We start from the raw sequence: 227,484 nt of genomic DNA, 5'->3' as shown, positions 1-227,484 counted from the left end.
CAGCGCGTACGGGCTCGCCGCCGTGGAGCGGTACGGGCTGGCGGTGGGCGGCCGGATGGCTGCCGACCGGGTCCGCCGGTGCCGCCACGACGTCCCGCACGGCACCCACGACCCGCTGCGCTGAGCCCGCTCCCCGGCCGGTCGGTCCGCCTCCCGTGCCGGCGGGTCATCCGGCCGAGGTGGGGCCGCCGAAGACGACTGGTACGCCGGGGGAGTAGAGCACGCTCATCGGGGGTCCGTCGGGTGCGGGCAGGCCGCCGGACGTGACCAGCTCGTCGTCCAGGTGCAGCAGTTCGGCGCGGTGCAGCGGCCACTGTGGATGCCAGTTCGGCAGGTGGAGGGTGCGGCCGTACGCGCGGGTGTGCAGGCCCCAGCGGGCGGTGAGGAAGTGCTCCAGCGGCGTCGGCTCGGGGATCGGTGCGCCGACGCGTACCGTCATCCGGTTCGTCGCACCGGCCGGACCGGGCCAGCGGCGACGGCAGCGGTAGGTGAGCGTGTCGCCGGAGCGGTCCAGCCGCATCGCCGACCACTTGTACGGCAGACGCAGGCTCAGCTGGGCCACCAGCACCGGCACCAGCCGGGACGCGTCCAGCGAGCGGAACACGACAGCCCGCCGCCCCGAGCTGTCGACCGAGTAGAGCCGTACGTTGGTCTCCCAGAACGTGCCGAAGTAGGGCACACCCGGGCCGCGGCCGAGACCCACCCCGACCATCTGGAACCCGATCAGCCCGACGTAGGTGAGCCCGTCGAACGTGTCAGGCCGGGTGCCGGCGGGCAGCAGCGGTGCCACCCGTTCCGGCGGGGCCGCCCAGTGCAGGAAGGCGAGGTCGTGCCAGCGCTGGGCCAGCCAGGCCCGGCGGATGGCGCGTACCGGAGCGTGCTCGACCGGTTCGATCTCCACCGGCCCATCCTGACTCCCGGACGCAAGCGACTCACTCCGGGCGGTGGCAGACCGCCTCGACGTTGTTGCCGTCCGGGTCGCGGACGAACGCGCCGTAGTAGGTGGCGTGGTATTCCGGCCACTCCTTCGGCGCGTGCAGCACCTCCGCGCCGGCCGCCACAGCCGCGTCGTGGAACGCGCGCACCGTGGCACGGTCGCCGGCGGTGAACGCGATGTGCACAGGCACCGGCGTGGCACCTGACGGCGCGGGCTCGACCCAGAAGTCGGGCGCGTCGACGCCGTAGCCGATCGGGCCGGGCTCCATCAGCCGGCGAGCGCCCAGCGGGGCGAGCACGGCGTCGTAGAAGGCGCCGCTGGCCGCCAGGTCGCGCACCGCTATGGACAGGTGGTCGAGCACGTCGCCTCCCGGGGTCGTCGATGACCGCGCCAGGCTACGAGCCGCCTACGACACTTCCGCCGGCGTGAGGGACGCGCGCCGTCTGCGCCAGCAGCGCGCCGAACACGACGGCGAGCCCGCCGATCACGTAGCCGCGCCGCGCCGCCGGACGCTCCCGGACGCGGAGACGGCCGCGAGCGGCGTACCCGATCAGCGACCCGGCCACCGCGAGCGCCGCGCCGCCGAGCAGCGCCCGCCCCCAGCGGGCCTCGCCGGTCAGCGGGACCACCCACCGGAAGAACGCCAGCGACACGGCGAGCAGCGCGATGGCGGCCAGCGTGGACACGCCGACGGCCGGGCCGGGGCGCGAGGGCTGCCGGGCCCGCCAGCACGGCGGCGAGTACCGGTGACGCGAGCACGGGCCACCACAGCGCGGTGGAGACCGGCTGGTCCTCCTCCCACCTGTGGGTCCACTCGAAGAAGACCAGCGGAGCCGGCATGGTCGCCGCCAACCACGCACTCAGCACTCCGGGACCGGGCATCCGCATGCTCATCAGCCGATCCTGCGCCACCCGGATCATCGACGAAAGTCCGCGAGCCGTCCGAAAGGGATCGCTCACGCAGCGTAGTATCGGGCGTGACACAGCCGAACACACGGGGGAAACGATGTTCGAGCGCCTGGGCAGATTCGTCGTGGGCAAGGCATGGTGGGTGATCGGTGGCTGGGTCGTCGCCGCGATCGCGATCATCGCCGCGAGCCCGTCACTGAGCGACATCACCTCCGCCGACCAGGAGAGCTTCCTGCCGCGCTCCTACGAGTCGGTGCAGGCCACCGAGCTGGGGGCGAAGTCGTTCCCGCAGGCGGCCACCGCCACCGCCACGGTCGTCGTCAAGCGCGGCGACGGCAAGCCGCTGACCCCGGCCGACGAGGCGCGCGTGGGGCAACTCGCCACCGCGCTCAAGGCCCGGAACATCCCGCAGACCTCCGGCTACCTGACCGGCCCGCAGGCGGTCGCGCCGGACAGGTCGGTGCAGGTGGTCACCGTCGGTCTCGACGCCGACAGCCCCGACGACCCGGGCCTGCTCGACGCCGTACGCGACCTGCGCACCGCCCTCGGGCCGGACCTGGCCGGCAGCGGCCTGACCGCCGGGGTGGCCGGCGACGTGGCGAGCTTCGTGGACAACGAGGACACGTTCAACGACGCCTTCGCCGTCGTCGGCATCGCCACCATCGTCTTGATCATCGGGCTGATCCTGATCATCTTCCGCAGCCCGATCGCCGCGCTGTTGCCCGTGGTGGTGATCAGCGTCGTCATGTCCGTCACCACCGGGCTGGTCGCCGCCGCCGGCAAGGCGTTCGACCTCAACGTCAGCCAGGACCTGCAGACCATCCTGCTGATCGTGCTGTTCGGCATCGGCACCGACTACATCCTGTTCCTGCTGTTCCGCTACCGGGAGCGGCTACGCGCCGGTGACGACAAGCGCACCGCGATGGTCGTCACGGTGCAGCGGGTCGGCGAGGTCATCACGTCCGCCGCCGGTGCGGTGATCGTGGCGTTCCTGGTGCTGCTGCTCGCCTCGCTCGGCTTCTTCGGCTCGCTCGGCCCGGCGCTCGCCATCGCCGTCGGCGTCATGCTCGTCACCTCGCTAACGCTGATCCCGGCGCTCGTGTCGCTGCTCGGCCGGTGGGTGTTCTGGCCGTCGAAGGCGTGGCAGCGCGTACCGAAGGCGACCCTGTCCCGGCGGCTCGGCGCCGCCGTCGGCCGCCGCCCGGCGGTCGTCGCCGCGGCCTCCGGCGCGCTGCTCGTCGCGCTCGCCGCCGGGGTGCTCGGCTACAAGGCCGACTACGACTTCGGTGCCGGCTTCCCGCAGGACACCGAGTCGGCGCGAGCCGCCACGGACCTCCAGCGCGGGTTCGCCGCCGGGGCGCTCGCGCCCACCGAGGTCTACCTGACCACCGGCAACGGCACCCCGCTCACCGAGCAGCAGGTGAACGACTTCGCCGCCGCGTCGGCGCGGGCACCGGGCGTCGGGCGGGCACAGCCACCGGAGCGCAGCGCCACCGACCCGAGCGTCGCGCGGATCAACCTGCTGCTGGACGAGAACCCGATGTCCAACGAGGCGATCACGCTGGTGCGCGACGACCTGCGGGACGCGGTGCACGAGGCGGCTCCGCCCGGCACAAAGGCACTGGTCGGCGGCACCACCGCGATCTTCGCGGACATCAACTCGGCGAACAACAGGGACCTGTCGGTCATCCTTCCGGTCGCCGCCGCCCTGATCGCGCTCATCCTCGCGTTGCTGCTGCGCAGCCTCGTCGCGCCGGTCTACCTGGTGATCGCGGTGCTGCTCAACTTCGCTGCCACGCTCGGCGCGACCGTGTACGTGTTCCAGGGGCTCCAGGGCAATCCCGGCGTCACGTTCCAGTTGCCGATCATCCTCTACCTGTTCGTGGTGGCGATCGGCACCGACTACAACATCCTGATGATCGCCCGGCTACGCGAGGAGGCACGCGAGGGCCACGAACCGCACCGCGCCGCCGCGATCGGGGTGGAACACGCCGGCCCGACGGTCGCCGCGGCCGGGCTGATCCTGGCCGGCACGTTCGGGGTGCTGATGCTCGCGCCGATCTCGTTCCTCCAGCAGATGGGCTTCGCGGTGGCGATCGGGATCGTGCTGTCCGCGTTCGTCATGTCGATGTTCTTCGTACCGGCGCTGACCGGGCTGATCGGTCACAAGGCGTGGTGGCCGGGGCATGGTGACGAACGGCGCAACGGTGGCGGCCGGCACGCGGCACCCGAGACGGCCGACGCCGCCCCGGTGTGACCGGCACGTCCGCCCCGGCGCGGTGCTCTTTCCGCGCCTATCGGATATCAGGCGGCGATCGCCCGGGCGGCGGCGTACATGTCGGCGGGGAGCGGATGCCGCAATTCCCAGAGGATGCGCATCGGCCGGTCACCGGTGTGCTCCTGGTACGTCATCGGGCCGGCGTACAGGTACGGCGGTGCGCCCAGGTCACGGTCGGCGATCTTTGTCTCGCGGACGAACAGGTGCACCGTCGAGCCCTGCGCGACGTGGTTGACGTACCGCTGACCAGTGGCCGAGCCCGACGAAGTGGTGCTCTGCGACTCCCACTGGAAGAGCCGGTCGGTGATGGCGCGGTCGGCGTACATGGTGGTGGGGGAGTAGTGCTCCTCCGACTTCACGAGCGTGACGAAGAACAGATCCGCGCGCTCGTCCGGCAGCCACTTCACGCCCTCGCGCAGCGAGCCCGGGTTCGTCATGCCGAATGCCGCGCACGCCTCGTTACGGCTGTAGCGGGCGTGCACCCGCAGAGGGACCCGGCCGGCTGCTGGCCGCTCGGTGACCCGGTGGATGCGGTCGCGCAGCACGTCGGCGACCTGCCGCAGCTCGGCGCAGCGCTCCGGCTCCGCCCACAGCCGCCGGAGCCGGGCGTCGCGTTCGGTCAGCGGCACCGATGGCCCCCACAGGCTGAAATGCAGCATGTCGAACAGTCGCCCCGCGGCGGGGCGCTGGCCGGCGGCGACCCGGGCGATCAAGTCCAGTCGATCGACATCGTCGGTGTGGAGCATCCGGCCGATCGACCGGCCCAGGTCGCTGTCGTCGGGGCCGCCTTCGGCCGGGTCGAGTCCGGCGAGGCGCCGCAGTCCGGCCCAGCCACCGACGCTCGCCGACCGGTAGACGTCCTCGATCTCCAGGCCGGTCTCGCGCAGGAAGTCGGACAGGCTCACGTCACCGAGCTGCCGGAGTTCCGCCACCAGCGCGTTCTTCGACGTCGGCAGCGCCGACTTGAGATTGGCGAGCACGATCTCCTTCGCCACCCGGTCCAGCTCGATGTGGCAGCCGCTGGGCAGCGAGGGGAAGTCCTCCCGGACGGCGGTCTCGACCGTCCGGCGGCTGACCCCGGCGAGCGCCCGCCAGCGCAGGTCGAACCGGAAGTTCGCGTGCTGCCCGCCGATGAAGTCGAGCACCGTCAGGCACGGCTTGTCGTCGTCGAGCCGCAGGCCCCGGCCGAGCTGCTGGAGGAAGATGGTGGCGCTCTCGGTGGGGCGCAGCATGAGAATGGTGTCGACCATCGGCAGGTCGACGCCCTCGTTGAACAGGTCGACTGTGAAGAGCGCCTTCAGCTCGCGCTTGCGGAAGCGGTCGATCAGCGCGTGCTGCTCTGGCCGGTTGACTCTTGATGTCACGGACGCCGCCGGCACACCGTGCCGGGTGAACCAGTCGGCCATGAACTCCGCGTGCCCGATGCTCACGCAGAAGCCGAGCGCGCGCATCCGTCCGACATCAGCGATGCGCCGGACCGCGTGCAGGATGAGCCGCGCCCGCGCATGGTTGCCGGTGTAGACGCCGTCGAGGTCCCCCTTGTCGTACCCCTGTCCGCGCTTCCACCGCACCCGCGCCAGGTCCACGTCGTCGTGCAGCCCGAAGTATTGGAACGGTGCCAGCAATTGTCGTTCGAGGGCTTCCCACAGGTGCAACTCCACCGACGCGCGACCGTCGAACCACCGGCGCACGTCGGCGCCGTCGCTGCGCTCGGGGGTAGCGGTCAGACCCAGGAGTACGCGCGGTCGAAGCCGCTCCAGCAACGCCGTGTACGTCGGTGCCTCGGCGTGGTGGAACTCGTCGACGATCACCATGTCGTACGCCTCGGGGGCGATCTCCTGCCGGTACAGCGACTGGATCGACGCGAAGACGTGCTTCCATCCCTGCGGCCGGTCGCCTTTGACCAGCGTCTCACCGAACGTGCCGTTGCCCATGACCTGGCGGAACACCGACCGGCTCTGCCGCAGGATCTGCTCCTGGTGCGCGACGAAGAGCAATGAGTCGACATGACCGGCCCGCCGCAGCCGGCGGTAGTCGAGCGCCGCCACCACCGTCTTTCCGGTGCCGGTCGCCATCACCACCAGGTTGCGCCAGCGACCGTGCACCAGACGCTCGGCGTCCCAGGAGTCATACGCCTGCTGGGCGGCAGTGTTGTCGGGGCGTACGAGCAGTGTGGCCCTCTCTTCTCGCCGAGTGCTCAGCAGCCGGTCGTGGAGCGCCCGCGCGATACCCCGGCGCTGCCACGATCGCCGCACCAGCAGTTCGCAGACTGCGAAAGTCCGGTGCCCGTTCTCGTCAGTGAAGCCCTCCGGCACCGGCTCGTGGATGCCGCTCCACCAGGACGTATCGGCTGCGAGCGGGAAGCCGTAGACGTAGCCGACCAACTCGTCTTCGACGCGGGCCGACACCAGCTCCCAACCCTGCCGGGGCATGTGTGCCGCGAGCTGCCGTTCGTACCGCTCAGCCGTGTAGCGCGGACCGTCGGCGGCGTGCGCGTCGAGGTACACGTCCACAAGCTGGCCCACCAATCCCTCGGCCTCTGCTGCGGTCTGGTGGCGTAGTCGTAGATGCTCCCGCACGAGCACAGGATCTCATCGGCCAGCGGTCGCTCATCGAGGGCTCAGACGAGATCAGCGAATGGTCTCCAACGTAGACCGTTCACGCCCTTTGCAATTGACGTCAAGCGGTTGGAGAATTCGGCCGCAACCCTCGATGAGCTTGTGAGAAGCGGCGTGGCAGCGGCGATCATCTTGAGCTCGCGGGCTTCCCGCAGTAGTGGCCAGTCGCGGTCGGACGTCACGTCATATCCGTACGCTTCGGCGAGCGCACGATGCGCCCCGGTCTTGCCGAAGCGGGCCTCGCCCACAGCGACCGCGGCCAGGTCCACCTGCCACGGCCCGAGGCAGGTGGCGTCGAAGTCGCAGAGCAGGATGCGACCTGATGCATCCCGTAGCAGGTTGCCGACGTGGGCATCCCCGTGGATGAGCGAGTGTGGTGCACGCTGCCGCAGGTCGGCGACAGGTGGCTCCAAGCGGTCGCACCACTCCACCAGATAGTCGTGGTCCTCGGTGCTCAGCCCGTCGGCATCCGCCAGGCGTCGACGTGCGTCCCCGATCGGGTCCCAGGCTGGCAACGGGAAAGGCGGAGGTCCAAGCGTATGAAATCGCCGCAGTGCCGAGCCGAGGTCATCCACAGTTGGAACAGGTGCGGTGGCTGGCACATAGGTCCACACCGAGGCCACCAAGTCGCCGACTTCGACCGGCTGTGTCACGCCCGGCACCAGCCGGATCGTCGGCGCGTCCAACTCGGCGAACCATCGCGCCAGTTGAACGACCTTCCGCACTCGGTCTCTGAGTCGGTGCGTTCGTGCGATCCGGATGACAAGCCCGGAGTCCGGCAGCGCGAACACGGCGTTGTTTGTCAGCCGCAGGAGCTGGGCATTCTCGGCCGGCACCTCAAGCTTGCCGGCGATCTCCCGCATGGCTCGGGTCATCGCCTCTTCCGAGAACCGGCCACTCATATCGCGGCCGCAGCTCGTGCGATGAGCGTCCGTTCGAATTCGGCGACGACCGGAAGGTGACGGTGCCGTCCGAGGTCGCGACGCAGATTGACTACTCGGTCGACCACTCGACTGGAACTCAAGGCACGTGACTGTTCCACCACGCGCATGCCGACAGTGACCGCCCGCTCGGGCTCATCGGCGAGGAAGAACGCGCTGCACAAGCCGACCTCGTTCAGGACCATGCTGCGGACGTTCGCCGGTCCGAAGGCGACGATCGCTTCCTCGACGCTCCGTACGGCCTGCGTCGCCTGCGTTCTGGACTGCCGGGCCATGTCGCGGTACACGCGACCGTACTGGGCGAGCAGTTCACCGCGGTCGTAGAAGGCCATCCACGCCGGCTCACGCTCGGGATCCACACGCTCGAACTGATCACTGGCCCGACCGAGAAGGGTGAGCGCGTTGCTGTGGTCGCCGAGCGCGGCTGTCGAGGCAGCCTCCGCGCCCCAGAGCAGCGCCCTCACCCCCGGGGTTGCCCGCGATCCCAGCTCCGAGTGGGCCAGACGCAGAGCGGCTAGGGCGTCCTGGTTGTGCCGAAGGTGTTGTAGCTGCTTGGCCTGCGAGTATCGAATCAGGGCCGCTAGCTGAGCATCGTCAGCGGTTGTTGCCGCCCGCTCGCCGGCAGCGAAATGCCGTTGGGCGTCGGCGTGCCGGCCTGCGTCGAGCGCGGTCCAGCCCGCCAGTTGACGAGCCGCCGCTACCGCCGCGACCAGGCGCGGTGTCAATCCGGCCGAATGCGACCAGTCGAGCATGCGGTACACCGACTCCGCGAACCGGGCTACCTCCCGATAGAGCAGGCCACCGCCGCATTCGTAGTCGACTGACCGATAGAGCTCCAGCACCGCGTTCAGCCGAGACACGTCCGCACTGCCGATGCGGCGGGGCCGGGGTTCCTCACCGACGCCGACCAGTCCGGCTCCCGCCGACACCGCCGCGATGCCGGCCAAGAGTGTTCGCCGTCCCAGGTCCGGTGCTGCGTCTGCCCGGGCGCTCGTCGGGGAGCCCGGACCGACTGCGAACCAGAGCGATTTCGGCGGGATGCGGAGCACTGTCGCCCAATGCGTCAGCCGGTCGAGATGCACCTGGGCAGGCCCGTTCTCGATCCGGCTCAACTGCGCCTGTGTGATTCCCAGCCACCCGGCGACGACGCTCTGCGGCAGAGGGCTCCGCCCGTGGTACGGGTGGTGCCGGTACGCACGGATCACCCGCCCGAGGTGCCGCCCGGCCAGCGCCGTCCGTACCGGCTCATGGTCCCAGAACGAATCGGGTACGGCGGGCGGCGTGCTGAGGCGGTCACGTTCGGCGGCCTGACAGGGCGCGCAGCGTCCCGTGCCGTTGTCGCGTGCCAGGCGGCCGCCGCAGCGGGGGCAGTTCGCAGGTGTCACCGGCAACCTCGCCGTTCGCGGAGAACCTGTGTCCGAAGTCGAGCCTAGTCATTCAACCCGTTGCGGAGCGGCCCGGTATACGCACCGTGCATATCATCGACTGTTTCGTCTCGATTACTGACCGTATGTGTTGGACGCATGGCGGCCACGATCAACAGGGCATGCGCCGCCTGCTGAGAAGGACTGAAGGTCGGCTCATGGCCCGGGGCGGGTGCTGGGCTCCGGCGGCACCGCATCCCCGATCGCGGCTTCCGCCGTCCCCGCCCGCCCCGGCGCCACTCCACGAGACCCGACCCGGAGGCGCCTGCCGATGTCCCCCGTACTCGCCGACTTCCCCGTCCTCATCCCCGTCACCGACGAGGATCTGCTCGTCGCCGCGCTTGCGGTGCGCGTACACGTGCCCGAGCACTGGCCGCAGGGGCCGCTGTGCCGCAGCGAGCGCGTCCCGTACCCCTGCCGGCTGGCCCGGTGGGGGAGGGCGACGCTCACCGCGGCCGGGCTGCCCGACGAGGCCGTGGCGGTTGCGATGGTGGCGTCGTGATCTACGTGACCGGGGAGCGGGTGCAGGCGTACCAGGTGCGCAGCGCGGTGTTCGACACCCGCTGGCGTGGGTTGGACCCGACGCAGGTGCACGACTACCTGTGCCGGGTCGCCGACGAGATCGACCGGCTGCACCGGGAGTTGACCACGGCGCGCACAGAGTCGGAACGGGTCCGCCAGGCGCTGCGGCAGTGGCAGTCCCGCCACAACGGCTGCCGGCGACGCGGCCACGATGAGTGAGCCGCGCTGGATCATTCACCTGCCGACCACGCTGACGTGCCGCGACGCCGCCGCCGAGTTGGCCACCGCGCTCGCCCGTTCGCTCGGGCATCTGGATGCGGTCGACTTCGGTGAGACGACGCTCAGCGAGGAGGACGCCCAGCACGTGCGGTACCGGCTCTGGTGCGATGTGCGGCTGTCCGACGGTGAGCGCTGCCGATTGCGCGATGGTCACGGCGGGCTGTGCGGGGCAACGGAGCTGCGCTGACTCCGATGCTGCTTCGGCGTGTCGATTGGCGTTCGTCCTGGTGACGGGCCGGTCCGCTGGGAGCGATCCCAAACCGGGCGACCATCCACCCTGTACGGTCGCTACACTCCCCGAAAACGCCCGGAACCGTCCACGGAGCCTGGAGACGCCTGTGACCCGCGACAAGGCCGCACCGCCCGGAATCGACGTCACCATTCCCAGCGTGGCCCGGGTCTACGACTACTTCCTGGGCGGCAAGGACAACTTCGAGGTCGACCGGAAGGTCGCCGAGCACGCCCTGCAGATCACGCCGGACGGGCCGGCCGCCGGCCAGGCGAACCGCGCCTTCCTGCGCCGGGTGATCCGCCATCTCGTCACCGAGGCGGGCATCGACCAGTTCCTCGACATCGGGTCTGGCCTGCCCACCCAGGGCAACGTGCACGAGGTCGCCATCGAGCACAACCCGGCCGCCCGGGTCGTGTACGTGGACAACGACCCGATCGTCCTGGCGCACGGGCGGGCGCTGCTCGCGGCGGAGGGCACCGCGACGGTGATCCAGGCCGACATCCGGGAGCCGGAGGAGATCCTCAACGATCCGGACGTCCGCCGGTTCCTCGACTTCGACCGTCCGATCGGTCTGCTGCTGTTCGCGATCCTGCACCACATCGGCGACGACGAGGATCCGCGATCCGTGGCGGCGGCGCTGATCGACGCGCTGCCGTCCGGCAGTTACGTCGCCATCTCGCACTTCCGTGACCCGGGCGAGCGGGATCCGGAGGGTTCCCGCAAGGCCCGCGAGGTCGAGCGGGTGTTCAACGAGTCGCTCGGCACCGGCCGCTGGCGTACCGACGAGGAGATCCTTGCCTTCGCCGATGGGCTGACGGTGCTGGAGCCGGGCCTGGTGCCGCTGGCGGAGTGGCGTCCGGACCCGGACGCGCCCGCCCCGCAGCAGACCGACACCTACCACACCTTCGTCGGACTGCTCGCCCGCAAGCCGTAGGCGCCCGCTCGCGGACACCGCGAGCCCTCGACGGTACGACCCGAAGCGCAGGTGCCGGAGCCGCGCCCAGGTGGCACGTGTTAAGAAGGGGCCCCGCCTCTACCGGAGACGTTAAAAGGGGGCCCTTCCTTGCACGAAGCCGAGCAGGTGATCCAGCGTGTGCTGCGGGATCTGCGCGACGGCACGCACCGCGGCGTCGTCGTGGACTCGCCACCCGGCGCGGGGAAGTCGACCCTCGTGGTCCGCGCCGCGATCGAGACGGCCGCCACCGGCGACCCGCTGATGATCGTGGCGCAGACCAACGAGCAGGTGGACGACCTCATCGACCGGCTCGGCCGGAAGGCGCCGGAGCTGCGCGTCGGGCGGCTCTCCGCGACCGACTACCGGCCCACCGAGCGGGTCACCGCCCACCCGGCGGTCCGGGTCGCGGCGAAGGTCGCCGACCTGGGCGGTCCGGCGGTCACCATCGGTACGGCGGCGAAGTGGGCCACTGTCACCGAGGGCAGCTGGCCGTGGGCGATCGTGGACGAGGCGTACCAGATGCGCGCGGACGCGCTGCTGCGTGTGGCGGGACGGTTCGAGCGGGCGCTGTTCGTCGGTGACCCGGGGCAGCTCGATCCGTTCAGCACCGTGGAGACGTTCCGCTGGACCGGTCTGACCTGGGACCCGATGCAGTCGGCGGTGGCCACGCTGCTGCGCCACAACCCGGAGCTGCCGGTGCACCGGCTGCCGGTGTCGTGGCGGCTGCCCGACTCGGCGGCGCCTGTGGTGTCCGCCGCGTTCTACCCGTTCACCGGGTTCCGCGCCGGGACCGGGCCGGCCGACCGGGCGCTGACGTTCACCGAGCCGGGCACGGGTGACGCCTACGACGCGTCGGTCGAGGTGGCCGCCGCGACCGGCTGGGCGTTGCACGAACTGCCGGCCCGGCACACCGTGCGTACCGACGCCGAGGCCGCTGCGGCCTGCGCGGAGCTGGCGCTGCGGGTGCTGGCGCGCGGCGCGGTCGCGGTGAGCGAGGCCGCGCCGGGTGGGGCGCCGGTCACCGCGGACCGGATCGCCGTCGGGGCCGCGCACCGCGACCAGGTCGCGGCCATCCGGTCCCGGCTGGGCGCGGCCGGGGCGGGCATCACCGTGGACACCGCCAACCGGCTCCAGGGCCGGGAGTACGACGTGACGATCGTGCTGCACCCGCTCTCCGGCCGGCGTGACGCCACGGCGTTCCACCTGGAGTCGGGGCGGCTCTGCGTGCTCGCGTCGCGGCACCGGCACGCCTGTGTGGTGGTGGCGCGGGCCGGGATCGGTGAGCTGCTCGACGCGTACCCGTCGACCGAGCGGGTGCACCTGGACGTGCCGGTGAAGTTCCCGGACGGTTGGGAGGCCAACCAGACGGTGCTGACCCACCTCGATGCGCACCGGGCGTGACGAGGGGCCGTCGCGGCATCATCGGCGGACCGTTCGGGTCTTCCGGCTTTTCCGGGCGGTGGGCACGATGGCCGGATGCATCCTCACGACCCCTACCAGCAGGATCCGTACCAGCAGCAGCCGTACCAGCAGCAGCCGTACCAGCAGCAGCCGTACTATCCGCCGGCGTACGTGGAGCAGCCGAGCGAGGGGATGAGCAGGTGGGCGGTCATCCTCTGGGTGACGGTGCCGGCGCTGCTGGTGATCCTGTGCTGTGCGGGGTGTGTCGTCTCCGGGTTCGCGGGCGGGTTCATGGAGGGCTTCAACGAGGGCCGTTCGTCGTCGTAGGCGCCGCACCGCCGCCTCGGCGCGCGGCGCTGGCGCCGGTGCGTTAGACATGGATCATGACCGCGAGCGTGCTGCCCTGGCTGGGCGGGGGCCTGGTGGCGGTGGCCGCCGGTTTCCTCGCCGTTCTGCTGCCCCGGCGTCGCGCCCGGGCCGACGGCCGGCGGGTCGCCTGGTCGTCGGCGCGGGCGGCGATCCACGACGCCACGGTCAGCAGGGACGCCGCCCCGGTGGCCGTGCCGGAGGCCGAGCGGCTGCTGGCCCGCGCCGAGCTGCTCGCCGCCGGGGGCGGCGGCGCCGACGCGGCCCGCGCGGCGGCCGAGCACGCCCGCCGCGCCGACGAGCTGTGGCGGGCCGGGCGATGACCGGGGTACGCCGGGAGCTGCTGCGCTGGTCGCTGCTGGCCGCCGCGGCGGCGGTGCTCGTGGTGTTCCTGGTGGCGCAGCGGCAGAGCGTGGAGGTCAGTTACGGGCGTTCCCCGTCGAGCGCCGCGTTGCCCGAGGGCTCGGCCGGGGAGCTGAGCGACGCGAGCGTGCCCTCGGTCGAGGAGATGACCGCGCTGGTGGCGGCCGACCCGGTGGTCCGGCTGCCGGGTGCGGTCGCGCGCTGGGACGAGCAGCGGGTCCGGGCCGCCATCGGTGACCGGGGCACCCGCATCCTGGTCGCCCCGCCCGGTCTGGACGAGGCCGAACGCCGGCGGGTGAAGGACGTGGAGAACGCCGAGATCCGGATCGTCGGCACCGAGGTCAGCGGCGGCATCTACGTGGCCTCGCCGGACGACGTGCCGGGCTGGCGGGCCCGGTTCGCCACCCGCGACGTGACCGGCCCGCTGCTCACGCTGCTGGCCACGCTGCACGAACAGTCCCTCCCGCCGGATCGCGACGACCTGCGCTGGCGCGAACCGGCCGGCCCGGAGCTGGCTCCGGTGGTCGCCGCGCTGCGGGCCACCGGCCGGTACGTGGGCCCCGGCGCCACGCTGGCCCGGCTGCCGGAGAAGGCCGCGGGCACCGCGTTCCCGGACGGGGCCTGGTTCGTGGTGCTGCCCGCCCAGCCGTACGGGGAGCCGCTGCCCGCGTACGGGCCGGCGCTGCACCGGCTCGCCCCGGACCAGCCGCTGGTGGTGATGTACGGCGACTGGATCGAGTACCACGGTCCGGACGCGGCGGAGTTCGCCGAGGTGGCCACCGCGAGCTTCTACGCCCAGTTCGGCGGGCGGATCGGCCGGTACGCCTACCCCCAGCAGAACGTGCTCGGCACCTTCCTGGCCCAGGTCACCGACGTGCGGTACGCGGGGCTGTTCGATCGTCCGCTGCCGTACCGGCCGTTCGACCCGCTGCGGGTGGCGTTGCCGGCGCTGCCCTGGCTCTTCGCCGTTTGCGTGGCGGGTTTCGTGGTGCTGTCCATCCGTACCGTGCGGGGGTCCGGCGGCAGCCCGGCCGACGTGGGTCCCGCCGGCACGACGGCCCGGCTGGCCGGGCTCTCCGCGTTGGCGGTGGAGTTGTCGCTGCTCACCGACGCACGCAGTGATCCGGCGCTGGTCCGGGGCGTGGGCCGGTTGCGGGCGGCCCGGGACGCGCTCGACGAGGGGCTGCCCGACCGGCACGTACGCGGACTGCTGGCCGACGCGGCGGCCGAGCTGGACGACGTGGCCCGGGACGTGCGGATGCCCGGCTACCGGCCGGACGTCTACCTGCGGGCGAGGCTGTCGTGAGCCGCGTCGCGAACCGGCCCGGGCGGGCGGTGGCCCCTCGTGGCGTGGCGGCGACCGGTCCGCGCCGGCTGCTCGGCCGCCTGATCGGCACCGCGTTCGGCCGGGCGGCGCTCGCCTGCCTGGCGCTGGCCGGCTGGGCGCTGTGGACCGGTGGCATCCTGGACGGGCCGGTCGCCCGGCAGGTGCGCGGCTCGTCTGTCTACGCGGCCCCCGGTGTGGACCTGGACCGTGCCGCCGCCGAACGGGTCATCGGCAACCGGCGGCTGGTGGTGCTCATCATGGAACCGGGCGCCGATCTGCGCGAGGCGTGCGCCGACACCGAGCGCGCCGCCCAGGGCACGCTGGTGCTGGCGATGAGCCGCGACGGCGAGGACTGGGACACCTACGGCTGTTCCCGCCTCGGCGGTGACCTCGGCCGGGCCGTGGTCACCGAGACCACCATCGGCAGGGGCGTGGACGCGTTCGTGGACCGGCCGGTCGAGGCGCTCAAGGTGATCGTGCTCAACTACGACCGGCTGGTCCGGGCCGGTCTGGTGCCGGACGGTGCTCGTACCATCAGCCCGTCGCTGCCCCGGTATCTGCTGGCCGGCGGCGCGGTGGCCGGGGTCGTCGCCGGTGCGGCGGTGCTCTGGTTCGGCGGCCGGCGGGCGGGCCGGCTGGCCGACGCGCGGCGGGCCGGGCGGGACGCGCGCGCCGACGAGCGGGCCGCGCTCGGCGCCGCCACAGCGGTCCTCGCCCAGCAGATCATCGACCTGGACGGGCGCGCGGGGCCGGTCGCCCCGGCCTACCGGCGGCTGGCCGCCGACTACGTCGGCCTGCTCGACGAGGTGTCCGGGCTGGACGGAGACGCCGGGGCGGTGCGCCGGCTCCGCGAGCGGGTCGAGGAACTGAGCGACCGCGCCGCGGCGCTCGCCGACGACGCCGCGTCCGGCCGGCGCGCGGGTGGCCGCAAGCCGGAGAAGGCGGCGGCCGGGAGGCCGGACAAGGCGGCGGGACGGCGTGGGACGCGCGGACGGGGCCGGCGGTGACCCGCCGACCCCGTCGTCACCGTGCCGTCAGCGCTGGGCGCCCACCGTCGCGGCGGCCGGCCAGCTGCCGGTGAAGACCTGGGCGGGCGTCGCGCTGCGGGCCGCGAAGCCGAACAGCGAGTCGACCCGGGAGGCCTCGGCGGAGCTGGGGTACGGGTTGGTGCAGCTCGTGCCGGCGCTGCCGCCGGACATCAGGATGGCGCAGTTGCCGTTGTAGTTGTCCGGCAGGCCGAGGATGTGGCCGATCTCGTGCGTCATGATGCGCAGTGCCGAGTACTGCTGGGCCTGGTTGTAGTCGATCACCACGCGGCCGTTGCCGAGGCTGGTGCGCTGGGCGTACGAGCCGCCGCCGTAGGTGTAGGTGATCCGCAGGTTGGACCCGCACTGCGCCATGTTGATGTTGTTGGTGTAGTTGTTCCAGATCGCCGCCGCCTGCACCGCCGTGTTGGCGAACGGGCCGGCCTGGCTGATGTTGTAGCAGACGTTGCGGACGGCGGCGGAGGCCGGAGCCGGGTTGACGGCTACCGCGCCGAGCGCTGCCAGTGTCGCGGCCGCGAGGGTGGCGAGGATCCGGGACAGCTTGGGCTGACGCATGGTTCACACTCCTTGGGATGGGGGGTGAGCGGAACGCCGCAAGCCTATAGATAGCCGTCTATCGATATCAAGGGGTGGACGCGTGCGGGTCGGCCGCGTTGATCGCGGCCACGACCTTGTCGTAGTCCCCACGCGCCTCGGCGTGACGAAGGAACTTCACCCGCTCGACCTGGATCTCCGTCGCGTCCGGCTGCGCCTCCAGCAGCGACATCACCTCGGACACGAACTCGTCCAGCGGCATCGCCGTCTCGTTTGTGTCGTGGCCGGGCAGGAGTTCGGTGCGCACCGCAGGTGGCACCAGTTCCAGCACCCGTACGCCGGTGCCGGCCAGGTTCAGCCGGATCGACTCGCTGAGCATGTGCATCGCCGCCTTGGAGGCGTTGTAGCTCGGCGTGACCCGCAGCGGCACGAACGCCAGGCCGGAGGAGACGGTGAGGATGGTGGCGTCGTCGCGCTGCCGCAGGTGCTCGACGAACGCGGCGATCAGCCGGATCGGGCCGAGCACGTTCGTGGTCACCACCTCCTCGGCCGAGGCGAGGAAGGTGTCCGGCGAGCGCCAGTCCTCGATCCGCATCACGCCCGCCATCGTCACGAGGACGTTGAGGTCCGGGTGCCGGGCCAGCACCCGGTCGGCGGCGGCGGCGATGCTCGCCGGGTCGGCGGTGTCGATCGTGACGGTGTCCAGGCCGGGGTTCGCGGCGGCGATCTCGTCGAGCAACCCGGTACGCCGGCCTCCGACGATCACCGTGTTGCCCCGGTCCCGCAGGGCGAGCGCCAGGGCCAGGCCGATTCCGCTGGTGGCGCCGGGAATGAAGATCGTGTTTCCGGAGATGTCCATGCGCCAAGCCTGCGGTGCGCGGCGGCGCGGGTGAAGAGATCCCGGATCGGGGGATCGCGGATCCCTGGTTCCCGGCGGCGTACGGCGGATACTCGGATCATGGACCGCCAAGCCCTGGCCGAATTCCTGCGCCGCCGCCGGGAGACGCTGCGCCCCGGCGACGTCGGGCTGCCCGAGGGCGCCCGCCGCCGGGCGCCCGGCCTGCGGCGGGAGGAGGTCGCGTCGCTCGCCGCCATGTCCACCGACTACTACACCCGGCTGGAGCAGCGGCGCGGCCCGCAGCCGAGCCCGTACATGCTCGGCGAGCTGGCCCGGGCGCTGCGGCTCAGCGCGCACGAACGCGCCTACCTGTTCCGGGTCGCCGGGCACAGCCCGCCCGAGACCGTCGCCACCACCGGCCACGTCGCGCCGGCGCTGCTGCGGGTGCTGGACCGGCTGTCCGACACACCGGCGCTCATCCTGTCCGACCTCGGCGAGACGCTGGCGCAGAACCAGCTGGCGGCCGCGCTGCTCGGGGACCGCTCCGGCCACACCGGGCTCGCCCGCAGCGAGGTGTACCGCTGGTTCACCGACCTCGCCGAGCGGGAGCGCTACCCGGTGGAGGACCGCGACCGGCAGAGCCGGGCCCAGGTCGCCAACCTGCGTGCCGCGTACGGGTCGATGGGACCCCGGTCCCGCGCGGGCGAGCTGGTGCGGGCGCTCTGTGCCGCCAGCCGGGAGTTCGCCGAGGTGTGGGAGCGGCACGAGGTGGCGCAACGCTTCGCCGACCACAAGACACTGATCCACCCGGAACTCGGGCCGATCGAGCTGGACTGCCAGGTGCTGTTCACCGAGGACCAGTCGCAGGCGCTGCTGGTGCTCACCGCCGCGCCGCGCAGCGAGGACGAGGAGAAGCTGCGGCTGCTCGCCGTACTCGGACACGAACGGTTCCCCTCCACCGCCACGTGAACGCGGCACAGGAACCGTCGTTCACGCCGCCGGGAATCCGTGGGATTCCTGTCAATCTCCCGTCATGCAGGGTGTTTAACTGATCTGTTCCGGTCGATAGCGTCGGGCCACTGCCGTCGACGAAGGGCCGACGATGAACGACAACGGACACCCGCTCAACCGCCGGCGACTGCTCGCCGGCGCTGCGGCGGCCTCGGCGGTCACACTGACCGGCCTGACCGTCGCCTCCACCACCGGCGCCGCGGCCGCCCCGGGCCGCGCCGCGGCGCCGCTCGTCTCCCGGGACCGCATCGCCACCGCCGCGCTGCGCGCGCCCGACGGATCCGCGCCAGCGGTCGCCGTCCAGGACGACTTCCACGCCCGGCTCGCCGCCTGGCTCGCGTTCTGGTCGGCGAACTCACCGTCGGCGTGGAGCGTGCCGGTGCAGGTGGTAGCCCGGATCGAGGCGGCCGGCGACGCGCTGGTCCTGCACGCGATCCGGTACCGCCGCGACGACGAGCTGCGCGCCGGCTTCGCCGCCGGCCGGCGGGACACCACCCACCTGGCCACACTGGCCAGCCTGCACCACCACTTCCCGAGCGTGCGGGTCCGCCCGGACGGCACGATCCGGGTCGCCGACGGACCCGCCGGGTTCACCGGGTCGCCGGAACAGGTCGCCTTCGCTGTCGCCGCCTGCCGCGAACTGTGGGGCGACGCGGCGGCTACCGCCGACCGCTGGGCGGAGCACGCCGCCCGGGTGCTCGCCCGCACCGGGCACCGCACGCCCGCCGCCTCGCACGCCGGGTGGGCGGCCTTCACCCGCACCAGCCTGCGTCGCGGGCTGGGCACCGAATCGTACGAGTGACCGGAGGAAGCACATGGCCCGCAACGAGTTCCGCTTCGTGGTCGACGGCGTCGACCTGAGCCCCGAGCAGCACAACGTGATCGCCGCGGAGATCCAGAAGGCCGGCCTGGCCGCCCTGCGTACCGCCGATGCCAGGCTGACCAACCCGCTGACCCTCGGTCACGGCAACATCAAGCTGCGCGGCGAATGGAAGGGGCTCTGGGTGATCGACGGACCGCTCGCCGACGAGCTCGGGCAGAAGATCAACGACATCGGGTTCTGGATCCAGCGGTGACCGACACCGCCCCGCCGGCCGGCACGCCGGAGCGGATGTGCCCGAGCACCCCGGCGTCGAACGCCACGGTGTTCCTCGGCATGATCACTCCGGCGGGCCGGGTGGCCTACGTGACCCCGGCCGTACCGGCCGAGGTGGCGCTCGCCGGGCTCGGCGACTCCGAGAAGCCGATAGAGTCGCGGGCCCGGCTCGCCGGCCCGTGCGTCACCTCGTCCTGTGGCTTCTGGACCGGCTCGCACTGCGGGCTGGGCGCCCGGCTCACCGCCTCGTACGCCGAGGTCGCCCCGCCCGCCGAGGAGGCGCTCCCGAAGTGCGCGATCCGGCGTACCTGCCGCTGGTTCGCCGAACAGGGACCGGCGGCCTGCCCGGCGTGCTCGCACGTGGTGACCGACGCGCGGGTCTGAACGACAATCCTTGTCGGACCCCTCGACTAGCGTCGTGAGGTCATGGAGCCGGGGTTCGGCCGACACATCATCGGGCGGGAGCATCACGCTGGGCTGTTGCGTGCCGAGGTGGCCCGGCTGGTCGACAGCCACGGCGGCCTCGTCCTGGTCGGCGGCGAGCCGGGCATCGGCAAGACCACGCTGGTCTCGGCCGCCGCCGACGAGGCCCGCCGCGGCGGGGCGCTGGTGCTCGGCGCCGCCTGCTGGGACTCCGACACCGCCCCCGACTACTGGCCGTGGCTTCAGGTGTTGCGCCGGCTGACCCGCTCCGCCGACGACCCGGCCGTCGCCGGTGCCGCCGACGCCGGGCTGGCGGCACTGCTCGGCGAGCGCCCCGCCACCGGATCGCCGGGCCCCGGTGGCGGCGGTCCGAACGGCGACAGGGATCCCGGCGGCGACGCCGTCCGGGACGGGGGCGGCAGCGACGGCGATCCGGGCGGCGGCGACGGTGTCCTCGCCGGTGACGAGGGCCGGGCCGAGTTCGACAGGCACGACGCGGTGACCGCAGCCCTGGTCGCCGTCGCCCAGCACCGCCCGGTCGCCGTGGTCCTCGACGACCTGCACTGGGCCGACCCGGCGTCGCTGCGGCTGCTCCGGTTCGTCACCCAGCACGCATGGTTCGAGCGGCTGCTGCTGATCGGCACCTACCGGGACGCCGAGGTCGAATCCGGCGAGCACCCGCTGCGAGGGCTGCTGCTGCCGCTGACCGCGAAGGCCACCACCGTCACGCTCACCGGGCTGCGCCGCGCCGAGGTGGCCGCGCTGATGACCCGCACCGCCGGCCGGGAGCCCGACGCGAGCCTCGTCGACGAGGTGCACCGGCGCACCGGCGGTAACCCGTTCTTCGTGGAGCAGACCGCCCGGCTCTGGCACACCCACGGCCTGACCGACACCGTCGCCCCGGGCGTCCGGGAGGTGGTGCGCCGCCGGTTCGACCAACTGCCAGCCCCGGTGGTCGAGGCGCTCACGGTGGCGGCGGTGCTCGGCCGCGAGTTCGACGGGCGGACGCTCGCGGCCTGCGTACCCGCTCCGGTAGCGCAGGTCGACCGGCTGCTCGGCCGCGCCGCCGCGGCCCGGCTGGTCCTGCCCCGCGACGGCGGCCGGTTCGTCTTCGTGCACGACCTGGTCCGCGAGACGCTCTACGACGGGCTCGCCGACGACGAACGGCGGGCCCGGCACGCGGCTGTGGTGCGCGCCGCCGGCCGGTCGGACGCGCTCGCCGGCGCGCTCAGCCCGGCCCACCTGGCCCGGCACGCCTGGCTGGCCGGCGCCGAACTGGACCCGGAACGCGCCGGTGACCTGCTGCTGGCCGCCGCCCGCGACGCCGGGGGCCGGATCGCCGTGGACGAGTCGGTACGGCACTACCGGCGCGCGCTCGAACTGACCGGCGAGCCCGGCCGGCGGGTCCGGGTGCTGCTGGAACTGGCCGGGCTGCTGCACCACGCCGGCCCGCCGGCCGAGGTGGAGCGGCTGCTGGCCGAGGCCGCCGCGCTGGCCCGGGACCTGCCGGATCCCGGCGTGCTGACCCGGGTGGCGCTCATCGCCCACCGGCAGCACTCCGCCACCCGCCGCCGGCTCGACGCCGCCGAGCTGGTCCGGGAGGCGTACCGGCGGTTGATCGCGGAGCCGGACCCGGAAAGGCCGGTACGCGCGCTGGTCACCGACCTGATCACCGCCACCGAGACGCTCGCCCGGCACGGCCGCGACGACGAGGCGCTCACCTTCAGCCTGTGGGCCCGCCACGACACGACCTGGGGTCTCGGCACCGCGCAGGAGCGAGCAGTGGTCACCGCCGAGATCCGGGAGGTGGCCCGCCGCGGCGGCGACCGGGAGACCGAGCTGTGGGCCACCGCGCTGCGCTGGGTCGCGTTGCTGGAGCTGAGCGACCCGGACTACCGGCACGAGCTGAGCGCGTTCGTGACCGGCGCGCGACGCGGCGACGTCGCCCGGCAGCGAGTGGCGGCGCTCGTGGACACCGCCATCATCGCCGCCTTCCACGGTGACCTCGCCGCCGCCGAGGCGGGCTTCGCCGAGGCGGAGAGCTACCGCGAGCCGGGGCACTCCGACCACGCCTTCATGACGCACCACGTGCGCTGGTCGATTCTGCTGCTGTACGGCCGCCTCGCCGAGGCCGAGGCGGTGCTCGACCGGGTGGGCACCGGGCACCCGCAGGTGGAGCTGCTCCGGGCGATCACCGCGGCCGAGCGCGGCGACGCGACCACGGTGCTGCGGCTCACCACCGCGATCGAGGCCGCGGGAACCGCGTACCCCCGGCCGGTGTCGCCGTTGTGGCTGCGCCTGCGGGCGCAGGCTGCGGCAGTGGACGGCGACCCGGCGCGGTGCGCGGCGGTACGCGCCGACCTGGCCCCGCACCGCGGGCAGTGGACGGCTTCGCTGTTCGGATGCGACATCGGCGGCCCGGTCGACCTGTGGCTGGCCGCCGTGGAGGCGGCCCAGGGCCGGTGGGACGACGCTGTCGACTGCTACACGGCGGCCCGGGACGCCGCCGACCGGCTGGGCGCCCGGCCCTGGTCGGTGCTGGCCCGGGCCGCTCTGGTGGGCGCGCTCGCCGGGCGCGACGGGCCGGGCGACGCCGCCGAGGCGCGGCGGCTACGTGCCGAGACGGTGGCCGAGGCGCGGGCGCTGGGCATGGTCCAGGTGGTCGACCGGCTGGGCGCGGCAGATCCCGCCCCGGCCGCGTCCGCCATGGTCGCACCCGTGGCGCTCCGGTCCGGCGCGGGCGCTCCGGCCCTGGTCGCCGCGTCGTCGCCGGCCAGCCGACGGGCCGCGTCGGGCCTGCTCCGGGCCGGTGCCGTCCACGGGCGGTCGCCTGACCCCGGCGCGGGCGCGAGTGTGGCCGGGCCGGAGTTCCGCCCGGACGGGCCGGTGTGGCGTCTCGCGTACGACGGCGTCGTGGTGCACCTGCCCGACGCCAAAGGGCTGCACGACCTGCGGCTGCTGCTGGGCCGGCCCGGCGTCGACGTGCCCGCCGTCGAACTGCTCGACCCGGCGGCCGGTCCGGAACTCGTGGCCGCGCGTCGTCTCGGGTCCGATCCGGTGCTCGACGACGAGGCGAAGGTCCGCTACCACCGGCACCTGCGGCGGCTCGACGAGGAGATCGACCGGGCGGCGGCGCGCGACGACGGGCGGCGGCTGGCAGAGCTGGACGCCGAGCGCGCCGCGCTGCTCGACCAGTTGCGGGCCGCCGCCGGGCTGGCCGGGCGCACCCGGCGCCTCGGTGACCAGGCGGAACGGGCGCGCAAGGCGGTCACCGGGCGGATCCGGGACACCCTGCGCCGCATCGACGAGCGGCATCCGGTGCTCGCCGCCCACCTGCGCGAGTCGGTCACCACCGGGGGCGCCTGCCGGTACCGCCCGCCCGAGCCGGTGCCCTGGCGGCTCTGACCGCCGAGGTGGCGGGGCCGGCCGGGCCCCGCCACCGTTGTCGCGTCAGCGGCGGTTGTAGCGGTACATCGTCAGTGTGCCGAACACGACCAGGAAGAACGCGCTCCAGAGCAACATCCACATGGTGCTCGGGCCGTCCATCGAGCCGGCCATCGCCGCGCGGACCGAGGTGACGAGCTGGGTGATCGGGTTGATCTTGACGAACGCCTGCAGCCAACCGGGCATGGTGGACGGCTCGACGAACACGTTGCTCAGGAACGTCAGCGGGAACAGCACCATCATGCTGGTCCCCATCACCGACTTCTCGCTGCGCAGCACCAGGCCGAAGAACGTCCACACCCAGGAGAACGCGAACGAGAAGACCACCAGCAGCCCGATCCCTGCCAGCACCCCGAGCAGCCCGCCGTCGGGCCGGAAGCCGAGCACCACGCCCACGGTGAGGATGACCACGGCGGCCAGGACGTAACGCAGCACGTCGCCGAAGATCATCCCGACCAGCGCCGACGGCCGCCAGACCGGCAGCGTACGGATCCGGTCGAAGACGCCCTTCTCGATGTCGCTGTTCAGCCCGACCCCGGTGTACATGGTGATCATCACGACGCTGGTGACCATGATGCCGGGCAGGAAGAACTGGAGGTACGCACGCGGGCTGTCGGCGAGCGCGCCACCGAACAGGTACGTGAACATCAGCACCATGATGATCGGGAACGCGGTCACGTCGAACAGCTGTTCCGGCACGTGCTTGATCTTCAGCAGCGCGCGCCAGCCGAACGTCAGCGACGCCGACAGCGGGCCGGGCCGGGCCGGTCGTTCGGCCGGGGCGAGCACAGTGGCCAGTGCCTCGGCGGACGGCACGTAGACGGACGGCGCCCGCCCGGTGGTGATCGCGGTGTCGCTCATCGCGCCGCCTCCAGTTCGTCGTCCCGCTCGTCCGCCGGGACGGCCGGGTGGTCGGTCAGGGCCAGGAAGACCTCGTCCAGGCTGGGCTGGCCGAGGGAGAAGTCGTCCACCACGATGCCGGCGGCGGCCAGCTCGCCGAGCGCACGCGCCGCCTGCGCACCGGCCTCCAGGTCGGTGCCGTGCTCGCCGACGCGCGCGGTCAGCGCCACCGGATCGGCGGCGAGCTGCACCGGTACGCCGAGCGACGCCCGCAGCACCTGCTCGGCCTCGGCCCGCCGCCCCGGATCGCGCAGCCGGATGTGGACGCTGCCCGCGCCGACCGACGACTTCAGCTCGCCCGGGGTGCCCTCCGCGATCACCCGGCCGTGGTCGACCACAGCGATCCGGCCGGCGAGCTGGTCCGCCTCGTCCAGGTACTGCGTGGTCAGCAGCACCGTCGTGCCGTACGCCACCACGGCCCGTACGATCGCCCACACCTGGTTGCGGCTGCGCGGGTCCAGGCCGGTGGTCGGCTCGTCGAGGAACAGCAGGTCCGGCGTGTTCAGGATGCTCGCGGCGATGTCGATGCGCCGCCGCATCCCGCCGGAGTACTTCTTCACCTGCCGTCCCGCCGCCTCGGTCAGCCCGAACGCGGCGAGCAGCCGCTCGGCCCGGTCCCGGGCGCCCGCCCGGCCCAGCCCGAGCAGCCTGCCCAGCAGGACCAGGTTCTCCGCGCCGGTCAGGTCCTCGTCCAGCGAGGCGTACTGGCCGGTCAGGCTCACCCGGGAGCGGACCGCGTCGGCCTCACGCACCACGTCGTGCCCGAAGACCCGGGCTGTGCCGCCGTCCGGGCGCAACAGCGTCGCCAGTACCCGTACGGCGGTGGTCTTGCCGGCGCCGTTCGGGCCCAGCACGCCGTAGACGGTGCCGGCGGGGACCCGCAGGTCCAGCCCGTCGAGTGCCCGGGTCGAACCGAAGGACCGGACCAGGCCCTCGGCCTCGACGGCCAGGCCGGTGTTCCGGTTGCTCATGAATCGCTACCTCTCCTCGTCGGTGTCCGCGACAGGCGTACGGGCGTGCCGCCGGACCGATCGCCTGTTCAACGAGGCCGGGGAGCCGTGGTCGTACCGGCCTCACCCGGAAGGCGCCAGACGGTCCGCCAGATCCGATCTGGCGGTGGCGCGGCCACGCCGGGCGGGTGGCGCATCGGCCACCCGCCCGGCGCCGGTCAGCGGGCCGAGTCCAGCCGGTTCCGCTGCTCGGCGGTCAGTTCCAGGTCGACAGCGGCAAGGCTCTCCTCCAACTGCGCCACCGAGGAGAAGCCGACGAGTGGGATGGACGGCTGGTCCCCGCCCATCAGCCAGGCCAGCACCACCTGGTTGACGGTGGCGCCGGTCTCGCCGGCCACCGCCCGCAGCGCCGCCAGCCGGGCCGGGGTGGCGGGCAGCACGTACTCCTCGCCGAGCCGCTCCGGCCGCACGTACGCGCCCTTCAGCAGCGGCGAGTACGCGACCAGCGTGAGCTGCGGCTCGGTACGCAGGTAGCTGAGCAGGTCCGGGCCGACCCAGCCGACGTCGCCGTCCGGGTCCAGCTCGCTCGGCACGTCCAGGCGCCGGGGGAGGTAGCTGCGGTGGTACTGGAGCACCTCGTACCCGGGCAGGCCGGCCGCGGCGGCGAGGGCCCGGGCCCGTTCGACCCGCCAGGCGCGGTGGTTGCTGGCGCCCAGCAACCCGACGGTGCCCTCGCCGACCAGCTCGGCGAAGCCCTCCACGGTCTCCCGCACCGGGATCGTCCGGTCCTCGATGTGGGCGTAGAGCAGGTCGATCCGCTCGACGCCGAGCCGCTCCCGGCTGCGCTCGGCGGACTCGCGGATCACCTTGGCCGACAGCCCTTCGGGGTTGTCCACGTAGCTGGTGCCGGGCGCGAGCGGACGGGCGCCCAGCTTCGTGGCGATGACCACCTCGCCGCCGATCCCGCGGCTGCGCCGCCAGCGGCCGAGCAGTTCCTCGCTCTCGCCACCCTGGCCCCCGTTCTGCCAGAAGGCGTAGTTGTCCGAGGTGTCGATGAAGGTGCCGCCCGCCTCGACGTACCGGTCGAGGATGGCGAACGAGGTGGCCTCGTCGGTCGCGGTGCCGAACAGCATCGCGCCGAGACTGAGCACACTGACCTCGCGGCGGGTGGCCGGGTCGGTGCCGATGGTGCGGTAGCGCATGGATGTCTTCCTCCCCGTCGGAGCGTTGCCGGTCACCCTGCCCCTTCGAGCGCGCGCGAAGTCAACAGCGCGACGACGGCAGACGGAGGGGCCCCGTCGCCCGGGGCCCCTCCGTCACGTACGGTGCTCAGCTCGGGATGTAGTCGAACTCGTCCGGGTTCGGGCCCGTCCGGCCGGCCTCGCCCCGGTCCAGCGAGGTGAGCCGCTCCATCGCGGTGTCGTCGAGGGTGAAGTCGAAGATCGCGAAGTTCTCCTCGATGCGCTTGGGCGTGGTCGACTTCGGGAAGACGATGTCGCCGCGCTGCACGTGCCAGCGCAGCACCACCTGGGCCGGGGTCCGGCCGACCTGCTCGGCCACGTCGATCACTGTCGGGTCGTCGAGCACCCGGCCCTGCGCGATCGGGGACCACGCCTCGGTGAGGATGCCGTGGGCCTTGTCGTACGCCCGCACCTCCTCGTTGCCGAGGAAGGGGTGCGCCTCGATCTGGTTGACCGCCGGCACCACGTCCGCCTCGGCGGCCAGCCGTTCCAGGTGCGCGACCTGGAAGTTGGACACGCCGATCGAGCGGACCGTGCCCGCGTCGCGCAGCTCCTCCAGCACCTTCCAGGTGGAGACGAAGTCGCCGTCGTAGCGCGTGGGCAGCGGCCAGTGGATCAGGAACAGGTCGAGGTAGTCGAACTTCAGCTCCCGCAGCGACTGCTCGAACGCCTTGCGGGCGTCGTCCGGACGGTGGAAGCCGTTGTTCAGCTTGCTGGTGACGAAGACCTCGCCCCGGTCCAGCCCGGCGGCGCGGATCGCCTGGCCCACCTCGGCCTCGTTGCCGTACATCTGGGCGGTGTCGACGTGCCGGTAGCCGACCTCCAGCGCGGTGCCGACCGCGCGGGCGGTGTCCTTCGGGTCGATCTGGAACACGCCGAAGCCGAGCTGCGGGATGGTGTTGCCATCGTTGAGCGGGATGTCCGGAATGCCGTTGGGGGCCATGAGAGCCTCATCTCCGATCGTGTGGTGCCCGGGGGCGCGTCCGTGCGACAGCCCCCGGCCGTGCCAACCGGATGTCTCTACCCGCTCGCCACGCTTCCTCACGTCGGGGACGGGCGTCAAGCCCAGATCGCCCGCGCCCACTCCGGGTGGTCGACGAACGGATTGCGGTTGCCCTGCCAGCGCTCGTAGATGCGCTGGTTGCGGCGCTGCTCGAAGGCGTCCGGCGGATCCTGGTCGTTCCAGGCCAGCAGCTTCGACAGCCGCCCGAGCCGGGGCGCGGAACCGTTCGAGACCGAGTCGTTCGGTTCCAGGTCCGGCCAGCCGTCGTCGCCCTCGTACCGGATCGCCATGTAGAGGATCATGCGGGCAACGTCGCCCTTCACCGCGTCGCGCGGCTCGAACGAGTCGGCGTCGGTGTAGCAGCCGGGCGCCTCGGCCACCGTGCCGCCGCCTGAGTCGAAGTCCTTGTTGCCGCGCAGCGAGTTGACCGACACGTCCTCCGGCCGCAGGTGGTGCACGTCGGTGCCGGGGCCGGTGGCGGTGCCGAAGTCGCCGTGCGACTTGGCCCAGACGTGCTCCCGGTTCCAGTCGTTCACACCGCCGCCGTTGCTGGTCTTGCTCTGCGAACGTCCGCTGTAGAGCAGGACCACGTTGGCCGGGTTGGCCGGATCCTGGTCGGTGTCCTTGAGCGCGTCCCACACCTGGTCGTAGCTGAGCTTCGTCTGCACCCTGATGATGCCGTGCAGCGCGGTGCGCAGCGCCGGCCCGGTCTTGCCGGCCGCGCTCGCGTAGTACGCGTCCGGCGTGCCGGTCGGCGCCGGGGTCGCGGTGGGGGTCGGGGTCGGCGTGGCACCGCCGCCGAGGCTCATCGAGGTCGGGTTCTTCAGCCCGCCGTGGCTGAAGTACGCGGTGAGCGCGCCGGTCGCGGTCACCTGCCGCCCGCGCAGCGACGGGTTGGTGAGCAGCCCGAAGGTGCTCCGCCAGGCGGCCGTCACCTGCACGTACAGCATCCGGCCGGTGCCGGTCTCGCCGGCCTGGTCGGCGATGGCGATCGCGGTGTCCGCGGTGAAGCCGGAGGTGAGCACCGTGTTCGTGGCGGTGGGCTGGCCGATGACGTAGCCGGTGACGGTGGCCGTCCGGCCGTCCTGGGCGGCGAGCGCCTGCGCCACGGTGAGGGCCGTCGCGGCTGACGCGGAGCCGGTCACGCCGAGCGGGATCGCGACCGCGACGGCGAGCACGACCGCCGCGACCAACCGCCCGGGTCGCGAGCGGGTGACGCGCTTCATATCCATGATCAGCGATGTTAGCCGGATCGCGGTGAACTGCGGGAGGTCACCGGGCCAACTTTTCGTCCCGGCCGGCCTCGAACAGCACCGGCCACGGCCGGGCCGCCGGGGTGAGGAGCGCCGGCCCGGCCTGTTCGTCGGGCGTGGCGAGCGTCTCGGTGGCGAGGTTGCCGAACATCGGCGCGGCCGGGTGCGCGGCCCGGATGGGCCAGGCCGCGGAGATCCGCCGGACCAGCGGCGTGCCGGCGATCGGCCGCCAGGCGACACGCGGTTCCCGGCGGGCCAGCGCCGCGGGCTCGACGGCGACCGCGCCACCGGCCAGGAGCAGGCCGAACAGGAACTCCGGGTTGCGCGCGGGGCGGACCCGGGCCGGGGCGAAACCGTGCTGCCGGCACACGGTCAGCAGATGCTCGTGCCAGCCGGGCGCGGTGGCCGGTGGCGCGGTGACCAGGTCCATGCCGGCCAGATCGGCGAGCGCGATCTCCCGAGGCCGGGCCAGCGGCGAGGACCGGGGCAGCAGCACACCCACCGGTACGTCCACCGGCTCGCCGAAGCGCAGCCCGGCCCCGTCGACCGGATGGTGCAGCAGGCCGACGTCCAGCCGCCCGTCCGCGAGCATCCGGTGCTGCTCGGCGCTCGTCAGTTCGTGCAGGTCGAGGGCGAGCCCGGGCGCGCGGGCCGCGAGCGCGTCGAGCAGCGCGCGCAACGTCACGGCCGGGGTCTCCGGGGGTACGCCGGCACGCAGCACCCCGAGCGCGCCCCGGCGGACCCGCTCGGCGACGTGACGCAGCCGGCGTTCACCGGCCAGCAGTTCGTCGGCCTCGCCGAGCAGCAACTGGCCGGCGGTGGTGAGGCCGACCTGGCGCTGCGACCTGTCGAACAGGGCGACGCCCAGCTCCCGCTCCAACCGCTGGATCGACTGGCTCAGCGGCGGCTGCGCCATGCCCAGCGTCTCGGCGGCCCGGCCGAAGTGCAGTTCCCGGGCGACCACCACGAAATGCCGCAGGTGCCGCAGCAGATCCATCCGGGCACCCTAGCGCCGCCGCTGGTTACCGTGTCGGCGTGGATGTGGCGGAACGGGTCGGGGAGATCTTCGGGCGGGCCGGGTTGCGGGGTTGCCTGCATGTCGTGGACGTGGACGACCCGGCCGGCGGTGAGGTGGCGCTGCGCGCCGACGAGCAGATCGTCATCGCCTCCGTCTTCAAGGTGATGGTGGTGCTGGAGTTCGCCCGGCAGGCGGCCGCCGGCCAGCTCGACCCGACCGAACGGGTGCTCGTCGGTGCCGCCGACCGGCTCGGCGGCTGGGGTGTGGCCGGCTGCGCCGACGACGTGGAGGTCTCCCTGCGCGACCTCGCGTACCTGGCCATGTCGGTGAGTGACAACACGGCGGCCGACCTGCTCCTGCGCCGGATCGGTGCGGACGTGCTGCCGATGCTGGCCGCGGAGCTGGACCTGCCGCGCACCCGGATCGTCGGCGGCCCCCGGCAACTCGTCGAGACGATGCTCTCCGACGTGGGCGCGCGCACCGAGGCGGACTTCGCGCGGATCTTCCCCACCCTGCCGCCCGAACGGATCCGCGCGATGCGGGTCTTCGACCCCGAGCACACCAGCTCCAGCACCGCCCGGGAACTGACCCGGCTGCTCCGTCTGGTGTGGCGGGACGAGGCCGGCCCGGCCTCCGCGTGCGCCATGGTCCGGGAGCTGATGGCCCGGCAGCTCTTCTGGACCCGGCTGGCCGCCGGCTTCCCACCCGGGGTCCGGGTCGCCGGGAAGACCGGCACCCTTCCGGGGCTGCACCTCGAAGCCGGCGTCGCGGAGTACCCCGACGGCCGCAGGTACGCGATCGCGGTGGCGGTACGCACGCAACGGCTGGCCGCCCGCCGGATCGACGTGGACCTGGCGATGGGGGAGGCGGCCCGGACCGCCGTCGAAGCATTGCGATGATCCAGGTCGACCACCGGCCTGAACTGCGGTGATATCGGTCTGGATATCGGTCGTTGCGCTCGTCGATCTTGGACATCGGGGACTGCGGGGTGGTGGGCTGGGCCTACCGATCACCGATCACCGATCCCGAACGGGGAGGACGACACATGCCCGAGAACCGGCCGTCCGGCTACGCCCGCCGTCGACTGCTACGCGACACGGCGGTCGGCGCCGCCGCCGTCACCACCGCCGGACTCGTCGCCGGCACCCCGGCCCGAGCCGCCGGGCCGAGCCCCGTCACCGCGCCGAGCCGCGCCGCCGGCGGTACGCGACGCGGCGGCGCGGTGAGCTTCCGCTGGTGGGGCACCTCCGGCTGGCGGATCGACATCGGGGACCGGACGGTGCTCGTCGATCCGTACCTGAGCCGGTACGACACCGGGCTGTTCCGGAAGCCGTTCAACCCCGACACCCGGCTGACAGTGGCCGCCGACGTGGTCGACCGGCTCGCCGACCGGGCCGAGAACATCCTCGTCACCCACACCCACTGGGACCACTTCAACGACGTGCCGCACATCGCCGCCCGGACCGGTGCCCGGGTCTTCGGCACGCTCACCGCGTATCACCTCGGCCTGGCGTACGGGCTGCCGACCGGGCAGCTGGCCCCGGTCAAGGGCGGGGAGGTGCTCGACTTCGACGGGTACACGGTGGAGGTGGTCGGCTCGCTGCACAGCCGGAATCCCACCTGGTCGATGGCGTTCCCCGGGGTACGGGTCAGCCCGCCGCCCCGTCCGGAGACGATCGCCGACCTGCCCGAGGGTGACACGCTGGCGTACCAGATCCGGATCGACGGCGGCCCGTCCGTGTTCTTCATGGGCGCCAGCGACTTCGACGAGCGCAAGCTGAGCGGGCTCGCCCCGGACGTCGCGATGGTCGCCTCCGCCGCCACCACGGCGACCGCCGACTACGTGCCCCGGCTGATGACCGCGCTGGGCCGTCCGAAGGTCGTGGTGCCGGTGCACTGGGACAACTTCGAGACGCCGCTGACCAACCCGCCGACTGTCGCCGACAGCGACCGGGAACGCCTCGACGCCCTCGTCGCCGAGGTGCGCCGGGTCTCGCCGCGCAGCCGCGTGCTGGTGCCCGAGTACCACACCGCGTACCGGTTCTGACGGCGCCGCTCAGGAGGCCGCCAGCCGGGCGTAGACGTCGCCGGAGCGACCGGCCGGGCGGTACGTCTCCAGCAGGCGTACCAGCCCGGCCGCGTCCAGCCACCGGTCGCTCGCGAACCGCATGGTCTCCACCGGCGAGTAGTTGTAGCGGTAGCCGCCAGCCGTCGCGCCCAGCCGTTCCACCAGGTCCAACACGGCCAGCGCGGAGTCGTGCGCGGGCGGCAGGTACTCGAAGGACAGCCCGCGCACCGGACGACTCAGCCCGGCCAGCACGTCGACCTCGAAGCCCTCGACGTCGACCTTGCAGAACGCCGGTACGCCGTGCCGCGCGATCAGGTCGTCCAGCGTCACCACCGGCACCTCGATGGACCGGTCCCAGCGGACCCCGGCGAAGCTCGGATCGGCGGTGACCGACTCGATCCACGACGACGACATGGTGGACACCGTCGGCGTCGCGCTCGACAGCTCCAGCCGCGCGCTCCCGGACCGGGCACCGACAGCCGTCGGCTCGATGATCACGTCGGCGTCCCGGCCGAAGCCCAGGCGCAGCACCCGCAGGCAGTCCGGCTGCGGCTCGACCGCTACCACGCGTGCGCCCAGCCGGCGCCAGGTGCGTACCCGGCCGCCGACGTGGGCGCCGATGTCGAAGGCCAGGTCGCCGGGGGAGAGGAACTGCCCGTAGAGCTGCCGGGCACGCCGGTGCTTGGCCGGCTGACCGTGGTAGACGGCCAGGGAACGGGTGATCCCCCAGGCCCGCGCGAGCATCGTCACGACATCCCTAACTGTGAGTGGTGGACTTCGGTCCGAACGCGTGCAGGAACCGGTCGCGGAACGACTCCATCGGCCAGACCGGGGCCTGCGGGTCGGGGTTGAGGCCGTCCTGCCAGCCCCACCCGGCGACGCGGTCGAGCACGGCCGGGTCCTTCGCCACGATCGTGATCGGCACGTCCTTGCCGGCGCCTTCCCCGGTGACCGCCCGGGCCGGCTGGTGGTCGCCGAGGAACACCAGGACCAGGTTTTCGTCGCCGTACCGCTGCACGTAGGAGATGAGCGTGCGCAGCGTGTAGACCACCGCCTGCCGGTACGCCTCCCGGGTGCCCTCCGCCGAGCGGTCGGCGCGCGCCGTCCCCTTGTAGACCGAGCCGTCGCCGACGTCGTCCCAGTCGACGAGCGGCGGTACCGGCGTCCACGGGATGTGGCTCGACAGCAGCGGGATCTCGGCCATCACCGGGGCGTGCCCCGGTCCGCGCTCGCGGCGCTGGAACGTCGACAGCGTGTACTGGTCCGGCGGGGAGGAGAAGCTGAACAGCGGTCCCCGGTAGCCGAGTTCCTTCACGCCGTACACCTGGTCGGGGGAGAAGAACTCGGCCTCCGGCCAGGCCCGGGTGAGCGCCGGCATGACCAGCGTGGTCCGCCAGCCGGCGCGCTTGAACGCGCCGTTGAGGGTCAGGTGGTCGCTGCGGACCAGGTTGGTGTAGCGCAACTGGTTGTCCGCCCGGATGCCGCTCATCAGCGTGGCGTGCGCCAGCCAGCTCCCGCCGCCGGTGGTGGACGAGGTGAGGAACGCGCTGCGACTGCCGTAGCCGCCCGCGCGCAACTGCCGGGTCCCCTCGTCGAGGACGGCGTCCACCTCCGGCGCGAGGTCCGGGTCCTCCAGCGCGACCCGGCCGTAGCTCTCCACGAACGTGAACAGCACGTCCTTGCCGCGCAACGCGGTCAGCAACTGCTCGCCCGGCACGTTCTGGAACGGGTCACCGGCGAGCTGCGTGTTGAGCCTCTCCTGGTCGTTGAGGCCCGCCCGCACCTGCCGGGCCCGGTCGTAGAGACCGGCCGCGACCGTGTCGGCGGCGACCGGGACGCCGGGCACGATCTGCGCGCCGAGCACGGCGCAGACCACCCAGGCGGCGGCGAACGCGGTGGTCGCGCGGGCGGTCACCGTCCGGTTCGCGACCACGACCCGGGTCAGCCGCCGCACCGACAGCGTCACCAGCAGCGGTACGGCGAGCACCGCGACCACCGCCAGCGCCACCGCGCCCACCTCGGCGGCGCGACCGTACGACTCGGACAGGAACTCCGCGCCCGCGCCGAGGAACGTCCAGTCGGCGATCAGGTCGAAGCTGCGGTCCAGGACCAGGGAGAACCCGAGGTCGGTGACCTTCAGGACGAGGACCAGGCCGAGCAGCACGCCGAGCGCCGTGGCCACCACCCGGCGCGGACGTGCCGGCAGGACCAGCAGCAGGGCGACGGCGATCAGCCCTTCCACCGGGATGCGCAGGAACGCGCCGGGACTGAACTCGTTGGCGTCGCTCGGCGCGACGAGTGCCACCAGCACGAGCGCGGCGGCCAGCGCGGTGACAGTCACGGCGACCAGCCGCCGGGCACGCCGCCGGCCGGGCGTCGGAGCGTCGTCGGTCGTGGTGCCGGCCTCATTGTTGCCGGTCGCGGCGGCGTCCGGGGCGTCGTCGCCGTCCGCCGGGCGGGACAGGTCGGTCACCGGCGCCGCCCGCCGGCCTCGGCGGGCTGGCGCGCGATCCGCACGTCCGGCGTCCACTCGGAGTGGTGACCGGCGGGCGCGGGGGAGACCGGCGCGGCCGGGAGCGCCACCGGGCGCCGCCGCGACGGTACGCGGTGCCGCCACAACCAGGCGACGTCGCGGCCGAACGACTCGACGAGCATCGCGAGCGCGCCGAGGAGTACCGCCACCGCCAGCGGCCGGGGCAGTACGCCCGCCGCGACCACCGCCAGCGCGATGCCCTGCGTTGCGGCGACCACCTTGCGCCAGTAGCGCGGCGGCAGCGAGCCGCGCATCCACGGCAGCGCCCAGCCGGCGGCGACGAAGACGTACCGCATCGCGCCGATCACCAGCACCCCGGCGCCCACCTGGTCGGCGACGTACCCGCAGAGGACCAGGACGAGGAAGGAGTCGACCTCCATGTCGAACCGGGCGCCAAGCGCGCTCACCGTGCCGGTACGCCGGGCCACCTGCCCGTCGACCCAGTCCAGGGAGAGCGCCACGGCGGCCAGCGTGACCAGGAGGGGGACCGCGATCGGCCCGCGGAACGAGTCGACGGTCAGCGCCGCCACCCCGCCGGTGAGCGTCGCCCGGGTGAGCGTCACCCAGTCGGCCGGCCCGAGCCGGTCCGCGCCCGAGCGGCGCAGCCCGTGTCCGAGCGCCGCGACCATCACCACCCCGAAGAGTAGACCGGCCAGCCAGCCGTACGCGCTCAGGCCGACAGTGCCGGCCAGGGCCGCGAGTACGCCGACCTGGAGAATCGCCCCCGCGAGTGGATCAGTTCGAAGTGCGGACACCATGCCTCCGAGGTAGACGTCACGAACCACACGTGTGTACGGAGAACATGCCCGAACAGTTCGTCCTGATGCCAGAAACGCGCCAGCAGAAGTAGTGACACCGGCAGCTCGGCGCGTTTGTTCGCTTGCACGTAAGTACGTACTTCCGTATTTTGGTGGCCATGGCAAGCGTGGAGGAGCGGCTCGCGGCCCTGGAGGCACAGGTGGCCCGGCTGGCCGGCGACCGGGCCGGGGGCAGGCCGGAGACCGAGGTCACACCGGAGGACGTCTTCTGGGCGCTCGGCGGCCTGAAGCGGCGGATCCCCGCCGACGGCACCGGGGCGGTGCTCTACACCGGCACCGTCCGCACCACCGACCGGCACTACGACTGGCAGTACGGCGCCACGGTCGACGACCTGCTCGACGCCGACTGGGCGGCACTGGCCGGCACGCTCACGGCGCTGGCGCATCCGGTGCGACTGCGGCTGCTGCGGGAGATCCTCGGCGGCCGGCACGGCACCGCCGCACTGGCCGAACTCGACGGGATCGGCACCACCGGCCAGCTCCACCACCACCTGCGGCAACTCGCCGCCGCGGGCTGGCTGCGCAGCGGCGCTCGCGGGCGCTACGACATACCGCCCGAGCGGGTGGTGCCGCTGCTGGCCATCCTCACCGCGGCCCGCCGCTGACCCGGTCCGGCCACTCCGACGGAAGGCAGCCCTCATGCGTACCCCGATCGTTCTCGCCGTCGCCGCCGGCCTCGCCGGCTCGGCGGTGGCCGCCGTCCGGAAGCCCCGGCCGCCGCGCCTGGGCTCGCAGCAGACCGGTGACGCGGGCCTGGCCGCGACGGTCCGTGCCGCAGTCGATGATCTCCAGGGGCTGCGCGGCCTCGCGGTGGCGGTGATCGACGGCGACCGGGTCCGCGTCGCGGGCCTCGGCGAACGGGCGCGCGGCGGGCCGGCCGTCGAACCGGGGACCCCGTTCGAGATCGGCTCGGTCGCCAAGCCGCTCACCGGCATGCTCCTGGCCCGGCAGGTGGCGGCCGGCACCGTCGGTCCCGACGACCGGCTGGCCGCCGTCCTGCCCGGCGTGACCGGTACGGCCGGCGAGGTCACCCTCGCCGAATTGGCCAGTCACCGGGCCGGGCTGCCCCGGCTGGCACCCGGCTCCGCCGGTGCGACGGTCCGGATGTGGTGGGCGGCGTCCACGGCCGGGAACGCGTACGCCGGCCACGACGTGGACCGGATCGTCGCCGCCACCGCGAACACCGAGCCGGGCGGCGACCGCGGCACCGTCTCCTACTCGAACTTCGGCGCGGCGCTGCTCGGCCAGGCGCTCGCGGCCCGGGCCGGTGTCGACTATCCGGAACTGCTGCGGCGGGACGTGCTGTGTCCACTCGGCATGGCCGGAACCCTGGCCGCCACCGAGGCCGGGCACCTGCCCGCCGGACGAGCCGAGGGCGCCACCGCCGCCGGCCGGGCCGCCGACCCGTGGCTGGGCGCGGGCTACGCGCCGGCCGGCGTCGGGATCTGGTCCACGGTGGAGGACCTGGCCCGGCTCACCGCCGCGATGCTCGCCGGCACGGCACCCGGTGCCGACGCGGCCACTCCCCGGTTCGACGCCGGGGACGACCGGCGGATCGGGTACGGCTGGTTCACCAGCCGGCACGGCGGCCGGGAGGTCGTCTGGCACAACGGGGGTACCAGTGGCTTCCGGGCCTTCCTGGGCTTTGACCGGGCCGCCGGCCGAGGTGTGGTGATGCTCGGCAACACCACACGCGACGTGGACCCGATCGGCCTGCGACTGCTCGACGTCTGAGGTGACGCGGCGGTCAGCGCTCGACCGGCTTGCGCCGGAAGATGCCCTGTCCACGGCCATGCCGGCCCTCCCGTCGCACCGTCCGGGGCCACCGCGTCCGAGGAGCCGTGACCCTCGCCATGGGCGAACGTAAATTCTCGGTGCGAAGATCGCAGCGCGACGGCGCCGGTCAATCCGACAGCGGGCGGGTGACCAGCCGCCAGTACTGCCGTTTGCCCTCGTCGCGGACCACGACGCCGAGCCGGGCCAGCTCCCCGTGCAGCTCCCGGGTCTCGGCGTCGTGGCCGCCGTCGAGCGCCCGCTGCCGGGCACGCAGCAGGGCGTCCGCGCCCGGCGGCAGGTCGGGCAGCCCTTCGACCCACCGCCGGTACGCGTCCCGGTGCGGGTCCTGACCGGTCCACGGCCAGCCCTGCCGGGTGAACGCCGCGCGCAACCGCTCGGCGTCCAGGTCGGACTTCTCCCGGGCCAGCTCGCCGCCGGCGGTGTCCAGCAGCACCAGCGTCTTTCCGTCGACGAACACGCCGGCCACGTCGGCGCGGGCCACGTCCCGGTCGTGCCCGTCTCGGTGCAGCCGTACCGTCCGGTGCCCGACCGTGACGGTCAGCCGCTCGCGGACCGCCACCACCGCCAGGAACAGGCCGCCGAGTAGGCCCACCCCGGCCCCGATCGGGTACGCCCGCTCGTCCGGCCAGCCGGCGAGCAGCTCGAACAGGCCCTGGAACGGGAACCAGGGCAGCCCGGCGATCCAGCCGGACAGCGCGGTCAGCCCGGCGCCCAGCCCCGCCCCGACCAGCGGGAATCCCGCCCACATCAGCACCAGCTCACCGCGTCCGCCGTCGACCACGACGTCCTCACCGAGCCCTCGGGCCGTCACCGTCACGACACCTCCCGGCGCAGCGTGCGGACCAGACCCGCGGTCAGCGGCAGGACCACCCAGACGGCCAGCGAGACGCCGAGCCGGCCCCACTGCCCGCCGGTCATCTCGGCACCGAGCAGCGGCTCCATGGTGTAGGAGGTGTCCAGCCAGCGGGCTGGCTCACGCAGCGCGGAGATCATCGCGGCGAGCAGGCTCCACACGGTCGGCAGCAGCAGGTAGGCGACGATCGCCAGCGGCGTGTTCAGCAGCAGCAGGCCGAAGGCGGCGCCCATCAGCACGCTCGCGACCTGGAAGACGGCCGCGTGCGGCAGCAGTAGCCAGTCGAACGTCCAGGCCCCCGCCCCGCCGGTGGCGCGGGCGGCGAGCGTGCCGACGGCGGCGACCGCCAGGCTGACGAGCACCGAGGCGAGCGCGGCGAGCACCACCGCGACGAGCTTGGCGACGACCACCCGCTCCCGGCGGGGCACCAGCGCGAACGTGGTGAGCGCGGTGCGCTGCGACCACTCGCCGGTGATGGACAGGATGCCGAGCACCGGCAGCAGCAGGCCGACCGGCAGCAGCGACGGGGTGAAGAAGGCGGTGAACGTCTGATCCGCCCCGTCGAGGACGAACAGTTGCACCACCACGATCGCCGCGGCGATCAGGCCGATGGTGATGAGCAGCCAGCGTCCGGCCCGGGTGTCGGCGAGCTTGCGCAGCTCCACGCCGGTCAGCCGGGCCAGCGAGGGGCCGCCGGTGGCCGGCTCGTGCCGCTCCGGTGCGGTCGGAACGGCTGTGGTGGTCATCGGACGGCCTCCTTGGTCGACGCGCCGGCGGTGAGGGTGAGGAAGAGTTGTTCCAGGCCGCCGCTGCCGGCCGGGCGCAGCTCGGTGAGGACCAGCCCGGCGTCGGCCGCTGCCTGACCGACCACGCCCGGCTCGGCCCGGACGACGAAGCCGCCGTCGGTGCCGGGGGACGCGGGCAGCGCGGCCCGGTCCAGCGTCAGGCGCAGCGCGTGCGGGTCGCGGGCGCGCACCAGCGTGCCGGCACCGGCGAGCAGCTCGTCCTTGCCGCCCTGGGCGACCACCCGGCCGCCGCCGATCACCACCAGCCGGTCGGCCACCGCCTCCACCTCGCGCAGCAGGTGCGAGGAGAGCAGCACCGTGCCGCCCCGGTCGGCGAAGTCGCGCAGCAGGCCGCGCATCCAGAAGATCCCCTCCGGGTCGAGGCCGTTTGCCGGCTCGTCCAGGATCAGGACCCGGGGGTCGCCCAGCAGCGCCAGCGCCAGGCCGAGCCGCTGCCGCATCCCCAGGGAGTACGCGCCGACGCGGCGCCGGGCGGCGGTGTCGTTCAGCCCGACCCGGTCGAGTACGTCCGCCACCCGACCCCGCTCCACGCCCATGGTGCGGGCGGCGAGCGTGAGCGTCTCCCGCCCGGTGCGCCCGGCGTGCTGCGCCGACGCGTCGAGCAGCACGCCGATCTCCCGCCCCGGGTTGGGCAGGTCGCGGTAGGCGCGGCCGGCGACGGTGGCGGCACCCGAGGTGGGCGGCGTCATCCCGCAGACCATCCGCATGGTGGTGGACTTCCCGGCGCCGTTCGGGCCCAGGAAACCGGTCACCGAGCCCGGTTCGCACCGGAACGTGACGTCCTCGACGGCGGTGTGCGGGCCGTACCGCTTGGTGAGCTGGCCGACTTCGATCATGCCGTCGAGCCTGCCGGGGCCACCCGGTCACGCGCTGCGGCCGGCGGTCGGTGGCACCGTCGACCTCGGTTCACCGCAGACGTCGACTTTGGTAGCTGGTAGCGGGTCCGGACGGCTTCCTAGCATGGACGGGTGACAAGCGCCGCCGTACCCGATCATCCTTGGCTCCTGCCGGGCTCCCTGGTGCCCGCCCGGGCCCGGCGGACGCCGCGGGACTGGTTCGTGGACGGCGTGCTGTTCGTGGCCTCGCTGCTCTGGGTGCTGATCGCGCACGGCGACGTCACCAGCGCCACCCCGGAGTTCGGCCTCAACGCCGGTCCGGCCTGGCTGGTGGAGGTCGACCTGCTCATCGGCCTGCTCGTCAGCGGCGCGCTCTGGCTGCGCCGCCGCTGGCCGATCGGGCTGGCGCTGGCCACCGCGCCGCTCGTGTTCTTCTCGGTCACCTCCGGCCTCGCGTTGCTCGTCATCACGTTCACCGTGCTCGTGCACCGGCCGCTGCCGGTGGGCCTGGCCCTGGCGGCCTGGAACGTGCTGAGCCTGCCTGTCTACCTCGCCGTGCGGCCCGATCCGACGATGCCGTTCTGGGGTTCCGTGATCTGGACCGCGCTGTTCATCGGCGTGGTGGTGGCGTGGGCCCTGTTCGTCAGGGCCCGCCGCCAGCTGGTGCTGTCCCTGCGCGACCGCGCCGAGCGGGCCGAGGCCGAGCAGCAACTCCGGCTCGACCAGGCCCGGCAGCTCGAACGCGGCCGGATCGCCAGGGAGATGCACGACGTGCTCGCGCACCGGATCTCCCTGCTCAGCCTGCACGCGGGCGCGCTGGAGTTCCGGCCGGACGCGCCGCCGGAGGAGGTGGCGCGGGCGGCCGGTGTGATCCGGGCCAGCGCGCACGCCGCGCTCCAGGACCTGCGCGAGGTGATCGGCGTGCTCCGGGCCGAGGTGGGCTCCGAGGCCACACCGGAACGGCCGCAGCCCACGCTTGCCGACGTGCCGGCGCTGGTCGCCGAGAGCCGCGACGCCGGGGTACGGGTCGGCGTGGTCGACGAGGTGGCCGGGCCGGAGACGGTGCCGGCGGCGATCGGGCGCAGCGCGTACCGGATCGTGCAGGAGGGGCTGACAAACGCCCGCAAGCACGCACCGGGCGCGGTGGTGACGGTCCGGCTGGCCGGTGGTCCGGGGGACGGGCTGGCGGTGGAGATCGTCAACCCGTGGCCCGTCGGTGCGCCCGCCACCGCTATCCCGGGCGCCGGCACCGGGCTGGTCGGGATCGCCGAACGGGTCACGCTCGCCGGTGGCCGCCTGGGACACGGGCGCGACGCCGACGGCACGTTCCGGCTGACCGCCTGGCTGCCCTGGGCGGCGGCTCAGTGAGCGCCCCGGTCCGGGTGCTGATCGTCGACGACGACCCGCTGGTGCGTGGTGCGCTGTCGATGATCCTCGGCGGGGTGCCCGACCTGAGTGTGGTCGGCGAGGCCGCCGACGGAGCCGAGGTGCCGGCCGCCGTCGCCGCGTACGCCCCGGACGTGGTGCTGATGGACATCCGCATGCCCCGGGTCGACGGCCTGGCCGCCACCGAGGCGCTGCGTGCCACCGCCGAGCCGCCCGAGGTGCTGGTGCTCACCACCTTCGACGCCGACGAGCAGGTGCTGCGGGCGCTGCGCGCCGGGGCGAGCGGCTTCCTGCTCAAGGACACCCCGCCGGCCGACATCGTGGCGGCGGTACGCCGGGTCGCGGCGGGGGAGGCGACGCTGTCCCCGGCGGTGACCCGCAAACTCATCGCGCACGTCACGGCCACCGCGCCGGTGTCCGGCCCGGACCCGAAACGGGAGCGGGCGGTACGGCTGCTCGACGGGCTATCCGAGCGGGAGCGGGAGGTCGCGGTGCTGCTCGGCCGGGGCCGGACCAACGCGGAGATCTCCGCCGAGCTGTTCATGAGTGTGGCGACGGTGAAGGCGTACGTGTCGCGGCTGCTGACGAAGCTCGACCTGAACAACCGCGTGCAGGTGGCCCTGCTGGTCCAGGACGCCGGCCTGGTCTGACGCCAGAAGCTCTCATCAGCGATACTATCAAGAGTGAGAGTATCGGCGATGATGGCGTTAGGTGATGACGTGGCCGGTTTCGTCGGCAGGACGCGGGAGCTGGACCGGCTCGACGGCATGCTGGCGCGCGTCGAACGCGGCGGCCGGGCGGGGCGGCCGGGGCGGGCGGTGCTCATGCGAGGGCGCCGCCGGGTGGGCAAGTCCCGGCTCGTGGAGGAGTTCGTCGAGCGCGCTGACGTACCGCACCTCTTCTTCACCGCCTCGGCGCAACCCACGGTGGCCGCAGACCTGCGCCTCTTCGTCGAGGCGGCGGCCGGCTCAACGCTCCCCGGCGCGGCGCTCTTCACGGCGCAGGCGCCCGCTACCTGGGACGCGGCTCTCGCCCTCCTCGCCGCCGCGCTGCCCGCGGACCAGCCCAGCGTCGTCGTGCTCGACGAGATGCCCTACCTCATCGCCACCGACCCGGGTTTCGAGGGCACCCTCCAGAAGGTCTTCGACAGGGAGTTGTCCCGCCGGCCGGTCCTGCTGATCTGCGTCGGCTCCGACCTGGCGATGATGGAGGCGCTCAACGACTACGGCTGGCCGTTCCACCAACGCGCGACCGAGATGGTCGTGCCGCCCCTGAGCCCCGGCGACGTGGCCGAGATGCTCCAGCTGCCGCCGGCCGATGCCATCGACGCGTACCTCGTCACCGGCGGCCTACCGCTCGTCCTCGACGACTGGGCCCCCGGCGAGACCGTGCGCGACTACCTCGCCCAGGCCGTCCCGGACCCCACCTCCGCGCTGCTCGTCAGCGGGGAACGGGCCCTCGCCGCCGAGTTCCCGCCGCAGTCCCAACCGGGCGTGGTGCTGCGCGCCATCGGCTCGGGGGAGCGCACCTCCTCCTCCATCGCGCGGGCCGCCGGCGGGATCCCGCAGGCTTCGTTGCACCGCGCGCTCCGGCTGCTGACAGACAAGCGGGTCGTGGACGCCACCCTCCCGCTGTCCACCCGTCCGTCGCGCGAGACCCGCTACACGGTCGCCGACCCGTACCTCCGCTTCTGGCTCGCCTTCCTCGATCCGTACCTCGCCGAGATCGAGCGCGGCAGAGGGGATCTGACGCTCGCCCGCATCCACTCGTCCTGGACCTCCTGGCGGGGACGTGCGGTCGAGCCGGTGATCCGGGAGTCGCTGCGCCGGCTGCCGCCGGGGCACCTGCCGTCCGGGACGGGGGAGGTGGGCGGGTACTGGACGCGTACCAACGATCCCGAGATCGACCTGGTCGGCGGTGACCGGAGCCCGGTGGCCAAGCGGATCACGTTCGTGGGTTCGGTCAAATGGCTGGAGAACGGCGCGTTCGACGCCCACGACCTGGCCCGGCTGCTCCACCACCGCGCCCAGCTGCCGGGTGCCGACGACCACACGCCGCTCGTCGCGGTGGTGCGCAGTGGCCGTGCGGTAGACGGCGTCACCGCGCTCGGGCCGGCCGAACTGCTCGCCGCGTGGCGGGATTGAACTACTGCCGTTTCCGGGCCGTACCAGTGGTCGAGGATGTGGTGCGGCCGTTCCGCCGTATCGCTGCCGAGCTGCGGGAGGCCTGCCGTGCGAGTTGGTGAGCAGTCGACGGATCCCATCGACCAGATCCTGGGCGAGGTGCCGGTACCGGCGCCGTTGACCCCTGAGGACGTCCGCCTCGCGGTCCGGGCGGTGGTGGTGCACGCCGCCGAGGAGTGGCCCGCGGGGCCGAAGTGCCGCAACGACGGGTCGTCGTTCCCCTGCCGGTTGCATCGCTGGGGCCGGCGCGTGCTGGAGACTCACGGTCTCAACGACCGGCAGATCGACGCGCTGATCCGGCACGGCAACCCGTTCGTGCACGTGCCCTTCCCGTTCGTGCTGACCGGGCCGCGTCAGGCCGCCCGTACGCCCGGCCAGGCGGCCCGCGGTCCGGTCCCCCGGGTCGCCGTGCCGCCGGTGCGGCCCGTCGCCGGGCGGCCCGCACCCGCCGCCCGCCCTCGCTGGCCCCGGGCGAGCTGACCCCGAGCCCTCGCCTGGCCCCGGGCGAGCTGACGCCGGCCCCTCGCCCGGTGCCAGGCGGGCCCACCCCAGGCCCGCAGGTCCGGGTGAGCTGACGCCCGGCGTCCCGTTCCGGTCGCGTCCACGCCCCGTCGCGGAGTGGCGTCGATCGCGCCGGAGCATGCCGACGGCGGCCCGGCCGGGGAGCCCCCACCCCCGTGCCGGGCCGCCGTCACCGCGTCACTCGACCCCGCAGTCCGGGGCGGCCCAGTCCCTGGTGTTAGCCACCTTGTCCCGGTTGTTCTCCCGCCGCGAGTCCACGTGCGTGTGGTCGTCGTGGTCCGGGTAGCCGGGCCCGTAGATGCCGCTGAAGCCCTGGTCGCGGGCCGACCGGGCGATCTCGCAGAGGCTGCGGTGCTTGGCGATCAGGTCGGCCGCGTTGCCGTAGAGGTGCTGGCTGTCCGTGGCCCCGCCGACCTGCCGGTTGCAGGCGATGCTGCGGAACCCGCTGGTCACGTAGATCGGCTTGTCGCCGAGGCTGCGGCGCAGCGCCTCCAGCTTCCACATGGTGCGCAGCGCGTTCTCCTTGGTGGCCGCCGAGGAGAGCGGGCCGCCGGCCCACCCACCCTTGCCGCAGCCGTTGTCCAGCTCGGCGTAGCTGAAGTGCTTCGGCGTGCAGTCGCTGTCCTTCTGCAGGTCGTAGATCTTGGCAAACGTCTGCGGCCCGGCCACGCCGTCGGCGCGCAGCCCGTACGCGGCCTGGAAGCGCTTGACCGCGGCTGCGGTCTCCGGGCCGTAGACGCCGTCGACCCGGACGACGCCGGCGTACCCGGCCCAGCCGGCCACCCGGATCTGGAGCTGCCGCACGTCGGAGCCGGAGCGTCCCTGCGACAGGGTGCGGTTCCAGGTGTAGCAGCCGTCGGCGTGGGCCGGTGGCGCGGCCACGACGGTCGCCACGGCGGCCCCGGGCAGGGCCAGCGCGAACGCGACCGCCGCCCGCTTCAGGGTGTTGACGCGCACAGAGTCCTCCCGATGTCAGAGCGGAACTGGGGTCCGACGGGCACATCGACCGGTACGTCCCGTCTCTCTCACCGTGACAGGTGCGAGGACTCTTCGTGGTGATTAGCCGAAATTGTTCTCACATCAGGCGCTTGCTGAGTATCAGCTGTGAATAGTGCCCGTTTGCGAACGCGCTGCCGGGTGTCGCCCGTCGGAGGTGAGCGGTAACGTCTGCTCCCGGACCCGGGCGGCGACCTCGACGGGCGGGAGGTGGGCGTTGGCGCGTGGCGGCGTGTTCTGCGTCGAGGGGCAGTGGCACCGCGACCTCAACGAGCGAGGGTCCGTCCTGCCCACGCTCGACCTGCTCGAACGGCTCGGCCGGATCCGCTACATCCACAAGGACGCGGCCACCCGCGACGAGCTGTTCTACTTCGTCGACCGCTGGCTGCTCAAGCAGTACGCGGACCACCGGGTGGGCTTCTTCGCCATGCACGGCGAGCCGAGCCGGCTCTGCCTCACCGACTGGGACTCGGTCGAGCTGTCCGACGTGGCCGAGCGGATGGCCGGCCGCTGCGAGGGCCGACGCCTCTACTTCGGCAGCTGCTCGGTGCTGCGCGCCTCCGACGCCACGCTGCGCGAGTTCCTCGACATCACCGGCGCGGCGCTGATCTGCGGCTTCACCCGCGAGGTGGACTGGGTCGAGTCGGCCGCCTTCGAGACGGTGCTGCTCGACGTGCTCGCGAACGGGCAGCGGCACAACGCCGCCGAGGTGCGGATGCGCTCGGCGCACTGGGCGCCGCTCGCCGCGTACCTCGGTTTCCGGGTCATCTACGCCAACGGCCGTGCCTGGCGGCCGGCGGCCCGCCCGCGCGTGCCGGAACAGGTCACCGCACAGCGGGCCGCCGGCCGTCCGCGCTGAGGACCATCGACCGGGCTGGTAGAACCGAGGCATGGCACGCAGCATCGCGAAGAACACCCGGGTCGACCGGGACGCCCTGATCGAGTTCCTCCGCCCCCGGCACCAGGTCGTGCTCATGACCACCCGCTCCGACGGCCGCCCGCAGTCCTCCCCGGTGTCCTGCGGGGTGGACGCCGAGGGCCGGCTGGTGATCTCCACCTATCCGGAGCGGGCCAAGGTGACGAACATCCGCCGCGATCCGCGCGTGTCCGCGTGCGTGCTCTCCGACGACTGGAACGGCCCGTGGGTGCAGGTCGACGGCGTGGCCGAGGTGCTCGACCTGCCCGAGGCGCTGGAGCCGCTGGTCGAGTACTTCCGCAGCATCTCCGGTGAGCACCCGGACTGGGACGAGTACCGGTCGGCGATGGTCGCGCAGGGCAAGTCGCTGATCCGCGTCACCATCGAGTCCTGGGGTCCGATCGCCACCGGCGGCTTCCCGGCCCGGCTGGCCGGCTGACTCAGTACGCGACGGTGAACCGGGCGTTGCCGAACCGCGGATTCTCGATCTCGTCGACGATCGCCACGGCCAGGTCCTCGTAGGTGAGCACCGACCGGCCCTGCGCGTCGGTCACCGGCTGGTCGGTACCGGTCCGGTAGTGCCCGGTCCGCTCGCCCGGGTGGAACTCCAGCGGCGGCGGGGAGACGTACGTCCAGGTGACCCCGTCGGCGCTGGAGCGGTAGAACTCCAGCGCGTCGGCCTGGCCGTGCGCCGAGTCCCGGTACTCCTCCGGGAAGTCCGGCTCGTCCAGGTAGCGGGTGCCCTTCGGGGTGAGCAGCGTCGAACCGCCGCCGACGTGGATCACCCGGGGCGGATCGGGCAGCTCCCGCAGCGTGTCGACCAGCGTCCGCGCGGCGTCGCGCCACAGCTCCCGCTCGCCGCCGCCGATGGCCACCACCAGCACGTCCGCGTCCTGCGCCAGTTCGCGTACGCTCCGCGCCGAGGTGGCGTCGCCGGTCACCGTGCGTACGCCGGGTGGTAGATAGCCGACCGCCTCCGGACGCCGCACCGCCGCTGTGACCCGGTGCCCCCGCTCGACCGCCTCGGCCGCGATCCGCGATCCCGCCGTCCCACCGGCACCGAACACGACGATGTCGCTCATGCCTCACAGGCTAGGCAGCCCACCGGCGGGCGGCGGGGCGTTCCGCCGAACCGGCTCAGTCGACGATCGCCGAGTAGACGAGCTGGCGCAACTGGCTGCGCAGCGGGTACGTGCTGGACGGCATCAGCTGGGTGAACAGCAGCGCGGTGACCTCCTCCACCGGGTCCACCCAGAACGCGGTGCTGGCCAGGCCGCCCCAGTAGAACTCGCCGACACTGCTCGGCACCCGCGACGGCACCGGGTCCAGCACCACCGCGAAGCCCAGCCCGAAGCCGATCCCGTCGAGGATCGTCTCGGCGAAGCCGTCCGGGGAGAACGAGGCCAGGTCCCGGTCGCCGGGCAGGTGGTTGCGGGTCATGAAGCGCACCGTGCGGGGACCGAGCAGGCGCACCCCGTCCAGCTCACCGCCGCGCAGCAGGAACTGGGTGAAGCGGTGGTAGTCGGCCGCCGTGGAGACCAGCCCGCCGCCGCCGGAGTGCCACGTCGGCTCCGCCAGCGCGGCCCGGCCCACCCCGTCGGCGCGTACCGCCTGGCCGGTGGCCGGGTGCGGGGCGTACAGGGCGGCCAGGCGCTTCGCGTCCGCCGCGTCCACCCACCAGCGGGTGTCGGTCATGCCCAGCGGGCCCAGGATCCGCTCGGCGAAGAACGCCTCCAGTGACTGCCCGGAGATCACCTCGACCAGGCGGCCCAGCACGTCTGTGGAGACGCCGTAGTTCCAGCTCGTGCCGGGCTGGAACAGCAGCGGCAGCCGGGCCAGCCCGGCCGAGGCGGCGGCCAGGTCCGCGCCCGGCGGCACGCCCAGGTCGAAGCCCGCCGCCCGGTAGAGGCCGTCGACCACCGAGACCTGGGCGAAGCCGTACGTCAGGCCGGCGGTGTGGGTGAGCAGGTGCCAGATCCGGATCGGCTCGACCGCCGGCACGGTGTACGGCTTGAGCACCGAACCCCGGTCGTAGACGCGGACGTCGGCGAACTCCGGCAGCCAGCGGCTGACCGGGTCGTTCAGCTCGAACCGGCCCTCCTCCCAGAGCATCATCGCGGCGACCGAGGTGATCGGTTTGGTCATCGAGTAGATGCGCCACAGCGTGTCCGCCTCGACCGGCGTACCGGCCTCCCGGTCCCGCAGCCCGTACGTCGAGGAGTGGGCGACCTCGCCCCGGCGGGTGACGACGATCTGCCAGCCGGCGAGGCGGCCGTCGTCGACGTACCGGGCGAAGTGCTCGTCGATCCGCGCCAGCCGGGCGGGATCGAAGCCGACGTGGCCGGGGTCGGTGCTCACCGTGACGCTCACGACGCGAACCTACCCGCAGGTATCGCGGCCGGGAAGTGTCACTACTGTCGGTGGCATGCCCGAGCAGGTCGAGGACGTCACCTACCGCCAGGAGGACTGGTACGCCGAGGAGCTGGCCGACCGGCACTTCGTGCGGTGCGAGTTCTTCCACGCCGACCTGACCGAGGCGGTCAGCCGGGGCGCGGTCTTCACCGACTGCGTGTTCGGCAACGTGGCGTTCAACGCCTCCCGGCACACCGACTCGGCGTTCACCAGGTGCTCGTTCAGCAAGTGCAACCTGTTCGAGGCCGAGTTCACCGGCTGCAAGCTGGTCGGCAGCACGTTCGACCGCTGCGACCTGCGCCCGTTGCGGATCGACCGGGGCGACTGGTCCTTCGTCACGCTCGCCGGAGCCGACCTGCGCGGGGCGCGGATCACCGACGTACGGATGCGGGAGGTCGACCTGACCGGCGCCGACCTGACCGGCGCGACGCTGACCGGCGTGGACCTCTCCGGCGCCCAGTTGCACGCCGCCAAGCTGATCCGCGCCGACCTGCGCGGCAGCGACCTGTCCTCGCTCGACCCGACGGCGGTGCAGCGTTCCGGCGCGCGGATCGACGTCGAGCAGGCGATGGTGCTGGCCCAGGCGCTCGGCTTCCAGGTCGGCTGAGCCCGCCACTGACCACCCACCGCCCACCCCGGCGCGCGCCCGCCCACCCGCCCGGTGCGTCGGTGGGCGAGCCTGGGGAGATCTTGGAAGGAAATGGCCCCTATGGGGGCCTAATTCTTCCAAGATCTGGTTCAGGGAGGGGTGCGGCGGGGTGTCGCGCGTGGGAATCGCGCGGACTGATGCCCTTCTGCAAGATCGCGTTCTGTGTCATCCTCCCTACGGCGAGCCACGGGGCCGGGCCGCTCGCCGCCGGTGGCCGAGGGAGGGTCGGTGGCTGAGGACGACATCGCGCGGACCGGAATCCGGGTCGGGGGTTGGCTGCCCACGCCGGACGATTCGGCAGACGCGCCGGAGCGGCCCGCCGGTCCACGCCGCCTGCCCGGGGACGCGGAGCCCGCCGCACCCCGTTCGGCGGCCGACGGCGACCGTCCACCGGCCGACGCGCCCGATCCGGTGACCGTCCGCGATCTGGAACCGCCCGGTACCGCTGAATGGCCGCCGCCACGCACCGCCGGACCGCCGACGCCCGAGCTGCCCGCCTCAGGCCCGCTCCCCGCCGACGTGCCCGCGCCCACCCCACCCGCGACGACTCCGCTCGCGCCCGGCCCGCCGGCTCCTGGTCCGCTGGCTTCTGGTCCGCTCGCTCCGGGTCCGCTCGCCACCGGGGCAGGTGTACCGGCCGGGCCCGAGCCGCGACCGAACCCGCCCGGCGGCCGGGTGCCGCTGGTCGGGCCGGCTCCGATCGGGCTGCACCTGTCCGCTGCGTCGCCGGTTCGGGCGGGCGCCTCACACGATCCGGCCGAACCCGGCCCGTCGCACGAGGCCGACGTGGAGGCGAGACCAGGCCGGCACTCCGCCCCGGAGAGCATCCCGGCGCGACTCGCCGACCTGGCCGGCCGGATCGGCGTGCGGCTGAGCGTCGTGGGCCGGGCGGCGAAAGATCGGCTCCCCGCTTCGGGCCGGGCGGCGAAGACCCGGCCGAGCCCGATCGCCGGCCCGGCGCGTCGGCCCGCGCCCGATGCCCCGGCCACCCGGGTCGCCGCGGCCCGGGCCCGGCGCCGACGCCGGCGTGCCGTACTGGCGGCGGTGGCCGTGACCGGGCTGGTGGCCGCGCTCGCGTACGCCGCCCGGTCGCCGGGGACGCCGCCGCTGATCCGGGAAACCGCGCCGGTCGCGGCACCCAGCGAACAGGCGCCCACAGCACAGGCGCCCAGCGCGCAGGCGCCGCCCTCAAAGCAAGCAGCGGGTGAGCAGGCGCCGGTCACCGGTGACCCGGTGTCGCCCGGCGGTCCACTGCTCGACGTGGACCTGGTGCCGCTGCCCGGGACGGTGTCGCTCACCGCGCTCGGTACGCGGGACTGGCGGCACTGGGGCGGCTCCGGCGCGGACAGCTTCCATCGCAAGGCGGGCGGCACGGGTGAGATCCAGGATCCGGGCGGCGAGCGGCTGGAGCACAACGCGGGCGCCAGCGATCTCCAATGGACCGACGGCACGCCGACCGCCGCCCAGGAGGGCACCCGCGCGGGGGTCTTCCAGCGCGGCGCCGGCAAGAGCTTCACGCTCGGCGTGGCCGGGAGCGGGGAGCCGCGTACGGTCCGGTTGTTCGTCGGCACGTTCTCGGCCGGCGCGCGGCTGGACCTGTCGCTGTCCAGCGGCGGCGATCCCGCCGTCCGCGAGGTCGCCCTCGCCGCGGGTGACCGCTTCTACCAGTACGTCATCCGCTTCCGGGCGACGCCGGGGGAGCGGCTGCTGATCAGGTGGCAGGCCCTGACGGTGACCGGCGGGCAGAACGACGGGGTGGCGTTGCAGGCGATCACGGTAAGCTGAGCGGCCCGGTGGCCGGCCGTGAGGTAACGAACTGGAAACTCCCGTCGCTCGACATGTGGCGCGAACTCTCTTCCGGTGACACCGTGAAGCCCGTCACGCTCCGGTCGTATCGGACGGTGCGGTGACCGAAGTGGAGGGTGTGGTGGGCCAGGAGGACCGTCCGCGTACCGGCCCCGGATCGCATCGGCACGGCCTTCCGCGTACCCGGTCCGCGCTGCGCCGGCTGCGCCGTCGGCGGCGGTTGATGCTGGAAGGGTTGGCCGCGGTCCTCTGCCTGGCGGCGCTGGCGTTCTATCTCGGCGGGGAACGGCACGAGGCGCCGCGCGAGGAGCACGCCGGGTTGCCCGTCGCTCCGCCCGGCCCGGTCGGGTTGCCGAACGAGGCCGGCGAGACGGTGGTCAACCCGGGGCTGCGCCCCCGGCAGCGGCCGCCGTCGCCGAGCCCGTCGCCGTCCACGCCGTCGCCGTCGCCGCCGAGCGCGCTGCCGCCGACCGTCACGGTCACCCGCGCGGAGGTGCCCGCCACCGTCGACCTCACGGCCGCCGGCCCCACCGACTGGGTCCACTGGGGGCTCATCGGCGCCGACCGGGCGGTCCGCAAGCGGGGCGGCTCCGGTGAGATCCGCGACGAGGGCGGCCGGGGGCGGCGGGAGAGCTTCAGCAACAACCCGGAGGCGTACGCCTGGGGCGACGGCGCCCCTGTCGCCTCGGCGAGCGGCACCATGTCCGGCGTCTACACCTGCCACCGGGGCAGCGGGTTCAACCTGGCGGTGGCCGCCGACGGGAGCCCACGAACGGTGCGTCTGTACGCCGGGCTCTGGATGGCCCGTGGCCGCCTCGACGTGCGCGTCTCCACCGGCGGCCCGGTGACCACGCTGCGGATGGAGGATCCGCACACCGCGCTCACCACCGAGTTCACCGTCAGGTTCCGCGCCCCGCGCGGCGCGAAGCTGCTGCTGAACTGGACCGTGGAGGAGTCACTGGGCGACTGCGGCAACGTCAGCCTCCAGGCGGTGGCGCTGCGCTGAGCGGGGACAGTTTGTCCGTCGCCTACCCGGCCGGGCGTCGTAGGTTTCCGTTGCCACGTCCGACCATCCTCTGTGGAGGCCCGACCGATGACCGGCTCTGCCCCCGTCGTCCCCGCCCGCCCGCGTAGCGACGCCGACGTGCCGCGCGAGATCCCGATGCCGCCGTACGTGACGGTCGAGGACGTCCAGTTCGCGGTGCGGGCGGTGGTGGTGCACGCGCCCCGGACCTGGTCGGGTGGGACCGTCTGCCGCAACGACGCCGCCCGCACCCGTGCCGCCTGCACCGGTGGGGCCGGCGGGTGCTCACCCTGCGCGGGCTGCCGCCGGCCGAGATCGACGCGCTCGTCGAGCGGGGCGATCCCGGGGCCGGCCCGCGCCCGTACCGCCCCGGCGCCTGAGCGCCGGGGCGGCCCGGCCGGTCAGCAGAGCGCGGGCTTCACCCAGGAGCACTCCCGCCCCTCCGGCACGCGCGGCGAGTCCGGCGCGGTGGGCACCGTCCGCCGGGCGGTCGCCGTCTCCTTCTCGGTGTGCGCGGCAAGCGCGATCGCGATCTGGTCCTCCAGCCCCTTCACCGACGAGGTGAGGTAGTTGTTCAGCACGATCGAGAAGGCGAGCAGCCGCCCGTCGGCGTCGGTGACGTAACCGGAGAGCGCCGACGCCCCGGTCAGGCTGCCTGTCTTGGCGTGCACGTTGTTCGCGGCGGGCGTGCCGCCCATCCGGCTGCGCAGCGTCCCGCCCACGAACCGGTCCGGGTTGCCGGCCACCGGCAGCGCGGCGTACCAGGTGTCGAACCAGGGCTCGGAGCGGACCGCCGAGAGCAGCGTGACGAACTGGGCCGGCGGGACGAAGTTGCGCCGGGACAGGCCGGACCCGTCGCGCTGGCGCAGCGTGCCGGTGTCCACTCCGGCGTCGCCCACGTACCCGCTGATCGCGGAGAGGCCGGCGGCCCAGGTCCCGGAACCGGACAGCTGCCGGCCCAGTTCCTTCGTCAGCACCTCGGCGTGCCCGTTGTTGGAGAGCTTGAGGAACGGCACCATCAGGTCGGCCAGCGGCATCGAGTCGTGCCGGGCGAGCGGCTTGGCGGTGTCCGGGGTGGCGCTGCCGAGCACGGTCCGGCCGAGCACCCGTACGCCGTGCCGCCGCAGCGCGGAGCGGAACACGTCGGCGGCGTACCCGGTCGGTTCCCAGACGGTCACCCAGTCGCTCTCGGCGGCGTCGCCGACCGCGATCTGGCCGGTCACCACCACGGTGTTGCCGCCGTGCTCGCGTTCGAAGGAGATTGTGGTCTCGCCGTCGGCGACCGTCTCGGCCCGGTTGTCGATGCGCAGCCAGCCGTTCTCCGGCGTCATGGTGATCTTCGGGCGGGCTCCCTCCCGGGTGCCCGGCGCGGCGCGCACGATCACGGTGCCGGCGTCGTAGTCGGTGTCCGGGGCCACCGTGAGCGCGGACACCTGGGCGGCGTAGTAGTAGGGCTCGTCGTCCCAGGTCCAGTCCGGACCGAGCCGGTCGCGGTCGTACCGGGTGTCGTCGGCGACCAGGTCGCCCGCGACCACCCGTACGCCCGCCGCCGCGACCTGCTGGGCGAGCCGGTCGTAGTCGGCGGCGAGGATGGTCGGGTCGCCACCGCCGCGCAGGTAGAGGTCGCCGGAGAGCATCCCGGCGTGGCGCTGCCCGTCGGTGCTGACCTCGGTGGCGAAGCGGTGGCCCGGGCCGAGCAGCTCCATCGCCGCGGCCGAGGTGAGCAGCTTGGTGTTGGAGGCGGGGATGAGCCGGCGGGTGCCGTTGCGGTCGTAGAGCGTGCGGCCGGTGGTGGTGTCGACGACGACCACGCCCGCCTGGGCCCCGTTGAGCCGGCTGTCGGCGAGGACCGCGTCGATGGTGGCGTGCAGCCGGGTCTGCGCGGGGGTGGGCGCTTCGGCGGTGGCGGTGGTGGTGCCGGCGGTGGCCGCGGTGGCGACCAGCACCAGCACCGCCAGCGTCCGGGGGAATAGGCGACGATCCATGTGCAGATGCTGCCATGGAGATTTCCTGCGGAGAAGACTCCCGCGTGAAAGGTTATTTGCGGGGCCGGCGCGGACACCGCGAACGCGGGGAGTTCCCCGGCCGGGCCGGGGGAAACCCCTGTTCACCGGGGAGCGGCCGATCATCGGGTTCCGTTTGACGGATGACCGGGCAGCGGGCACGGTGGGGGTGAGGGCGGTGGAACGCCCTGCCTCCAGCGCGGCGAGAACCTGTTCCGCCCGCTTCCGGGTCGCGAGCCGACCGCGTGGGCCGTGTCGCCCGCGGAACCCGACATCCAGCCATGAGGAGTTCAGCCATGCTGACCATGACCGACAACGCCGTCCTGGTGATCCGTGACCTCGCCGCCCAGCAGGACGTCGCCGACGCCGGTGGGCTGCGCATCGCCGCCGACACCGACGCCGGTTCGCTCTCGATCGAGCTGGTGCCGCAGCCGGTGCAGGGCGACCAGGTGGTGGACACCGAAGGGGCGCGCATCTTCCTCGACTCCGACGCGGCCGAGCTGCTGAACGACACGTCGGTGGACGCGGTCGTCGACGAGGAGGGCGTGGTGCAGTTCGGGTTCACCGAGCAGGAGTGAGCTCAGCCGGCGCGCTGGTCCGGTTCCGGCCGGACCAGCGCGGCCAGCACGTGCGCCAGATGGTGCGAGGTGCTCCACGCGATCCAGTTGGCGGGTGAGCCCGCGCCGGCGCCCCGCCGCGCCCGCCGGACGACCTCGTGGTCGCCCCAGGAGAAGCCGGCCCCGGCCGGTGACCAGTGCGGCGCGGTGGTCAGCGTGCGGCACAGGTCGGCGAACCGGTCGTCGGCCCGGCCGCCGCGCCGCGACCAGCGGTAGACCCACCATGCCTCGTCGTCGGCCCAGCGCAGCGTCGGTGCCCGGTCGCCCGGCTCGTCCGCGTCCCGTACCGCGCAGCCCACGCCGTAGTCGCCGTAACCGAGGCGCAGGTCGGCCAGGCGCCGCCAGAGCGACCAGTCGTGGCGGTCCAGCCGGACCGGCTCGTCCACCGGTAGCCGGGACAGGGCCGGCGGCATCCCGCCGGCCGCCACCGTCACCGAACGCCAGGCGTGCCGCAGTGCCCACTGCGCGGCCCGCCGGAGCCGCGGTTCGGCCAGCCGGACGTCGGCCCGGCAGCACACGTCCCCAGCGTCGAGCAGCAGGTCGCACTGCTCGGGCAGCAGGCCGGTCACCCGCCACACCCGTTCCGCCGCCGCGGTGGCCGCGTCCGGTCCGGCGCGGTCCGGGCCGACCCGCAACCGGACGACCGCGTGGTGCGCCCAGGCCCGGGCCGCCGCGCCGTGCGCGGCCAGCCGCCGGTCACTGTCCGCGAGACCGATCACCGGCACCAGCGGTACGCCCCAGCGGACCGGATCGTGTTCCGGGGCGTCCGGCACCGCCGACACGTCGACCGCGCACAGCAGCCCGTCCGGCAGCCGGGTCAGGCCGTCCACGATGGACGGGATGCCCGCCGGGACGTCGAGGACCGGTGCGACGAGCGCGGCGGAGGCGTCGTCCAGATGGGCCAGCGCCTCCAGCTCCCCACGCCGCGCGGCCAGCACCGGACGGTAGACCGTCGGCCGACCTCGGAGCGGCACCATACTTCAGAGTAACCAGGGGGCTGCGCCGCGTCAGGCGCTAGCGGGGGAACCGGCGACAGGCCGTCCGGGCGCGGAGACGAGCGCACGGCGCCGCACGACCTCCGGTCGTAACGTCGCCGCGCTCCGGCCGTCTCCCGCCACCGCAGCCGTACGGCGGTACGCCGACGGGGACCTGGCTCGACCGGCCAGCACCGCACCGGTCTTGTCGGGAGCACATGCCCCTTCCGGAGGGAGCCAAACCCGCCGGGCGTGGGGAATTCCACCATCTGCCACTCCCGGCGTGGCGGGCGCGTGATCGGGGTATGAGCGAGCCATGGAGCATTTCACGATCGCGACAGTCGCCGAGAAGAGTCCCGACTTCCGCCGCGTGCTCTGGACCGGGGAGCACACCCAGCTGGTCATCATGACCATTCCGCCGGGCGGCGAGATCGGCGAGGAGGTGCACGAGGGCATCGACCAGATCCTCACCTTCGTCAGCGGCACCGGCGAGGCGCGGGTGGCCGGTGAGAAGAAGGAGGTCGTCTCCGGCGACCTGGTGGTCGTGCCGGCCGGCACGAAGCACAACTTCGTCAACACCGGACCGAACCCGCTGGTGCTCTACACCGTCTACGGCCCGCCGGAGCACGCCGACGGCGCGGTGCACAAGACGAAGGAGGAGGCGGACGCCGCCGAGGAGGCGGGCGAGGACGAGCCGCCCACCTCCTGAACCCCAGCCGAGCGGGGCGCCACGACCGCGCAGGTCAGACGGGCGCCCCGCTGTGCACCAGGCCCGGGTACTTGACGCCGGCCCCGGTGTTGAGCACCACCACGCGCTCCCCGGGCCGGATCCAGCCGCCCGCACGCAGGTGCCGGGTGGCGGTCAGGCACGCCGCGCCCTCCGGGCAGAGCAGCAGCCCCTCCCGGGCGGCGAAGTCACGCAGGTCGGTGAGGATCTCCGCGTCGTCCACGGCGATCGCGGTGCCGGCGCTCTCCCGCAGCGCGGACAGGACCAGCTCGTCACCGAGCGGGGCGGGCACCGTGATGCCGAACGCGACTGTGTGCGCGTCCGCCCACGGGGTGGCCCGGTCCTCGCCGGCCGCGAACGCCCGTACGATCGGCGCGCACCCGGTCGACTGCACCGCCACCAGCCGGGGCAGCCGGTCCTCCACCCAGCCCAGCTCGCGCAGCTCGTGCAGCGCCTTGTGGATGCCGATCAGCCCGACGCCCCCGCCGGTGGGATAGACGATCACGTCGGGCACCTGCCAGCCGAGCTGCTCGACGATCTCGTACCCCATGGTCTTCTTGCCCTCCAGGCGGTAGGGCTCGCGCAGCGTGCCGGCGTCGAAGATCCCGCCGTCCGATCCGGCGACCAGTTCGGCGATCTCCCGGCCCGCGTCGTTTATCAGGCCGTCGATGAGCCGCAGGTCGGCGCCGGCGGCGAGGCACTCCTCGCGGCAGATCGTCGGCGCGGCCAGCGGCATGGCGATCGTCGCGCCCATCCCGGCCCGCGCCGCGTAGGTGGCCCACGCCGCACCGGCGTTGCCGTTCGTGGGCATGGCGATCCGCCGCACGCCCAGCTCCCGGGCCCGGCTCACGCCCACCGACGCGCCGCGCGCCTTGAACGACCCGGTCGGGGTCAGCCCCTCGTCCTTGACGATCAGGTCCGCCACACCGATCTCGTGGCCGTACGCGGGCGCGCGCCACATCGGCGTCCAGCCCTCGCCCAGCGTCGTGACGCACCGGGGATCGGCCACCGGCAGCAGCTCGCGGTAGCGCCACAGGTCGGCCGGGCGCAGCCCGAACTGTTCCGGCGTGACGGTGGCGGCCACCGCGGCGAGGTCGTAGCGGGCCAGCAGCGGCGAGCCGCAGCCGCAGAGGTTCTGCAACACGTCGGCCGGATGTTCACGGCCGCAGCGCGGGCACTCCAGGTGCGTCAGATGCACGGTGGTCCTCAGCTCGCGTCGATGCTCAGCCAGTGCCGGCTGCGCCGGCCCGGCTCGTACGGGGAGTCGAGGCGTTTCGCCACCACTCCCGGGAGCCCCTGCTCACGTGCGGCCCGTAGGGCGTCCGCGCCGACTCCCGGGAACCACGGCGGAGTCTGCCAGTGCGGACCGGCGAGCGCCAGACCGTCGAGCAGGTCACGGCGTTGCGCGTACGGCACGTCGAGACTGGACATGCCCTCCAGCCAGAGCAGGTCGACGGCGAGGAACTGCCCGTCGCGCCGGGTCGGCGCGCGGACCCGCCCGGCCGGGTCGATCCGGACCAGCACGCCGTCGAGCACCGCCTCCGCCGGGGCCAGCGCCTCGGCCATCGCCCGCGCCCAGGGGTACGAGCCGGTGATCTCCGTGTCGTCGCCGTCGAGCAGCCGCAGCCGGCCGCCGGAGACGTACGCCATCGCGCGCACGCCCGCCCAGCGCGGCTCGTACCCCCAGGCGGCGGCGTCGCGTGGCAGCCGCCCGCCCTGCGCGGGGAGCATCGGGCGGACCAGTTCGGGCATCGGCGTCCAGCCCTCCGGCGCCGGATCGGTGCGCCTGATCATCCAGTCCCGGCCCCGGCCACCGGTGGCGAACAGGACGTACCGCCCCTTCGTGCGCTCGCCGTCGAGCACCACTATCACCTCGTCGTCGCGCCACTTCTCCGCGCGGTAGGTGCCGGTGTCGTGCACTGTCATGCGCCCGCCGCCGTACTCCCCGGCGGGGATCTCCCCGTGGAACGTCAGGTATTCCATCGGGTGGTCCTCGGTGTGCACGGCCAGGTGGTTGCGGCCCGGGTCGCGGGGCAGGCCGCGCGGGACCGCCCAGGAGGCCAGCACGCCGTCGTGCTCCAGCCGCAGGTCCCAGTGCAGGCTCCGGGCGTGGTGCTGCTGGATGACGAAGCGTGGCGCGCGCCGCGCGGACCGCTTCCGGCCCCGCACCCGCTCGGGCACCGGTTCCGGGGTACGCGCGGCGTCCCGTTTCCGCCGGTACTCCTCCAGCCGGTCCGCCATCCCCGCATCCTCCCCCAGACGTGCCGTACGCGCCGGGATGCCGGTGTGTGCGCGGCGAACCGGGGTAGAACGGGGGACATGGACCTCGATCAGCCCACCCTCCCGCTCGCCGGTGACGTCCGGATCCCGCTGCTCGGCTTCGGCACGTGGCAGGCCACCGGCGAGGCCGGGTTCCAGGCGGTGCTCGCCGCGCTGGACGCCGGCTACCGGCACATCGACACGGCCACCATGTACGGCAACGAGAAGGAGGTGGGCCGGGCGGTCCAGGAGAGCGGGCTGCGCCGGGAGGACGTCTTCATCACCACCAAGCTGCCGCCGGACCGGGTGGGCCGGGAGCGCGAGACGATCGAGGCCAGCCTGGCGGCCCTGGACACCGACTACGTCGACCTGTGGCTGGTGCACTGGCCGCCGTCCGCGCCCGGCGACAGCATCCCGGTGTGGCGGGAGATGCTTGCCGCGCGCGACGAGAACATGGCCCGCACGGTCGGGGTGAGCAACTACTCGACCGATCAGATCGACGAGCTGATCCAGGCCACCGAGGAGACGCCCGCGGTGAACCAGATCCGCTGGAGCCCGGCGCTGTACGACAGGCACACGCACGCCGCCCACCGGGACCGGGGCGTGGCGCTGGAGGGGTACAGCCCGTTCAAGGCCAGCGACCTGTCCGACCCGGTGCTGGTCCGCATCGCCCAGGCGCACGACGTGTCACCGGCCCAGGTGGTGCTGCGCTGGCACATCGACCACGAGATCGTGGTCATCCCGAAGTCGGTCACGCCGGAGCGGATCCGGGCCAACATCGACGTGTTCGGGTTCTCGCTGACCGCCGAGGAGATGCGCGACATCGACGCGCTCGCCGGCTGAGGCGTACCGGGAAGGGGCGCGGTCCGTCGCGGACCGCGCCCCCTCGTGCGTGGTGGTCAGCCCTGGGCGCAGGTGGAGCCGTTGAGGGTGAAGCTGCTCGGCGCGGAGTAGCTGCCGTTCAGCGTCGCCTGGTAGCCGAAGCTGGTCGACGCGCCGGGTGCCAGCGTGCCGTTGTAGCCGGCGTTGCGGGCGGTCACCGCCGAGCCGCTCTGGCTCACCGTCGCGTTCCACGCGTTGGTGACGGTCTGCCCGGAGGGCAGGTTGTAGTTGAGCGTCCAGCCGTTGATCGTGCCGGAGCCGGTGTTCTTGACTGTCACGTCGGCGGTGAAGCCGTTGTTCCAGACGTTGGCCGCCTTGTAGGTGACGGTGCAGGACGCGCCGCCCGACGGCGGGGGCGTGGTCGGCGCCGACGTGGTCGGCGGCGGGTTGGAACCCCCGGTGTTGACGCTCTGGGAGAACGAGTTCACCGCCAGCCCGACGCCGCCCTGCCACGGCTCGAAGCCGGCCTGGATGCTGGTCAGGTACCAGTCGCCTGTGATCGCGCCCCGGTTGCGGGTGTCGTTGATGAACGCCAGCGCGTCGAAGCTGAAGCTGGGGATGGCCGACGGCGCCACGTACGAGATGACGTTGTTGGAGCCGTTGCTGCCCCGCCAGACCTCCCAGGTCCGGCCGGCGATGCTGGCGTTGCCGACCACCGAGCCGATGGGCTGGATCGGGCCCTGCCGGTTGAGCCAGATCATGATCTCCATCTGGTTCACGCCGTCGCGCTTCGGCGACGGGTCGAGCCAGATGTCGTACGCGGCGTCGTAGATCGCGCCGCTGACGTAGTTGTAGCTGATGCTGGCCGGCGCGCTGCTGATGTTCTTCACCTGCACCGGGAGGTTCGTGCCGGGCGAGCAGTTGGTGTAGTGGCAGCCCACGAAGATCGACGGGTAGGAGACCGGCGCCCCGTTCGTCGGCGCGGAGCCGTCCGCGCGGGTGATGGAGAAGCCGGTCGAGGTGACGTTGATGCACTGCTGGGCACTGGTGCCCCAGCGGTTGTTCTGCACCACGTACTTGCCGCCGATCGTGGTCGAGCCGTACTGCTCGCAGATCTGGGTGTCGGCGGAGGCGGTGCCGCCGAGCGCGACGGCGACGAGGGTGCCGGCGGCGAGCAGTCCGGCCGCCGCGAGGGCCCTGAGTGGACGCTTCATGATGCTCCTTGGCTCGGCGCGGGAATGCGCCGTTAGGTCGGGGGTACGGGCGGGAGCGCTCCCACGGTGCAAGGAATACATTTACATGTCTGAAATCATTGCGCAAATGCGCCGGGGTCGTTAACGCTCCGCGTCCGCCCGGTGGCGCGGGGGAGGGCCCCGGCCGCGCCCTTCCCCCAGATGGGGGCGGGATTCCTGCCGGTGGGACGGGGTGTGCCGCCGACCGGCGGCCCGCGCCAGGGCGCACGGACACTTCCGCCACCTGGTTGCGGCGAGTAATGTCTTGCCTCCAACGCGTTCCGATCCCCCTCCGGAGGCGTACCCCGTGATGGGTGGTTCCCCCCTGCGCATCCTCGTCGTCGGCGCGGGCATCGCCGGCCTCGCCGTGGCCCGGGCGCTACGCCTGGCGGGGTTCCGGCCCGATGTCACCGAGCGGCTGCCGCCCACCGAGTCGACCGAGACCGGCCTCTACCTACCGGGCAACGCCGCCCGGGCGATGCGCCGGCTCGACCTCGACGGGCCGCTGCGCCCGCTCGGCCAGGTGATCCACCGGCAGCGCTTCCTCGACGCCGCCGGGGCGCCGCTGTGCGAGGTCGACCTCGACGCGCTCTGGGCCGGCGTGGGGGAGTGCCGGGCGCTGCCCCGGGCCGAGCTGCACCGGGTGCTGCTCACCGGCGCCGGCGGCGCGGTGCGCCACGGCGCCGAGGTGAGCACCGTCGATCCGCTGCCCGGCCGGGTCGCCGTCGGCTTCACCGACGGCACCGGCGGCGAGTACGACCTGGTCGTCGGCGCCGACGGGCCCCGCTCGGCGGTACGGACGCTCGCCGCGCTCGGCGGACCGCCACGCCCCGCCGGGCAGGTGGTCTACCGCGCCCTGGTGCGCGGCGGCCCCCGGATCGCGGACTGGACCGCCCTGCTCGGCCAGCGGGCCGGTTTCCTGGTGGTGCCGCTCGGCGCCGGACGGCTCCACTGCTATGCCGACGAGGCCGGCACCGACCTGCCCGCCGACCCGCTCGCCCGCCTGCGCGAGCTGTTCGGCTCCTACGGCGGCCCGGTGCCCGAGGTGCTGGCCGCGCTGGAGACCGTGCACGTGGAGCGCACCGAGGAGGTCGAGCTGGGGCGCTGGTTCCACGGCCGGGTGCTGCTCGTCGGTGATGCCGCTCACGCCACCGCGCCGACGTTGTCCCAGGGTGCGGCAATGGCGCTGGAGGACGCCGTCGTGCTCGCCGAGTCGCTGCGGGCCGCCGGCAGCGTCGAGGCCGCGCTGCTCGCGTACGAGAGCCGTCGCCGGCCGCGTACCCGCTGGGTGCGGGACCGGACCCGGGACCGCAACCGCACCCGCGACGTGCCGCCGGCGCTGCGCGACCCGTTGCTGCGCGGACGCGGCGGGCGGATCTTCCGGGAGCACTACCGGCTCCTGACCGGCCCCCTCTAGCGGGCCGAGATCGTAGCCGCCCACCCCACGCGGCGGGGCCACCTACCGGGGACTATCCTCCTTGCGGATGACGGCTGCGCCGATGACCAGCGCGCCGAGCGGGACAACCAGAACCGGAGGCCACTCGTGACCACCGTCGCACCCAAGCCGGTCGTGACCCGGCCCTGGCCGGTCCGCGAGCCGGTCAAGGGGTCGGCCCTCGCGCGGCTGCTGCGCACCACGGACGCGAAGCAGATCGGGATCATGTACATGGTCACCGCGTTCGTGTTCTTCATGATCGGCGGCCTGATGGCCCTGATCATGCGCGCGGAACTCGCGCAACCGGGCCTTCAGTTCCTGTCGCCCGAGCAGTACAACCAGCTCTTCACCATGCACGGCACGATCATGCTGCTGTTCTTCGCGACGCCGATCGTGTTCGCCTTCGCGAACTACGTGGTGCCGCTGCAGATCGGCGCGCCGGACGTGTCGTTCCCCCGGCTCAACGCCTTCGCGTACTGGCTGTACCTGTTCGGTGGCACGCTCGCCACGGCGGGCTTCATCGCCCCGGGCGGCGCTGCCGACTTCGGCTGGACCGCGTACACGCCGCTGAGCACCGCCGACCACGCACCGGGCGTCGGCGCCAACATGTGGGTCGTCGGCCTGGCCATCTCCGGTCTGGGCACGATCCTCGGCGCGGTCAACCTGATCACCACGATCCTGACCCTGCGCGCGCCCGGCATGACCATGTTCCGGATGCCGATCTTCACCTGGAACATGCTGGTCACCAGCCTGCTGGCGATCCTGGTCTTCCCGCTGCTGGCCGCCGCGCTGTTCGCGCTCGCCGCGGACCGCCTGATGGGCGCCCACGTGTACGACCCGGCGACCGGCGGGCCGATGCTGTGGCAGCACCTGTTCTGGTTCTTCGGTCACCCCGAGGTGTACATCATCGCGCTGCCGTTCTTCGGCATCATCAGCGAGATCATCCCGGTCTTCTCCCGCAAGCCGATCTTCGGCTACAAGGGCCTGGTCGCCGCCACCGTCGCCATCGCCGCCCTGTCGATGAGCGTCTGGGCGCACCACATGTTCGCCACCGGCCAGGTGCTGCTGCCGTTCTTCAGCTTCCTGAGCTACCTGATCGCCGTGCCCACCGGTATGAAGTTCTTCAACTGGATCGGCACCATGTGGCGGGGCCAGATCACCTTCGAGACGCCGATGCTGTTCTCCATCGGCTTCCTGGTGACCTTCCTCTTCGGTGGTCTCACCGGTGTGCTGCTGGCCAGCCCGCCGCTCGACTTCCACCTGCACGACTCGTACTTCGTGGTGGCGCACTTCCACTACGTGCTGTTCGGCACGATCGTGTTCGCCGTGTTCGCCGGCATCTACTTCTGGTTCCCGAAGATGTTCGGCCGGATGCTCGACGAGCGACTCGGCAAGATCCACTTCTGGCTGACCATGATCGGCTTCCACACCACGTTCCTGGTGCAGCACTGGCTGGGCAACGAGGGCATGCCGCGCCGGTACGCCGACTACCAGGCCGCCGACGGCTTCACCACGCTGAACACGATCTCCACGATCGGCGCGTTCATCACCGGTATCTCGACGCTGCCGTTCATCTGGAACTGCTGGAAGTCGTACAAGACCGGCCCGGTGGTCGAGGTCGACGACCCGTGGGGCCACGGCAACTCGCTCGAGTGGGCCACCAGCTCCCCGCCGCCGCTGCGCAACTTCGACCGCATGCCGCGTATCCGCTCCGAGCGGCCGGCGTTCGACGCGAAGTTCCCCGAGCTGGCCGCCGGGCAGAGCCTGGCCGGCCCGCCCGAGGGCGGCGCGAAGCCGCTGACCAGCGAGGTGAACGGTGGCGCCAGCTACCAGGAGGACACCGCGGGCAACCTCGACCAGCGCTGAGTACCGCGCAGCCACGTCGAACCGGGCGCCGCACTCCCTCACGGGGGTGCGGCGCCCGCCGCTTTCCCGGCCGGTTGCCCCGGCTGGTTGCCCCGGTCGGTTGTCTCCGTTGATCATGAAGTTGACGGCAGTTCGTGTCCGTTATGTCGCCGCTAACCTCATGATCAGCGGTGCGGGGGTGGAGGGCAGGCGCCAGCTCGGGGAAGTGGTGGTGTCCGGGCGCTTGGACCCAGCCACTTCCCCGTACTGGCTTCGCCCCGCTTCGAGGCGATGGCGGAGGGCTAGCGGGGAGCCAGGGCCAGGGCGGGGTCTGGAGTTGGGGTGGGGACCGGGGTGCGGCGGTGGCGCAGCTCTATCGGGAGCACCGCCACCGCCACCAGCGCGCCGATCGCACCGGTGACCACGAACCCCCACGCGGGCGCGGAGGCGTCGATCACCGCGCCGGCCAGCGGTGCGCCGAGCGCGATGCCGACCGTGACGGCGGAGCCGTGCAGGCCCATCGCCAGACCCCGGACGGAGGACGGGGCCAGCCGGCTGACCGCGTCGGAGGTGGACGCGATGGTGGGGGCGCAGAGCGCGCCGGCCGGAATCAGCGCCAGGCAGAGCAGCCACCAGTGCGACCCGCCCAGCCCCACCGGGATGGTGGTGAGGCTCAGCGCGGCCATCAGCGCCAGCGGGGAGAAGGAGCGGCGTACCGCGCCGTAGGCGAAGCCACCTGCCAGCGAGGCGACCGCCCAGGCGGCCAGCACGGCGCCGGTCCAGCCGACCTCGCCACCGGAGCGGAGCACTGCCACCACCGCGACGTCGGTGCCGCCGAGCACCAGGGTGGCGGCGAGGCTGACGGCCAGGACGGCCAGCAGGCGCGGGGTGAGCCACTCGCGGCGGTGCACCGGGCGCGGCGGCCCGGCCGGCTCGTCGGCGGCCCGGATCGGCGGGTCGAGCAGCCAGAAGCAGATACCGGAGGCGACGATGCCGGCGCCGACCGCCCAGAGCGTCAGGCGCGGCGTGACGGCGGTGGCGAGGGCCACGGCGAGCGCCGGCCCGACCATGAACGACAACTCCACCGCCATCGAGTCGAGCGCGTACGCGGGGCGGCGCTTCTCCGCCGGCACGAGCGCGGCGATCGACTGGCGGACCATCGAGAAGATCGGCAGGGCGAGCAGCCCGGCGAGGAACGCGGCAGGCAGCAGCACCGGATACGACAGCGTGGGCGCGGCGGACCAGAACAGCGCCTCGGCGACAGTGGTGAGCACCAGCACCGGCCGGAGCCCTCGGCGGTCGATGAGCCGCCCGAGCAGCGGGGCGCCGACCGCCGCGCCGACCGTCGACGCGGCGCCGACCAGGCCGGCGGCGCCGTAGCCGCGGCCCAGGTCGAGCACCACGTAGAAGGTGAGCGTCACCCCGGTGGCGGTGAGCGGCACCCGGGCCAGCACCGACACCAGCAGCAACGATCGGAGACCGGGCAGGGCGAGCGCCTCCCGGTAAGGCTTCAGATTCACGACGGTCCGTACCTCCGGCGCCATCCTGGGGCCGGGGTACGACACCCGCAAGCGATTACCGGGTCAAGCGGCGGTGATCACGGGCTCGCCGACCATCGTCACCCCGGCGCCGTCCAGCGCCCGCAGCGCCACGTCGAGCGTGTCCGGTGCGACGGCGGCGGTCAGGTCGAGCAGCACCGTGGTCCGGAAGCCCTCCCGGGCGGCGTCCAGGGCGGTCGCGCGCACGCAGTGGTCGGTGGCGATGCCGACCACGTCGACCCGGTCCACGTCGTGGCGTCGCAGCCAGTCGGCCAGGCACTCGCCGTCGGGGGCGTGGCCTTCGAAACCGGAGTACGCGGCCGCGTGCTCGCCCTTGTGGAAGATCACCTCGACCCGGTCGGTCGCCAGCTCGGGGTGGAACTCGGAGCCGGAGGTGCCGACCACGCAGTGCCGGGGCCAGGAGTCGACGTAGTCCGGCGGGTCGCCGAAGTGCGGGCCCGGGTCGACGTGGTAGTCCTTCGTCGCGACCACGTGGTCCCACCGCTCCGGCTCGGCGGCGAGCAGCCGGGAGATGCCGGCGGCCACCCCTGCCCCGCCGCCGACCGCGAGGGAGCCGCCCTCACAGAAGTCGTTCTGCACGTCCACGATGATCAGGGCGTTGGCCATCAGGGGTTCCTCCTCAGCTCGCGGGTACGACGGTCACTGGTACGGCCGGATCCCCGGCGGAGAGCTTGAGCCCCTCCCACGGGATGGAGATCAGGCACTGGCGCAGGTGGTCCCGGGACTCCTCCAGCGTGGGCAGCGTCTCCGGCTCGCCGGACACCACGTACGAGTGCTGGAGCAACCGGTCGTTGGGCTGCCGGTCCGGCACGCCCTGCGGCACGATGACCTCCTCGGTGGCGGTGCCGGTCGGCTTGTGCCGGCGGACCGCCACCTTCCGGCCGCCGATGGTGGCCTTGTGCTCGGAGCGCTTGACCACCGGCCGCCCCTCCACCTCGACCAGCTTGTAGACCAGTCCGGCGGTGGGCGCACCGGAGCCGGTCACCACTGCGGTGCCGGCGCCGTACATGTCCACCGGTTCGGCGGCGAGCGCGGCGATGGCGTACTCGTCCAGGTCGCCGGAGACGATGATCTTCGTCTCGGTGGCGCCGAGCGAGTCGAGCAGCTCGCGGGACTGCTGGGCGATCACCGCGAGGTCGCCGGAGTCGATCCGGACCGCCCGCAGCTCCGGCCCGGCCACCGCGATGGCGTTGCGGATGCCCTGGGCGATGTCGTACGTGTCGACAAGCAGCGTGGTGTCCTTGCCCAGCGTGGCGACCTGGGAGGCGAACGCGGCCCGCTCGTCGTCGTGCAGCAGCGTGAACGCGTGCGCGGCGGTGCCCGCGGTGGGGATGCCGTAGCGCTGCCCGGCGGCCAGGTTGGAGGTGAACCGGAATCCGGCCAGGTACGCGGACCGCGCCGCGGCGACGGCGGCCTCCTCGTGTGCCCGGCGGGAGCCCATCTCGATCAGGGCCCGCCCCCGGGCCGCGGTGACCATCCGGGCGGCGGCGGCGGCGACCGCGCAGTCGTGGTTGAGCACCGACAGCACGAGCGTCTCCAGCACCACGCACTCGGCGAACGTGCCGGACACGGTGAGGATCGGGGAGCCGGGGAAGAACAGCTCGCCCTCGGCGTAGCCGTCGATGTCGCCGGTGAACCGGTAGTCGGCCAGCCACTGCGCGGCGGGCTCGTCCACCACGCCGGTACGGCGCAGGAAGTCGATCTCCGCCCGGTCGAACCGGAAGTCGCGGATCATCTCGATCAGGCGGCCGGTGCCGGCGACCACGCCGTACCGGCGCCCGGCCGGCAGCCGCCGGCTGAACACCTCGAAGACGCAGCGTCGATCGGCAGTGCCGTCACGCAGGGCCGCGCTGACCATGGTCAGCTCGTAGTGGTCGGTCAGCAGCGCGGGACGAAGGGTGCTCACCGCTCCAGCCTAGAGTTCAGCCCGGATCCGCGCCGTCGTGCCCCGGCATCGACCGCGGAGCGGCCCACGAACTCGCCGCGTCCCTCCGGGCCGCCGACCGCCGGTCGCCGACGGTGGAGGGCATACGGACGACGACCTCCCACCCGCCCATCGACCCGGCACACCGATCGTTCCGGTGCGCGTACGTGCCGTCACGCAGAGAAGCTGAGTAATCTGTTCATTGCCCGTGAGTGTCCGATGTGTTGGTCGTCGGGTGGCCGGCACTCGTACTCTTCCGGCAATCCCTGCAATCGGGGGAAATCCCGCGACCGCCCCCCCTGGTCGCCTCACCGGGAGGCCACCTGATGACGCCAGGTCCGCTCCCCTCGGTCGACGTGCCCGAGCCGCGCCGCCGGGCCCAGCGCTCCGGACGGGTCCCGCAGCCGGCCCGGCCCGTGGTGACCACCGCCGGCCCGGACGATCCGAGCGTCGTGGTCGTCGCCGGTCCGGCCGGTGCGAACCGGCGCGAGCTGATCGCCGGCCTGCTCCGGGCCGAGGCCGCGACGCTCGCCGTGCCGCCGGGAAGCAACCTGCTGGTCCGGCACGCCACCACCGTCACCCGCGCGGCGTACGTCCCGGGCTACCGCCGGCCGCAGCTCTACGCCGCCGCCCCGCCGGCCGCCGCTTCGGCCCGGCCACCCCGGCGGGTCGAGCTGGGCCTGCCCGATCCGCTGCTGCGGCACTTCACGGTGGTCGACACCCCGGACACCGGCACGCTGGGGGTGGCCGGCGCCCGGGTCCTGCGCGACGCCGTCGGCCGGGCCGGCGCGCTGCTCTTCGTGATCTCCGCCGACCAGGCGTTCAGCGCGGCCGAGTTGCATCTGCTGGCCGAGGTGGCGCGTACCCGGGTCGAGGTGTTCTTCGCCGTCACGCCCGGCGTGACCGGCCCGCCGGGCGACGGCGGGCAGGCACCGGGCCGGGTGGCTGCGGTGCCGTCGCCCGGCCGGTCCGGGTCCACCGGCCGGCTCGACCCGGTGTCGGTCTCCACCGAGGCGCACCGCGCGACGTTGCTGGCCGCGGTCCCGGCGCTCGACCGGGCCCGGTGGTTCCCGGCCCGGCGGGCCGAGCTGCCGCGCCTGCGCCGTGCGCTGGTGGGCTGGGCCGACGAGGTGCGGCGCCGCACCGCCGGCCCGCCGGCACCGGACGGCGCGCCCGGCCGGGTGCCGGTGCCGGCCGGCGTCGAGCCGGGCGAGCTGGCCGACCGGATCGACCGCCAGGCCCGCGCCTGCGCCCACCGGATCCGGCAGCACCTCGCCCTGGAGCTGGCGAACATCCACCTGCGGGTGGTGCAGGAGATCGTCTTCGGGGCCGGTTGCGCCGGCCTTCCTCCGCTGCTCGACCGGGAGCTGGAAGCGCTGTCGCTGCTCGCCACCGCACAGTGCGACGAGGCCGTGCGGGACCTGGTCGACGAGGCCGCCGCCCGGGTCTTCGGCGAGCCGCCGGCCGAGGGCGTACGCCGGCGGATCATCCATGCGCTGCGGCGGGGTGTGGCCGACCACCCGGACGCCGCCGAGCTGGACCGGGTGCTCCTGGTGACCAGCACGGCGGGCGTCGCCGGGCTCACCGGTCCCGGTGCCCTGGACGCGCTGGCCGGACTGCCCGGCGCGTCGCGCGACGAGGTCCTCCCGCCGGTCGGCGTCGCCCTCAACGGCGGCTGCTGGCAGCACTGGCGGGCGCCCGGCAACGACGATCCGAACGCCGCCCGCTCCTGGGCCCAGCGCACGCTGCGCGAGGTCGAGCTCGAACTGTCCCGCGAGGTGTCCCGACGTTTCGAGGTGATCCGGCTCTCGCTGGGCACGGTGCTCGCAGATGCTGTCGACCACGGCATCCTGCTGGCCTGACGGGGCCGCCGGCCGGCGGCGACCCGGGCTCGCGTACGCGGCCCGGGCGGGTGACGACGACCGGCGCGCCGTTCCGGTTCATCGGTTCCCGGGATCCGGTGGCACGATGGGGGGCATGGCGGCTCCACAGGTTGCGCCGGTCGAGACGCCGGACACCGAAGAGGTGCCGGTCTCCGACCGGCCGTGGGTGACCATCGTCTGGGACGATCCGGTCAACCTGATGACGTATGTGACCTGGGTGTTCCAGAAGCTCTTCGGGTACAGCCGGGAGAAGGCGGAGCGGCTCATGCTGGACGTGCACCACAAGGGCAAGGCCGTGGTCTCCAGCGGCGCCCGGGAGCGGATGGAGCACGACGCGGCGCAGCTGCACGCGTACGGGCTCTGGGCGACGGTGGAGAGGTCATGAGCATGTTCCGCCGCCGGGGCGACCACTACGTGGCCACGTTCGCGGTCGACGAGGTCCGCGTACTGCGCAAGGTCGCAGGCGAGGTGGTCGGCCTGCTGACCGAAGGCTTCGACCACACCGACCCGGTGGTCGGGCGGCTCTTTCCCGACGTCTACCCGGACGACGACGCCGGCACCGCCGAGTTCCGCCGCTACACCGAGGGCGACCTGAAGACCGCCAAGATCGACCAGGCGGGCGCGATCCTCGCCGCGCTGCCCGACGGCGACGCCGGTGGCGAGGTACGGCTGGACGCGGAGGCGGCCGAGGCCTGGCTGCGCGCGCTCAACGACGCCCGGCTGGCGATGGGCGTACGCCTGGAGATCAAGGACGGCACCGACCTGGACGAGGAACTCGACGACGCGGTGGCCGATGACCCGGGTTCGTCCCGGGTGTTCCAACTGTCGGTCTACCGCTATCTCGGTTATCTCCAGGAGTCCCTGCTCAACGCGCTCATCGACTGAGTGGTGACGGTCGCCACCTCGCCGCCCGGGGTGACCAGGGGCTAGGCTGGCAGGCGTGCTGAGCATCGACCGGTCGATCATCGACGCGATCGTCGCCCACGCGCGTCGGGACCACCCGGACGAGGCGTGCGGCGTGGTCGCCGGCCCCGTCGGCAGTGACACCCCGACCCGGCACATCCCGATGGACAACGCGGCCCGCTCCATGACGTTCTACGAGTTCGACTCGATGGAGCAGCTGCGGGTGTGGCGGGAGATGGACGACCGTGACGAGGAACCGGTCGTCATCTACCACTCGCACACCGCGACGGAGGCCTACCCGTCGCGTACCGACGTCTCCTTCGCCGGCGAGCCGGGCGCGCACTACCTGCTCGTCTCGACCCGCGAGCCCGACACCGAGGAGATCCGCTCCTTCCGGATCGTCGACGGCGTGATCACCGAGGAGCCGGTGAAGATCGTGGATGCGGGCGTGGACCCGAACGCCGTCCAGTCCTACATGTTCGGGCAGAGCCCGGCGACGGTCGACTACGAGTGTTCCGACCGCTGACCTTCAGCGCCGGCACCTTCCTTTTCCCGTCACCTGGCACGATCCCGAACGAGGAGCACGAGACATCATGGCCATCGAGGTTCGCATCCCCACCATCCTGCGCAGCTACACCGGCGGCGCGAAGGTCGTCGAGGGCAGCGGCGACACGCTCGCCGACCTGCTCACCGACCTGGACTCCCGGCACGGCGGCCTGAAGGCACGCCTGGTCACCGACGCGGGCGCGCTGCACCGGTTCGTCAACGTCTACGTCAACGACGAGGACGTCCGCTTCCTCGGCGCGCTCGACGCCAAGCTCAACGACGGCGACAGCGTGACCATCCTGCCGGCCGTGGCCGGTGGCGCGTTCGGCTTCGCGGCCGCCGCGGCGATCGCCTCGCACGCGGTCTCCTCGCGCGCCGCCCGCTGAGGGGGCCGCGATGACGCGGTACGACAGCCTGCTCGACGCCTGCGGCGGCACGCCGCTGGTCGGCCTGCCCCGGCTCTCGCCGACGGTGCCCGAGGGGGCGCCGCCGGTGCGGCTCTGGGCCAAGCTGGAGGACCGGAACCCGACCGGCAGCATCAAGGACCGCGCGGCGCTGTTCATGGTCCGCGCGGCAGAGGAGGCCGGCCGGCTGCGTCCGGGTGACACCATCCTGGAGCCGACCAGCGGCAACACCGGCATCTCGCTGGCCATGGTGGCGAAGCTGCGCGGCTACCGCCTGGTCTGTGTGATGCCGGAGAACGTCTCCACCGAGCGGGTGCAACTGCTCCGCATGTACGGCGCGGAGATCATCTTCTCGCCGGCGGCGGGCGGCTCGAACCAGGCGGTCGCGACCGCCAAGCAGATCTCCGCCGAGCACCCGGACTGGGTGATGCTCTACCAGTACGGCAACGAGGCGAACGCCCGGGCGCACTACGAGACGACCGGGCCGGAGCTGTTGCAGGACCTGCCGGGCATCACCCACTTCGTGGCCGGGCTGGGCACCACCGGCACGCTCATGGGCACCGGGCGTTACCTGCGGGAGAAGGTCGAGGGCATCCAGATCGTGGCGGCCGAGCCGCGCTACGGCGAGCTGGTCTACGGCCTGCGCAACATCGACGAGGGCTACGTGCCCGAGCTGTACGACGCCGGCGTGCTGTCCCGCCGCTTCTCCGTGGGCACCCGGGACGCCGTGCTGCGGACCCGGCAGCTCGTCGAGGTGGAGGGGATCTTCGCCGGGTTCTCCACCGGCGCTATCCTGCACGCCGCGCTCGCGGTGGCGCACGAGGCGGTCCGCGACGGCCGCCGTGCCGACGTGGCGTTCGTGGTCTGCGACGGCGGCTGGAAATACCTCTCGACCGGCGCGTACGGCGGCACCCTCGCCGACGCGGAGGAGGCCCTGGAGGGTCAGCTCTGGGCCTGACGGGCCGATGGCCGGTCCGGTCGGTGGTTCGCCCGCCGGCCGGACCGCCGGTCCCGCCCGTCACGGACGCGTGTCGGTGTCACGTTGATGACAACTTCCGGCAGATGATTCTTGCTCGACCGGGCGACGCGTAGGCTGCGCAGCGTGGCGAGCGCGTCGGTAGAGATCATCGGCGGCGCCGCCGCTGGCGCGTCGACTACGCATGGTGAGATCGAGGCCACCGGATGAGACTGACCGTCCTTGGCTGCGCGGGCAGCTTCCCGGGTCCCGAATCTCCGTGTTCGGCCTATCTGCTGGAAGCCGAGGGCTTCCGGCTCCTGATCGACTTCGGAGCGGGCTCGCTCTCCACGCTCCAGCGCTACGTGGGGCTGCACGCCCCCGACGCCATCCTGCTCACCCACCTGCACTGCGATCACATGTTCGACGCCGTCAACTACGTCGTGGTGCGCCGGTACGCACCGGACGGCCCGTACCCGCCCCTGCCGATGTACGCCCCCTCCGGTGCGCCGGACCGGCTGGCCAGCGCGTACGGGCAGGAGGAGGGCTCGGTGGAGGACGTCTACCAGTTCTACGGCCTCCAGCCGGGCACGTTCCCGATCGGCCCGTTCACCGTCACCGTCGCCCGGATGAACCACCCGGTCGAGACGTACGGGGTGCGGCTGGAGCACGGCGGCCGGGTGTTCTGCTACTCCGCCGACACCGCGCCCTGCGACGCGTTGCTGCGCCTGGCCCAGGACGCCGACGTGTTCCTGTGCGAGGCGAGCTACATGGACGGCGTGGAGAACCCGCCGGACCTGCACCTGACCGGCCGGGAGGCCGGCGAGGCGGCCACCAAGGCGGGGGTGGGGCGGCTCCTGCTCACCCATCTCGTATCCGCCTGGGGCAGCGAGTCGCAGACGGTGGAGGCGGCGGCCGGGGCGTACGCCGGGCCGCTGGACGTGGTCCGGCCCGGCGCCTGCTACGACGTCTGAGACCGGCGGCGGCCGGTCCTCCTCGGCGGGCACCCGCGGGCGGTGCGCTCACCGCACCGCATAGGGTGCAGGCATGGCGCGACCTGACGGGCGGCAGCCCGACCAACTCCGACCGGTGACCCTGACCCGGGGCTGGAGCACCCACCCGGAGGGCTCGGTGCTCGTCGAGTTCGGCGCGACCCGGGTCCTCTGCACGGCCAGCGTCACCGAGGGCGTGCCCCGCTGGCGCAAGGGTTCCGGGCTGGGCTGGGTGACGGCCGAGTACGCGATGCTGCCCCGGGCCACGAACACCCGCTCCGACCGGGAGAGCGTCCGCGGCAAGGTCGGCGGGCGGACCCACGAGATCTCCCGGCTGATCGGCCGCAGCCTGCGCGCGTGCGTCGACCTCAAGGCGCTCGGCGAGAACTCGATCGTGCTGGACTGCGACGTGCTCCAGGCCGACGGCGGCACCCGTACCGCCGCGATCACCGGCGCGTACGTCGCGCTGCACGACGCGGTGACCTGGCTGGCCGAGCGCAAGGCGCTGGCCGGCAAGGTGGAGAAGGTGATGCACCGGTCGGTGGCCGCGGTGAGCGTCGGGGTGATCGGCGGCGAGCCGATGCTCGACCTCTGCTACGCCGAGGACGTCACCGCCGAGGTCGACATGAACGTGGTCTGCACCGGCACGGGCGACTTCGTCGAGGTGCAGGGCACCGGTGAGGCGGGCGTCTTCGCCCGCGACCAGCTCGACGCGCTGCTCGACCTGGGCGTGGCGGGCTGTCTGGAACTGGCCGACGCGCAGCGGAAGGCGCTCTCGTCATGAACAAGGTCCTGCTCGCCACCCGGAACCGGAAGAAGCTCGTCGAACTCCAGCGCATCCTGGACGGCGCACTCGGCGCGCACCGGATCGCCCTGCTCGGCCTGGACGACGTCGAGGAGTACCCGGAGCTGCCGGAGACCGGCCTCACGTTCGGCGAGAACGCGCTGATCAAGGCGCGGGAGGGCTGCCGGCGCACCGGCCTGCCGACCATCGCCGACGACTCCGGCCTGGCCGTGGACGCCCTCAACGGCATGCCGGGTGTGTTCAGCGCCCGCTGGTCCGGCCGGCACGGCGACGACCGGGCCAACCTCCAGCTCGTGCTCGACCAGGTCGGCGACGTGCCGGACGAGCACCGGGGCGCCGCGTTCGTCTGCACCGTCGCGCTGGTGCTGCCGGGCGGCAAGGAGCACCTGGTCGACGGCCGCCAGTCCGGCCGGCTGCTGCGCGCGCCGCGCGGCGAGGGCGGCTTCGGTTACGACCCGATCTTCCTGGGCGACGGGCAGGAACGCACCAACGCGGAGCTGACCCCCGAGGAGAAGGACGCGGTCAGCCACCGGGGCAAGGCGCTGCGGGAGCTGGCCAAGCTGGTCGCGAAGGTGCTCCCGCCCGCCTGACCGCTCCCGCCCCCCTGACCGCTCCCGCTCCGGCCGGGCGCCGAGCCGGCGCCCGGACCGGGCCGTTCAGCCGAGCGGGCCGATCTCCCGCTCGATCGCCGCGCGCAGCTCCGGGCCGCGTACCACCTCGCGCGCGGCCTCCATCAGCGGCGCGAGGAACACGTCAGGGCCCGGCTCGCCGATGGTGTCGCCGAGCGCGGCCAGCGCCGCCCGTCCGGCCGGTGACGGCGTCAGCGGCGCGCGGAGCTGAAGCCCGCGTACGGCCGCCAGCAACTCCACCGCGAGCAGGCTGGTCAGGTTGTCCAGCACGGTGCGCAGCTTCTTGGTGGCCGCCCAGCCCATCGAGACGTGGTCCTCCTGCATCCCGCTGGTGGGCAGCGAGTCGATCGAGGCGGGCGCGGCGAGCCGGCGGTTCTCCGCCACGATCCCGGCGGCCGTGTACTGGGCGATCATCAGCCCGGAGTTCACCCCGGCGTCGGGGGACAGGAAGGCGGGCAGGTCCCGGGAGCGGGTGACGTCCAGCAGCCGGTCCACCCGGCGCTCGGCGATCGCGCCCACCTCGGCGGCGGCGATGGCCAGGTAGTCGGCGGCGAAGCCGAGCGGCGCCCCGTGGAAGTTCCCCGTCGACTCGACGCGCCCGTCCGGCAGCACCACCGGGTTGTCCACCACCGACAGCAGTTCCCGCCCGGCCACCACCTCGACGAAGTCGAGCGTGTCCCGGGCCGCGCCGGCCACCTGCGGGGCGCAGCGCATCGAGTACGCGTCCTGCACCGCGTGCGCCAGGTCGTCGCGGTGCGAGTCCATCACCGCCGAGCCCTGCAACAGCCGGTGGATGTTCGCCGCCGACGCGGCCTGACCCGGGTGCGGGCGGATCGCGTGCAACTCGGGCAGGAACGGCCGCTCCGAGCCGAGCATCGCCTCGATGGCCAGCGCCGCCGTCACGTCCGCCATGGCGAACAGGTGCCGGGCGTCGGAGACGGCGAGCAGCAGCATGCCGAGCATGCCGTCGGTGCCGTTGATCAGCGCCAGCCCTTCCTTGGCGGCGAGCGACACCGGCTTGAGCCCGACCCGGCGCAGCGCGTCGGCGGCCGGGATGCGGTCACCGCCCGGGCCGAGCACCCAGCCCTCGCCGAGCAGCACCAGCGCGCAGTGCGCCAGCGGCGCCAGGTCGCCGGACGCGCCGAGTGAGCCGTGCTCGGGCACCCACGGCGTGACCTCGTGGTTGAGCAGGTCGACGAGCGCCTCGGCGACGAGCGGGCGGACCCCGGAGCGGCCGAGCGCCAGCGAGCGGACCCGCAGCAGCATCATGGCGCGTACCACCTCGCGCGGCATCGGCGCGCCCACCCCGGCGGCGTGCGAGCGGATCAGCGCGTGCTGAAGCTCGGCCCGGCGTTCCGGTGCGACGAACGTGTTCGCGAGCGCGCCGAAGCCGGTGGAGACGCCGTACACCGGCCGCCCGGCCGCCTCGATGCCGTCCACGATGGACCGGCTGGTCGCCATCGCCTCGGTGGCGGCCGGGTCGAGCACGACCTTGGCGGTGCCGCGGGCCACCGCGAGCACGTCGGCGGGGGTGATCCCGGTGGACAGGATGGTCACTGTGGTCATCGCGGCACTCCGTTGTGCAGAACCTGGCGGATCAGTGGCACCCCCGGCCGGTAGGCCAGGTGCAGGTGGGACGGGGCGTCGAGGACGACCAGGTCGGCCCGTGCCCCGGGGACCAGCCGCCCCACGTCGGTGCGGCGCAGCGCCGCCGCCCCGCCGGCGGTCGCGGCCCACACCGCCTCCGCCGGGGTCATCCGCATCTCGCGTACGGCGAGAGCGACGCAGAACGGCATCGACGACGTGTACGACGAGCCGGGGTTGCAGTCGGTGGCCAGCGCGACTGTGACGCCCGCGTCGAGCAGCCGCCGGGCGTCCGGGTACGGCGACCGGGTGGAGAACTCCGCGCCCGGCAGCAGCGTGGCTACCGTCTCCGAGCCGGCCAGCGCGTCGACGTCGGCGTCGGTCAGGTGGGTGCAGTGGTCGACGCTGGCCGCCCCCAGCTCCACGCCGAGCCGCACGCCCGGCCCGGGGCCGAGCTGGTTGGCGTGCAGCCGTACGCCCAGACCGGCGGCCTGCCCGCAGGCGAGGATCGCCCGCGCGTGGTCGGCGTCGAACGCGCCCCGCTCGCAGAACACGTCGATCCAGCGGGCGTACGGCGCGGCGGCGGCCAGCATCGGGCCGCAGACCATGCCGACGTAGTCGTCCGGGCGGTCGGCGTACTCGGCGGGGACCACGTGCGCGCCGAGGAACGTGGTGTCCGCTGTGAACTCGGCGGCGATCCGCAGCGAGCGGGCCTCGTCGGCGACGGTGAGGCCGTACCCGCTCTTGATCTCGACGGTGGTGGTGCCCTGCCGCAGCATCTCGGCGCGCAGCCGGCCCACTGTGGCGCGCAGGTCGTCGTCGGAGGCCGCGCGGGTGGCGCCGACTGTGGTGCGGATGCCGCCGCCGGTGTAGCGCTCGCCGGCCATCCGGGCGGCGAACTCGGCGGCCCGGTCCCCGGCGAAGACCAGGTGCGCGTGGCTGTCCACGAAGCCGGGCAGCACGGCCGCGCCAGCGGCGTCGATCCGCCGGTCGGCGGCGGGCGCGTAGCGGGCCGACCCGATCCAGGCCACCTGGCCGTCCTCGACCAGCAGCGCGGCGTCGCGCCGGATGCCCAGCGGGTCGTCGGGCCGGCCCTCGTTGGTGACCAGCTCGCCGATGTGGTCGACGAGCAGGCTGCCGCGCATCACGAATCCTCCTTCGCGGTCACCGCCGCGATCGAGTCCCGCAGCTCGGTGGGCACGTCGACGGTCAGGTGGCGGCCACCGGCCACCACGGGCCGGCCGTCCACCACGACGCTCGTCACGTCGGCGGCGGTGGCGGCGAAGAATGCGCCGACCGGCGGCACCCCGGCGGTGCGGGCGCTGTCCAGCCGTACCGTGACCAGGTCGGCGCGCTGCCCGACGGCGAGCCGGCCGGCGTCGCCCCAGCCCAGCGCGGCGTGCCCGCCGACGGTGGCGGCGCCGACCAGCTCGGCCGGCGTGAAGTGCCCCCGCCTGCGGGTACGCAGCCGCTCGTCCAGCTCGACCGCGCGAGCCTCCTCGAACAGGTCCACCACGGCGTGGCTGTCGCTGCCGAGGCTGAGCGGGCTGCCCGCGTCGGCCATCCGGCGGGCCGGGCCGATCCCGTCGGCCAGGTCGCGTTCGGTGGTGGGGCACAGGCAGACGCGGGTACGGCTGTCGCCGAGCAGCGCCACGTCGGCGGCGGTCGGGTGGGTGGCGTGCACGGCCGTGGTGTGCGGGCCGAGCACCCCGTGGTCGGCCAGCAGCCGTGCCGGGGTGCACCCGTGCGCCGCCCGGCAGGCGTCGTTCTCGGCCGGTTGCTCGGACAGGTGCACGTGCAGCGGCAGCCCGTTGCGGTCGGCCCAGCCGGCCACCGTGGCGAGCTGCTCGGCCGGGACGGCGCGTACCGAGTGGATGGCCGCGCCGAGCCGGACGTGCTCGTCGGACGGGCGGAACGCGTCCACCCGCGCCGCCCAGCGCAGGGCGTCGCCGTCACCGAAGCGGCGTTGCGGCCCGGACAGCGGCGTGCCGTCCACGCCCCCGGCCAGGTACGCGGTGTCCAGCAGCGTGAGCCGGATTCCGGCGTGCGCGGCGGCCTCCACCAGCGCGGCGGACATGGCGTTCGGGTCGTCGTACGGCGTGCCGCCGGGACCGTGGTGCAGGTAGTGGAACTCGCCCACGCAGGTGATCCCGGCCAGCGCCATCTCCGCGTACACGGCGCGGGCCAGTGCCAGGTAGGTGTCCGGGTCGAGGCGGGTCGCGATCGCGTACATGAGGCTGCGCCAGGACCAGAAGTCGCCGCGCCCGTCGTGGGTGCGCCCGCGCAGCGCCCTGTGGAACGCGTGCGAGTGGGCGTTCGCCAGGCCGGGCACGGTCAGCCCGGGCAGCGGGACCGCGTCGCCGAGCACCTCCACGCCGGCGGTCGGCGGGCTGTCGCGGCCCAGCGGGGTGACCGCTGTGAACCGCCCGTCGACGGCCTCGATCAGCACGTCCCGGGTGGGTTCGGCACGGTCGGGCAGCCAGGCGTACTCGGCCAGCCAGCGGGTCAGCGGCATGCCAGTTCCTCCAGCACCCGGGCCAGGGCGGCCACCCCGGCGGCGCAGTCGGCGTCGGTGGCCGCCTCGGCGGGGGAGTGCGACACCCCGGTCGGGTTGCGCACGAACAGCATCGCGGTGGGCAGGTGCGCCGCCAGCACGCCCGCGTCGTGCCCGGCGCCGGTGGGCAGCACCGGCGCGTCGAGCAGCGCGGCCAGCCGGTCGGCCAGCCCACGGTCGAACGCGACGAGCGGGGTCGCCGACTCCTGCGTGCAGGTCAGCGCCGTCCCGTCGCGGCCGGCCCGGTCGGCGGCCTTGGTGCGTACCGCCTCGACCAGACCGTACAGCGTCTCCGCCTCGGCCGCCCGCGCGTCCAGCCAGCCGGTGACCCGGGACGGGATCGCGTTCGTGGCGTTCGGCTCGACCGACACCCGGCCCACAGTGGCGTGCGCGTCGCGCAGCCGGGCCTCCTTGTTCGCCGCCAGCACCGTGAACGCGTAGGTGAGCATCGGGTCGCGGCGGTCGGCCATCCTTGTCGTACCCGCGTGGTTGCCCTCGCCGGTGAAGTCGAACCGCCACCGGCCGTGCGGCCAGATCGCGGAGGCCACCGCGACCGGCGCGTCCCGGTCGACCAGCGCGCGGCCCTGCTCGACGTGCAGCTCCACGAAGGCCGCGAAGCGGCCGAGCAGCGCCGGGCCGGCGCCCGCCGGCCGCTCGCCCAGCGCCTCGGCGAAGGTCGTCCCGGCCTGGTCGCGCAGCCCGGCCGCGCGGTCGACGTCGATCTCGCCGGTGAGCAGCCTCGACCCCAGGCAGGGTACGCCGAACCGCGCGCCCTCCTCCTCCACGAACGCGGCCACCACCACCGGCCGGTCCGGGGTGACGCCCGCGGCCCGCAGCTCGTCCACGGCGAGGAGCGCGCTGACGATGCCGAGCGGACCGTCGTACGCGCCGCCGTGCGGCACCGAGTCGAAGTGGCTGCCGGTGAGCACCGCGCCCCCGGTCTCCGGGTCGCCCCACCAGGCGAACAGGTTGCCGTTGCCGTCCTGCTGAACCGGCATCCCGCGGGCGTCGGCCTGGTTGTGGAACCACTCCCGCAGCCGCAACTCCGGTTCGGTGAGCGCGTAGCGCAGGTAGCCGCTGCTGCCCTCGTCGCGCCCGATCGGCGCGACCTCGTCCCACAGCTTCCGGAATCTGTTAGGAAGGGACCCTTCACATGCAGAATGCGTTAACAAGGGGCCCTTCCTTACTCGGCCATGGGGACGCGCACGCCGGTGCGCTCGGCTACCGCGCGGGCGTCGTCGTAGCCGGCGTCGACGTGCCGGATCACGCCCATCGCCGGGTCGTTTGTGAGCACGCGCTCGATCTTCTGCCCGGCCAGCTCACTGCCGTCGGCCACGCAGACCTGGCCGGCGTGGATGGACCGGCCGATGCCGACGCCGCCGCCGTGGTGGATGGACACCCAGGACGCGCCGCTGGCGGTGTTGACGAGCGCGTTCAGCAGCGGCCAGTCGGCGATCGCGTCGGAGCCGTCGGCCATCGCCTCGGTCTCCCGGTAGGGGCTGGCCACGCTGCCGCAGTCCAGGTGGTCCCGGCCGATCACCACCGGCGCGCTCAGCTCGCCGGAGGCGACCATCTCGTTGAACCGCACCCCGGCGCGGTCCCGCTCGCCGTAGCCGAGCCAGCAGATCCGCGCCGGCAGGCCCTGGAACGCGACCCGCTCGCCGGCCATCCGGATCCACCGGGCCAGCGACTCGTTCTCCGGGAACAGGTCGAGGATCGCGCGGTCGGTGGCCGCGATGTCGCGCGGGTCGCCGGAGAGCGCGGCCCAGCGGAACGGGCCCTTGCCCTCGCAGAACAACGGCCTGATGTACGCGGGCACGAACCCGGGGAAGTCGAACGCCCGCTCGTATCCGCCGAGCTTGGCCTCGCCCCGGATCGAGTTGCCGTAGTCGAAGACCTCCGCGCCCGCGTCCAGGAAGCCGACCATCGCCTCGACGTGCTTCGCCATCGACGTTCGGGCCCGGTCGGTGAACTCGGCCGGCTTGGCCGCCGAGTAGTCCCGGGCGTCGCCGAGGTCCACGCCCTCCGGCACGTACGACAGCGGGTCGTGCGCGCTGGTCTGGTCGGTCACGATGTCGATGGCCACGCCCCGGCGCAGCAGCTCGGGGAAGACGGTGGCGGCGTTGCCGACCACCCCGACGCTCAGGGCGCGCCGGTCCCGCTTCGCCGCGAGGGCCCGCTCGACCGCGTCGTCGAGCGAGTCGGCGATCTCGTCCAGGTAGCGGTCGTGCGCCCGCCGCTCCAGCCGGGACCGGTCCACGTCCACGACCAGGCAGACACCGCCGTTCATGGTGACCGCGAGCGGCTGCGCCCCGCCCATCCCACCGCACCCGGCGGTGAGCGTCAGCGTGCCGGCGAGCGTGCTCTCGAAGCGCTTGGCCGCCACCGCGGCGAACGTCTCGTACGTGCCCTGGAGGATGCCCTGGGTGCCGATGTAGATCCAGGAACCGGCGGTCATCTGCCCGTACATGGTCAGGCCCAGCGACTCCAGGCGGCGGAACTCCGGCCAGGTGGCCCAGTCGCCGACCAGGTTGGAGTTGGCGAGCAGCACGCGCGGCGCCCACTCGTGGGTGCGCATGACCCCGACCGGGCGGCCGGACTGCACGAGCATCGTCTCGTCGTCGCGCAGGTCGGTCAGCGTGCGCACCAGCGCGTGATAGGACGGCCAGTCCCGGGCGGCCTTTCCGGTGCCCCCGTAGACCACCAGGTCCTCGGGACGCTCGGCCACCTCCGGGTCGAGATTGTTCATCAGCATCCGCAGGGCGGCCTCCTGCGGCCACCCCTTCGCGGTGCGTGCGGTGCCGCGAGCGGCGCGGACGGGCTGGTGCATCTCGTACTCCTCTCAGCCGAGGAACAACTGGCGGCGGGCGGCGGACGACTCGAACGCCTCGAGCCGGCTCTGGGTCTCGGCCGGCGCGGCGTCGCAGATCGCCTGGAGCACCACCATGGCCAGCGTCATCGGTGCGGTGTGCAGGTCGAAGACCAGGTCGGCGCCGACGGCGGCGGGCAGCACCACCTGGGCGTACTCGGTGGCCGGGCTCACCGGCGAGTCGGTGATCGCCACGACGGTCAGGCCGGCGTCGCGGGCCTCGCGCAGCGCGTCCAGGGTCTCCCGGGGGTAGCGGGGCAGCACGAACGCGAGCAGCGCCGTCGCGCCGGCCGCGACGGCCTGGTCCAGGCGGTCGACGAGCATGCTGCCGCCGTCGTCGAGCACCCGCACGTCCGGGTGCACCTTCGCGGCGAAATACGCGAAGTATGCGGCCAGCGGCGCGGCGGCGCGCAGCCCGAGCACCGGCAGCGGACGGCTGACCGCCAGCAACCTCCCCACCTCGGCGACCCGGTCGGCGTCGGCGAGCTGCGCGGCGAGCCGGTCCAGGTTGTCCCGCTCGGCGTGCACCGCCCGTTGCAGCGCGTTCCCGGCGGTCGGTTCGGCCGGCTCGGTGACCGTGAGTTCCCGCAGGCGGCGGCGCAGCGCGGGATAGCCGTCGTGCCCGAGCGCCATGGCGAACCGGGTCACCGACGGCTGGCTGACGCCGGCCAGCTCGGCCACTTCGGCGGCGGACAGGTACGCCGCCGCGCCCGCGTGCCGCACCAGGCAGTGGGCGATGCGGCGCTGGGTCGGGGTGAGCCGCACGCCGTGGAACAGGTCGAGCAGGCGGTCGGGGGTGGCCGCACCGCTTTCATTCACACTGCGACTCTATGCATGAAAACTTTCAGTACGCAAGGGCGGCGCGACCGCAAAGAGATCTGATGAGCGTGCTCTCTGTACTATCCGCACGGCGGGTGAGCAGAGGAGTGGGGCATGCAGCCGGAAGGTCCGTACAGGTTCACCGAGGTGCTGGGGGAGTGCCAGGTCGGCAGGGCCTGGGCCGCACTCGACGGGCAGGACCGCGCGCTGACCGTCGCGGTGCTGGACGGCGCCGCAGCCGGGGACCAGCGTTGGCGCGAGGCGTTCACCAACGCGGCGAACGTGCTGGCCCAGACGCCCGGCGGCCACCGGTACGTCAACTCCGACTTCGCCGCCGGCCAGCCCTGGGTGGCGTACCCCTCCGAAGAGGACGGCGCCGCCGAGCGGCTGTTCCGCAGCCTGGGCATGGACTACCAGCGCATCGCCACCGCCGAGATCCTTCCGCCGCCCCCGCCGGTGTCCGCGCCGCCGCGGCAGGTCTCGTCGCCGCCGCAGTTGCCGTGGAGCCCGCAGCCGTGGGCGATGGCGCCGCAGCAGCCGGTCTCCGGCGCACCCGTGTCCGCCGGTGCGCCCGTCTCCGCAGGCGCTCCGGTGTCACCAGGTATGCCGGTGTCGCCGGGCATGCCGGTGCGGGCGATCCCGGCCCAGGCCGGCGCCTCGGACCCGCTCGTGGCCACCGGAGGGCCCCGGATCGCACCGGTCGCCCGTCCGCCCAAGAGCCGTACCGGCCTGTGGATCGGCGGCGTGGTCATGGCGGCGGTGCTGGCCGGTGGCGCCGGGCTGCTGGCCGGGCGCTCGCTCGCCGACGGAGGCGAACCGTCCACTCCGGTGGCCAGCACCTCGCCGGCGCTCTACGAGGCCACCCAGCAGTCGCTGAACAAGGCGAAGTTCGACGCCACGCTCATGCCGATCGCCGAGCCGTGGCTCGACGGGGTGGGCGGCTGCGCGATCAACACCGAGAAGAGCGGCCCCGGGCTCGCCGCGGGCGAGAAGCAGCATGTCTTCTGCCGCTACCTGGGCGTGTCGCTGCACTTCGCCGAGTACGAGTCGGCTGAGAAGAAGGAGGCGGCTCGCGCCTTCCGCCAGCAGATGGGCATCATCGGCCGTGCGCTCGCGCCGGGCATGCGGGAGGCCGGGCCGGCCGCCGGCGGTGTCAGCGGGGCGCAGGGCAGCTACGTCGAGTACGCCGGCAACGGCCAGGACGGCCGCCCGGTCTGCGGCATCTGGTGGGGCCGGGACAACGACACCAGCGCGATCTACATGGAGACGCCGTGCGGGGCCGGGCTCGGCGGCAACTGGGACGCGCTGCGCGACCTCTGGCAGCGCCACAGCTAGCGGACAGCCGCCCCGTTGGGCGGTGGCACCAGGCAGACGTCGCCGCCCTTGGTGACGCCCGCTGCGAGGTCGAAGCGGACCACACGCGCACCGCCGAACTGCCGCTCGGTGACCGCCACGCCACTGCCGCCGAGCCGGACGATGACGTCCCGGTTCGCGGCGTCGGCCCAGTCGGTGGCCTGGAACAGCCAGACCCGGGACCGGCCGGGCAGCAGCGTCGACACGGTCCGCCCCGGGCAGCCGCCCGGCCCGGCCGCGACCACGTACGCGTCGGCCGGCGGGCCGTACCACGCCTGGGCGTTCCACGAGACGGTGGTGGCCAGCACCAGGTCACCCGGGCGGCGCTTGTCGTCCAGGTGGCGCAGCGCGCCCCGGTAGTCGACCGCGTTGGCGCCGCCGCCCTGGGCGAAGGCCCGCGCCGGATGCACAGTCGCCACGACGGCGGTGGCCAGTTGCGGCACGGCGAGCGCGAGCAGCAGCACCACCCCCACCGCCCACCTGACCTGGGCGGGCAGGCCGGCGCGCTGTGGTGGCGGCGCGACGGCGAGCGCGGCGAGCAGCAGGCAGGCCGGCACCGCGTACAGCGCCAGCCGGCCGTTGAACGGGTAGACCGACACCGCCGCGCCGGCCAGCCCTGCTGCCAGCGGCGTGAGCAGCACCAGCACCGCGACGGTCGACAGCCGGCGCAGCCCGGCCGCCGTGCCCAGCACCAGCAGCGGTACGACGACCCATGCCGACCAGGCCACGAACGGCACGGTGGCGAGACTCCGGTACGTCGCCGCGAGCCATTCCACAGTGGCGGGCAGGTCGGTCAGCGAGTGGGCCGGGTAGATCGACTTTCCCCGCCAGTACGCGGCGAGCTGCTGATCGGCGAGCCCCGGCGCGAGGAACAGCACGTACACCACGAGCGCCACCACGGCCCAGGCCGGCGCCGGGGCGAGGAACCGGCCCAGGTCACGCCACCTGCTCGTCCACTGCCGGTCCCGGCGGGACAGCGCGTACCCGCCGATCAGCACGCCGAGCGCGCCGGTGACCGGAATGGACAACGTGCTGACGAACGCCGCGACCGCCGCGACCGACCAGAACACCGCCGACCCGGCCCAGGTCGGCCCGTTCCGGACGAGCAGCAGCGCGAGCCCGACCACGAGCGTGACGGCGAACGCCTCGGCGCTGTACTGCTTCAGCTCGTTGGAGTAGCCGATCAGGAACGGCGCGACGACGACCAGCAGCAGCGCCGCCAGCGCGGCGAGCGGCGGCAGGAGTCGCCGGCCGAGCCACGCCACGAGCGGCAGCAGCGCCAGCCCGAACAGCAGCGGCACCAGCCGCAGCGCCCGCTCACCGTCGCCGAACTGCGCGAACGCGAACCGTTCCAGCCACAGCCAGCCGGGCGGCGCCGACTGGCTGAACGCCAACGGCCGTAACAGGTCCAGGTAGCCGCGCTCCCGGATGTTGTGCGCGATGGAGAGCTCGTCGCTCCAGAAGCTGCGCGCGTACGCCCACTGCCGGATCCGCAGCACCGCGCCGAGCGTGACAAGCAGGCCCGCGACGGCCCAGTACGGGGACCGGCTCAGACGGTCCCACGCGACGGCGACGACCTCGGCGGGCGTGCCCGGCCGCGACGCCACCGGCGTCGCCGACGCGGGCGCCGTCGAGGGGGAGAAGGCCGGGCGTGTCACGGACACGGCGAGACGGTATCAAAGCCTCATTCACGTCAGCGGCCCCGCGACCGGCCTCGATCACTCCCCGGCATGGCCCGGAACGGACGGGACCGGCGGCACCGTCGTACCCATCGATCCGGCGGCCAGACGGTGCCGGCGGGCCGGCCGTGGCAGGCCGACCAGGAACTCCGGGAACATGCCGAAGAACGTCCGGGCGCTGCGCAGCTCCAGCGTGTGCGCCCGGGACCAGCGCACCGAGTTGGTCGCGCGGGCCCAGTGGTGGGTCCACCGCACGTCACCGAGCACCGCCACCGGCAACCCGTGCCGCCAGGCGCGCAGCCCCAGCTCGTGGTCCTCGTAGTAGAGGAAGAACCGCTCGTTCCACCCGCCCAGCGCGGTGACGTCGGCGGTCCGGCCGGCGACCGCCGCGCCCATCACCCAGGCGACGTGGCGTGTCTCGCCGGGCGCGGCCACCAGCCGGTACGAGTTGTGCAGCCGGGACAGCGGCCACACCTTGCGGTTGCCGAGCTTCGCCGTCGCGTACGGGAAGCCGCGCCCGTTCGCCTGTGGTGTGCCGTCCGTGGCCAGCAGTTGCGGCGCGACCAGCCCACCGTGTGTGTCCAGGTGCCGGGCCAGCGTGTCCAGCCCGTCCGGGTGCACCTCAAGGTCCGGGTTGGCGAACAGCACGTACCGGCCGGTCGCCTGGCGCAACGCGACGTTGTTGGCGCGGGCGAAGCCGACGTTCTCCGGTAGCCGGATCACCCGCGCGCCCAGCTCCTCGGCGACCGCAGCCGAGTCGTCGGCGGAGGCGTTGTCGACCACCAGCCACTCGTACGGTTTCGGGCCGCGCCAGCAGCGGCGCAGCGTCTCCGCCGAGTGGTAGGTGACTGTCACCACGGTCCACGGCTGTGCCGTCATCACGCCCTCCGAGCGGAAAGGTAGCCGAACAGGGACGCGAACCCGAACCGCCGCCCGGTCCAGCGGCGGCGGGCCGCCGGTCCTTCGGCCAGCCCGCGTCCGATGCCGCGCAGGAACGGGCGCAGCAGGCCCTGCCGGGCCCGCCGGGCGGCGAGCGCGAGGTGCGCCAGCGCGAGCACCGGCACCGCCACGAGCAGCAGCGGCCAGGTGAACGTGCGGGCGGCGACCAGCAGCCGGTTGCGGGCCAGCAGGAACGCCCGGAACCCCTGCAACCGGTCGTCGCCGTCCACGCTGTGCCCGCCCGCGTGCGGCAGCACCACGTCCAGCCCTCGGGTGCGCAGCCCGGAGGCGTAGAGCCGGAACGCCAGGTCGGCGTCCTCACCCCAGGCGAACAGGTGCTCGTCGAAGCCGCCGAAGCGCCGGTACAGCGCGGCCGGGAAGACCGCCGCGCCCCCGGACGGTCCGAGCGGCGTACGGCCGGCGGTGGCCCGCCTGTCGATGAACAGCGACACCGGGTTGAGGTCGATGCCCACGTACTCGCCGCCGTGCATGGCCAGGCCGACAGCGAGCGGGGCGTCCGGCTCGGCGGCGACGGCGGCGCAGATCCGGGCCAGCGCGTCGTCCGGCAGCCACACGTCCGGGTTCAGCAGCAGCAGGTGGCTCGTGGTCACCGTCGCCACCGCCCGGTTGCAGCCGGCGGCGAAGCCCGGGTTCGTGGTGTCGGGCAGGTACGCGTACCGGTCGGCGGGCAGGTGCCCGGCGATCACCTCGGCGCACCCGTCGGTGGGCCAGTTGTCCGCGAAGACGAACCGGACCGGCAGGTCACCGGCGCTGCGGACCCAGGTCGGCAGCGTCTCGGCGAGCATGCCGGCGGACCGGTAGAGGACGGTGACCACGGTGAGCCCGTCGAACGTCATGCCGCGCTCCTGCCCAGCCGGTGCAGCACCCAGAGGCCGGGCACCAGGCTCAGCCAGGTCGGATAGATCAGCGGATACAGCTCGTAGACGCCGAACAGTGCGAAGTAGACGACGAACGCCCGCGCCAGCTGCCCGGCGGGCGCCCGGGAGAACTCGAACCACCGCTCGGTCGCGCCCACCGCCAGCCCCAGCGCGGCCAGGAAGAACACCGCGCCCAGCGGGCCGTAGTCGAGTAGCGGGATGGCCACGAACGTCGCCGTGTTCATCAGGTACGGCTGGCTGAGCTGGGACGTCAGCCCGTACAGGTCCGCCTTGCCGACGATCGGCTCGACCCGGGAGCCGAGGAACGTCAGCGAGTACGTGCCGTACCGGGGTTCCAGGTGTTCCCGCTGCGACCAGACCCGCCCGAACGTCTCGGTGGACGAACTCAGCGACAGGTCAAGCGATCCGGCGCTGCTGGTCAGCGCGTTGCTGCCGTAGCGGGCCCGGAACTCGGTCTCGAACGCGCCGGTGCCGGCCATGGTGCGCTGCCCGCCGAGGAACACCGCCGCGCCGAGCGCCACCGCGCCGATCAGCAGCACCACAGGCGTGCGCGCGGCCAGGAACGACGCGGCCCGTCCCCGGGTACGCCGGACCGACAGCGCCGCGATCAGCGCGGGCGCGACGCCCACGAGCACCGAGTTCTTGCTCGCGCCCAGCGCCGCCCCGACGGTGAAGAGCGCGGCCAGCGCGTAGTAGAGCGGCAGCACCCGGCCGCGCGCGGACAACGCGCGCAGCAGCGACACCGCCATGCCGAGCGTCCACGCCTCGGACAGCAGCCCGACGACCAGGTTCGCCTGCTCGCGCAGCACCTGCCGGGCAGCGTCCGGGTTGTCGGCGAGCAGCGGCGGCACGGTGCCCCGGAACCGGATCGCCGAGGTCACCACGGCGACACCGAGCAGCACGAACAAGTACGTCAGCAGGCGGCGCTCGGACGGCCAGGACAGCGCCGGTCGGGTGCGGTCGCCGTCCTCGTCCCGCCTGTCGATCAGCCGCCGCCCGACCGCCCAGGCCAGCAGGAAGACCGTCACGTATCCGGCGAGCACCGGCAGCACCCCACGACCCGCCCAGGAGTCGTACGGGCCGGGTAGCACCCGCACGGCGAGCAGCGCGGCCGTCCAGACGGCGGCGCAGGCGGCGAGCGCCCACATCCGCAGGCGCGCGGCGAGCAGCGTGCCGACGGCCAGCGCGAGCGCGACGGCGATCCCGGCGTCGTGCGTCGCCAGCAGCAGCGCCGCACCGAGCGCGAACGGGATCCCGACCGACCAGAGGCGTCGCTCAGCGGCTGTCACTGGCGACCGTCCGGTACAGGTCGTGCCAGGCGTCCACGCACCCGTCGAACGAGTGCCGGTCCGCGTACCGCCGGGCCAGCTCGCGCCGCCGCCCGTCCCACGCGGCCGGGTCGGTGGCCGTCCGGACGGCGGCGGCCAGCGCCTGCGGCGTCAGCTCCGCCCGGTACGCGAGCACGCCGTCACCGGCGGCTGTCACCTCGGTCAGGCCGCCCGCGCCGGAGTGCACCACCGGCACCCCCAGCGACATCGCCTCCAGCGCGCTGCGCCCGAACGCCTCCACCCGGGACGGCACCAGCAGGCAGTGCAGCCGTTGCAGGAACGGCGCGGCGTCGACCCGCCCGACCAGGTGCAGGTTCGGCCGCTCCGCGACCTCGACGGCGCCGGCGCCGGCGACCAGGAACTCCACGTCGGGCAGCGCCGCTGCCACGTCCGCCAGCAGGTCGGCGCCCTTCTCCCGTTCCAGCCGGCCGAGGAAGCCGACCCGCACCGGGCCGTCCGGTGCGAGGCGGCCGGTGTCGGCCACCTGCGGCCAGATGGCGGGCAGCGGGTTCGGGATCACCCGCACGTCGCGGATCCGCCCGCGTACCCGAAGCTCGTGGGCCTCGAAGTCGGAGACCGCCACCGTCGCGTGCGGCCGCAGCCGCCGGAACATCAGGTCGATGCTGATGTTTGCCTGCACCGCGGCCTTGGCGCGCCACGTCTCGGCCGTGTCGCGGTACTGCCAGAGGCTGTTGTGCAGCGTCACCACCAGCGGCGTGCGGCGGCCCCGCACGCCCAGTCCGGCGCGGGCGTGCATCGCGGCGGAGAGCAGGTGCGCGCTCACCACGTCCGGCCGCAGCTCCTCGACGAGCGCGCGGATGCCGCGCGCGTACCCGAGGTCCACCCGCCCGGCCGCGCCCAGCGGACGCCACGGCACGCCCGCGTCCCGCAACGCCGCCGCGACCTCGTCGTCAGGGGTGGCGGCGACCACGTCGACGCCGCGGGCCGTGAGCGCCGGCAGCATCTCGATCAGGAAGCGCTCGGCCCCGCCGAGCTGCCGCCGCCCCGACCCGCCGGTGGTGCAGACGAACAGCACCCTCATCGGACGCCCATGCCTTCCAGGGCACCGCGGGCGATAGCCCGCCGCGCTGTCCCGCCGCCCACCGCCGCCCGGGCGAGCACCCCCAGGGTGTATGCGGAACAGGCCACTGTGCCCCGCCACCCGGCCAGCTCACGGCTGGCCCGGATGAACTCGCGGGTCTGCCGGCGGGAGATCTCCTCGGCCGCCCACCGGCGCTTCGCGCTCGCGTCGTCCTCGTGCGTGACCACGGCGTCCGGCAGGTACGCCAGGCGCAGCCCGAGCCGGCGCACCGCCCAGCACAGCCGCAGGTCCTCCGAGTAGAAGAACGACGACTCGTCCACGCCGCCGATCCGGTCCAGCGTCTCCCGCCGGATCGCCACGAACGGCCCGGAGAGCCAGTCGCCCCGCTCCGGCGGCGCCACGATCCGCAGCCTCGGGAACAGCAGGCTGAGCCCGGTGGCGTGCGCGACGCCGGTGCCCACCGTCAGGAAGCGGCCGGCGGCGGTCTGGTCCCGGCCGGCCGCGTCGAGCACCTTGGGGAACGCGGCACCCACAGTGGAGTCGTCCAGTTCGGCCGCCAGCCGCTCGATCGCGCCCGGCCGGACGAGAATGTCGTTGTTCGACAGCACCACCCGGGACCGGGTGCTGTGCCGCACACCGAGGTTCATGCCCTTGGCGTAGCCGAGGTTCGTCTCCGAGCGCACGTACCGGGCGCCCGTCTCGGCGCACATCGCCCGCAGCCTGTCGCTGATCTCGGAGGCGCTGCCGTTGTCCACCACGACGGTTTCCACACCCTCGGGGAGCGAGCGGACGCAGCCGTCGGTGCGCTCGAAGTCTTCCCAGGTCAACACGACGATTGAGACGTCCACCGCTAGGCCATCCGATTGACGAGGAGGTGCGTGGACCGCTGGAGTCGCTGCCGGGTGCGCAACGCGTAGACGCCGTAGGCGACAGACGACGCGACCGCGGCGCCGAGCGCGCCGGCCCACGGGATGAGCAGAACGTACAGCACCACCGACACCGACATGGTGACCAGGGCCACTGCTGTGGTGGCCTGCTCGCCCGCGCGCTTGAGCAGCGCCGCGCTCCACGTCTTGCCGGCCGACAACGCCAGCGTCCCGGGCAGCAGGAGCAGCCCGAAGATCCAGGCGTCGCGGTAGTCGGTCGCCAGCACGCCGAGCACCGCCAGGCCGATCACCGCGAGCGCGGCGATCGGCAGCGCCGACTTCACCACGTCGCGGCCGTGGTCGCGGATCGCGTCCGGGTCGCGTTCGGCCAGGATCCGCTGTGCCCGTACCACGGCGCCGGACTGCGCGAACTCCAGCGCCGCCACCGCCAGCGCGAACACGCCGAGCGCGCCCGCGCCGGCGAAGCGGGCCACCAGGACCTGGCTCAGCCGGTACGTCAGCATCTGCGCGCACACCCCGACATGCAGCCGACCCACCGCGAGCAGGTCGGCGCGGTACTCGGTGCGTCCCGCCGTCGCCGCCGGCCCCGGCCCGAACCGCCGCGCCCAGCCCAGCACCGCCACCCCGAGCACTGTCGCGGTGGCGACCTGCACGCCCAGCCACAGCACGCTCCACAGGCCACCGTCGAGCCGGTGCCCCAGCCAGAGCAGCCCGTACCCGGCCACCAGCACCGCGCCGCCGAGCGCCCGCATGGTGTAGACGAACCAGAACCGCTTGAGGCGCAGGCCGAGCGAGGCGGCAGTGTTGAACACGGTGAGCGCGCAGCCCGCCCCGATGCCGACCGGATGGCTGCCCAGCCCGGCCAGCGTGGTCAGCAGCGCCGCGGCCAGCGCGGTGAGACCGAGCGAGACGGCGAGGATGCCGGCGATCCACACCCGGCCCCGCGACATGATCCACCCGGCCGGCCGGGACAGCAGGAACGTGTCGACGGACAGGCCGCCGAGTGCCGCGCCCACAGTGGCGCTGACCATGTTCGCCGCGAGTTCGCCGCGCTCCGCCGCCGGCAGCGTCACCGACACCAGGGCGGCGAGGCCGGTCAGGCCCAGGGCGACCAGATAGAGACGCTCGGGGGAGACGATCCGCCGGAGCCGGCCTAACACCCGGCGCCCAGGCGCCGGCGCCGGCCACGAGCCGGCCACGCGGAATCCACTCGATCTTCCCCCGAGATGCGCGGATGTGTGCGGGCCTGTTCTACCCGACATGAGCGCCGCCGCGCAATGGACCCGGCGGGCGGGTACGCCCAGGGCTCCACCCCGCCGGTAGGGTGACGCGTCGTGGACCTCGCCCACTTCCGCGACACGATCGGCAGGCGGTGGCCGATCGTGCTGGCGCTGACGCTGCTGTGCGGCGCGTTCACCGGGGTCCTCGCCGAACGCCGGCCGCCGGTCTACCGGGCCGAGACCCAGATGCTCGTCACGTTCGTCGCCGAGAAGTCGGCCGAGCCCCAGCCCCGCCCGCCTGCGGACGAGGCGGGCCGGCTGATGCAGCGGCGGGTGAAGACGTACGCCACCATGATGAACACGCCCCGGCTGACGCGCCCGGTGATCGACTCGCTCGGGCTGCCGTACACCACCGACGACCTGGCCGGCCGCGTCGTCGCGTCCTCCACTGTCGACTCACTGGCGATCGACGTGGCAGTAACCGACCGGTCAGCCGGCACCGCCGCGGCGATAGCCGCGGCGCTCGCCGCCGAGCTGCAACGGATCGCCGAGCGCGACCTGCCGCCCGCCGGGCTCGGGCTCAAGGCCCACGTCGCCGTGGTCCGGGCCGCCACCCCGCCGGGGCGTCCGGAGCCGGTGCGGTGGCAGTGGCACGCCGCCGGTGGCGCGCTCGGCGGCCTGGCTGCCGGGGTCGGTGTCGCACTCGTACTCGGCTACCGCCGGGCCGGCACCCCGGTGGGCGCGGACGTGCGGACGCTCTGGACGACAGTCGTGCGCCGCCGCCCGGCCGGCGCGGCGGTGCCGGATCAGGCGAACGGCCGGGCGTCCAGCGCTGCCGTGAAGGAGCGGCAGGCGTCGTAGCCGGGCAGCCGGCCCGCCGCGCGTGCCTCGGCCAGGCGGGGGGCCGCCGCGTCCCGCTCGGACAGCAGCGGCGTCGTCGCCGGCCAGTCGATGCCGAGGACCGGGTCCAGCGGGTGCACCGTGTGCTCGGCCGCCGGGTTGTAGGTGGCCGAACAGAGATAGCTGATCGTCGCGTCGTCGGTGAGCGCGCAGAACCCGTGCCCCAGCCCTTCGGCCAGGTAGACGGCCCGCCGGTCGGTGTCGTCGAGGCGTACTGCCTCCCACCGGCCGTACGTCGGCGAGCCGACCCGCACGTCCACCACCACGTCCAGCACCGCCCCGCGTACGCAGGTGACGTACTTGGCCTGGCCGGGTGGTACGTCGGCGAAGTGGATGCCGCGCACCACGTTCCGGGCGGAGACGGAGACGTTGCCCTGCGCCAGCCGCAGCGGGTGGCCGACCGCCTCGGTGAGCCGGTCGAAGCGGTACCACTCCAGGAACAGGCCGCGCGGGTCGCCGTGCTGCTGCGGGGTCACCTCCCAGGCGCCCTCGATGCTCAACGGACGGATCTTCACGACGCGCTCCCCGAACCGGACCGCTCGGCCAGCAGGCCCAGCAGGTAGTCACCGTAACCGCTGCGGGTCAGCGGGTGGGCCAGCATCCGCAACCGCCCGTCGTCGATCAGCCCGGACCGCCAGGCGACCTCCTCGACACAGCCGATCTTCATGCCCTGGCGTTCCTCGATCACCCGGACGAACTCGGCGGCCTGCATCATCGACGTGAAGGTGCCGGTGTCCAGCCACGCGGTGCCCCGGTCGAGCACCGTCACCGTCAGCTCGCCCCACCCCCGGTACGTCTCGTTGATCGCGGTGATCTCCAGCTCGCCCCTGGCGCTCGGGGTCAGCTTGCGGGCGATGTCGACCACCCGGTTGTCGTAGAAGTAGAGGCCCGGCACCGCGTACCGGGAGCGGGGGCGGGCCGGCTTCTCCTCGATCGACAGCACCCGGCCGGCTTCGTCGAACTCGACCACGCCGTAGTCCTGCGGATTGGCGACCGGATACGCGAAGACCCGGCCGCCGGCCGGATCGCCGTGATCGGCGAGCTGCCGGCCGAGCCCGGCGCCGTGGAAGATGTTGTCGCCGAGGATCAGCGCCACCGACTCGGCGCCGATGAAGTCCGCGCCGAGCAGGAACGCCTGCGCGATGCCCTCCGGCCGGGGCTGCTCGGCGTACGCCAGGCTCAGCCCCCACTGGCTGCCGTCGTCCAGCAGCCGCTCGAACTGGGCGCGGTCCTCCGGCGTGGTCACCACCAGGATCTCCCGTACCCCGGCCATCACCAGAGTGGAGAGCGGGTAGTAGACCATCGGCTTGTCGAACACCGGCATCAGTTGCTTCGAGACGGCCCGGGTGATCGGCCAGAGCCGGGAACCGGTGCCGCCGGCGAGAAGGATTCCACGCACCCGCGGGAGACTACCCGCGCCGCAGCCGCCCCCGTGGCCCGTCGACGTGCCACGCCGCGCCGTCGGTGCGGCGTAGACTCCACGTCCCGTGAGGATCCTCGTCACCGGCGGCGCCGGCTTCATCGGGTCGGAGCACGTGTGGATGCTGCCGGGCGTCACCGGCGGCGACGCGACCGGCCACCGGTGACCCGGGTGCTGGTCACCGGCTCGGGCGGGATGCTCGGGCGGGACCTGCTCGCCGTGCTGCGGACCCGGCCGGACCTGTCGGTCACCGCCGCCGCCCGCGCCGACCTCGACGTCACCGACGCCCATGCCGTCCAGGACGCGGTGAGCGGGCACGACGTGGTGCTCAACGCCGCCGCGTGGACCGACGTGGACGGCGCCGAGACACGCGAGCGGGACGCCACAGCCGTGAACGGCGACGCGGTCGCCCACCTGGCCCGCGCGTGTGCCGGGTCCGGCACGCGCCTGGTGCACGTCTCCACCGACTACGTGTTCGCCGGGGACGCCACCGAGCCCTACCCGGAGGACGCGCCGACCGGCCCGGTCAACGCGTACGGGCGCAGCAAGCTCGCCGGGGAACAGGCGGTGGCCCGGCTGCTGCCCGAGACCGGGTACGTCGTCCGTGCCGCCTGGCTCTACGCCCCCCACGGGCGCAACTTCGTCACCACGATGCTGCGGCTGGCAGCTGAACGCGACCGGCTCGACGTGGTGGACGACCAGCGTGGCCAACCCACCTGGTCGTACCGGCTCGCGGAGCGCCTCGTGGCGCTCGCCGGCGCGGCGCTCGCCGGCGACGCGGCACCCGGGACGTACCACGGTACCGCCGCGGGTGAGACCACCTGGTACGGCCTGGCCCGCGCCGTCTTCGCCCTGCGCGGCCTCGACCCGGAGCGGATCCGGCCGACCACTACCGACCGCTTCCCGCGCCCGGCGCCGCGCCCCCACTACAGCGTGCTGGCGCACGGCCGGTGGGCCGCCGCGAAGCTGCCGCCGCCGGAGGACTGGCGCGCGGATCTGGCGCGGGCGCTGGCCGGCGACTGCGGCTAGCGGCCGCCGCCCCGGAAGACCTCGGTCACGGTACGCAGCACGATCTTGATGTCGAGCCAGAGCGACCAGTTCTCGACGTAGTAGTTGTCGAACCGCGCCCGGTCCGAGATCGGCGTGTCCCCGCGCAGGCCGCTGACCTGCGCCAGCCCGGTGAGCCCCACCGGGACGCGGTGCCGCATCGCGTACCTCGGGTACTCCACTGTGAACTTTTCCACGAAGTACGGCCGTTCCGGCCGGGGCCCCACCACGCTCATCTCACCGCGCAGGATGTTCCACAGCTGCGGCAGCTCGTCCAGCGAGGTGCGCCGCATGAACCGCCCGATCGGCCCGACCCGCTCGTCGTGCGCGATGGACCAGGTGGTCTGCGACTCGTGCTCGTCGGACGGGCGCATGGACCGGAACTTGACCACGTGGAACGGCTTGCCGTACCGCCCGATGCGCTCCTGGCGGAAGAACACGCCCCGGCCGCCGTCGAGGAACGTCGCGACGGCGCAGAGCAGCAGCAGCGGGCTCAGCGCCACCAGGGCGGTCACCGCGAACACCACGTCGGAGGCGCGCTTGAGCCGCCACCGGGGACCGGTGAGCGTGGTGTCGCCGATCTTGATGATCGGGATGGCGCCGATGTGGTCCGGGTAGCCGCCCTGCGACCGCGACCCCCACAGGCGCGGCACCGCCCACAGGTCACAGCGGGAACTGGCCGGGCGCAGCAGCGCCTCCATCAGGTCGGCCTCGGGACAGTCCGGGTCCGCGATCACCAGGACCTCGCACTCCAGCATGTCGACGAGCTTCTCCAGCTCGTCGATGGTGCCGATGAGCGGAAGCGAGCCGATCCGCGCCCGTGACCGGGCGTCGACAGCGCCGACGAACCGCAGCCCGTACTGCGGGTAGCGGCGCAACAGCCGGGCCAGCTCGCCGCCGATCGGCCCGCCGCCGATGACTATCGCGTTGTGCTCCACCCACCGGCGCCTGCGGGCCAGCAGGATGAGCCGGCTGTTCAGCGCCCGGCCGACGATCACCAGGCCGGCGGAGAGCGCGACGCCGCGCATGAACCCGCTGACGTGTGGCACCGAGTCGTGCCGCAGCGCCGCGATGATCGCCCCCACCGCGCCGGAGGCCAGCAGCCGGCCGCCGAGGCTCGGTAGTTCGTCGAGGATGCTGATGTGCCGCCGCGGCCGGTAGAGCCCGCCCGCGGCGAACAGGCCCAGGGTCAGCGCGGCGTTGAACAACGTGCCACGCCAGTAGTCCTGAGTCAGCAGCAACGGGGTGAGCAGCGCCGCGACGTCGATGGGCGCGGTCACCATCCAGGCCCGCAACCATCGGGTACGCGTCGACGCCCGCGACCCCGCGTACGGCAGCACCGTCGTGGTGTCCATGCCGCTGTCCATCGGCGCGTTCATGGCCGTGCTGGACGGCGGTGCGGGCGGATGCTCGTACGCCGGCAGGCGTGGCATTGTCGATCCTTCCCCGTGACGCCCCCGGTCCGGATACAGAGACCGACGGCGATCGCAGGATACGAGCGGCCCCGCCCCGCCGCCAGCACCGGCATGGCAGATCGACGTCCTACTTTCCGCTGACGGCGAGGATCTCGGGGACCGAGTCGCGGCGGACGGCGTCGAACAGCGTCTTCGAGCGCGCCGGATCGGGGAACACGACACTCTCGCTGCCGACCCGGCCCGTCCCCTTCACCGGGCAGGTGAAGAACGTCAGGTTGCCGCCGCGCAGGCCGCGCATCTCCATCGCGAGATCCACAAGCGACAGTGACTTGTCGACGGCCACCGAGTCGGACGTGGCGCGGACGAACGAGTTGAGCTTGGCCGGGTTGGTCAGCACGCCACCCGACGCGGCCTTGTCCAGGATCGCCTTGATCACCTGCTGCTGGTGGCGGATGCGCGCGAAGTCGCCGTCGGGGAAGGCGTGCCGCTCCCGCGCGTAGTCCAGCGCGGCGGCGCCGTCCATGGTCTGCCGGCCCTGCTTGAACGTCCGCGTGCCGATCAGCGAGTACTTCGTGGTGAAGCCTTTCTCCACGTCGATCTCGACACCGCCGAGCGCGTCGATGATCTCCTTGAATCCGGCGAAGTCGACCATCGTCACGTTGTCCACACGTACGCCGCTGAACTTCTCCACCGTCTGCACCATCAGTGGCACGCCGCCCCAGGCGTACGCGGCGTTGATCTTCGCGTCGCGGCCGCCGCGGCCCTCCTTCGACTTCGGGATCGCCGTCCAGGTGTCCCGGGGGATCGAGATGAGCTGGGCGCTCGCCCGGTCCTTCGGCAGGTGGGCCAGGATGATCGTGTCGCTGCGCGAGCCGCCGGTGCTCTCCGGGTCACGGGAGTCGCTGCCCAGAATCATGATGTTCATCGCGCCCTTGGCCTCGACCTGTGGCCGCGACTCCTCCGGTACGCCCTCGAAGGCGTCGACCCGCTCGATGGACTTGTCGACCGAGCGGTAGTAGAGGCCACCGGCCACTGCGGTGCCGCCGGTGAGCAGCACCGCGACGAGCAGCACGATCAGGGCGATCCGCCGGCCCCGGCGGCGCCGGGGCGCCTTCTCCTCCGCCGGCGCGCCCGGCTCCACGTCGGAGCCCTGCGAACGCGCGTCGGGGTCGGTGAGCTGGTGGCGATCGGACATGCCGCGATGCTACTGAGTCGCGTCGTACCGTGTGGACCCGCGCGGGAGCGTGTCGCCCCCGCCTGCGCGCCGCGCCCGGATTAGCTTTCGCTTAGCTCGCTTGTCCGGCGGCACGCCGGTCCGGCAGCATCGACCGGCGTGACCGACGGCACCCCACCCCACCCGCCGACCACCGGCGACGCGCCCGGATCCGCGGCCCCGGACGGCCGGCGCCGCACCGCCACCGGCCGCCACCGGCTCGCCGCCGCCGGTCTCGTCGCCGTCGCCGCCGCGGTCGCGGTGACCCTCGCGGTACGCGGTGGCGCCGCCCCCGCCTGCGCCGCACCGCCTCCGCGCGCCGCAATGGCACCAGTGGCCGCTCTCCCGCCCGGCGCCGCCCTGCCGGTGGCCGCCGCTCCGCCCGTCGGCGGCGCGACGCACAGCGGCAAGGCCACCTTCTACGACTCCGAGGGCGCCGGCGGCAACTGCTCCCGGCCCGCGGCGCCCACCGACCGGATGTACGTCGCGCTCGGCCCGGGCGAGTACGCCTCCGGCGCCTCCTGCGGCGGGTTCCTCGACGTCACCGGCCCGCGTGGCACGGTCCGGGTGCTGGTGATGGACCAGTGCCCCGAGTGCGCGCCGGGTCACCTCGACCTCTCCGCCGAGGCGTTCGCCCGGATCGCCGATCCGGTGCGGGGCGTGGTGAAGGTCACCTACCGCGCGGTGGTGAACCCGTCGCTGCCCGGGCCGCTCACCTTCCGGATGAAGGAGGGCTCCTCGCAGTGGTGGTTCGCCGTCCTGGTCGGCGACCACGGCAATCCACTGCGCTCGGTCGAGGTGCGGCAGAACGGCTCGTGGCGTACGGCGCAGCGGCAGGACTACAACTACTGGCTGATCGAATCGGGGGCCGGACCCGGCCCGTACGAGATCCGGGTCACCGACGTGTACGGCCACCGCGCGACAGCCGCCGGCATCCGGATGCTCCCCGGTCAGGTGCAGCGCGGCACGGCCCGCATGTACGGCGCGAAACCCGCAGCCCGCACCCCCGCCCCGAAGAAGCCGAGCCCCACACCCACCCCCAGCCGGACCCCCACCCCTTCCCTGACGACGACGCCTTCGTCCTCCAGCCCCGCCCCAGCCGGCACGGCCCCCCTCGTGCAGGCAGCCCCCGCCCCCTGCTCCTGACCCCGCCCCACCCTCGCCTCGCGTTGATCTTGCACTTGCGGCCCTCGTTCTGCCCTGGATGTGGCTTTTGCGGGGGCGGAAAGTGCAAGATCGACGAGGTGGGGTGGGGTGGGCGGCGGGGTCAGGGGAGGGGGAGCCACATGAGGATCTCGTCGCGGGCGTCGGTGGGGGACAGGCGCAGCGCGGCGGGGAGGCGGCCGACCTCGCGGTAGCCGAGGCGCTTGTAGAAGCCGTCCAGGCCGAGGCCGTCGCGGACCGTCACGTGCAGCGCCGCCAGGCCGAGCCCTCGGGCGATCCGCTCGGCCTCGCGCATCAGCGCCGCGCCGTGGCCGCGCCCCTGCGTGCCGGGGTGCACCATGACGCGCTTGAGCACCCGCCAGTGCGTCTTGAGGTGGAACCGGTTGTCGGCGATGATCAGGACCGCCACCAGTCGGCCGCCCTCGTAGCCGGCGAGCAGCCGGTCCGGCCCGTCCGCGATCTCGTCGAGCGTCGAGGTGGCGAGCGGGCGCACGTCGTCGGCCGTCACCGGGGCGACGAAGCCGACGGCGCCGCCGGCGTTCGTCACGTCCACCCAGAGCGCGACGATCTGTTCGCGCAGCTCAGGGGTCAGGTCGGGGTCGAGTACGAAGCGCAGGTCCACGCCCGTAATCCTGCGCGCGGCAGTGCGGCCGGGACCCGCGTTCGTGACCTTCGTGACAGTCGCCGTGGACGAATGGTAGGGCCGGCGGGATTCGAACCCGCACTGGTGCGGACCTAAACCGCATGCCTCTGCCGTTGGGCTACGGCCCCTCCATGGTGAACACCGTAGTCCTCCACGGCCGTTGCGGCCGACGCGGCGGGCGCCCGCGATCGGAAGCCGGGCGGAAGCCGGTCGGTGTCACAGCCTCCGGATCGTAGACCACATCCGGAGCCACCGAGGCCGGCCCGCCCGCGCGTACGGCTCAGTCGAGGCCGAGATCCCGGCGCAGCTTGGCGACGTGGCCGGTGGCCCGCACGTTGTAGAACGCCTGCTCGATCTTGCCGTCCTCGTCCACCACGAACGTCGAACGGATCACGCCGGTGACCGTGCGGCCGTACATCTGCTTCTCGCCGAACGCGCCGTACGCGGTCAGCACCGCCTTGTCCTCGTCGGAGACCAGCGGGAACGTGATGGCGTCCCGGTCGCGGAACCTGGCGAGCTTGGCCGGCTTGTCCGGCGAGACGCCCACCACCTCGTACCCGGCGGCCTGGAGCGAGGCGAGGGAGTCCCGGAAGTCACACGCCTGCTTCGTGCAGCCGGGCGTCATGGCGGCCGGGTAGGCGTACAGGATGACCTTGCGGCCGCGCAGGCCGGCCAGGGACAGCGTGCCGCCGTCGTCGGTGGGCAGGGTGAAGTCGGGGGCGGGGTCGCCGGGCTTGAGGCGGTCGGTCATGGCGCTGACGATACCGCCGGGCCGGTACGGCCGGCCGGCGGCGACGCGCGGGCGCGGTGACGGCCATCATGAGGTTGTTGCAAGATATTGGCAACAGCGCCTTCCTGGAAATACGCTGAGCGCGTGGACACCCTGGCGATGCACATCTCCAACGGGATCATCAACGGTCCGGTCGCCGCGATCTTCGCGGCTCTCGCCCTCGCCGCGCTCGCCTTCTGCGTGCTGCGGGGCCGAGCCGACCTCGACGACCGGCTGGCCCCGATGGCCGGTCTGGTGGCGGCGTTCATCTTCGCCGTGCAGATGCTCAACTTCCCGATCTTCACCGCCGGGGTCAGCGGGCACCTGCTCGGCGGCGCGCTCGCCGCCCTGCTCGTCGGGCCCTGGGTCGGCGCGCTCTGCGTCGCCGTGGTGCTGATCGTGCAGGCGCTGGTCTTCGGTGACGGCGGGGTGGCGATGCTCGGCCTCAACATCACCAACATGGCGCTTCTCGGCACCGCCGCCGCGTACCTGCTGGTCGCGCTGCTGCTGCGGGTGCTGCCGCGTACCCCGGCCGGGCTGGCGGTCACCGCGTTCGTCTCCGCGCTCGTCAGCGTCGTGGTCGCGTCCCAGGGATTCGTCTTCCAGTACTGGCTGGGCGGCACCACCGACCTCGGCGGTAACCTCGCCGGCCTGGCCGGCACCATGGCCTTCGCCCACCTGCTCATCGGCATCGGCGAGGGCCTGATCACCGCGACCACGGTGGTCACCGTCGCGAAGGTCCGGCCCGATCTGGTGTACGCGCTGCGCGCCCTCAAGCCGGCCACGCCGGCTCCCGCCGTCCCGGTCGCCGGAGGTGCCCGATGAACAAGCGTCACTGGCCGTTCCTGCTCGGCGGCCTGCTGGTGGCACTGGTGCTTGCCGGCGTGGTGAGCAACTACGCCTCGTCGCACCCGGACGGGCTCGACTCGTCGCTGCTCAAGGGCTGCACGGTGAACGCCGACGACGAGATCACCGGCGGCAGCTGCCCGGCCCAGCAGGCGAAGGACCACGAGCTGGCCGACAGCCCGCTGGCCGACTACGGCGTACGCGGGATCGGCAACGACTTCGTCTCCACCGGCCTGTCCGGCGTGCTCGGCGTGCTGCTCACCTTCGCGTTCGGCGGCGGCCTGTTCTGGCTGGCCCGCCGCCGCGGCCCCGCCCCGCCCGCCACGCCCGCCGCGCCCGCCACGCCCGCCGCGACCACCGCGAGCGCCGACGCGGCGGACGGGGCCGCGACCCCGTCCAGCGGCACCCGCTGAGCATGGGCGCCGGGCACGCGCACGTGCTCTACCGCGAGTCCGGCTCGCCGGTGCACCGCCTCCCGCCGGAGGTGAAGATCGCCGCGATGGTGCTGTTCACCATCGCGGTGGTGGCCACGCCCCGGGAGGCGTACTGGGCCTTCGGCGGGTACGCGCTCCTGGTCGCCGTGGTGGCCGCGCTGGCCCGGGTCGGCCCGCGCTGGCTGCTCAGCCGGGCGCTCATCGAGCTGCCGTTCGTGCTGTTCGCGTTCGCGCTGCCGTTCCTCGGCGCCGGGGAGCGGGTCGAGGTGGCCGGGCTCGCCCTGTCCGTCGACGGGCTGCACGGCGCGTTCAACATCCTCGCCAAGGGCACGCTCGGCGTACTCGCGTCGCTCCTGCTGGCGGCGACCACGACGACGCGTGACCTGCTGCTCGGCCTGGACCGGCTGCGGTGCCCGCAGATCCTCACCCAGATCGCCACGTTCATGCTGCGCTATCTGGAGGTGCTCGTCGGCGAGGCCCGGCGCATGCGGGTGGCCCGGGTGTCGCGCGGGGACGACCCACGCTTCCTGTGGCAGTTGCGCGGCTTCGCGGCCGGGGTCGGCACGCTGTTCCTGCGCGCGTTCGAGCGCGGCGAGCGGGTCTATCTGGCGATGCTCTCCCGCGGCTACACCGGCCGGATGCCGGCGGTGTGGCAGGGCGCGGGCGCGGCCACCGCCGGCCAGTGGGCGGCCGCCGCGACGGTGCCGGCGATCGCGGCCACCATCGCCGCCGTCGCGCTCGTCCTGCAATGATCGGGTACGTGCGGCAGCCACCCTCCCTGAACGTCGACGGCGTCCGGTACGCGTACCCGGACGGTCACGTCGCCCTGCACGGCGTGGACCTGACCGTGCCGCGCGGCGAGCGGGTGGCGCTGCTCGGGCCCAACGGTGCCGGCAAGACGACGCTCGTGCTGCACCTCAACGGCATCCTCACCCCCACCGAGGGCACGGTGAGCGTCGGCGGCCTGACCGTCACCCGCGACCGGGACACGCTGGCCGAGGTGCGCCGCCGCGTCGGCATCGTCTTCCAGGACCCGGACGACCAGCTCTTTCTGCCCACTGTCGCCGAGGACGTCGCGTTCGGCCCGGCCAACCTGGGCCTGCGCGGGGCCGAGCTGGCCGCCCGGGTCGACGAGGCGCTCGCGGCCGTCGGGATGAGCGAGCACCGGGACCGCGCGCCGCACCACCTGTCGTTCGGGCAGCGGCGCCGGGTGGCGGTGGCCACCGTGCTCGCCATGCGCCCGGAGATCCTGGTGCTGGACGAGCCGTCGTCGAACCTCGACCCGGCCGCCCGGCGGGAGCTTGCCGAGATCCTGCGCGCCCTGCCGGTGACGCTGCTCATGGTCACGCACGACCTGCCGTACGCGGCCGAGCTGTGCCCCCGCTCGGTGATCCTGGACGGCGGCCGGATCGTCGCCGACGCCCCCACCGCAGACCTCCTGTCCGACGAGGCGCTGCTGGCCGCCCACCGCCTGGAGCTCCCCTACGGCTTCGCCCCCCGCCCCTCCTGACCCGAGCCGTCCCCCCGCCCCACCCCCGTCTGCGGCGATCTCGCACTTTCTGCCCGGGCAGAAAGTGCGAAAGCCGCATCCGAGGGGCAGCAACTGCAAGATCGCGGGGCCAGACCGGGGGAGGGCGGCTCGGGTCAGGGCACGGGGGCTGGGTGCGGGGTGGGGCGGGCTGCTCTTGCGGCGGTGCGCAGGCGCAGCAGGCCGGCGGCGACCGCGCCGGCGCCTGTGGCCAGGCCGACCACCACCAGCACCCGGACCAGCACCGCCGGGCCGGCGGCCGGTGGGATCGCGCGGGACAGCGCGGCCAGGTTCGTCGCCCCGGCGAACAGCGTGAGGCAGGCGCCGGCGAGCGCCAGCACGAAGTCGGCGGCCGGGCGGCGGGCCAGCGCGTACCCGCCCGCGGCGAGCGCGCCGAGCCCGGTGAGCAGCGTCCAGATCTGCCCGGTGACCAGCTCGGCGAGCGTCCCACCGACGCCGGGAGCACCGGTGTCCAGCGCGCGGGCGACGGTGAGCGCCACAGTGGCGGCGCCGCCCACTGCGAGCAGCGCGCCGACCGCGCGCAGCGCCCGCACTCCGGCGGCGGTGCCTCCCGGCGCCAGCCCCGCCGCGCCGATCAGCAGGAAGCCCAGCGTGGCGGCCACCCACCAGGGGTACGGGTCGGGTGGCGGCACCCAGTCCAGCGTGCCGCGTACGGCTCCGGTGGTGTCACCGGCGCGCAACGGCACCGTCCAGTCGCGTACCCGGTGTTCCCGGTCCGGGTCGGCGGCGACGGCGGCCGGCGGGGCGTCGTCGCGCCACAGCGTGCGCTGGTCGTGCCAGCGGGCTGTCGGTCCGTCGTCGATCCGGCGCCAGTCCGGCGCGGCGGCCGGGTTCGCCTCGGCCCGCAGCCGGGTCTCGCCGGCCAGCGTCCGGTTCAGGTACGTGGCGGGGGAGCGGGTGTTCTCGTACACGCCGCCCGGGCCGATGCGCAGGTACGGTTCACCGGAGTAGCCGAGCACCGTCACGTCGGCGGCGGTGTCGTTCGTCAGCTCCAGCCGCGCGCCGGCCTCCACCATGCGTGCGGTGAGGCCGGGGCGGTCCGGGTCGACGCCGCTGATCGTGGCGCGGTAGTCGGTGCCGTCGGGCGCGTCCGCGCCGTGTGCGGCGGCCGGGCCGGCGAGTGTGAGCAGTGCGGTGGCCGCGACGGCGAGCACCAGCGCGGCCCGGCGCAGGGGTGCGATCACTTGCCGGCCGCCTCCACCGCTGCCTTGATCCCCTCGGGGCTGCGGTCCTGGAGCTCGCTGCCGTTGACCTTGATGGTCGGGGTGCTGGTCACGCCGGACTTGCTCGCCTCGTCGGTGACGTGCTCGGTCCACGACCGGTACGTGCCGTCGGAGACGCAGGACGCGAACTCGTCCCGGTTCAGCCCGACGCCCGCGCCGATGTCGACGAGTTCGTCGTTGCTGAGCCCGGCGCCGCCCTCCGGCGGCTGCTTGGCGAAGAGCTGCTCGGTGAACTCGCGGAACTTGCCGCCCTTGGCGGCGCAGCCGGAGGCAGCCGAGGAGCGGGTCGAGTATTCGGTGGTGGAGAAGCGGTTGAGGAACGCGACCGGGTGGAACACCAGCTTCGCCTTGCCGTCGGTGACGAGCTGGTTGAGCGTCTCGCCGTTGATCTGCTGGAACTGCTTGCAGGCCGGGCAGAGGTAGTCCTCGTACAGGTCGATGGTGACCGGTCCGGTGCCCTGCACGATGCCGGTGCCGGCGTCGTTGGCCCCGGGCGGGGCGGTGAACTCGTCGGACTTCTGGCTGGAGTAGGCGGCCCAGCCGATGCCACCGGCGATGACGAGCACCAGCACCGCGGCGATCGAGGTCCAGAGCGTCCGCTTGCGCCGCTTCTCCCGGGCGATCTGCTCGCGTACCACCCGGGCCGCGTCCCTGCGCCCCTTACGACTGCTCATCGTCGTCCTCCACCGTGTCGTCGCCCGCCAGCCACCCGTCCACCGAGAACGGGGTGCGGGGCCAGATCAGCAGGAACCCGGCGAGCGCCAGGAACCCGATGTCCCGGAGGATCTCCGGGAGGTAGCTGGGGGTCTGGCCGGCGGCGAGCTGGCCGCCGCTGCCGAAACACCCGCAGTCGATGGCCAGGCCACGGGCCCAGGCCGAGGCGATGCCGGCGACGAAGACCACCAGCAGCGCCGCGGAGACGCCCGCGCCGACCCGGGTGGCCAGCCCGACGAGCAGCAGTACGCCCAGGGCCAGCTCGACGAACGGCAGCGCCGCGCCGATCACGGTGGCCACGTCGTACGGCATCACCTGGTACGCGTTCACGGCCCGGCCGGAGGCAGCCAGGTCGCCGACCTTGGTGCCGCCGGCGATCAGCCACACGGCGGCGAGTCCGAGGCGGGCCGCGACGCCGAGCCAGGGGCGCAGGGCGTGCCAGCCGCCGGCCCGGGGGGAGGGGGAGGGGGTCACAGTCATTCGTCGTCCGAGCGTCACGAAAGGTTCCCGCTATCCGGCCAGCGTGTCGCCGACGGCGTCGACCAGCTCGTCGCGGGCCCGGGCCACCCGGGAGCGGATGGTGCCCACCGGCACCCCCTCCACGTCGGCGGCCTCGGCGTACGACAGGCCGAGCAACTGGGTGAGCACGAACGCGGAGCGCCGCTCGGCGGGCAGCCGGCGGACCAGGTCGGTGGCGCCGAGCTGGCCGGCCGGGTCCGGGTAGGGGCGGTCGGTGGCGGCCTGGGCGGCGAGCCGCGCGTCGAGCCGGCGGCGGCGCACCACAGTGCGCAGGTGGTCGGCGCAGGCCCGCCGGGCGATCCCGAGCAGCCAGGTACGCACGCTGGAGCGGCCCTCGAAGCCGGAGAGCGCCCGGAACGCCCGCAGGTACGTCTCCTGCGTCAGGTCGTCCGCGCTGTCCGGGTCGACGAGCGCGGCGGCGAAGCGCCACACCTCGGCCTGGGTGGCCCGGACGAAGGCGGCCTGCGCGTCGCGGTCCCCGTCGCGGGCGGCCAGCGCCCAGCCGGTGGCCGCGTCCCGAGCGGCGTCGGGGCGGTCGGCGGCGGTGTCGCGCGGGCCGGGGATCACGTCACCCGAGGTTACGCGGCGTACCCGGACGGGACAGGGTCCTTCGACCCATTCCGTGGTCCCGCACACGCCGGGAACTTTTTCCCGCCGCCGTCCGACTACCCACCCATGACATCCGAGCAGGCCCGGCGTGGCGCGTGCCGTCGAGGCGGCCGCGCGCTGGGCCACGCCCACCGGAGACCGGCTCGCCGGACCCGGCCCGGTTCGGGAACCATGGCGGCATGACTGCTGCCGTACGCCGCCCGTCCCGGGTCGTCGCCGCCCGCTCCGGTGCCGTCGCCGGGCTGCTGCTCCTGCTGGTCGCCCTGCTCCTCGTCCCGGCCACCCCGGCCGCCGCCCACGCGGTTCTGGTGAGCAGCAGCCCGGCCGCCTCCGCCGTGGTTCCCGAGGCGCCCGCGCAAGTGGTGATCACGTTCAGTGAGGGCGTCCGCAAGGTGCCGGGGAAGGTGCGGGTGATCGCCCCCGACGGCTCGCGCGCCGACCGGGGCGAACCGACCTTCCGGGGCGCCGAGGTCACCATCCCGGTGGACCCCTCCGGGGGGCGCGGCACCTACCTGGTGAGCTACCGGGTCATCTCGGCCGACAGCCACCCGGTCTCCGGCGCGTTCACCTACTCGGTCGGGGCGCCGTCCGAGCCGCCCACCGACAGCGGCTCGGACAACCGGGCGAACCCGGTGACCGAGACCGCGGTGAAGGTGGCGAAGTACGCCGGCTACGTCGGGTTGCTGCTGCTCGTCGGTCCGGCGCTGGTGCTGGCCGCGCTCTGGCCGGGCCGGCTCTCCCGCCGGGGGCCGGCGCGGCTGGCCTGGACCGGGCTGGGCCTGCTGGCGGTGGCGACGGTGGCCGAGGTGTGGCTCCAGGTGCCGTACGTCAACGGCGGCGGCCTGTTCGACGTGACCGGCTCCGGCCTGGGCGACGTGCTGGGCAGCGCCTACGGCACCACGCACCTGGTCCGGCTGGGCCTGCTCGCCGCCGCCGCGTTCCTGCTCCGGCCGCTGTTCGCCGGTCCGATCGGCCGTACCGACGGGATCATCCTGGCCGTCCTCGGCGGCGCGGCGCTGTTCACCTGGCCGCTGGCCGGGCACGCCGCGGCCTCGCCCGCGCCGGCGGTCTCCGTGATGGTGGACGCGGTGCACCTGGGCGGCATGGCGGTCTGGCTGGGCGGTCTGGTCATGCTCGCGGTGTTCCTGCTGCGCAGGGCCGACGAGCGCGAGCTGGACGCCATCCTGCCGATCTGGTCCCGGTGGGCCGCGCTCGCGGTGGCCGCGCTGCTGCTGGCCGGCACCGTGCAGGGGCTCATCGAGGTGGCCAGCCTGGGGGCGCTGTTCGACACCACGTACGGCCGGCTGCTGCTCGCCAAGATCGCGCTGTTCGCGCTGGTGATCGGCGTGGCCGCGTACTCCCGGGCGTTGGTGCGGCGGCGGGTGGCCGCCGGCCGGCCGGGCGCGATGCGGCGGGCCGTGGTGGCCGAGCTGGTGATCACGGCGGTGGTGCTCGGCGTGTCCGCGACGCTCGTGCAGACCACCCCGGCGCGCACCGCGACCGCGAATGTCGCCGGTGCCGAGCAGGGCTACTTCTCCGCCACGCTGAGCAGCCCGATCTACTCGCTGGAGGTCCAGTTCGACCCGGCCGAGACCGGGAACAACACGCTGCACCTGTACGCCTACACCAAGGACAGCCGCCCGCAGCCGGTGCAGGAGTGGAAGGTGACCGCCGCGCTGCCGTCGGCCGGGATCGAGCCGATCGCCGTCCCGCTGCTGCCGTTGAGCGACAACCACGCCACCGGCGAGGTCAACCTGCCGGCCCGAGGCGACTGGCAGTTGCGCATCACCGTCCGTACCACCGACATCGACCAGGCCACGGTGACCGCCACCGTGCCGATCAAGTAACGGAAGGTCCCCCCATGATCCGTCTCCGGCGTCCCGCGACAGTCGCCGCGTTGACCCTCGCCACCGTCGCCACGGCCGTACTCGGCCTGGCCGGGCAAGCCTCGGCGCACGTCACGATCAACCCGGCCGAGGGCACACAGGGCGGCTACGGCCGGTTCGCGTTCCGGGTGCCGAACGAGAGCGACACGGCGTCGACAGTCAAGGTCGAGGTGAACCTGCCGGAGAACGCCCCGGTCGGCTCGGTCTCCACCATGCCGGTGCCGGGTTGGACGGTGGCGGTGGAGAAGCGCAAGGTCGACCCGCCGATCGAGGTGCACGGCAGCCAGCTCACCGAGGCGGTCTCCAAGCTGACCTTCACCGCCGCGCCCGGCGGCGGCGTGAAGCCGGGCGAGTTCCAGGAGTTCCCGGTGTCGATGGGCCCGCTCCCGCAGGCCGACACGATGGTGTTCAAGGTGCTCCAGACGTACTCCGACGGCAACGTCTCCCGGTGGATCGAGGAGCCCACGCCGGGCGCGGAGGAGCCGGAGAACCCGGCGCCGGTGCTGAAGCTGGCCGGGGCGGCGCCCGCCTCGCCGGGCGCGAGCGCGCCCGCTGCCGCCGCTGACGACGACGATGACGACGAGGACTCCGGCGTGGCCACCGCCCTCGGTGTGGCGGGCCTGGTCGCCGGACTGGGCGGCCTGGCCCTGGGCGGTCTGGCGTTCGCGCGTACCCGGCGGGAGCCCGCCGCGACGTCGTAGCGAACGTGAGCGACGCACCGGCCCGGCGGACCGATCCGCCGGGCCGGTTGCCGTCCCGGGCCGGTGCTGCCGATATCCGGCGGTCGGCCGACGCGCGTCGGTAAGGTCGGCCGGGTATTCGGCTACCGAGAGGGACGACGCGAATGCGTTTCGTACGCACGATCGCCGGCATGGTGTTGCTGGCGCTTGGGGTTCCGGCGCTGCTGGCGGGCGGCGGCCTCTGGTTCGCCGCCCGGCACGCCGGCCCGGACGGCGGGTTCGACGCCCGGTTCGAGCCGGTCCGCACGCCCGCCCGGGCGGTGCTCGTGACCGACGTGGACGCGTTGCTGCGCGCCGACGCGCCGCTCGCCCGCACCGGTCAGGTCCGGCTGAGCCTGACCGCGCGGGACGACGGCGGCCCGGTCTTCCTCGGCCTGGCCCCGGCCGACCAGGTGCGACAGTGGCTGGCCGACGTCCCGCACAGCACCGTGCGCCGCGTCGCCGTCACCCGGGGCCCGCTACCTGTCGACCTCGACCCGGCCACCGCCGGTGCCGGCGACGTCGCGCCGATGACAGAGCCCTTCTGGGTACGCCAGGGCGTCGGCTCCCTGGAGTGGAGCCCGGCGGAACTGGCCGACCGGTCGTTGAGCCTGGTCGTGCTGCGCGTGGACGGTGCGGCCGGCCTCGACCTGCGGATGCGTGCCGAGCTGCGGGCCGGATGGTTCCCCGGGCTGGCGTGGGCGCTGCCGGCCGGCGGGACGCTGCTCGTGGTCCTCGCCGTCGTGCTGCTGCTGCGCCCGTTGCGGCCCCGTGAGGTGGTCTTCGTGGTCGAACCGGACCAGGTGCCGGTGCTGGCCGGTCGCCTCGGCGTCACCTCGTTGAGCGGGCTGGGCCGGCAGCCGGGCCCGGCGTCGCGCCCCGAGCGGCACCTGGTGGCAGTGGGCTCCGGGTGCGGCGGGCGGGGCCGCGCGGCGATCGCCGCACCGCCCGGCCGGTGCGAGGACCACGAGGACTGACGCGGAGAACCCGAACGGCCCTCCGCGCTGCCGACGCGGAGGGCCGTTCTCACCGGGGGATCGGTGCTACCTGGGAGAAAACTGAGGTAGTTGCGACCAGATTAGCGCTTATCGCCATTTGTTGCGAGATGTGTCCGTTCAGTCCGGGTCGTCGGCGACGCGTCCCGGTGATGACGGATCGGGAGCACCGCCAGCAACAGCAGGCTGAGCAGCACGTACAGGTTGCGGACGACGAAATCGACAGGGTCGTCGGTGTGCACGATGGCGGTGCCCCAGTCCTGGAACGACACCAGGCCGTACACGATCGGCAGGCCCACGACGGCCGCCAGCGCGAAGAGGCCGCCGCGACGGCGGGCCCCGGCGGGCGTCGCCGGATCGGCGTCCAACGCCGCGTCGACGAGCACCACCACGGCGGGGATGAACCAGTACAGGTGGTGGATCCAGGTGATCGGGCTGACCAGCCCGCCCACCAGGCCGGTCAGGGTGAGACCCACGAGCGCGTCCCCCGCCCGGGCCGCGCGCGCCGCCCGCCACAGGCCGAACGCGGCCACCGCCAGCGCGAGCAGCAGCCACGGCAGCCGGCCCGCCTCGGCCGTCGGGGACAGGCGGCTGAGCAGTCCGAACAGCGACTGGTTGCCGGTGTAGTCGGTGCGGCCGACCCGGTCGGTGGTCCACAGTTCGTGGGTCCAGAACCGCCACGAGTCGCCCGGCGCGAGCGCCGCTGCCAGCAGCGTGGCCACCGCGGCGGTCACCGTGGCCACCGTCGCCGCCCGCCACTTGCGGGCGGCGAGCAGGTAGAGCACGAAGATGCCCGGGAAGAGCTTGAGCGCCGCGGCCAGCCCCACGCCCACACCGGCCCAGCGCCGACCCTGCGGTACGGCGAACAGCAGGTCACCGAGGATCAGCACCACGAGCAGCATGTTGATCTGCCCGAGCGTGAGCGTCTCCCGGGTGCTCTCCATCGCCAGCACCAGCAGCACGGCGACCGTCAGGCCGAACCCGCGCGGGAGGTCGTGGCGCCGCAGCACCGGCAGCACCAGCCAGCGGGTGGTCACCACCACGGCGGCCACGGTCAGCACCGCGAACGCGGCGACAGCCACACCGAGCCGCAGGTACCCGAACGGGGCCAGCAGCAGCGCCGCGAACGGCGGGTAGGTGAAGTAGAGCGCGCCCTGCACCCGGTCCGGCTGGACGTAGTCGTAGAGCGGATGCCCGGACGTCCACCAGTCCATCGCCGACATGTAGATCTTCTGGTCGTAGAAGTTGTGCCGCAGGTTGGGCAGGTAGAGCGCCGGCAGGATCGCGACGAGCGCCAGCACCGTCAGCACCCGGCGGGCCGTACGCGCGCCCGCGCCGTCACGGGCGACGGCGGGTGAGGCGACGGGTTCGGCTGGCACGCAGGAAACCCTAGCGGTCCACCTCGGCCGCCGGGCCGAGGCGCGGGCGGGTCGGCGGCGCGTAGTCTGTCCCGGTGGCTGATCTTCTCGTCTGGATCGACTGTGAGATGACCGGGCTCGACCTGCGGCGCGACGCCCTGATCGAGGTCGCCGCGCTCGTCACCGATCCCGACCTCAACGTGCTCGGTGACGGCGTCGACGTGGTGATCCACGCCGACGACGAGGCGCTCGACGGCATGCCGGAGATCGTGCGCACCATGCACGCCAAGTCCGGGCTCACCGAGGAGGTACGCCGCTCCACGGTGACGCTGGCCGAGGCCGAGGACATGGTGCTCGACTACGTGACCAGCTACGTGAAGGACCCCCGCACCGCGCCGCTGTGCGGCAACTCGATCGCCACCGACCGGGGTTTCCTGGCCCGCGACATGACCCGGCTCGACGCGCACCTGCACTACCGGATGATCGACGTGTCCTCGATCAAGGAGCTGTGCCGGCGCTGGTACCCGCGGGTGTACTTCGGGCAGCCGCAGAAGGGCCTGGCCCACCGGGCCCTCGCCGACATCCGGGAGAGCATCCGCGAGCTGGAGTACTACCGGCGGACCGTGTTCGTGCCGCTGCCGGGCCCGGACGTCGAGGCCGCGAAGGCGATCGCCGCCCAGCTCTAACGCCCGCGCCGAACCCGGTGGACGGGGCCGGCCGGAGTGTGGCTATGATTAGTCCGCGCACCGCCCCGGGCGACCGGAGCGGCGAGCATGGTGGCTGTAGCTCAGTTGGCAGAGCACCGGGTTGTGGTCCCGGTTGTCGTGGGTTCAATTCCCATCAGTCACCCCAAACACGAAGCCCCCTCCTCCGGGAGGGGGCTTCGTCGTGTGCGGGGTCAGGGGGTCGGCTCGACGCTCGGAGTGCCGGCGTCCGGCGTGGTGTCGTCCGACGGCGGCTCGTACGGCAGGGCGCTGCCCTTGACGTACTCGTCCCAGCTCATGTTCCAGTCGGTCCAGCCGTTGCCGTTCTGGAGCTTGCGCTCGGTGCCCTTGACGGTGATCGGGTCGCCGAGGCGGGTGTTGGCGAACAGCCAGTTGCCGTCCTTCATCGAGACGTTCACGCAGCCGTGCGACACGTTCGATCGGCCCTGCACGCCCTCGGACCAGGGCGCGGCGTGGATGAACTCGCCGCCCCAGGTGAGCCGCTGGGCGTAGTCGATCTCGGTGCGGTAGCCCTCCTCCGGGCCCAGCTCCTCCATGGTGTCGAAGACCGTGTGCCGGAGCTTCTCCATCACCACCATGGTGCCGCTGGAGGAGGGGGTGCTCTTCTTGCCCAGGCTCACCAGGATGGTCTTGACCACCTTGCCGTCACGCGTGACTGTCATCCGCTTGGTGCGGTTGTCGACAGTCATCACGAACGACGGGCCGATCTTCAGGTCGACGCTGAGGTCGGACCGGCCGTACCAGCCGCCGCCCAGCGGCAGGCCGCCCGCCTGCACCTTGTAGCTGACGGTGCTGTTGGGCTTCCAGAACGTCTTGGGCCGGTAACGCACCTCGGTCGGGCTCACCCAGTGCCAGATGCCCTCCTGGGCCGGCTTCGCGGTGACTGTCATCCGGCGCTGGATGTCGTCGCGGTAGTCCTCCGGGATGGCCCGGCCGAACTTCACGATCAGCGGCATGGCCACGCCCACGACCTGGTTGTCGCCGAGGAAGCTGGTGACCCGGATCTGCTTGGCCGGCTTCGCCATCGTGGTGAACGTGCTGGTGGCGGTGGCGGGCTTGCCGTCGTCGCCGGTCGCCGTCACGGTCGCCGTGTACGTCTGCCCGTACTCCAGGGCCGAGGACGGCAACCAGCTCTTGCCGTCCGAAGCGAGCGTGCCGTCGACGACCTTGCCGGCCGCGTCCTTCAGCTCGACAGTGGTCTCCTGCGCCTCGGTCGTGGTGAAGGTGACGCCGGTGGACGCGGGCACGTCCTTGGCGTCGGCGGCGGGCTCGCTGATGGTGGCCGCCGCCTTCGGGGCCTTCTCGCCGCCGTCGCTGTCGCCGCCGCCCTGCCAGCTCGACGGCTTGTCGCCGCCACCGCTGGTGCAGGCGGTCAGGGCCATCGCGGCGGCGAGCAGCCCGGCCGCCAGCGCACGGCGGCGCCCGACGCGTCGGGCGCTCACGCCCCGGATCGGTTCGTCCTGGCCAGCTCGCATGACTCCCTCACAAGGTGATGCCGTTCCCCGTCGTCTCTGGTCAGACGCGCCGGAGCGGGTACGCGTTGCCGGACGTGAACCGGAACACCCCGCGCGGGTGTAACGATTCCATGAGCGTCCGACGCTTCGTCGGAGGTGGCGTGTCCGACCACGTTACGCCGGTCAGAACGGCGCCGGCTGTCCGCCCTGCGGAACGGGCAGCGCGCTGCCCGCGACGAACTGCGACCAGCTCATGCTCCACGCGGTCCAGCCGTTGCCCGGGGCCAGGCGCCGTTCGGTGCCCTTCACCGTGATCGGGTCGCCCACCATCGTCTTGCCGAACAGCCAGCGGCCGTTGGCCATCGACACGTTGACGCAGCCGTGCGAGACGTTGCGGCGCCCCTGCACGCCCTCGGACCAGGGTGCCGCGTGGATGTACTCGCCGCCCCAGGTGATCCGCTGGGCGAAGTCGATCTCCGTGACGTAGCGGTTGGCCGGGTCCGGCTCGCTGCGGGTGTCGAAGACGGTGGACTCCTTCTTCTCCATCACCACCATCGTGCCGCTGGAGGAGGGGGTGCTCTTCTTGCCCAGGCTCACCGGCAGCGTACGGATCACCGTGCCGTTCTCGGAGACCGTCATCTGCTTGGTCGCGTTGTCCACGGTCATCTCGAACGCGCGTCCGATCTTGGCGGTGGCGCCGCGGTCGATGTTGCCGTACCGGCCGTTGCTCAGCGGGATCCCGGCGAGCGCCAGCCGGACCGTGATCGTGGTGCCGGTCTTCCAGTACTCCGGGGCGCGGTAGTACGCCTGGGTGCCGTTGTCGACCCAGTGCCAGGCGCCGGGCTGCGGCGGGTCGGTCTGCACGAACATGCGCTTCTGCACCGCGGCCCGGTCCTTCTTCGGGATGCCGGGGGAGAACTCGGCGACCACCGGCATCGCCACCCCGTAGGTCTTGCCGCTGAACATGTAGAGGCCGGAGCCGATCATCGACTTGGGCTTGGCCATCGTGGTGAACGTGCTGGTGCCCTGGTAGGTCTGGCCGTCCTTGCCGGCGCCGGTGACGGTGGCCGTGTACCTGGTGCCGTACTTGAGCGCGGCCGACGGCACCCAGCTCGACCCGTCGCGCCGCATCCGCCCGGCGACGGCGGTCCCGTCGGCCGTGGCGAGCACCACCTTCGACACGGTGCCGCCGCCGGGGATGCGGGCGCTGATCTCGGTGCTGACCGGCCGTGCGTTCGCGCCGTCGGCCGGGCTCACCGTCAGCGGCGGCGCGGCGGCACTGTCGCTCGGCGAGGCGCTCGGGTCCGCGGGCGCGGCGGACGAGACGCCGCCGACCTGCTGCTGGCCGGGCACGAACTCCGGCGCCTTCCCCTCGTCGTCGCCGCCGCACCCGGTCAGTGCCAGCGACGCCGTCAGGACCAGGGCGCCCACCGTCGCCCCGGCCCGCGCGAACCTGCCCATGCCCACCCCTGTCCTCGCGTGCCTGGCGGACATCGTGCCGTATCGACGCTCCCGTGCCCGCCCCCGCGCCGGATCAGATGGCCGTTTTGGCCGCTTTCGCCGGTTAAGCTCGTCCGAAGGGTGGACCCCGGTATCGGATTGGAACCCGCCTCGGCGGGCGTGCTAATCTTCTTCCCGTTGTCAGCGAGCGCCGCTAGCTCAACTGGCAGAGCAGCGGACTCTTAATCCGCGGGTTCGGGGTTCGAGTCCCTGGCGGCGCACCAACGATCAAGGCTCCGACCTGGTGGTTTTCACCGGGTCGGGGCCTTTTTCGCGTACGCCGAGAGTGGGTGGTGGCTCGGTGGGTGCTCGGGAGCCGTTGGACCGGGCCGGTGTTGCCCGGACTGAACGCGGGTCTCGTGTACATCCGGCGCGCACCGCTGGTTCTTTTCCGGGCTTGATGGGGCCGGGCGTGTCCGGGGCGCGTCAGGCCAGAGCTTCCGGGGCGCGCCGCCGCCACCACGCGCTGAAGAGGGTGACCACGTGCGTCTTGATCTCGTCCGTGATGATCTCGTGCCCGTCGCCCATGAGCGGCCGGACGGCGTGCTTGTAGACCTCTGGATGGTGTTCGACCGAGGGGCAGGTGAAGATGGCCAGCATCCTCAAGACGCGCAGGGTGTCTGTTCCGAGGAGGGGAAAGTGAGCCTCCAGCAGCCTCGCCAGGGCTGACCACACCTTGTCCACGACAAGGCGGATGACGGCGTCGGTCACCAGCCGGGGCAGCCCCGAATCGAACCGCCGCGACAACGCGTCGGTGATGAACTGCTTGGCGGTATCCGTCAGCAGTTCGACGGTCTTGTTGATCTTTTCGATCAACTGGATCAGGGCCACCAGCAGGCCGCACCATGTGTGATCAGCCAGGCGCTTCTTGACCTCCCTGGCGTCAGCCTTATTCCGGACGAGGCTGTCTATGCCGGCTGAGATCTCGTCCCACGGGTTCTCCATGACCTGGTGGGCAAGGGTGTCCATCCGGCCAAGGTCTGATGACATCGATGTTGGCTCAACATCGCGTGGCAGTCGGCCGTTGATTCTGGTTCGGCCGTCGGCGGCCCACAGGTAGTCGGTGATGTCCAGGCGTGCGAGGTCAAAGTAGATTTCCCGGTTGTGGGCGTTGAACTTCTGGCGCCCGGATCGTCTGTCTTCCTCCACCTTCTCCTTGAGTTCACGCCGCCGGTCGTCGCGCTTCTCTGGCCGGTCGGCGGCCAGAGATGTCCATCCTTGCCAGCCGTGTTGGGAGCCCCCGCAGCCGGAGCATGTGCAGCCCGGCCTCTGGGCGTTTGCGCAGTTGGCTCTGTGGGTGTTGGTCATCATCCGCAAGTCGCCGCCCGGTCGTTTGCGCTCAATGTGACTAGCCAGTGACTCTATGTCAGGCAATGATGGATGCCAATGGATGTGTGGCTGGGTCGGGGCAGCTCGACTCGGGGCCTCCACCTTCTGCAGGCGTTCTGCCTGGTGGGAGCCTATAGACCTGCTTCATCCGCTGGGCTGCGACGGATTATTGATAGACGGCTCTTTCCTCATCTGCATCACTCGCTTCCATCCCAGACCGGCGACAAGGCTCGGGCTGGACAGGTCATGGCGCTCCGGAGGCTGCGCTGATCCCGGGAGGGGACACGCTGAGGGCTCATCGTGGGTCTTCCGGATGCCACCCCGAGCGTCGACTCTGGTTGGGCTGTCGACTCGACCGTCATTGACTTGATGTGTTGGCGCGGATGCGTTGTGCTGTCGGGTGGTCGTCGTCCGATCGGAGGTGATCGTGGCCGCGCAGGTGGATCCCGAGTGGTGGAGTTCGGGGCTGTGGAACGGCCGACCGATCAGCGAGTTTCTTCAGCGGCGCGACATCACTGCGGTCTTCCGCTTCCTTCACGCCCGAGGCGTGTCCTACGGCAGGATCGCCGCTCTCGTAGGCCTCTCGCCTCACCGCGCTACGGAGATCGCCAAAGGCGTCCGGCAGGTCACGGCGTACGAGGTGCTGGAACGGATCGCCGTGGGTCTTCACATTCCGCGTCCGGTCATGGGGCTCGGCCGCGCCGAGGACAGCGCTATGCCGCGTGACGTCAGCATCGAGACCGTGGCCGGTGAAGCGGATCGGTCGCCTGCCCGTATGGGGAGCAACGAGGCCGGAGGTCTGGTCAGACTCCGTCTGGGACTGGACGAGGCTCTGGCGGCGTCGAGTGTCGCCCCTCGGCAGCTTGAGCTGATCGAGCAAAGCGCTGGCGAGCACCTGCGGGTCTATCCCTCGGCTTCGCCACAGACGATGCTGGCGCTGCTGGCGGCCGACTGCCGAGAGGTGCAGATGCTGTCGTTTCGGCGCCAGCCGGCGGCGGTCCAGGCCCGGCTGTCCGGGGTGGCGGCGCTGCTGGCGACGATGTGCGCTGACGCGTTGATGAGGCTTGGGGATGTTGCCGAGGCTCGACGGTGGTACGGCACAGCGATCCACGCGGCGGACGACAGCGGGGAGGCTCGGTTCAGGGTGCTCGTGCGGGCCCAGGCGGCGATGCTGCCGTACTACTTCGGGGATCCCGCCCAGACCGTCGCTCTGGCTGATGCGGCTCTGGCGGTCACTCCGGCCGCATCGTCGTCGAGTGCCCTGGCGGCTGCGGGCAGGGCGCGTGCCCTGGCCAGAATCGGTGCCACCGAGCAGGCGCGGTCGGCCGTCGATCAGGCACGCCGGCTGTTCGATCAGGCTGGCGACGAGGACACCGACGTGGCGTTCAGGTTTCCGGCGAAGCGGCTGCTGTTGTACCTCTCCGGTGCGTACACCTGGCTCGGTGACACGGTGGAGGCGTACCGGGTTCAGGACGAGGCGTTGCGGCTCTATGGCACGGCTCCGGCCGTGCCGATCGATGCGGCGCTCATTGCCCTGGACCGGTCGATGTGTCTCGCGCGGGATCGGCGGGTGACCGAGGCACTGGTAACCGCGCGTGACGCGGTCGCGGACCTGCCCGAGACGCAGCGGACGGAGATCATCCTGACCCGGGCCAGCGACGTGTCCACGGCGATTCCTGGAGAGAGCCAGCGGGGTGAGGTCGCCACCTTGACGGACTACCTACGGGCCTGCCGCGAGCGCGCCCGTAGGCTTGGGACCACAGCCGCACTCGGTCCCTAGGAGCCCCATGTTCGTCGAGGCGCGCACTCGGCCGGTGCTCGCCGAGGTATGTCGTCTCCTCGGCTACCCCGACTCGGACGCGGCTCTGCTGCGGCACCACACCAACGCCGTCTACGCCGTCGGGGACGTCGTCATCAAGATCGCCCCTGGCGACCAGGACCTGAACCGGGTGCGCGCGATGGTGGCCGTGGTCGACTGGCTGGTGGACCGAGAGTTCCCCACGGTCGGCCTTCACCCGGGCCTGTCCCAGCCGTTGGAGGTGGGCGGGCACGCCGTCACTGTCTGGCAGCGTCTGGATCCCGCACACGACCATCCCATCACCGTCTCCGAACTCGGAAGCCTTCTCCGGGATCTGCATTCCCTGCCTGTTCCGCAGCTGCCATTGCCCGTGCTGCGGCCGATCCATGGGATCGAGCTATCCGTGACCCGTTCGGAGATCCTGAACGGCAAGGAACAGGATCTGCTGCTGGGCCGGCTCGAGACGCTGGCCGCCGGCTGGGAGGCGATGCGGTTTCCCCGTGGCACGAGCCTGATCCAGTCAGATCCGCAGGTTCGCAACGCGCTCCGGCGTTTCGACGGTACGCCCGTACTCGCCGACTGGGACGGCGCCGCCCTTGGGCCCCGCGAGTGGGACATCGCCACGGTCGCTGTCCACTGCCGCCGGTTCGATCCGCCCGGCTCCGATGCCTTCGCCAACTTCACCGCCGCCTACGGCTGGGATGCCACCTGCTGGCCGGGGTTCGAGGAGCTGTGCCAGCTTCGCGAGCTGCAGATGATCGCTACCAACGCCCGAAAGTCCCGCCCCGGGACCGAGGCCGCCGACGAGGTGCACCACCGGATCGCAGGACTTGTCCACGGCGGGCCGGAACTCCGCCGCTGGCACATCCTCTGAAATGAGTCTTGTAGGGACGGCGTAGTACCGCCTGTCCTCCTCGCATCGGTCGGGGCCGACCACAGCGAGGCCCACCGTGGCCCACCACGCTGGGTCTGTCTCGCGCCCGTGCCGCCCGCGATCGTGGACGTCAGGAACACGTCGGCGGAACGGTCCAGGACGATCCTGATCCCATGGCGCCGACGGGTCAGCGGCAATGTCACGCCAGGGAGAACCAGATGGACGTGTCGATCGGCGACAGGTCGGAATGCGACCCGACGCACCGGCAAGTGCTCGCGCCGGGCACTCCGTCGACCGTACGAGTGACTCCCCGTTCGCGTACCGCCAGCGAGGCTGTGTGGGCGGGTGACCGGCGGTCTGCTCCCCGCCGCTGGCCGACGGCGGTGGGCTTGCCGGTACGCCGGCAAGCTCACCGCACTCAGGCGGCGGACCCGAGCGGGGGCCAGCCATGACCGTTTACCTCTCGCGCAACGCGACGATGGGCGACCCGCCAAGAGGCCGCCCGGCAGCGGCTCAAGCGTTGCGACCGGCGTCGGTCGATCCGCCTCTGCTGACGTACGTCTGGCAGATCGTTTTCGAGCGGCAGACGCGGGAGCGTGAGGCTCGATGAGCAGCGACCGGGGCTTCTACGCGGAGATCGGGACGCCTGCGCCCCTGGCGCATCTACGGTTGCGTCCGCTGGCGCGGTCGGTATGACGGCCCCTAACGAGCACTCCCTGCCGCACGTGCCGATGCGGCCACTGTGGCTGTGCCGACGGTGCGGCCAGCCGTGGCCCTGCGGCGCGGCGAAGGTCGCCCTTCTGACGGAGTACAGGGACAGCCTGGTCAGTCTCTTCCTCTATCTGGCCAGCTGCCTGCATGACGCGATCGACGATCTGCACCAGCTCCGGCCCAGCGACACCGGCAGCACCGCCCATGTCTTCGACCGCTTCCTCGGCTGGCCAGCCCGGCACACCCGCTCCTACCGGCTCTCCAGCAGGGCTTCTTCTGATGATGAGGAGGAATCTTCATGAGCAGCACCGACGTCATCAATGTGCCGCCGCAGACGGTCCGGGTGAGGGTCCCGGCAGGAGCGGCGCATGCACTCTGCCAATTGGGGCCGACACGTAACGGCACCATCTCGGCCACGGTGGAGGTACTCGGCCGGCGGATCGAGATCGAGACGCCGGAGGACGGCCCGGTCCTCTTCCCGACCGACGTGGGGCTCACGTTGCTGAGCGCGCTGAACGCCAACCCCGGCCTGCCTCTTTCGGGTGCCCGGGTCTTGGACATCGGGTGCGGCTCCGGCCTGTACACGGTGGCCCTGGCCTCGGCGGGCGCGGCACATGTGACCGCGTTGGACGTCAATCCGGCATGTGCGGAGGTGACCCGCGACAACGCGTCCCGCAACGGCATCTCACCCGCCCAGGTGGCCACGATCGTCGGGGACCTCGCCGAGCTGGCAGTCCCCGAACCCTGGGACCTAGTCGTTTGCAACCCTCCGCACTTCCCACACGATCCGGTGTACGCCGTCGACGACGGCATTGAGACCGCGCTGGTCGGTGGCAGTGACGGGCGGGCGTTGTACGACGTCCTGCTCGCCCGCCTCGACGAGCTGCTCGCGCCGGGCGGGACGCTGCTGCTGACGCACTCCTCCTTGACCGACATCCCCCGCACTCGCCAGACGCTACGACGAAGCGGATACGAGTGCCGCACTGTGCAGATCTGCGAGCTGGACATCCCCTTGCGCCGCTACGCGATGCACCGCGACGTGCTGCTGTCGCGGCTGTATCCGCTCCGGGCCGCCGGACGGGCAGCATTCCGTGGTCTCCGGTTCGAGGTGCACACCCTCGCCGCCACCCGCATCGATTCCCTGGACGGATCAGGTGAGTGACATGAACCAGTTCGTGACAGACGTCGTGGTGGCAGGCTCCGGCCTGCTGGGGCTCGCCACCGCGTTCGAGTTGCTCAGCCGGGACCTGGACGTCACCGTGGTCGGACCTCGGACCGGCGACCACGCAGGGCAGGCGTCCCGGGCCGCCGGCGCGATGCTCACCGTCTTCAGCGAGGTCGAGGCGAGCCACGATCCCCAGCGGGTCAGCGTCGAAGTTGGCGAACGGTTGGCCGCCCGGACCGGGTACGATGCCTGGCTGGACCGCGTCGGTACGGCCAGCAAGCAGACGGTAAGGCTTGTCCCGGGCGTGTGGGTGATCGGCAACGGCTACGGGCCGGATGACGCCGCGAACCTCCGGGCCATCGCGAAGGCCGCCGAGGGCCACGGGTGCCGCGCCGAGTTCGCGTCGCCGACCGCCGTTCCGGGGCTGGCACCCCAGGTGCGAGCACACGAAGCACTATGGCTGCCGGACGAGGCGAGCGTAGACCCGGCGCTCCTGGTCGAGGCGCTGGCCACGGTGCTGAAGGCCAATCCCCGCTGTCGGTGGCTCAACACCACCGTCACCACCGTCAAGGAGCGCGGCGAGCATCTGGTCGTCAACGGGGCAGACGGCAGCACTGTCCTGGCCGCTCATCTGGTCCTCGCTGCCGGGGCCGGGACAACGGGTCTGCTCGCCCCTGCGCTTGCCGAGCAGGTCGACGCCCCTCCGCTGCGGTCCGGGCGAGGCGTGTCGCTGCTTGCCCGCGTCCCGTTCTCGTTGCCCGCTGCCGTGCGAACCCCGAACCGGGGCTTCGCCTGCGGCAGCCACATGGTCCCGCGCGGCGACGGCACCATTTACCTGGGCGCGACGAACCGGCTCTCCACCGAGCCCGACTATGGCCAACCAGCCACCCTGGACGAGATCGCCACCTTGATCCACGATGCGGGCGCCGAGCTCAACACCACGATGCGCGAGGCCGGGCTGGTAGAGGTCCGGGTCGGGCACCGGCCGGTCACTCTCGATCACCTGCCGCTGTTCGGCCGCACCGGCCACCCGATGATCCACCTCGCGACCGGCACCTATCGGTGCGGGGTGCTGCTGGCCCCGCACGCCGCTGTCATCGTCGCCGACGGGATCACCGCTCCCGGTTCGACCTCCGCCCATCCCTACAGCCCTCGGCGTGCGATGCATCTACCGGCACTCGACGACCTCATCGGCGGCGCGACCCGCGGCCTGGTGGACATGTTGTGTCAACCGGGTGGCAGCCTCCCGCCCGGAACCCACGAGATGCTGGAGCGATTCATTGGGGCGGCGTTGCACGACATCGCCGCCGGCACCTCAGCCAGGGCGGTCGCCGTCCGTCGGCTCTGGCAACGTGCGCCGATGGCCGAATGCCTGCCGCTGCTGCTCGACGCCGCCGGGAGGATCCGATGAGCCCGCACGCTCTGGCCCAGCAGACAGCGGCCCGGCAGATCCTCGCCGAGATCAGCGGTCACGCCGCCGAAACGATCATCGCCTCCACGCGGCTGTCTGATCTCGGCCTGGACTCGCTCGGCCGGCTCACCCTCGCCGTGCTGCTGGAAGAACGAACCGGTCGTCCAATGCCCGACGACGAGCTGATTAGCGTCCGGACCCTGGACGACCTGGAGCGGCTGCTGAAACCCGCGGAGCGTTCGGCATGACCAAGACGCCAGCACCGACACCCGGGCTTACGGCGGACACGCCCTTCATCGCTGAGTCGGCTGAGGTCGCAGACGCGGCCTGTGTCGGCGCACGAACCAGGATCTGGCACCACGCTCAGGTCGACGGGGAAGTCCGGATCGGTGAGGACTGCGTACTCGGCAAGGGCGTTCATGTGGCCTCGGCAGCGGTCATCGGCAACCGGGTCAAGATCCAGGACGGATGCGGAGTGTACGGGGCTGTCCTGGAGGACGGCGTGATGCTCGCCCCCGGCGTCTACCTGCTCGAGGACTTCGCACCTCGAGCTGTCAACCCCGCCGGCCACCTGAAGGGCCGCGACGACTGGCGGCGGGAACCGGTGACGATCCGCTACGGCGCCACCGTAGGTGCCAACGCGGTCATCGCCCCAGGCGTCACCGTCGGCCGATACGCCATGGTCGCCATCGGCACCGTTGTGGGACATGACGTGCCGGACTACGGCCTCGTCATGGGCAACCCGGCCCGGCAGATCGGCTGGGCCTGCAGATGCGGACACCGCCTCGACGACAACCTCACCTGCCCCGCCTGCGGGCGGTTCTACCGCCAAGGATCGAACGGCTTGTCCCTGGCTGCGTAACCGCCGCCCACCACCGCCGACTGTCCCGCCCGTGCCTGCTCAGCCACTTCCTCTGCTGAAGGAACGTCACATGAACGAAGTTCGCTATCGTGTCCGCCCCGCTGGCCCGCTCAACGGGACCGTCGTCGTGCAGGGCGCCAAGAACGCGGCCCTGCCCATGATCGGTGCCGCGCTGCTCGCCCGACGCGGTCAGACGGTGCTGCGTAACGTTCCCGCGATCACCGATGTCCAGCACGCCGTGGACCTCGCCCGGCTTCTTGGCGCTCAGGTCGAGTACCACCCGGGCGACCGACTGCTCGTCATCGACGCCACCGAGATCACCAGCTCACGGCTACCAGCCGATCTCACCCGCCAGTTTCGGGGCAGCGTCTTGTTCCTTGCCCCGGTGCTGCACCGTCGAGGCGAGGTGATCTTCGAGGGCGCCGGCGGCTGCGCCCTCGGCACCCGAGGGCTTGACTTCCACTACCGGGGCCTGGCCCGCCTCGGCGGACACATCGAGGAACACGGCACCACGATCAGCATCAAAGCCAGCAACCTGCGCGGGGCGGACCTCTACCTTGACACGCCCTCGCACACCGGCACCGAGAACCTCGTCATGGCCGCAGCCCTGACGCCCGGCCGGACCGTCATCGAGAACGCCGCGCTGGAACCCGAAGTTCTCGACGTAGTCGCGATGCTCACCGCCATGGGCGCCCAGATCACCGGCGCAGGAACTGGCCGCATCACCGTCACCGGGGTCGACGAGCTCAACGCGGTCGAATACAGGATCATGCCGGACCGTATGGACGCCGGCGTGCTCACCATCGCGGCTGCCATCACCGGTGGCGCGATCAACCTCGTCGGTGGCGCCGTACTGGATCACCTCGGAGTCGCCGCGCACAAGTTTCATCAGATGGGCATCGAACTCAGCGCCGCCGGGGCGGTCACCAGCGTCATCCGACCCGGTCAACTGCATCCGATCAACGTCATCACCGACACCCACCCCGGGTTCGCCACCGACCTGCAGCCTCCGCTGATGGCCCTCGCCACCCAAGCAGCCGGGACAAGCTACTTCCGTGAGCGCATCCACGACGCCCGCTACGCCCTCGCCGGTGAGCTGACCAAGCTCGGCGCGGACCTCACCGTCGACGGCGAAAAGGCCGTGGTCCACGGTGGTAAGCCGCTGCGCGGCGCCAAGGTCATCGCCCGAGACCTGCGGACCGGCATTGGTCTCGTGCTGGCCGGACTTGTTGCCGACGGCGAAACCGTCATCGGCAACGGCGCCATGATCGACCGGGGCCACGCAAACTTGACCGGCCGTTTCACCGCTCTCGGCGCCGACATCGCCCGCGAGGAGTTCTGACGACAGGCTTGCTGAGCGCACACAAAGCCTCCTACCGTGCCAGGCTGTCCTCGGCTGAGGAGCGCCAGTTGCAATCCAGTGGCAGGCCGCCGCGACCATCGCCGCCGCCGAGGCCATCCTCGCCTCGGCGGCAACTGGTAGCTCCGTCGCGCCTGAGCTGCTACGCGCACCGCGCCTACGCCTCAGCCCGGCTGACTATCTGTTCGAGATCGCGACTCCATCCTCAAGGTAGACACCTCCCTGCCCGATCGCGGCGAGAGCCGCGACAATCCGCCGAGCCAACCGAGGGATCAACACCCCGCCCAAGCGCTCCGGCTCGACGAACTCGAAGCCGTCCAACTCGTCCGGGCACAGCCGCATCGCCGCGACCTGGTCCGCCGTCAGAACCCCGCCGTCGAACAGGAACATGAGCCCGCCGTCCCAGGGCGGGCTCGCTGGCACCCAGTCGACGCACAGCAGCGCTCCCGCCGGTATCGACAGACCCAACTCTTCCCGGATCTCGCGGGTGCAGGCGTCTGCCGGGGACTCGTCCGGCTCCACGGTTCCGCCGGGAACTTCCCACACGTCCTTGTAGGCCGGGTGGACCAGCAGCACCCGGCCGGCCTGGTCGCGGAGGATCACGCCGGCCGCCGCGCGGACCCGCGTCACGCTGGCGATGTAGGACAGGTCCGCTTTGGTCTGCGTCTCGGCCACGCGACCGACCCTACGGGCTCGCCCTTGGCGCATCGCCCGTTCCTGAAGGAAGACGCGGCAACGATCCCCCTGCGTGGTTACTTCGGGTAATCATCGTTTCGGTGTGTGGCGTTGCGTCATCGAGTCGGCCTGGCTTTGGTCTTGGGCCTCTGACGGATCGACGCGCAGTACGCGCCGGACCGTTTGAGGATCACCGGGCTGCCGGGCGACCGGCGCGAGGATGTGGTCGCGGCCGGCCGCCGGCACGGTTACCTGACCGTCGTCACGTGGGCGGAGGAACGGGACGCCTGCGAGGCGGTCCTGCTCGCCGGCGCCGCGGACGGCATGCCGGTGACCGGCGCCTACCGGCCGGGTGACGGCGACGGGCCGTGGACCAACGTGCCGGCGCGCGCCTCCCGGCACGCCACACTCCAGGCGGAGGTACGGGAGTACCTGCGCGCCCGGCTGCCGGACTTCATGGTGCCGGGGCTGCTCATGGTGCTCGACGAGCTGCCGCTGTCCGTGAACGGGAAGGTGGACCGGTCCCGGTTGCCGGCTTTGACCGGCACGGTGCCGGCCGGGAACCGCGGTCCGCGGTCGGTGCGCGAGGAACTGGTCTGCGGTGTCTTCGCGGACGTGCTGGGTGTGCCGCGGGTCGGCATCGACGACGACTTCTTCGAGCTGGGTGGCCACTCGCTGCTGGCGACCCAGGTGGTCAGCCGGATCCGAGGGCTGCTGGGCCTGGAGGTGTCCCTTCAGGACCTCTTCGACGCGCGGACGCCCGCGGGACTGACGGGCCGGCTGGGCACGGCAGACCGGGTGGCGCTGGGACGGCGTACCCGGGACGGTGTGGTGCCGCTGTCCTTCGCGCAGCGGCGGCTGTGGTTCGTGCACCGGCTTGAGGGTGCGAGCGCGACCTACAACGTGCCGCTGGCGCTGCGCTTGTCGGGCGAGGTCGACGCGGAGGCACTGGGGCTGGCGGTCAACGACGTGGTGTGCCGGCACGAGCCACTGCGATCCACAGTGGTCGAGCGGGACGGCGAGCCGTTCATGGTGGTGACGCCCCCGGGGCCCGGCCTGGTCGGCCTGGCCGTCGGCGAGGGGGATCCCGGCCACGCGTTCGACCTGGCCGCGGAGTTCCCGATCCGGGCCTGGCTGTCGCGGCGGTCGGCGACCGAGCACGTGCTCCTGCTGCTGATCCATCACATCGCGGCGGACGGCTGGTCGCTGCGCCCGCTGCTGGCCGACCTGGCGCTGGCGTACGAGGCACGTCGGGCCGGCCGGGCGCCGGTGCAGGAGCCGCTCCCGGTGGAGTACACGGACTACGCGGCGTGGCAGCGGGACCTCCTCGGCGACACGGGAGATCCGGACAGCACGGCCGGCGCGCAGTTGTCGTACTGGCGGACGGCGCTGACCGGCATGCCGGAGCGGCTCGCGCTGCCCACCGACTACCCACGGCCGCTGGAACTCGGCTACGCGGGCGGCACCCACCGGTTCGTCATCGGCCCGGACCTGCACTCACGCCTGGTGGAGTTGGCGCGGGAGACCCGGTCGACGTTGTTCATGGTGGTGCAGGCCGCGTTCGCGGTGCTGCTCTCGCGGCTCGGCGCGGGCACGGACATCCCGATCGGCACGGCGGTCGCGGGGCGGTCCGACGAGAAGCTGGACGATCTGGTCGGCTTCTTCGTGAACACGCTGGTGCTGCGGACGGACGTGAGTGGCGATCCGAGCTTCCGGGAGCTGATCGGCCGGGTGCGCGAGACGGACCTGGCGGCGTTCGCGCACCAGGACCTGCCGTTCGAGCGCCTGGTCGACGCGGTCTCCGCCGACCGGGCCGCCGGGAACAACCCGCTGTTCAACGTGATGCTCGCGCTGGACAACAACGCCGGCCTCGACCTGCGGCTGCCCGGCCTGCGGACCAGTCCGGAGCCGCTGCCGAGCGGCATCGCCCGCTTCGACCTCACGCTCGGCCTGAGCGAGCGGGTGCTCGGCGACTTCGGCACGGACGGCGTCGAGTGCAGCATCGAGTACCGCACCGAGCTGTTCCGCCCGGCGACAGTGGAGGCGCTGGCGGCCCGGCTCCTGATGATTCTGCGCCAGGTCGTCGTGAAGCCCGACCTGGACGTGAGCGCGCTGGAGATCCTCACACCGGCCGAGCAGGCCTGGACGGCCACCGGCGGGGGTGCCGCGCCGGATCCGGGCTCGTCACACACGGTCGCGTCGCTGTTCGAGGCGCGGGTGGCGGCCGATCCGGACGCGATCGTGGCAGTGGCCGGGCCGGTCACCCGCACCGCCGCCGAGCTGAACGCGGCCGCGAACAGGCTCGCGCGGCTGCTGGTGGCGCGCGGTGCCGGCCCGGAGACCGTGGTGGCCGTGCGGCTGCCGCGCGGGATCGCGCTGGTCGAGGCGCTGCTGGCGATCGCTAAGGCGGGTGCCGCGTATCTGCCCATCGACCCCGGCTACCCGGCCGCGCGGATCGCGTACATGCTCGACGACGCCGCGCCGGCGCTGGTGCTGACGCGCGCGGCGGGGACGGAGACGCATCCGGTGCTGGACCTGGACGATCCCGGGGTACGCGCCGAACTGTCGAGCGCGGACGACACCGATCCGCGCGTGCCGTCGCATCCGGACCACCCTGCCTACGTCATCTACACCTCCGGCTCGACCGGCCGGCCGAAGGGCGTGGAGGTGCCGCACCGAGGCGTCGTCAACCTGGTAGCCGGCTCTCGGGAACGGCTCGGCCGGCTGGGCGAGAACACGCGCATGCTTCAGTCGGCCTCACCCAGCTTCGACACCGCGTACTGGGAGATGTGCGTGACGCTGCTGGCGGGCGGCCAGGTGGTGCTGCCCCCGGACGACGCCTGGAACGTCGCGCAGGACCTCGCGCCGCTGGTCGCCGCGCACGCGGTCACCCACCTCGCGGTGCCGCCGTCGGTGCTGGCAGCTTTCCCGGACGACGCGCTGCCGGACGGCACGACGATCGTCATCGGCGGTGAGCCGTGCCCGCCGTACCTGCTGCAGCGGTGGGCGGGGCGGTGCCGGGTACTGAACGCGTACGGGCCGACCGAGGCCACGATCGCCGCCACCGTCGGTGGTCCGCTGAGCCCGGACGGTGGCGCACCGATCGGCACGCCGCTGCGCGGGGTCCGGGTGCGGCTGCTCGACGCGCGGCTGTGTCCGGTGCCGGTCGGCGTGACGGCCGAGCTGTACTTGGCCGGGACCGGCGTGGCGCGCGGGTACCGCCACCAGCCGCGCGCCACGGCGGAGCGCTTCGTCGCCGACCCGTCCGGCCCACCCGGCTCCCGGATGTACCGGACCGGTGACCTGGCCCGGCTGCGCGCCGACGGGCAGCTCGAGTTCGTCGGGCGGGCCGACGAGCAGGTGAAGGTGCGCGGCTACCGGATCGAGCCGGGCGAGATCGAGGGCGTCCTGCAGGAACACCCCGGGGTCGGACAGGCCGCCGTGGCTGTCCATCGCGGCACCGCCCAGCACATCGTGGGGTACGTCGTGGCGGTGGACGGCCGTCCGGACCCGGCGGAGCTGCGCGCGTTCGCCGCGCGCTCGCTGCCCGGCCACATGGTCCCGGACCTCATCATGTTCCTCGACGAGCTGCCCTCATCGCCGAACGGCAAGCTCGACCGGTCCGCGCTGCCGTCGCCGGAGTTCGCTCCGGCCGGTCCCGGGCGGGCGCCGCGTACACCCGCCGAGACCGCGCTGCACGAGGCGTTCGCCGAGCTGCTCGGCGTACCGCAGCTCGGCATCGACGACGACTTCTTCGCGCTCGGCGGCGACAGCGTCGGCGCGATCCGGCTCAGCGGCCGTGCCCGCCGGGCCGGGCTGGTGCTCGCGCCCGGCGACGTGTTCCGGCACCGCACCGTGGCCGGGCTCGCGGCCGTTGCCACGCCCGCGCTCGCGTCCGTGACCCCGGACGACGGCACGGGGCCGATGCCGCTCACTCCGGTCATGCACTGGCTGCGCGAGCTGGGCGGTCCGACCGCGCGCTTCCACCAGTCCGCGCTGATCAGGGTGCCGGCCGGCACCGGGCAGGAACGCCTCGACCGGATGCTGCGCACTCTCACCGACCGGCACGACGCGCTGCGTCTCCGCCGCCGGGACTGGACGCTGGAGGTACGGCCGGTCGGCGCAGCACCGATCGCGGTGGAGCGGGTCGATGTGCGAGGGCTGCCGGATGCGCGGCGTGCCGAGGTGATCGCCGAGAAGACCGGCCGGGTCGTCAGCGTGATGGATCCGGACGAGGGCCGGACCGCGGTCGCGGTCTGGTTCGACGCTGGCCCGGACGAGCCCGGCCGGCTCTTCCTGGCCGTCCACCACCTCGCGATCGACGGCGTCTCCTGGCGGATCCTTCTGGAGGACCTCGCCGGTTCCGCCGACGCTGTGCCTCCGGTGGCCACGTCGTTCCGCCGGTGGGCGCACGTGCTGTCCGAGGAGGCGCGGCGTCCGGAGCGGGTGGCCGAGCTGCCCTACTGGGCAGGCGTGCTCGGCGGGACGGCGCTGTCACCGGAGTGGACGCCGACACCGGACCGGGACACGACCGGCACGCTGCGGCACCTTACCGTCGAGCTGGGCCCGGACGTCGCGGAACCACTGCTCGGCGTGGTGCCCGACGCCTTCCGATGCGGTACCGAGGATCTGGTGCTGACCGCGTTGGCGCTTGCCGTCCGGAGCCGCCGGACGTTCGGCGCCGTGGCGGATGCGGGCCTGGTCGTGGAGTTGGAGAACCACGGGCGCGGCACGATCGCGGGCACCGACGTCAGCCGGACCGTGGGCTGGTTCACCAGCACGTACCCGGTGCGGCTGGACGCCGGGGCCGGACGGGACCCCGCCGACGCCGTCAAGCGGATCAAGGAGCAGGTGCGGGCCACGCCCGGCGACGGTCTCGGATTCGGGCTGCTCCGCTATCTCAACGCCGACACGTCCGCCCGGCTCGCCGCGCTGCCCGCGCCCCGGATCGCGGTCAACTACCTGGGGGTATTCCGCATCGGTGAGCCGGCGGACTGGGCGCTCGACGCGCTCGGCGGCGCTGCCGACCCGGAGCTGCCGGCCGCGCACACGCTCGCGCTGAACGTGATGGCGGAGGACCGGCCGGGCGGCCGGGTCCTACGGGCGACCTGGACGTGGCCGGCCGCGCTGCTGACCGAGGACGCGATCCGGTCGCTGGCCGGCGCGTGGCAGGACCGGGCCCGGAGCCTGGCGGAGCTGGGCGGGGACGACGGCGGGTTCACGCCGTCCGATCTGCACCTCGCCGGGCTCGACCAGGCGCAGATCGATCATCTTGAGTCGATGTGGAGGTCGCCGCGGTGAGTACGTCCGGAATGATCGACGTCCTTCCGCTCTCTCCGTTGCAGGAAGGGCTCTTCTTCCAGCACCTCTATCACCGGGACGGCCCGGACGTCTACGTGACGCAGCTCGTCCTCGAGCTGTCCGGCGACCTGGACCGCGCGGTGCTGCGTCGCTCCTGGGACGCGGTGCTGACCCGGCACCCGCATCTCGGCGCCGCGTTCGTCCACGAGGGACTCGACCGCCCGGTGCAGATCCTTTCGCGCGGCGTGGTCACGCCGTGGCGGGAGACGGACCTGACCGGCGCCGGCGAGGACCTGGACGCGGCCCTGACAGCGGAGCTGGACGCGGACCGGTCCCGGCGGTTCGCGCCGGCGGAGCCGCCGATGATCCGTCTGCTGCTGGCCCGCACCGGGCCGGCCCGGCACCGGCTGGCCGTCACGAGTCACCACATCCTGATGGACGGCTGGTCGGTGCCGATTCTGGTACGCGAGTTGCTGACGCTCTACGCCGCGGGCGGTGACCCGGCCGCGCTCCCGCCGCCGGTGCCGTACCGGGCCTATCTCGCCTGGCTCGCCGGCCGGGACACCGAGACCGCGGCCTCGGCCTGGCGGGCGACGCTCTCCGGCGTCGACGAGCCGACGCTGGTAGCCCCCGGCGGCATGCCCCCGGCGACTCCCCGGCAGACCGGCACACTGCTCGGCGCGGAACACACGGATGCGCTCGTACGGCTGGCTCGGTCGCTCGGCGTCACGCTCAGCGACGTGGTGCAGAGCGCCTGGGCGGTCGTACTCGGCGCGCTCACCGGCCGGGACGACGTGGTCTTCGGCGTGGTCACCGCGGGGCGCCCGGCCGAGATCGCCGGCATCGACGAGCTGCCAGGGCTGTTCATCAACACGGTCCCGGTCCGGGTGCGCCTGTCCCCGCGAAGCACGCTGAGCGAGGTGCCGGCGCGGCTACGTGGCCAGCGCCTCGACCTGGAACCGCACGAGTTCCTGTCGCTGGCCGAGATCCAGGCCGCGGCCGGCGTCGGCGAGCTCTTCGACACGGTCGTCGTCTTCGAGAACTACCCGTCCGGCGACCTCGGCGCGGAGGCGGGCGGCCTGAGGCTGACCGGCGTGCACGGCACGGACGCGACGCACTATCCCTTGATGCTCGCGGTGGTGCCCGGTGACCGGCTGCGGCTGCGGCTGGACCACGTGCCGGGACAGCCCGCCGGCGACGTGCTCGCCGCGCTGGTCTCCGTGCTCACCACGATGACAACGGAGCCGGAGAGGCGCCTGGGCCACGCCGACCCGTTCGGCGGGCAGGGCCACCGGCTGCTGGAGGAGCGCAACGGCACCGCGCACCCGGTGCCGCAGACCAGCCTCACCGGGTGCCTGGAGCAGGCCCTTCGCCGCTTCGGCACGGACGTGGCCGTGATCGACGGCGACCAGCGGCTCACCTACGGAGAGCTGGACCGGCGCTCGGCGGCGCTGGCGGCCGAGCTGGCGCGACATGGTGCCGGACCGGAGCGTGCGGTCGGACTGCACGTGTCGCGTTCGGCGGCCCTGGTGGTGGCGCTGCTCGCGATCGTCCGGTCCGGTGCGGCGTACCTGCCGCTGGACCCGCAGTATCCGGCCGAACGGCTCCGCTACATGATCGACGAGGCCCGTCCGATCCTGGTGCTGACCGACGGCGAGCCGCCCGCCGGCACGCCGGCACTGCACCTCGCGGACGTTCCGGCCGCCAGCCGGGCACCCGCACCCGCACCCGCCGACGACCCGGCCTCCATCGCGTCGATAATCTTCACCTCCGGATCGACCGGTGCGCCGAAGGGCGTGGCAGGCACGCGGGCCGGGCTGCTCAACCGGCTCACCTGGTTCGCCGAGCTGCAGCCGTTCGCCGGCAACGAGGCGCTCCTCGCCAAGAGCTCGATCAGCTTCATCGACGGCACGGTCGAGATCCTTCAGACCCTGGTGCACGGCGGCCGGGTGGTGATGGCCGACGCCGCCACCGCTGTCGACATGACCGCGCTGGCCGATCTCGTCGCCCGGCACGAGGTCCGGGTACTCACCGCCGTACCCAGTCTGCTGCTGGCCCTGCTCGACGAAGCATCCGCCGGCCCGCCCGGCCGGCTGTCGTCGCTGCGCCTGGTGCTCAGCAGCGGCGAGCCGATGCCGGCCGAGCTGCCCGACCGGCTGGCCGCGCAGAGCCCGGAAGCCCGCCTGGTCAACTTCTGCGGGTGCACCGAGGTGAGTAGCGAGAGCCTGTTCGCGTTCTGCGACGTCCACGACCGATCCATCGGGACGCCGTTGTGGAACAACCGCGCGTACGTGCTGGATGGCGCGCTGCGCCCGGTGCGCGGCACCGGGGTGGCCGGGGACCTCTATTACGGCGGCGCCGGGGTCGGGCGCGGCTACGTACGGCGGCCGGGCGCGACCGCGGAACGGTTCGTCGCGGACCCGTTCGGCCCGCCGGGAGCCCGCATGTTCAGGACGGGCGACCGGGTCGCCTATCGGCAGGACGGGAAGCTCCTCCACCTCGGACGGTCGGACGGCCAGCTCAAAGTACGCGGCGTGCGCGTCGAACCGTCCGAGGTCGAGGCCGCGCTGACCCGGCATCCGGCGGTCGCGGCGGCCGCCGTCGCGGTGCGGCGGCCGTCCGGCGGTGATCCGCTGCTGGTCGGCTACGTGACGCCGGCCTCCGGCGCGGTGCCGGACCCGGCCGATCTTCGCCGGTACGTCGCCACGCTGTTGCCGCCCGCGCTGGTGCCGAGCGTGCTGACGGTGCTCGACCGGCTGCCCCGCATGCCCAACGGGAAGGTCGACCGTCGCGGGTTGCCGGATCCGGGCCCGGGGACGACCGCGGTGTCCGCGCCGGCCGGACCGCGCGAGCAGGTCCTCTGCGAGCTGTTCGCGGAGGTGCTCGGCCTGCCGACGGTGGGACCGGCCGACGACTTCTTCGGCCTGGGCGGCCACTCGCTCCTGGCGACCAGGCTGATCGCACGGATCCGGTCCGCACTGGGCACCGAGGTGACGCTGCGCAGCCTGTTCGATACGCCGACCCCGGCCGGGCTCGCCACCCGCCTGGGCGACGCCGGCCGCGACCCGCTCGACGTGCTCCTGCCGCTGCGGGACGTTTCCGGCCGTCCGCCGTTGTTCTGTTTCCACCCGGCCGGCGGGTTCAGCTGGTGCTACACCGGCCTGCTGCGACAGCTGCCGGCGGACCAGCCGATCTTCGGACTGCAGGCGCGTGGGCTGACCGATCCGGCGCGGGTCGCGGACAGCGCCGACGACATGGTCGCCGAGTACGTCAGCCGAATTCGGGCCATGGGCGCGCCTGGACCGTACTCGCTGCTCGGATGGTCGCTCGGTGGCCAGCTGGCACACGCGGCCGCGGCCCGGCTCCAGGCCGAGGGCGAGAAACCCGGCCTACTCGTCATGCTCGACTCCTATCCGCCGGAGACGCTGCCGGAAAGCCCGCCGCTGGACCGGCCGGAGATCCTGCGCCTCGTGCTCCGCGAGTACTTCGGCGTGGAACCGCCGGCGGGCGCACCGCTCGACACCGCGGCGGCCACGGCTCTGCTGCGTGCCGCCGGAGTCGCGGACCTCGGCGAGGCGCACGTCGAAGCGGTCGCCCGCATCCTGCCGGCCGCGTCGGCGGCGGCCCGCGCGTACCGTCCGCCGGTCTTCGACGGGGACCTTCTCTTCTTCCGCGCGACCCGGGGGTGGTCCGGTCCGCCGCCGGATCCGCGCGCCTGGCACCCGTACGTGAGCGGTGGCATCGAGATCCACGAGGTGGACACGACGCACGGGCGGATGACCCGCCCGGCAGAGCTGGCGCGGATCAGCGCCGTACTGCGGCCCCGGCTGCCCGGGACCGCGTGACCGTTATGAGAGGGGCACTGATGACCAATCCGTTCGAGGACCCGGACGGCGAGTACCTCGTGCTGGTAAACGATGAGAACCAGCACTCCCTGTGGCCGTCGTTCGCGGCACTGCCCGCGGGCTGGACGGTGGCCAGGACGGCCGGAACCCGCCAGGAGTGCCTGGACTTCGTCGAGGAGTCCTGGACCGACATGCGGCCCCGGAGCCTGGCCGAGTCGATGCAGAGCCCGGAGCCGCGGTGACGTACGGGCCGCAGGATCTGGCCGATCCGGGGCTCTACCGCTACGGCGAGCCGGAGCGCCTCTGGGCCCGGATGCGGGAAGCCGGGTCCGTGCAGTGGATCGACCGGCGGGGCCTGGAGCCCTTCTGGGCGGTCCTCGGCCACACCGCCGCCGTGGCCGTGCTCCGCGATCCCGCCCGGTTCTCCTCCGCCGGTGGCATGCGGCTGGACGACAACCCGGCCGCGGTGCGGTCCTCGGCCAACCGCATGCTGATCGTCACGGACCCGCCTCGGCACGCCCAACTGCGGCGTCTGATGAACGCCGCGTTCACGCCCCGCATGGTCGCCCGGCTGCGTGACACGATGCGCGCGACCGTGCGGATCGTGCTCGACGAGGCGCTGGAGCGGGAGACCTGCGACCTCGTCCGGGTGGCGGCCCGGCTCCCGGTGTCGGTGATCTGCGACCTGCTGGGCGTGCCGCCGAACGACTGGGACTTCATGCTGGACCGAACCATGACCGCGTTCGGCCACGGCGACCGTGGCGCGGACCCGGCCGCGATGGCACAGGCCCACACGGACATCCTGTTCTACTACGCCGAGCTGGTCGAGCGGCGCCGCCGGGAACCGGGCGAGGACGTGGTCACCGCCCTGGTCAACGGCCGTGTGGACGGCGAGCCGCTCACCGATGAGGAGATCTACCTCAACTGCGACGGCCTCGTGTCCGGCGGAAACGAGACCAGCCGGCACGCGACTGTCGGCGGTGTCCGGGCACTGATGGACCGTCCGGACGAGTGGGCGCGGATTGCCGGCGGGGATGTGCCGGTGGACACGGCGGTGCGGGAGATCCTGCGTTTCACCAGCCCGGCCATGCACGTCGCGCGGGTCGCCACCACCGATCTGGAGATCGAGGGGACACGGATCCGGGCCGGCCAACGCGTCGCGGTGTGGCTGGCCGCGGCGAACCGGGACCCACGGGCCTTCGACCGGCCGGACGTGCTCGACACCGGCCGGTCACCGAACCGGCACCTGGCGCTGGCTCCTGGGGAGCACTACTGCCTCGGCGCCGCGCTGGCCGAGATGGAGCTGACCGTGATGTTCGAGGAGCTCTGCGACCGGGTGCGCCTGCCGGAGCCGGCCGGCCCGGCCGTGCGACTGCACTCGAACCTGATCTGGGGCTACGAGTCGATGCCGGTGCGGCTGCGGGCTCGCCGTGCCCGGACGGCCGCACCGGCACCACTCAGTGGTCCCGCCCGGGCCGGGGAGCCGGGATGAGGTTGAGCGTCGCGGCACGAACACCGGCCTGGAAGCGGGACGAAACGTCCAGCTGGGCCATGGTCTCCGCGACGTACCGCCGGTAGGTGCGGACGGAGACGCCGAGCTTGCGGGCAGCGGTCTCGTCCGTGTATCCGGCGTCGAGCATGGTCAGCACGCGGACGAACCAGTTCTCGGTGTCGCTCGCTTCACCGGACTGGCCGGTGAAGCGAGCGGCGACGGACAGGTCGACCGCACGCTCGAACATCGCGTCGAAGAGCGTCGCCATGGAACGCACCACGTGCGACTCGCGGACGATCAGGAAGCGAGGCACCCTGTGGTGGTCGCTGCGGAGGAGCACCATCTCGCCGTCCAGCACGGCGAATCGGGGCAGCCGCCGATCCACGGTGCGGGCCCGCACGTGCTGTGCCAGCATCTGTTCGAGGGACTCGTCCGTGCCGGACAACCGGGCGATCATGTCGGCGTCGACAAGCGCGTGGACGGACGCGGACTCCTGGAGCAGCGAGTGCTCCAGCGGGCCGACCGACACTTCGCGCCCGGCAGCCGCGAACCCGGCGATGTAGTGGATGTGGGGCGACCGGCCGGCCTGCCGCGCCAGGTAGTGGTGCATGATGGCCGCGGTTTCGGACTCGGAATACAATGCCTCTACTGTCGATGAGTAGGGCCGGCGTGTTCCTTCGTGAACGGCAAGCGCTTTTTGTATGAGAAGCTTCGCATCGACGAGCATTGTTTCAATGCTGCTTGAGCTGCACGGATTGGCCGAAAAATCTTGGCGAACGCCAACATCCATTGCGCTACCCCCGTAGCAAATCGACGCCAATGGCTATCGTTGCGCGCTTAACGAAGCCTGTCAAGCCGTTAAGCAGGGTGTGGGACGCAAAGTTATTTGAACTCTTGACAATCATCGCGCGGAGGGTCCCGGCGACTTTACCGTCGGTGTCAAGTGCCTGCTAGACTCGGTCGCGAGCGTGGAGGTGGACTGATGAACGGCGAACCGGCAGGTAGCAATGGCCTCGTGGACGACAGGCCCGCTTGGGGCGAGGTGTCGACCGCGGTTCATGTGGCCATCGTCCGTCAGCTCGTGTGCGACGTCGGGGCACGCCTGCTCGATCCGCTCGACCGGCTGCTGGGGACGGACGGCGACGATCCACCCGGTTCCTCGGCGCTTCGCCGGCAGTTGGAGATCGCCGCCGAGGTGTGGGCGGCGCAGGTGCTCGGCCCGGACGAACGGCTCGCCGCCGAGACCGTCCGGCGCCTGACCGCCGAGATCTACCAGTCCGGCGACGTCTTCGCGCCGCCGTTCGAGTGGTGGCGCACGCCGTTCGGGGCGCTCGTGGCGCGCCGGTTCGGCCATCCGTCAGCCGAGGCGGTCTCGCTGACGGTGGCGAGCGCGATGCTCGGCATCACCCGGCAGGGCGTCCATGATCTTGTCAAGCGCGGCAAACTGCGGCGGGACGAGGCGAGCGGCGGCGTCCTGGTGAGTTCGGTCCGGGATCGCCTCACGCAGTTGTCGGAAGTCTTGTCCTACGAGGGCTGATGGGATTCGGATGGCATTGACGGGACTTCATCCGGAGTTCTCGGGAGATGATTGGGGTCGCCGAGCCACGGCTGTTCTGGAAGCCGATCGGAACGTCGAGAAAGCGACGCCCCTGATTCGTCTACCCTTCCCCGGCGAATCGTCTGTGGCGATTTTCGTGAAAGATGAGTCGGCTCGCCCCACCGGAAGTGTGAAATACCGCTTCGCGCGCAGCCTGTTTCTTCACTCGCTCTCCCGCGGCGTCATCCGTCGGGAGACGCGGCTGGTGGAGGCGACCAGCGGGAACATGGCCGTCGCGGAGGCGTACTTCGCCCGGGTGCTGGGGCTGCCGTTCACCGCGGTGGTGCCCGCTAAGTCGTCGCCGGACCGCATCGACCGAATCTCCGAGCAGGGTGGGGCCACCTACCGGGTCGACCCGCCGTTGGCCGTGTACGAGAACGCCGAGCGGCTGGCCGGAAAGTGGAACGGGTACTACCTGGACTGCCTGGCCACGCTCGGTCCGGCCATCGACGCGGACCTCGACGACGGCATGCCCGGCCTGCCCGACGAGATCCTGCGCGACTTCGCGGCCCAGGGCCGACCGGAGCCCGCGTGGATCGTCACCGGCGCCGGCACCGGGGCCACCTCTCGCGCGATCGGCCGCTACCTGCGCCGGCACGGGCACGCCACCCGGCTGGCGGTCGTCGACGCGGAGAACTCGGCGTATTTTCCCGGCTGGGCCACCGAGTGCCGGGACTACGCGACCGGAATGCCGTCGCGCATCGAGGGGATCGGGCGGCCGAGGTTGGAGCCGGCCTTCAATCCCGACGTCGTCGACCTGGTCATTCCGGTGCCGGACGCGTCAAGCGTGGCCGCCATGCGAGTCCTCGCCACGGCCGGCGGCGTGGCGGCCGGGCCGTCCACCGGCGCCTGCCTCTGGGGCGCCTGTCACCTGGCGAACCGTATGAGTCAGGCGGGCGAGTCGGGGGCGGTGGTCATCGTGGCCGCCGATGGTGCCGAGCCGTACCGTCGCTCCTACTACGACGACGAGTGGGTCGCCGGAAAGCGCTGGGACCTCACCGAGCCCACGCTACGCCTGAGGCGTTTCATGCGGACCGGGGATTGGGACGACTCCCGATGAGACCGGTTTGATGAGAACCCCTTCTGCGCCGCCTGTTCGCTGATACCCATGGTGAGCTCGACCCGCGTCCAGGAGGGCGCACAGCGTCGGCGATGACCGGTGCGAAGCACCCATGGCGTTCCACCGAGGTGCGGCCGGGTGGCGCCTTCGGGATACTCGCGGCCAGGGAGGGACAGTGCGCGCTGCACCCGCCGGCAGCCCGGACACGATCCTCGTCTGTATCAGGGGCAACTCGGGTTCGGGCAAGAGCAGCATCGCCCGCGAGCTACGACGCCGGCACGGCCGGGGCTGCGCCCTCGTCGAACAGGACTATCTGCGCCGCGTCGTCCTGCTCGAACGGGACAAGCCCGGCGGCGTCGCGCCCGCGCTGATCGAGCAGACCACCCGGTTCGCCCTCGACCACGGCTGCCACGTGGTCCTGGAGGGCATCCTGTACACCGGCCGCTACCGCGACGTGCTGACCTCGCTGCGGGACGGCCACCGGGGGCGATCGCTGTTCTGCTACCTCGACGTGTCGCTGGCCGAGACGCTGCGCCGGCACCTGACCCGCCCACAGGCCGGTGACTTCACCGCCGAGCAGATGAGCGGCTGGTACGCCGCGCACGACGTCCTGGGCTGGCCCGGCGAGCTCGTCCTCCCGGAGAGCACCGGGCTGGAACAGGCGGTCGAGGCCGTCGCGGCGGCTGCCGGGCTGCCCCAGGCCGGGTGCGACGACGACAGGCGTTAGGCGATGTCACTTGCCCTTGCGGTTACCACAGGGGGCAGTCTTTGGTCATGTTGTCGATCAGCGAGTTCAGCCAGATGTGCCACCTGTCGCCGCAGGCGCTGCGCTTTTACCACGCCGAAGGGCTGCTCGTGCCCGCCGAGGTCGACGGCCGGACCGGCCACCGCTCGTACGCCTTCGACCAGGTGGAACGCGCGATGCTGATCACCCTGCTGCGGGACACCGGGATGAGCGTCAAGCTCGTCCGGCGGGCCCTCGACGAACCGGACCAGGCCCTCGCGCTGCTCGACCGGCACAGCGACGAGGTCGCCCGGCAACGCCAGGCGCAGGCCGACGCGATAGCCGCCGCCCGCGCGGTCTTCGAGGCGCAGCCCGAACCGCGGTCGCGGCACGTACCGGCGGTGACTGTGGTGGCGCGGCTCGTGCCCGGCACGCCGCTGGGCCGGGACACGCAGGAGTGGGACCGGGCCGAGGAGGTCATCGCGTCGGCGGCGGCCGGACTGGTCACCACCGTGCGGCAGGCCGGCGTCACCTGCCTGGGCGAGCCGTGGCGGACGCTGGCGCTGGAGACGCCGGACCAGGACCGGCGCGTGCTCGACGGTGTCGGGCCGTTCTGGACGGTCAAAGTCGCGGTGGAGGGCACCCCGGAGACGCTGCCGCCCCTGCCCGCCGACCTGATCGTGCGGACGCTGGAAGCCCACGACGAGCTGTCCATCTTCATGCCGGGCCGCAACACCATGGCCAAGTACTGCACAGTGGTCCTGCGCCTGCTCGACGCCGTCCCGCCCGACGGTGACCGGTTCGTCGACCTGGCACGCCTGCGTCAGGAGGTCCGGCCGGACGGCGTACTGAGCAGCGCGCCGGTCGAGCGACGACCGGCGTGATCGAGCGTGCCGCCGTCAAGGGCGTGGTTCCGCGTTCACCCGCTGCGCCTGCACCCTCCTCCTGAGGGCATCCACGATCCGCCGGCGGTGCCGGTACTGCCCGGCCCGTACGGCGATCGAGGCCGCCACCGCAGAGTGCACCGCGACCCAGAGGCCCCCGGCCGCCGGATGCCAGGGGTGCAGGTGATCCCGGACCGCGCTCCGGGCGTCGGGGTCACCGCTCCAGTCGTGGCCCGCCGGACTGAACCGGTACTCGAACCACACCAGGGCGGTGACGAGCACCGTTCCCACCACCGCGCGGACGATCGTGCCGCCCTGGCCCTGTCGCACCTCCCGTTCGGAGGGCACGGCGATCAGCACCAGCGCCAGGTTCAGCAGGACGAAGACAATCATGACTACGATCGCGCTGCTGCGGTACGCGGCCACGAGATCCGGCAGGCGCGCATCGCCGGACGGGAGAGCGGCGTAGGCGGCGGACGTGGTGAGCGCCACGCCGCTCCACCACAGCAGCGGACCGAGGAGCGCCATCAGGGCCAGGAGAACCCATCGACCGAAGGCCATCGCCGCAGTCCAGGTGGCGAACCCGTCCCGGTCCGTCCGCGAATGCGGTCCCTCACCGCGCCAGCCCGTCACCGGGACTCGGCGAGCCGCTTGAGGTTCAGCAACTGCCGGCGGGCCATCACCAGGTCACCGAGGCATCCGCCGAGGGCGATCACCGGGTTCGTCCGCATCACGACCTTGAGCAGCAGGCGGGTGCCGCCCCCGGTTTCCGGCACCAGGACGTACGACAGCACCGCGCCCATGATCTCGCCGGTGAAGTGCCGCCCCGGTTCGACCGCGAGGACCCGGCCGCGCCGCCGCCCACCCGCCGTGGTGAACGGCTCGCCCACCACCGGCTCGGGAAGGCCCACCAACCGTCGCGGTGAGCGGCGGCCGAGGTTGTCGATCCAGTCGTACGAGTAGGGCGCGAGGCGGACCTGGCCGACCCACTGCCACACGGCCGCCGGTGACGCGTCCACGCTCACCCCGCGCCACGCCCGCAACGTGGGTGCGGGCACGATGTCGTCGCACGGGTAGCGGCGCAGCGTCTCCTCGTCGGACACGCCCCACCGGTCACCGAGCATCGGCCCGGCCGAGCACCAGCGTGGTCCGCAGGTCGAGCACGACGGTGCCGCCGAACTCGTCCACCAGCCGGTCCAGCGCGGCGATACCGCGTCGCTGTTGCTCCGGGGTACGCGACAGGTACGGCCCGAACGTGCGCATCAGCGCCAGGTAATGCTCCTTGTCCAGCGGCAGCTCCCGGCGGAACACCTCCCGGCGTACGTCGTCGAACCGTCCGCTGTCGAGGACGTCCCGGTGGAACCAGTCGACGGGCCGCTCCCGGACGGTAGGGTCGACGGATCGCAGCGCGGCCCGTACGGCGGCCTGCTGGGCGGCGTCGGCGTAGTCGAAGCGGTGCCCGAAGACGGCGAGGGTGCCGCCCGGCGCCAACGCGCGCCGGGCATGCGCGTTGCGGGTGGCCGGGTCCAGCCAGTGCCAGGCCATCGCGCAGGCGAGCACGTCCACGCCGCCGGCGGGCGGCGACCACCGTTCGAAGGTCGTCGCCTCGATGCGGGCGTCCGGGAATCGTTCGGCGAGCCGGGCCGCCATCCGCGGATCGGGCTCCACGCAGGTCAGCGGCGCACCGAGGCGGGCCAGCACCTCGGTGCCCTTCCCGGTGCCCGCGCCGACTTCGGCCACCGACGCCGGTGTGCCGCCGTGGTAGGCGAGGATCGACTCGGCGATCTCCGGCGGATACCCGGGGCGCACACGCTCGTACAGGTCGGCCACCGTGCCGAAGACATCCATCACCGGCAGCATACGGCTCCGACCGGCCTCCGACGGACCCCGCGGAGGCCGGCCGTCCGCCGGTTCGGCCTCACCAGGTCAGGGGCAGGGTACCGAGGAACCGGGTGAGCGCCCCGGCGAGCAGCTGGTCGTCCCGCCGGGACGGGTGCCAGTCGCAGCCGAGCTTGTCCAGGCCCAGGGCGTTGTCGTCGTAGTAGAGCGAGCGGACGCGGGTGTCGCCCGCCTCCGTGCGGGTCCGGACGACCTGCTGGACCGAGGCGGCGAGGAGGGTGCCGGGGAGATCCGGGTAGGTGAGCACGATGAACGTGTCCGGGCCGTACCGGGTCCGCAGCTTGTCGAGGAAGCCCAGATACGCGTTCCGGAAGTCGGCGGCGAGTTGCTCGGCGGTGGTCCACCGTTCGCCGGCGTTGAGCGCGGTGGAGAAGTCGTTGATGCCGAGGCCGACGACTACCAGTTGCGGTTTCCAGGTGCCCGGGTTCTGCCACACCGTGCTGTTCCACAGTGCCTGCAGGTCCGTCTCGTAGTAGGTGCGGAAGGTGTCCGTGCCCTGGCCGTTGTAGTTGCGGACCATGCCCAGGCCGGACCAGGCGATGAGCTGGTAGTCGGCGTTCAGGCTCTGCGCGGTCAGGGCGCCGAACGTGACGTCGGCGTTGGAGTTGCGTGTGACGCCACCGTTGCCGGTGCAGTCGCGGGTCGTCGACATGTTGCCGTAGCCGGCCGTCCACGAATCGCCGATGAACTCGATCTGGCGGCTGCGGGCGGCGGGCCGGGCCAGGATCGCGCCACCGGGAGCGGCTACGAGACCACCGAACTCGCCTGCGGCCCACGGGCTCTCGGTGCGCTTGACGAGCCGGACGGTGTGTTCGGCGTCGGCGAGGTTGCGGACCCAGTAGGTGGTCTGTCCGGGGGTCACGAGCGTGGCGACGGTCGCCCCGTCGACCTGCACGGCGTAGTCGTTCTGGGCGTCGTTGAGGACGATCCCGACGCCGGTGCCACGGAACCGGCCCTCGAAATAGATGCCCGGCCAGGTGTACTGGACGCCGGTGCCGACCGTCCGCACCCGTCCCACCGTGCGCGTCTGCTCCAGCACGCCGGCCGGCGGCGGGCTGGTGGGCGGCGCGCTGGTCGGTGGCGGGCTGGTGGGCGGCGCGGTCGTGGGCGGCGCGGTCGTGGTGGGGGCCGGGCGACCGGTGCACGGCACGCCGTTCAGCGTGAAGTCGGTAGGCGCCGGGTTCGACGCGTTGTTCCACGAGCCGCCGAAGCCGAACTGAGTGGTGGCTCCGGTGCCCAGGCCGCCGTTCCAGGCGGCGTTGGTGACGGTGACGCGTCCGGCGGACTGGGACACGGTGCCGTTCCATGCCTGCCCGACCACCTGCCCGGCGGTGAACGACCAGGTCAACCGCCAGCCGGTCAGCGGGTCGCCGAGGTTGGTGACGTCCACGTTCGCGCTGAAGCCGCCCGGCCACTGACTGGTCACCGTGTAGGCGACCCGGCAGCCGGCGGCGGCCTGCGCGGAGACCGCGGACGTGAGTGCGGCGGCCACGGCGACGGCGGCTGCGGTGAGCACCGCAGCGGCCGACCGGAGCCGGGTACGCGTGAGTCGCATCTGTGCTCCTTGGGGATGTGCTGGGTCAGCGCCACGTACCCGGTGCTCGCGGCGGCCATCGAGGGCGCGGCGGTGACGGCCACCCCGGAGGCCACCGCGGTCAGGAGGGTGGCGGCCGCCGCCAGCATCATCCGGCGACGCGAAGGTCGGGTCGGGGCAGCCGCCGGTCCGCATCGTCTCGGCGGTGCGCTGGCGGCGATGTCCTGTCGGTTGTCACGGTCGATCGCCCAGTGGCCAGCCCGGCTCCGGGTCAGATTATGCCGCCAGACTTCGACAATGGTCAATCACTTCGCGGTCGCTGGGTGACGGTTCGCAGCCCTCGCCGCGACGTCCGGAACGTGACCACCCCCTGCGTGCCGGGTTCGACGCGCGGGCTGCTAACGTTCCGTCCCGTTGTCGGTGAGCGCCGCTAGCTCAACTGGCAGAGCAGCGGACTCTTAATCCGCGGGTTCGGGGTTCGAGTCCCTGGCGGCGCACGGACGAGCAAGGCCCCGCCCCGGTTCACACCGGGTCGGGGCCTTCTCCATCTCCGGCTCGGGTCAGACAAGGGCGGCGGCCAGCAGGGCGAAGGCCGCGATGATGATCGCGACCCGGACGTAGTGCAGGCGGTCCCAGCGGTTCATCTGCTGCTTCCAGTCGGCGGGCCGGTTGTCCGGTGTCCACGTCTTTCCCCGGTTGTTGATCGGCACGAGCAGCAGGGCCGACATGAGCACGCTGACGATCAGCAGCACGCCGGCCGTGACGGCACGGCCGTTCCCGTGGTGGCCCCACCCGGCGGCCGCCCAGATCGCCACGAGGACGAGTGCGGCGATGTACCAGAACGGCATCACGGCCCCGAGCATCCGGCCGCCGTGCGCGCGACCGAGTTGGCCGCCGTCGCCGGGGAGGGCGTTGAGGATCCGGTTGAGGACGAAGGCGACGGCGAACTCCACTCCCACCATGACGCCGACGACCACGAGGGTGAGCACCTGGAGTGCGCTGAGCATGACTGGCTCCCTGGAATCTAGTGACGCTAGATATTGAGTCGACGCTAGCACTGTCGATGCTCTCCTTCCTAGCGGTGCTAGAATCGGATCGTGTCCGTACAGCGACGTAAGGAACGGGAGCGGGCGGAGCGGGAGCGTCTCATCGTGGCGACCGCCCGCGAACTGGCCGAGCGGCAGGGCTGGGACGCCGTCACCACCCGCCGGCTCGCCGAGCGCATCGAATACAGCCAGCCGGTCCTCTACAGCCACTTCCGCGGCAAGCGCGAGATCATCGGGGCGGTCGCCCTCGACGGCGCCGCCGAGATGGCGGCGGCACTGCGGGCGGCGGCCTCCGCCGCGGACGGCCCGCGCGCCAGGGTGGCCGCGCTCGCTCGCGCCTACCTCGACTTCGCCGCGCGCAGCCCGGCGGTCTACGACGCCATGTTCCAGCTCGACGGCGGCCTGGCATTCGCGGAGGCGGACACACCGGAGCCGCTGAAGGACGCCTTCGCCGCCCTGTCCGAGAGCCTCGGCGAGGTCGCCGGGGAGGGCGTCCACCCCGGGCTGTTCACCGAGGTGTTCTGGGCTGCCCTGCACGGGCTGGCCACCCTGACCCGGGCGCGGCGACTGCCGCCGGAGGACACCGAGCGCAGGATCGAGCTCCTTGTCGACCGGCTCGCCGTGCTCTGACGCCTCCGGTTCCGGCGGCCCTCAGTAGTCGATGTTGATGGCGGCGATCTGGCGGCTGCCGTTGGAGACGATGGCCGGGCCGGCGAAGCGGGAGCTCGCGTACGTCAGCGCCGTCTTGTGGCCCGGACTGTTGAACCACGCCTCGATCATCTGCTCCGGTGTGGCGGTGCCGGAGGACGCGAACAGCACCTCGTGCCCGCAGTGCGTCAACCCGCTGCCCGCGTTCAGGTTCTGCCGTACGCATGCCTCCGCGTCGCGGTGCTGCGCCGCGCCCAGCTTGACCTCGGTCAGGCCGAGCGCGCGACGCCGCTCGTTGAGCAGCACCAGCAGTCGCCGTTCCGCGGCGGACACCCCCGTCGACGTGCCGGCGGCCTTGGACGGCGACAGGGTCGGCTTCGGCGACCTGGACGGTTTCACCGACCTGGCGGGGCTCGGCCGCGCGGTGGTCGGGGACGGCTCCACCGCCGTCGAGGACGGCTTCACCGCGGTCGGGGAGGGCGTGAGCGCCGGTGTGGCGGTCGCGGCCGAGGGCTGCGCGGCTGCCGCGCTCGCCGGCTGCCGGTTCGGCTCGTCCGGATAGTTGGCGAGGACGAGCCCGCCCCCGCCGAGCACGGCGACGGCGGCCACGACGCCGACCATGGTCTTGGACACCGGGAGCGCCGACCTCGCTCCGGCGCTAACGACGTGCCCGCCGGGCGGGGAGGCCTGGGACCGGGCGGCGACCGCCTGCACGGTGTGGCTGACGTCCGAGGCGAGCGCGGCCGGGGGAGGGGTGAGCGCCAGGCCGGCCAGCAGTCGCTCGGCCGGAACCAGGTCCGAGGCGGCGTCCGGGCAGTGCGGGCAGTCCCGGATGTGGCGGGCGAACCGCTTGCGCCACACCGGCTCCGGCCGGCGGTCCCAGCCGGCGGCCGTGTCGGCCAGGCCGGCGCAGCCGGGCCGGGCGGTGAGGGCCCGCACCACGAGCCGCGCGGTGTCCAACTGCGCCTTCATCCGGGACACCCGGACGGTCACGTGATGAGGGGCCAGGTTGAGCGCGTCGATCAGGTCGGCGCGGGTGAGGTGACCGGCCTCGACCAGCCACCACAGCGACAGCAGGCGGCGGTGGTCGTCGTCCAGCCAGCGCGTGGCCAGCACGACCTCCCGGCGCTGGTCGGAGAGGCGGAGCTGGGTCAGCGTCAGGTCCTCGAAGTCCGAGCGCGGGTCGATCACGTTGTCGATGTCCTCCGGCGGCGCGGGCGTGGTGGGGCGGCGCTGCGCGTGGGTGCGGATCTCGTTCATGGTGACGGCCACCAGCCACGAGCGGAAAACCTGCGGCTCGCGTACGCCCGGCAGACCGCGGACGACGTTCAGCATCGTGTTCTGCACCACGTCGTCGACGTCGGCCGACCGGTTCAGGGCCCGGCCCACGATGTTGTAGACGAGCGGCAGACAGTGCGAGACCAGCTCGTCCATCGCCGCCCGGTCGCCGCGTCGAGCCGCGTCGACCACCGCCGACATGCCGGCCCTGCTCGGGTACGCGGAATAGGACACGCTCACCACCTGCCTCACGGAAACGATCTCGTACAAGGTGGAGACTGTCCGGTACGCGGTCAGGTCACACAAAATGCGTGCGGTGTCGGAGGAGAGCGCTATCTTCTCCGCCATGCCATTGATCACAGTCACCGACGAGGTCGTCGGAGCGCCGAGTGGACCGGCGTGGACCATCGAGGTCTTCGAGGAGGAGCTGCGGCTCGACGAGCTGATCCGGAGACGCGTCTTCCTGGAGATCGCCGAGTCCGGCGTGGACGCCGACCCGGAGGAGCGCACCCGGACGACGCTCGACGCGTTCAGCCGCAACGCCTTCGTGGTGCTCGTCGACGACCGTCAGGTCACCGCCCTTGACGAGAAGATCCGCCTGCACGCCGGATCCCGGGTCACCTTCCTCAAACTCGTCCCGCTGGTGGGTGGCTGAATGACGACGTACGACCCCGAGTCGGCCCTGCACGATGTGGCCGCCACCGCCAAGAAGTGGTGGGGCCCGAGCGCCGAGAACCTCAACGAGACCGGCAAGCAGCAATTCGTCGACCGGGTGGTGGCGGTGTGCGGCTGGGCGCCGGCGGGGACGGCTCCGTCGCTGCTCGCTGCGCTCGAAGATCCGCACGGGCCCTACGATCTCGCTGCGCCGTTGGTCGAGCTGCTGCCGGAGGCCACCCGGAAGGTCGAGTCGGTCGCCGCCGCCGTGGCCGACCTGACCGGCGACGACGCGGATCACGACAGGCGGGTCGCTGCCGCCTCCGCCCTGATCGACAGTCTGCCGGACCTGCCGTACCAGCACGAGAAGCCGTTGGACCGGGCCCGGGGCGAGGCGTGGCGCCGGACGACAGAACTCCTGGCCGCACAACCGGTGCCGGTGCGGCAGGTGGTGTTCGACGCGCTCACGGTGCCGGGGGAGAAGAGCGACGGCCGGGGCAAGCTGATCCGTGCCGCGCGCTCCGGTGGCGGGCTCGACGGCGCCGTCTGGCTCGATCGGCTCGGTGGTCAGGCCTGGCTGGGATTCGGTTACTGGAGCTCGCAGCTCCAGGGCTTCACCTGGGAGTCCATCAAGGCGACAGAGGCGGCCGGGCGTACGCATCCGGCGGCGCTGGCGGCCTGGCGTCGGACCCGGCTCGAACGTTCGCTGAGCGACATCAGCGACGAGGCCGACCGGATGTGGCCGATCCCCAACGTCGGTGAGCAGTGGGCCGACCGCGCCGTCGCGGACATCGAGGCGATGCCGGCGGATCGCCGGTCCGCGTGGGAGGCGCTGCTGGTGCACTGCCCGGTCGAGGTGGACAAGGCGAAGCCGACGGCCGGTTGGCGCAAGCAGGCCCGGTCGCTGCTCGACGCGGTGGGCGTGGACGAGTTCACCGCCCGGCTCGACGACTGGCTCCCGCTCGTCGGGCAGGCGCGCAGCCTGCCGCTGCGCATGACCACATGCTGCCCCGGCCACATCAAGGACATGCCACCACGGATGATCGACCGCTACAACGTCGGGCTGCTGTGGGGCCTGATCTGGACGCGGGCGATGTGCCCGCCGTCCGAAGTGACCCTGCGCAGCCTCGGCCAGATCGCGGAACGGGCCGCCCGCAAGATCTCCGGCCACGGCCCGGCGAGCCCGAAACTGGCGAACGTAGCGGTCGCGGCGCTCGTCGACACCGATCACCCGGCCGCCCTCGCCCAGCTGGCCCGGTTGTCCTCGCGGCTGACCTACAAGAGCACCCTGCGCCTGGTGGAGAAGGGGCTGGCCCGGCACGCCGAGGCGCGCGGCATCAGCCGGGAGGACGTCGAGGAGATGGCCCTGCCCGGCTTCGGGCTGCCGCTGGCGGACAAGCTGGGCGACTGCTCGTACGAGCTGGAGGTGCGCGGTGTCGACGCCGTAGTGGTGTGGCGCAACGCCGACGCCAAGGTGGTCAAGACGCCACCGGCGCAGGTGCGCAGGGACCACGGCGACGAGGTGAAGGAGCTGAAGGCGACTGTCGCCGACGTCGCCGCGACGCTCGTCGCCACCCGCGACCGGCTGGAAGGGCTGCTGCGGCGGGACCGTTCGTGGACCGTCGAGCAGTGGCGCGAACGGTTCCTGGACCATCCGCTGGCCCGTACCCTGGCCCGGCGGCTCGTCTGGACCGTCGACGGCGTCGCCTGCTGCTGGGCCGGTGCGGCGCTGCGAACAGTGGACGACACCGTGTTCGAGCCGGCCGACGACGCTACGGTCCGGTTGTGGCATCCGGTGCTCGACCCCGACGCGGTGGGGCCGTGGCGCGACTTCCTCACCCGGCACGGGATCACCCAGCCGTTCAAGCAGGCGCACCGGGAGCAGTACCTGCTCACCGACGCGGAGCGGGCCACCGGCACGTACTCCAACCGGTTCGCCGCGCACATCGTGCGTCAGCACCGGCTCAACGCGCTGCTGTCCCGGCGCGGCTGGTCGTACGTGCAGCACCGTAACGACGGGGCCTCGTACAACCTGCCCCGGCTGGCACTCCCGGACTGGGGGCTGCGCGCCGAACTGGGTGTCGCCGGGATCGAGCACCGGGACGACGACCTCGTCTTCGACACGATGGGGACCGACCAGCTGTTCTTCATCAGGGGAGAGCGCCTGCCGGTTCCGCTGGTGGAGGTTCCGCCGGTCGTGCTGAGCGAGGTGATGCGCGACGTCGACCTGTTCGTGGCCGCCGCCGGGGTCGGATCCGACCCGGACTGGTACGACGGCGGCCGGGCGGGCCGGCATCGCGACTACTGGGCGCAGAGCAGCTTCGGCGAGCTGGCCCCGACCGGCCGGACGCGCCGGGACGTGCTGGCGGAGCTGATCCCCCGGCTGGCGATCGCCGGCCGCTGCACTGTCACCGACAGGTTCCTCGAGGTACGCGGCGACCTGCACACGTATCGCATCCACTGCGGCTCGGGCAACATCCTGATCGCCCCGGACGAGCGGTATCTGTGCGTCATCCCGGACTCGGCGAAGGTGAAGGAGCCGGAGATGTTCCTGCCGTTCGAGGGTGACAGCCGGCTCACCGAGATCATCAGCAAGGCGTTGCTGCTGGCCGCCGACAAGAAGATCAAGGATCCGGTGATCCTGCGCCAGCTGTGAGGCGGCCGGCGGGCGCCGGGCACAGGATTCAGCTCGGCGCCCGCTTCGGCAGCAGCAGCTCCTCGTGGTCGAGTTCGCGTTCCAGCACGCGCAGTTCCTCGTCCGGCAGCCGGCCGGAGTCGCGCCACCGCAGCAACTCCTCGCGCTGCGCTTCGAGGACGGTCCGGCGGACCCGCAGCGCCGTCTCGTACTCCGGTGAGGTGGGCAGCTCCGACGATCCGCTCTGCTCGATCAGGTCGAGCCGCCCCCGGTAGCGGGCCAGCCGGGTCTCCAACTGGGCGCGCGTGGTGTCGACGGCGACCCGGCTGTCCGGTTCCTCGGTGGCGACGGTGTCGAGGCGGGCCAGCGCGGCCTCCACAGCGGCCGAGCGGGCCTCGTTGCGTACCCGGGCCTGGTCGGCCTCGTTGGCGCGCAGGCCGAGCATCCGCACGAGCGGCGCGAAGGTCAGACCCTGCCCGACCAGCGTCACCAGGACCACCACGAAGGTGCAGAACAGCAGCAGGTCACGGTCCGGGAAGGGGTCTCCGTCGCGGGTGGTCAGCGGCAGCGTGAAGATCGCGGCGAGGCTGATCACGCCGCGCGTACCGGACCAGCTCAGCGCCACCACCTCACGGGCGGTCAGCCCGCGGGCGTCGCGGTCGACGCCGCCGTGCCGCCGTGCCGCGTCCGGCTCGTCGGTGTCGTCCTGTTCGGAGACGCCACCGAGCCGGGTGTGCAGCGAACGGGGGAGCCACTGGGTCAGCACCAGCCAGGCCGGGCGCAGGAGCAGCACCACGCCGACCGACACGGCGACCGCGATGATGATGGTCGACGTCTCGTACTGGCGCAGGCCCCGCACGACGGCGGGGAGCTGCTGGCCGATCAGCAGGAAGACGAAGCCTTCGAGGAGGAAGTCGACGAGCCGCCACACGGCGTTGGTCTGGAGACGGGCGGCGCCGGACCCGAACTGCGGTGTCTGGTGGCCGACGATCAGGCCGGCGACCACCACGGCCAGCACGCCGGAGACGTGCAGCGCCTCGCCCAGCAGGTAGGCCACGAACGGTGTCGCGAGCGAGATCGCGTTCGACAGCAGCGGGTCCGCGGTGAGCGGGCGGAGCAGCCGCTTCGCCCGGGCGACGACCACGCCCACCGCGATCCCGCCCGCCGCCGCCAGCACGAACTGCCCGACCGCGGCGTGGAACGAGAACTCGCCGCCCACCGCGGCGGCGACAGCGACGCTGAGCATGGTCAGCGCGGTGGCGTCGTTCAGCAGCCCTTCGCCCTGGATGATCGTGACCATCTTCGGCGGCAGGTTGACCCGCCGGCCGACAGCCAGGGCGGCGACCGGGTCGGGCGGGGCGACCGCGGCGCCGACGGCGATGCCGGCCGCCAGCGTCGCGCCGGCCACGAACAGGTGGAACCCGACGCCCACGAGCAGTCCGGTGAGCAGCACCAGCACCACCGAGAGGCTGACCACGATCCGCAGGTTGCGGCGGATGTCGAGCAGGGAGGAGTCCAGCGCGGCGCTGTAGAGCAACGGTGGCAGCACGACCATGAGCACCAGCTCGGGATCGAGGCCGACGTTGGGGCCGGGGAGCAGCGCGTACGCGATGCCGATGAGCGGCAGGAGCGCCGCCGCCGGCAGGCCGGTGCGGGCCGCGATCCACCGCACGGCGATGACGATCGCGACGGCGGCGAGCACGAACAGCAGCGTCGAATGGGTGCTCACCCCGACCGACCCTACCCGTTTTCGCGAGCGTCGTTCGGTGGGGTGGGGGCCGGGGCGGCGAGGCGTTGACCAACCCGTGATGTGAACGCTAACATGCAGAACGTTCGATAGACGCGTGTCTATCTGGAGGTGGGTCGGTGTCCAGCAGGATGAGCCGAGGACATGTGGCGTGGCGACGGATGGCGTCGGCGGCGGTGGCCGCGATGGTGACGGCGCTCGCGCTGACCGTCCCCGCCGCGCCGGCCCGGGCGGCGACCGCCCTCACCGTCAACGGCGCCTCCGGCGGGCGCGCGCTCGACGGGGTCGGTGCGGTCAGCGGCGGCGGCGGAAACAGCAGACTCCTGATCGACTACCCGGAGCCGCAGCGCAGCGACATCCTCGACTACCTGTTCAAGCCGGGTTACGGCGCCGCGATGCAGCTGATGAAGGTGGAGATCGGCGGCGACACCAACTCCACCTCCGGCGCCGAGCCCAGCCACGAGCACACCCGGGGCGGCGTGAACTGCAACCGGGGCTACGAGTGGTGGCTGATGGAGCAGGCGCGGGCGCGGAACCCCGCCATCGCCCTGGTCGGTCTGGCCTGGGGAGCGCCCGGCTGGATCGGCAACGGCAACTTCTGGTCCACCGACTCGATCAACTACCTCGTCGGGTGGCTGGACTGCGCGGCGACGCACGGGCTGACCATCAACTACCTCGGCGGGTGGAACGAGAAGGGCTACAACACCACCTGGTACAAGAACCTGCGCTCCACGCTCGACTCCCGCGGCTACGGCAACGTGAAGATCGTCGCCTCGGACGACTTCGGGTGGGGCGCCGCCGACGACTCGCTGCGGGACCCGGCGTTCGCCAACGCGGTGCAGGTCTTCGGCAGCCACTACGTCTGCGGCTACCGCAGCGCCCAGACCAGCTGCCCCAGCTCCGCCAATGCGATCTCCACCGGCAAGCAGCTGTGGGCCAGTGAGAACGGCTCCGACGACTACAACGCCGGCGCGCCGGCCCTCGCCCGGGGCATCAACCGCGGCTACCTCGACGGCAGGATGACCGGGTACATCAACTGGCCGGTGATCGCCGCCATCACCCCCAACATCCCGTGGGCGACCACCGGTGTGGCGGTGGCGCAGCAGCCGTGGTCCGGCGCCTACTCGATCGGCAAGAGCACCTGGGTGATGGCGCACACCACCCAGTTCACGGCGCCGGGCTGGCGCTATCTCGACTCGTCCAGCGGCTACCTCGGGGGCAACCGCGGCAACGGCAGCTATGTCTCGCTGAAGTCCACAAACAACAGTGACTGGAGCACGGTCATCGAGACGCAGGACGCCGGCTCGTCCCAGCAGCTCGACGTCACCGTCACCGGCGGGCTCTCCGCCGGCACCGTGCGCGTGTGGGCGACGAACCTCAGGTCCAACAACAGCGCCGACCACTTCGTCCGGGGCGCCGACATCACACCGAACGGCGGGCGCTTCTCGCTCACCGTCCAGCCCGGCTACGTCTACAGCATCACCACCACGAGTGGGCAGGGCAAGGGCACGGCTGTCAGCCCGGTCCAGGGCACCCTGGATCTGCCGTACCGCGACAACTTCGACAGCTACGCCACCGGGCGCGAGGCCCGGTACCTGATGGACCAGCAGGGCTCGTTCGAGATCGTCGGCTGCGGTGGCGGCCGGACCGGACAGTGCGTCCGCCAGATGTCCGAGCAGGCGCCGATCTACTGGACGTCCGGCCAGGCCGAACCGTACGCCCTGCTGGGCGATCTGACCTGGCGCAACTACACGGTCTCCTCGGACGTGCTGCTGGAGAAGCCCGGCTACGCCCAGCTCATCGGCCGCGGCAACACCTACAACCACCAGGGCCCGCAGAACCTCAACGGCTACTACTTCCGGGTCACCGACGGCGGGGCCTGGTCGATCCGGAGCAACAACACCAGCGGCAACTGGCGCACCCTGGCCAGCGGCAACACCGCGACGCTGGGTACCGGACGCTGGCACAACCTCTCGTTGAAGCTCAACGGCAGCACCCTCACCGCGGCGATCGACGGCACCACCGTCGGCACCGTGTCGGACTCCGCCTGGGTGGCCGGCCAGATCGGGTACGGCACCGGCCAGGGCGTCACCGCCCAGTTCGACAACCTCGCGATCACGCCGGGCGACGGTTCCAGCGGCCCGACCGGAGAGGTGCGCAGCGCGAGCGCCAACCGCTGCCTCGACGTCAACGGCGCCAGCCAGGCCGACGGCGCGGTCGTGCAGATCTGGGACTGCAACGGTGGGCCCAACCAGCAGTGGACGGTCGGCACGAGCAACCAGCTCACCGTGTACGGCAACAAGTGCCTCGACGTCCCGGGCGCCGCGTCCGGCAGCCGTGCGCGGATCATGACCTGCACCGGCGGCAGCAACCAGCAGTGGCGGCTCAACGCCGACGGCACCATCGTCGGGGTCGGCTCGGGTCTCTGCCTGGACGTCAACGGGCAGGGCACCACAAACGGCACCGCGGTGCAGATCTGGACCTGCAACGGCGGCAGCAACCAGCGGTGGGTGCGCGGCTGACCCGCAGGGGTGGAACCTCGATCGCATCGTCAACCGAGGGTTGACCGCCACACATCGTCAACCTATGGTTGACGCATGGAGGAGACCGAACCGCACAAGATGACCCATCCGGTACGCCTCGACGACCTCATCGACGGCATCAAGAAGGCACACACCGACGCGCTCGACCAGCTGGCTGACGCGGTCCTCGTCGCCGACCACCTGGGCGACGTCGCCGACCACCTCATCGGGCACTTCGTCGACCAGGCCCGCCGCTCCGGCGCCTCGTGGACGGAGATCGGCCGCAGCATGGGCGTGACCAAGCAGGCCGCCCAGAAGCGTTCCGCCGCCAAGGCGGAGACCGCCGCCACGCTCGACCCGAACTCCGGGTTCGGCCGGTTCACCCCACGCGCCCGCAACGTGGTGCTGGCCTCGCAGGAGGAGGCGCGGGCGGCGGGCAACGCCGAGGTCGCCCCGGGACACCTCGCGCTCGGGCTGCTCGCCGAGCCGGAAGGGCTGGCCGCCGCGACGATCGTGGCCCGGGGCGTACCCCTGGAACGGCTGCGGGAGGCCGTCACCGCGGCGCTGCCGGCGAAGGCCGATCGGGTTCCGGACGTCATCCCCTACGACGCGCGTGCCAAGAAGGCGCTGGAGCTGACGTACCGGGAGGCGCTGCGGATGGGCCACAACTACATCGGTACGGAGCACATCCTGCTCGCCCTGCTGGAGGAGGAGGGCGACGACGGGGTGCTGCGCGGGCTCGGCCTGGAGAAGCCCGCGCTGGAATCGGCGTTCGAGGCGGCGCTGGCCGAGATCACCCGGAAAGGGGCCTGACCCCGCGCCGGGCACGCGTCACGAGGGCGCGTGCCCGGGAGGCGGGGTGTCAGGCGGCGGTGGGGAAGCCGTACCGGGCGGCGTGCTCCGGGTCGGCGGGGTCGACCTGGCGGATGCCGGCGTCGGCCAGGCGCTTGTTCACCTCGTCGAGGTGTTCCCGGACCAGCCGGGCCTCCTCCTCGGTGACCCGGCCGCGATGCGGGCGCCCGGCGTGCTCGATCGTGCCGTAGTCGATCTTCTCGGTGGTACGGCGGGCCTTCGGCGGCTTGACCCGCTCGGCGGTACGCAGCAGTCGCGCCATCGGCACGTCGGTCGCCATCGCGTCGAACTCGCTCGCGGTCAGCACCACGCGACGCGGCTCGCCGTGGCCGTGCCGGTCGTGGATCTCCACCACCGCGACGTCGAGCGCCGCGTCGTCGATGCTCTCCACCTCGACCGGGGTGGCGTCGAGCTGCACGGGGCCGGCGACCAGATCCGGATGCTCCAGGACGACGACCTTGACCACCTCGTCGTCGGGGCTCAGCACCCGGCCGGTGAAGTCGGAGACGTGGATCGTCTTCTTGCCCATGCGCGGAGCTTCTCCTGTCGTAGGCCGGAAATCGGACCACAAGACGCTACCGCACAGGTGTGCGAAGGCCGGTACGCCGCCCGGGCCGGTGTGTCGTCGCCCGCCCTTTCAGAGCGGGGTCAGGCCTTGCCGCGAGGCGGCGGCCGGCTGGGCGTTCACCTCGGCCCAGGAGGTGGCCCGGTCGCGGCGCTCACGGTACGCCGGCTGCGCCGGGAATCGTCCGGCGTCCGCCGCAACCCGCCAGCCGCGCTCCGCGTCCTGCTGGAATCGGTCATTCGGTTCGTGAGGCATGACCACTACCGTCCCAGAGAAACTTGTACATGTATGGAAATGGATGTGACGCAGGGTCGATGCCTTCGGTTCCGCGAAGCGCCGGAATCCTGCGGCCGGTGGCGGAAGCGGGAATCGGCACCCGTCGCTGGCGTGCCGACCCTCTACCCATCGGCCGCGCGTCTCAACCCCGGTGCGATCGGCCGATTCCGCGGGCACGGGCGCGGCGGCACGGCGTACCATGATCACTATGCTCGACCGGCGGGTCTTCCTTCATCTGGCGACCTGGTTGGGACAGTGGCCGGCGGGCCCCGGGCTGCACGTCGTCCGGTCCTACCGCCGCGCCCGTCCGGCCTGGGACGGGCGGCTGCGCCCAGCCGTCGCGGTGACGGCGGACGGCAGCACCGTCCTCTCGGTCGCCGCGGACCGGGTGGAGGCGGTACGGGCGCTGGTGCGTGACCGGCCGATCGGGGAGTGGCTGCCCGCTCTGCCGGGCGCGGTCGGCACACCCGAGTTCATCGCGCACACCTCGGTCCTGCGCTGGTGCACCGACCCGGCGCCGCTGCCCGAGGTGGGCGAGTGGGTGCCGCCCACGCTGCCCGGACTGCCGCCGTGGCTGCGGCTGTTCGACCGGGAGGTGCTCGTGGTCCGGGGCGCTGACGGCGCGTACCGGGCCGGCGTGGGGATCAAGCGGCACGACGCGTACGGGCACGAGCTGGCGGTGGGCACGGTGCCGGCGGCGCGCGGGCGCGGCCTGGCCCGGCGGCTGGTCGCGCAGGCCGCGCGCCGGGTGCTGGACGAGGGGGCGATCCCCACCTATCTGCACGACCCGGGAAACGCCGCGTCCGCGCGGGTGGCCGAGGCGGCCGGATTCCCGGATCGGGGCTTCACCGCGTTCGGCGTCTTCCCCCGTTGAGCCGGTGCTGCCGCCGAGCCGGCGGATTCCCGCTGACCGGTCCGGCGCGGACCGTGGATCCCGGGCCGGATCCACGGTCCGCAGCTTTCCTCCCAGGCCCCGGCATCGGTAACGCTATGTGCTAGAGCCGGTGGTGAACAAGGGGTGCGTCGCTGTCCGGTAATGGACTCTCACCTGCGGGATCGTCAGTCACTGGGTCAGTCGGGTCAGTGACGCAGCGTGCTTATCAGGGCGAGGGTCTGGCGGGTGACCGGGCGCAGCACGCGCAGCCGCGACAGCGCCACCAGCCGGTCCACGAGCGGCACCACGCCGTCGATGAGCTGCCGGGTCTTCACCTGCCCGTCCGAGCGGTCGTGCACCCAGTAGAGCACCACCCCCATGTAGCCGAGCCAGAGCAGCTCGGGCAGGGCCTCACGCAGCTCGGCGTCGAGCTTGGCGGTGGAACCGGTCAGCGCCTCACGGAACAGCGCTATCGACATGTCCCGGGGGGCCGACGACTCGGCGGAGAACGGGCTGAGCGGGGAGGTCGGCTCGGCCGCCGTCTTGAAGAAGGCGCCAGCGAACGCGTGGTACGGGCTCAGCACGTCGATGCCCGCGTGCAGCACCCCGGCCAGTCGCGGGCCGAAGTCCCGTTCCCGGGCGAGCACCGTGTCGGCCGCCGCCCGGTGCTCGCGCTGGGTGCCCGCGTAGAACTCCTGGACCAGGTGCTCCTTGGAGTCGAAGTAGTAGTAGGCGTTGCCCACCGCCACGCCCGCCTCCTGGGCGACCGCGCGCATCGTGGTGCGCGCGTATCCGCGCTCGCGGAACAGCCGCATCGCGGTGTCCAGGATCAGCTGGCGGGTCTGCTCACCCCGGGCCGTCGACCCGCTCGCAGCGGTCGTCGGCACACTCTGCTCGGTCATCGTCGTCACCGTATCCCGGTTCCCGGATCCGCTCGCGGACCGCGGAGGCGGTCGCCACCACCCGCCGGGCCAGCGGCAGCAGGTGCGGGCGGGCCAGCCGCTCGGCCGTGCCGCGATGTTCGGCGAGCGCCCAGAGGCAGGCGAACCAGGCGCCGTCGCCGCGGTAGACCGCGCCGGTGTCGGCCACCACCGTCAGATCGCGCAACGTGGCGTCGTGGTCCAGCCCGGGAAAGCGCCGCCGGGCCTCGGCGGACCCGGCCGGCACGAACTCCAGCGGTACGAGCTGGGCACGCGAGGCGAGCCACCGCTTGGCGGCCCGGCACATCGGGCAGCCCGCGTCGTACAGGACGGTGAACCAGCGGATCCCACCGGCCCCGTGCCCGGTGGGATCCTGCTGGTGCCCGCCCGCGGCGGACGTCACCGGGCCGGCGGGTTCGGCCCCGCCGGTACCGGTCCGCCCTGCGGCGGGAGCATTCTGACCGGCGGCAGCGGCGGGTGGGTGGCCTGCTGGCGCAGGCGGCCGCGCCGGTATCGGCCGAGTGCGAAGACGTTGAAGAAGTGCAGCGCACCCAGCACCAGCAGGACCAGCCCCACCTTCATGGAGAGCTGCTCCAGCGCCTGGCTGGTGTCGCCGACCGGGTCGGACTCCTTCATGGCCACCGTGACGTAGCCGAGGTTGAGCAGGTAGAACCCGACCACCAGCAGGCTGTTCACCGCCTCGGCCAGCCGGCTGTCGGCGAACACGTCCTGCAGGAACACCAACCCGTTGCGGGACAGCGCCCGCGCCACCCAGATGGTCAGACCGATGCTCACCGTCAGGTAAGCCAGGTACATCCAGACCTTCGCGTCCATCCCCCGTCGCCCCTCTTGAACGTGTTCAAATTCAGGGCCTGAGCGTACGACATATTTTGAATGCGTTCAATAGTGCGGCCCGCCGTTCGGGAAACAGCGGGCCGGGAGTGGGGAGTGGGTCAGGCCGTCAGGCGGAGCACCTCGGCGGCGGCCCGGCCGTTGGCGTGGCTGGCGCCGTGGGTGGCGACGAAGGCGCGCGCGCCCGCCGGCCGCCACGCACCAGGCCAGCCCATCTCGACCACCGTCACCTGATGCGTGGCGGCCAGCGCCTCGACCAGCTCGCGCGCGCCGGGCAGGCGGTGCAGGTGTCGTCCGACGAGCACGATCGGCCGGTCACCGGCGAGCCGCCGGACCTGCTCCGGGTCGGTCTCGCCCGCCACCGCGCGGGCCTGCTCGACCCCGGCGGCCAGGTGCGGGCCGAGCCCCCACGGCACCCGGCCCTCGGCGATGGTGGAGGTGGCGTGCACCTGCACCACGAGCGGCGCGGTGGCGCGGGTGAGGTCGCCCTCGACCCGTACCGCCCGCAGCGCGGCGGCGTAGCCGAGGCCCGCGACGGCGGGCGGCCGGGCGGCGGCGGGGCCGGTGGCGGCGGCGAGCGCCGCGGTCCGGCCGGCGGCCTCCTCGACCCGCTCACGCGCCAGCCGGCCGTCGCCGATCGCCGCGACGATCTCGGCGGCGACCGACTCGACCAGTTCGGCGTCCACCCGGGCGCCGACGCAGAGCAGATCCGCGCCGGCGGCCAGGGCCCGGACCGCGCCCGGACCGACCCCGCCGGCGGCGAGCACCGCGCCCTTCATCTCCAGCGCGTCGGTGATGACGGCGCCGGTGAAGCCGTACTCGACGCGCAGCAGGTCGTGCAGGACCGCGCGGCTGAACGTGGCCGGGCCGTCGCCGGTCAGCGCCGGCACCCGGATGTGCGCTGTCATCACCGCGCGGACGCCCGCGTCGACCACGGCGGCGAACGGCGGCAGGTCGCGTTGCCGAAGGACCGACGGCGGCACGTCGACTGTGGGCAGTTCGTGGTGCGAGTCGGCGACCGTGGCGCCGTGCCCGGGGAAGTGCTTGGCGCAGGCGGACACGCCCGTCGACTGGAGACCGGCGACGGCGGCGGCGGAGTGGACCGCCACCCGTTCCGGGTCCGCCCCGAACGAGCGGGTGCCGATCACCGGGTTCTCGTCGGCGGTGTTCACGTCGACAGTGGGTGCCAGGTCGACGGTGATGCCCAGAGCGGCCAGTTCCGCGCCGATCGCCGCGTACACCTGCCGGGTGAGGCCGGGGTCGTCCACCGCCCCGAGCGCGGCGTTGCCCGGGTACGGGCTGCCGGTGGCGTGCGCCAGCCGGGTGACGTCGCCGCCCTCCTCGTCGATCGCGAGGATCACGTCGGAGCGGCCGGCGCGCAGCGCCGCGGTGGACGCCGCCACCTGGGCCGGGTCGTGGATGTTGGTGCCGAACAGGGTGTGCCCGGCGAGCCCGTCGGCGAGCAGGTCGACCGCCCAGTCCGGCGGGACCGGTCCCGGGTACGCGGCCAGCAGCGTGCCCAGCGCGAGCCGGCGCAGTCCTGGATCCAGACCCACGAGTATCCCCTTTCCCTGCCGGGTCGTCCGACCGCTGCGGACGGGGGCGGCCGATACGCTAACGGGCACCCCTCGGCAGGCGTTTTGTGGTTAGAAAACTTTACTGAAAATTGAGGACGTTGGCATGAGTGCGACCCGGCTGCCCGGCACCCCCCGACTCCTGCGGGCGCTCAACGATCGTGCGGCGCTGGAGCTGCTGCTCGAACGCGGCCCGCTGACCCGGGCCCGGATCGGTGAGCTGACCGGGCTGTCCAAGGTCACCGCGTCCCAGCTCGTCGAGCGGCTGGAGGAGCGCGGCCTGGTCGCCCGGGTCGGCGAGCAGGCCGGCGGGCGGGGCCCGAACGCCCAGCTCTACGCCGTCCGGCCGGGCAGCGCGTATGTGGTGGGCGTGGACGTGGGCGCGGAGCGGGTGGTGGCGGCCTGCGCCGACATCACCGGCACCGTGGCCGGCCGGGTCGAGCAGTCCACCAAGGACACCGACGACCCGGTCGGCGTGGTGCACAACGCGGTCGTCCAGGCGGCCAGCAGCGCCGGGGCGGAGCTGTCCGCCGTCCGGCGCGTCGTGCTCGGCACCCCCGGCCTGGTCGACCCGCAGACCGGCGACATCACGTTCGCGTTCAACCTGCCGCGCTGGCACAGCGGCCTGCTCGCCGCGCTCCGCGAGGACCTGGACACCCCTGTCGTCTTCGAGAACGACGTGAACCTGGCGGCGGTGGCCGAGGCGCAGTCCGGCGCGGCCCGGGGCACAGCCGACTTCGTGCTCGTCTGGGTGGACGCGGGCGTCGGCCTGGCGATCATGCTGGGCGGGCGGCTGCACCACGGCAGCAGCGGCGCGGCGGGCGAGATCGGCTACCTGCCGGTGCCGGGCGCACCCATCCCGCGCGACGTGTCCAAGCGGGCCAAGCCGGCGTTCCAGCAGCTCGTCGGCGCCGACGCGGTACGCGCGGTGGCAGCCGAGCACGGTTTCGCCAGCCCGGACGCGGCGGAGCAGGGCGTCGCGGCGGCCCGGGCGGCCGAGGTGGTACGCGCGGCCATCGCCGCCGGCACCGCCGGTGGGCCGATGCTCGACGAGCTGGCCCGGCGGCTGGCGCTCGGTGTGGCGAGCACCTGCGTGGTGCTCGACCCGCCGCTCGTGGTGCTCGCCGGCGCGGTCGGACAGGCCGGCGGCGCGGCGCTTGCCGAGCGGGTGCAGCACGAGGTCGCCGCGATCACGCTGGTCCGGCCCCGGGTGGTGACCACCGGGCTGACCGAGGAGCCGATCCTGCGCGGCGCGCTGCGTACCGCGCTGGACGCGGTGCGTGACGAGGTGTTCGGCTCGACGGTCGGCTGACCGCGTCGTGCACCCTGGCGCCATGTGAAGGAATCCTTCATCATGGCGTCAGGGTTCGCAAGGAGTTGCCGGGTCGGGGCGCCGTCCGTCTGTCAGATCAGGTCGCGGCGGCGGAACACGGTGAACGCCGCCGTCACCAGCGCGCCGGTGAGCCCGAGCAGCACCACCAGCCCTGACGGCCAGGTCAGCGTGTAGGAACCGTCGCAGTAGCCGGAGATCCCGGGACCGCAGGAGTTGTTGTCCCAGAGCCGCACCTCACCGGACAGCCACGCCGTCAGATAGCTGGACAGCATGTACCGGTCCGGCCGGCCCACCTGAAGGATCTGGAACACCAGCCTCGCCCCCAGCTCCCACACCACCACGTACGCGGCCACCGTGCCGAGCGCCGCCGAGGTGTGCCGGCCCAGCGTGGCCACGGCGAACCCGAGCGCCGCGGCGAGCAGCACCAGCACCAGCCCGCGTACCCAGATCGCGGCGAGCGACGGCCAGAAGTCGCCGCTGGTACGCCCGACCAGCCCGGAGGCCTGGCCGATCAACCAGAACGCCCCGAGGTACGCCACCGACGCCAGCACCGACAGGCCGAGCAGGCCGCCCAGCAGCGTGCCGAGCTTTGTGGCGAGCACCGTCTGCCGCCGGGGCCGCCACAGCAGCAGGTTGACCACCCCGCCCGAGGTCAGGTCGGCCCCGATGTAGGAGGCGCCGACCAGGAACCCGAACAGGGTCAGGAACGCGATCAGGAAGTAGAGCAGCGGCTCGGCCTCCTTGGCGAAGACGAAGACGCCGCTGAGGTAGTCGGCCGCGCTCGGCAGCTCCTCGATCTGCGCCGGGTCGATCTGGGCGCAGTCGCGCGGCAGGTAGTCGTTCTCGCTCGGCGGGAGCGAGCCCTCCCGGATTCGCAGGCAGCGGTCGTACGTCATCTCCATCTGGCGGACGCTCTCCGCCGCCTGCGCCTGGGCCCGGCTCAGCTCCGCCGGGCTCGGCCGGTGCGAACCGGCGAGCGTGGTCACCACGGTCACCGCGAAGGCGACACCCAGCAGCACCACCATGAGCTGCACGAAACGCCGGGCGGCCAGCCGCTCCAGCTCGGCCCGGACCAGGTTCACGCGTCCACCTCCCGGATCTCCCGGACGTCGAGATCGATCACTCCGTCGCGCGGTGGCGCGCCGTCGACCTGCCGTGGCACCGCCACGTGTTCGTCGCCGCCGGTCAGCTCCAGGAAGACGCTCTCCAGGTCCGGCCGCAGCGGGACCAGCTCGCGTACCCACACGCCCTGCTCGCCGAGCGTCCGGCTGATCGTCTCCGGATCCACCACACCGGTCACCACCAGGTGGTCCGGCTCGACGGACACCGACAGGCCAGCCCGGCCCAGCACCTGCCCGGCCTGCTCCGGGGCGGCCACCCGTACCCGCCACTGGTGCTTGTCGAAGCCGGCCAGCACGTGCGCCACCGGCCCGTACGCGACCCGCCGTCCCCGGCTCACGATCGTCACGTGGTCGCAGATCAGCTGGATCTCGGCGAGGATGTGGCTGGACAGCAGCACCGTCACCCCGGCCTCGGCCAGCGACCGGGTCAGGTCGCGCATCTCCCGGATCCCGGCCGGGTCCAGCCCGTTCGCCGGTTCGTCAAGGATCAGCAGTTCCGGGCTCTTCAGCAGGGCCGACGCGACCGCCAGCCGCTGCTTCATGCCCAGCGAGTAGCCCTTGACCCGCTCGTCGCCCCGCTCGCGCAGCCCGACCTGCTCCAGCACCTCGTCCACCCGGATGGTCGGCACACCCCCGGCCAGCGCCAGCAGCCGCAGCGTCCGGCGCGCGGTGAAGTTGGCGAAGAACTGCGGGCTCTCCACGATCGCGCCGACCCGCCCGGACACGTCCGGCAGGCGCTCGGGTGACTCGGCGCCCAGCACGCGCATCCGCCCGGCGTCCGGCCGGACCAACCCCAGCAGCGCGCGCAGCGTGGTGGTCTTCCCGGACCCGTTCGGCCCCAGGAAGCCGTGCACCTGACCCGCCTCGACCAGCATGTCGAAGTCGTCGACGGCGATCCGGCGGCCCTGACGCAGCGTGTGGAACGTCTTGCGTAGACCGGCGATCTCGATGACCGGGCTCATCCGCGCTCCTCCCGGCAGCGGTCGGTCATGGGTGTCCTTCCGGAAGCGGTGACCAACGACACGGCGCCCCACCCTATGGCGGCGGCGCCGCCCGTGGGGGGCGCCGGGCCGGGTGCGTGATTGGATGGAGCGGTGACTGGTGACCTGATCCCCGGCGCCCCGGGCGCCCTCGCCCCCTCGACCGTGGACGCGGATCTGGTGGTCAGCCTCGACGGGGTCGGCGTCAAGCGTTCCGGCACGGCGCTGGTGCACGACGTCGACTGGCAGGTCGAGCTGGACGAACGGTGGGTGGTGCTCGGTCCGAACGGCGCGGGCAAGACGACGCTGCTCAATCTGGCCGCCGGGCGGCTGCACCCGACCAGCGGCGTCGCGCACGTGCTCGGCGAGCGCATCGGCCGTACCGACGTCAACGAGCTGCGTACCCGCATCGGCCTGTCCACGGCGACGCTCGCCGAGCGGATCCCCGCCGAGGAGCGGGTCGTCGACGTGGTGGTGACCGCCGCCTGGTCGGTGGTCGGCCGCTGGCGGGAGAGCTACGACCGCACCGACGAGGCCCGCGCCGCCGCGTTGCTGCACCAGCTCGGCGTCGGCCACCTCACCGGCCGCGTGTACGGCACGCTGTCCGAGGGCGAGCGCAAGCGGACGCAGATCGCCCGCGCGCTGATGACCGACCCGGAGCTGCTGCTGCTCGACGAGCCCGCCGCCGGGCTCGACCTGGGTGGGCGCGAGGACCTGGTGGCCCGGCTGGCCGAGCTGGCGTACGACCCGGACGCGCCGACAATGGTGCTGGTCACCCACCACGTCGAGGAGATCCCGCCCGGCTTCACCCACGCGCTGCTGCTGCGCGAGGGCGGCGTGGTGGCGCAGGGCCTGCTCGCCGACGTGCTCACCGCCGACAACCTGTCGAAGACGTTCGGCCTGCCGCTGGTGGTCACGCGGTCCGGCGACCGCTGGGCCGCCCGCGCCGCCTGAGCGACGGGACGAAACAGTGCCGCAGACCCGGGTCGCCGTCGTCGGCAGCGCCAACATGGACCTCGTCGGCATCGGCGCCGCGCTGCCCCGGCCCGGCGAGACCGTGCTGGGCGACGACTTCGTCATGCTGCCCGGCGGCAAGGGCGCCAACCAGGCGGTCGCGGCGGTACGCGCCGGCGCGTCATGCGTCTTCCTCGGCGCGATCGGCTCGGACTCGTTCGGGGTGACGCTGCGGGCCCGGATGACAGCCGCCGGCGTGGACACCGGCCACCTGCGGGTGGTCTACGGCCCGTCCGGCGTCGCGCTGGTCATGGTCGGCGGCGCGGGGGAGAACGCCATCCTGGTCACCCCGGGGGCGAACGCCGCGTTCACGTCGCTGTCCGCCGACGAGCTGTCCGCCGTACGCGACGCCGACGTGCTTGTCGCGCAGCTGGAGGTGCCGGTCGAGACGGTGACCGAGGCGGCGCTGGCGGCCCGGTCGGCGGGCACCCGGGTGGTGCTGAACGCCGCGCCGGCCCGGCCGGTGCCGGCCGAGCTGCTGGCGGCCACCGACCTGCTCGTGGTGAACGAGCCGGAGGCGCAGGCGCTGACCGGCCGGGGCCGGGACGAGCCGGCGGCGCTGCTGGACCTGGTGCCCCGGGCGGTGCTGACGCTCGGCGGCGACGGCGCCTGGTACGTCGACCGGGACCAGCCGGCGACACACGTGCCGGCGGTGCCGGTGGACGTGGTCGACTCGACAGCCGCCGGGGACGCGTTCACCGCCGCGCTCGCGGTGGCCTGGGGCGAGGGGCGGGACCTGGCCGACGCGGTGCGCTGGGCGGCGGCCGCCGGTGCGGCGTGCGTACGCAAGCTCGGCGCCTCGGTGGCGCTGCCGCACCGCGCGGAGATCGACGAGCTGTTCGGCGAGTGTTAAGAAGGGTCCCTTCCTCTACCGGAGGCGTTAAGAAGGGGCCCTTCCTTACACCTCGTCGGTGCGGCGCTCGCCGCGACGGCGCAGCATGCCGAGCCCGGGGATGCCGGCGACCGCGAGCTTGAGGTCGCGTGTGACGTCCAGCAGGTCGTGCAGGTCCGGGCCGACCCGGTCGAGCGTGGCCAGGATCGGCAGCACGTCCGAGGTCAGGTGCTGCTTGAGCTTCGGCAGCTCGTCGACGAGCCGGATCGCGGCGGTGACCTCCTCCGGGCTGAGCTGCTCCACGAAACGCGCCGCCATCGGCGCGGCCCGGCGCAGCGTCGCCTCGTACGCGGACAGCAGCTCGTTCGCGACGCCGGTCGCCTTCTCGGCGGTGGCGAGGGTGCCCGCCGCCCGCGCGGTCACCGTCTCCGCCTCGGTCACCACACCGGCCGCGCTGCGGGCCACCCGGTCGGCCTCGCCGACCACTGTGGCCGCCGCCTCGGAGACCCGCTGCGCCTCGCCGACCACGACAGTCGCGGCGGCGGCCACCTCGGTCGCCGTGTCGATCGCCGCGGTGGCGGCGGCGCTGATCACCGCCACCTCGCGGACCGCCGTCTCGGCGTCGGTGAGCACCCGGTCGGTGCGGTCGAGCGTGCCCTCGATCCGGTCCACCACCCCGTTGATCCGCCGCAGCAGCGCCTCCACCTCGTCGAGCACGGCGAACGCGCGGGCGGGCACCGCCGCGAACGCGCCGGCCGAGCCGAGCGCCTGGTCCACTGCGGTACGGGTGAGGCCGAGCACGGCGCCGGGCCGGGGAAGAGGGATCGCCATGGCATCCAGTGTGCGGCGTCGGGGCCAGTGCCGCCCGGCGGCGGCGAGGCGGCGAAGGTCACGCCGGACCCTCGGCGGAGCGTAGGGTGCCGGCATGCCCACCCCCGGCCCGGCGTCGCGGCGACTGCTCGCCTGCGGCGTGGTCGCGCTGCTCGCCGTCCTCCTCGGCGCGCTGCTCCTGGCCCGCGCCGACGCCGGCCTGAGCACCGGGCGGGCGACGGTGGCCGGGGTGCCGCTGACCGAGGTCCGGGCGGACGGGGTGGGCGGTGACCGGCGGCCCGGGGTGGTGATCGCGCACGGCTTCGCCGGGTCCGCCCGGCTGATGCGGCCGATCGCCGACTCGGTGGCCCGCCAGGGCGGGATCGCGGTGCTGCTCGACTTCGCCGGCCACGGCGCCAGCCGATCCCGGCTGCCGGGCGCCGGGCGGGACGACGAACGCACCCGGGCGCTGCTGCGGCACGACCTGGACGTCGCCGTCGCGTGGCTGCGCGGGCGTCCCGGCGTCGACCCGGACCGGATCGTCCTGGTCGGGCACTCGATGGGCGCCGGTGCGGTCACCCGGTACGCGGTGGCGCATCCGGAGATCGACCGGACCGTGGCGATCTCGCTGCCCGACGGCGGCGACGTGCCGGCCGGGTGGCCGGGGAGGCTGATGCTCGTGGTGGGCGGGCTGGAGTTCGCCGGGTTCCGCCAGGCGGTCGACGAGGCGACGCGGGACGCGCCACCGGGCACCCGCACGCGGGTGGTGGCACCCGGCACCGAGCACGTGTCGGTGCTGTTCGCGCCGCGTACCCACGTCGCGGTGCTGGACGCGCTTCCGCGTCGTACCGGCGGTCCGCCGCCGGCCCCGACGACCCGGCCGGGTGCCGCAGCCCTGCTGCTGGCCGGGCTCGCGCTGGGCTTCGTGCCGCTGGCGGCGCTGCTGCCGCGCCGGACCGGGGCGGGTGCCGGCGGTCCGCGCGCCGGTGCGGGTGACGGCCCGGACACCGGCCGGTGGCTCGCCGCGACGGTGGCGGCGGCCGGGCTGGCCGCGGTGCTGGCCGCGCTCCTGCCGACCGCTCGGCTGCCGCTCGCCGTTGGCGGATACGTCGCGGTGTTCCTGCTGCTCACCGGCGTGCTGCTGGCTGGCGCGCGGCACCTCGTGCGCCCCGCACGGCCCGTCGCGCGGCGACCGGCGGACGCGAGCGCCGCAAGAATCGCCGTGGTCGCCGTCGTGCTCCTCGGGTACGCGGTGCTCGCCGTCGCGTTGCCGATTCACCTCGGTCTCACCTCGTCCGTGCCGGTCGGGGCCCGGTGGTGGCTGCTGCCGCTGGTGACGCTCTGCTGCCTGGTCTTCCTGCTCGGTGCGCAGCGGCTCGCCGACGGCGACGGCGTCCGCTACGCGGCCACCGGCGGGATCGCCGTGCTGGTGCTGGCCGTCGCGGCGGTGCTCGGACTGGCGCCCGGGTTCGTGCTGCTGGTGGTGCCGCTGTTCGCGGCGCTGGTGGCCTGGCAGGCGGCCTGGGCCGCGGTGCTGCGGCGACGGGCGGCGCCGTGGTGGCTGCCGCCGCTGGTCGGGGCGGTGGTGCTGGCCTGGCCGATGGCGACCACGCTGCCGCTGGCCTGACCGACGCCGTCTATCTGCTGTCGGTCTGCTGCTCCACGGCGCGTTGCACGGCCCGGTAGATCTGCCCGAACCGCAGCGCGTCCGGCGTACGGACCAGCATCGTCTCCCGGCCGTGGTGCTGCACCCAGAGTTCGTGCACCCGGTTGCCGCGTTCGTAGGAGCGGTCCAGCCAGCCGAGCGGCACTTCCAGGAACGGGGTGAGTGCCAGGCCCACCACCACGAACGCGGCCAGGATGATCAGGGCCAGTTTCCACTCGCCCCGGTCCTGCGCGGACCAGGCCAGCGAGAGCACGCAGACCACGGCGACCAGTGGTGGCAGCGACAGCAGCAGGACCAGCACGCCCCGGCCCAGCACCCGTCCCCGGACGGCGAGTGTGGTGGTGCCGCGCGCGTGCCAGACGTAGGTGACGTCGGCGAGCGCGACGACCTGCCCGCCCGCGTGGATCGCCTCCGAGGTGACCTGCACGGCGTCGTCCCGGTAATAGAGGACCATGAATCAGCCTAACCGCGCGTGTCGATGCCGGCGACGCGTGCGCCGTAGGCTGCTGGGCATGACGGACCGGAACGGGGCCGGAACCGGCGGCGACGAGCAGGCGCGCAACGTCGAGGTGGTCAAGCGCTACCTGCGCACCTTCGTCACGAAGGACCTCGCCGAACTGGCCGAGGTAGTCGACGAGGACGTGGAGATCTACGGATCCGGCACGGCGGTACGCGGCCGGCGCTATCCCGAGGCCGCCGTCTCCTCACCCGGCCTGACAGTGCTCGACCAGGAGATCCGGGAGATCTTCGCGGCCGGGGACCGGGTGGTGGTGTCGCTGGCGCAGACGTACCGGCGGGACGCGACAGGGGCGACCACGGTGCAGAGCGCCTGCAAGATGTACCGCCTGGCCGGTGGCCGGATCGTGCAGTTCTGGGGTGAGCAGGACACCTACGGCCTGCTGCGCGGGCTCGGCCTGCTGCCGGACGGACCGATCACGTTCTGACCGGAGGCGGGACGACCCGGCGCGGCGGGCAGGCTCTCCATGGCGCGCTGCACCGCCCGGTAGATCTGCCCGAAGCGCATCGCGTCGCGGGTGTGCAGCAGCCGCACCGTCTGACCCCGCCACTGGGCCCACATCTCCATCTCCCGGCTGCCCCGGGCGTAGGAGCGGTCCAGGTGCTCGAAGAGGAAGTCGGCGAGCGGCCCGACGGCGAGGCCGACCAGCACCGAGACGCCCACGATGGCGATGGTGACCACCGCCGAGCGTTGCAGCCACACGGCCAGCCCGATGCCCAGCACGGCGGTCACCAGCGGCCCGGCGAGCGCGGCGCCGATCGCGCCGCGGCCGGCGAGCACCCGCCAGGACCGGTCGCCCTGCCGGTGCCACACGGTGGCCAGCTCGGCCAGCGGGTAGCTGCGCCCGTCCACCCGTACCGCGGTGGAGGTGACCTGGACGGAACGGTCGTCGTAGTAGGTGATCATGGCCTCACTCCCGGTGGCGGGCCGGCGGCGACTGCGGCGCGGCGACCTGGGAGCCGCCGACACCACACTGTCTACCCCAACGAGGCGAGTCGTAAGGTTGGCACGCGACTTCGACGAGGAAGTGAGGGCAGCGTGGGCGAGTTCGTCAGGCTGGAAGTGAAGGACGGCATCGGCACCATCCGGCTGGAGCGGCCGCCGATGAACGCGCTCAACACCCAGGTGCAGGAGGAGTTGCGCGCCGCCGCCGCCGCGGCCACCGCCGACGCCGAGGTCCGCGCCGTCATCGTGTACGGCGGCGAGAAGGTCTTCGCGGCCGGTGCGGACATCAAGGAGATGGCCGACATGTCCTACGTGGACATGGCGGAGCGCGCCGCCGACCTGTCCAGCGCGCTCGGCGCGATCTCCCGCATCCCCAAGCCGGTCGTCGCCGCGATCACCGGGTACGCGCTCGGCGGCGGCTGCGAGCTGGCGCTGGCCTGCGACTGGCGGATCGTCGCCGAGGACGCCAAGCTCGGCCAGCCGGAGATCAAGCTCGGCATCATTCCGGGCGCCGGCGGCACCCAGCGGCTGGCCCGCCTGGTCGGCCCGGCCCGCGCCAAGGACCTGATCATGACCGGGCGGATGGTCGACGCCGCCGAGGCACTGCGGATCGGCCTGGCCGACCGGGTGGTGCCCGCCGCCGAGGTCTACGACGCCGCGGTGGCGTACGTGAAGCCGTTCCTGACCGGGCCGGCGCAGGCGCTGCGCGCGGCGAAGGCGGCCGTGGACGCGGGTCTGGACATGGACCTCACCTCGGGCCTGGCCTGGGAGAGCCAGCTCTTCGCGGCGCTGTTCGCCACCGACGACCGGCGCGAGGGCATGGCCGCGTTCGTGGAGAAGCGCAAGCCGGGCTTCACCGGCCGCTGACGCGAGATCTGTTCACATCCGCGCTACCGGCCAGTAGCGTGACCCCGGTCGGTCGATGAAGGGGAATGGCATGACGGAACGGGTCGAGGGCCACGGCGGCGATCTGGCGCTCGCGGCACTACGCGCGCACGGCGTACGGGAGATGTTCACGCTCTCCGGCGGGCACGTCTTCCCGCTCTACGACGCCGCGCACAAGGCGGGCTTCCCCCTCTACGACGTGCGGCACGAGCAGTCCGCCGTGTTCGCCGCCGAGGCGGTGGCAAAGCTCCAGCGCCGCCCCGGCCTGGCCGTGCTCACCGCCGGCCCCGGCGTCACGAACGGCGTCTCCGGCCTGACGAGCGCGTTCTTCAACGCCTCGCCGGTGCTGGTGCTCGGCGGCCGGGCCCCGCAGTTCCGCTGGGGCTCGGGCAGCCTCCAGGAGATGGACCACCTGCCGCTGGTCGCGCCGGTCACCAAGCACGCCGAGACGGTGTTCAGCGCCGACGACATCCCGCGCGCGGTCTCGGCGGCACTGACCACCGCGCTCACCCCGCACCGCGGCCCGGTGTTCCTGGACTTTCCGCTGGAGGCGGTCTTCTCCGTCGGCGACGCCGACCTGCCGGCGGTCACGCCGCCGGCGCCGATCGAGCCGGACCCGGACGAGGTGGCGAAGGCGGCCCGTCTGATCGCCGGCGCGTCCCGGCCGGTGATCATCGCCGGCTCCGACGTGTACGCGGGCGACGCGGTCGAGGCGCTTCGTGCCGCCGCCGAGTCGCTGCGGGTGCCGGTGTTCACGAACGGCATGGGCCGGGGCGCGCTGCCGCCGGAGCACCCGCTCGCCTTCGCCAAGGCCCGCCGGGTCGCGCTCAAGGGCGCCGACGTGGTCGTGGTGATCGGCACCCCGCTGGACTTCCGGCTCTCCTTCGGCGACTTCGGCGACGCCCAGGTCGTGCACGTCGTGGACGCGCCCAGCCAGCGGGCCGGGCACGTCCAGCCGGCCGCCGCGCCGGCCGGTGACCTGCGGCTGGTCCTCGGCGCGTTCGCCGACCACGCCGGTGACCGGGCCGACCACGCCGACTGGATCGCCGAGCTGCGGACCGCCGAGGACGCGGCGAAGGCCCGCGACGCCGAGGAGATGGCGGCCGAGACCGACCCGATCCGGCCGGCCCGGATCTACGGCGAGCTGCGCAAGGCGCTCGCGCCCGATGCCATCACCATCGGGGACGGCGGCGACTTCGTGTCGTACGCCGGGAGGTACCTGGAGCCGGCCCAGCCCGGCACCTGGCTCGACCCCGGCCCGTACGGGTGCCTCGGCACCGGCATGGGCTACGCCATGGGCGCCCGGGTCAGCCACCCGGACCGGCAGATCTGCGTGCTGATGGGCGACGGCGCGGCCGGCTTCTCGCTGATGGACGTGGAGTCGCTGGCCCGGCAGAAGCTGCCGGTGGTGATCGTGGTCGGCAACAACGGCATCTGGGGGCTGGAGAAGCACCCGATGCGGGCGATGTACGGCTACGACGTGGCCGCCGACCTCCAGCCGGGGCTGCGCTACGACAAGGTGGTCGAGGCGCTCGGCGGCGCGGGCGAGACGGTGGAGAAGGCCACCGACCTCGGGCCCGCGTTGGGGCGCGCGTTCGACTCGGGCGTGCCGTACCTGGTGAACGTGCTGACCGACCCGGCAGACGCGTACCCCCGCTCGTCGAACCTGGCCTGAACACGACGCGTGCGGGCCGTCGGCCGGGTGACCGGCGGGCGGCCCGCGGCGCGTGTCAGACCTCGGGGCGGTCCCTGTCGTCCGGGCGGCCGCGCAGCTCCTCCTCGCGGCGGCGCAGGTCCTTCTCCCACAGCCGCAGCCGTTCCTCGTCCTCGCGGCGGGACCGCTCGGCGAGCGAGGCGAGGAACTCCGGGTCGTCGTCGGGGGCGAGCGGGCGGCGAGCCGGAGCGGGGGTGCCGGCCGTGCCGGCGACGCCCGCGATCCCGGCCGGGCGTTCGCGGCCCACCAGGAACCAGGCGATCGAGCCGACCAGCGGGAAGAAGAGAATGATCAGCACCCAGATCATCCGGGGCAGCGCCTTGACCTTCTCCTCGTCGGCGGAGAGGCAGCTGATCAGCGCGACGACGGCAAGGACGACCTGAGCCAGGAACAGCAGCACGAAGAGGCGGGGCATGCCCCATGATGGCTCACCCGGACACGTCAGTGCACCCCGCCGAGCACATGCGCCACGCCGAGCACCGCGAGTCCGGCCGCGCCGAGCGCGGTCAGCGGCACCGACCAGCTGTCGAGCCGGCGTGGCCCGGTGCCGGTGGCCCGGTGCCACGTCACCACCAGCACGGCGAGCCAGATCACCACCGCGACCCCGGTCAGTGCCGCGTCCACGGCCCGGCCGTGGAAAGCCGGCCGGAGCTGGAGCAGCAGCACCGCGGTGAGCGTGAGCAGTGTCCGCCGCCAGGCCAGCCGGGTGCGTTCGGGTTGCAGGCCGGGGTCGCGGGTCACCCCGCGCCGCCCAGCAGCACGGCCGCCACCAGCACCAGCGCGCCGACCGCGACGACGAGCGCCAGGACGGCCGGGAAGCGGGACGCGGGCAGCTCCTCGTTCAGCCGCATGGCGCGTTCGGTGCGTGCCCAGTGGTCGACCGCCCGGATCGAGACGGTCGCGCCGAGCAGCAGCAGCGCGACGGCGAGCGCCTCGCGCAGGTGGGCCAGGCGCAGCGGCGGGAGGAACTGCGCGGCGGCCAGCCCGCCCGCCACCAGCGCGAGACCCGTCCGCAGCCAGGCCAGGAACGTCCGTTCGTTCGCCAGCGAGAAGCGGTAGTCCGGCGGGGTGCCGACCGAACGCAGCTCACCCTGGTCGAACCAGCTCTTGATCGACTCCCACACGCTGCCGATTATCCGCTTTACCCCGCGCCTAGCCTGGGTGGATGACCGATCTTGACGCGCGCGGGCTGCGCGACGCCTACGACGCCCAGATCCGACCGGAGCTGCCGGACCCGCTGCCGGACGGTGTGACGGTGGAGCGGGACGGCCCGCTGTTCCGCGTGCTCGGCCTGGACCACCGTGGCTTCCTCACCTACCGGACGCTCGACGGCCTGGCCGGTGCCGAGCTGGACGCGCTGATCGCCCGGCAGGTCGAGTTCTTCCGGGCCCGGGGCGAGTCGGTCGAGTGGAAGCTCGCCGGTCACGACGAGCCGGCCGACCTGGGCGACCGGCTGCGCGCGGCCGGCTTCGTGCCGGAGGGCCAGGAGACGGTGGTGGTCGGCCCGGTCGCGCCGCTCGCCGCCGCCGTCCCGGTGCTCCCCGAGGGGGTACGCCTGCGCGAGGTCACCGGCCGGGCCGACCTGGAGCGGATCGCCGCCATGGAGGAGGAGGTCTGGCAGTCCGACCGCAGTCACCTGGTGTACGGGCTGGCCCGGGAGATCGAGGCCGACCCGCAGTCGATCACGATCGTGGTGGCGGAGGCGGGCGGGACGGTGGTCAGCGCCGGCTGGGTCCGCTACCAGCGCGGCACCGGCTTCGCCAGCCTCTGGGGCGGCTCGACGCTGCCGCGGTGGCGCCGGAAGGGCGTCTACCGGGCGCTGGTGGCGTACCGGGCGCGGCTGGCGCAGCAGCGTGGCAAGACGCTCCTGCAGGTGGACTGCTCCCCGGACAGCCGGCCCATCCTGGAGCGGCTCGGACTCGTTGCGGTCACCACCTCCACGCCGTACGTCTACACTCCGTGATCATGGAACGGTTGACGGCGGACGAGCGGCTCACCCTGAAGACCGGTGCGTTCGGGGCCGTGTTCCTGGTCTCCAACGCCGTACCCGGCGTGCTGGCCATGGTGCGGGAGAGCTTCGCCGCCTCGGGCGCGCTCGCCGAGGTGGGGGGCGTGGTCAAGGAGGCGCTGACCACCGGTCCGCTGCCGCAGATCCCCCGCGACTCGGCCCTGGAGGTCGAGTCGGTGGTGCTGCCCGCGCTCGGCCGGTCGGTGGAGATCCTGCGCACCAAGTCGCCGGGCGACGTCGAGACGTACCGCTCGGTGGTGCTGGCCGCGGCGGAGCGGGTGGCACTGGCGCACCGGGGGATCGAGCCGGCCGAGGCGGCGGCGATCGAGAAGATCCGGCAGGCGCTGAGCGAGGCGGCCTGACGGTCGTGAGTTGCGTCACTCCGGGCCGCCGGGGTGGGCATGCTACTTGCGGGTAACATTGCCTCGTGGGGAAGTGCACAGCAACCCGCGGTTGACCCACGTTGCGTCACGCGGGAGGCTGCGCCCGTGACCGGGCGAGTGATCGCTACACCAAACAGGAGGGTCGTCGAAGCGCGATGAACATCGTCGTACTCGTCAAGCAGGTGCCCGATTCGGGCGCGGACCGCAACCTGCGTTCTGACGACAACACCGTCGACCGCGGTTCGGCGAACAACGTCATCAACGAGATGGACGAGTACGCCATCGAGGAGGCGTTGAAGATCAAGGAGGCGCACGGCGGCGAGGTCACCATCCTGACCATGGGTCCGGACCGGGCGACCGAGTCGATCCGCAAGGCGCTCTCCATGGGCCCGGACAAGGCCGTCCACGTCGTCGACGACGCCCTGCACGGCTCCTGCGCGGTGGCCACCTCGAAGGTGCTGGCCGCCGCCCTCGGGCAGCTCAACGCCGACCTGGTCATCTGCGGCGCCGAGTCGACCGACGGCCGGGTCCAGGTCATGCCGCACATGATCGCCGAGCGGCTGGGCGTCGCCGCCCTGACCGGCGCGCGCAAGCTCACCGTCGACGGGGCGAACCTGACCGTCGAGCGGCAGACCGAGGAGGGCTACGAGGTGGTCACCGCCTCGACCCCGGCCGTGGTCTCCGTCTGGGACACCATCAACGAGCCGCGCTACCCGTCGTTCAAGGGCATCATGGCGGCCAAGAAGAAGCCGGTGCAGACGCTCTCCCTGGGCGACCTGGGCGTGGCCCCGGCCGAGGTGGGCTTCGACGGCGCCACCAGCGCCGTGGTCGAGCACTCCAAGCGCCCGCCGCGCTCCGGCGGCGAGAAGATCACCGACGAGGGCGAGGGCGGCGTGAAGCTGGTCGAGTTCCTCGCCACCGAGAAGTTCGTGTGAGAGGTCTGGGACATGTCTGAGGTTCTCGTCGTCGTCGAAGCCACGAAGGAATTCGGCGTCAAGAAGGTCACCCTGGAGATGCTCACCCTCGCCCGCGAGCTGGGCACCCCGAGCGCCGTCGTACTCGGTGGCGCCGGCGCCGCCGAGGCGCTGAGCGCCAAGCTGGGCGAGTACGGCGCGGAGAAGATCTACGCCGCCGAGGGTGAGGAGATCGACGGCTACCTGGTGGCCCCCAAGGCCACAGTGGTCGCCGAGCTGGTCAAGCGCGTCCAGCCGGCCGCCGTGCTGCTCGCCTCCTCGCAGGAGGGCAAGGAGATCGCCGCCCGCCTCGCGGTCAAGCTGGACAACGGCATCCTGACCGACGTGGTCGGCCTGGCCGCCGACGGCACCGCCACCCAGGTGGCGTTCGCCGGCTCCACCATCGTCAAGTCCAAGGTCACCAAGGGCCTGCCGCTGGTCACCGTCCGGCCGAACTCGCTCAACCCGGCCCCGGCCGCGGCCACCCCGGCGGTCGAGCAGCTCACCGTGTCGGTCACCGACGCGGACAAGCTCGCCAAGGTCGTCGAGCGGGTCGCCGAGCAGAAGGGCTCCCGCCCCGAGCTGACCGAGGCGTCGGTCGTCGTCTCCGGCGGTCGCGGTGTCGGCAACGCCGACAACTTCAAGCTGGTCGAGGAGATGGCCGACCTGCTCGGTGGCGCGGTCGGCGCGTCCCGCGCCGCGGTCGACTCCGGCTACTACCCGCACCAGTTCCAGGTCGGCCAGACCGGCAAGACGGTCTCCCCGCAGCTCTACGTCGCGCTGGGCATCTCCGGCGCGATCCAGCACCGGGCCGGCATGCAGACCTCGAAGACCATCGTCGCGGTGAACAAGGACGCCGAGGCGCCGATCTTCGAGCTGGCCGACTACGGCGTGGTCGGCGACCTGTTCAAGGTCGTCCCGCAGGCCGCCGAGGAGATCCGCAAGCGCAAGTGAGCGTCGCGTGCGAGAAGGCCGCCGCCCGGATCACCGGGCGGCGGCCTTTCCTCGTGGGGAGCTGATCGGCGGGCCGGGGAGCTGAGCCGGCCCGCCGATCAGCCCGTCAGGGTGCCCCTCAGCAGGCTGTCGCCGGAGTGACGGGCGTTGTTGTCGTACTGCTCCGCGCTGATGTCGACGACGGTGTAGGTGCGCAGGTCGATGTTGCCGGGGATCGGCAGGAGAGCGTCCCCCGAACCGTTGCTCAGCGTACCCACGGAGAGCATCTCCATCGTCTTCGGATCGATCAGCCAGACCTCGTAGTACCCCGGAACGCTCGGGAGATTCGCGACGTGCAGATGCAACCGGTTGTCGCCGAGCACCCGGGCGTCGCCGGAGGCGTCCTTCGGCGTCGACCCGAACGCCGCGAGCGGCGCGCTCGCCACCACCTGCGGCTGGGGATCGGCCTGCTCGCCGCCGCCGCCGAGCACCGCTGCGGTGCCGGCGACGCCGATCACCGCGGCGGCGGTGGCGGTGACCGCTGTGGTCGCCCAGGCGGGCCAGCGCCGGCTGCGGCGCGAACGACCTGCGACGGCGGGTACGGCGGCCCGCTCCACCGGGTCGGCCGGGCGCGGCAGGCGCCTGTCGGTCAGCGCCGGCAGTTCCTCGGCGGCCCGGATCTCGGCGACGATGCCCTGCCAGATGTGCTCCGGCGGGTCGGGCAGGTCGGCCAGGCCCTGGGTGCCCGCGCCGAGCCCGGCGACGTGCTGGAGCGTCTCCATCTCGCCCCGGCAGTGGTCGCAGGTGTCCAGATGGGTGGCCTCACCGTCAGCCGCCTCGCTCTCACCGAGCGCCAGAAAGACCAGCCGGTCGTGGTCCAGGTGCTGCACCGTCCACCTCCCATCTGCGTTTCAGGCTCTGCATGCCGCGTCTGATGTGACTCTTCACCGTGCCGAGCGGCACTCCGGTCACGGCCGCGATCTGCTGGTGTGTCAGGTCGTCGTAGAACGCCAGCTCCAGCATCCGGCGCTGGTCGTCGGGGAGCCGGGCCAGCTCGTCGGCGACCACCAGCCGGTCGACCACGGTGTCCGGGTCGGGGCCGGTGGAGACCGGCTCGGGCAGTTGCTTCACCGTCTCGACCACCCGGGTCTCCCGGGCCGCGGCCCGGATCCGGTCGACCACCTTGCGCCGCCCGATCCCGAGCAGCCAGCCGACCAGTGAGCCCTTCGCCGGGTCGAACGTCTCCCGGCCCAGCCAGGCGGCGACGAACGTCGCCTGGGTCACGTCCTCGGCGTCGCTGCGGTTCACGAGCGTCGTGGTGGCCAGGTGCAGCACCGCTCGGCCGAACCTGTCGTACGCCTCTCGCAGGGCGGCCTCGTCGCCGTCGCGGAACCGGACGGCGAGGTCGTCCTCGCCCGGCGGTTCGGGGCCCTGCCTCGCCGCCGTCACCGGGCGGCTCGCCTTCCGTGGGGCATGCCCGACTGTAACTCCCACAGCCCCCGCCCCACTCTCCCGGTGTGTCGGTCACGACCCTCGTCACCTCTCCTTCGTCGCCGGAGGGTCCGGCGGATGCGCCCGGAGACGGGAAAAAGAAATCCGATCCGGGCGCATCCGGGTGCGACGGAGCCGGCGTAACCCGTTCTGCAAGCCAGGCCTGACGAATCAGCATCAACCACCAGGAGGCAGACAATGCAGTACGCGATGTTCCGTCGGGTCGCCGCGGGCGGCGCGGTGGCCGCCCTCACCTTCGCCGGCGTCGGCGCGGCCACCATGAGCCCGGCCTACGCCGCCTCGTCGAAGGTCTCCGTGGTCCACGGCATCCCGGACACCCCTGTCGACGTGTACGTCAACGGCGAGAAGACGCTTGACAACTTCAAGCCCGGCGACGTCGCGGGCCCGCTCACCCTGCCTGAGGGGGAGTACGACATCGCCCTGACCAAGCCGGGTGAGGCGATCGACAAGGCGATCCTGAAGGTGGACGACGCCGAGGTGCCGGGCGGGGCGAACATCAGCCTCGCCGCGCACCTGAGCGCCGACGGCAAGCCGCGGATCACCCCGTTCGTCAACGACGTGTCCAAGGTGGGCGCCGGCAAGGCCCGGCTGATCGTCCGGCACACCGCCGCCGCCCCGGCCGTCGACGTGCGGGCCGGCGGCACGCCGGTCTTCGAGGACCTGACCAACCCGAAGGAGGCCAAGGCGGACGTGGCCGCCGGCTCGGTCAAGGCGGACGTGGTGCTCGCCGGCACCGACACCGTCGCCATCGGCCCGGCCGACCTGAACCTGAAGGAGGGCACCGCCACCATCGTCTACGCGATCGGCTCGGCCGAGGCAAAGAACCTGAGCGTGGTCGCCCAGACCATCAACGGCCTGCACTCGGCGCCGGGCGGCGTGCCCAGCGGCACCGGCGGTCAGGCCGGCACCGGCGTGGACACCTGGTGGTACGTGCTGGCCGGGGCCGGCGTCCTGCTCCTGGTCGGCGGCTCGGCGCGGGTGGCGGCAACCGCCCGGGCCGGTCGCCGGTGACGGTGCGCAACCGCGGGGCGCTGGCGGCGATGGCCGCCGGCGCCGCCGCGCTCACCCTGGCGGGTGTGGTGGCGTGCGGGTCCGGCAGCGCCGAGGACGTCGGTGGCGACGAGGTGACAGCGTTGTCCGGCGCCACGCCCACACCCACACCGGCCGCTGCGGCGAGCGGCGGCGGATCGGTCCCGGTGAACCCGGGCACGCTGCCCGCCGACAACGAGATCGTGCCGCCGGTGAAGCTGAGCATCCCGCCGATCCGGGTCACCGCCACTGTCAACCCGGTGGGCGTCAACGAGCGCACCGACGAGTTCGAGGTGCCGCCCAGCGTGGACCGGGTCGGCTGGTACCGCTACGGCCCGGGCCTGGAGGCCGGCGCCGGGTCGGTGGTGATCGCCGGGCACGTGGACAGCGCCGAGCAGGGCAAGGGGGCGTTCTTCCGGCTGCGTGAGCTGGACCAGGGGGACAAGCTCACCGCCACCGGCTCGGACGGCCGCGAGCGCGCCTACCGGGTGGTCGCCCGCGAGGAGTACCGGAAGTCGAAGATCCCGCTGGAGCGGTACTTCGCCCGCGACGGCAAGCCCCGCCTCACGCTCATCACCTGCGGCGGGCCGTTCGACGCGAAGACCCGCAGCTACCGGGACAACATCGTGGTCACGGCCGTTCCCGCGTGATCGTGGCCGTTCCCGCGTGAGCGGGCCGGACCGCCCCGGGTGGGACGGGGCGGTCCGGCCCCCGGCTCCGGGTGCGCAGGCCGTTAGGCTGAACCGTGATGGCATACCTTGATCACGCGGCGACGACCCCGATGCTGGACGAGGCACTCGAGGCGTACGTCGCCGTCGCCCGCGAGGTCGGCAACGCGTCGTCGCTGCACGCGGCGGGACGCCGGGCCCGGCGCCGGGTGGAGGAGTCCCGTGAGCGGGTGGCGGCCGTGATGGGCGCCCGCCCCTCCGAGGTGATCTTCACCGGCGGCGGTACGGAGAGCGACAACCTCGCCGTGAAGGGCATCTTCTGGGCCCGTCGCGCCGACCGGGCCGAGCGGGTCCGGGTGGTCTCCAGCGCGGTCGAGCACCACGCCGTACTGGACGCGGTGGACTGGCTGGTCGAGCACGAGGGCGCGCGGGCCGGCCGGCTTCCGGTCGACGCCGCTGGGCGGCTCGATCCGGAACGGCTGCGCGCCGAGCTGGCCGAGCACGGCGAGCGCGTCGCTGTGGTCACCGCCATGTGGGCGAACAACGAGGTGGGCACCGTCCAGCCGGTGGCCGCGCTGGCCGCCGTCGCCGCCGAGCACGGTGTGCCGTTCCACACCGACGCCATCCAGGCGGTCGGGCAGGTGCCTGTCGACTTCGCCGCCAGCGGTGTGTCGGCGCTCACCGTGACCGGGCACAAGCTCGGCGGGCCGACCGGCGTGGGCGCGCTGCTGCTGGCCCGCGACGTGGCGGCCACCCCGCTGCTGCACGGCGGCGGCCAGGAGCGCGACGTGCGCTCCGGCACGCTCGACACGGCCGGCATCGTCGCGTTCGCTGTCGCCGTCGAGGCCGCGGTGAAAGGCCAGCAGGAGTACGCCGCACGCGTCGCCGCGCTCCGCGACGAGCTGGTCGAGCGGGTGCGGCAGGCGGTCCCCGAGGTGATCTTCAACGGTGACCCGGCCGACCGGCTCCCCGGCAACGCGCACTTCTCCTTCCCGGGCTGCGAGGGCGACGCGCTGCTGCTGCTGCTGGACGCCCAGGGCATCGCCTGCTCGACCGGCTCGGCCTGCTCGGCTGGCGTGGCCCAGCCCTCGCACGTGCTGCTGGCGATGGGCGCCGACGACGACCGGGCCCGGTCCTCGCTGCGCTTCACGCTCGGGCACACCAGCACCGGCGCGGACGTGGACGCGCTGATCGCCGCGCTGCCCGCCGCGGTGGAACGGGCCCGCCGCGCGGCCGCTCTGCGTACGCCCCGCTGACCCGGATACGCTCGGTGAGGACGAGGGGAGTGGGCCGGTGAGGGTTCTGGCGGCGATGTCGGGCGGGGTGGACTCCGCCGTCGCGGCGGCACGGGCGGTGGAGGCCGGGCACGACGTGACGGGCGTGCACCTGGCGCTGGCCCGCAACCCGCAGACGTACCGCACCGGCGCCCGGGGCTGTTGCACGCTTGAGGACTCCCGGGACGCCCGGCGGGCCGCCGACGTGCTCGGCATCCCGTTCTACGTCTGGGACATGGCCGACCGGTTCCACGAGGACGTGGTGGACGACTTCGTGGCCGAGTACGCCGCCGGGCGTACCCCGAATCCCTGCCTGCGCTGCAACGAGAAGATCAAGTTCGCAGCGGTGCTGGACCGGGCGGTCGCCCTGGGCTTCGACGCGGTGGTGACCGGCCACCACGCCCGGCTCGGCCCGGACGGCCTGCTGCGGCGCAGCGTCGACCTCGCCAAGGACCAGTCGTACGTGCTGGCGGTGCTGACCCGCGCGCAGCTCGACCGGTCGATCTTCCCGCTCGGCGACTCGACGAAGGCCGACGTGCGCGCGGAGGCCGCCCGGCGCGGCCTCGCCGTGGCCGGCAAGCCCGACTCGCACGACATCTGCTTCATCGCCGACGGCGACACCCGAGGCTTCCTCGCCGAGCGCCTCGGCGAGGCCCCGGGGCAGGTGGTGGACGCGCTCACCGGCGCGGTGGTGGGCAGCCACAGCGGCGCCTACCAGTACACCGTCGGGCAGCGGCGCGGGCTGCACCTGGACCGCCCGGCGCCGGACGGCCGGCCGCGCTACGTCCTGTCGATCACCCCGACCACGAACACGGTGACGGTCGGCCCGGCCGAGGCGCTGGAGGTCTCCGACGTGCGCGCCGTCCGCCCGGTGTGGACCGGCGGGCCGCGCCCGGAGGGGCCGGTCGAGTGCGAGGTGCAGCTGCGGGCCCACGGCGACGTGGTGGCGGCCGCCGTCGAGGTGGACGCCGGCGGCCTGCGCGCGTCGCTGCGCCGCCCGGTCCGGGGCGTCGCCGCCGGTCAGGCGATCGTGGCCTACCGGCCGGACCCGGCCGGCGACGTGGTGCTCGGCTCCGCCACCATCACCGCTGCCTGACCGGCGACGGGCAGCGGATAGGCTGCGGCGGTGACTGAGCAGGCGTGGCCCTGGCCCACCGGTGCGGCGACGGGGATCGGGTCGCTGCCCGGCACCGACATCGCCGAGGCGCAGCGCATCGTGCTCGGCGAGCTGCCCGCCCTCCCGCACCTGCCCGAGCTGCCCGCCCGGGGGCCGGGCGCGGACCTCGTCGGCCGCACCGCCGGCCTGCTGGTCGAACTGCCTGTCGAGTTGTACGCGGCCCGCTGGCGGATCGCCCCGCGCCCCGGCCGGGATCTGCGCCGCGCCCGTGACCTGATGGAACGCGATCTCGACCAGCTCGCCGAGCAGGCCGAGGAGTACGCCGGCCCGGTGAAGGTCCAGGCCGCCGGCCCGTTCACCCTGGCCGCCGCGCTGGAGCTGCCGATCGGTGGCCGGATGCTGCGCGACCCGGGCGCGGTACGCGACCTCGCGGGCTCACTCGGTGAAGGGCTGCGCGGGCACGTCGAGGCGGTGACCCGGCGGCTGCCGCGCGCCTCGGTGCTGCTCCAGCTCGACGAGCCGTCCCTGCCGTCGGTGCTGGCCGGCCGGGTGCCCACCGAGAGCGGCTTCGGCACCCACCGCCCGGTCGAGACGGAGGTGGCTCGGGCGCTGCTGCGTGACGTGATCGAGGCGGCCGGCGTACCCGCGCTCGTGCACTGCTGCGCGCCGGACGTGCCGTTGGAGCTGATCCGCTCCGCCGGGGCGGTGGGCGTCGCCCTCGACCTGTCGCTGGTCACCCAGATCGACCCGCTCGGCGAGGCGATCGACGCCGGGCTCGGGCTGCTGGCCGGCGCCGCGCCGACGCTGCCGCCGCCGTCCGGCCGGGCGCCGACGTCGGCCGAGGTCGCCGACCGGGTCCGCCGGGTCTGGGACCAGCTCGGCTTCCCCCGCCGCCGGCTGGCCGAGCAGGTGGTGGTCACCCCCGCGTGCGGCCTGGCCGGTGCCACCCCGGGGTACGCCCGCGCGGTGCTGACCGCCTGCCGCGACGCGGGCCGGCGTCTCGCCGAGGACTGACGTTTTTCCGTCGTACCCGCCGGGCACGATGACCGGCATGATTGGACGACTGCGTTCCACAGTGATCGACTGCCCCGATCCGCGTGCGCTCGCCGCCTTCTACGCCGAGCTGCTCGGCCTGCCCGTGGTGGAGGAGAACTCCGACGGCGACGAGTGGGTGGTGCTCGGCGGCCCGCCCGGGCACCAGCCGCGGGTGGCCTTCCAGAAGGCGCCCGGCCTGCGCGCCCCCGACTGGCCCGACCCGGCCCGGCCGCAGCAGCTCCACCTGGACGTGACTGTCGACGACATCGAGGCGGCCGAGAAGGCGGCGCTGGCGCTGGGCGCGCGGCGGCTGCCCGGCGAGGGGGAGGGCTTCCGGGTCTACGCCGACCCGGCCGGCCACCCGTTCTGCCTCTGCTGGGACTGATCTTCCGCGACTTGCGCGGCGGAGGCATGATCACCGGCGTGACCGCCTCCACCGCCACCGGCCGCGCCGCCGGTTCGCTGTTCGGCCTGGCCTACGGCGACGCCCTGGGCAAGCCCACCGAGTTCCTCACCGTCACCGAGATCGTCCGGCGCTACGGCCCGGCCGGTCCGCGCGAGCTGACCGGCGATCCGGCCCTGGTCACCGACGACACCCAGATGGCGTTGGCCGTGGCGTGGGCGCTGCACGACGCGCCCGCGTACACGGCCGGGGCGGTGGAGCCGCTGCTGCGGCAGCGCTTCGTCGACTGGTCGGTCAGCCCGGAGAACAACCGTGCCCCCGGCATGACCTGCCTGCGGGCCTGCGCCGAACTGGCCCGGGGCACCCGCTGGCAGGAGGCCACCGTGGCGGGCTCGAAGGGCTGCGGTGCGAACATGCGTGTCACCCCGGTCGGGCTGCTCGACGTCGACCTGGACACCATGGCCGGGCTGGCCCAGCTCCAGGCCGGTCTCACCCACGGCCACCCGACCGGGCTGGCGGCCAGCGAGCTGACCGCGTACGCGGTCCGGCTGCTGCGCGACGGCGCGGCGCTGCCGGAGCTGCCGGGCCTGCTCACCGAGCGGGCCCGGGAGCAGCGCACCGTCTACCGGGACGACTGGCTCGGTGACCTGTGGCAGCGGTCCGGCGAGAGCAGCGCGGCCGGGTTCGTCGCCCAGGGCTGGGACGACTGCCTGCACGTGCTGGGCCGGCTGGAGGCGGCGCTGGCCCGCCCGGACGACGGCGGCGACCCGTGCCGGTTCACCGGCGAGGGCTGGATCGCCGAGGAGGCGCTGGCCACCGCGCTGCTCTGCGCGCTGCGCCACAGCGACGACCCGGTCGGCGCGCTGGCCCGGGGCGCCACCACCGCCGGTGACTCGGACTCCATCGCCGCACTGGCCGGCGCGTTCGTCGGGGCCGCGTACGGCACGGCCGCCTGGCCTGCCGGATGGGCCGGCCGGATCGAGTACGCGGGCCAGCTCACCGCGCTCGCCGCCGCGTTCGAGGGGGATACGCCCGGCGCGGGGTGACACGGCGGCGATCGGGGGGATCGCCCGCGTGGCGCGCAACCGGTCCGGGTTCCGGCAGTCGTCGACCGACACGGCGGTTTGCCCGGGTTCGTCGCGGGTGCGGCCGGGCCGGGGGCGGCTCGCTCAGCCGGTGAGGTGGCTCAGCCGGCGCACACCCCGCCACAGGTCCGGGTCGCAGGTGCCGGCCCGGTCGGCGAACGCGTCGAGCGGCACCGGGATCGGCTCGCTGACGTCGAGGAAGCTGTCGTGGTCGGCGTCCGGATCCCAGTCCCGGGTCGGGATCGGCAGGTGGTCGTCCCGATCCGACTTGTCCTGGCTGGTGATCTTCAATACCTCGGCGTCCCCGCCGTCGACCCGCAGCACCAGGCAGGGGCGCACCTTCGAGCCGGTCCCGTCGGCGTAGGGCACGTCGGCCCACCAGATCTCCCCGGGCCGGGGCTCGTCCCGGTCCGCCCGCCCGGCCGCACGTGGCCGCGGCGGCGCCGCGGTGCGGTCACCACGTGACCCGGCGCCGGCCCGGTCGCCGCGACGCGCGCCGCCGGGCCGTCCACCACCGGGCCGGTCGGTGCCGGTCCGACCGCCGCCCGGTCCGCCGGTCCGGCTGCCACGACCGGTGCCCGGCCGCCGCCCGTCGGACCGGCCACGTGTCCCGGCGGCGCGTTCGGCCGCCCGGCGGCGCCACTCGTTCCACAACCAGCCCGCCGCGACACAGGCCACGATCACCAGCGCCCAGATCACCCCGTCGCGCATCCGCCGCCCGCCTCCCGACCGTTGCCGCCCAGTGCCGCCGACGCGATCGTCGCACGCCGGGGGCCGCCCCGCCCGGGTGGCGCGACGCGTGCCGGTCCGCCCTGCTCGGCGCGGGTGGCCGGACGACTGTCAGTCCCGACCGCTACGGTTCTCGGGTAGCACCGACACGGGAGGTCGACAGCGGTGTCCGAAGGCGGCGGCGTGTCCGAAGAAGTGGTTCCCACAGCGGCCGACGCGGCCCAGGAGGCGGCGGCGGGGGCCGAGCCGACCCCGGCCGCGCGGGAGCGGCACGCCACGCTCAGCCAGGAGCTGACCGAGCACCAATACCGCTACTACGTGCTGGACGCGCCGACCATCACCGATGCGGAGTTCGACAGGCAGCTGCGGGAGCTGGAGGCGCTGGAGGCGGAATACCCGGCGCTGCGCACCCCCGACTCGCCCACCCAGCGGGTCGGCGGCACCTTCTCCACCGACTTCACCCCGGTCGCGCACGCCGAGCGGATGCTCTCGCTCGACAACGCCTTCGCCGACGAGGAGCTGGCCGCCTGGGCCGACCGGGTCGAGCGTGACGCGGGCGGCCCGGTGCCCTACCTGTGTGAGCTGAAGGTCGACGGGCTCGCCATCAACCTGACCTACGAGAAGGGCCGGCTGGTCCGCGCCGCCACCCGGGGCGACGGCCGCACCGGCGAGGACGTCACCGCCAACGTGCGCAGCATCAAGGGCGTGCCGGCCCGGCTGACCCCGGCCGACGGCTTCCCCGACGTGCCGGAGTTCCTGGAGGTGCGCGGCGAGATCTACTTCCCGGTGGCCGCGTTCGCCGACCTGAACGCGAGCCTGGTCGAGCAGGGCAAGGCGCCGTTCGCCAACCCGCGCAACGCCGCCGCCGGCAGCCTGCGGCAGAAGGACCCACGGGTGACCGCCTCCCGCCCGCTGCGCCTGGTGGTGCACGGCATCGGCGCCCGCACCGGCTACCGCCCGGCCGCGCAGTCCGAGTCGTACGCGGCGCTCAAGGCGTGGGGACTGCCCACCAGTGACAGGTGGAAGGTGGTGGACGACCTGGCCGGAGTGGCGGAATACATCGCCTACTACGGCAAGCACCGGCACGACGTCGAGCACGAGATCGACGGCGTGGTGGTCAAGGTCGACCCGGTCTCCATCCAGGGCCGTCTCGGCTCGACCAGCCGGGCGCCCCGCTGGGCGATCGCCTTCAAATACCCGCCCGAGGAGGTCAACACCAAGCTGCTCGACATCGACGTCAACGTCGGGCGCACCGGCCGGGTCACCCCGTTCGCCGTCCTCGAACCGGTCCGGGTGGCCGGTTCCACTGTCGCGCTGGCGACCCTGCACAACGCCCGTGAGGTCGAGCGCAAGGGCGTGCTCATCGGCGACACGGTGGTGCTGCGCAAGGCCGGCGACGTGATCCCCGAGGTGCTCGGCCCGGTGGTCGAGCTGCGTCCGGCCGACGCCCGCCCGTTCGTCATGCCGACCACCTGCCCGGCCTGCGGCACACCGCTCGCGCCGGCCAAGGAGAGCGACGTCGACATCCGCTGCCCCAACGGGCGGGCCTGCCCCGGCCAGATTCGCGAGCGGGTCTTCTACCTGGCCAGCCGCAAGGTGCTCGACATCGAGGTGCTCGGCGAGAAGGGCGCGGCGGCGCTGCTGGACGCCGAGATCATCACCAACGAGGGCGACCTGTTCCAGCTCGACGCCGAGCAGTTGAGCCGGTCGCCGTTCTTCGTCAACAAGGACGGCAGCCTCGGCAGCAACGCCACCAAACTGCTCGACAACCTCGCCGAGGCCAAGGAACGCGACCTGTGGCGGGTGCTGGTGGCGCTCTCCATCCGGCACGTCGGCCCGACCGCCGCGCAGGCGCTCGCCCGGCACTTCCGCTCCATCGCGGCGATCGAGACCGCGGGCGAGGAGGAACTGTCCTCGGTGGACGGCGTCGGCCCGACGATCGCGGCCAGCCTGAAGGAGTGGTTCGCCGTCGACTGGCACCGCGAGGTGGTGCGCAAGTGGGCCGAGGCGGGCGTACGGATGGCCGAGGAGGCCGCCGACGAGGGTCCGCGACCGCTCGACGGCGTCACAGTGGTGGTCACCGGCACGTTGAGTGGGTTCAGTCGCGACCAGGCGGCCGAGGCGATCCAGGCCCGGGGCGGCAAGGTGACCGGCTCGGTCTCCAAGAAGACCGGTTTCGTGGTGGTCGGCGACAATCCCGGCTCCAAGGCAGACAAGGCCGCCACCCTGAAACTGCCGATCCTCGACGAGGACGGCTTCCGCGTTCTGCTCGACTCCGGCCCCGACGCCGCCCGCGAGGTGGCCCGGGTGGAGGGCTGACGGGCTGGTCACGGCGAACGCCGGCGGATACCAAGTTAATTACGACTACGACCGATTCGTGACTGTCGTGTCGGGGAAACCGCCTCGGAGGGCGTTTCATTGGCGTACGACGCGTGACGGCGCGCGCCAGGACGTTCCCCGGGAGGTGCGATGGAGACCGGCGATCCGCGTAACTCCGTCCCGCCCGGGCGGAGCGGGCCGTTCTTCGGCTTCGTCGGCGCGATCGGCGCGGTCGCCCTACTGGTGTCGGCCGTGCCGCTCGTCAGGCTCGCCGACCGGCTGACCGAGCTGCCGGCGGCCTTCTGGACCATGGCGGCGCTCGCCGTCGCCTGCGACGCGCGCCCGTTCGTCCCGCCCGGCCGGCGGCAGACCTCGGCGGTGTTCCCGTCGACCTGCTTCACCTTCGCGATCCTGCTCGGCTGGGGCCTCGGTCCGGCCGTCGCGGTGCAGGCCGTGGCGGTCGCGGTCAGCGGCTGGCGGCTCGGGTACGCCCCCTGGCGCACCGGCTTCAACGCCGCCCAGTACGCGTGCGCGCTCGCCGCCGCGTACGCAGTCACCCGGCTCGGCCCGGGCGAGCTGTTCGACGACGGCGGGCTGCGCTGGACCGACGTGGCGGCGGTGGGTGGCGCGACGGTGGCCTGGTTCGTGGTCAACTACGGGCTGGTCAGCTCCGCGGTCCGGTTGCGCTTCGGGGACCGGTGGTGGCCGAGCTTCCGCAGCGGCCTTGCCTACGAGCTGCTGGCCACCGGTTCGCTGCTGCTGCTGGCCCCGGTCCTGGTGGCCGCCGCCCGGGCCAGCGCGGCGTTGATCCCGCTGGTGCTGGTGCCGCTGTTCGCGGTCTACCGGATGGCCCGGCTCTCCGACGAACGGGAACATCTCGCCGACGTGGACCCGCTCACCGGGCTGCCCAACCGCAAGGCGCTGCTGACCGAGGTGGCCGAGCAGGTGCACCTGCACGGCGAGCGGGCCGCCCGGGGCGCGCCGGACGCGCACCTGGCGCTGCTGCTGCTCGACCTCGACCGGTTCAAGCACGTGAACGACGCGCTCGGGCACGCGGTGGGAGACCGCCTCCTGGTCGAGGTGAGCGCCCGGCTGATGGGCGCGGTCGGCGGCGGCGACATGGTGGCGCGGCTCGGCGGCGACGAGTTCGCCATCGTGGTGCCCCGGCTCACCGACATCGACCAGGCGCGCGAGCGGGCCGACCGGGTGGTCGCCGCGCTCGCCGAGCCGGTGCCGCTGGACGGGCTGCCGCTGGACGTCGGCGGTGCCATCGGCATCGCGCTCTACCCCGACCACGGCGAGGACTTCGCGACCCTGATGCGCCACGCCGACGTGGCCATGTACGACGCGAAGCACCGCAACGACACGGTGGCGGTCTACGCGCCGGAGTCCGACCACAACTCGGCCGAGCGGCTGAGCCTGCTGGCCGACCTGCGGCGGGTGCTGGAGTCCGGCCCGTCCGCGTCGGCCGGGGAGACGGTGGGCGTACGCGGGGGTGACGGAGCGGCGCTGGAGCCGGCGCTGCCGGGCGCGCGACCGGCCCGGGCCGAGCGGCCGTCGCGCAACCAGCGCCCGGCGCGCGACGGAGGCCGGGGCGGCGGACGGGCGGGCGGGGGACGGTCCGGCGACGGGTCGAACCGGTGGCTGCGGCGCCGCCGGGACCGCGCGCAGGAGCGGCACGAGGACGACCTGATCGAGCGCATCCTCACCGGCGCCGACCCGATCCGCCGCCGGGCCGCTCCCGGTGGCGCCGCCGCCGGGCCGGTGGTCACGCCGTTCGTGGTCGGTGGCGGGGAAGCCACGCCGGACCGTGCCGACGGGACCGACGCCGCGCACGACGCGCAGGTGGCCGTCAGCACCGGTGCGCCGGGCGTCATCGGGCCGACCGCGGACGGGAGCGCCGCCGGCGGGCCGGAGGAGCAGGCCGGGCACCCGGGCGAGATCACCATGTACTACCAGCCACAGATCGCCATCGCCACCGGCGAGGTGGTGGGCGTCGAGGCGCTGCTGCGCTGGCGGCACCCGCGCCGGGGCATGGTCGACCCGGGCGAGCTGATCCAGGTCGCCGAGCAGAGCGCGGTGATGCGGCTGCTGACCCGCCGCGTGGTGGACGACGTGGTGGAGCAGCTCGCCAAGTGGTCGGCGGCCGGGCTCACGTTGCGTGCCGCGCTCAACGTCAGCGTCCGCGACCTGCACACCGGCGAGATCGCCGACCAGATCGCCGACCGGCTGACCCGGTACGGCGTGCCGCCGCAGCGGCTCCAGGTGGAGATCACCGAGGGCGCGCTGATGGCCGACCCACGGCGGGTGCTCGCCAGCATCACCCAGTTGCACCGGATCGGTGTCGGCATCGCGCTCGACGACTTCGGCACCGGCTACTCGTCGCTGCAACACCTGCGCCGGCTCCCGCTGTCCGAGGTGAAGGTGGACCGGTCGTTCGTCCTCGGAATGGCCGAGGACCCGGACGACGCGGCGATCGTCCGCTCGATGATCGAGCTGGCCGGGGCGCTCGGGCTGCGCGTGGTGGCCGAGGGCGTGGAGGACGAGCGCACCTGGCGGCTGCTGCACGCCGCCGGCTGCGACGTGGCGCAGGGCTGGTTCCACGCCCGGCCGATGCCGGCCGAGGACCTGGTGGCCTGGCTGTCCCGCTACCGTCCGGTGCGCCCGGCCGAGGCGGGCAGCCGTGGAGCTCCGGCGCCGGAGGGGGAGTCGAAGGCGTCGTCGTGACGGCGGGACAATAGACTCGCTCCGGTCACCGCGCGTCATCGAGCACGCCCGTACGCGCGGCCGGCCCACCGCCAGACGTCTCAGGACAGCCACGAAGGGGGCACCGATGGCCGCCATCTCCCGCGAGGAGGTCGCGCACCTCGCGCGACTGTCGCGGCTCGCCGTCACCGAGGAGGAGTTGGACACCTTCGCCGGCCAGCTGGATGTGATCCTCCAGTCGGTCGCGCAGGTCGGCGAGGTAGCCGCGGCGGACATCCCGCCGACGTCCCACTCCGTGCCGCTGACGAACGTGCTCCGCGAGGACGTGGTGCGGCCGGGCCTGACCCCGCAGGAGGCGCTGTCGGGCGCCCCCGACGCCGAGGAGCAGCGGTTCCGCGTCCCGCGGATCCTGGACGAGGATGTGGCCTCATGAGCGAGCGCAGCGGGAGTGCCGGCATGACCGACCTGACGAAGTTGAGCGCCGTCGAGATCGCCGGGCTGGTGGCGAGCGGCGAGACCTCCGCCGTCGAGGTCACCCAGGCGCACCTGGACCGGATCGGCGCCGTCGACGACCGGGTGCACGCGTTCCTGCACGTCGACACCGAGGGTGCGCTCGCCGCCGCGCGGTCGGTGGACGAGCGTCGCGCCGCCGGTGAGGAGCTGGGCCCGCTGGCCGGTGTGCCGGTCGCGGTGAAGGACGTGCTCACCACCAAGGGCGTGCCGACCACCGTCGGGTCGAAGATCCTGGAGGGCTGGCGCCCGCCGTACGACTCGACGATCGTCGAGCGGCTGCGCGCCGCCGGCACGGTGATGCTCGGCAAGACGAACATGGACGAGTTCGCGATGGGCTCCTCCACCGAATACTCGGCGTACGGGCCGACCCGTAACCCGTGGGACCTGGAGCGGATCCCGGGCGGCTCGGGCGGTGGCAGCGCGGCGGCGCTGGCCGCGTACGAGGCGCCGCTGTCGATCGGCTCGGATACCGGCGGCTCGATCCGCCAGCCCGGCGCGGTCACCGGCACCGTCGGCGCGAAGCCCACCTACGGCGGCACCTCCCGCTACGGCCTTGTGGCGTTCTCCTCGTCGCTGGACACCCCCGGCCCGTGCGCGCGTACCGTGCTCGACGCCGCGTTGCTGCACCAGGTGATCGGCGGTCACGACCCGCGCGACTCCACCTCGATCCCGGCACCGGTGCCGGACGTGGTGGCCGCGGCGCGGCTCGGCGCCACCGGCGACCTGACCGGCGTGAAGCTCGGCGTGGTCACCGAGTTCACCGGTGAGGGCGCGGAGCCGGGCGTGATGGCCGCGTTCCGCGAGTCGGTCGAGGCGCTGGCGAAGCTGGGTGCGGAGATCGTCGAGGTCTCCTGCCCGCACTTCAAGTACGCGCTGCCGGCGTACTACCTGATCGCGCCGAGCGAGTGCTCCTCCAACCTGGCCCGGTTCGACGGCGTCCGGTTCGGCCTGCGGGTCGGCGACGACGGCAACCGGTCGCTGGAGGAGGTCATGTCGCTGACCCGCGAGGCCGGTTTCGGCCCCGAGGTCAAGCGCCGCATCATGATCGGCACGTACGCGCTCTCGTCGGGCTACTACGACGCCTACTACGGCCAGGCGCAGAAGGTCCGCACCCTGATCACGCGGGACTTCACCAGCGCGTTCGAGCAGGTCGACGCGCTGATCTCGCCGACCACGCCGTTCGTGGCGTTCCCGATCGGGTCGCGCACCGCCGACCCGTACCAGATGTACCTGGCCGACCTGTTCACCATCCCGACGAACCTGTACGGCGGTCCGGCCATCTCGGTGCCGTGCGGCCTGTCCGACGGGCTCCCGGTCGGCTTCCAGATCATGGCGCCGACCATGGCCGACGACCGGATGTACCGGGTCGCCGCCGCGCTGGAGAACGCCGTCGGCACGCTCACCCCGCCGACGCTCTAGAAACCGGGGGTACGGAGGCGGGCCACCCGCCTCCGTACCGACACGGTGATCACCGAACAGCGGATTGCCACCTGTCACTGGCACTGGTCGAATAGGATTCGAGGCTGCTGGATCGACTGGACTACGGTCCGCTGGCGGATGCGAGCGGCTCCGATCGAGACCTGGATGTGCGATGGGGACACTTCGCCCGGTCATGGCCCTGACGATGGCCGTCGCGCTGCTGCTGGGTGTCGCCCAGCCGGCCACCGCGCAACCGGTCACCGCCGCCACCGAGACCGTCACCATCACCTCGGGTAAGCCCCGGTCGGTCATGGTCATCGGGCAGGTCTACGCGATCCACACGGTCGAGGCGACAGGCGGGACCGCGCCGTACCGGTTGTCGGTGGTCTCGGGCAGCCTGCCGCCGGGGATGCTGGTGGTGGGTACGTCGCTCGGTGGCGCGCCGACCACAGTCGGCACGTACACGTTCACGCTGCGGATGACCGATCAGAACGACCTCTTCGACGAGCAGACGGCGACGATCGAGGTACGCCAGCCGAAGGTCGTCATCACGTCCGGCAAGCCCCGGTCTCCCATGTACCTCGGCCGGGTGTACGCGATCCACACGGTCGAGGCGACAGGCGGCGCCGCGCCGTACGGGTTGTCGGTGGTCTCGGGCAGCCTGCCGCCGGGGATGCTGGTGGTGGGTACGTCGCTCGGCGGTGCGCCGACCACAGCCGGCACATACACGTTCACGCTGCGGATGACCGACAAGAACGGCCTCTTCGACGAGCAGGACGCCACCGTCGTCGTCGCCGTGGCGGCGACCGCCTTCACCTCCGGCGAACCGCCCGCCGCCACAGTCGGTAAGCACTACTCCTTCCGGTTCACCGCCGACGGCGACTCGGACATCGTGTTCGCCCTGGCCGCCGGGGCCCTGCCGGACGGCCTCACCCTCGACGAGAAGGGCCGGCTCAGCGGCACACCGGGCAGCGCCGGCACGTTCACCTTCACCGTCGCGGCGAAGGGGCACAGCACCAGCGCCACGAAGCAGGTGTCGCTGACCGTCGCCGCCCGGACCCCGGGCACCCCGACGGCGACCCCGACCGGCTGGACGCCCGCTCCGACCGACCCGACGGCCACGCCGACCGCGAGCGATCCGGCCGCCACGCCGTCGGAGGGCAGCCCGGCGACGCCCCAGCCGACGCCGTCACCGTCGAAGGCCAGTGGCACGTGGCTGCCGGCCACCGGGCCGGGTTCGCCGCTCGTGCTGCTGCTGTTGAGCGTCGTGGCCTTCTCCGTCGGCGGCATCCTGCTCGTGCTGGCGTACAACCGTCGTCGGACCTTCACCCCACCCGAGTGACGCCCGGGCCGGGCCGGGGCGTCGGGGCGGTCCACGCGGTGATCTCGAAGCCCGGCAGCGGGGTGGCCGGGCCAGCCGATTAGGCTGGAACGGTTCTGTCCGGATCGCGCCTGGAGCTCAGATGACGACGACACTGCCCGCGTACGACGAGGTCGTCGCGCGCTTCGAACCGGTGATCGGCCTGGAGACCCACGTCGAGCTGGGCACGAACACCAAGATGTGGTGCGGCTGCCCGACCGACTTCGGCGGCGAGCCGAACACCCGGGTCTGCCCGGTCTGCCTGGGCCTGCCCGGCTCGCTGCCGGTGGCGAACAAGGCCGCCATCGAGGCGACCATCCGGATCGGGCTGGCGCTGAACTGCTCCATCGCCGAGTGGTGCCGGTTCGCCCGGAAGAACTACTTCTACCCGGACATGCCGAAGAACTTCCAGATCAGCCAGTACGACGAGCCGCTGTGCTCCGACGGCTACCTGGACGTCGAGGTGAACGGCGAGCTGGTCCGCATCGGCATCGAGCGGGTGCACCTGGAGGAGGACACCGGCAAGACGCTGCACGTCGGCGGCGCCACCGGTCGCATCCACGGCGCCACCGAGTCGCTCGTCGACTACAACCGGGCCGGCATCCCGCTGGTGGAGATCGTCACCAAGCCGATTCCCGGCACCGGCGCGCTCGCGCCCGAGGTCGCCCGCGCGTACGTCGCCGAGCTGCGCGACGTGATCCGCTCGCTCGGCGTCTCCGACGTGCGGATGGAGGAGGGCTCGCTGCGCTGCGACGTCAACACGTCGCTGAACCGCCCGGGCGAGGAGTGGGGCACCCGCACCGAGACGAAGAACGTCAACTCGCTGCGCTCGGTCGAGCGGGCGGTGCGCTCGGAGATGCTGCGCCAGGCGTCGGTGCTGGAGGCCGGCGGCCGGATCACGCAGGAGACCCGGCACTTCCACGAGGACACCGGCGACACCACGTCGGGCCGGTCCAAGGAGACCGCCACCGACTACCGGTACTTCCCGGAGCCGGACCTGGTGCCACTCGCCCCCGACACCGCGTGGGTGGCCGAGCTGAAGGCCGCCCTGCCGGAGCTGCCGCGCCTGCGCCGCAAGCGGATCCAGCAGGACTGGGGCCTGTCCGACCTCGACATGCAGTCCGTGGTGAACGCGGGCGCGGTCGAGCTGATCGAGGCGACTGTGGCTGCCGGCGCGACCCCTGCGGCGGCCCGTAAGTGGTGGCTGGGTGAGCTGTCCCGCCGCGCCAACGAGACCGGCGTGGAGCTGGCCGACGTGGGCGCCACCCCGGCTCAGGTCGCCGAGCTTCAGGGCCTTGTCGACGCGGGCAAGCTCAACGACAAGCTGGCCCGTACCGTGCTGGAGGGCGTGGTGGCCGGCGAGGGCTCGCCGACCGAGATCATGACCAACCGCAACCTGGAGGTCGTCTCGGACACCGGCGCGCTCACCGCCGCCGTGGACGAGGCGATCGCGGCCAACCCGGCCATCGCCGACAAGATCCGCAGCGGCAAGGTCGCGGCGGCCGGCGCGCTGGTCGGCGCGGTCATGAAGACCACGCGCGGCCAGGCGGACGCGAAGACCGTCCGCGAGCTGATCCTGGCGCGCCTCGGCGCCTGACGTGCAAGGAAGGGCCCCTTCTTAACGCCTGGTGCATGGGAAGGGGCCCTTCCTAACGCCTCACCCCACTCACGGGGCGTCAACGGCGACGCCCGGATGGAGTCACCGTGAACCAGCACGACCTCGACGTCCTCGACGAGATCCAGCGCCGGGTGCTCTGGCTCGCCACCCGCATCGTCGACGCGGCCAACCACGACCGCGACACCGGTGACGGGGTGAAGGTCGGTGGCCACCAGGCGTCGAGCGCCTCGCTGGTGACCGCGATGACCGCGCTCTGGTTCCAGCACCTGGACGCCGAGGACCGGGTCGCGGTGAAGCCGCACGCCTCGCCGGTGTTCCACGCCATCCAGTACCTGCTGGGCAACCTCGACCGGTCGTACCTGCCGAAGCTGCGGGCACGCGGCGGGCTCCAGTCGTACCCGTCGCGGACCAAGGACCCGGACGAGGTGGACTTCTCCACCGGCTCGGTCGGCCTGGGCGCCGCCGCGCCGCTGTTCGCCGCCGTCACCCGCCGCTACGTCGACGCGCACTTCGGCCCGCGCCCGCACTCCCGGTTCGTCGCCCTCATCGGCGACGCCGAGCTGGACGAGGGCAACATCTGGGAGGCGGTCGCCGACCCGGCCACCACCGGGCTCGGCAACGTGATGTGGCTCGTCGACTTCAACCGCCAGTCGCTGGACCGGGTCGTCCCCGGCATCCGGATCAACCAGTGGCGCGGCCAGTTCGAGGCGGCCGGCTGGCACGTCGTGGAGGTCAAGTACGGCCGTCGGCTCGCCGAGGCGTACGCCCGGCCGGGTGGCGCGGCGCTGCGCGACTGGATCGACCGGATGCCCAACGAGCAGTACCAGTCGCTGTTCGGGCTGGCCGGGCCCGCGCTGCGCAAGCAGTTCCTGGACGGCGCCCCGGCCGAGGTGGCCGCGTTCGTCGCCGACATCGGCGACGACGAGCTGGGCCCGCTCGTCACCGACCTGGGCGGGCACGACGCGCAGGCCATGCTCGACGCGTACGCCCAGTGCGACGCGGTGACCGACCGGCCCAGCGTCGTGTTCGCGTACACGGTCAAGGGCTGGGGCCTGCCCATCGCCGGCAACCCGCGCAACCACTCGGCGCTGCTCACCACCGAGCAGGTCGACGCGCTGCGCGCCGCGCACGGCCTGACGCCGGAGACCGAGTGGGACCGCCTCGACCCGGCGTCCCCGGCCGGTATCCGGGCCGGCGAGCGCCGGGAGGCGCTGTCCCGCCCGCCGCGCGAGCGTGCGCTGGGCGTCACCGTTCCGGAGACCACGAGGGTACGCGCGAACAAGCCCGTCTCCACCCAGGAGGCCTTCGGCCGGGTGCTTGTCGACCTGGCCCGCGATCCGCAGGTCGCGCCCTACCTGGTGACCACCGCGCCGGACGTGGCCACCTCGACCAACCTGGCCGGGTTCATCAACAAGACGGGCGTGTTCGCCCCGACGGAGCAGCGTTCCTGGACCGAGGACCGGATGCTGCGCTGGACCGAGAGCCCCGCCGGGCAGCACATCGAGCTGGGCATCTCGGAGATGAACCTGTTCCTGCTGCTGGGCCAGCTCGGCCTGTCCTGGGACCTGTCCGGTCAGCCGCTGCTGCCGGTGGGCACCGTCTACGACCCGTTCGTGCTGCGCGGTCTGGACGCGTTCCTCTACGGGACGTACTCCGGTTCCCGGTTCGTGGTGGCCGGCACCCCGTCGGGCATCACGCTCGCCCCGGAGGGCGGGGCGCACCAGTCCACCATCACCGCGTCGGTCGGCCTGGAGCTGCCGGGGGTGACGTTCCTGGAGCCCGCGTACGCCGGCAGCCTCGACTGGCTGCTCTGCGACGCGCTCGGGCAGATCGCCGGTGGTGCCGCACCGGCCGCCACAGCCGCGCCGGCCGAGGACGGGGCGTACTACTTCCGGCTCAGCACCCGGCCGGTCGACCAGGCGCCGTTCGAGGCGGCCCGGGCGCGGCTCGGGGACGCGGTGCTGCGGCGGCAGGTGGTGGCCGGCGCGTACCGGCTCGTCGACGCGCACCAGGCGTACCCCGATCTGGCTGATGCCCCGGTCGTGCAGCTCGCCGCCTCCGGCGCGGTGCTGCCGGAGGTCCTGGCCGCCGCCGCGGAGCTGGCGGAGGAGGGCGTGGCCGCGCACGTGGTCGACGTGACCAGCCTGGACCGGCTCTACCGGGCGTGGCAGCGGACGCTGCGCCAGGGTGTGCGGACCGCTACCGTGCCGAGCGTCCCGGGCGCGCTGCGGTCGGCGTTCGCCGACCGGGTGCCGGTGGTCACCGTGCACGACGCGGCCTCGCACGCGATGGCCTGGCTCGGCTCGGCGGTCGGCGCCCCGGCGGTGCCGCTCGGCGTGGACGAGTTCGGCCAGTCCGGCAGCGTCCGGGAGCTGTACGAGCTGCACGACCTGCTGCCCGGCAGCATCGTCAACGCCGCGCTGGCCGCGATCGCGCTGCGCTGACGGCTCGCGCCCGGTCGGTCGGCTCGCTGGCTCGCCAGCGCGCCGGCTCGCGCCCAGTCTGTCGGCTGCGCGGCTGCGCCGGCTCGCGACGACGGCGGGTCGCTGCCGGCCGGTCCGGGTGGCACGACAGCCCGCTGCCGTAACGGAAGGTCATAAGCGATTTCGGTTGCGGAAAGTGACTGCCTCTGCGGTCGGAGGTATGGCCTCGTGCCGCCTTTGCTCTGCAGCCAAATCCGCAGCACCACCCTGAGCTGGGGCGGAATGGATCGCTCGCTGCTCTGCACCCATCCGCGCGGTGACTCTCGGTGCCTGCCGCGCCGATGGGTGCAGAGCAAAGGCGGCGGTGGGGCATCCCGGTGCCGGACGGCTTCATGACGCGCAGTGACCGGGTGTCACGCGGCAGGGCGCCCGGCGTGGCCGCGAGGAAGGCGAGGATCCGGGACGGTCAGCTCGTGGGGGTGGGGCTCAGGGTGGTCGTACCCGGCGACGGCGACTCGGAGGGGCCGCGGGTGGGGGTCGGGGTGACCGGCACCTGGTCACCCTTTGCCGGGTCGCGGATGACGTGCCGCTCCAGGTTGACCTGCGACTGCCCGGTGCCGCCGACTGTGATGTCGTCGTACGCCTGGAGCAGCTTCTGCTGGTCGAAGTAGAGCACCGTCATGGTCAGCGGAGTCGGCTTCTCGCCCTCCAGGCCGCGCAGCCCGGCCCCGCCGGTCGAGCCCTGCACCATCAGCGTGGTCGGCTGCTTGCCCTCCACCTGCGGCAGCTTCGACACCTGCCGGGAGTGGGTGTGCCCGGAGAGCACGAGCGGGCAGGTGCCGGAGAGCGGGCCGGCCGAGGCGGGATCGTGGATGAGCGCGATGTCCACCTTGCGCGGCGACTTCTCGATCGTGGCGGCGAGCTGTTCGCCGGCGCCGATCACCTGGTCGGCCACGGCCGAGGTGAGGCCGCTCCCGGCCGGTGAGGTCTCCTTGTCCGGGGTGAAGCGGGGGTCGCCGAGGCCGGCGATGGTCAGCCCGCCGACTGTGGTGACGGAGTTGTTCAACACGATCGCGTTCGGCTGCTGCGCCACCGCGGCGGCGGTACGCGGCGAGTCGTGGTTGCCGCGGATGAACACGTACGGCTTCTTGAGCAGGCCGATCGAGCCGACGAACGACGCCTCCGGCTCGCTGCCCCAGTCGGTCATGTCGCCGGTGTCGACCACCACGTCGATGCCGAACTGTTCGACCACGGTACGGATCAACTGCCAGCCGGTCGGGTTGAGGTGGATGTCCGACACGTGCAGCACCCGGGTGGTGCCGGGCGACGGCTGCACCACCGGCAGCGCCGAGACGGTCGTGTAGAGCTTGCTGACGTTGCCGACCAGCCGCTGGAGCTGCTCGGCGTACTTGGTGTAGTCGTTCGCGATCCGCCGAGCGTCACCGACGATCGCGGGCGCGTTGACGAGCAGGCCCTCGTACCGGGGCTCCTCGATGGCCTGCGGGCGCAGGGTGCTCGCCGCCGTCCCGAGGCTGCCCGCCGTGATGACGAGCGCCATACCGCCGGCCCACGCGGTACGCCGGACGTCCCGGAAGACGAGCGCCGCCAGGATCAGCGTGGCCAGCACCACCGAGGCGAGCGTACGCAGCCCGAGCCGCATCACGCCGTCGCGGACGTCCTGCACCGCCGACTGGCTGGCCCGGCTGATGCTGGCCGGGTCGTCGAGGAGCGCCTCGGTGCGCCCCTGGTCCAGCGAGCCCACCTCGACGGTGAGGTACGCCGGGCCGTCGTGGCTGTCCAGCAGCAGCGCGCCCAGGGGAGGGATGTCGACGGTGGTGCCGCCGCTCAGTGACGGGCTGAGCTTCAGCTCGGCGCGGAACGGGCCGATGTCGGTGCCGACGTGGCCGCCCGCGTACGTGCCGATCACGATGCCGCCGAGTGTGACAGCGAGCAGAGCCAGCACGACACCCAGCCGGCGCAGCCGGTTACCGGGCCGCCACGCCGTCACGCGGCGGGCACGCCCGCGCTCCGGAGACGTCTCGTCCCCGGTGCGGTGCTGTTCGTTCTCGTGGCCGTCCATGCTGAGATCCTGACCTGCCCCTTGCGCGATCTTGACAAACCCGCCCGGCCCGGATCAGCTCCGGCCGGCGCCCCCGTCGGCGAACACGAGTCGCAGGATGCGGTCGTCCTCGGCGGTGGGGGTGCCCCTGCCGTCCCGGTTCGAGGTGCTCACCCACAGCGAGCCGTCCGGCGCCGCCGCGACGGCCCGTAGCCGACCGTACCGGCCGGTGAGCAGGTCGCGTGGCTGACCGAGGACGGTGCCGTTGCCGGCCAGCTCCACCAGCCAGAGCCGCTGGCCGCGCAGGCAGGCGGCGACGAGCACGCGGTCCGCCGCCGCCAGGCCGGAGCAGGACGCGTCACCGGTGGGCCACTGCGTGATCGGGTTCACGTAGCGCTTGTCGTCGCCACGCCCCTCGACCCGGGGCCATCCGTAGTTGCCGCCCTTGTTGATCTGATTGATCTCGTCCCAGGTGTTCTGGCCGAACTCCACCGCGTACATCTTCTTGTCCGGCGTCCAGGCGAAGCCCTGGACGTTGCGGTGGCCGGTCGACCAGACCGGCGACCCGGCGGTGGGGTTGCCCGGCGCCGGCTTGCCGTCCGGGGTGATCCGGAGGATCTTGCCGCCGAGGCTCTTGGCGTCCTGGGCGTTCTCGGTGCGCCCGGCGTCCCCGGTGCTCGCGTAGAGGTGGCCGTCCGGGCCGAAGCCCAGCCCGCCGCCGTTGTGCGTGCCGGACTTCGGGATGCCGGTCAGGATCGGCTTCGGCGCCTGCCCGAGCTGCATCTTCGCGATCCGGTTGTCGTTCTCGGCGGTGTAGTAGACGAAGACCGTGCGGTCCCGCTCGTACGCCGGGGAGACCGCGATGCCGAGCAGGCCGCCCTCGCCGCCGGCGGCGACGTCCGGCACGGTCTGCACCGGCCGCACCGCCAGGCCCTCCGGGCCGGACTCCGGGCCGACCTGGAGGATCCGCCCCTTGTCCCGCTCGGTCACCAGCGCGCCGCCGTCGGGCAGGAACGCGATGCCCCACGGCACCTCCAGCCCCTTGGCCAGCACCGTGGCGACCGCCTGCTGGCCGGCCCCGCCGGGACTCGCGGTGCTCGACGGTGTGGGCAGGTTGGGCGGGGCGCCGGCCGGATCCGGCTCGGGCTCGCCGAGGGCACAGCCGGCGGCGCCCAGGAGCAGCGCCGCGCAGGACGCCGCCAGCGCCGTCCGGAGGCGGCTGACACGGGGGTACGCAAGACGCGGGCTCACCCGCCCCAGCCTAGCCGTGTGGACCGGCGAACCGGGCGCGTCGCGCGGACGGCGGCCCGTACCCGGCCCGTTCGGGGGAGTGCTGTTCAGCCGGCCCGCAGCGCGAGCAGGGCGACGTCGTCCTCCCGCTGGTGTGCGGCGGCGAGCAGCCGGTCGCAGAGCAGGTCCAGCGAAACGCCCGGCCCGGCGGTGCCGAGATGGGCGAGCAGCTCGGCCTGCCCCTCGTCGATCGGCTGGTCCCGGCGCTCGATCAGCCCGTCGGTGTGCAGCAGCAGCGTGTCGCCGGGAGCCAGGGTCAGCGTCCGGCCGGTGCGCCGGGGCGGGCGGGCCAGGCCGAGCAGCGGCCCGCGACCGTCCGCCACCGCTACCGAACCGTCGGCGCGGACCAGCAGCGGCGGCGGGTGTCCCGCGTTGCACCAGGAGACCACCAGCCCGCCGGCGGCCGGGCGGACCCGGGCCAGCACGGCGGTGGCGACGGTGGGCACCCGCAGCCCGCCCATGGCCCGGTCGAGGTGGGTCACCAGGTCCTCCACCGGATCGTCCCGCCCGTACGCGTTGCCCCGCACCAGGTTGCGCAGCTGGCCCATGGTGGCCGCCGCCTCGATGTCGTGCCCGGCGACGTCACCGATCGCGGCGACCACCTCGCCGTCGGGCTGGACGAAGGCGTCGTACCAGTCGCCGCCCACCTCGACCCGGTCGGCGGCCGGCAGGTAGCGGGCGGCCAGTTCCATCCCGGGCACGGCCGGCAGGCTCGGCAGCATGCTGTGCTGGAGCACCTCGGCGACGTGGCGCTGCTCCCCGTAGAGGCGGCTGTTGCCGACCGCCTGTCCGGCGCGTACCCCGATGTCCTGCGCGGTGCGCAGGTCGCTGGCGTCGAAACCGCGCCGTCCGGGCCGGTTGACCAGCGTGACCGCCCCGATCACCCGGTCCCCGACGGCGGTGATCGGCACGGTCAGGTGGGAACCGATGCCGAGCCGGTCGGCGAGCGGCACCAGCTCCGGGCGTGTGGTGCCGCGCGCCACGTCGTCCAGGTCGGCCGTGGCCCGCACCGCCGGCCGCCCGGTACGCAGCACCGACCGGATCTGCGACTCCGCGCTGAGCCCGGTGGTCAGCAGCCCGGCGAAACGGGTCACGTCGGCCGCGCGCTCGGCGTCCCGGTGCAGGCCGGTGACCGTGCGTGGCCGGCCGGCCGGGTCGACGAGCGTGATCAGGCACCAGTCGGCGAGCAGCGGCACCATCGCGCGCCCGAGCCGGTCGACGGCGGTGGCCACGTCGAGCGTGCCGCCGAGCATCTCGCTCATACCGGCCAGCATGGCGAGCCGGTCGTGCGCCTCCTCGGCGCGGCGGCGCGCCTCCTCGGCACCCCGGACCGCGATGCGCAGCCGCAGCTCGGAGGAGCACGCGGCGGCCAGGTCGGCGAGCGTACGCAACTGTTCCCCGGTCCAGGCCCGGGGCTTGCTGTCGATCGCGCAGAGCGAGCCGAGCACCCGCCCGTCCAGGTCGGTCAGGGGCATGCCCGCGTACGCCACCACGCCCAGGTCCTCGACGGCCAGGTTGAGGCGTACCTGGGGGGAGAGGCGGGCGTCGGGCAGCACCAGCGGCATCTCGACGTCGACGACGTGCTGGCAGAACGAGTGGGTCAGCGGCGTCTCCCGGCGGGCCGCCCACGGCTCCGGCAGCCCGGTCGCGCCGGGGAAGAACTGACGGTCGGCGTCCACCAGGGAGACGAGCGCGACGGGCACGTCCAGCAGGTCGCCGACCAGCCGGGCGAACCTGTCGAACGCCTCGTCCGGTACGGCGTCGAGCCGGGTCTCGTCGAGTGAGCGCAATCGGTCGGGATCGGCGAGCGCCGGAATCGGCACGGACACCCGTCCCCGGCCGTCCTCGCTCATCGCCACCGCCCTCGGCAAGCGGAACACCCGAGCGGCATCCCGCTCTCGGTTATACCCCGCTGGGCCGCCACTCCATTCCCGGCGCGGTGTTCGTCACGGGTCACGCCGCGCCGGCCGGCCCGGGGCCGATATCGTCGGCGGTCGTGAAGGCATGGATCCCGCACCCCGAGGGCCGCAGACTGCTCGGCGAGCTGCCGCCCGGCGTCACCGTGGAGGTGCTGGACGACCCCCGGCGGCTTCCGTCCTCCCCGGCCGGGATGCGGTTCTGGGTTCCGCCGTTCCTGTCCGGCCCGGACGCCGGCGCGCTCCTGGCCGAGCTGCCCGACGTCGAGGTGGTGCAACTGCTCTCCGCCGGCGCGGACGCCTGGGCGGGACGGATGCCCGACGGCGTGACGCTCTGCGATGCCCGGGGCGTGCACGACTCGCCCACCGCCGAATGGGTGGTCGCCGCGATCCTCGCCTCGCTACGCGGGTTCGCGCCGCTGGCCCGCGCGCAGGCGCGGCGCGAGTGGGCGTACGACGAGGTGGCGCCCACCGACGAGCTGGCCGGCAAGCGGGTGCTGATCGTCGGCGCGGGCTCGATCGGCACCGCGGTACGCGATCGGCTCGCCCCGTTCGAGGTGAGCTTCACGCTGGTGGCCCGTACGCCGCGCCCCGGCCAGGGCGTGCACGGCGTCGACGAGCTGCCGGCGCTGCTGCCCGAGGCGGACGTGGTGGTGCTGCTGGTGCCGCTGACCGAGCAGACCCGGGGCATGGTCGACGAGCGTTTCCTCGCCGCGATGCCGGACGGCGCGCTGCTCGTCAACGCCGCCCGCGGTCCGGTGGCCCGCACGTCGGCGCTGGTCGCCGAGCTGGCCTCGGGTCGCCTGCGCGCGGCGATGGACGTCACCGACCCGGAACCGCTGCCCGCCGACCATCCCCTGTGGGAGCTGCCGAACGTGCTGCTCACCCCGCACGTCGGCGGCTCCGTACGCGGACTGCTGCCGCGCGCGTACCGGCTGGTGGGGGAGCAACTGCGCCGGTACGTGGCCGGGGCGGAGCTGACGAACCGGGTGGTCGACGGCTACTGATCCCTGCTCACCGATCGGCTTCGGCGTCCGGTAGCTCCTGCCCGGTGACGGCGATCAGCCGGGGCAGTTCGGTGGCGCGTACCGCCGGCAGCACCACCACCTCGCCGTCGTCGAGGCGGGCGACGGCCCGTCCCTTGCGATCACCTGCGAGTTCGGCGACCCGGTTCCACGGCACCCGGCGCTGCCCGGCGAGCGCCCGCAGTCGCAGCTCCCGGGCGTCGGCGTCGGTGCCGGCGCGCCACGCCCAGACCACGACGGCGAGCGGCACGAGCAACACCCAGAGCAGCCACCAGCGGGCACTGGCCACTGGAAGCGCGCCGATGGTGGCGACGATCGCGGCGACCAGGATGGCCTGGTTGTGACGGAAACGTACGGTATCGGCGCGGCTCACCCCCCGATGATCCCACCCGCCCAGCCCACCCCACCCCGCGGGCGTCCCCACCCCCGTCCGAGCCACCCCCCGTCCGAGCCACCCTCCGTCCGAGCCACCCTCCGTCCGAGTCCCCCGCCGTGCGAGCCACCCCGTCCGAACCGCTCGCCGCACCGCGTAGCCGGTGCCCACCGACGATCTTGGTACGGCTCCGCCCCTCCCGGGGCGGTCCGATACCAAGATCTGCGCGGGTCGGAGATCTTGGAAGCGTTGGGCCTCTTGGGGGGCCGTTTGCTTCCAAGGTCTGGTGGGCCGGGGGGATCGGCGGGAGTGAGCGGCTTGCAGGCGATCGTGAGCCGGCACTGCGGAGGGGCGGTGTGACGGATGTCACTGGCTGGGTGACGTTGCTGGGCGCTTCCGGGATCGTTTCTAGGCGTGGCCGCAGTGGTCCCCGCCGATGCGCCCCGCCAGCCCGCACGTCGTACCGCGTACCGCAACCGCACCGCCCCCGTGCCCCCTCACGAAGGCGACCGCCGTGCCCGTCCCCCCTCCCGTCGCCCCCCGTCGGCGATCAGCCCTGCACGATGTCGCCGTGTCGCTCATCGGCGCGGCCTTCCTCCTGGCGGGCGTCGCCGGTGCCCTGCCCGGCCCGGCCGCCGCCGCGCTCGCCGTCGCCGGAGGCTTCGCGCTCGCCTGCGTCCGGCTCGCCTGGCTGGCCGGAGCCGCCGCGCCGGCCGACCATCCCGCACCTGCCGACGGTCCCGCAGTGACCGGCCGTTCCGCGCCGAACGGCTTGCCTGCGCCGACCGGCCGTTCCGCGCCGAACGGCTTGCCTGCGCCGACCGGCCGCCCCGCGTCGAACAACCTGCCCGCGTCGAACGACCAGCATGCGCCGACGGATCGGCCCGTGACCGGGCGGCGGGCTCGCCGGGCCGCGCTGTCGCGCCGGGTCGCCGCGTTCCTGGACGCCGCCGTCCTGGCCGCCGGGCTCACCGTGGCGGTGCTGCCGCTGAGCGCCCCCGCGCACCGGTTGCCGATCGCACTGGCCGGGCTGTCCCTCACCGGTCCGCTGCACGTGGCGGCCCTGCTGCGCCTGCCCGGCCGGTCGCGGCTGTCCGGTCCGGAGCTGGTGCGCCGTACCGTCGACGTGCTCGCGCTCGGCGTCAGCCTGGTCTTCGCGGGCTGGATGCTGTTGCCGGGCGGCCCGGTCCCGGCCGTCGCCGCGACCGCTGCGACGGGCGGCGCGGTGGTGCTCGCCGTGCTCACTGTGGTGGCGGTCGCCGAACGCCGCCGCCGGCCGGGTGCCGCGCGCTGCCACGCCGGGGCCGCGCTGACAATCGGCGGGTTGACGCTACTTGTGGTGCTGCTGGCGTACGACGCGCCGGACCGGGCGTTGCCGGTCGTCGCGGCGCCGCTGGTGGCCGGGGCGCTGCTCACAGTCGCCGGTGTCCGGCGCACCTCGGGCGGGGAACGGCCGGATCGGGACGTGGCGTCTGCCGCGTGGCCGCGCCTCACGGCGCCGGCCGGGATCGCCGGGCTCGCCGCCGGGATCCACCTGGGCGCGGCCGGGGAGTTCAGCACCGGCGCGATGGCACTGGGGCTGGCCGTCATACCGCCGATCATGGTGGGTGAACTGCTCGCCGCCGCCGACCAGCGCCGCCGGGTGCAGCGGCTCGCCGCCCGCGAGGCGTGGTTGCGGCGCCGGCTCGGACCGGCCGCCGGGACGGCCGGGCCCGTGCTGCTGACGCGCGCCGATCTGGTCCGGGTGATGGCGCACCGCAGCGGCGGCGCGCTGCTCGTCGTCGACCTGCACGGTACGGGCGGCGCCGTGCCGGACGGGCCGGTGCTCATCGAGGCGGCGCGTCGCCTGCGGGCGGGCTCCGAGACGCACGATCTGGTCGCCCGGCTCGGCGACACCGAGCACGCGGTCCTCACCGACCTCGGTCCGGTGCTCGCGTACGCGCTCGGTCTGCGGCTGCTGGCGGCGCTGGCCGAGCCGTACCCCCGGCCCGGCGGGGTCGTCCGGCTGGGGGTGAGCGTCGGGCTGGCCGAGACCAGCGGCGGCGATCCGGAGGACGTGCTGCGCCAGGCGGACCTGGCCCGCCGCCGGGCGGCGCAGCTCGGCCGGGACCGGGTCGAGTGGTACGACGCCTACCTGGAGGAGCAACTGGTCCGCCGCCTGGACCTGGAGCGGGAACTGCCCGGTGCGGTGGCGCGCGGTGAGCTGGACCTGGTCTACCAGCCGGTGGTGGCGCTCGCGGACCGGATGCCGGTGGGCACCGAGGCGTTTCTGCGCTGGCGCAGCCCGGCGCTGGGCACGGTGCTGCCGGCCGAGCTGCTGCCGGTGGCGGCCGATCTCGACCTGACCGGTGAGATCGGGCGGTGGGTGCTGGATCGAGCTTGCCGCCAGCTCGCGGCGTGGTCGGACGGCGGTCGCGAGCTGTGGATGGCGGTGAACGTGACGCCGCGGGAGCTGGCCGCGCCGGACTTCGTGGCGCGTACCGCCACCGCGCTGGCCGCTTACGACGTGGTGCCGGACCGGCTGGTGGTGGAGGTGTCCGAGCCGGTGGTGGGCGCCGAGCTGTCCACTGTGGTGCCCCGGCTGGCCGGTCTGCGGTCGATCGGCGTGCGGATCGCGCTCGACGACTTCCGGGCCGAGCACGCCTCGCTCGCGCAGCTGCGCCGGTTGCCGATCGACCTGATCAAGGTGGGCCCGCACCTGGTCGGCGCGGGCGGGGACGGGCAGCGCCCGCTGATCGACGTGGTGGCGAACCTGGCCGACCGGCTCGGGGTGGAGCTGGTGGTCGAGGAGCTGGAGTCGGAGGGGCAGGTGGCAGGTGCGCGCCGGGCGGGCTGCCGGTACGGCCAAGGGTTCGCGCTGGCCCGCCCGGCGACCGCCGAGCGGGTCGAGGCGTGGTTCGAGGAGTACCCGTCCACCACGCGCTGAGCTGAACCGGTTCAGCGAGCGCTCGTACGCGGTGGGGCGGTGCTGCCGCGCGGCGTGAGGTGCGCCGTCTCGTCCTGCACGGCGGCGGCCGGCTCGCCCGCGATGACCGCGAGGAGCCGGCGGGCGGCGTGCGCGCCGTACGCCGGGATGTCCCGGCCCAGCGCGGTGAGCGGCGGGTGCACCAGCCGGCAGAGCGGCGAGTCGTCCCAGGCCACGATGGACAGGTCGCCGGGCACGCTCAGGCCCATCTCCTGCGCCACGGAGAGCCCGGCGATCGCCATCACGTCGTTGTCGTAGATCACCGCGGTCGGCCGGCCGGGGGAGCTGAGCAGCCGCCGGGTGGCCCGCGCGCCCTCCTCCCCGGTGTAGTCGGACGAGACGGTGGCCGCCTCGTCCAGCCCGAGCCGGCGGCACACGGCCGTGAACGCCTCGGTGCGGATCTCGGTGTGCAGCAGCGAGGGCAGCCCGCCGACCCGGGCGACGCGCCGGTGGCCGAGCGCGACCAGGTACTCCACGGTCTCGACGAGGGCCGCAGCGTCGTCGGCCCAGACGCTCGCCAGGCCGCCGGTGTGCCCGGGCCCGCCGATCACCACCGCCGGCAGTTGCAGTTCCTCCAGCGCCGGCACCCGCCGGTCGTCGGTGCGCAGGTCGCAGACGAGCACGCCGTCCACCCGGCGCTCGGCCCACCACCGCCGGTAGACGGCGATCTCGGCGTCCTGGTCGCTGACCACCTGGAGCGTGAGCGCGTACGAGCGGGCCGACAGTTCGGCCTCGACGCCGCTGATGAGTTCCATGAAGAACGGCTCGATGCCGAGTATCCGGGCGGGGCGGCACAGCGCCAGCCCGACCGCCTTGGCGGTGGCGCCGGACAGCGCGCGGGCGGCGCTGCTGGGACGGAACCCGATCTCGGCGGCGATGGCGAGGATCCGCTGCCGGGTCGCCTCGGAGACCCCGGGCTGGCCGTTGAGCGCGTACGACACCGCGCCCTTGGAGACCCCGGCACGCCGGGCGACGTCGGCGATGGTCGGCCGCTTCACCGAAGCGTTCCTCCACTGTGTCCGGCCCTCGCGGGCACTTGCGGTCGCCGGATCACCGGCGTCTGGTGACGCTACTGCACGCCGCGCCGGGCCGGGGTGCCACCGGTGGTGGCGGCGGGCGGCCTACGGCGCTCGCCGCTTGCGCGGTTCAGCCTAGAGGGCCGATCGCCGGCCGCCCTGCCGTGAACGGCCGAACCACCGTGGTGAGCGGCGGTGAGATTGCCGGACGAGAACATCGGTAACCGCCCGTTGACAGTCATGAATGAGGACCGTACGGTGGCGTCACTTATCCGGTTCAGTCAACGTTCCTCGATGTCGGGAGCGTTCCCATTTGGCGCGGAGGATGAGATGAGACGGTCCTGGACGCACCTGGCGCGGGTGGCCGCCGTCGGTGCCGTCAGCCTGGTCATGGTCGCCGCCTGCAGCGGCAGGAGCACCACCGGCGGCTCGGACTCGGCCGGTGGTCAGGTGACGCTGAAAATCAACTTCTGGGGCGACTTCGGGCTCCAGGACCTGAAGGCCAAGTACGAGGCCGAGCACCCGAACGTCAAGATCCAGCTCAACTCGGGCGAGTACAACGCCCAGCACGAGGACCTGCAGAAGAAGCTCGTGGCGGGCAACGGCGCGCCGGACATCGCGGCGATCGACGAGGGCTTCATGGTCCAGTTCCGGAGCCAGTCGGACAAGTTCGTCAACCTGCTCGACAAGGGTGCCGGCTCCTACGAGAGCAAGTACCTGCCCTGGAAGTGGAGGCAGTCGCTGTCGGCCGACGGCAAGACGCAGATCGGCCTCGGCACCGACGTCGGCGGCCTGGCCATGTGCTACCGCACCGACCTGTTCAAGGCCGCCGGCCTGCCCACCGAACGCGACAAGGTGTCAGCGCTCTGGCCCACCTGGGACAGGTTCATCGAGGTCGGCCAGCAGTACACAGCCACGACGAAGAAGAAGTTCATCGACGCCGGCACCAACCTGTTCAACCCGATCCTCGGCCAGCAGCCGGTCGGCTTCTACGACGAGCAGGACCAGCTCCGGATGGAGCAGGGCCCGAAGGTCGCGTTCGACTACACGGTCAAGGCCGTGGGCGCCGGGCTGTCGGCCAACCTGGTCAGCTTCCAGGCCGACTGGGACAAGGGCTTCACCAGCGGCGCGTTCGCGGTGCTCGCCTGCCCGGCGTGGATGCTCGGCCACATCAAGGACACCGCGCCCGGCACCCAGGGCAAGTGGGACATCGCCGCGGTACCCGGTGGCGGCGGCAACTGGGGTGGCTCCTTCCTGACCCTGCCGAAGCAGGGCAAGAACGTCGACGAGGCGTACAAGCTGCTGACCTGGCTGGTCGCGCCGGAGCAGCAGATCGAGATTTTCAAGAAGGTGGGGAACCTGCCGTCGCAGCCGGCGCTCTACACCGATCCGGCCATCGCCGACTTCACGAACCCGTTCTTCAACGACGCCCCGGTGGGCCAGATCTTCCCGAAGATGGCGCAGGGCCTCACCCCGCAGTACCTGGGCCGCAAGAACGGCCCGACCCGGGTGGCTGTGGAGAACGTGATCCGGCGGGTGGAGAACAAGTCGCTCAAGTCCGACGCCGCCTGGTCCGAGGCGGTCAAGGAGGCCGAGAAGGCCGCCAAGTCCTGACGTGTCAGCGGTGGCGGGGCGGCCCGGTCCGCCCCGTCGCCGTCCGATCTCCCGGCCCTGGAGTGAACAGATGTCCAGCACCCGTGCCGCGCCCGCGCCGCCCGGCCGCCCACCCGCGCGCAAGCCCGGCCGTACCGGCGCCGGCGACCGGCGGATGAGCTGGCGGGACCGGCTGTACCGCTTCGACATGCGCTACATGCCGTACCTGATGATCGCGCCGTTCTTCCTGCTCTTCGTCGTGTTCGGGCTGTTCCCGCTGCTGTTCAACGCGGTCGTGTCGCTGCGCAACTACCGGCTGGACGACCCGACGCTGCCGTACTGGGCCGGCACCGAGAACTTCAGCCGCCTGTTCGCCGACGAGGACTTCTGGAACGCCCTGGTCAACACGTTCGGCATCTTCCTGCTCTCCACGGTCCCGCAACTGCTGCTCGCGCTGCTCGTCGCGTCGCTGCTCAACCGCAAGCTGCGGGCGCAGACCTGGTGGCGGGTGGGCGTGCTCCTGCCGTACGTGACACCGATCGTGGCCTCGACGATGGTGTTCAGCGTCTTCTTCTCCCGCGACTTCGGCATGGCGAACTGGGCGCTCGGCCTGCTCGGCGTCGGCGGCCCGGACGACCCGATCGACTGGCGGGCGGACAAGCTGCACGCCTGGATCGCCATCGCCACCATGGTCAACTGGAAGTGGATCGGCTACAACGCGCTGCTCTACCTGGCCGCCATGCAGTCCATCCCGCGCGACGTCTACGAGGCGGCGGCGATCGACGGCGCCGGGCAGTGGAAGCAGCTCTGGCGCATCACCGTGCCGATGATCCAGCCGGTGGTCCTGTTCACCGTCATCCTCTCCACCATCGGCGGGTTGCAGTTGTTCACCGAGCCGATGCTGTTCGACCCGAACGCCCAGGCCGCGACCGGCGGGCCGGACGGCGAGTGGCAGACCATCGCGCAGCTCATCTACAAGGTCGGCTGGAAGGACCTCAACCTCGGCTACGCCGCCGCGATGTCCTGGGCGTTGTTCCTGATCATCCTGGTCGTCGCCGGTCTCAACTACCTGCTGACGAACCGACTCTCCGGAGGCCGCCGGTGACGACGCGACGCGTGGTGGCCCGCGCGCCACAGGACACCCCGGCCGGGCTCTGGACCTACCTGCTGCTCGCGGTGAGCATGCTGTTCGCCGCGTTCCCGCTCTACTGGATGTTCGTCATCGCCACGAGTGACGACGAGGCGCTGGCGAAGCTGCCACCGGCGGTGATCCCCGGCGACCGGTTCCTCACGAACGTCGACGAGGTCTTCTCCCTCCAGGACGTCTACTTCGCCGCGTCGCTCGTCAACAGCGTGATCGTCTCGGCGGCGGTGACCGCCTCGGTGCTGTTCTTCTGCTCGCTGGCCGGCTTCGCCTTCGCCAAGCTGCGTTTCCGGGGCAGCCGTGCGTTGATGCTGTTCGTGGTGCTCACGCTCACAGTGCCCAACCAGCTCGGCATCGTCGCGCTCTACATCGTGATGGGCAAACTCGGCTGGAACGGCACGCTGCTCGCGGTCATCGCGCCCGGCCTGGTCACCGCGTTCGGCGTGTTCTACATGCGGCAGTTCATCGTGAACACCGTCCCGGACGAGCTGATCGAGTCGGCCCGGGTCGACGGTGCCACGACCATGCGGGTGTACGCGACGATAGTGCTGCCCGCGATCCGCCCGGCGCTGGCGGTGCTCGGCCTGCTCACGTTCGTGGCCACCTGGAACGACTTCCAGTGGCCGCTGATCACGCTGAGCGGCACCGACTACCCGACGTCGATGGTGGCGGTCTCCGACCTGGCCAGCGGCAACTACGTGATCTACCGGCGGGTGCTCGCGGGCGCGTTCATCGCCACCGTCCCCCTGCTGGTCATGCTGTTCGTCGGTGGACGTCAGATCGTCCGCGGAATCATGGAAGGCGCGGTGAAGTCGTGAGCCGTCGAACGCTGCTGCACGAGGGGTGGACGCTGCGGGCCGAGCGCGGCCCGGCGGTGCCGCCGGAGATCGCCGGGGCAGCGGTGCCGGCCACGGTGCCCGGCTGTGTGCACACCGACCTGCTGGCGGCCGGGCTCATCCCCGACCCGTACCTGGACGACAACGAGAACCGCCTCGCCTGGATCGGCCGCACCGACTGGGCCTACGAGACCACGTTCGCCTGGCAGCCCGGTGACGAGGACCGGGTCGACCTGGTCTGCGCCGGTCTGGACACGGTCGCCACAGTGACGCTCAACGGCGTCGAGGTCGGCCGCACCGAGAACCAGCACCGCTCGTACCGCTTCGACGTCCGCGCGCTGCTGCGCCCGGACGGCAACACCCTGGCCGTACGCTTCGACTCCCCGTACCGGTACGCCGAGGCGCACCGGTACCGGCTCGGCGACCGGCCGAACGCGTACCCGGAGCCGTTCCACTTCATCCGCAAGACCGCCTGCAACTTCGGCTGGGACTGGGGACCGACCCTCGTCACCGCCGGCATCTGGCGCGACATCGGCCTACACGCCTGGTCCACCGCCCGGCTCGCGTCGGTGCGGCCGCTCGTGACGGTGGCCGGCGGAGTCGGCCGGGTCGAGCTGTGCGCCGAGGTCGAGCGGACGTCGGACGAGCCGCTGACCGTCCGCGCCGCCGTCGCCGGGGTCACCGCCGAGGTCGCCGTACCGGCGGGGGAGCGGACCGCCGTCGTGACGCTCACCGTCGCGGACCCCGCGCTGTGGTGGCCCATCGGGTACGGCGACCAGCCGCGCTACGACCTCGACGTGAGCCTGCTCGGCGCCGACGGCCGGGAGCTGGACACCGCGTCCCGGCGGATCGGGTTCCGCTCGGTACGGCTGGACACCACGCCCGACGCCCACGGCACCCCGTTCGCCCTGCACGTCAACGACGTCCCGATGTTCGTCAGGGGCGTCAACTGGATCCCCGACGACGCGTTCCCCAACCGGGTCACCCGCGACCGCCTGGCGCGGCGGTTCGCGCAGGCGGCCGGCGCGAACGTCAACCTGCTGCGTGTCTGGGGCGGCGGCCGGTACGAGTCGGACGACTTCTACGACCTCGCCGACGCCCTCGGTCTGCTGGTGCAGCAGGACTTCCTGTTCGCCTGCGCGGCGTACCCGGAGGAGGAACCGTTCCGCACCGAGGTCGAGGCGGAGGCGCGCGAACAGGTGACCCGGCTGGCCGGGCACCCGTCGCTGGTGCTGTGGACCGGCAACAACGAGAACATCTGGGGCTGGCACGACTGGGACTGGCAGGAGCCCCTTGCCGGGCGCACCTGGGGACGCGGCTACTACCTGGACCTGCTCCCGGCGATCGTCGGCGAGCTGGACCCGACCGTCCCCTACTGGCCGGGTAGCCCGTGGTCCGGCAGCGAGGAGCTCCACCCCAACGACCCGGCGCACGGCACCACGCACATCTGGGACGTGTGGAACACCGACGACTACACCCGCTACCGGGACTACGTGCCCCGGTTCGTGGCCGAGTTCGGCTACCAGGCGCCGCCCGCGTACGCGACGCTGCGCCGGGCCCTCTCGGACGATCCGCTCGCGCCCGACTCGCCCGGCATGGCTCATCACCAGAAGGCGGCAGACGGGGACCGCAAGCTCCGGCGCGGGCTCGACGCGCACCTGCCACCGCCAGCCGACTTCGACGACTGGCACTACCTCACCCAGCTCAACCAGGCCCGCGCCATCCAGCTCGGCGTCGAGCACTTCCGCTCGCACCGGCCGGTCTGCGCCGGCACCGTCGTGTGGCAGCTGAACGACTGCTGGCCGGTCACCTCCTGGTCGGCGATCGACGGCGACGGCCGCCGCAAACCCCTGTGGTACGCGCTGCGCCGCGCCTACGCCGACCGGCTGCTGACGGTGCAGCCGCGCGACGGCGGGCCGGCGCTGGTGGCGGTGAACGAGACAGCCGACGCGTGGACCGGGCCGGCCACCGTCACCCGGCTGACCCTCACCGGGGAGCCGAGGGCGAAGACCTCGGTCGACCTCGACGTCCCGGCGTACTCATCGGTGGTGCTGGCGCTGCCGGCGGAGGTGGCACGGCCGGACGACGGCCGGGCCGAACTGCTCGTCGCGGACGCCGGGGACGGCGCGGAGCGGGCGCTGTGGTTCTTCGCCGAGGACCGCGACGTGCGGTGGCCGAGGGCGGAGTGGGACGCGAGCGTCGAGCCGGTCGACGGCGGATGGCGGGTGCGGGTGACCGCGCGGACGGTGCTGCGCGACCTGACGCTGTTCCCTGATCGCCTGGACCCGGCCGCGCGGGTGGACCGGGCCCTGGTGACGCTGCTGCCGGGGGAGAGCGCGACGTTCGTCGTGCACGCGCCCGGCCCGCTGGACGCCGACGCGCTCACCCGTCGCCCGGTGCTGCGCTGCGTCAACGACCTGGCCTGAGACGGCCATCCCCCCATCTCCATCGATTTGAAGATTTCTGCAAGTGTTAAAGTCTTCAGAGTCGTCGGAGGTGTGTCATGTCGGTGCCGCTGTACCAGGCCAAGGCGGAGTTGTTCCGGACCCTCGGGCACCCGGTCCGCATCCGGGTGCTCGAACTGCTCCAGGACGGGCCGTTGCCGGTACGCGACCTGCTCGCCGCCATCGACGTGGAGGCGTCGAACCTCTCGCAGCAGCTCGCCGTGCTGCGCCGGGCCGGCATGGTCACCTCGTACCGGGACGGTCCGCTGGTGATGTACGCGCTCAGCACCCCCGACGTGGCCGACCTGCTCGCCGCCGGGCGGCGCATCCTCGGCGCGGTCCTCACCGACCGGGACGCCCTGCTCGACGAGCTGCGGGCCTCCGGGACGGACCGGTGAGCGCGGCGGCGGTCCTCCGCGCGAGAGACGTCCTCCGGCAGGCGGGCCAGCTGTTCCGTGGGCTGCTGCCCGGCCGGGCCGACTGGGCCGCCGTGCGCCGCTCACCCCGGCGCGACCTGCTCGCCGGGCTCACCGTCGCCGTGGTGGCGCTGCCCCTGGCGCTCGCCTTCGGCGTCACCTCCGGGCTCGGCGCGCAGGCCGGCCTGGTCACCGCGGTCGTCGCCGGAGCGGTCGCGGCCGTCTTCGGCGGCTCCAACCTTCAGGTCTCCGGCCCCACCGGGGCGATGACAGTCGTGCTCGTGCCGGTGGTGCAGCAGTTCGGCGCCGGTGGCGTGCTGATGGTCGGCGCGCTGGCCGGGCTGATCCTGATCGCGCTCGCGCTGGCCCGCCTCGGCCGGTACGTCCGCTACCTGCCCGCCCCGGTGATCGAGGGCTTCACCGCCGGCATCGCCGTGGTGATCGCGCTGCAACAGGTGCCCGCCGCCCTCGGCGTCGCCGGGGCACACGGCGAGAAGGTGTGGGCGGTGGCCGCCGACGCGGTCGCCCGGTTCGCCGCGCAGCCCCGGCCCGCCGCGATCGTCGTGGCGCTCGGCGTGGCCGCGCTGATGCTGCTCGGCGGCCGGTGGCGGCCCGCCGTGCCGTTCTCCCTGGTCGGGGTGGCCGCCGCGACGATCCTCGCCGAACTGGCCCCGATCGACCTGGCCCGGATCGGCGAGCTGCCACAGGGGCTGCCCGCGCCGTCGCTGGACTTCGTCGACCTCGGCGCGCTGGGCGTGCTGCTGCCGAGCGCCCTGGCAGTGGCCGCGCTCGCCGCCCTGGAGAGCCTGCTCTCCGCGACGGTGGCGGACGGCATGACCGTCGGCGAGCGGCACGACCCGGACCGGGAACTGTTCGGCCAGGGCCTGGCCAACCTCGCCTCCCCGGTCTTCGGCGGCATCCCGGCGACCGCCGCCATCGCCCGTACCGCTGTCAACGTGCGCGCTGGGGCGTCCTCGAAGCTCGCCGCGCTCACCCACGCGGTCGCCCTCGCCGCGATCGTGCTCGCCGCCGCCCCGCTCGTGGGCCGCATCCCGCTGGCCGCGCTGGCCGGGGTGCTGCTCGCCACCACCATCCGGATGGTGGAGGCGGCCTCCCTGCTGGCGCTGATGCGGGCCACCCGGGCCGACGCGGTGGTGCTGGTGCTGACGTTCGCCGTCACTGTCATCTGGGACCTGGTGACGGCTGTGGTCGTCGGTCTCGCCGTCGCGGTCGTGCTGGCGCTGCGCGCGGTGGCCCGCAGCGCCAAGCTGGAACAGGTGCCGCTGGACACCGGCGAGCACAGCGACGAGGAGCACGCGCTGCTCGCCGAGCACATCGTCGCGTACCGGCTGGACGGGCCGCTCTTCTTCGCCGCCGCGCACACCTTCCTGCTGGAGCTGGCCGAGGTGGCCGACGTGCGGGTGGTGATCCTGCGGATGTCCCGCGTCTCCACCATCGACGCCACGGGCGCCCAGGTGCTCGGCGACGCCGTCGCCCGGCTGCGCGCCCGGGGGATCACCGTGCTGCTCTCCGGCATCACCCCGGGCCACGACCAGGTGCTCAGCACGCTCGGCGTCGCCAACGAGCTGCGCCGCGAGGGCCTGGTGTTCGCGGACACCCCGGCCGCCATCCGGTACGCCCGGGGTGTCGCCCTCGCCGCGAGCCCGGCCTAGGCTGCGGTCGCGCCGGCGCCCGCCTCCGCCCGCGCCTGCGCGCCTGCGCCTGCCTGCTTCCGCGCGCCTGCGCCTGCCCCGGCCTGCTTCCGCACGCCGAAGGCGATCAGGTAGCCGAGGATCCAGACCTCGCCCACGGTGGCGGGCACCACCAGCAGGTCGCCGGCGATGCCGGCGCCGGGGGCGAGGTACGCGACGAACGTCATGAGCACGTAGCCGACGCCACCGGCGACGAGGATCCAGCCCAGCGGCCGGGGCAGCCAGCCCGACCGGAGCACGCACCAGCCCATCGGCACCAGCCAGAGGCCGAAGAAGAGGCCGCCTACCTCCCACAGGTTCCCGCTGACCAGGTAGAGCAGCTGGACGGTGTCGGCGTCGCCCGGCCCGCCGGTCGCGACCCGCAGGGCCGTCCCGAGCACGGCGGCACTGCCGAGGATCGCGACGGCGTTCACCAGCCCGAAGGCGGCGATGCTGCCCGCGGCGGTGCTGTCGACAGTACGGAACAGGCGGTAAAACCAGACGGCGGTGAGCGCCTGGGTGAGGACGACCAGCAGTTCGAGGGCGATGCCGGCACGGGCCAGCGACTCGTGGGCCACCAGGTTGGCCAGTGTCGCGCCCGCGTCGTCGGCGTCGAAGAGCATCGGCCGGACGGTGAGGAACCCCAGCGCGCCGGTGACGGCGAGCCCGAGGTAGAACAGCCCGGTCACCCGGGCGGTACGGATCAGCTGTGGCATGGCGGCTCCTTGGGGGTGATCGACGGTCCGTGACTTGTTGCCTTACGTCGTAAGGCCAACCATACGTTGTAAGGTCAAGGGAGATGGAGAGCCGGATGGGAGCGCGGAAACCTCGGGAACCGCTCAGCCGTGAGCGGGCCTTGGCCAGCGCGATCGCCCTGGTCGACGCCGAGGGGATGGCGGCGCTCACCATGCGCCGGCTCGCCGCCGAACTCGGCGTCGAGGCGATGTCGCTCTACCACCACCTACCCGGCAAGGCCGGACTGCTCGACGGCCTCGTGGACGCGGTCGCCGCCGAGATCACCTCAGCCGCCGAACGGGCCGAGGCGGACGCGCCCGGCGGCGACTGGCGTACCCGGCTGCGGCTGCGCTTCCTCGCCGCGCGCGCGGTCATGCTGCGGCACCCGTGGGCCCCCGCGCTGCTCAGCTCCCGCCCCACAGTCCCCGCCGGCGTGTACGCCTACTACGACGCCATCCTCGCCACGCTCGTCGACGGCGGTTTCTCGTACCGGATCGCCCACCGGGCGCTGCACGCGTTCGGCAGTATGGCGCTCGGCTTCGCGCAGGAGGTGTTCCGGCCGGACGCGGGCGGGGAGGCCGACACGGCGGAGGCCGAGATGACGGCGCTGGCCGAGCAGTTGCCGCACCTGGCCGCCATGGTCGCCGCCGAGACGCACGACGCGGCGGATCCGACGCTGGGCTGGTGCGACAGCCAGACCGAGTTCGAGTTCACCCTCGACCTGCTCTTCGACGGCCTGGAGCGGCACCTGCCGCGCTGACGCCCGGGCGGGTTCGGACGGCGTCGCGCGGGTACCAGGACGGCATGACTGACCCGGTTGAGCTGTCCGAACTGCACGCCGGAGGCGCCGACCCCGACGACGTCACCCCGGACGAGCCGCACGCGGACCTGGACGGCACCGACGAGAACTCGCCTGCCGAGTTCGGCCTGCCCATCGACGGCACCGCCCCGGCCCAGGAAGATCCGCCCCGTCCTTGACGCGCCCGCCGCCGTCAGCGGTGTGCGCGTCGGTGGAACGTCATGGGTGTCTGCGGGCGCGTGTGACACCCATGACGTTCCACCGGCCGGCGCTAGTTCGGCAGGGCGGCGAGGCCGGCCAGCAGCTCCCACCGCTCGGCCTCGGTGAGGATCGCGTACGCGGGCTCGTCGCGGCGGTCGGTGTCCGCCTCGATCGCCGCGCGTTGCGGCCCGTCCGTCATCGCCCGGATCTCGTCGGCGGTCAGCCCGGCGGCCCGCCACGCGGCCCGGTGCGCGTCCGCGCGGTGGTGCCGCAACGAGCCCAGCCGGGTGACGAGCAGCAGCGCCGGGGAGGCGTCCTCCGGCTCGTACGGCGGGGACATCGCCCGGAACACCGGCCCGCCGGTGGCCTGCGCGTGCGCCAGCACCCGGCCGACCAGCTCGGCGAGCCGGGGCACGATGCCCAGGCCGGGCAGCACCCCGGGCAGCATGGCCCACAGTTCCTCGGCGGCCTCGCCGGTGGCCCGCTGCGCGAACAGCGTCAGCTCCCGGCCCAGGTCGGTGAGGTGCCACGCGCCCTCGTCGTCCCGGACGACGACGCCCCGCTCCAGCTCCTCGTCCATGCTGCCGGAGGTGTAGATCAGGCCGTCGGTCAGCGCCTCGGCGGGCATCGGGCGGGCCAGCACTCCGGAGAAGAAGCTGTTCTCCGCGCCGAGTGTGCAGCCCCGCTCGGCGTAGAACGCCTCCATCCGGGCACGGGCTGCCCAGCGGGCGCCCACGTACACCCGGTCGATCGCCGGCCGGACCAGTCGCGCGTAGCTCACCGTCGTCTCCACGCCGCCGGACGTTACCGGCGCGCGGGCGTTAAGAAGGGCCCCCTCCTCTACCGGAGGCGTTAATAGGGGGCCCTTCCTTACGTCACTCGGGGACGCGGCGGTAGGCGCCGTCGCTGGCCGAGGTCGCCATCGACGCGTACGCGCGCAGCGCCGCCGACACCGGGCGCTGCCTGTCGAGCGGGGTGTACGGGCGGTCCCGCTTCTCCTCGGCCACCCGGCGTGCCTCCAGCTCGTCGGCGGGCACGTTCAGCTCGATCGACCGGCCCGGGATGTCGATGACGATCTCGTCGCCGTCGCGCACCAGCGCGATCAGCCCACCGGAGGCCGCCTCCGGGGAGACGTGCCCGATGGACAGGCCGGAGGTGCCGCCGGAGAACCGGCCGTCGGTCAGCAGCGCGCAGGACCGGCCCAGACCACGGCCCTTGAGGAACGAGGTGGGGTAGAGCATCTCCTGCATGCCGGGGCCGCCCTTCGGGCCCTCGTACCGGATCACCACCACGTCCCCGGCGACGATCTCCTTGGCGAGGATCGCGGTGACCGCGTCGTCCTGCGACTCGTAGACCTTGGCCGGGCCGCGGAACGTCAGGCACTCCTCGGGCACACCGGCGGTCTTCACCACACAGCCGGCCGGTGCGAGGTTGCCGTGCAGGATGGCCAGGCCGCCGTCCGCGCTGTAGGCGTGCTCCCCGTCGCGGATGCAGCCGCCGGCCGCGTCGGTGTCCAGCGACGACCAGCGGTTGGTGGTGGAGAACGGCTCGGTGGTGCGCACGCCGCCCGGGGCGGCGTGGAACAGCTCGATCGCCTCCGGCCGGGCCGCGCCGCCGCGCACGTCCCAGTCGGCCAGCCACTTGTCGAGGCTGGGGGAGTGCACCGACCGCACGTCGCGGTGCAGCAGCCCGGCGCGGTCCAGTTCGCCGAGGATGGCCGGGATGCCGCCGGCCCGGTGCACGTCCTCCATGTGGTAGTTCGGCGAGTTCGGGGCGACCTTGGCCAGGCACGGCACCCGGCGGGAGATCGCGTCGATGTCGGCCACGCCGAAGTCCAGCTCCGCCTCGCGGGCGGCGGCGAGCAGGTGCAGCACGGTGTTCGTCGAGCCGCCCATGGCCACGTCGAGGGCGATCGCGTTCTCGAACGCCTCCCGGCCGGCGATCGAGCGCGGCAGCACCGAGGCGTCGTCGTTCTCGTACCACTGCTTGGCGATCTCCACGATCGTGCGCCCGGCCTCGACGAACAGCGACCGCCGCGCGGCGTGGGTGGCCAGCGTCGAGCCGTTGCCGGGCAGCGCCAGGCCGATCGCCTCGGTGAGGCAGTTCATCGAGTTGGCGGTGAACATGCCGGAGCAGGAGCCGCAGGTCGGGCACGCGGAGCGCTCGATCTCGCCGAGCTGGTCGTCGGTGACCGCCTCGTTCGAGGAGGCGATCATGGCGTCGATCAGGTCGATCTTGGAGTGGACGACGCCCTCGATCGCCACCGTCTTGCCGGCCTCCATCGGGCCGCCGGAGACGAAGACGGTCGGGATGTTGAGGCGCAGCGCGGCCAGCAGCATGCCCGGGGTGATCTTGTCGCAGTTGGAGATGCAGACCAGGGCGTCCGCGCAGTGCGCGTTGACCATGTACTCCACCGCGTCGGCGATCAGCTCCCGGCTGGGCAGCGAGTAGAGCATGCCGCCGTGGCCCATGGCGATGCCGTCGTCCACGGCGATGGTGTTGAACTCCCGGCCGACGCCGCCGGCCTCGGCCACCGCGTCGGCGACCAGGCCGCCGAGGTCCTTGAGGTGGACGTGACCGGGTACGAACTGGGTGAAACTGTTCGCGATGGCGACGATCGGCTTGCCGAAGTCGTCGTCGGTCATCCCGGTGGCCCGCCAGAGGGCCCGGGCGCCGGCCATCGTCCGACCGTGGGTGGAGGTCCTCGACCGCAGCTCAGGCATGAGGACAAGTCTGACACCATCCGCGCGGCGATCCGGCGGCGCGCGCCCTGTGTCCCAACAGTTGCACACCCGGTGCCCCACGGGAGGCGCTCATCCGGCAGAGTTGACCCGTGCAGTCGTCCCCGGGGATGGTCACCGTCGCGGCGCTGAGCGGGGTCGCCGCGACCGCCGCCACGGTGCTGCTCGCCGTGTCCGCGCGGCGCCGCACCGGCCCTCGCGGACCGGCCCACCTGCTGCTGGCGTGCGCCGCCGGGGCGGCCCTGCTCAGCCTGCTGATCGGCCTCGGCGGCCTGCTGGCCGCCGGTGACCACTGGGCGCACCGGCAGGGCCAGCGGACCGCGTGGGCGGTCCTCGTCGCCGTCGGCACGACGCTCGCCGCGCTCGGTCTCGGTGCCGCCGTGCTGCGGCTGCCCGGCGCCACCGCGACCCGGGCCGCCACCGCCCGGCTGCTGCTCGACGGCCTGATCATGGGCAGCGCGCTCTGGTTCGTCGGCTGGGTGGCGGTCAGCGAGCCGACCCGGCTGCTCGGTGACGCCACCCCGGTCGCCTGCCTGCCGATCGTGCTGGCCACTGTGAGCGCGGCGCTCACCATCGGGCTCACCGTGATCGTCGTGCTGCGGGTCGCGCCGCCGCGCGGGTGGCTGACGCTGCTCGCCGCCGGGGCGACAGCGGTGGCGGCCGGTGGGCTGGCCGTGGCCGCCGGGCTCTGCCAGGCCGGCCCGGGCACGGTGCTCACCGGCGCCGTGCTGACCGCCGCCGGCCTGCTGGCCACCGCCGTCGCCGGGCGCCGCGCCGACCTGACGCAGCTCGACGTCGACTTCATCCGCCGCGACGGCGAGTACGCCTTCGTGCCGATGTTCGCCATGGCCGCCTCCGCGATGTACCACCTGGTGCAGGGCGGCGGATTCGACGGGTACGCCATCGTGGCCGGCACCGTCGAGGGCTTCGCCCTGGTGACCCGGCAGTATCTCGCTCTCGGCGACGTACGCGGCTACGCCATCCGGCTGGCCGAGCGGGAGGCGCACTTCCGCGAGCTGGCGCACACCGACCCGCTCACCGGGCTGCCGAACCGCCGCGGGCTGCTGCGTGCCCTGCACCGCTGCGCCGAGTCGGGCCGCCCGTGCGTGCTGCTCGGGCTCGACCTCGACGGCTTCAAGAACGTCAACGACATGCGCGGGCACGACGTGGGCGACGCGGTGCTGATCGAGGTGGGGCGGCGGCTGCGGGGCAACCTGCGCCCGGGTGACCTGGCCGCCCGGCTCGGCGGCGACGAGTTCGCGGTGCTGATGCCCGGGCCGGCCGATCCGGGCCCGGTCGCCGACCGCCTGCTCGGGGTGCTCGGCCGCCCGTACGAGCACCGGGACGGGCCGGTCTTCCTCTCGGTGAGCATCGGGGTGGCCGCCGGCCAGGGGGAGCAGGACGTCGAGCTGCTGCTGCGCAACGCCGACCTGGCGCTGCGCTACGCCAAGCAGCGGGGCAAGAACCGGATCGAGCGCTACGACGCCACGTACGACCAGTTGCTGAGCCGGCGTACCCGGATGGAGCACGAGCTGCGCGGCGCGATCGAGCGCGACGAGCTGCGGCTGGTCTTCCAGCCGGTGGCCTCGCTGCCGTCGGTGCGGCCGGTCGGCGCGGAGGCGCTGCTGCGCTGGCGGCACCCCGAGCTGGGCAACGTGCGGCCGGACGAGTTCATCCCGCTCGCCGAGGAGTGCGGGATGATCGCCAAGCTCGGCGCGTGGGTGCTGCACCAGGCCTGCTACCAGCTCTCCCGCTGGCTGGCCGACGGGCACGACGTCTGGGTGTCGGTGAACGTCTCACCGCGCGAGCTGCACGCCCCGGAGTACGTGGTCCAGGTCGCCGACGCGCTGCGCGCGCACCACGTACCGCCGCAACGGCTGGTGCTGGAGGTGACCGAGCACGCCGTCGCCACCGACGTGGACGAGCTGATCCGGCGGCTCACCGCGCTGCGGCTGACCGGCGTGCGGATCGCGCTGGACGACTTCGGCGCCGGTTACTCGTCGCTCGGCCAGCTCCGGCGGCTGCCGATCGACATCCTCAAGATCGATCACAGTCTGGTGGCCGAGCACGAGCCGGTCCGGCCGGTCGGCCGGGACGGCCCGGCGTTCGCCCCGATGGTCGACATCGTCATGCGCCTGGGCCACCAGCTCGGGCTGGAGGTGATCGCCGAGGGCGTCACCAACCCGGCCGAGCTGGCCGCGGTGGTGGCCGCCGGCTGCCGGTTCGGTCAGGGCGCGCTGTTCGGCTGGGGCGTACCGGCCGAGCACCTGGAGGCGATGCTGGAGGCGGCGACGGCGCCCGGCAACCGGCACACGGCGATGCCGCCGGCGCCGCCCGCCCCACCGGCGCGCACCCCGTCTCCGCTGTTGCCCCGGCTGCGCGACAACCCGCCCGCCCCGCGTCCCCCGATGGGGGGATCTTCGCAGGTGGCACCGGGCGCGGAGGGGGTGCCGGCGGGCGACACGCCCACGTCCGTGAACCAGAATGTGGGATCAGTTGACTCATCGCGTGAGATGCGTCAGGCTTAGCCGCATGTCGTCGAACCGGTCGCCGCGAGTACTTACCTGAGCGCACTCTCCCACCGAGAGTGCGCTGGCCCCGTGCAACCTGCACGAGGGCTTTTTTGTTGCCGTCGGACCACCGAGGGACCTCCGCGTCCCATCCTGAGAAGCGCGTCACCCACTCACTTCCGAAGGCTTTGAACCGCCATGACGAGACCCACGCCAGAGACCCTCGCCCACTCCGCCCGCCGGGCCCGCTCCGGCACCGGCGCGGCCGGTGACTCCGACCCCGCCGCCCGCCCCGGCCGTGCCGTTCCGGCGGCCGCGCACGCCGAGACGCCCGTACGGGAGACCGCCACCGCGCAGGTCTCGGGCGCCGGTTCGCTCGTGCGGTCGCTCGAGGCGCTCGGCGTCGACGTGGTCTTCGGCATTCCGGGTGGCGCGATCCTGCCCGCCTACGACCCGCTCTACGACTCCACGGTCCGGCACATCCTGGTCCGCCACGAGCAGGGCGCCGGGCACGCCGCCACCGGGTACGCGCAGGCCACCGGCCGGGTCGGTGTGTGCATCGCCACCTCCGGACCGGGCGCGACGAACCTGGTCACCCCGATCGCCGACGCGTACATGGACTCGGTGCCGATGGTGGCGATCACCGGGCAGGTGGCCCGGCCGTCGATCGGCACCGACGCCTTCCAGGAGGCGGACATCCAGGGCATCACGCTGCCGGTCACCAAGCACAACTTCCTGGTGCAGACCGCTGACGAGATCCCCCGGGTGCTGGCCGAGGCGTTCCACCTGGCCGCGACCGGCCGCCCCGGCCCGGTCCTCGTCGACATCCCCAAGGACGTGCTCCAGGCGCCGGCGACCTTCTCCTGGCCGCCCACGCTCGACCTGCCCGGCTACCGGCCCACGCTGCACCCGCACGGCAAGCAGATCCGCGAGGCGGCCCGGCTGATGACCGGCGCCCGCCGTCCGGTCCTCTACGTCGGCGGCGGTGTACTCAAGGCCGACGCCACCGAAGGGCTGCGCAAGCTGGCCGAGCAGACCGGCATCCCGGTGGTCACCACCCTGATGGCGCTGGGCGCGTTCCCCGACTCGCACCGCCAGCACCTGGGCATGCCCGGCATGCACGGCACCGTCGCCGCTGTGTACGGCCTGCAGAAGGCCGACCTGATCGTGGCGCTGGGCGCCCGCTTCGACGACCGGGTGACCGGCAGGCTGGACTCGTTCGCGCCGGACGCGACGGTGGTCCACGCCGACATCGACCCGGCCGAGATCGGCAAGAACCGGCACGCCGACGTCCCGATCGTGGGTGACGCGCGGCACGTGATCGACGAGCTGATCGCGGCGGTCACCGCCGAGCAGGCCGCCCACCCGTCGGTGGACCTGACCGACTGGTGGGCCCAGCTCGACGACCTGCGCGAGCGGTACCCGCTGGGCTTCGAGGAGCCGGCCGACGGCACCCTCTCCCCGCAGCACGTGATCAAGCGGCTGGGCGAGATCGCCGGCCCGGACGCGATCTACGTGGCGGGCGTCGGCCAGCACCAGATGTGGGCCAGCCAGTTCATCTCGTACGAGAAGCCGCACACCTGGCTCAACTCCGGCGGCCTGGGCACCATGGGCTACGCCGTCCCGGCCGCGATGGGCGCGAAGGTCGGCAAGCCGGAAACCACAGTGTGGGCGGTCGACGGTGACGGCTGCTTCCAGATGACCAACCAGGAGCTGGCCACCTGCGCGCTGGAGGGCATCCCGATCAAGGTCGCCGTGATCAACAACGGCAACCTGGGCATGGTGCGGCAGTGGCAGACCCTGTTCTACGGGGAGCGCTACTCCAACACCGAGCTGGGCACGCACAAGCACCGCATCCCGGACTTCGTCAAGCTCGCCGAGGCGCTCGGCTGCGTCGGGCTGCGCTGCGAGAACGCCGCCGACGTGGACAAGACCATCGAGGCGGCCATGGCGATCAACGACGCGCCGGTGGTCATCGACTTCGTGGTCGGCAAGGACGCGATGGTGTGGCCGATGGTCGCCGCCGGCACCAGCAACGACGAGATCATGTTCGCCAGGGGTGTGCGCCCCGCGTTCGACGAGGACGAACTCTAAATGACTATGCACACGCTGTCCGTGCTGGTGGAGAACAAGCCGGGTGTCCTGGCCCGGGTCTCCGGGCTGTTCTCCCGGCGTGGGTTCAACATCGACAGCCTCGCCGTGGGCGAGACCGAGAACCCGGACGTCTCCCGCATCACCATCGTGGTCAACGCCGAGTCCTCGCCGCTGGAGCAGGTGACCAAGCAGCTCAACAAGCTGGTCAACGTACTCAAGATCGTGGAACTGGACCCGCAGGTGTCGGTGGCGCGCGAGCTGCTGCTGGTCAAGGTCCGCGCGGACCGCGCGGCCCGCGCCCAGGTGCTGGAGACGGTCGGCCTGTTCCGCGCGCGGGTGGTCGACGTCGCGCCGGACACGCTGACCATCGAGGCCACCGGCACACCGGACAAGCTCGACGCGCTGCTGCGCGACCTGGAGCCGTTCGGCATCAAGGAGATGGTCCAGTCCGGCACCGTGGCGATCGGGCGGGGTTCGCGGGCCATCACCGCCGGACCGTCCCTGCGCGCCGCCTGATCCGTACCCACAAGTTTTTCGACGGGCCGACGGGCACCGCCGTACGAAAGGGAAGTCAATGAGCGTTGAGGTGTTCTACGACGACGACGCCGACCTGGGCCTGATCCAGGGCCGCAAGGTCGCCGTGATCGGGTACGGCAGCCAGGGCCACGCGCACGCGCTGTCGCTGCGCGACTCCGGCGTCGACGTGGTGATCGGCCTGCCCGCCGGGTCGAAGAGCCGGCCGAAGGCCGAGGAGCAGGGCCTGCGGGTGCTCACGCCCGCCGAGGCGGCGGCCGAGGCCGACGTGATCATGATCCTGGCGCCGGACACCGCCCAGCGTGGCCTGTACGCCGAGGCCATCGCGCCGAACCTGGCCGCCGGCAAGGCGCTGTTCTTCGGGCACGGCTTCAACATCCGGTACGGCCTGATCACGCCCCCGGCCGACGTGGACGTGGCGATGGTCGCCCCGAAGGGCCCCGGTCACCTGGTCCGCCGCCAGTACGTCGACGGCAAGGGCGTGCCGTGCCTGGTCGCGGTCGAGCAGGACGCCAGCGGCAACGCCTTCGGTCTGGCCCTGGCGTACGCCAAGGCGATCGGCGGCACCCGGGCCGGCGCGATCCGGACCACGTTCACCGAGGAGACCGAGACCGACCTGTTCGGCGAGCAGGCGGTGCTGTGCGGTGGCGCGGCGGCGCTGGTGCAGACCGGGTTCGAGGTGCTCACCGAGGCCGGCTACGCGCCCGAGGTGGCCTACTTCGAGTGCCTGCACGAGCTGAAGCTGATCGTCGACCTGATGTACGAGGGCGGCATCGCCCGGATGCGCTACAGCATCTCCGACACCGCCGAGTACGGCGACCTGTCCCGGGGCCCGCGCGTCATCGACTCGCGGGTCAAGGACGAGATGCGCAAGATCCTCGGGGAGATCCAGTCCGGCGAGTTCGCCCGCGAGTGGGTGGCCGAGGACGAGGCCGGCCGGCCGAACTTCGCCAAGTGGCGGGCCGAGGGCGCGGCGCACCCGATCGAGGAGACCGGGCAGAAGCTGCGCGGCATGATGAGCTGGGTCGACCGGCCGATCACCGAGACCGCCTGATTTTCTCCCCCGTGCGGCCCGTGGCCCGACGCTCTCCCCGGCGTCGGACCGCGGGCCGCATCCGTTCACGTGCTGGGACACGGTGAGTAACACCTCGTGCCGTGCCGTCCCCGGTGAACGGGGGATGACAGGCGTGCGACGGGCCTGTGTGAGGGCCCTCACCCCGCAGTCCGGGACACGCCGGGCGGGCGGCCACCTACCATCCTTGGTGTGGTGCCCGAGCGCACCCGACGGCCGTGGCACGGATCGGCGCAGGGCGCAGTGCGGCGCCCCGGCGTCCCAGGCCGAACCATTACCGAGCGTCTACGAGGACCGATGAATCCTGTCGTACTGATCGCCGAAGAACTCGCCCCCGCCGCCATCGAGGTGCTCGCGTACGACTTCGACGTGCGCCACGTGGACGGCACCGACCGCCCCGCCCTGCTCTCCGCCCTCTCCGAGGCGGACGCGGTGATCGTACGCAGCGCCACCCAGATCGACGCCGAGGCGATCGCCGCCGCGCCGCGGCTGAAGGTGGTCGCGCGGGCCGGCGTCGGCCTGGACAACGTCGAGGTGCCGGCCGCCACCGCGCGGGGCGTCATGGTCGTCAACGCGCCCACCTCGAACATCGTCTCCGCCGCCGAGCAGGCGGTCGCGCTGCTGCTGGCAGTGGCCCGCAACACCGCCAGCGCCAGCGCCGCGCTCAAGGCGGGGGAGTGGAAGCGGTCCAAGTACACCGGCGTCGAGATCCAGGGCAAGACCGTGGGCGTGGTCGGCCTCGGCCGCATCGGCGTGCTGTTCGCGCAGCGCATCGCCGCGTTCGGCACCCGGCTGATCGCGTACGACCCGTACATCCAGCCGGCCCGCGCCGCACAGCTCGGCGTCCGCCTGGTCGGGCTGGAGGAGCTGCTGCGGGAGAGCGACTTCATCTCGATCCACCTGCCCAAGACGCCGGAGACGGTGGGCCTGATCGGCGAGAAGGAGCTGGCGATCGTCAAGCCGGGCGTCCGGATCGTCAACGCCGCCCGGGGCGGTCTGGTCGACGAGCAGGCGCTCGCCGACGCGATCGCCGAGGGCCGGGTCGCCGGTGCCGGCGTCGACGTGTACGCCAAGGAGCCGTGCACCTCCTCGCCGCTGTTCGCCTTCGACAACGTGGTGGCCACCCCGCACCTGGGCGCCTCCACGAACGAGGCGCAGGACAAGGCCGGTCTCGCGGTGGCAAAGAGCGTCAAGCTGGCGCTGCAGGGCGAGTTCGTCCCGGACGCGGTGAACGTGCAGGCCGGCGGCGTGGTCGCCGAGGACGTCCGTCCGCTGCTGCCGCTGGCCGAGCGGCTGGGCCGGGCGTTCACCGCCCTGGCCGGCGGGGTGGCCGCCAGCGTCACCGTCGAGGTGCGCGGTGAGATCGCCGCCCACGACGTGTCGGTGCTCAAGCTCGCCGCGACCAAGGGGCTGTTCAGCTCCGTGGTGGAGGAGCAGGTCACCTACGTCAACGCGCCGCACCTGGCCGCCGAGCGGGGCGTCGAGGTCACGCTCGCCACGCCGGGCGAGACCGTGGACCACCCGAACCTGGTGACCGTGCGCGGGGCGCTGCCGGACGGGCGTACCGTCCGCGTCTCCGGCACTGTGGCGCACACCGGGACCCGCGACGTGTTCAAGCTGACCGAGGTGGACGGTTTCGACGTGGAGATCGGCGCGGAGGGCATCCTGGTCTTCCTGCGCTACGCCGACCGGCCCGGCGTGGTCGGCACCGTCGGCACGCTGCTCGGCGAGGCCGGCGTCAACATCGCCGCCATGCAGGTGGCCCGCCGCGAGGCCGGTGGCGAGACGCTGATGACGCTCACCGTCGACCAGGCGCTCGGCGCCGACCTGCTCACCTCCGCCGCCGACTCGATCGGGGCGGTCGCGGCCAGCGCGGCCGACCTGCGCGACGTGTAGTCCGGACAGGACAGATCGGGGCCCGGCCGGATCGGCCGGGCCCTTCGTCGTCCCCGTGGGTCAGGAACGGACGCGGGCCGGTGGCGGGTAGACCGAACCGTCCTGGGCGTCGAAGAGCATCAGGTCGTGCTCGCCGGCCAGCCGCTCGATGTCCAGCAGGACC

The 227,484-nt window shown here is 73.1% G+C and carries 210 protein-coding genes, 4 tRNA genes and 1 pseudogene (2 of these 215 running past the window's edge); 121 read left to right on the top strand and 94 right to left on the bottom strand.

The genetic code is table 11. The annotated features are described in order from the left end of the window. On the top strand, positions 1–124 hold the end of the coding sequence (gene yidD, locus ACGFIA_RS03455; RefSeq protein ID WP_357386098.1) for a membrane protein insertion efficiency factor YidD. The gene continues 260 nt to the left of window position 1, outside the view; the window shows 124 of its 384 coding nt (coding positions 261–384); its start codon lies beyond the left edge, outside the window; it ends in the stop codon at positions 122–124. Between the two features lie 42 nt (positions 125–166). Here yidD and ACGFIA_RS03450 read toward each other — a convergent pair whose 3' ends face one another. Genes ACGFIA_RS03450 through ACGFIA_RS03440 form a run of 3 tightly spaced genes read right to left on the bottom strand, consistent with a single transcriptional unit; the run spans position 167 to position 1,623 of the window. After that, positions 167–901 (bottom strand): YqjF family protein, encoded by a 735-nt coding sequence (locus ACGFIA_RS03450; protein WP_393258299.1) that lies wholly within the window; start codon positions 899–901, stop codon positions 167–169. Positions 902–932: 31 nt separating this feature from the next. After that, positions 933–1,298, bottom strand: a complete 366-nt coding sequence (locus tag ACGFIA_RS03445; RefSeq protein WP_357386094.1) for a VOC family protein — start codon at positions 1,296–1,298, stop codon at positions 933–935. Between the two features lie 34 nt (positions 1,299–1,332). After that, on the bottom strand, positions 1,333–1,623 hold the full coding sequence (locus tag ACGFIA_RS03440; RefSeq protein ID WP_357386092.1) for a hypothetical protein: 291 nt from the start codon (positions 1,621–1,623) through the stop codon (positions 1,333–1,335). A gap of 320 nt (positions 1,624–1,943) precedes the next feature. Here ACGFIA_RS03440 and ACGFIA_RS03435 point away from each other — a divergent pair, with 320 nt between their 5' ends. Continuing rightward, complete coding sequence (locus ACGFIA_RS03435) at positions 1,944–4,103, top strand: MMPL family transporter (RefSeq protein ID WP_393258295.1); 2,160 nt, start codon at positions 1,944–1,946, stop codon at positions 4,101–4,103. A gap of 47 nt (positions 4,104–4,150) precedes the next feature. Here ACGFIA_RS03435 and ACGFIA_RS03430 read toward each other — a convergent pair. From ACGFIA_RS03430 to ACGFIA_RS03420, 3 genes and pseudogenes are all read right to left on the bottom strand, one after another. Then, positions 4,151–6,571: pseudogene (locus ACGFIA_RS03430) on the bottom strand (GNAT family N-acetyltransferase); the annotation flags it as partial. Positions 6,572–6,744: 173 nt separating this feature from the next. Then, on the bottom strand, positions 6,745–7,644 hold the full coding sequence (locus ACGFIA_RS03425) for an aminoglycoside phosphotransferase family protein (protein WP_357386084.1): 900 nt from the start codon (positions 7,642–7,644) through the stop codon (positions 6,745–6,747). Then, on the bottom strand, positions 7,641–9,068 hold the full coding sequence (locus ACGFIA_RS03420) for a helix-turn-helix transcriptional regulator (protein ID WP_357466833.1): 1,428 nt from the start codon (positions 9,066–9,068) through the stop codon (positions 7,641–7,643). The genes ACGFIA_RS03425 and ACGFIA_RS03420 overlap by 4 nt, the downstream gene beginning before the upstream one ends. Before the next feature lie 310 nt (positions 9,069–9,378). Here ACGFIA_RS03420 and ACGFIA_RS03415 point away from each other — a divergent pair, with 310 nt between their 5' ends. From ACGFIA_RS03415 to ACGFIA_RS03375, 9 genes are all read left to right on the top strand, one after another. Next, positions 9,379–9,609: a hypothetical protein gene (locus ACGFIA_RS03415; RefSeq protein ID WP_357386080.1), complete on the top strand. Its 231-nt coding sequence runs from the start codon at positions 9,379–9,381 to the stop codon at positions 9,607–9,609. Further along, positions 9,606–9,848 carry a DivIVA domain-containing protein gene (locus tag ACGFIA_RS03410; protein ID WP_357386078.1) on the top strand — a complete coding sequence of 81 codons (243 nt, stop codon included), beginning with the start codon at positions 9,606–9,608 and terminating at the stop codon, positions 9,846–9,848. The genes ACGFIA_RS03415 and ACGFIA_RS03410 overlap by 4 nt, the downstream gene beginning before the upstream one ends. Next, a complete protein-coding gene (locus ACGFIA_RS03405; RefSeq protein WP_357386076.1) occupies positions 9,841–10,095 on the top strand; it encodes a hypothetical protein in 255 nt (84 codons plus the stop codon). Before ACGFIA_RS03410 ends, ACGFIA_RS03405 begins: the two co-directional genes overlap by 8 nt. A 151-nt stretch (positions 10,096–10,246) precedes the next feature. Beyond that, on the top strand, positions 10,247–11,074 hold the full coding sequence (locus ACGFIA_RS03400; RefSeq protein WP_357466837.1) for an SAM-dependent methyltransferase: 828 nt from the start codon (positions 10,247–10,249) through the stop codon (positions 11,072–11,074). Positions 11,075–11,203: 129 nt separating this feature from the next. Further along, complete coding sequence (locus tag ACGFIA_RS03395) at positions 11,204–12,496, top strand: AAA family ATPase (RefSeq protein WP_357386068.1); 1,293 nt, start codon at positions 11,204–11,206, stop codon at positions 12,494–12,496. Between the two features lie 75 nt (positions 12,497–12,571). Beyond that, the gene (locus tag ACGFIA_RS03390) at positions 12,572–12,823 is read left to right on the top strand and encodes a hypothetical protein (protein WP_393258288.1); all 252 of its coding nucleotides are present in this window, start codon (positions 12,572–12,574) and stop codon (positions 12,821–12,823) included. Positions 12,824–12,879: 56 nt separating this feature from the next. Beyond that, complete coding sequence (locus ACGFIA_RS03385; RefSeq protein WP_393258285.1) at positions 12,880–13,185, top strand: DUF6403 family protein; 306 nt, start codon at positions 12,880–12,882, stop codon at positions 13,183–13,185. Beyond that, a complete protein-coding gene (locus tag ACGFIA_RS03380) occupies positions 13,182–14,531 on the top strand; it encodes a hypothetical protein (protein ID WP_393258282.1) in 1,350 nt (449 codons plus the stop codon). Before ACGFIA_RS03385 ends, ACGFIA_RS03380 begins: the two co-directional genes overlap by 4 nt. Next, complete coding sequence (locus tag ACGFIA_RS03375; protein WP_357386060.1) at positions 14,528–15,559, top strand: hypothetical protein; 1,032 nt, start codon at positions 14,528–14,530, stop codon at positions 15,557–15,559. The genes ACGFIA_RS03380 and ACGFIA_RS03375 overlap by 4 nt, the downstream gene beginning before the upstream one ends. Positions 15,560–15,586: 27 nt before the next feature. Here ACGFIA_RS03375 and ACGFIA_RS03370 read toward each other — a convergent pair whose 3' ends face one another. After that, positions 15,587–16,153 carry a snapalysin family zinc-dependent metalloprotease gene (locus ACGFIA_RS03370; protein WP_357386058.1) on the bottom strand — a complete coding sequence of 189 codons (567 nt, stop codon included), beginning with the start codon at positions 16,151–16,153 and terminating at the stop codon, positions 15,587–15,589. Between the two features lie 67 nt (positions 16,154–16,220). Continuing rightward, a complete protein-coding gene (locus ACGFIA_RS03365; protein ID WP_357466848.1) occupies positions 16,221–16,991 on the bottom strand; it encodes an SDR family NAD(P)-dependent oxidoreductase in 771 nt (256 codons plus the stop codon). Between the two features lie 99 nt (positions 16,992–17,090). On the opposite strand from ACGFIA_RS03365, the gene ACGFIA_RS03360 reads away from it, so the two are divergent. The 5 genes from ACGFIA_RS03360 (at position 17,091) to ACGFIA_RS03340 (ending at position 22,905) form a co-directional block, all read left to right on the top strand. Beyond that, the gene (locus tag ACGFIA_RS03360) at positions 17,091–17,939 is read left to right on the top strand and encodes a helix-turn-helix transcriptional regulator (protein ID WP_393258278.1); all 849 of its coding nucleotides are present in this window, start codon (positions 17,091–17,093) and stop codon (positions 17,937–17,939) included. Positions 17,940–18,072: 133 nt separating this feature from the next. Then, on the top strand, positions 18,073–18,783 hold the full coding sequence (locus ACGFIA_RS03355) for a hypothetical protein (RefSeq protein WP_357386052.1): 711 nt from the start codon (positions 18,073–18,075) through the stop codon (positions 18,781–18,783). 13 nt (positions 18,784–18,796) lie between these two features. Further along, entirely contained in the window at positions 18,797–19,057 is a 261-nt protein-coding gene (locus ACGFIA_RS03350; protein WP_357386050.1) for a hypothetical protein, read from the top strand. Continuing rightward, a complete protein-coding gene (locus ACGFIA_RS03345; RefSeq protein ID WP_357386048.1) occupies positions 19,054–19,461 on the top strand; it encodes a hypothetical protein in 408 nt (135 codons plus the stop codon). Before ACGFIA_RS03350 ends, ACGFIA_RS03345 begins: the two co-directional genes overlap by 4 nt. 42 nt (positions 19,462–19,503) lie before the next feature. After that, positions 19,504–22,905 carry an ATP-binding protein gene (locus ACGFIA_RS03340; protein ID WP_393258273.1) on the top strand — a complete coding sequence of 1,134 codons (3,402 nt, stop codon included), beginning with the start codon at positions 19,504–19,506 and terminating at the stop codon, positions 22,903–22,905. Positions 22,906–22,950: 45 nt separating this feature from the next. On the opposite strand, the gene ACGFIA_RS03335 is transcribed toward ACGFIA_RS03340, so the two are convergent. From ACGFIA_RS03335 to ACGFIA_RS03310, 6 genes are all read right to left on the bottom strand, one after another. After that, a complete protein-coding gene (locus ACGFIA_RS03335) occupies positions 22,951–23,805 on the bottom strand; it encodes an ABC transporter permease (RefSeq protein WP_357386044.1) in 855 nt (284 codons plus the stop codon). Next, on the bottom strand, positions 23,802–24,815 hold the full coding sequence (locus ACGFIA_RS03330; RefSeq protein WP_357386042.1) for an ATP-binding cassette domain-containing protein: 1,014 nt from the start codon (positions 24,813–24,815) through the stop codon (positions 23,802–23,804). The genes ACGFIA_RS03335 and ACGFIA_RS03330 overlap by 4 nt, the downstream gene beginning before the upstream one ends. A 197-nt stretch (positions 24,816–25,012) precedes the next feature. Continuing rightward, complete coding sequence (locus ACGFIA_RS03325; RefSeq protein WP_393258268.1) at positions 25,013–25,996, bottom strand: aldo/keto reductase; 984 nt, start codon at positions 25,994–25,996, stop codon at positions 25,013–25,015. Between the two features lie 127 nt (positions 25,997–26,123). After that, positions 26,124–26,978 carry an aldo/keto reductase gene (locus ACGFIA_RS03320; RefSeq protein WP_357386038.1) on the bottom strand — a complete coding sequence of 285 codons (855 nt, stop codon included), beginning with the start codon at positions 26,976–26,978 and terminating at the stop codon, positions 26,124–26,126. A gap of 116 nt (positions 26,979–27,094) precedes the next feature. After that, on the bottom strand, positions 27,095–28,270 hold the full coding sequence (locus ACGFIA_RS03315; RefSeq protein ID WP_357386036.1) for an endonuclease: 1,176 nt from the start codon (positions 28,268–28,270) through the stop codon (positions 27,095–27,097). A 40-nt stretch (positions 28,271–28,310) separates the two neighbouring features. Beyond that, positions 28,311–29,288 carry a LysR substrate-binding domain-containing protein gene (locus tag ACGFIA_RS03310; protein WP_357386034.1) on the bottom strand — a complete coding sequence of 326 codons (978 nt, stop codon included), beginning with the start codon at positions 29,286–29,288 and terminating at the stop codon, positions 28,311–28,313. Positions 29,289–29,326: 38 nt separating this feature from the next. Here ACGFIA_RS03310 and ACGFIA_RS03305 point away from each other — a divergent pair, with 38 nt between their 5' ends. Together ACGFIA_RS03305 and ACGFIA_RS03300 are read left to right on the top strand one after the other, a co-directional pair. After that, positions 29,327–30,208 (top strand): serine hydrolase, encoded by an 882-nt coding sequence (locus ACGFIA_RS03305; RefSeq protein ID WP_357386032.1) that lies wholly within the window; start codon positions 29,327–29,329, stop codon positions 30,206–30,208. Between the two features lie 146 nt (positions 30,209–30,354). After that, on the top strand, positions 30,355–31,356 hold the full coding sequence (locus tag ACGFIA_RS03300) for an MBL fold metallo-hydrolase (RefSeq protein ID WP_357386030.1): 1,002 nt from the start codon (positions 30,355–30,357) through the stop codon (positions 31,354–31,356). A gap of 9 nt (positions 31,357–31,365) precedes the next feature. On the opposite strand, the gene ACGFIA_RS03295 is transcribed toward ACGFIA_RS03300, so the two are convergent. The 3 genes from ACGFIA_RS03295 to ACGFIA_RS03285 are packed head-to-tail and all read right to left on the bottom strand — an operon-like array spanning position 31,366 to position 34,668. Next, the gene (locus ACGFIA_RS03295; protein WP_357386139.1) at positions 31,366–32,121 is read right to left on the bottom strand and encodes an FkbM family methyltransferase; all 756 of its coding nucleotides are present in this window, start codon (positions 32,119–32,121) and stop codon (positions 31,366–31,368) included. 13 nt (positions 32,122–32,134) lie between these two features. Beyond that, positions 32,135–33,850 (bottom strand): sulfatase, encoded by a 1,716-nt coding sequence (locus tag ACGFIA_RS03290; RefSeq protein WP_357386028.1) that lies wholly within the window; start codon positions 33,848–33,850, stop codon positions 32,135–32,137. Continuing rightward, positions 33,847–34,668 (bottom strand): CDP-alcohol phosphatidyltransferase family protein, encoded by an 822-nt coding sequence (locus ACGFIA_RS03285; protein WP_357386026.1) that lies wholly within the window; start codon positions 34,666–34,668, stop codon positions 33,847–33,849. Before ACGFIA_RS03285 ends, ACGFIA_RS03290 begins: the two co-directional genes overlap by 4 nt. Positions 34,669–34,826: 158 nt before the next feature. Here ACGFIA_RS03285 and ACGFIA_RS03280 point away from each other — a divergent pair, with 158 nt between their 5' ends. Further along, on the top strand, positions 34,827–35,333 hold the full coding sequence (locus tag ACGFIA_RS03280; protein WP_357386024.1) for an ArsR family transcriptional regulator: 507 nt from the start codon (positions 34,827–34,829) through the stop codon (positions 35,331–35,333). Positions 35,334–35,367: 34 nt separating this feature from the next. Next, positions 35,368–36,462, top strand: coding sequence for a serine hydrolase domain-containing protein (locus ACGFIA_RS03275; RefSeq protein WP_393258260.1), 1,095 nt, complete (start codon positions 35,368–35,370; stop codon positions 36,460–36,462). 169 nt (positions 36,463–36,631) lie between these two features. Here the strand turns inward: ACGFIA_RS03275 and ACGFIA_RS03270 are convergent, their stop codons facing one another. The 3 genes from ACGFIA_RS03270 to ACGFIA_RS03260 are packed head-to-tail and all read right to left on the bottom strand — an operon-like array spanning position 36,632 to position 39,020. After that, positions 36,632–37,342, bottom strand: coding sequence for a hypothetical protein (locus ACGFIA_RS03270; RefSeq protein ID WP_393258257.1), 711 nt, complete (start codon positions 37,340–37,342; stop codon positions 36,632–36,634). Then, entirely contained in the window at positions 37,339–38,124 is a 786-nt protein-coding gene (locus ACGFIA_RS03265) for an ABC transporter permease (protein WP_393258254.1), read from the bottom strand. The genes ACGFIA_RS03270 and ACGFIA_RS03265 overlap by 4 nt, the downstream gene beginning before the upstream one ends. Then, complete coding sequence (locus ACGFIA_RS03260) at positions 38,121–39,020, bottom strand: ABC transporter ATP-binding protein (RefSeq protein WP_393258251.1); 900 nt, start codon at positions 39,018–39,020, stop codon at positions 38,121–38,123. The genes ACGFIA_RS03265 and ACGFIA_RS03260 overlap by 4 nt, the downstream gene beginning before the upstream one ends. A gap of 132 nt (positions 39,021–39,152) precedes the next feature. Between ACGFIA_RS03260 and ACGFIA_RS03255 the strand changes: the two genes are divergently transcribed. The 4 genes from ACGFIA_RS03255 (at position 39,153) to ACGFIA_RS03240 (ending at position 43,069) form a co-directional block, all read left to right on the top strand. Further along, entirely contained in the window at positions 39,153–40,388 is a 1,236-nt protein-coding gene (locus ACGFIA_RS03255) for a sensor histidine kinase (protein ID WP_393258248.1), read from the top strand. Further along, the gene (locus tag ACGFIA_RS03250; RefSeq protein ID WP_393258608.1) at positions 40,361–41,056 is read left to right on the top strand and encodes a response regulator; all 696 of its coding nucleotides are present in this window, start codon (positions 40,361–40,363) and stop codon (positions 41,054–41,056) included. The genes ACGFIA_RS03255 and ACGFIA_RS03250 overlap by 28 nt, the downstream gene beginning before the upstream one ends. A 69-nt stretch (positions 41,057–41,125) precedes the next feature. Beyond that, positions 41,126–42,550 (top strand): ATP-binding protein, encoded by a 1,425-nt coding sequence (locus ACGFIA_RS03245; RefSeq protein WP_393258246.1) that lies wholly within the window; start codon positions 41,126–41,128, stop codon positions 42,548–42,550. Positions 42,551–42,637: 87 nt separating this feature from the next. After that, the gene (locus ACGFIA_RS03240) at positions 42,638–43,069 is read left to right on the top strand and encodes a hypothetical protein (RefSeq protein WP_393258243.1); all 432 of its coding nucleotides are present in this window, start codon (positions 42,638–42,640) and stop codon (positions 43,067–43,069) included. Positions 43,070–43,288: 219 nt separating this feature from the next. Here ACGFIA_RS03240 and ACGFIA_RS03235 read toward each other — a convergent pair whose 3' ends face one another. Then, on the bottom strand, positions 43,289–44,068 hold the full coding sequence (locus ACGFIA_RS03235) for a D-Ala-D-Ala carboxypeptidase family metallohydrolase (protein WP_357476352.1): 780 nt from the start codon (positions 44,066–44,068) through the stop codon (positions 43,289–43,291). Positions 44,069–44,324: 256 nt separating this feature from the next. Here ACGFIA_RS03235 and ACGFIA_RS03230 point away from each other — a divergent pair, with 256 nt between their 5' ends. Together ACGFIA_RS03230 and ACGFIA_RS03225 are read left to right on the top strand one after the other, a co-directional pair. Then, on the top strand, positions 44,325–44,966 hold the full coding sequence (locus ACGFIA_RS03230) for a DUF6642 family protein (RefSeq protein ID WP_357386001.1): 642 nt from the start codon (positions 44,325–44,327) through the stop codon (positions 44,964–44,966). 31 nt (positions 44,967–44,997) lie between these two features. Beyond that, entirely contained in the window at positions 44,998–45,462 is a 465-nt protein-coding gene (locus ACGFIA_RS03225; protein ID WP_357385999.1) for a PPOX class F420-dependent oxidoreductase, read from the top strand. A gap of 1 nt (position 45,463) precedes the next feature. On the opposite strand, the gene ACGFIA_RS03220 is transcribed toward ACGFIA_RS03225, so the two are convergent. Both ACGFIA_RS03220 and ACGFIA_RS03215 read right to left on the bottom strand, forming a co-directional pair. Beyond that, on the bottom strand, positions 45,464–46,105 hold the full coding sequence (locus tag ACGFIA_RS03220; protein WP_184682566.1) for an NAD(P)-dependent oxidoreductase: 642 nt from the start codon (positions 46,103–46,105) through the stop codon (positions 45,464–45,466). 55 nt (positions 46,106–46,160) lie between these two features. Further along, a complete protein-coding gene (locus ACGFIA_RS03215; protein ID WP_357385997.1) occupies positions 46,161–47,393 on the bottom strand; it encodes a serine hydrolase domain-containing protein in 1,233 nt (410 codons plus the stop codon). Positions 47,394–47,448: 55 nt separating this feature from the next. Here ACGFIA_RS03215 and ACGFIA_RS03210 point away from each other — a divergent pair, with 55 nt between their 5' ends. From ACGFIA_RS03210 to ACGFIA_RS03200, 3 genes are all read left to right on the top strand, one after another. After that, complete coding sequence (locus ACGFIA_RS03210) at positions 47,449–48,042, top strand: pentapeptide repeat-containing protein (RefSeq protein ID WP_357476348.1); 594 nt, start codon at positions 47,449–47,451, stop codon at positions 48,040–48,042. Positions 48,043–48,870: 828 nt separating this feature from the next. Beyond that, on the top strand, positions 48,871–49,869 hold the full coding sequence (locus ACGFIA_RS03205) for a hypothetical protein (protein ID WP_393258236.1): 999 nt from the start codon (positions 48,871–48,873) through the stop codon (positions 49,867–49,869). 121 nt (positions 49,870–49,990) lie between these two features. Beyond that, entirely contained in the window at positions 49,991–50,896 is a 906-nt protein-coding gene (locus ACGFIA_RS03200) for a hypothetical protein (RefSeq protein ID WP_357385991.1), read from the top strand. Between the two features lie 419 nt (positions 50,897–51,315). On the opposite strand, the gene dacB is transcribed toward ACGFIA_RS03200, so the two are convergent. After that, on the bottom strand, positions 51,316–52,899 hold the full coding sequence (dacB, locus tag ACGFIA_RS03195) for a D-alanyl-D-alanine carboxypeptidase/D-alanyl-D-alanine-endopeptidase (RefSeq protein ID WP_393258233.1): 1,584 nt from the start codon (positions 52,897–52,899) through the stop codon (positions 51,316–51,318). Between the two features lie 314 nt (positions 52,900–53,213). Here dacB and ACGFIA_RS03190 point away from each other — a divergent pair, with 314 nt between their 5' ends. Further along, positions 53,214–53,495 carry an iron-sulfur cluster biosynthesis family protein gene (locus ACGFIA_RS03190; RefSeq protein ID WP_357385986.1) on the top strand — a complete coding sequence of 94 codons (282 nt, stop codon included), beginning with the start codon at positions 53,214–53,216 and terminating at the stop codon, positions 53,493–53,495. Positions 53,496–53,497: 2 nt separating this feature from the next. Here the strand turns inward: ACGFIA_RS03190 and ACGFIA_RS03185 are convergent, their stop codons facing one another. Beyond that, a complete protein-coding gene (locus tag ACGFIA_RS03185) occupies positions 53,498–54,511 on the bottom strand; it encodes a hypothetical protein (protein ID WP_357385984.1) in 1,014 nt (337 codons plus the stop codon). A 313-nt stretch (positions 54,512–54,824) separates the two neighbouring features. Between ACGFIA_RS03185 and ACGFIA_RS03180 the strand changes: the two genes are divergently transcribed. Next, entirely contained in the window at positions 54,825–55,217 is a 393-nt protein-coding gene (locus ACGFIA_RS03180) for a cupin domain-containing protein (protein ID WP_013284343.1), read from the top strand. A gap of 34 nt (positions 55,218–55,251) precedes the next feature. Here ACGFIA_RS03180 and ACGFIA_RS03175 read toward each other — a convergent pair whose 3' ends face one another. Then, complete coding sequence (locus ACGFIA_RS03175) at positions 55,252–56,433, bottom strand: threonine synthase (RefSeq protein WP_357385982.1); 1,182 nt, start codon at positions 56,431–56,433, stop codon at positions 55,252–55,254. An 8-nt stretch (positions 56,434–56,441) separates the two neighbouring features. Beyond that, complete coding sequence (locus tag ACGFIA_RS03170) at positions 56,442–57,476, bottom strand: DNA polymerase ligase N-terminal domain-containing protein (protein WP_393258228.1); 1,035 nt, start codon at positions 57,474–57,476, stop codon at positions 56,442–56,444. Positions 57,477–57,554: 78 nt separating this feature from the next. Between ACGFIA_RS03170 and ACGFIA_RS03165 the strand changes: the two genes are divergently transcribed. Continuing rightward, positions 57,555–58,337 carry an aldo/keto reductase gene (locus ACGFIA_RS03165; RefSeq protein WP_357385978.1) on the top strand — a complete coding sequence of 261 codons (783 nt, stop codon included), beginning with the start codon at positions 57,555–57,557 and terminating at the stop codon, positions 58,335–58,337. A gap of 56 nt (positions 58,338–58,393) precedes the next feature. Here ACGFIA_RS03165 and ACGFIA_RS03160 read toward each other — a convergent pair whose 3' ends face one another. Continuing rightward, on the bottom strand, positions 58,394–59,530 hold the full coding sequence (locus tag ACGFIA_RS03160; RefSeq protein ID WP_357385976.1) for a cellulose binding domain-containing protein: 1,137 nt from the start codon (positions 59,528–59,530) through the stop codon (positions 58,394–58,396). A 328-nt stretch (positions 59,531–59,858) separates the two neighbouring features. Here ACGFIA_RS03160 and ACGFIA_RS03155 point away from each other — a divergent pair, with 328 nt between their 5' ends. Both ACGFIA_RS03155 and ctaD read left to right on the top strand, forming a co-directional pair. Continuing rightward, on the top strand, positions 59,859–60,965 hold the full coding sequence (locus tag ACGFIA_RS03155; protein ID WP_393258223.1) for an FAD-dependent monooxygenase: 1,107 nt from the start codon (positions 59,859–59,861) through the stop codon (positions 60,963–60,965). A gap of 126 nt (positions 60,966–61,091) precedes the next feature. After that, positions 61,092–62,849 (top strand): cytochrome c oxidase subunit I, encoded by a 1,758-nt coding sequence (gene ctaD / locus ACGFIA_RS03150; RefSeq protein ID WP_393258219.1) that lies wholly within the window; start codon positions 61,092–61,094, stop codon positions 62,847–62,849. Positions 62,850–63,130: 281 nt separating this feature from the next. On the opposite strand, the gene ACGFIA_RS03145 is transcribed toward ctaD, so the two are convergent. The 3 genes from ACGFIA_RS03145 to ACGFIA_RS03135 are packed head-to-tail and all read right to left on the bottom strand — an operon-like array spanning position 63,131 to position 66,293. Then, the gene (locus tag ACGFIA_RS03145; RefSeq protein WP_357466918.1) at positions 63,131–64,372 is read right to left on the bottom strand and encodes an MFS transporter; all 1,242 of its coding nucleotides are present in this window, start codon (positions 64,370–64,372) and stop codon (positions 63,131–63,133) included. A gap of 39 nt (positions 64,373–64,411) precedes the next feature. After that, positions 64,412–64,993: an isochorismatase family protein gene (locus ACGFIA_RS03140; RefSeq protein WP_393258216.1), complete on the bottom strand. Its 582-nt coding sequence runs from the start codon at positions 64,991–64,993 to the stop codon at positions 64,412–64,414. Between the two features lie 13 nt (positions 64,994–65,006). Then, the gene (locus ACGFIA_RS03135; RefSeq protein WP_357385966.1) at positions 65,007–66,293 is read right to left on the bottom strand and encodes a nicotinate phosphoribosyltransferase; all 1,287 of its coding nucleotides are present in this window, start codon (positions 66,291–66,293) and stop codon (positions 65,007–65,009) included. Between the two features lie 344 nt (positions 66,294–66,637). Here ACGFIA_RS03135 and ACGFIA_RS03130 point away from each other — a divergent pair, with 344 nt between their 5' ends. The 9 genes from ACGFIA_RS03130 (at position 66,638) to rdgB (ending at position 73,389) form a co-directional block, all read left to right on the top strand. Further along, the gene (locus ACGFIA_RS03130; RefSeq protein WP_393258213.1) at positions 66,638–68,173 is read left to right on the top strand and encodes a hypothetical protein; all 1,536 of its coding nucleotides are present in this window, start codon (positions 66,638–66,640) and stop codon (positions 68,171–68,173) included. A 115-nt stretch (positions 68,174–68,288) separates the two neighbouring features. Then, positions 68,289–68,579, top strand: a complete 291-nt coding sequence (gene clpS / locus ACGFIA_RS03125; protein ID WP_181571954.1) for an ATP-dependent Clp protease adapter ClpS — start codon at positions 68,289–68,291, stop codon at positions 68,577–68,579. After that, positions 68,576–69,079, top strand: a complete 504-nt coding sequence (locus ACGFIA_RS03120; RefSeq protein ID WP_357385962.1) for a DUF2017 domain-containing protein — start codon at positions 68,576–68,578, stop codon at positions 69,077–69,079. The genes clpS and ACGFIA_RS03120 overlap by 4 nt, the downstream gene beginning before the upstream one ends. Before the next feature lie 55 nt (positions 69,080–69,134). Beyond that, positions 69,135–69,623 carry a M67 family metallopeptidase gene (locus tag ACGFIA_RS03115; protein WP_357385960.1) on the top strand — a complete coding sequence of 163 codons (489 nt, stop codon included), beginning with the start codon at positions 69,135–69,137 and terminating at the stop codon, positions 69,621–69,623. Positions 69,624–69,690: 67 nt separating this feature from the next. Continuing rightward, complete coding sequence (locus tag ACGFIA_RS03110) at positions 69,691–70,029, top strand: MoaD family protein (RefSeq protein WP_357385958.1); 339 nt, start codon at positions 69,691–69,693, stop codon at positions 70,027–70,029. A 10-nt stretch (positions 70,030–70,039) separates the two neighbouring features. Next, the gene (locus ACGFIA_RS03105; protein WP_354873450.1) at positions 70,040–71,005 is read left to right on the top strand and encodes a cysteine synthase; all 966 of its coding nucleotides are present in this window, start codon (positions 70,040–70,042) and stop codon (positions 71,003–71,005) included. Between the two features lie 224 nt (positions 71,006–71,229). Next, the gene (locus tag ACGFIA_RS03100; protein WP_393258207.1) at positions 71,230–71,976 is read left to right on the top strand and encodes an MBL fold metallo-hydrolase; all 747 of its coding nucleotides are present in this window, start codon (positions 71,230–71,232) and stop codon (positions 71,974–71,976) included. A gap of 73 nt (positions 71,977–72,049) precedes the next feature. Further along, entirely contained in the window at positions 72,050–72,778 is a 729-nt protein-coding gene (gene rph, locus ACGFIA_RS03095) for a ribonuclease PH (RefSeq protein ID WP_013284361.1), read from the top strand. After that, positions 72,775–73,389: an RdgB/HAM1 family non-canonical purine NTP pyrophosphatase gene (gene rdgB / locus ACGFIA_RS03090; RefSeq protein WP_357385954.1), complete on the top strand. Its 615-nt coding sequence runs from the start codon at positions 72,775–72,777 to the stop codon at positions 73,387–73,389. Before rph ends, rdgB begins: the two co-directional genes overlap by 4 nt. A 66-nt stretch (positions 73,390–73,455) precedes the next feature. Here the strand turns inward: rdgB and hutH are convergent, their stop codons facing one another. From hutH to ACGFIA_RS03060, 6 genes are read right to left on the bottom strand one after another with little or no spacing between them, the layout of a single operon-like run. Next, a complete protein-coding gene (hutH, locus tag ACGFIA_RS03085; RefSeq protein ID WP_357385952.1) occupies positions 73,456–74,994 on the bottom strand; it encodes a histidine ammonia-lyase in 1,539 nt (512 codons plus the stop codon). Beyond that, positions 74,991–76,157: an imidazolonepropionase gene (gene hutI, locus ACGFIA_RS03080; protein WP_357386137.1), complete on the bottom strand. Its 1,167-nt coding sequence runs from the start codon at positions 76,155–76,157 to the stop codon at positions 74,991–74,993. The genes hutH and hutI overlap by 4 nt, the downstream gene beginning before the upstream one ends. Beyond that, on the bottom strand, positions 76,157–77,521 hold the full coding sequence (locus ACGFIA_RS03075) for a formimidoylglutamate deiminase (protein ID WP_357386135.1): 1,365 nt from the start codon (positions 77,519–77,521) through the stop codon (positions 76,157–76,159). The genes hutI and ACGFIA_RS03075 overlap by 1 nt, the downstream gene beginning before the upstream one ends. Continuing rightward, positions 77,518–78,738 carry an allantoate amidohydrolase gene (locus ACGFIA_RS03070; protein ID WP_357385950.1) on the bottom strand — a complete coding sequence of 407 codons (1,221 nt, stop codon included), beginning with the start codon at positions 78,736–78,738 and terminating at the stop codon, positions 77,518–77,520. The genes ACGFIA_RS03075 and ACGFIA_RS03070 overlap by 4 nt, the downstream gene beginning before the upstream one ends. 11 nt (positions 78,739–78,749) lie before the next feature. Then, the gene (gene hutU, locus ACGFIA_RS03065; RefSeq protein ID WP_357385948.1) at positions 78,750–80,396 is read right to left on the bottom strand and encodes a urocanate hydratase; all 1,647 of its coding nucleotides are present in this window, start codon (positions 80,394–80,396) and stop codon (positions 78,750–78,752) included. A 12-nt stretch (positions 80,397–80,408) separates the two neighbouring features. Next, the gene (locus tag ACGFIA_RS03060; protein WP_357385946.1) at positions 80,409–81,254 is read right to left on the bottom strand and encodes a MurR/RpiR family transcriptional regulator; all 846 of its coding nucleotides are present in this window, start codon (positions 81,252–81,254) and stop codon (positions 80,409–80,411) included. Between the two features lie 114 nt (positions 81,255–81,368). Between ACGFIA_RS03060 and ACGFIA_RS03055 the strand changes: the two genes are divergently transcribed. Next, the gene (locus ACGFIA_RS03055) at positions 81,369–82,589 is read left to right on the top strand and encodes a hypothetical protein (protein WP_393258200.1); all 1,221 of its coding nucleotides are present in this window, start codon (positions 81,369–81,371) and stop codon (positions 82,587–82,589) included. Here the strand turns inward: ACGFIA_RS03055 and ACGFIA_RS03050 are convergent. Genes ACGFIA_RS03050 through ACGFIA_RS03020 form a run of 7 tightly spaced genes read right to left on the bottom strand, consistent with a single transcriptional unit; the run spans position 82,586 to position 90,541 of the window. Then, a complete protein-coding gene (locus tag ACGFIA_RS03050; RefSeq protein ID WP_393258197.1) occupies positions 82,586–84,271 on the bottom strand; it encodes a hypothetical protein in 1,686 nt (561 codons plus the stop codon). The two genes, ACGFIA_RS03055 and ACGFIA_RS03050, sit on opposite strands and share 4 nt — an antisense overlap. A 54-nt stretch (positions 84,272–84,325) precedes the next feature. Beyond that, positions 84,326–85,165 (bottom strand): glycosyltransferase, encoded by an 840-nt coding sequence (locus ACGFIA_RS03045; protein ID WP_393258194.1) that lies wholly within the window; start codon positions 85,163–85,165, stop codon positions 84,326–84,328. After that, positions 85,165–86,082: a glycosyltransferase family 2 protein gene (locus ACGFIA_RS03040; RefSeq protein ID WP_393258191.1), complete on the bottom strand. Its 918-nt coding sequence runs from the start codon at positions 86,080–86,082 to the stop codon at positions 85,165–85,167. The genes ACGFIA_RS03045 and ACGFIA_RS03040 overlap by 1 nt, the downstream gene beginning before the upstream one ends. Further along, positions 86,079–87,413, bottom strand: a complete 1,335-nt coding sequence (locus ACGFIA_RS03035; RefSeq protein WP_357385936.1) for a hypothetical protein — start codon at positions 87,411–87,413, stop codon at positions 86,079–86,081. The genes ACGFIA_RS03040 and ACGFIA_RS03035 overlap by 4 nt, the downstream gene beginning before the upstream one ends. Then, positions 87,400–88,494 carry a glycosyltransferase family 4 protein gene (locus tag ACGFIA_RS03030; protein ID WP_393258188.1) on the bottom strand — a complete coding sequence of 365 codons (1,095 nt, stop codon included), beginning with the start codon at positions 88,492–88,494 and terminating at the stop codon, positions 87,400–87,402. Before ACGFIA_RS03030 ends, ACGFIA_RS03035 begins: the two co-directional genes overlap by 14 nt. Then, on the bottom strand, positions 88,491–89,342 hold the full coding sequence (locus ACGFIA_RS03025) for a glycosyltransferase (protein ID WP_393258185.1): 852 nt from the start codon (positions 89,340–89,342) through the stop codon (positions 88,491–88,493). The genes ACGFIA_RS03030 and ACGFIA_RS03025 overlap by 4 nt, the downstream gene beginning before the upstream one ends. Positions 89,343–89,344: 2 nt before the next feature. Further along, entirely contained in the window at positions 89,345–90,541 is a 1,197-nt protein-coding gene (locus ACGFIA_RS03020; RefSeq protein WP_393258182.1) for a hypothetical protein, read from the bottom strand. A gap of 174 nt (positions 90,542–90,715) precedes the next feature. Here ACGFIA_RS03020 and ACGFIA_RS03015 point away from each other — a divergent pair, with 174 nt between their 5' ends. Further along, a complete protein-coding gene (locus tag ACGFIA_RS03015) occupies positions 90,716–91,462 on the top strand; it encodes a YveK family protein (RefSeq protein WP_393258179.1) in 747 nt (248 codons plus the stop codon). Here ACGFIA_RS03015 and rfbC read toward each other — a convergent pair. Next, positions 91,408–92,016 (bottom strand): dTDP-4-dehydrorhamnose 3,5-epimerase, encoded by a 609-nt coding sequence (gene rfbC / locus ACGFIA_RS03010; RefSeq protein WP_393258176.1) that lies wholly within the window; start codon positions 92,014–92,016, stop codon positions 91,408–91,410. The genes ACGFIA_RS03015 and rfbC overlap by 55 nt on opposite strands. Continuing rightward, positions 92,013–92,900 carry a glucose-1-phosphate thymidylyltransferase RfbA gene (gene rfbA, locus ACGFIA_RS03005; RefSeq protein WP_393258173.1) on the bottom strand — a complete coding sequence of 296 codons (888 nt, stop codon included), beginning with the start codon at positions 92,898–92,900 and terminating at the stop codon, positions 92,013–92,015. The genes rfbC and rfbA overlap by 4 nt, the downstream gene beginning before the upstream one ends. 183 nt (positions 92,901–93,083) lie before the next feature. On the opposite strand from rfbA, the gene rfbD reads away from it, so the two are divergent. Beyond that, complete coding sequence (gene rfbD / locus ACGFIA_RS03000; protein ID WP_393258170.1) at positions 93,084–93,950, top strand: dTDP-4-dehydrorhamnose reductase; 867 nt, start codon at positions 93,084–93,086, stop codon at positions 93,948–93,950. Here the strand turns inward: rfbD and ACGFIA_RS02995 are convergent. Both ACGFIA_RS02995 and ACGFIA_RS02990 read right to left on the bottom strand, forming a co-directional pair. Further along, positions 93,947–95,401 (bottom strand): sugar transferase, encoded by a 1,455-nt coding sequence (locus ACGFIA_RS02995; RefSeq protein WP_393258167.1) that lies wholly within the window; start codon positions 95,399–95,401, stop codon positions 93,947–93,949. The genes rfbD and ACGFIA_RS02995 overlap by 4 nt on opposite strands. A 109-nt stretch (positions 95,402–95,510) precedes the next feature. Continuing rightward, a complete protein-coding gene (locus tag ACGFIA_RS02990) occupies positions 95,511–96,578 on the bottom strand; it encodes an LCP family protein (protein WP_357466973.1) in 1,068 nt (355 codons plus the stop codon). Positions 96,579–96,716: 138 nt separating this feature from the next. Between ACGFIA_RS02990 and ACGFIA_RS02985 the strand changes: the two genes are divergently transcribed. Beyond that, positions 96,717–97,742 (top strand): expansin EXLX1 family cellulose-binding protein, encoded by a 1,026-nt coding sequence (locus ACGFIA_RS02985; protein WP_357385919.1) that lies wholly within the window; start codon positions 96,717–96,719, stop codon positions 97,740–97,742. Between the two features lie 121 nt (positions 97,743–97,863). Here the strand turns inward: ACGFIA_RS02985 and ACGFIA_RS02980 are convergent, their stop codons facing one another. From ACGFIA_RS02980 to bcp, 3 genes are all read right to left on the bottom strand, one after another. After that, positions 97,864–98,382: a GNAT family N-acetyltransferase gene (locus ACGFIA_RS02980; protein ID WP_357466981.1), complete on the bottom strand. Its 519-nt coding sequence runs from the start codon at positions 98,380–98,382 to the stop codon at positions 97,864–97,866. A 73-nt stretch (positions 98,383–98,455) separates the two neighbouring features. After that, positions 98,456–98,531: transfer RNA gene (locus ACGFIA_RS02975), tRNA-Leu, on the bottom strand. A 152-nt stretch (positions 98,532–98,683) separates the two neighbouring features. After that, entirely contained in the window at positions 98,684–99,154 is a 471-nt protein-coding gene (gene bcp / locus ACGFIA_RS02970; protein WP_393258161.1) for a thioredoxin-dependent thiol peroxidase, read from the bottom strand. A 123-nt stretch (positions 99,155–99,277) separates the two neighbouring features. Between bcp and ACGFIA_RS02965 the strand changes: the two genes are divergently transcribed. Genes ACGFIA_RS02965 through ACGFIA_RS02950 form a run of 4 tightly spaced genes read left to right on the top strand, consistent with a single transcriptional unit; the run spans position 99,278 to position 101,962 of the window. Further along, the gene (locus ACGFIA_RS02965; RefSeq protein ID WP_357385913.1) at positions 99,278–99,997 is read left to right on the top strand and encodes an energy-coupling factor ABC transporter permease; all 720 of its coding nucleotides are present in this window, start codon (positions 99,278–99,280) and stop codon (positions 99,995–99,997) included. After that, positions 99,994–100,431 carry a PDGLE domain-containing protein gene (locus ACGFIA_RS02960; protein ID WP_393258158.1) on the top strand — a complete coding sequence of 146 codons (438 nt, stop codon included), beginning with the start codon at positions 99,994–99,996 and terminating at the stop codon, positions 100,429–100,431. Before ACGFIA_RS02965 ends, ACGFIA_RS02960 begins: the two co-directional genes overlap by 4 nt. Before the next feature lie 2 nt (positions 100,432–100,433). Next, positions 100,434–101,204, top strand: a complete 771-nt coding sequence (gene cbiQ, locus ACGFIA_RS02955) for a cobalt ECF transporter T component CbiQ (protein ID WP_357385909.1) — start codon at positions 100,434–100,436, stop codon at positions 101,202–101,204. Continuing rightward, positions 101,201–101,962, top strand: coding sequence for an energy-coupling factor ABC transporter ATP-binding protein (locus ACGFIA_RS02950; protein WP_393258154.1), 762 nt, complete (start codon positions 101,201–101,203; stop codon positions 101,960–101,962). The genes cbiQ and ACGFIA_RS02950 overlap by 4 nt, the downstream gene beginning before the upstream one ends. A 134-nt stretch (positions 101,963–102,096) precedes the next feature. On the opposite strand, the gene ACGFIA_RS02945 is transcribed toward ACGFIA_RS02950, so the two are convergent. The 4 genes from ACGFIA_RS02945 to ACGFIA_RS02930 are packed head-to-tail and all read right to left on the bottom strand — an operon-like array spanning position 102,097 to position 105,024. Next, positions 102,097–103,185 (bottom strand): hypothetical protein, encoded by a 1,089-nt coding sequence (locus ACGFIA_RS02945; RefSeq protein WP_393258151.1) that lies wholly within the window; start codon positions 103,183–103,185, stop codon positions 102,097–102,099. Continuing rightward, entirely contained in the window at positions 103,182–103,898 is a 717-nt protein-coding gene (locus ACGFIA_RS02940; protein ID WP_357476316.1) for a thioredoxin domain-containing protein, read from the bottom strand. Before ACGFIA_RS02940 ends, ACGFIA_RS02945 begins: the two co-directional genes overlap by 4 nt. After that, on the bottom strand, positions 103,885–104,418 hold the full coding sequence (locus ACGFIA_RS02935) for a MauE/DoxX family redox-associated membrane protein (RefSeq protein ID WP_357476314.1): 534 nt from the start codon (positions 104,416–104,418) through the stop codon (positions 103,885–103,887). The genes ACGFIA_RS02940 and ACGFIA_RS02935 overlap by 14 nt, the downstream gene beginning before the upstream one ends. A 30-nt stretch (positions 104,419–104,448) precedes the next feature. After that, the gene (locus ACGFIA_RS02930; RefSeq protein ID WP_357476312.1) at positions 104,449–105,024 is read right to left on the bottom strand and encodes a sigma-70 family RNA polymerase sigma factor; all 576 of its coding nucleotides are present in this window, start codon (positions 105,022–105,024) and stop codon (positions 104,449–104,451) included. Between the two features lie 221 nt (positions 105,025–105,245). On the opposite strand from ACGFIA_RS02930, the gene ACGFIA_RS02925 reads away from it, so the two are divergent. The 3 genes from ACGFIA_RS02925 (at position 105,246) to ACGFIA_RS02915 (ending at position 108,648) form a co-directional block, all read left to right on the top strand. Next, positions 105,246–106,913: a copper resistance protein CopC gene (locus ACGFIA_RS02925; RefSeq protein WP_357385898.1), complete on the top strand. Its 1,668-nt coding sequence runs from the start codon at positions 105,246–105,248 to the stop codon at positions 106,911–106,913. Positions 106,914–106,927: 14 nt separating this feature from the next. Beyond that, positions 106,928–107,653, top strand: a complete 726-nt coding sequence (locus ACGFIA_RS02920) for a YcnI family protein (RefSeq protein ID WP_393258146.1) — start codon at positions 106,928–106,930, stop codon at positions 107,651–107,653. A gap of 143 nt (positions 107,654–107,796) precedes the next feature. After that, entirely contained in the window at positions 107,797–108,648 is an 852-nt protein-coding gene (locus ACGFIA_RS02915) for a hypothetical protein (protein WP_393258143.1), read from the top strand. A gap of 101 nt (positions 108,649–108,749) precedes the next feature. Here the strand turns inward: ACGFIA_RS02915 and ACGFIA_RS02910 are convergent, their stop codons facing one another. Then, positions 108,750–110,045, bottom strand: a complete 1,296-nt coding sequence (locus ACGFIA_RS02910) for a glycosyltransferase 87 family protein (RefSeq protein WP_357467002.1) — start codon at positions 110,043–110,045, stop codon at positions 108,750–108,752. Between the two features lie 74 nt (positions 110,046–110,119). Between ACGFIA_RS02910 and orn the strand changes: the two genes are divergently transcribed. Further along, positions 110,120–110,710 carry an oligoribonuclease gene (gene orn / locus ACGFIA_RS02905; RefSeq protein ID WP_013474266.1) on the top strand — a complete coding sequence of 197 codons (591 nt, stop codon included), beginning with the start codon at positions 110,120–110,122 and terminating at the stop codon, positions 110,708–110,710. Between the two features lie 90 nt (positions 110,711–110,800). Then, positions 110,801–110,876, top strand: a tRNA-His gene (locus tag ACGFIA_RS02900). A 46-nt stretch (positions 110,877–110,922) separates the two neighbouring features. Here ACGFIA_RS02900 and ACGFIA_RS02895 read toward each other — a convergent pair. Continuing rightward, positions 110,923–112,224, bottom strand: a complete 1,302-nt coding sequence (locus tag ACGFIA_RS02895) for an Ig-like domain-containing protein (protein ID WP_357385889.1) — start codon at positions 112,222–112,224, stop codon at positions 110,923–110,925. 162 nt (positions 112,225–112,386) lie between these two features. Further along, positions 112,387–113,664, bottom strand: coding sequence for an Ig-like domain-containing protein (locus ACGFIA_RS02890; protein WP_357467007.1), 1,278 nt, complete (start codon positions 113,662–113,664; stop codon positions 112,387–112,389). Between the two features lie 187 nt (positions 113,665–113,851). Here ACGFIA_RS02890 and ACGFIA_RS02885 point away from each other — a divergent pair. After that, positions 113,852–113,927: transfer RNA gene (locus ACGFIA_RS02885), tRNA-Lys, on the top strand. A 202-nt stretch (positions 113,928–114,129) separates the two neighbouring features. Here ACGFIA_RS02885 and ACGFIA_RS02880 read toward each other — a convergent pair. Continuing rightward, positions 114,130–115,014 (bottom strand): hypothetical protein, encoded by an 885-nt coding sequence (locus ACGFIA_RS02880; RefSeq protein WP_357467010.1) that lies wholly within the window; start codon positions 115,012–115,014, stop codon positions 114,130–114,132. A gap of 439 nt (positions 115,015–115,453) precedes the next feature. Between ACGFIA_RS02880 and ACGFIA_RS02875 the strand changes: the two genes are divergently transcribed. The 9 genes from ACGFIA_RS02875 (at position 115,454) to murA (ending at position 123,195) form a co-directional block, all read left to right on the top strand. Beyond that, positions 115,454–116,812, top strand: a complete 1,359-nt coding sequence (locus tag ACGFIA_RS02875) for a hypothetical protein (protein WP_357467555.1) — start codon at positions 115,454–115,456, stop codon at positions 116,810–116,812. A 7-nt stretch (positions 116,813–116,819) separates the two neighbouring features. Beyond that, complete coding sequence (locus ACGFIA_RS02870) at positions 116,820–117,704, top strand: phosphotransferase (protein WP_318332774.1); 885 nt, start codon at positions 116,820–116,822, stop codon at positions 117,702–117,704. 448 nt (positions 117,705–118,152) lie between these two features. Further along, entirely contained in the window at positions 118,153–118,314 is a 162-nt protein-coding gene (gene amcA / locus ACGFIA_RS02865; protein WP_016818147.1) for a multiple cyclophane-containing RiPP AmcA, read from the top strand. A gap of 121 nt (positions 118,315–118,435) precedes the next feature. Continuing rightward, the gene (locus ACGFIA_RS02860; RefSeq protein ID WP_357467558.1) at positions 118,436–118,717 is read left to right on the top strand and encodes a hypothetical protein; all 282 of its coding nucleotides are present in this window, start codon (positions 118,436–118,438) and stop codon (positions 118,715–118,717) included. After that, the gene (locus ACGFIA_RS02855) at positions 118,714–119,577 is read left to right on the top strand and encodes a methyltransferase domain-containing protein (RefSeq protein WP_357467015.1); all 864 of its coding nucleotides are present in this window, start codon (positions 118,714–118,716) and stop codon (positions 119,575–119,577) included. Before ACGFIA_RS02860 ends, ACGFIA_RS02855 begins: the two co-directional genes overlap by 4 nt. Before the next feature lies 1 nt (position 119,578). Continuing rightward, on the top strand, positions 119,579–120,991 hold the full coding sequence (locus ACGFIA_RS02850) for an NAD(P)/FAD-dependent oxidoreductase (protein ID WP_393258136.1): 1,413 nt from the start codon (positions 119,579–119,581) through the stop codon (positions 120,989–120,991). Beyond that, positions 120,988–121,239 carry an acyl carrier protein gene (locus ACGFIA_RS02845; protein WP_181726476.1) on the top strand — a complete coding sequence of 84 codons (252 nt, stop codon included), beginning with the start codon at positions 120,988–120,990 and terminating at the stop codon, positions 121,237–121,239. Before ACGFIA_RS02850 ends, ACGFIA_RS02845 begins: the two co-directional genes overlap by 4 nt. Further along, positions 121,236–121,853 (top strand): DapH/DapD/GlmU-related protein, encoded by a 618-nt coding sequence (locus ACGFIA_RS02840; RefSeq protein ID WP_393258131.1) that lies wholly within the window; start codon positions 121,236–121,238, stop codon positions 121,851–121,853. Before ACGFIA_RS02845 ends, ACGFIA_RS02840 begins: the two co-directional genes overlap by 4 nt. A gap of 70 nt (positions 121,854–121,923) precedes the next feature. Beyond that, positions 121,924–123,195 carry a UDP-N-acetylglucosamine 1-carboxyvinyltransferase gene (gene murA / locus ACGFIA_RS02835; protein ID WP_393258128.1) on the top strand — a complete coding sequence of 424 codons (1,272 nt, stop codon included), beginning with the start codon at positions 121,924–121,926 and terminating at the stop codon, positions 123,193–123,195. A 195-nt stretch (positions 123,196–123,390) separates the two neighbouring features. Here murA and ACGFIA_RS02830 read toward each other — a convergent pair whose 3' ends face one another. Beyond that, positions 123,391–123,888 (bottom strand): NUDIX domain-containing protein, encoded by a 498-nt coding sequence (locus tag ACGFIA_RS02830; protein ID WP_393258125.1) that lies wholly within the window; start codon positions 123,886–123,888, stop codon positions 123,391–123,393. Positions 123,889–124,071: 183 nt separating this feature from the next. Between ACGFIA_RS02830 and ACGFIA_RS02825 the strand changes: the two genes are divergently transcribed. Genes ACGFIA_RS02825 through ACGFIA_RS02810 form a run of 4 tightly spaced genes read left to right on the top strand, consistent with a single transcriptional unit; the run spans position 124,072 to position 134,526 of the window. Then, a complete protein-coding gene (locus ACGFIA_RS02825) occupies positions 124,072–129,189 on the top strand; it encodes an amino acid adenylation domain-containing protein (RefSeq protein WP_393258122.1) in 5,118 nt (1,705 codons plus the stop codon). Then, positions 129,186–133,034: an amino acid adenylation domain-containing protein gene (locus tag ACGFIA_RS02820; RefSeq protein ID WP_393258119.1), complete on the top strand. Its 3,849-nt coding sequence runs from the start codon at positions 129,186–129,188 to the stop codon at positions 133,032–133,034. Before ACGFIA_RS02825 ends, ACGFIA_RS02820 begins: the two co-directional genes overlap by 4 nt. 17 nt (positions 133,035–133,051) lie before the next feature. Next, complete coding sequence (locus ACGFIA_RS02815) at positions 133,052–133,276, top strand: MbtH family protein (protein ID WP_393258603.1); 225 nt, start codon at positions 133,052–133,054, stop codon at positions 133,274–133,276. Next, positions 133,273–134,526 (top strand): cytochrome P450, encoded by a 1,254-nt coding sequence (locus ACGFIA_RS02810; RefSeq protein ID WP_393258116.1) that lies wholly within the window; start codon positions 133,273–133,275, stop codon positions 134,524–134,526. The genes ACGFIA_RS02815 and ACGFIA_RS02810 overlap by 4 nt, the downstream gene beginning before the upstream one ends. Here ACGFIA_RS02810 and ACGFIA_RS02805 read toward each other — a convergent pair. Beyond that, positions 134,492–135,166 (bottom strand): hypothetical protein, encoded by a 675-nt coding sequence (locus tag ACGFIA_RS02805; protein ID WP_393258113.1) that lies wholly within the window; start codon positions 135,164–135,166, stop codon positions 134,492–134,494. The genes ACGFIA_RS02810 and ACGFIA_RS02805 overlap by 35 nt on opposite strands. 342 nt (positions 135,167–135,508) lie before the next feature. On the opposite strand from ACGFIA_RS02805, the gene ACGFIA_RS02800 reads away from it, so the two are divergent. The 4 genes from ACGFIA_RS02800 (at position 135,509) to ACGFIA_RS02785 (ending at position 138,791) form a co-directional block, all read left to right on the top strand. Continuing rightward, positions 135,509–136,063 (top strand): hypothetical protein, encoded by a 555-nt coding sequence (locus tag ACGFIA_RS02800; RefSeq protein ID WP_357476308.1) that lies wholly within the window; start codon positions 135,509–135,511, stop codon positions 136,061–136,063. A 10-nt stretch (positions 136,064–136,073) separates the two neighbouring features. Further along, entirely contained in the window at positions 136,074–137,183 is a 1,110-nt protein-coding gene (locus ACGFIA_RS02795) for a pyridoxal-phosphate dependent enzyme (RefSeq protein ID WP_357476306.1), read from the top strand. Positions 137,184–137,358: 175 nt separating this feature from the next. Then, positions 137,359–137,910 (top strand): kinase, encoded by a 552-nt coding sequence (locus ACGFIA_RS02790; RefSeq protein WP_393258109.1) that lies wholly within the window; start codon positions 137,359–137,361, stop codon positions 137,908–137,910. Between the two features lie 47 nt (positions 137,911–137,957). Continuing rightward, entirely contained in the window at positions 137,958–138,791 is an 834-nt protein-coding gene (locus tag ACGFIA_RS02785; RefSeq protein ID WP_393258106.1) for a MerR family transcriptional regulator, read from the top strand. A gap of 15 nt (positions 138,792–138,806) precedes the next feature. Here the strand turns inward: ACGFIA_RS02785 and ACGFIA_RS02780 are convergent, their stop codons facing one another. The 4 genes from ACGFIA_RS02780 to ACGFIA_RS02765 form a co-directional block, all read right to left on the bottom strand. Further along, positions 138,807–139,319 carry a hypothetical protein gene (locus tag ACGFIA_RS02780; RefSeq protein WP_393258103.1) on the bottom strand — a complete coding sequence of 171 codons (513 nt, stop codon included), beginning with the start codon at positions 139,317–139,319 and terminating at the stop codon, positions 138,807–138,809. 101 nt (positions 139,320–139,420) lie between these two features. Continuing rightward, on the bottom strand, positions 139,421–139,894 hold the full coding sequence (locus tag ACGFIA_RS02775; protein ID WP_393258100.1) for a polyketide cyclase: 474 nt from the start codon (positions 139,892–139,894) through the stop codon (positions 139,421–139,423). A 10-nt stretch (positions 139,895–139,904) separates the two neighbouring features. Next, the gene (locus tag ACGFIA_RS02770) at positions 139,905–140,639 is read right to left on the bottom strand and encodes a class I SAM-dependent methyltransferase (RefSeq protein WP_357390272.1); all 735 of its coding nucleotides are present in this window, start codon (positions 140,637–140,639) and stop codon (positions 139,905–139,907) included. 70 nt (positions 140,640–140,709) lie between these two features. After that, positions 140,710–142,245: a cellulose binding domain-containing protein gene (locus ACGFIA_RS02765; protein WP_357390270.1), complete on the bottom strand. Its 1,536-nt coding sequence runs from the start codon at positions 142,243–142,245 to the stop codon at positions 140,710–140,712. A gap of 403 nt (positions 142,246–142,648) precedes the next feature. Between ACGFIA_RS02765 and ACGFIA_RS02760 the strand changes: the two genes are divergently transcribed. Continuing rightward, a tRNA-Lys gene (locus tag ACGFIA_RS02760) sits at positions 142,649–142,721 on the top strand. Between the two features lie 63 nt (positions 142,722–142,784). Here the strand turns inward: ACGFIA_RS02760 and ACGFIA_RS02755 are convergent. Next, positions 142,785–143,231 (bottom strand): DUF1772 domain-containing protein, encoded by a 447-nt coding sequence (locus ACGFIA_RS02755; protein WP_357390268.1) that lies wholly within the window; start codon positions 143,229–143,231, stop codon positions 142,785–142,787. Between the two features lie 90 nt (positions 143,232–143,321). Between ACGFIA_RS02755 and ACGFIA_RS02750 the strand changes: the two genes are divergently transcribed. Beyond that, on the top strand, positions 143,322–143,900 hold the full coding sequence (locus ACGFIA_RS02750; protein WP_357390266.1) for a TetR/AcrR family transcriptional regulator: 579 nt from the start codon (positions 143,322–143,324) through the stop codon (positions 143,898–143,900). 21 nt (positions 143,901–143,921) lie between these two features. Here ACGFIA_RS02750 and ACGFIA_RS02745 read toward each other — a convergent pair whose 3' ends face one another. Then, positions 143,922–145,430: a sigma-70 family RNA polymerase sigma factor gene (locus ACGFIA_RS02745; protein WP_393258094.1), complete on the bottom strand. Its 1,509-nt coding sequence runs from the start codon at positions 145,428–145,430 to the stop codon at positions 143,922–143,924. Positions 145,431–145,542: 112 nt separating this feature from the next. Here ACGFIA_RS02745 and ACGFIA_RS02740 point away from each other — a divergent pair, with 112 nt between their 5' ends. Both ACGFIA_RS02740 and ACGFIA_RS02735 read left to right on the top strand, forming a co-directional pair. Then, positions 145,543–145,851 (top strand): hypothetical protein, encoded by a 309-nt coding sequence (locus ACGFIA_RS02740; RefSeq protein WP_357390262.1) that lies wholly within the window; start codon positions 145,543–145,545, stop codon positions 145,849–145,851. After that, positions 145,852–148,506, top strand: coding sequence for a DUF4132 domain-containing protein (locus ACGFIA_RS02735; RefSeq protein WP_393258089.1), 2,655 nt, complete (start codon positions 145,852–145,854; stop codon positions 148,504–148,506). It begins immediately after the preceding gene. Between the two features lie 28 nt (positions 148,507–148,534). Here the strand turns inward: ACGFIA_RS02735 and ACGFIA_RS02730 are convergent, their stop codons facing one another. Further along, positions 148,535–150,214 carry a Na+/H+ antiporter gene (locus ACGFIA_RS02730; protein WP_357390258.1) on the bottom strand — a complete coding sequence of 560 codons (1,680 nt, stop codon included), beginning with the start codon at positions 150,212–150,214 and terminating at the stop codon, positions 148,535–148,537. Positions 150,215–150,393: 179 nt separating this feature from the next. Between ACGFIA_RS02730 and ACGFIA_RS02725 the strand changes: the two genes are divergently transcribed. Both ACGFIA_RS02725 and ACGFIA_RS02720 read left to right on the top strand, forming a co-directional pair. Further along, complete coding sequence (locus tag ACGFIA_RS02725; RefSeq protein WP_393258600.1) at positions 150,394–152,754, top strand: RICIN domain-containing protein; 2,361 nt, start codon at positions 150,394–150,396, stop codon at positions 152,752–152,754. Positions 152,755–152,829: 75 nt separating this feature from the next. Continuing rightward, entirely contained in the window at positions 152,830–153,567 is a 738-nt protein-coding gene (locus ACGFIA_RS02720; protein ID WP_357390256.1) for a Clp protease N-terminal domain-containing protein, read from the top strand. A gap of 49 nt (positions 153,568–153,616) precedes the next feature. Here the strand turns inward: ACGFIA_RS02720 and ACGFIA_RS02715 are convergent, their stop codons facing one another. Together ACGFIA_RS02715 and ACGFIA_RS02710 are read right to left on the bottom strand one after the other, a co-directional pair. Continuing rightward, positions 153,617–154,135: a hypothetical protein gene (locus tag ACGFIA_RS02715; protein WP_357390254.1), complete on the bottom strand. Its 519-nt coding sequence runs from the start codon at positions 154,133–154,135 to the stop codon at positions 153,617–153,619. 108 nt (positions 154,136–154,243) lie between these two features. Beyond that, positions 154,244–154,426, bottom strand: a complete 183-nt coding sequence (locus ACGFIA_RS02710) for a DNA repair protein (protein WP_357390252.1) — start codon at positions 154,424–154,426, stop codon at positions 154,244–154,246. Between the two features lie 229 nt (positions 154,427–154,655). Here ACGFIA_RS02710 and ACGFIA_RS02705 point away from each other — a divergent pair, with 229 nt between their 5' ends. Then, entirely contained in the window at positions 154,656–155,321 is a 666-nt protein-coding gene (locus tag ACGFIA_RS02705) for a GNAT family N-acetyltransferase (RefSeq protein WP_357390250.1), read from the top strand. Positions 155,322–155,527: 206 nt separating this feature from the next. Here the strand turns inward: ACGFIA_RS02705 and ACGFIA_RS02700 are convergent, their stop codons facing one another. From ACGFIA_RS02700 to ACGFIA_RS02685, 4 genes are all read right to left on the bottom strand, one after another. Then, entirely contained in the window at positions 155,528–156,223 is a 696-nt protein-coding gene (locus ACGFIA_RS02700; protein ID WP_357390248.1) for a TetR family transcriptional regulator, read from the bottom strand. Next, positions 156,168–156,644, bottom strand: coding sequence for a DCC1-like thiol-disulfide oxidoreductase family protein (locus ACGFIA_RS02695; protein ID WP_357390246.1), 477 nt, complete (start codon positions 156,642–156,644; stop codon positions 156,168–156,170). Before ACGFIA_RS02695 ends, ACGFIA_RS02700 begins: the two co-directional genes overlap by 56 nt. After that, positions 156,641–157,075 (bottom strand): hypothetical protein, encoded by a 435-nt coding sequence (locus tag ACGFIA_RS02690; RefSeq protein WP_357390244.1) that lies wholly within the window; start codon positions 157,073–157,075, stop codon positions 156,641–156,643. Before ACGFIA_RS02690 ends, ACGFIA_RS02695 begins: the two co-directional genes overlap by 4 nt. 119 nt (positions 157,076–157,194) lie before the next feature. Further along, positions 157,195–158,649, bottom strand: coding sequence for a glycoside hydrolase family 3 N-terminal domain-containing protein (locus ACGFIA_RS02685; RefSeq protein ID WP_357390242.1), 1,455 nt, complete (start codon positions 158,647–158,649; stop codon positions 157,195–157,197). Between the two features lie 124 nt (positions 158,650–158,773). On the opposite strand from ACGFIA_RS02685, the gene ACGFIA_RS02680 reads away from it, so the two are divergent. Then, positions 158,774–159,979, top strand: a complete 1,206-nt coding sequence (locus tag ACGFIA_RS02680; RefSeq protein ID WP_357390240.1) for an ROK family transcriptional regulator — start codon at positions 158,774–158,776, stop codon at positions 159,977–159,979. 92 nt (positions 159,980–160,071) lie between these two features. On the opposite strand, the gene ACGFIA_RS02675 is transcribed toward ACGFIA_RS02680, so the two are convergent. Next, complete coding sequence (locus ACGFIA_RS02675; protein ID WP_357390238.1) at positions 160,072–161,082, bottom strand: ABC transporter permease subunit; 1,011 nt, start codon at positions 161,080–161,082, stop codon at positions 160,072–160,074. Beyond that, complete coding sequence (locus ACGFIA_RS02670; RefSeq protein ID WP_357390236.1) at positions 161,079–162,083, bottom strand: ATP-binding cassette domain-containing protein; 1,005 nt, start codon at positions 162,081–162,083, stop codon at positions 161,079–161,081. Before ACGFIA_RS02670 ends, ACGFIA_RS02675 begins: the two co-directional genes overlap by 4 nt. Before the next feature lie 132 nt (positions 162,084–162,215). Here ACGFIA_RS02670 and ACGFIA_RS02665 point away from each other — a divergent pair, with 132 nt between their 5' ends. Continuing rightward, positions 162,216–163,055, top strand: coding sequence for an ABC transporter ATP-binding protein (locus ACGFIA_RS02665; protein ID WP_393258077.1), 840 nt, complete (start codon positions 162,216–162,218; stop codon positions 163,053–163,055). A gap of 16 nt (positions 163,056–163,071) precedes the next feature. Next, entirely contained in the window at positions 163,072–163,968 is an 897-nt protein-coding gene (locus tag ACGFIA_RS02660; protein WP_357467048.1) for a ribokinase, read from the top strand. Between the two features lie 45 nt (positions 163,969–164,013). On the opposite strand, the gene ACGFIA_RS02655 is transcribed toward ACGFIA_RS02660, so the two are convergent. Next, positions 164,014–164,778: a hypothetical protein gene (locus ACGFIA_RS02655; RefSeq protein ID WP_357388282.1), complete on the bottom strand. Its 765-nt coding sequence runs from the start codon at positions 164,776–164,778 to the stop codon at positions 164,014–164,016. 94 nt (positions 164,779–164,872) lie between these two features. Here ACGFIA_RS02655 and ACGFIA_RS02650 point away from each other — a divergent pair, with 94 nt between their 5' ends. After that, complete coding sequence (locus tag ACGFIA_RS02650; protein WP_393258072.1) at positions 164,873–166,384, top strand: dienelactone hydrolase family protein; 1,512 nt, start codon at positions 164,873–164,875, stop codon at positions 166,382–166,384. 10 nt (positions 166,385–166,394) lie between these two features. On the opposite strand, the gene ACGFIA_RS02645 is transcribed toward ACGFIA_RS02650, so the two are convergent. Further along, on the bottom strand, positions 166,395–166,877 hold the full coding sequence (locus tag ACGFIA_RS02645; RefSeq protein WP_357388278.1) for a DUF6232 family protein: 483 nt from the start codon (positions 166,875–166,877) through the stop codon (positions 166,395–166,397). 58 nt (positions 166,878–166,935) lie between these two features. Between ACGFIA_RS02645 and ACGFIA_RS02640 the strand changes: the two genes are divergently transcribed. Beyond that, complete coding sequence (locus ACGFIA_RS02640) at positions 166,936–167,367, top strand: nuclear transport factor 2 family protein (RefSeq protein WP_357388276.1); 432 nt, start codon at positions 166,936–166,938, stop codon at positions 167,365–167,367. On the opposite strand, the gene ACGFIA_RS02635 is transcribed toward ACGFIA_RS02640, so the two are convergent. After that, positions 167,313–167,846: a DUF6232 family protein gene (locus ACGFIA_RS02635; RefSeq protein ID WP_357388274.1), complete on the bottom strand. Its 534-nt coding sequence runs from the start codon at positions 167,844–167,846 to the stop codon at positions 167,313–167,315. The two genes, ACGFIA_RS02640 and ACGFIA_RS02635, sit on opposite strands and share 55 nt — an antisense overlap. A 132-nt stretch (positions 167,847–167,978) precedes the next feature. Here ACGFIA_RS02635 and ACGFIA_RS02630 point away from each other — a divergent pair, with 132 nt between their 5' ends. Together ACGFIA_RS02630 and ACGFIA_RS02625 are read left to right on the top strand one after the other, a co-directional pair. Then, positions 167,979–168,752, top strand: a complete 774-nt coding sequence (locus ACGFIA_RS02630) for an enoyl-CoA hydratase-related protein (protein WP_357467056.1) — start codon at positions 167,979–167,981, stop codon at positions 168,750–168,752. A gap of 70 nt (positions 168,753–168,822) precedes the next feature. Further along, entirely contained in the window at positions 168,823–170,445 is a 1,623-nt protein-coding gene (locus tag ACGFIA_RS02625) for an acetolactate synthase (protein WP_357388270.1), read from the top strand. Positions 170,446–170,500: 55 nt separating this feature from the next. Here the strand turns inward: ACGFIA_RS02625 and ACGFIA_RS02620 are convergent, their stop codons facing one another. From ACGFIA_RS02620 to ACGFIA_RS02610, 3 genes are read right to left on the bottom strand one after another with little or no spacing between them, the layout of a single operon-like run. Beyond that, positions 170,501–170,899 carry a PLD nuclease N-terminal domain-containing protein gene (locus ACGFIA_RS02620; protein WP_357467066.1) on the bottom strand — a complete coding sequence of 133 codons (399 nt, stop codon included), beginning with the start codon at positions 170,897–170,899 and terminating at the stop codon, positions 170,501–170,503. A 26-nt stretch (positions 170,900–170,925) separates the two neighbouring features. After that, on the bottom strand, positions 170,926–171,225 hold the full coding sequence (locus ACGFIA_RS02615) for a DUF202 domain-containing protein (protein WP_357388266.1): 300 nt from the start codon (positions 171,223–171,225) through the stop codon (positions 170,926–170,928). Next, positions 171,222–171,608: a DUF202 domain-containing protein gene (locus tag ACGFIA_RS02610; RefSeq protein ID WP_357388264.1), complete on the bottom strand. Its 387-nt coding sequence runs from the start codon at positions 171,606–171,608 to the stop codon at positions 171,222–171,224. Before ACGFIA_RS02610 ends, ACGFIA_RS02615 begins: the two co-directional genes overlap by 4 nt. A 41-nt stretch (positions 171,609–171,649) precedes the next feature. Here ACGFIA_RS02610 and ACGFIA_RS02605 point away from each other — a divergent pair, with 41 nt between their 5' ends. The 4 genes from ACGFIA_RS02605 (at position 171,650) to ACGFIA_RS02590 (ending at position 174,782) form a co-directional block, all read left to right on the top strand. Next, the gene (locus tag ACGFIA_RS02605) at positions 171,650–172,447 is read left to right on the top strand and encodes a GNAT family N-acetyltransferase (RefSeq protein WP_357388262.1); all 798 of its coding nucleotides are present in this window, start codon (positions 171,650–171,652) and stop codon (positions 172,445–172,447) included. Between the two features lie 2 nt (positions 172,448–172,449). Next, a complete protein-coding gene (locus ACGFIA_RS02600; protein ID WP_357388260.1) occupies positions 172,450–172,854 on the top strand; it encodes a hypothetical protein in 405 nt (134 codons plus the stop codon). A 176-nt stretch (positions 172,855–173,030) separates the two neighbouring features. Then, complete coding sequence (locus ACGFIA_RS02595; protein WP_120571331.1) at positions 173,031–173,810, top strand: electron transfer flavoprotein subunit beta/FixA family protein; 780 nt, start codon at positions 173,031–173,033, stop codon at positions 173,808–173,810. A 12-nt stretch (positions 173,811–173,822) separates the two neighbouring features. Continuing rightward, positions 173,823–174,782, top strand: coding sequence for an electron transfer flavoprotein subunit alpha/FixB family protein (locus ACGFIA_RS02590; RefSeq protein ID WP_013474293.1), 960 nt, complete (start codon positions 173,823–173,825; stop codon positions 174,780–174,782). A gap of 98 nt (positions 174,783–174,880) precedes the next feature. Here ACGFIA_RS02590 and ACGFIA_RS02585 read toward each other — a convergent pair whose 3' ends face one another. Continuing rightward, complete coding sequence (locus ACGFIA_RS02585) at positions 174,881–175,651, bottom strand: anti-sigma factor (RefSeq protein ID WP_357388257.1); 771 nt, start codon at positions 175,649–175,651, stop codon at positions 174,881–174,883. Beyond that, positions 175,605–176,210: a sigma-70 family RNA polymerase sigma factor gene (locus ACGFIA_RS02580; RefSeq protein WP_357388255.1), complete on the bottom strand. Its 606-nt coding sequence runs from the start codon at positions 176,208–176,210 to the stop codon at positions 175,605–175,607. The genes ACGFIA_RS02585 and ACGFIA_RS02580 overlap by 47 nt, the downstream gene beginning before the upstream one ends. A gap of 240 nt (positions 176,211–176,450) precedes the next feature. Between ACGFIA_RS02580 and ACGFIA_RS02575 the strand changes: the two genes are divergently transcribed. The 7 genes from ACGFIA_RS02575 to ACGFIA_RS02545 all read left to right on the top strand — a co-directional run bounded on the left by ACGFIA_RS02575 (position 176,451) and on the right by ACGFIA_RS02545 (position 182,845). Further along, the gene (locus tag ACGFIA_RS02575) at positions 176,451–177,284 is read left to right on the top strand and encodes a DUF4397 domain-containing protein (RefSeq protein ID WP_357388253.1); all 834 of its coding nucleotides are present in this window, start codon (positions 176,451–176,453) and stop codon (positions 177,282–177,284) included. Continuing rightward, positions 177,281–177,952: a class F sortase gene (locus ACGFIA_RS02570; RefSeq protein WP_357388251.1), complete on the top strand. Its 672-nt coding sequence runs from the start codon at positions 177,281–177,283 to the stop codon at positions 177,950–177,952. Before ACGFIA_RS02575 ends, ACGFIA_RS02570 begins: the two co-directional genes overlap by 4 nt. A 98-nt stretch (positions 177,953–178,050) precedes the next feature. Further along, on the top strand, positions 178,051–179,226 hold the full coding sequence (locus tag ACGFIA_RS02565; protein WP_393258059.1) for a cysteine desulfurase family protein: 1,176 nt from the start codon (positions 178,051–178,053) through the stop codon (positions 179,224–179,226). Positions 179,227–179,263: 37 nt separating this feature from the next. Continuing rightward, a complete protein-coding gene (gene mnmA / locus ACGFIA_RS02560; RefSeq protein ID WP_393258055.1) occupies positions 179,264–180,340 on the top strand; it encodes a tRNA 2-thiouridine(34) synthase MnmA in 1,077 nt (358 codons plus the stop codon). 30 nt (positions 180,341–180,370) lie between these two features. Further along, positions 180,371–181,375: a methionine synthase gene (locus tag ACGFIA_RS02555; RefSeq protein WP_357467081.1), complete on the top strand. Its 1,005-nt coding sequence runs from the start codon at positions 180,371–180,373 to the stop codon at positions 181,373–181,375. 37 nt (positions 181,376–181,412) lie between these two features. Next, positions 181,413–181,781 (top strand): VOC family protein, encoded by a 369-nt coding sequence (locus ACGFIA_RS02550; RefSeq protein WP_210898758.1) that lies wholly within the window; start codon positions 181,413–181,415, stop codon positions 181,779–181,781. 26 nt (positions 181,782–181,807) lie between these two features. Beyond that, positions 181,808–182,845 carry an ADP-ribosylglycohydrolase family protein gene (locus ACGFIA_RS02545; protein ID WP_357388243.1) on the top strand — a complete coding sequence of 346 codons (1,038 nt, stop codon included), beginning with the start codon at positions 181,808–181,810 and terminating at the stop codon, positions 182,843–182,845. A 123-nt stretch (positions 182,846–182,968) separates the two neighbouring features. On the opposite strand, the gene ACGFIA_RS02540 is transcribed toward ACGFIA_RS02545, so the two are convergent. Then, positions 182,969–183,595 (bottom strand): type II toxin-antitoxin system PemK/MazF family toxin, encoded by a 627-nt coding sequence (locus ACGFIA_RS02540; RefSeq protein WP_357467086.1) that lies wholly within the window; start codon positions 183,593–183,595, stop codon positions 182,969–182,971. Between the two features lie 183 nt (positions 183,596–183,778). Between ACGFIA_RS02540 and ligA the strand changes: the two genes are divergently transcribed. The 7 genes from ligA (at position 183,779) to ACGFIA_RS02505 (ending at position 195,992) form a co-directional block, all read left to right on the top strand. Further along, complete coding sequence (gene ligA, locus ACGFIA_RS02535) at positions 183,779–185,932, top strand: NAD-dependent DNA ligase LigA (RefSeq protein ID WP_357467089.1); 2,154 nt, start codon at positions 183,779–183,781, stop codon at positions 185,930–185,932. 150 nt (positions 185,933–186,082) lie between these two features. Next, the gene (locus tag ACGFIA_RS02530) at positions 186,083–188,659 is read left to right on the top strand and encodes an EAL domain-containing protein (protein WP_357388237.1); all 2,577 of its coding nucleotides are present in this window, start codon (positions 186,083–186,085) and stop codon (positions 188,657–188,659) included. 106 nt (positions 188,660–188,765) lie between these two features. After that, positions 188,766–189,071: an Asp-tRNA(Asn)/Glu-tRNA(Gln) amidotransferase subunit GatC gene (gene gatC / locus ACGFIA_RS02525; protein ID WP_013284468.1), complete on the top strand. Its 306-nt coding sequence runs from the start codon at positions 188,766–188,768 to the stop codon at positions 189,069–189,071. Between the two features lie 23 nt (positions 189,072–189,094). Further along, positions 189,095–190,570 (top strand): Asp-tRNA(Asn)/Glu-tRNA(Gln) amidotransferase subunit GatA, encoded by a 1,476-nt coding sequence (gatA, locus tag ACGFIA_RS02520; protein WP_393258597.1) that lies wholly within the window; start codon positions 189,095–189,097, stop codon positions 190,568–190,570. 193 nt (positions 190,571–190,763) lie between these two features. Further along, positions 190,764–191,912 carry a putative Ig domain-containing protein gene (locus tag ACGFIA_RS02515; RefSeq protein ID WP_357388235.1) on the top strand — a complete coding sequence of 383 codons (1,149 nt, stop codon included), beginning with the start codon at positions 190,764–190,766 and terminating at the stop codon, positions 191,910–191,912. 121 nt (positions 191,913–192,033) lie between these two features. Continuing rightward, positions 192,034–193,527: an Asp-tRNA(Asn)/Glu-tRNA(Gln) amidotransferase subunit GatB gene (gatB, locus tag ACGFIA_RS02510; RefSeq protein WP_357388233.1), complete on the top strand. Its 1,494-nt coding sequence runs from the start codon at positions 192,034–192,036 to the stop codon at positions 193,525–193,527. A 107-nt stretch (positions 193,528–193,634) separates the two neighbouring features. Beyond that, a complete protein-coding gene (locus ACGFIA_RS02505) occupies positions 193,635–195,992 on the top strand; it encodes a pyruvate dehydrogenase (protein ID WP_357388231.1) in 2,358 nt (785 codons plus the stop codon). A gap of 445 nt (positions 195,993–196,437) precedes the next feature. Here the strand turns inward: ACGFIA_RS02505 and ACGFIA_RS02500 are convergent, their stop codons facing one another. The 3 genes from ACGFIA_RS02500 to ACGFIA_RS02490 all read right to left on the bottom strand — a co-directional run bounded on the left by ACGFIA_RS02500 (position 196,438) and on the right by ACGFIA_RS02490 (position 201,173). Further along, a complete protein-coding gene (locus tag ACGFIA_RS02500) occupies positions 196,438–198,051 on the bottom strand; it encodes a metallophosphoesterase (RefSeq protein ID WP_357476277.1) in 1,614 nt (537 codons plus the stop codon). Between the two features lie 54 nt (positions 198,052–198,105). Then, entirely contained in the window at positions 198,106–199,281 is a 1,176-nt protein-coding gene (locus ACGFIA_RS02495; RefSeq protein ID WP_357388229.1) for a PQQ-dependent sugar dehydrogenase, read from the bottom strand. Positions 199,282–199,367: 86 nt separating this feature from the next. Further along, positions 199,368–201,173, bottom strand: a complete 1,806-nt coding sequence (locus ACGFIA_RS02490; protein ID WP_357476274.1) for a SpoIIE family protein phosphatase — start codon at positions 201,171–201,173, stop codon at positions 199,368–199,370. A 143-nt stretch (positions 201,174–201,316) separates the two neighbouring features. On the opposite strand from ACGFIA_RS02490, the gene ACGFIA_RS02485 reads away from it, so the two are divergent. Continuing rightward, entirely contained in the window at positions 201,317–202,243 is a 927-nt protein-coding gene (locus tag ACGFIA_RS02485; protein WP_357388225.1) for a 2-hydroxyacid dehydrogenase, read from the top strand. A gap of 7 nt (positions 202,244–202,250) precedes the next feature. Here ACGFIA_RS02485 and ACGFIA_RS02480 read toward each other — a convergent pair whose 3' ends face one another. Continuing rightward, positions 202,251–202,634 (bottom strand): PH domain-containing protein, encoded by a 384-nt coding sequence (locus ACGFIA_RS02480; RefSeq protein ID WP_357388223.1) that lies wholly within the window; start codon positions 202,632–202,634, stop codon positions 202,251–202,253. Between the two features lie 571 nt (positions 202,635–203,205). Here ACGFIA_RS02480 and ACGFIA_RS02475 point away from each other — a divergent pair. Next, positions 203,206–205,560, top strand: a complete 2,355-nt coding sequence (locus tag ACGFIA_RS02475) for an EAL domain-containing protein (protein WP_357476272.1) — start codon at positions 203,206–203,208, stop codon at positions 205,558–205,560. Between the two features lie 11 nt (positions 205,561–205,571). On the opposite strand, the gene ACGFIA_RS02470 is transcribed toward ACGFIA_RS02475, so the two are convergent. Further along, positions 205,572–206,597, bottom strand: a complete 1,026-nt coding sequence (locus tag ACGFIA_RS02470) for a LacI family DNA-binding transcriptional regulator (RefSeq protein ID WP_357388219.1) — start codon at positions 206,595–206,597, stop codon at positions 205,572–205,574. Positions 206,598–206,945: 348 nt separating this feature from the next. Here ACGFIA_RS02470 and ACGFIA_RS02465 point away from each other — a divergent pair, with 348 nt between their 5' ends. The 6 genes from ACGFIA_RS02465 to ACGFIA_RS02440 all read left to right on the top strand — a co-directional run bounded on the left by ACGFIA_RS02465 (position 206,946) and on the right by ACGFIA_RS02440 (position 214,721). Further along, positions 206,946–208,229 (top strand): extracellular solute-binding protein, encoded by a 1,284-nt coding sequence (locus tag ACGFIA_RS02465; protein ID WP_357388217.1) that lies wholly within the window; start codon positions 206,946–206,948, stop codon positions 208,227–208,229. Positions 208,230–208,299: 70 nt separating this feature from the next. Beyond that, a complete protein-coding gene (locus ACGFIA_RS02460) occupies positions 208,300–209,313 on the top strand; it encodes a sugar ABC transporter permease (RefSeq protein WP_357388215.1) in 1,014 nt (337 codons plus the stop codon). Further along, the gene (locus tag ACGFIA_RS02455; protein ID WP_357388213.1) at positions 209,310–210,170 is read left to right on the top strand and encodes a carbohydrate ABC transporter permease; all 861 of its coding nucleotides are present in this window, start codon (positions 209,310–209,312) and stop codon (positions 210,168–210,170) included. Before ACGFIA_RS02460 ends, ACGFIA_RS02455 begins: the two co-directional genes overlap by 4 nt. Next, positions 210,167–212,614: a glycoside hydrolase family 2 protein gene (locus tag ACGFIA_RS02450; RefSeq protein ID WP_357476270.1), complete on the top strand. Its 2,448-nt coding sequence runs from the start codon at positions 210,167–210,169 to the stop codon at positions 212,612–212,614. Before ACGFIA_RS02455 ends, ACGFIA_RS02450 begins: the two co-directional genes overlap by 4 nt. Before the next feature lie 77 nt (positions 212,615–212,691). Next, entirely contained in the window at positions 212,692–213,030 is a 339-nt protein-coding gene (locus tag ACGFIA_RS02445; RefSeq protein WP_091419334.1) for a helix-turn-helix transcriptional regulator, read from the top strand. Further along, positions 213,027–214,721 carry a SulP family inorganic anion transporter gene (locus ACGFIA_RS02440; protein ID WP_357388209.1) on the top strand — a complete coding sequence of 565 codons (1,695 nt, stop codon included), beginning with the start codon at positions 213,027–213,029 and terminating at the stop codon, positions 214,719–214,721. Before ACGFIA_RS02445 ends, ACGFIA_RS02440 begins: the two co-directional genes overlap by 4 nt. Here the strand turns inward: ACGFIA_RS02440 and ACGFIA_RS02435 are convergent. Beyond that, positions 214,718–215,455 carry a DUF4386 domain-containing protein gene (locus ACGFIA_RS02435; RefSeq protein WP_357388207.1) on the bottom strand — a complete coding sequence of 246 codons (738 nt, stop codon included), beginning with the start codon at positions 215,453–215,455 and terminating at the stop codon, positions 214,718–214,720. The genes ACGFIA_RS02440 and ACGFIA_RS02435 overlap by 4 nt on opposite strands. Positions 215,456–215,538: 83 nt before the next feature. Between ACGFIA_RS02435 and ACGFIA_RS02430 the strand changes: the two genes are divergently transcribed. Together ACGFIA_RS02430 and ACGFIA_RS02425 are read left to right on the top strand one after the other, a co-directional pair. Then, positions 215,539–216,234, top strand: coding sequence for a TetR/AcrR family transcriptional regulator C-terminal domain-containing protein (locus ACGFIA_RS02430; RefSeq protein WP_357388205.1), 696 nt, complete (start codon positions 215,539–215,541; stop codon positions 216,232–216,234). A gap of 44 nt (positions 216,235–216,278) precedes the next feature. Then, the gene (locus tag ACGFIA_RS02425; RefSeq protein ID WP_357388203.1) at positions 216,279–216,452 is read left to right on the top strand and encodes a hypothetical protein; all 174 of its coding nucleotides are present in this window, start codon (positions 216,279–216,281) and stop codon (positions 216,450–216,452) included. 92 nt (positions 216,453–216,544) lie between these two features. On the opposite strand, the gene ACGFIA_RS02420 is transcribed toward ACGFIA_RS02425, so the two are convergent. Continuing rightward, positions 216,545–217,267, bottom strand: coding sequence for a hypothetical protein (locus tag ACGFIA_RS02420; protein WP_357388202.1), 723 nt, complete (start codon positions 217,265–217,267; stop codon positions 216,545–216,547). An 82-nt stretch (positions 217,268–217,349) separates the two neighbouring features. Continuing rightward, positions 217,350–219,197, bottom strand: coding sequence for a dihydroxy-acid dehydratase (ilvD, locus tag ACGFIA_RS02415; protein WP_357388200.1), 1,848 nt, complete (start codon positions 219,195–219,197; stop codon positions 217,350–217,352). Between the two features lie 110 nt (positions 219,198–219,307). Between ilvD and ACGFIA_RS02410 the strand changes: the two genes are divergently transcribed. The 5 genes from ACGFIA_RS02410 to serA all read left to right on the top strand — a co-directional run bounded on the left by ACGFIA_RS02410 (position 219,308) and on the right by serA (position 227,321). Next, positions 219,308–221,743: a putative bifunctional diguanylate cyclase/phosphodiesterase gene (locus ACGFIA_RS02410; protein ID WP_393258035.1), complete on the top strand. Its 2,436-nt coding sequence runs from the start codon at positions 219,308–219,310 to the stop codon at positions 221,741–221,743. A gap of 180 nt (positions 221,744–221,923) precedes the next feature. After that, on the top strand, positions 221,924–223,819 hold the full coding sequence (locus ACGFIA_RS02405) for an acetolactate synthase large subunit (protein WP_357388196.1): 1,896 nt from the start codon (positions 221,924–221,926) through the stop codon (positions 223,817–223,819). Next, complete coding sequence (gene ilvN, locus ACGFIA_RS02400) at positions 223,820–224,335, top strand: acetolactate synthase small subunit (protein WP_357388194.1); 516 nt, start codon at positions 223,820–223,822, stop codon at positions 224,333–224,335. It abuts the gene before it with no gap. 58 nt (positions 224,336–224,393) lie between these two features. After that, positions 224,394–225,407, top strand: coding sequence for a ketol-acid reductoisomerase (gene ilvC, locus ACGFIA_RS02395; RefSeq protein WP_357388192.1), 1,014 nt, complete (start codon positions 224,394–224,396; stop codon positions 225,405–225,407). A 315-nt stretch (positions 225,408–225,722) separates the two neighbouring features. Beyond that, complete coding sequence (gene serA / locus ACGFIA_RS02390) at positions 225,723–227,321, top strand: phosphoglycerate dehydrogenase (RefSeq protein WP_357388190.1); 1,599 nt, start codon at positions 225,723–225,725, stop codon at positions 227,319–227,321. A gap of 60 nt (positions 227,322–227,381) precedes the next feature. On the opposite strand, the gene ACGFIA_RS02385 is transcribed toward serA, so the two are convergent. Further along, a protein-coding gene (locus ACGFIA_RS02385; RefSeq protein WP_357388188.1) for a hypothetical protein crosses the window boundary here: on the bottom strand, positions 227,382–227,484 show its 3' portion. The gene runs 251 nt beyond the window's last position; 103 of the gene's 354 nt are visible here — the last part of the coding sequence; its start codon lies beyond the right edge, outside the window — the gene reads right to left on this strand; it ends in the stop codon at positions 227,382–227,384.

It is taken from the genome of Micromonospora sp. NPDC049203 (assembly GCF_043197215.1).
Classification (GTDB): Bacteria; Actinomycetota; Actinomycetes; order Mycobacteriales; family Micromonosporaceae; genus Micromonospora.
This window is presented reverse-complemented; position numbering and strand designations above follow the sequence as displayed.

Coding starts and splice junctions, on each gene's coding strand:
- ACGFIA_RS02515 (WP_357388235.1), top strand. CDS start 190,764: ATGGCCCTGACGATGGCCGTCGCGCTGCTGCTGGGTGTCGCCCAGCCG.
- ACGFIA_RS03120 (WP_357385962.1), top strand. CDS start 68,576: ATGAGCATGTTCCGCCGCCGGGGCGACCACTACGTGGCCACGTTCGCG.
- rph (WP_013284361.1), top strand. CDS start 72,050: ATGGCGCGACCTGACGGGCGGCAGCCCGACCAACTCCGACCGGTGACC.
- ACGFIA_RS02800 (WP_357476308.1), top strand. CDS start 135,509: ATGAACGGCGAACCGGCAGGTAGCAATGGCCTCGTGGACGACAGGCCC.
- ACGFIA_RS02645 (WP_357388278.1), bottom strand. CDS start 166,877: ATGGTCCTCTATTACCGGGACGACGCCGTGCAGGTCACCTCGGAGGCG.
- ACGFIA_RS02995 (WP_393258167.1), bottom strand. CDS start 95,401: ATGCCACGCCTGCCGGCGTACGAGCATCCGCCCGCACCGCCGTCCAGC.
- ACGFIA_RS03210 (WP_357476348.1), top strand. CDS start 47,449: ATGCCCGAGCAGGTCGAGGACGTCACCTACCGCCAGGAGGACTGGTAC.
- ACGFIA_RS03155 (WP_393258223.1), top strand. CDS start 59,859: ATGGGTGGTTCCCCCCTGCGCATCCTCGTCGTCGGCGCGGGCATCGCC.
- ACGFIA_RS02710 (WP_357390252.1), bottom strand. CDS start 154,426: ATGCCTCACGAACCGAATGACCGATTCCAGCAGGACGCGGAGCGCGGC.
- ACGFIA_RS03310 (WP_357386034.1), bottom strand. CDS start 29,288: ATGGATCTGCTGCGGCACCTGCGGCATTTCGTGGTGGTCGCCCGGGAA.
- ilvC (WP_357388192.1), top strand. CDS start 224,394: ATGAGCGTTGAGGTGTTCTACGACGACGACGCCGACCTGGGCCTGATC.
- bcp (WP_393258161.1), bottom strand. CDS start 99,154: ATGACCGACCGCCTCAAGCCCGGCGACCCCGCCCCCGACTTCACCCTG.
- ACGFIA_RS03405 (WP_357386076.1), top strand. CDS start 9,841: ATGAGTGAGCCGCGCTGGATCATTCACCTGCCGACCACGCTGACGTGC.
- ACGFIA_RS03030 (WP_393258188.1), bottom strand. CDS start 88,494: ATGAGGGTGCTGTTCGTCTGCACCACCGGCGGGTCGGGGCGGCGGCAG.
- ACGFIA_RS03280 (WP_357386024.1), top strand. CDS start 34,827: ATGGCAAGCGTGGAGGAGCGGCTCGCGGCCCTGGAGGCACAGGTGGCC.
- gatC (WP_013284468.1), top strand. CDS start 188,766: ATGGCCGCCATCTCCCGCGAGGAGGTCGCGCACCTCGCGCGACTGTCG.
- ACGFIA_RS03110 (WP_357385958.1), top strand. CDS start 69,691: ATGGCCATCGAGGTTCGCATCCCCACCATCCTGCGCAGCTACACCGGC.
- ACGFIA_RS02925 (WP_357385898.1), top strand. CDS start 105,246: ATGACTGCTGCCGTACGCCGCCCGTCCCGGGTCGTCGCCGCCCGCTCC.
- ACGFIA_RS02915 (WP_393258143.1), top strand. CDS start 107,797: ATGCGTTTCGTACGCACGATCGCCGGCATGGTGTTGCTGGCGCTTGGG.
- ACGFIA_RS03350 (WP_357386050.1), top strand. CDS start 18,797: ATGGCCCGCAACGAGTTCCGCTTCGTGGTCGACGGCGTCGACCTGAGC.
- ACGFIA_RS02990 (WP_357466973.1), bottom strand. CDS start 96,578: ATGTCCGATCGCCACCAGCTCACCGACCCCGACGCGCGTTCGCAGGGC.
- gatB (WP_357388233.1), top strand. CDS start 192,034: ATGACGACGACACTGCCCGCGTACGACGAGGTCGTCGCGCGCTTCGAA.
- ACGFIA_RS02940 (WP_357476316.1), bottom strand. CDS start 103,898: ATGAGCAGTCGTAAGGGGCGCAGGGACGCGGCCCGGGTGGTACGCGAG.
- ACGFIA_RS03275 (WP_393258260.1), top strand. CDS start 35,368: ATGCGTACCCCGATCGTTCTCGCCGTCGCCGCCGGCCTCGCCGGCTCG.
- ACGFIA_RS02895 (WP_357385889.1), bottom strand. CDS start 112,224: ATGCGAGCTGGCCAGGACGAACCGATCCGGGGCGTGAGCGCCCGACGC.
- ACGFIA_RS02780 (WP_393258103.1), bottom strand. CDS start 139,319: ATGGCGCTCCTCGGTCCGCTGCTGTGGTGGAGCGGCGTGGCGCTCACC.
- ACGFIA_RS03285 (WP_357386026.1), bottom strand. CDS start 34,668: ATGGTGTCCGCACTTCGAACTGATCCACTCGCGGGGGCGATTCTCCAG.
- murA (WP_393258128.1), top strand. CDS start 121,924: ATGAACGAAGTTCGCTATCGTGTCCGCCCCGCTGGCCCGCTCAACGGG.
- ACGFIA_RS02785 (WP_393258106.1), top strand. CDS start 137,958: ATGTTGTCGATCAGCGAGTTCAGCCAGATGTGCCACCTGTCGCCGCAG.
- ACGFIA_RS02565 (WP_393258059.1), top strand. CDS start 178,051: ATGGCATACCTTGATCACGCGGCGACGACCCCGATGCTGGACGAGGCA.
- ACGFIA_RS03040 (WP_393258191.1), bottom strand. CDS start 86,082: ATGACGTTCGACGGGCTCACCGTGGTCACCGTCCTCTACCGGTCCGCC.
- ACGFIA_RS02850 (WP_393258136.1), top strand. CDS start 119,579: ATGAACCAGTTCGTGACAGACGTCGTGGTGGCAGGCTCCGGCCTGCTG.
- ACGFIA_RS02640 (WP_357388276.1), top strand. CDS start 166,936: ATGACGGACCGGAACGGGGCCGGAACCGGCGGCGACGAGCAGGCGCGC.
- ACGFIA_RS03170 (WP_393258228.1), bottom strand. CDS start 57,476: ATGGCGGACCGGCTGGAGGAGTACCGGCGGAAACGGGACGCCGCGCGT.
- hutH (WP_357385952.1), bottom strand. CDS start 74,994: ATGACCACAGTGACCATCCTGTCCACCGGGATCACCCCCGCCGACGTG.
- ACGFIA_RS02655 (WP_357388282.1), bottom strand. CDS start 164,778: ATGGCGATCCCTCTTCCCCGGCCCGGCGCCGTGCTCGGCCTCACCCGT.
- ACGFIA_RS02935 (WP_357476314.1), bottom strand. CDS start 104,418: ATGACTGTGACCCCCTCCCCCTCCCCCCGGGCCGGCGGCTGGCACGCC.
- ACGFIA_RS02435 (WP_357388207.1), bottom strand. CDS start 215,455: ATGCCACAGCTGATCCGTACCGCCCGGGTGACCGGGCTGTTCTACCTC.
- ACGFIA_RS03185 (WP_357385984.1), bottom strand. CDS start 54,511: ATGGTGCCGCTCCGAGGTCGGCCGACGGTCTACCGTCCGGTGCTGGCC.
- ACGFIA_RS03220 (WP_184682566.1), bottom strand. CDS start 46,105: ATGAGCGACATCGTCGTGTTCGGTGCCGGTGGGACGGCGGGATCGCGG.
- ACGFIA_RS03435 (WP_393258295.1), top strand. CDS start 1,944: ATGTTCGAGCGCCTGGGCAGATTCGTCGTGGGCAAGGCATGGTGGGTG.
- ACGFIA_RS02735 (WP_393258089.1), top strand. CDS start 145,852: ATGACGACGTACGACCCCGAGTCGGCCCTGCACGATGTGGCCGCCACC.
- hutU (WP_357385948.1), bottom strand. CDS start 80,396: ATGCACCAGCCCGTCCGCGCCGCTCGCGGCACCGCACGCACCGCGAAG.
- ACGFIA_RS02890 (WP_357467007.1), bottom strand. CDS start 113,664: ATGGGCAGGTTCGCGCGGGCCGGGGCGACGGTGGGCGCCCTGGTCCTG.
- ACGFIA_RS03320 (WP_357386038.1), bottom strand. CDS start 26,978: ATGGCCCCCAACGGCATTCCGGACATCCCGCTCAACGATGGCAACACC.
- ACGFIA_RS02540 (WP_357467086.1), bottom strand. CDS start 183,595: ATGCGCGACGGGGTGATCTGGGCGCTGGTGATCGTGGCCTGTGTCGCG.
- ACGFIA_RS02795 (WP_357476306.1), top strand. CDS start 136,074: ATGGCATTGACGGGACTTCATCCGGAGTTCTCGGGAGATGATTGGGGT.
- ACGFIA_RS03140 (WP_393258216.1), bottom strand. CDS start 64,993: ATGGCCAACGCCCTGATCATCGTGGACGTGCAGAACGACTTCTGTGAG.
- ACGFIA_RS03385 (WP_393258285.1), top strand. CDS start 12,880: ATGACCGCGAGCGTGCTGCCCTGGCTGGGCGGGGGCCTGGTGGCGGTG.
- ACGFIA_RS03260 (WP_393258251.1), bottom strand. CDS start 39,020: ATGATCGAAGTCGGCCAGCTCACCAAGCGGTACGGCCCGCACACCGCC.
- ACGFIA_RS02680 (WP_357390240.1), top strand. CDS start 158,774: ATGAGTGCGACCCGGCTGCCCGGCACCCCCCGACTCCTGCGGGCGCTC.
- ACGFIA_RS03355 (WP_357386052.1), top strand. CDS start 18,073: ATGAACGACAACGGACACCCGCTCAACCGCCGGCGACTGCTCGCCGGC.
- ACGFIA_RS02960 (WP_393258158.1), top strand. CDS start 99,994: ATGAACAAGCGTCACTGGCCGTTCCTGCTCGGCGGCCTGCTGGTGGCA.
- ACGFIA_RS02430 (WP_357388205.1), top strand. CDS start 215,539: ATGGAGAGCCGGATGGGAGCGCGGAAACCTCGGGAACCGCTCAGCCGT.
- ACGFIA_RS02490 (WP_357476274.1), bottom strand. CDS start 201,173: ATGAGCGAGGACGGCCGGGGACGGGTGTCCGTGCCGATTCCGGCGCTC.
- ACGFIA_RS03340 (WP_393258273.1), top strand. CDS start 19,504: ATGGAGCCGGGGTTCGGCCGACACATCATCGGGCGGGAGCATCACGCT.
- ACGFIA_RS02460 (WP_357388215.1), top strand. CDS start 208,300: ATGTCCAGCACCCGTGCCGCGCCCGCGCCGCCCGGCCGCCCACCCGCG.
- ACGFIA_RS03130 (WP_393258213.1), top strand. CDS start 66,638: ATGACGCCAGGTCCGCTCCCCTCGGTCGACGTGCCCGAGCCGCGCCGC.
- ACGFIA_RS02715 (WP_357390254.1), bottom strand. CDS start 154,135: ATGGGCAAGAAGACGATCCACGTCTCCGACTTCACCGGCCGGGTGCTG.
- ACGFIA_RS02920 (WP_393258146.1), top strand. CDS start 106,928: ATGATCCGTCTCCGGCGTCCCGCGACAGTCGCCGCGTTGACCCTCGCC.
- ACGFIA_RS03145 (WP_357466918.1), bottom strand. CDS start 64,372: ATGGCGCCGGAGGTACGGACCGTCGTGAATCTGAAGCCTTACCGGGAG.
- ACGFIA_RS02855 (WP_357467015.1), top strand. CDS start 118,714: ATGAGCAGCACCGACGTCATCAATGTGCCGCCGCAGACGGTCCGGGTG.
- ACGFIA_RS03045 (WP_393258194.1), bottom strand. CDS start 85,165: ATGACGGCACAGCCGTGGACCGTGGTGACAGTCACCTACCACTCGGCG.
- ACGFIA_RS03380 (WP_393258282.1), top strand. CDS start 13,182: ATGACCGGGGTACGCCGGGAGCTGCTGCGCTGGTCGCTGCTGGCCGCC.
- ACGFIA_RS02425 (WP_357388203.1), top strand. CDS start 216,279: ATGACTGACCCGGTTGAGCTGTCCGAACTGCACGCCGGAGGCGCCGAC.
- ACGFIA_RS03160 (WP_357385976.1), bottom strand. CDS start 59,530: ATGAAGCGTCCACTCAGGGCCCTCGCGGCGGCCGGACTGCTCGCCGCC.
- ACGFIA_RS03415 (WP_357386080.1), top strand. CDS start 9,379: ATGTCCCCCGTACTCGCCGACTTCCCCGTCCTCATCCCCGTCACCGAC.
- hutI (WP_357386137.1), bottom strand. CDS start 76,157: ATGCGCGGCAGCCTGCTCGTCGACCACATCGGCGAGCTGGTCACCAAC.
- ACGFIA_RS03425 (WP_357386084.1), bottom strand. CDS start 7,644: ATGAGTGGCCGGTTCTCGGAAGAGGCGATGACCCGAGCCATGCGGGAG.
- ACGFIA_RS03330 (WP_357386042.1), bottom strand. CDS start 24,815: ATGAGCAACCGGAACACCGGCCTGGCCGTCGAGGCCGAGGGCCTGGTC.
- ilvD (WP_357388200.1), bottom strand. CDS start 219,197: ATGCCTGAGCTGCGGTCGAGGACCTCCACCCACGGTCGGACGATGGCC.
- ACGFIA_RS02590 (WP_013474293.1), top strand. CDS start 173,823: ATGTCTGAGGTTCTCGTCGTCGTCGAAGCCACGAAGGAATTCGGCGTC.
- ACGFIA_RS03315 (WP_357386036.1), bottom strand. CDS start 28,270: ATGGATATGAAGCGCGTCACCCGCTCGCGACCCGGGCGGTTGGTCGCG.
- ACGFIA_RS02620 (WP_357467066.1), bottom strand. CDS start 170,899: ATGCCCCGCCTCTTCGTGCTGCTGTTCCTGGCTCAGGTCGTCCTTGCC.
- ACGFIA_RS02595 (WP_120571331.1), top strand. CDS start 173,031: ATGAACATCGTCGTACTCGTCAAGCAGGTGCCCGATTCGGGCGCGGAC.
- ACGFIA_RS03055 (WP_393258200.1), top strand. CDS start 81,369: ATGCAGCCGGAAGGTCCGTACAGGTTCACCGAGGTGCTGGGGGAGTGC.
- ACGFIA_RS02880 (WP_357467010.1), bottom strand. CDS start 115,014: ATGATGACCAACACCCACAGAGCCAACTGCGCAAACGCCCAGAGGCCG.
- ACGFIA_RS02870 (WP_318332774.1), top strand. CDS start 116,820: ATGTTCGTCGAGGCGCGCACTCGGCCGGTGCTCGCCGAGGTATGTCGT.
- ACGFIA_RS02770 (WP_357390272.1), bottom strand. CDS start 140,639: ATGGATGTCTTCGGCACGGTGGCCGACCTGTACGAGCGTGTGCGCCCC.
- ACGFIA_RS02600 (WP_357388260.1), top strand. CDS start 172,450: ATGGAACGGTTGACGGCGGACGAGCGGCTCACCCTGAAGACCGGTGCG.
- ACGFIA_RS03325 (WP_393258268.1), bottom strand. CDS start 25,996: ATGCGCTACCGCACCATCGGCACCGACCCGGCCACCCGCCGCGAGGTC.
- ACGFIA_RS02405 (WP_357388196.1), top strand. CDS start 221,924: ATGACGAGACCCACGCCAGAGACCCTCGCCCACTCCGCCCGCCGGGCC.
- ACGFIA_RS02650 (WP_393258072.1), top strand. CDS start 164,873: ATGCCCACCCCCGGCCCGGCGTCGCGGCGACTGCTCGCCTGCGGCGTG.
- dacB (WP_393258233.1), bottom strand. CDS start 52,899: ATGGATCGTCGCCTATTCCCCCGGACGCTGGCGGTGCTGGTGCTGGTC.
- ACGFIA_RS02950 (WP_393258154.1), top strand. CDS start 101,201: ATGATCGGGTACGTGCGGCAGCCACCCTCCCTGAACGTCGACGGCGTC.
- serA (WP_357388190.1), top strand. CDS start 225,723: ATGAATCCTGTCGTACTGATCGCCGAAGAACTCGCCCCCGCCGCCATC.
- ACGFIA_RS03100 (WP_393258207.1), top strand. CDS start 71,230: ATGAGACTGACCGTCCTTGGCTGCGCGGGCAGCTTCCCGGGTCCCGAA.
- ACGFIA_RS02720 (WP_357390256.1), top strand. CDS start 152,830: ATGGAGGAGACCGAACCGCACAAGATGACCCATCCGGTACGCCTCGAC.
- amcA (WP_016818147.1), top strand. CDS start 118,153: ATGACCGTTTACCTCTCGCGCAACGCGACGATGGGCGACCCGCCAAGA.
- ACGFIA_RS02840 (WP_393258131.1), top strand. CDS start 121,236: ATGACCAAGACGCCAGCACCGACACCCGGGCTTACGGCGGACACGCCC.
- ACGFIA_RS02605 (WP_357388262.1), top strand. CDS start 171,650: ATGACCGATCTTGACGCGCGCGGGCTGCGCGACGCCTACGACGCCCAG.
- ACGFIA_RS02575 (WP_357388253.1), top strand. CDS start 176,451: ATGCAGTACGCGATGTTCCGTCGGGTCGCCGCGGGCGGCGCGGTGGCC.
- ACGFIA_RS02635 (WP_357388274.1), bottom strand. CDS start 167,846: ATGATCACCTACTACGACGACCGTTCCGTCCAGGTCACCTCCACCGCG.
- ACGFIA_RS03390 (WP_393258288.1), top strand. CDS start 12,572: ATGCATCCTCACGACCCCTACCAGCAGGATCCGTACCAGCAGCAGCCG.
- ilvN (WP_357388194.1), top strand. CDS start 223,820: ATGACTATGCACACGCTGTCCGTGCTGGTGGAGAACAAGCCGGGTGTC.
- ACGFIA_RS03265 (WP_393258254.1), bottom strand. CDS start 38,124: ATGACCACCACAGCCGTTCCGACCGCACCGGAGCGGCACGAGCCGGCC.
- clpS (WP_181571954.1), top strand. CDS start 68,289: ATGGCGGCTCCACAGGTTGCGCCGGTCGAGACGCCGGACACCGAAGAG.
- ACGFIA_RS03180 (WP_013284343.1), top strand. CDS start 54,825: ATGGAGCATTTCACGATCGCGACAGTCGCCGAGAAGAGTCCCGACTTC.
- ACGFIA_RS02465 (WP_357388217.1), top strand. CDS start 206,946: ATGAGACGGTCCTGGACGCACCTGGCGCGGGTGGCCGCCGTCGGTGCC.
- ACGFIA_RS02705 (WP_357390250.1), top strand. CDS start 154,656: ATGCTCGACCGGCGGGTCTTCCTTCATCTGGCGACCTGGTTGGGACAG.
- ACGFIA_RS02670 (WP_357390236.1), bottom strand. CDS start 162,083: ATGAGCCCGGTCATCGAGATCGCCGGTCTACGCAAGACGTTCCACACG.
- ACGFIA_RS02550 (WP_210898758.1), top strand. CDS start 181,413: ATGATTGGACGACTGCGTTCCACAGTGATCGACTGCCCCGATCCGCGT.
- ACGFIA_RS02860 (WP_357467558.1), top strand. CDS start 118,436: ATGCGGCCACTGTGGCTGTGCCGACGGTGCGGCCAGCCGTGGCCCTGC.
- gatA (WP_393258597.1), top strand. CDS start 189,095: ATGACCGACCTGACGAAGTTGAGCGCCGTCGAGATCGCCGGGCTGGTG.
- ACGFIA_RS02700 (WP_357390248.1), bottom strand. CDS start 156,223: ATGACCGAGCAGAGTGTGCCGACGACCGCTGCGAGCGGGTCGACGGCC.
- ACGFIA_RS03295 (WP_357386139.1), bottom strand. CDS start 32,121: ATGCTCGCGCGGGCCTGGGGGATCACCCGTTCCCTGGCCGTCTACCAC.
- rdgB (WP_357385954.1), top strand. CDS start 72,775: ATGAACAAGGTCCTGCTCGCCACCCGGAACCGGAAGAAGCTCGTCGAA.
- ACGFIA_RS02740 (WP_357390262.1), top strand. CDS start 145,543: ATGCCATTGATCACAGTCACCGACGAGGTCGTCGGAGCGCCGAGTGGA.
- ACGFIA_RS03335 (WP_357386044.1), bottom strand. CDS start 23,805: ATGAGCGACACCGCGATCACCACCGGGCGGGCGCCGTCCGTCTACGTG.
- ACGFIA_RS03105 (WP_354873450.1), top strand. CDS start 70,040: ATGACGCGGTACGACAGCCTGCTCGACGCCTGCGGCGGCACGCCGCTG.
- ACGFIA_RS02845 (WP_181726476.1), top strand. CDS start 120,988: ATGAGCCCGCACGCTCTGGCCCAGCAGACAGCGGCCCGGCAGATCCTC.
- ACGFIA_RS02690 (WP_357390244.1), bottom strand. CDS start 157,075: ATGGACGCGAAGGTCTGGATGTACCTGGCTTACCTGACGGTGAGCATC.
- cbiQ (WP_357385909.1), top strand. CDS start 100,434: ATGGGCGCCGGGCACGCGCACGTGCTCTACCGCGAGTCCGGCTCGCCG.
- ACGFIA_RS03225 (WP_357385999.1), top strand. CDS start 44,998: ATGGCACGCAGCATCGCGAAGAACACCCGGGTCGACCGGGACGCCCTG.
- ACGFIA_RS03300 (WP_357386030.1), top strand. CDS start 30,355: ATGCCCGAGAACCGGCCGTCCGGCTACGCCCGCCGTCGACTGCTACGC.
- ACGFIA_RS02755 (WP_357390268.1), bottom strand. CDS start 143,231: ATGCTCAGCGCACTCCAGGTGCTCACCCTCGTGGTCGTCGGCGTCATG.
- ACGFIA_RS02445 (WP_091419334.1), top strand. CDS start 212,692: ATGTCGGTGCCGCTGTACCAGGCCAAGGCGGAGTTGTTCCGGACCCTC.
- ACGFIA_RS03190 (WP_357385986.1), top strand. CDS start 53,214: ATGCTGACCATGACCGACAACGCCGTCCTGGTGATCCGTGACCTCGCC.
- ACGFIA_RS02725 (WP_393258600.1), top strand. CDS start 150,394: ATGGCGTCGGCGGCGGTGGCCGCGATGGTGACGGCGCTCGCGCTGACC.
- ACGFIA_RS03370 (WP_357386058.1), bottom strand. CDS start 16,153: ATGCGTCAGCCCAAGCTGTCCCGGATCCTCGCCACCCTCGCGGCCGCG.
- ACGFIA_RS02545 (WP_357388243.1), top strand. CDS start 181,808: ATGATCACCGGCGTGACCGCCTCCACCGCCACCGGCCGCGCCGCCGGT.
- ACGFIA_RS02625 (WP_357388270.1), top strand. CDS start 168,823: ATGACGGAACGGGTCGAGGGCCACGGCGGCGATCTGGCGCTCGCGGCA.
- ACGFIA_RS02530 (WP_357388237.1), top strand. CDS start 186,083: ATGGAGACCGGCGATCCGCGTAACTCCGTCCCGCCCGGGCGGAGCGGG.
- ACGFIA_RS03360 (WP_393258278.1), top strand. CDS start 17,091: ATGGACCGCCAAGCCCTGGCCGAATTCCTGCGCCGCCGCCGGGAGACG.
- ACGFIA_RS02765 (WP_357390270.1), bottom strand. CDS start 142,245: ATGCGACTCACGCGTACCCGGCTCCGGTCGGCCGCTGCGGTGCTCACC.
- ACGFIA_RS03365 (WP_357466848.1), bottom strand. CDS start 16,991: ATGGACATCTCCGGAAACACGATCTTCATTCCCGGCGCCACCAGCGGA.
- ACGFIA_RS02500 (WP_357476277.1), bottom strand. CDS start 198,051: ATGGACGGCCACGAGAACGAACAGCACCGCACCGGGGACGAGACGTCT.
- ACGFIA_RS03165 (WP_357385978.1), top strand. CDS start 57,555: ATGGACCTCGATCAGCCCACCCTCCCGCTCGCCGGTGACGTCCGGATC.